At 60.1% G+C, this 221452-nt stretch carries 213 protein-coding genes, 1 pseudogene and 1 riboswitch (1 of these 215 only partly in view); of the genes and pseudogenes, 122 read left to right on the top strand and 92 right to left on the bottom strand.

What is annotated here, in order from left to right:
- A protein-coding gene (locus tag ABIE13_RS13695) for a LysR family transcriptional regulator (protein ID WP_354444290.1) crosses the window boundary here: on the bottom strand, positions 1-575 show its 5' portion. The gene continues 349 nt to the left of window position 1, outside the view; only the first 575 of its 924 coding nucleotides appear in the window; its start codon is at positions 573-575; its stop codon lies beyond the left edge, outside the window.
- Between the two features lie 171 nt (positions 576-746).
- Here ABIE13_RS13695 and ABIE13_RS13700 point away from each other — a divergent pair, with 171 nt between their 5' ends.
- The 7 genes from ABIE13_RS13700 to maiA are packed head-to-tail and all read left to right on the top strand — an operon-like array spanning position 747 to position 6431.
- The gene (locus ABIE13_RS13700; protein ID WP_354444292.1) at positions 747-1730 is read left to right on the top strand and encodes a 2Fe-2S iron-sulfur cluster-binding protein; all 984 of its coding nucleotides are present in this window, start codon (positions 747-749) and stop codon (positions 1728-1730) included.
- 41 nt (positions 1731-1771) lie between these two features.
- Positions 1772-2827 (top strand): gentisate 1,2-dioxygenase, encoded by a 1056-nt coding sequence (gene gtdA / locus ABIE13_RS13705; protein ID WP_354444294.1) that lies wholly within the window; start codon positions 1772-1774, stop codon positions 2825-2827.
- 35 nt (positions 2828-2862) lie between these two features.
- Entirely contained in the window at positions 2863-3558 is a 696-nt protein-coding gene (locus tag ABIE13_RS13710) for a fumarylacetoacetate hydrolase family protein (RefSeq protein ID WP_354444296.1), read from the top strand.
- A gap of 60 nt (positions 3559-3618) precedes the next feature.
- Complete coding sequence (locus ABIE13_RS13715; RefSeq protein ID WP_354444298.1) at positions 3619-4923, top strand: aromatic ring-hydroxylating dioxygenase subunit alpha; 1305 nt, start codon at positions 3619-3621, stop codon at positions 4921-4923.
- A gap of 2 nt (positions 4924-4925) precedes the next feature.
- Positions 4926-5414: an aromatic-ring-hydroxylating dioxygenase subunit beta gene (locus ABIE13_RS13720; protein ID WP_354444702.1), complete on the top strand. Its 489-nt coding sequence runs from the start codon at positions 4926-4928 to the stop codon at positions 5412-5414.
- A gap of 7 nt (positions 5415-5421) precedes the next feature.
- Positions 5422-5742, top strand: coding sequence for a non-heme iron oxygenase ferredoxin subunit (locus ABIE13_RS13725; RefSeq protein WP_354444300.1), 321 nt, complete (start codon positions 5422-5424; stop codon positions 5740-5742).
- A 41-nt stretch (positions 5743-5783) separates the two neighbouring features.
- Positions 5784-6431, top strand: coding sequence for a maleylacetoacetate isomerase (maiA, locus tag ABIE13_RS13730; RefSeq protein WP_354444301.1), 648 nt, complete (start codon positions 5784-5786; stop codon positions 6429-6431).
- 26 nt (positions 6432-6457) lie between these two features.
- On the opposite strand, the gene ABIE13_RS13735 is transcribed toward maiA, so the two are convergent.
- A complete protein-coding gene (locus tag ABIE13_RS13735) occupies positions 6458-7303 on the bottom strand; it encodes an IclR family transcriptional regulator (RefSeq protein ID WP_354444303.1) in 846 nt (281 codons plus the stop codon).
- Positions 7304-7462: 159 nt separating this feature from the next.
- On the opposite strand from ABIE13_RS13735, the gene ABIE13_RS13740 reads away from it, so the two are divergent.
- Genes ABIE13_RS13740 through ABIE13_RS13750 form a run of 3 tightly spaced genes read left to right on the top strand, consistent with a single transcriptional unit; the run spans position 7463 to position 10766 of the window.
- On the top strand, positions 7463-9115 hold the full coding sequence (locus ABIE13_RS13740) for an MFS transporter (protein WP_354444305.1): 1653 nt from the start codon (positions 7463-7465) through the stop codon (positions 9113-9115).
- Between the two features lie 37 nt (positions 9116-9152).
- On the top strand, positions 9153-10115 hold the full coding sequence (locus tag ABIE13_RS13745) for a carbon-nitrogen hydrolase family protein (protein ID WP_354444307.1): 963 nt from the start codon (positions 9153-9155) through the stop codon (positions 10113-10115).
- 12 nt (positions 10116-10127) lie between these two features.
- Positions 10128-10766, top strand: a complete 639-nt coding sequence (locus tag ABIE13_RS13750) for a flavin reductase family protein (protein WP_354444309.1) — start codon at positions 10128-10130, stop codon at positions 10764-10766.
- Positions 10767-10816: 50 nt separating this feature from the next.
- Here ABIE13_RS13750 and ABIE13_RS13755 read toward each other — a convergent pair whose 3' ends face one another.
- From ABIE13_RS13755 to ABIE13_RS13775, 5 genes are all read right to left on the bottom strand, one after another.
- Positions 10817-11608: an IclR family transcriptional regulator gene (locus ABIE13_RS13755; protein ID WP_354444311.1), complete on the bottom strand. Its 792-nt coding sequence runs from the start codon at positions 11606-11608 to the stop codon at positions 10817-10819.
- An 8-nt stretch (positions 11609-11616) separates the two neighbouring features.
- A complete protein-coding gene (locus tag ABIE13_RS13760; RefSeq protein ID WP_354444313.1) occupies positions 11617-12798 on the bottom strand; it encodes an MFS transporter in 1182 nt (393 codons plus the stop codon).
- 43 nt (positions 12799-12841) lie between these two features.
- A complete protein-coding gene (locus ABIE13_RS13765; protein ID WP_354444315.1) occupies positions 12842-13822 on the bottom strand; it encodes a Bug family tripartite tricarboxylate transporter substrate binding protein in 981 nt (326 codons plus the stop codon).
- Positions 13823-13908: 86 nt separating this feature from the next.
- The gene (locus tag ABIE13_RS13770; RefSeq protein ID WP_354444317.1) at positions 13909-14082 is read right to left on the bottom strand and encodes a DUF2783 domain-containing protein; all 174 of its coding nucleotides are present in this window, start codon (positions 14080-14082) and stop codon (positions 13909-13911) included.
- Entirely contained in the window at positions 14082-15779 is a 1698-nt protein-coding gene (locus tag ABIE13_RS13775) for an FAD-dependent monooxygenase (protein WP_354444319.1), read from the bottom strand. Before ABIE13_RS13775 ends, ABIE13_RS13770 begins: the two co-directional genes overlap by 1 nt.
- A 155-nt stretch (positions 15780-15934) precedes the next feature.
- Here ABIE13_RS13775 and ABIE13_RS13780 point away from each other — a divergent pair, with 155 nt between their 5' ends.
- Both ABIE13_RS13780 and ABIE13_RS13785 read left to right on the top strand, forming a co-directional pair.
- Positions 15935-17110 carry a homogentisate 1,2-dioxygenase gene (locus ABIE13_RS13780; RefSeq protein WP_354444321.1) on the top strand — a complete coding sequence of 392 codons (1176 nt, stop codon included), beginning with the start codon at positions 15935-15937 and terminating at the stop codon, positions 17108-17110.
- Positions 17111-17130: 20 nt separating this feature from the next.
- A complete protein-coding gene (locus ABIE13_RS13785) occupies positions 17131-18276 on the top strand; it encodes an alpha/beta hydrolase (RefSeq protein ID WP_354444323.1) in 1146 nt (381 codons plus the stop codon).
- Between the two features lie 43 nt (positions 18277-18319).
- On the opposite strand, the gene ABIE13_RS13790 is transcribed toward ABIE13_RS13785, so the two are convergent.
- On the bottom strand, positions 18320-18616 hold the full coding sequence (locus ABIE13_RS13790; protein ID WP_354444325.1) for a hypothetical protein: 297 nt from the start codon (positions 18614-18616) through the stop codon (positions 18320-18322).
- Positions 18617-18676: 60 nt separating this feature from the next.
- A complete protein-coding gene (locus ABIE13_RS13795) occupies positions 18677-19360 on the bottom strand; it encodes a serine hydrolase domain-containing protein (protein ID WP_354444327.1) in 684 nt (227 codons plus the stop codon).
- A gap of 206 nt (positions 19361-19566) precedes the next feature.
- Here ABIE13_RS13795 and ABIE13_RS13800 point away from each other — a divergent pair, with 206 nt between their 5' ends.
- From ABIE13_RS13800 to ABIE13_RS13820, 5 genes are all read left to right on the top strand, one after another.
- Entirely contained in the window at positions 19567-20592 is a 1026-nt protein-coding gene (locus ABIE13_RS13800; protein WP_354444329.1) for a YeiH family protein, read from the top strand.
- Positions 20593-20895: 303 nt separating this feature from the next.
- Positions 20896-21501: a hypothetical protein gene (locus ABIE13_RS13805; RefSeq protein WP_354444330.1), complete on the top strand. Its 606-nt coding sequence runs from the start codon at positions 20896-20898 to the stop codon at positions 21499-21501.
- Between the two features lie 3 nt (positions 21502-21504).
- A complete protein-coding gene (locus ABIE13_RS13810) occupies positions 21505-24138 on the top strand; it encodes a cation-translocating P-type ATPase (RefSeq protein ID WP_354444332.1) in 2634 nt (877 codons plus the stop codon).
- 112 nt (positions 24139-24250) lie between these two features.
- Positions 24251-24781: a flavodoxin family protein gene (locus tag ABIE13_RS13815; protein ID WP_354444334.1), complete on the top strand. Its 531-nt coding sequence runs from the start codon at positions 24251-24253 to the stop codon at positions 24779-24781.
- Positions 24782-24837: 56 nt separating this feature from the next.
- Complete coding sequence (locus tag ABIE13_RS13820; RefSeq protein WP_354444336.1) at positions 24838-26586, top strand: PHA/PHB synthase family protein; 1749 nt, start codon at positions 24838-24840, stop codon at positions 26584-26586.
- A gap of 60 nt (positions 26587-26646) precedes the next feature.
- Here ABIE13_RS13820 and ABIE13_RS13825 read toward each other — a convergent pair whose 3' ends face one another.
- The 7 genes from ABIE13_RS13825 to ABIE13_RS13855 form a co-directional block, all read right to left on the bottom strand.
- On the bottom strand, positions 26647-27111 hold the full coding sequence (locus ABIE13_RS13825; protein WP_354444338.1) for a phasin family protein: 465 nt from the start codon (positions 27109-27111) through the stop codon (positions 26647-26649).
- A gap of 123 nt (positions 27112-27234) precedes the next feature.
- Positions 27235-28263: an alcohol dehydrogenase AdhP gene (gene adhP / locus ABIE13_RS13830; RefSeq protein WP_354444339.1), complete on the bottom strand. Its 1029-nt coding sequence runs from the start codon at positions 28261-28263 to the stop codon at positions 27235-27237.
- A 49-nt stretch (positions 28264-28312) separates the two neighbouring features.
- Positions 28313-28741, bottom strand: coding sequence for an Hsp20/alpha crystallin family protein (locus ABIE13_RS13835; protein ID WP_354444341.1), 429 nt, complete (start codon positions 28739-28741; stop codon positions 28313-28315).
- A 51-nt stretch (positions 28742-28792) separates the two neighbouring features.
- Positions 28793-29446: a BON domain-containing protein gene (locus ABIE13_RS13840; protein WP_354444343.1), complete on the bottom strand. Its 654-nt coding sequence runs from the start codon at positions 29444-29446 to the stop codon at positions 28793-28795.
- Positions 29447-29590: 144 nt separating this feature from the next.
- On the bottom strand, positions 29591-29965 hold the full coding sequence (locus ABIE13_RS13845; RefSeq protein WP_354444345.1) for a hypothetical protein: 375 nt from the start codon (positions 29963-29965) through the stop codon (positions 29591-29593).
- 39 nt (positions 29966-30004) lie between these two features.
- Positions 30005-30658: a BON domain-containing protein gene (locus tag ABIE13_RS13850; protein WP_354444347.1), complete on the bottom strand. Its 654-nt coding sequence runs from the start codon at positions 30656-30658 to the stop codon at positions 30005-30007.
- A 333-nt stretch (positions 30659-30991) separates the two neighbouring features.
- A complete protein-coding gene (locus ABIE13_RS13855) occupies positions 30992-32416 on the bottom strand; it encodes a trypsin-like peptidase domain-containing protein (RefSeq protein ID WP_354444349.1) in 1425 nt (474 codons plus the stop codon).
- A 185-nt stretch (positions 32417-32601) separates the two neighbouring features.
- On the opposite strand from ABIE13_RS13855, the gene ABIE13_RS13860 reads away from it, so the two are divergent.
- From ABIE13_RS13860 to ABIE13_RS13880, 5 genes are all read left to right on the top strand, one after another.
- Entirely contained in the window at positions 32602-33870 is a 1269-nt protein-coding gene (locus tag ABIE13_RS13860; protein ID WP_354444351.1) for a PAS domain-containing sensor histidine kinase, read from the top strand.
- Positions 33867-34511 (top strand): response regulator transcription factor, encoded by a 645-nt coding sequence (locus tag ABIE13_RS13865; protein WP_354444353.1) that lies wholly within the window; start codon positions 33867-33869, stop codon positions 34509-34511. Before ABIE13_RS13860 ends, ABIE13_RS13865 begins: the two co-directional genes overlap by 4 nt.
- 115 nt (positions 34512-34626) lie before the next feature.
- The gene (locus ABIE13_RS13870; protein ID WP_354444355.1) at positions 34627-35463 is read left to right on the top strand and encodes a universal stress protein; all 837 of its coding nucleotides are present in this window, start codon (positions 34627-34629) and stop codon (positions 35461-35463) included.
- 149 nt (positions 35464-35612) lie between these two features.
- Positions 35613-36032 (top strand): response regulator, encoded by a 420-nt coding sequence (locus ABIE13_RS13875; protein ID WP_354444357.1) that lies wholly within the window; start codon positions 35613-35615, stop codon positions 36030-36032.
- A 125-nt stretch (positions 36033-36157) separates the two neighbouring features.
- Entirely contained in the window at positions 36158-36805 is a 648-nt protein-coding gene (locus ABIE13_RS13880; protein WP_354444359.1) for a helix-turn-helix domain-containing protein, read from the top strand.
- Between the two features lie 140 nt (positions 36806-36945).
- Here ABIE13_RS13880 and ABIE13_RS13885 read toward each other — a convergent pair whose 3' ends face one another.
- Complete coding sequence (locus ABIE13_RS13885) at positions 36946-38307, bottom strand: MBL fold metallo-hydrolase (RefSeq protein ID WP_354444361.1); 1362 nt, start codon at positions 38305-38307, stop codon at positions 36946-36948.
- A 289-nt stretch (positions 38308-38596) separates the two neighbouring features.
- Between ABIE13_RS13885 and ABIE13_RS13890 the strand changes: the two genes are divergently transcribed.
- The gene (locus ABIE13_RS13890; protein ID WP_436278422.1) at positions 38597-39415 is read left to right on the top strand and encodes a L,D-transpeptidase; all 819 of its coding nucleotides are present in this window, start codon (positions 38597-38599) and stop codon (positions 39413-39415) included.
- A 335-nt stretch (positions 39416-39750) separates the two neighbouring features.
- Here ABIE13_RS13890 and ABIE13_RS13895 read toward each other — a convergent pair whose 3' ends face one another.
- Positions 39751-41025, bottom strand: a complete 1275-nt coding sequence (locus tag ABIE13_RS13895; protein WP_354444363.1) for an MgtC/SapB family protein — start codon at positions 41023-41025, stop codon at positions 39751-39753.
- A gap of 205 nt (positions 41026-41230) precedes the next feature.
- Positions 41231-42742 (bottom strand): DASS family sodium-coupled anion symporter, encoded by a 1512-nt coding sequence (locus ABIE13_RS13900; RefSeq protein ID WP_354444365.1) that lies wholly within the window; start codon positions 42740-42742, stop codon positions 41231-41233.
- A gap of 21 nt (positions 42743-42763) precedes the next feature.
- Here ABIE13_RS13900 and ABIE13_RS13905 point away from each other — a divergent pair, with 21 nt between their 5' ends.
- The 3 genes from ABIE13_RS13905 to ABIE13_RS13915 all read left to right on the top strand — a co-directional run bounded on the left by ABIE13_RS13905 (position 42764) and on the right by ABIE13_RS13915 (position 45837).
- Positions 42764-43054, top strand: coding sequence for a hypothetical protein (locus ABIE13_RS13905; RefSeq protein WP_354444367.1), 291 nt, complete (start codon positions 42764-42766; stop codon positions 43052-43054).
- A gap of 83 nt (positions 43055-43137) precedes the next feature.
- Entirely contained in the window at positions 43138-44265 is a 1128-nt protein-coding gene (locus ABIE13_RS13910; protein WP_354444369.1) for a serine hydrolase domain-containing protein, read from the top strand.
- Positions 44266-44604: 339 nt separating this feature from the next.
- A complete protein-coding gene (locus ABIE13_RS13915; RefSeq protein ID WP_354444371.1) occupies positions 44605-45837 on the top strand; it encodes an MFS transporter in 1233 nt (410 codons plus the stop codon).
- A 90-nt stretch (positions 45838-45927) separates the two neighbouring features.
- Here the strand turns inward: ABIE13_RS13915 and ABIE13_RS13920 are convergent, their stop codons facing one another.
- Entirely contained in the window at positions 45928-46491 is a 564-nt protein-coding gene (locus ABIE13_RS13920; protein WP_354444373.1) for a GNAT family N-acetyltransferase, read from the bottom strand.
- A 139-nt stretch (positions 46492-46630) separates the two neighbouring features.
- Here ABIE13_RS13920 and panD point away from each other — a divergent pair, with 139 nt between their 5' ends.
- On the top strand, positions 46631-47011 hold the full coding sequence (panD, locus tag ABIE13_RS13925; RefSeq protein WP_354444375.1) for an aspartate 1-decarboxylase: 381 nt from the start codon (positions 46631-46633) through the stop codon (positions 47009-47011).
- Positions 47012-47134: 123 nt separating this feature from the next.
- Here the strand turns inward: panD and ABIE13_RS13930 are convergent, their stop codons facing one another.
- Genes ABIE13_RS13930 through ABIE13_RS13955 form a run of 6 tightly spaced genes read right to left on the bottom strand, consistent with a single transcriptional unit; the run spans position 47135 to position 53610 of the window.
- Positions 47135-48355, bottom strand: a complete 1221-nt coding sequence (locus ABIE13_RS13930) for a CaiB/BaiF CoA transferase family protein (protein WP_354444377.1) — start codon at positions 48353-48355, stop codon at positions 47135-47137.
- Positions 48352-49149 (bottom strand): enoyl-CoA hydratase/isomerase family protein, encoded by a 798-nt coding sequence (locus tag ABIE13_RS13935; protein ID WP_354444379.1) that lies wholly within the window; start codon positions 49147-49149, stop codon positions 48352-48354. The genes ABIE13_RS13930 and ABIE13_RS13935 overlap by 4 nt, the downstream gene beginning before the upstream one ends.
- Positions 49146-50261 (bottom strand): acyl-CoA dehydrogenase family protein, encoded by a 1116-nt coding sequence (locus ABIE13_RS13940; protein ID WP_354444381.1) that lies wholly within the window; start codon positions 50259-50261, stop codon positions 49146-49148. Before ABIE13_RS13940 ends, ABIE13_RS13935 begins: the two co-directional genes overlap by 4 nt.
- Entirely contained in the window at positions 50258-51445 is a 1188-nt protein-coding gene (locus tag ABIE13_RS13945) for an acyl-CoA dehydrogenase family protein (protein WP_354444383.1), read from the bottom strand. The genes ABIE13_RS13940 and ABIE13_RS13945 overlap by 4 nt, the downstream gene beginning before the upstream one ends.
- 24 nt (positions 51446-51469) lie before the next feature.
- A complete protein-coding gene (locus ABIE13_RS13950) occupies positions 51470-52648 on the bottom strand; it encodes an acyl-CoA dehydrogenase family protein (RefSeq protein WP_354444385.1) in 1179 nt (392 codons plus the stop codon).
- Positions 52645-53610, bottom strand: a complete 966-nt coding sequence (locus ABIE13_RS13955; RefSeq protein ID WP_354444387.1) for a Bug family tripartite tricarboxylate transporter substrate binding protein — start codon at positions 53608-53610, stop codon at positions 52645-52647. The genes ABIE13_RS13950 and ABIE13_RS13955 overlap by 4 nt, the downstream gene beginning before the upstream one ends.
- A 172-nt stretch (positions 53611-53782) precedes the next feature.
- On the opposite strand from ABIE13_RS13955, the gene ABIE13_RS13960 reads away from it, so the two are divergent.
- The gene (locus tag ABIE13_RS13960; protein WP_354444389.1) at positions 53783-54538 is read left to right on the top strand and encodes a GntR family transcriptional regulator; all 756 of its coding nucleotides are present in this window, start codon (positions 53783-53785) and stop codon (positions 54536-54538) included.
- A 41-nt stretch (positions 54539-54579) separates the two neighbouring features.
- On the opposite strand, the gene ABIE13_RS13965 is transcribed toward ABIE13_RS13960, so the two are convergent.
- The 4 genes from ABIE13_RS13965 to ABIE13_RS13980 are packed head-to-tail and all read right to left on the bottom strand — an operon-like array spanning position 54580 to position 57734.
- Positions 54580-55269 carry a GntR family transcriptional regulator gene (locus tag ABIE13_RS13965; RefSeq protein WP_354444391.1) on the bottom strand — a complete coding sequence of 230 codons (690 nt, stop codon included), beginning with the start codon at positions 55267-55269 and terminating at the stop codon, positions 54580-54582.
- 55 nt (positions 55270-55324) lie between these two features.
- Entirely contained in the window at positions 55325-56122 is a 798-nt protein-coding gene (locus tag ABIE13_RS13970; RefSeq protein WP_354444393.1) for an alpha/beta fold hydrolase, read from the bottom strand.
- Positions 56112-56699, bottom strand: a complete 588-nt coding sequence (locus ABIE13_RS13975; protein ID WP_354444395.1) for an amino acid synthesis family protein — start codon at positions 56697-56699, stop codon at positions 56112-56114. Before ABIE13_RS13975 ends, ABIE13_RS13970 begins: the two co-directional genes overlap by 11 nt.
- 30 nt (positions 56700-56729) lie before the next feature.
- Positions 56730-57734 carry a Bug family tripartite tricarboxylate transporter substrate binding protein gene (locus tag ABIE13_RS13980; RefSeq protein WP_354444397.1) on the bottom strand — a complete coding sequence of 335 codons (1005 nt, stop codon included), beginning with the start codon at positions 57732-57734 and terminating at the stop codon, positions 56730-56732.
- A gap of 287 nt (positions 57735-58021) precedes the next feature.
- Between ABIE13_RS13980 and lplT the strand changes: the two genes are divergently transcribed.
- Together lplT and ABIE13_RS13990 are read left to right on the top strand one after the other, a co-directional pair.
- Entirely contained in the window at positions 58022-59281 is a 1260-nt protein-coding gene (gene lplT, locus ABIE13_RS13985; protein WP_354444399.1) for a lysophospholipid transporter LplT, read from the top strand.
- Positions 59278-60321 (top strand): glycosyltransferase family 4 protein, encoded by a 1044-nt coding sequence (locus ABIE13_RS13990; RefSeq protein ID WP_354444400.1) that lies wholly within the window; start codon positions 59278-59280, stop codon positions 60319-60321. Before lplT ends, ABIE13_RS13990 begins: the two co-directional genes overlap by 4 nt.
- Here ABIE13_RS13990 and ABIE13_RS13995 read toward each other — a convergent pair.
- Positions 60286-60708, bottom strand: coding sequence for an acyl-CoA thioesterase (locus tag ABIE13_RS13995; RefSeq protein WP_354444402.1), 423 nt, complete (start codon positions 60706-60708; stop codon positions 60286-60288). The genes ABIE13_RS13990 and ABIE13_RS13995 overlap by 36 nt on opposite strands.
- A gap of 6 nt (positions 60709-60714) precedes the next feature.
- The gene (locus tag ABIE13_RS14000; RefSeq protein WP_354444404.1) at positions 60715-61497 is read right to left on the bottom strand and encodes an SDR family oxidoreductase; all 783 of its coding nucleotides are present in this window, start codon (positions 61495-61497) and stop codon (positions 60715-60717) included.
- A gap of 157 nt (positions 61498-61654) precedes the next feature.
- On the opposite strand from ABIE13_RS14000, the gene ABIE13_RS14005 reads away from it, so the two are divergent.
- The 7 genes from ABIE13_RS14005 to ABIE13_RS14035 all read left to right on the top strand — a co-directional run bounded on the left by ABIE13_RS14005 (position 61655) and on the right by ABIE13_RS14035 (position 71512).
- A complete protein-coding gene (locus ABIE13_RS14005) occupies positions 61655-63355 on the top strand; it encodes an electron transfer flavoprotein-ubiquinone oxidoreductase (RefSeq protein WP_354444406.1) in 1701 nt (566 codons plus the stop codon).
- A 107-nt stretch (positions 63356-63462) separates the two neighbouring features.
- A riboswitch (glycine riboswitch) is annotated at positions 63463-63575 on the top strand.
- 77 nt (positions 63576-63652) lie between these two features.
- The gene (gene gcvT, locus ABIE13_RS14010) at positions 63653-64780 is read left to right on the top strand and encodes a glycine cleavage system aminomethyltransferase GcvT (RefSeq protein WP_354444408.1); all 1128 of its coding nucleotides are present in this window, start codon (positions 63653-63655) and stop codon (positions 64778-64780) included.
- A gap of 77 nt (positions 64781-64857) precedes the next feature.
- Entirely contained in the window at positions 64858-65550 is a 693-nt protein-coding gene (locus ABIE13_RS14015; protein WP_354444410.1) for a glycosyltransferase, read from the top strand.
- A 66-nt stretch (positions 65551-65616) separates the two neighbouring features.
- Entirely contained in the window at positions 65617-65988 is a 372-nt protein-coding gene (gene gcvH / locus ABIE13_RS14020) for a glycine cleavage system protein GcvH (RefSeq protein WP_354444412.1), read from the top strand.
- 127 nt (positions 65989-66115) lie between these two features.
- The gene (gene gcvP / locus ABIE13_RS14025; protein WP_354444414.1) at positions 66116-68998 is read left to right on the top strand and encodes an aminomethyl-transferring glycine dehydrogenase; all 2883 of its coding nucleotides are present in this window, start codon (positions 66116-66118) and stop codon (positions 68996-68998) included.
- Between the two features lie 97 nt (positions 68999-69095).
- Positions 69096-70115, top strand: coding sequence for a P1 family peptidase (locus tag ABIE13_RS14030; RefSeq protein ID WP_354444416.1), 1020 nt, complete (start codon positions 69096-69098; stop codon positions 70113-70115).
- Between the two features lie 8 nt (positions 70116-70123).
- Complete coding sequence (locus ABIE13_RS14035) at positions 70124-71512, top strand: TAXI family TRAP transporter solute-binding subunit (RefSeq protein ID WP_354444418.1); 1389 nt, start codon at positions 70124-70126, stop codon at positions 71510-71512.
- Positions 71513-71583: 71 nt separating this feature from the next.
- Here ABIE13_RS14035 and ABIE13_RS14040 read toward each other — a convergent pair whose 3' ends face one another.
- On the bottom strand, positions 71584-72762 hold the full coding sequence (locus tag ABIE13_RS14040; RefSeq protein ID WP_354444420.1) for an asparaginase: 1179 nt from the start codon (positions 72760-72762) through the stop codon (positions 71584-71586).
- A 14-nt stretch (positions 72763-72776) separates the two neighbouring features.
- On the opposite strand from ABIE13_RS14040, the gene ABIE13_RS14045 reads away from it, so the two are divergent.
- Positions 72777-73310 (top strand): peroxiredoxin, encoded by a 534-nt coding sequence (locus tag ABIE13_RS14045; protein ID WP_354444422.1) that lies wholly within the window; start codon positions 72777-72779, stop codon positions 73308-73310.
- An 87-nt stretch (positions 73311-73397) separates the two neighbouring features.
- Here the strand turns inward: ABIE13_RS14045 and ABIE13_RS14050 are convergent, their stop codons facing one another.
- Together ABIE13_RS14050 and ABIE13_RS14055 are read right to left on the bottom strand one after the other, a co-directional pair.
- Positions 73398-74372, bottom strand: a complete 975-nt coding sequence (locus ABIE13_RS14050) for a tripartite tricarboxylate transporter substrate binding protein (protein WP_354444423.1) — start codon at positions 74370-74372, stop codon at positions 73398-73400.
- Between the two features lie 236 nt (positions 74373-74608).
- Positions 74609-75571: a LysR family transcriptional regulator gene (locus ABIE13_RS14055; RefSeq protein ID WP_354444425.1), complete on the bottom strand. Its 963-nt coding sequence runs from the start codon at positions 75569-75571 to the stop codon at positions 74609-74611.
- 226 nt (positions 75572-75797) lie between these two features.
- On the opposite strand from ABIE13_RS14055, the gene ABIE13_RS14060 reads away from it, so the two are divergent.
- The 4 genes from ABIE13_RS14060 (at position 75798) to ABIE13_RS14075 (ending at position 78960) form a co-directional block, all read left to right on the top strand.
- Positions 75798-76709 carry a hypothetical protein gene (locus ABIE13_RS14060; RefSeq protein WP_354444427.1) on the top strand — a complete coding sequence of 304 codons (912 nt, stop codon included), beginning with the start codon at positions 75798-75800 and terminating at the stop codon, positions 76707-76709.
- A gap of 10 nt (positions 76710-76719) precedes the next feature.
- Positions 76720-76854 carry a hypothetical protein gene (locus ABIE13_RS14065; protein WP_354444429.1) on the top strand — a complete coding sequence of 45 codons (135 nt, stop codon included), beginning with the start codon at positions 76720-76722 and terminating at the stop codon, positions 76852-76854.
- A complete protein-coding gene (locus tag ABIE13_RS14070) occupies positions 76854-77771 on the top strand; it encodes an alpha/beta hydrolase (RefSeq protein ID WP_354444431.1) in 918 nt (305 codons plus the stop codon). The genes ABIE13_RS14065 and ABIE13_RS14070 overlap by 1 nt, the downstream gene beginning before the upstream one ends.
- 223 nt (positions 77772-77994) lie before the next feature.
- Positions 77995-78960: a tripartite tricarboxylate transporter substrate-binding protein gene (locus ABIE13_RS14075; protein WP_354444433.1), complete on the top strand. Its 966-nt coding sequence runs from the start codon at positions 77995-77997 to the stop codon at positions 78958-78960.
- 95 nt (positions 78961-79055) lie between these two features.
- Here the strand turns inward: ABIE13_RS14075 and ettA are convergent, their stop codons facing one another.
- A complete protein-coding gene (gene ettA / locus ABIE13_RS14080) occupies positions 79056-80717 on the bottom strand; it encodes an energy-dependent translational throttle protein EttA (protein ID WP_354444435.1) in 1662 nt (553 codons plus the stop codon).
- 1380 nt (positions 80718-82097) lie between these two features.
- On the opposite strand from ettA, the gene ABIE13_RS14085 reads away from it, so the two are divergent.
- Entirely contained in the window at positions 82098-83990 is a 1893-nt protein-coding gene (locus tag ABIE13_RS14085; RefSeq protein ID WP_354444437.1) for a DEAD/DEAH box helicase, read from the top strand.
- 233 nt (positions 83991-84223) lie between these two features.
- On the opposite strand, the gene ABIE13_RS14090 is transcribed toward ABIE13_RS14085, so the two are convergent.
- On the bottom strand, positions 84224-84700 hold the full coding sequence (locus ABIE13_RS14090) for an Lrp/AsnC family transcriptional regulator (RefSeq protein WP_354444439.1): 477 nt from the start codon (positions 84698-84700) through the stop codon (positions 84224-84226).
- A gap of 101 nt (positions 84701-84801) precedes the next feature.
- Here ABIE13_RS14090 and ABIE13_RS14095 point away from each other — a divergent pair, with 101 nt between their 5' ends.
- From ABIE13_RS14095 to ABIE13_RS14105, 3 genes are read left to right on the top strand one after another with little or no spacing between them, the layout of a single operon-like run.
- Positions 84802-86055 (top strand): diaminopropionate ammonia-lyase, encoded by a 1254-nt coding sequence (locus ABIE13_RS14095; protein ID WP_354444706.1) that lies wholly within the window; start codon positions 84802-84804, stop codon positions 86053-86055.
- 17 nt (positions 86056-86072) lie between these two features.
- A complete protein-coding gene (locus ABIE13_RS14100; RefSeq protein WP_354444441.1) occupies positions 86073-86846 on the top strand; it encodes a LamB/YcsF family protein in 774 nt (257 codons plus the stop codon).
- A 39-nt stretch (positions 86847-86885) separates the two neighbouring features.
- Entirely contained in the window at positions 86886-87890 is a 1005-nt protein-coding gene (locus ABIE13_RS14105) for a Bug family tripartite tricarboxylate transporter substrate binding protein (RefSeq protein ID WP_354444443.1), read from the top strand.
- A gap of 108 nt (positions 87891-87998) precedes the next feature.
- Here ABIE13_RS14105 and metK read toward each other — a convergent pair whose 3' ends face one another.
- Entirely contained in the window at positions 87999-89186 is a 1188-nt protein-coding gene (gene metK / locus ABIE13_RS14110) for a methionine adenosyltransferase (protein ID WP_354444708.1), read from the bottom strand.
- A 146-nt stretch (positions 89187-89332) separates the two neighbouring features.
- Between metK and ABIE13_RS14115 the strand changes: the two genes are divergently transcribed.
- Positions 89333-90169: a lysophospholipid acyltransferase family protein gene (locus ABIE13_RS14115; RefSeq protein WP_354444445.1), complete on the top strand. Its 837-nt coding sequence runs from the start codon at positions 89333-89335 to the stop codon at positions 90167-90169.
- Between the two features lie 425 nt (positions 90170-90594).
- Complete coding sequence (locus ABIE13_RS14120) at positions 90595-91458, top strand: lysophospholipid acyltransferase family protein (RefSeq protein ID WP_354444447.1); 864 nt, start codon at positions 90595-90597, stop codon at positions 91456-91458.
- A gap of 86 nt (positions 91459-91544) precedes the next feature.
- Here the strand turns inward: ABIE13_RS14120 and ABIE13_RS14125 are convergent, their stop codons facing one another.
- Complete coding sequence (locus ABIE13_RS14125) at positions 91545-92516, bottom strand: alpha/beta fold hydrolase (RefSeq protein ID WP_354444449.1); 972 nt, start codon at positions 92514-92516, stop codon at positions 91545-91547.
- A 92-nt stretch (positions 92517-92608) separates the two neighbouring features.
- Here ABIE13_RS14125 and ABIE13_RS14130 point away from each other — a divergent pair, with 92 nt between their 5' ends.
- Positions 92609-93016: a DUF488 domain-containing protein gene (locus ABIE13_RS14130; protein ID WP_354444451.1), complete on the top strand. Its 408-nt coding sequence runs from the start codon at positions 92609-92611 to the stop codon at positions 93014-93016.
- 182 nt (positions 93017-93198) lie between these two features.
- A complete protein-coding gene (locus tag ABIE13_RS14135) occupies positions 93199-93960 on the top strand; it encodes a hypothetical protein (RefSeq protein ID WP_354444453.1) in 762 nt (253 codons plus the stop codon).
- Between the two features lie 18 nt (positions 93961-93978).
- On the opposite strand, the gene yihA is transcribed toward ABIE13_RS14135, so the two are convergent.
- Entirely contained in the window at positions 93979-94716 is a 738-nt protein-coding gene (gene yihA / locus ABIE13_RS14140) for a ribosome biogenesis GTP-binding protein YihA/YsxC (RefSeq protein ID WP_354444455.1), read from the bottom strand.
- Between the two features lie 156 nt (positions 94717-94872).
- Between yihA and ABIE13_RS14145 the strand changes: the two genes are divergently transcribed.
- The 3 genes from ABIE13_RS14145 to ccsB all read left to right on the top strand — a co-directional run bounded on the left by ABIE13_RS14145 (position 94873) and on the right by ccsB (position 99398).
- A complete protein-coding gene (locus ABIE13_RS14145; RefSeq protein ID WP_354444457.1) occupies positions 94873-95490 on the top strand; it encodes a c-type cytochrome in 618 nt (205 codons plus the stop codon).
- 443 nt (positions 95491-95933) lie between these two features.
- The gene (locus ABIE13_RS14150; protein ID WP_354444459.1) at positions 95934-98036 is read left to right on the top strand and encodes a cytochrome c biogenesis protein ResB; all 2103 of its coding nucleotides are present in this window, start codon (positions 95934-95936) and stop codon (positions 98034-98036) included.
- Positions 98037-98051: 15 nt separating this feature from the next.
- Positions 98052-99398, top strand: a complete 1347-nt coding sequence (gene ccsB / locus ABIE13_RS14155) for a c-type cytochrome biogenesis protein CcsB (RefSeq protein WP_354444461.1) — start codon at positions 98052-98054, stop codon at positions 99396-99398.
- Positions 99399-99973: 575 nt separating this feature from the next.
- Here the strand turns inward: ccsB and lysA are convergent.
- Together lysA and lptM are read right to left on the bottom strand one after the other, a co-directional pair.
- Positions 99974-101260 carry a diaminopimelate decarboxylase gene (lysA, locus tag ABIE13_RS14160; RefSeq protein WP_354444463.1) on the bottom strand — a complete coding sequence of 429 codons (1287 nt, stop codon included), beginning with the start codon at positions 101258-101260 and terminating at the stop codon, positions 99974-99976.
- The gene (gene lptM, locus ABIE13_RS14165; protein WP_354444465.1) at positions 101257-101511 is read right to left on the bottom strand and encodes an LPS translocon maturation chaperone LptM; all 255 of its coding nucleotides are present in this window, start codon (positions 101509-101511) and stop codon (positions 101257-101259) included. Before lptM ends, lysA begins: the two co-directional genes overlap by 4 nt.
- A gap of 14 nt (positions 101512-101525) precedes the next feature.
- Between lptM and cyaY the strand changes: the two genes are divergently transcribed.
- Positions 101526-101855, top strand: coding sequence for an iron donor protein CyaY (cyaY, locus tag ABIE13_RS14170; RefSeq protein WP_354444467.1), 330 nt, complete (start codon positions 101526-101528; stop codon positions 101853-101855).
- A gap of 135 nt (positions 101856-101990) precedes the next feature.
- On the opposite strand, the gene ABIE13_RS14175 is transcribed toward cyaY, so the two are convergent.
- Positions 101991-104378 (bottom strand): penicillin-binding protein 1A, encoded by a 2388-nt coding sequence (locus tag ABIE13_RS14175; protein WP_354444469.1) that lies wholly within the window; start codon positions 104376-104378, stop codon positions 101991-101993.
- Positions 104379-104643: 265 nt separating this feature from the next.
- On the opposite strand from ABIE13_RS14175, the gene ABIE13_RS14180 reads away from it, so the two are divergent.
- The 12 genes from ABIE13_RS14180 to ABIE13_RS14235 all read left to right on the top strand — a co-directional run bounded on the left by ABIE13_RS14180 (position 104644) and on the right by ABIE13_RS14235 (position 116810).
- Positions 104644-105705, top strand: a complete 1062-nt coding sequence (locus ABIE13_RS14180) for a pilus assembly protein PilM (RefSeq protein WP_354444710.1) — start codon at positions 104644-104646, stop codon at positions 105703-105705.
- Positions 105702-106307: a PilN domain-containing protein gene (locus tag ABIE13_RS14185; protein ID WP_354444471.1), complete on the top strand. Its 606-nt coding sequence runs from the start codon at positions 105702-105704 to the stop codon at positions 106305-106307. Before ABIE13_RS14180 ends, ABIE13_RS14185 begins: the two co-directional genes overlap by 4 nt.
- Positions 106308-106339: 32 nt before the next feature.
- Positions 106340-107005, top strand: a complete 666-nt coding sequence (locus ABIE13_RS14190) for a type 4a pilus biogenesis protein PilO (RefSeq protein WP_354444473.1) — start codon at positions 106340-106342, stop codon at positions 107003-107005.
- The gene (locus ABIE13_RS14195) at positions 107005-107550 is read left to right on the top strand and encodes a pilus assembly protein PilP (RefSeq protein WP_354444475.1); all 546 of its coding nucleotides are present in this window, start codon (positions 107005-107007) and stop codon (positions 107548-107550) included. The genes ABIE13_RS14190 and ABIE13_RS14195 overlap by 1 nt, the downstream gene beginning before the upstream one ends.
- The gene (pilQ, locus tag ABIE13_RS14200; RefSeq protein ID WP_354444477.1) at positions 107547-109739 is read left to right on the top strand and encodes a type IV pilus secretin PilQ; all 2193 of its coding nucleotides are present in this window, start codon (positions 107547-107549) and stop codon (positions 109737-109739) included. Before ABIE13_RS14195 ends, pilQ begins: the two co-directional genes overlap by 4 nt.
- A 26-nt stretch (positions 109740-109765) precedes the next feature.
- Positions 109766-111148 (top strand): hypothetical protein, encoded by a 1383-nt coding sequence (locus tag ABIE13_RS14205; protein ID WP_354444479.1) that lies wholly within the window; start codon positions 109766-109768, stop codon positions 111146-111148.
- The gene (locus ABIE13_RS14210) at positions 111145-111672 is read left to right on the top strand and encodes a shikimate kinase (RefSeq protein ID WP_354444481.1); all 528 of its coding nucleotides are present in this window, start codon (positions 111145-111147) and stop codon (positions 111670-111672) included. The genes ABIE13_RS14205 and ABIE13_RS14210 overlap by 4 nt, the downstream gene beginning before the upstream one ends.
- 106 nt (positions 111673-111778) lie before the next feature.
- Positions 111779-112891 (top strand): 3-dehydroquinate synthase, encoded by a 1113-nt coding sequence (gene aroB, locus ABIE13_RS14215; RefSeq protein WP_354444483.1) that lies wholly within the window; start codon positions 111779-111781, stop codon positions 112889-112891.
- The gene (locus ABIE13_RS14220) at positions 112891-114021 is read left to right on the top strand and encodes a deoxyguanosinetriphosphate triphosphohydrolase (RefSeq protein WP_354444485.1); all 1131 of its coding nucleotides are present in this window, start codon (positions 112891-112893) and stop codon (positions 114019-114021) included. The genes aroB and ABIE13_RS14220 overlap by 1 nt, the downstream gene beginning before the upstream one ends.
- Positions 114018-115247 carry an MFS transporter gene (locus ABIE13_RS14225; protein WP_354444487.1) on the top strand — a complete coding sequence of 410 codons (1230 nt, stop codon included), beginning with the start codon at positions 114018-114020 and terminating at the stop codon, positions 115245-115247. Before ABIE13_RS14220 ends, ABIE13_RS14225 begins: the two co-directional genes overlap by 4 nt.
- 64 nt (positions 115248-115311) lie before the next feature.
- A complete protein-coding gene (locus ABIE13_RS14230; RefSeq protein ID WP_354444489.1) occupies positions 115312-115887 on the top strand; it encodes a DUF1415 domain-containing protein in 576 nt (191 codons plus the stop codon).
- Positions 115884-116810, top strand: coding sequence for a class I SAM-dependent methyltransferase (locus tag ABIE13_RS14235; protein ID WP_354444491.1), 927 nt, complete (start codon positions 115884-115886; stop codon positions 116808-116810). Before ABIE13_RS14230 ends, ABIE13_RS14235 begins: the two co-directional genes overlap by 4 nt.
- 52 nt (positions 116811-116862) lie before the next feature.
- Here the strand turns inward: ABIE13_RS14235 and ABIE13_RS14240 are convergent, their stop codons facing one another.
- Complete coding sequence (locus tag ABIE13_RS14240) at positions 116863-117249, bottom strand: BON domain-containing protein (protein ID WP_354444493.1); 387 nt, start codon at positions 117247-117249, stop codon at positions 116863-116865.
- Between the two features lie 229 nt (positions 117250-117478).
- On the opposite strand from ABIE13_RS14240, the gene ABIE13_RS14245 reads away from it, so the two are divergent.
- The 3 genes from ABIE13_RS14245 (at position 117479) to ABIE13_RS14255 (ending at position 120465) form a co-directional block, all read left to right on the top strand.
- Positions 117479-118177, top strand: coding sequence for a fumarylacetoacetate hydrolase family protein (locus ABIE13_RS14245; protein ID WP_354444495.1), 699 nt, complete (start codon positions 117479-117481; stop codon positions 118175-118177).
- A gap of 192 nt (positions 118178-118369) precedes the next feature.
- Positions 118370-119224, top strand: a complete 855-nt coding sequence (gene asd / locus ABIE13_RS14250; protein WP_354444497.1) for an archaetidylserine decarboxylase — start codon at positions 118370-118372, stop codon at positions 119222-119224.
- Between the two features lie 62 nt (positions 119225-119286).
- Positions 119287-120465, top strand: a complete 1179-nt coding sequence (locus tag ABIE13_RS14255) for an acyl-CoA dehydrogenase family protein (RefSeq protein WP_354444499.1) — start codon at positions 119287-119289, stop codon at positions 120463-120465.
- 92 nt (positions 120466-120557) lie between these two features.
- Here ABIE13_RS14255 and ABIE13_RS14260 read toward each other — a convergent pair whose 3' ends face one another.
- From ABIE13_RS14260 to ABIE13_RS14285, 6 genes are all read right to left on the bottom strand, one after another.
- A complete protein-coding gene (locus ABIE13_RS14260; protein ID WP_436278415.1) occupies positions 120558-121745 on the bottom strand; it encodes an ABC transporter substrate-binding protein in 1188 nt (395 codons plus the stop codon).
- A 753-nt stretch (positions 121746-122498) separates the two neighbouring features.
- On the bottom strand, positions 122499-124361 hold the full coding sequence (locus ABIE13_RS14265; RefSeq protein WP_354444501.1) for an AMP-dependent synthetase/ligase: 1863 nt from the start codon (positions 124359-124361) through the stop codon (positions 122499-122501).
- Between the two features lie 2 nt (positions 124362-124363).
- A complete protein-coding gene (locus ABIE13_RS14270) occupies positions 124364-125146 on the bottom strand; it encodes an ABC transporter ATP-binding protein (protein WP_354444503.1) in 783 nt (260 codons plus the stop codon).
- Positions 125143-125958, bottom strand: a complete 816-nt coding sequence (locus tag ABIE13_RS14275) for an ABC transporter ATP-binding protein (protein WP_354444504.1) — start codon at positions 125956-125958, stop codon at positions 125143-125145. Before ABIE13_RS14275 ends, ABIE13_RS14270 begins: the two co-directional genes overlap by 4 nt.
- Positions 125959-125972: 14 nt before the next feature.
- Positions 125973-127049: a branched-chain amino acid ABC transporter permease gene (locus ABIE13_RS14280; RefSeq protein ID WP_354444506.1), complete on the bottom strand. Its 1077-nt coding sequence runs from the start codon at positions 127047-127049 to the stop codon at positions 125973-125975.
- 83 nt (positions 127050-127132) lie between these two features.
- On the bottom strand, positions 127133-128008 hold the full coding sequence (locus ABIE13_RS14285) for a branched-chain amino acid ABC transporter permease (protein ID WP_354444508.1): 876 nt from the start codon (positions 128006-128008) through the stop codon (positions 127133-127135).
- A 161-nt stretch (positions 128009-128169) separates the two neighbouring features.
- Between ABIE13_RS14285 and ABIE13_RS14290 the strand changes: the two genes are divergently transcribed.
- From ABIE13_RS14290 to ABIE13_RS14300, 3 genes are all read left to right on the top strand, one after another.
- Positions 128170-128952 carry a crotonase/enoyl-CoA hydratase family protein gene (locus ABIE13_RS14290; protein ID WP_354444510.1) on the top strand — a complete coding sequence of 261 codons (783 nt, stop codon included), beginning with the start codon at positions 128170-128172 and terminating at the stop codon, positions 128950-128952.
- A gap of 94 nt (positions 128953-129046) precedes the next feature.
- Positions 129047-130252, top strand: coding sequence for an acetyl-CoA C-acetyltransferase (locus tag ABIE13_RS14295; protein WP_354444512.1), 1206 nt, complete (start codon positions 129047-129049; stop codon positions 130250-130252).
- 69 nt (positions 130253-130321) lie between these two features.
- Positions 130322-132478, top strand: a complete 2157-nt coding sequence (locus ABIE13_RS14300; RefSeq protein WP_354444514.1) for a 3-hydroxyacyl-CoA dehydrogenase NAD-binding domain-containing protein — start codon at positions 130322-130324, stop codon at positions 132476-132478.
- 456 nt (positions 132479-132934) lie between these two features.
- Here ABIE13_RS14300 and ABIE13_RS14305 read toward each other — a convergent pair whose 3' ends face one another.
- The 8 genes from ABIE13_RS14305 to ABIE13_RS14340 form a co-directional block, all read right to left on the bottom strand.
- Entirely contained in the window at positions 132935-134143 is a 1209-nt protein-coding gene (locus tag ABIE13_RS14305; RefSeq protein ID WP_354444516.1) for an ABC transporter permease, read from the bottom strand.
- Entirely contained in the window at positions 134143-134889 is a 747-nt protein-coding gene (locus ABIE13_RS14310) for an ABC transporter ATP-binding protein (protein ID WP_354444518.1), read from the bottom strand. Before ABIE13_RS14310 ends, ABIE13_RS14305 begins: the two co-directional genes overlap by 1 nt.
- Before the next feature lie 120 nt (positions 134890-135009).
- Positions 135010-136332, bottom strand: a complete 1323-nt coding sequence (locus ABIE13_RS14315) for an efflux RND transporter periplasmic adaptor subunit (protein ID WP_354444519.1) — start codon at positions 136330-136332, stop codon at positions 135010-135012.
- Positions 136333-136338: 6 nt separating this feature from the next.
- Positions 136339-137793, bottom strand: a complete 1455-nt coding sequence (locus ABIE13_RS14320; RefSeq protein WP_354444521.1) for an efflux transporter outer membrane subunit — start codon at positions 137791-137793, stop codon at positions 136339-136341.
- Between the two features lie 178 nt (positions 137794-137971).
- Positions 137972-138676 (bottom strand): SDR family NAD(P)-dependent oxidoreductase, encoded by a 705-nt coding sequence (locus tag ABIE13_RS14325; protein WP_354444523.1) that lies wholly within the window; start codon positions 138674-138676, stop codon positions 137972-137974.
- Between the two features lie 113 nt (positions 138677-138789).
- Entirely contained in the window at positions 138790-139773 is a 984-nt protein-coding gene (locus ABIE13_RS14330; RefSeq protein ID WP_354444525.1) for a Bug family tripartite tricarboxylate transporter substrate binding protein, read from the bottom strand.
- A 36-nt stretch (positions 139774-139809) separates the two neighbouring features.
- Positions 139810-140511: a class II aldolase/adducin family protein gene (locus ABIE13_RS14335; RefSeq protein WP_354444527.1), complete on the bottom strand. Its 702-nt coding sequence runs from the start codon at positions 140509-140511 to the stop codon at positions 139810-139812.
- Positions 140511-141374 carry a VOC family protein gene (locus tag ABIE13_RS14340; protein ID WP_354444529.1) on the bottom strand — a complete coding sequence of 288 codons (864 nt, stop codon included), beginning with the start codon at positions 141372-141374 and terminating at the stop codon, positions 140511-140513. The genes ABIE13_RS14335 and ABIE13_RS14340 overlap by 1 nt, the downstream gene beginning before the upstream one ends.
- Positions 141375-141492: 118 nt before the next feature.
- Between ABIE13_RS14340 and ABIE13_RS14345 the strand changes: the two genes are divergently transcribed.
- Complete coding sequence (locus ABIE13_RS14345; RefSeq protein ID WP_354444531.1) at positions 141493-142416, top strand: LysR family transcriptional regulator; 924 nt, start codon at positions 141493-141495, stop codon at positions 142414-142416.
- Positions 142417-142959: 543 nt separating this feature from the next.
- On the opposite strand, the gene ABIE13_RS14350 is transcribed toward ABIE13_RS14345, so the two are convergent.
- Entirely contained in the window at positions 142960-144450 is a 1491-nt protein-coding gene (locus ABIE13_RS14350) for an AMP nucleosidase (protein ID WP_354444533.1), read from the bottom strand.
- Here ABIE13_RS14350 and ABIE13_RS14355 point away from each other — a divergent pair.
- The 4 genes from ABIE13_RS14355 to ABIE13_RS14370 all read left to right on the top strand — a co-directional run bounded on the left by ABIE13_RS14355 (position 144449) and on the right by ABIE13_RS14370 (position 146358).
- Complete coding sequence (locus tag ABIE13_RS14355) at positions 144449-144577, top strand: hypothetical protein (RefSeq protein WP_354444535.1); 129 nt, start codon at positions 144449-144451, stop codon at positions 144575-144577. The two genes, ABIE13_RS14350 and ABIE13_RS14355, sit on opposite strands and share 2 nt — an antisense overlap.
- A gap of 8 nt (positions 144578-144585) precedes the next feature.
- Entirely contained in the window at positions 144586-145116 is a 531-nt protein-coding gene (locus tag ABIE13_RS14360; protein WP_354444537.1) for a YbaN family protein, read from the top strand.
- 113 nt (positions 145117-145229) lie between these two features.
- The gene (locus ABIE13_RS14365) at positions 145230-145697 is read left to right on the top strand and encodes a CreA family protein (RefSeq protein WP_354444539.1); all 468 of its coding nucleotides are present in this window, start codon (positions 145230-145232) and stop codon (positions 145695-145697) included.
- Between the two features lie 37 nt (positions 145698-145734).
- Positions 145735-146358, top strand: a complete 624-nt coding sequence (locus tag ABIE13_RS14370; protein WP_354444541.1) for a DUF938 domain-containing protein — start codon at positions 145735-145737, stop codon at positions 146356-146358.
- A 153-nt stretch (positions 146359-146511) separates the two neighbouring features.
- Here the strand turns inward: ABIE13_RS14370 and ggt are convergent, their stop codons facing one another.
- On the bottom strand, positions 146512-148350 hold the full coding sequence (gene ggt, locus ABIE13_RS14375) for a gamma-glutamyltransferase (protein WP_354444543.1): 1839 nt from the start codon (positions 148348-148350) through the stop codon (positions 146512-146514).
- A 150-nt stretch (positions 148351-148500) separates the two neighbouring features.
- A complete protein-coding gene (locus tag ABIE13_RS14380; RefSeq protein WP_354444545.1) occupies positions 148501-149349 on the bottom strand; it encodes a PPK2 family polyphosphate kinase in 849 nt (282 codons plus the stop codon).
- An 89-nt stretch (positions 149350-149438) separates the two neighbouring features.
- Between ABIE13_RS14380 and ABIE13_RS14385 the strand changes: the two are divergent.
- Positions 149439-149663 (top strand): annotated as a pseudogene (locus tag ABIE13_RS14385) (MBL fold metallo-hydrolase); the annotation flags it as partial.
- A 546-nt stretch (positions 149664-150209) separates the two neighbouring features.
- Positions 150210-150635 carry a rhodanese-like domain-containing protein gene (locus ABIE13_RS14390; protein WP_354444713.1) on the top strand — a complete coding sequence of 142 codons (426 nt, stop codon included), beginning with the start codon at positions 150210-150212 and terminating at the stop codon, positions 150633-150635.
- 100 nt (positions 150636-150735) lie between these two features.
- Here ABIE13_RS14390 and panB read toward each other — a convergent pair whose 3' ends face one another.
- Positions 150736-151632, bottom strand: coding sequence for a 3-methyl-2-oxobutanoate hydroxymethyltransferase (gene panB, locus ABIE13_RS14395; RefSeq protein ID WP_354444547.1), 897 nt, complete (start codon positions 151630-151632; stop codon positions 150736-150738).
- 163 nt (positions 151633-151795) lie between these two features.
- Positions 151796-152278, bottom strand: a complete 483-nt coding sequence (gene lysM / locus ABIE13_RS14400) for a peptidoglycan-binding protein LysM (protein WP_354444549.1) — start codon at positions 152276-152278, stop codon at positions 151796-151798.
- Between the two features lie 120 nt (positions 152279-152398).
- Between lysM and ABIE13_RS14405 the strand changes: the two genes are divergently transcribed.
- Together ABIE13_RS14405 and ABIE13_RS14410 are read left to right on the top strand one after the other, a co-directional pair.
- On the top strand, positions 152399-153184 hold the full coding sequence (locus ABIE13_RS14405; protein ID WP_354444551.1) for a type III pantothenate kinase: 786 nt from the start codon (positions 152399-152401) through the stop codon (positions 153182-153184).
- A 70-nt stretch (positions 153185-153254) separates the two neighbouring features.
- Positions 153255-153515, top strand: a complete 261-nt coding sequence (locus ABIE13_RS14410) for a hypothetical protein (protein WP_354444553.1) — start codon at positions 153255-153257, stop codon at positions 153513-153515.
- Positions 153516-153537: 22 nt separating this feature from the next.
- Here ABIE13_RS14410 and ABIE13_RS14415 read toward each other — a convergent pair whose 3' ends face one another.
- Positions 153538-154569, bottom strand: a complete 1032-nt coding sequence (locus ABIE13_RS14415; RefSeq protein WP_436278416.1) for a Bug family tripartite tricarboxylate transporter substrate binding protein — start codon at positions 154567-154569, stop codon at positions 153538-153540.
- Positions 154570-154726: 157 nt separating this feature from the next.
- A complete protein-coding gene (locus ABIE13_RS14420; RefSeq protein WP_354444555.1) occupies positions 154727-155632 on the bottom strand; it encodes a DUF1932 domain-containing protein in 906 nt (301 codons plus the stop codon).
- A gap of 164 nt (positions 155633-155796) precedes the next feature.
- Here ABIE13_RS14420 and ABIE13_RS14425 point away from each other — a divergent pair, with 164 nt between their 5' ends.
- Positions 155797-156984: a LysR family transcriptional regulator gene (locus ABIE13_RS14425; protein ID WP_354444557.1), complete on the top strand. Its 1188-nt coding sequence runs from the start codon at positions 155797-155799 to the stop codon at positions 156982-156984.
- Between the two features lie 695 nt (positions 156985-157679).
- On the opposite strand, the gene ABIE13_RS14430 is transcribed toward ABIE13_RS14425, so the two are convergent.
- Positions 157680-158756 (bottom strand): M14 family metallopeptidase, encoded by a 1077-nt coding sequence (locus ABIE13_RS14430; protein WP_354444559.1) that lies wholly within the window; start codon positions 158754-158756, stop codon positions 157680-157682.
- Positions 158753-160000 (bottom strand): M20 aminoacylase family protein, encoded by a 1248-nt coding sequence (locus tag ABIE13_RS14435; RefSeq protein ID WP_354444560.1) that lies wholly within the window; start codon positions 159998-160000, stop codon positions 158753-158755. The genes ABIE13_RS14430 and ABIE13_RS14435 overlap by 4 nt, the downstream gene beginning before the upstream one ends.
- A gap of 104 nt (positions 160001-160104) precedes the next feature.
- Here ABIE13_RS14435 and ABIE13_RS14440 point away from each other — a divergent pair, with 104 nt between their 5' ends.
- Positions 160105-161244 carry an aminopeptidase gene (locus tag ABIE13_RS14440; protein ID WP_354444562.1) on the top strand — a complete coding sequence of 380 codons (1140 nt, stop codon included), beginning with the start codon at positions 160105-160107 and terminating at the stop codon, positions 161242-161244.
- Between the two features lie 44 nt (positions 161245-161288).
- Here the strand turns inward: ABIE13_RS14440 and ABIE13_RS14445 are convergent, their stop codons facing one another.
- The 5 genes from ABIE13_RS14445 to ABIE13_RS14465 all read right to left on the bottom strand — a co-directional run bounded on the left by ABIE13_RS14445 (position 161289) and on the right by ABIE13_RS14465 (position 165938).
- Positions 161289-161549 carry an acyl-CoA-binding protein gene (locus ABIE13_RS14445; protein WP_354444564.1) on the bottom strand — a complete coding sequence of 87 codons (261 nt, stop codon included), beginning with the start codon at positions 161547-161549 and terminating at the stop codon, positions 161289-161291.
- Positions 161550-161625: 76 nt separating this feature from the next.
- Positions 161626-162393, bottom strand: coding sequence for a hypothetical protein (locus tag ABIE13_RS14450; protein ID WP_354444566.1), 768 nt, complete (start codon positions 162391-162393; stop codon positions 161626-161628).
- A gap of 3 nt (positions 162394-162396) precedes the next feature.
- Entirely contained in the window at positions 162397-163071 is a 675-nt protein-coding gene (locus ABIE13_RS14455) for a TetR/AcrR family transcriptional regulator (protein WP_354444568.1), read from the bottom strand.
- 1053 nt (positions 163072-164124) lie between these two features.
- Positions 164125-165342 carry a DUF3108 domain-containing protein gene (locus ABIE13_RS14460; protein ID WP_354444570.1) on the bottom strand — a complete coding sequence of 406 codons (1218 nt, stop codon included), beginning with the start codon at positions 165340-165342 and terminating at the stop codon, positions 164125-164127.
- A 125-nt stretch (positions 165343-165467) separates the two neighbouring features.
- Positions 165468-165938 carry a phasin family protein gene (locus ABIE13_RS14465; RefSeq protein ID WP_354444572.1) on the bottom strand — a complete coding sequence of 157 codons (471 nt, stop codon included), beginning with the start codon at positions 165936-165938 and terminating at the stop codon, positions 165468-165470.
- Between the two features lie 235 nt (positions 165939-166173).
- On the opposite strand from ABIE13_RS14465, the gene rfbB reads away from it, so the two are divergent.
- The 11 genes from rfbB to ABIE13_RS14520 are packed head-to-tail and all read left to right on the top strand — an operon-like array spanning position 166174 to position 176103.
- The gene (rfbB, locus tag ABIE13_RS14470) at positions 166174-167247 is read left to right on the top strand and encodes a dTDP-glucose 4,6-dehydratase (protein WP_354444574.1); all 1074 of its coding nucleotides are present in this window, start codon (positions 166174-166176) and stop codon (positions 167245-167247) included.
- Positions 167244-168143, top strand: coding sequence for a dTDP-4-dehydrorhamnose reductase (gene rfbD / locus ABIE13_RS14475; protein ID WP_354444575.1), 900 nt, complete (start codon positions 167244-167246; stop codon positions 168141-168143). The genes rfbB and rfbD overlap by 4 nt, the downstream gene beginning before the upstream one ends.
- Before the next feature lie 16 nt (positions 168144-168159).
- On the top strand, positions 168160-169059 hold the full coding sequence (gene rfbA / locus ABIE13_RS14480; protein ID WP_354444577.1) for a glucose-1-phosphate thymidylyltransferase RfbA: 900 nt from the start codon (positions 168160-168162) through the stop codon (positions 169057-169059).
- A gap of 20 nt (positions 169060-169079) precedes the next feature.
- The gene (locus tag ABIE13_RS14485) at positions 169080-170183 is read left to right on the top strand and encodes a DegT/DnrJ/EryC1/StrS family aminotransferase (protein ID WP_354444579.1); all 1104 of its coding nucleotides are present in this window, start codon (positions 169080-169082) and stop codon (positions 170181-170183) included.
- Between the two features lie 5 nt (positions 170184-170188).
- Positions 170189-171151, top strand: coding sequence for a glycosyltransferase family 2 protein (locus ABIE13_RS14490; RefSeq protein ID WP_354444581.1), 963 nt, complete (start codon positions 170189-170191; stop codon positions 171149-171151).
- Between the two features lie 2 nt (positions 171152-171153).
- A complete protein-coding gene (locus tag ABIE13_RS14495) occupies positions 171154-171903 on the top strand; it encodes a WxcM-like domain-containing protein (RefSeq protein WP_354444583.1) in 750 nt (249 codons plus the stop codon).
- Positions 171904-171912: 9 nt separating this feature from the next.
- Complete coding sequence (locus ABIE13_RS14500; protein ID WP_354444585.1) at positions 171913-172293, top strand: GtrA family protein; 381 nt, start codon at positions 171913-171915, stop codon at positions 172291-172293.
- Positions 172290-174140: a hypothetical protein gene (locus ABIE13_RS14505; RefSeq protein ID WP_354444586.1), complete on the top strand. Its 1851-nt coding sequence runs from the start codon at positions 172290-172292 to the stop codon at positions 174138-174140. The genes ABIE13_RS14500 and ABIE13_RS14505 overlap by 4 nt, the downstream gene beginning before the upstream one ends.
- 14 nt (positions 174141-174154) lie before the next feature.
- Positions 174155-174745, top strand: coding sequence for a GNAT family N-acetyltransferase (locus tag ABIE13_RS14510; protein WP_354444587.1), 591 nt, complete (start codon positions 174155-174157; stop codon positions 174743-174745).
- A 22-nt stretch (positions 174746-174767) separates the two neighbouring features.
- Positions 174768-175325 carry a dTDP-4-dehydrorhamnose 3,5-epimerase gene (gene rfbC, locus ABIE13_RS14515; protein ID WP_354444589.1) on the top strand — a complete coding sequence of 186 codons (558 nt, stop codon included), beginning with the start codon at positions 174768-174770 and terminating at the stop codon, positions 175323-175325.
- Between the two features lie 16 nt (positions 175326-175341).
- Complete coding sequence (locus ABIE13_RS14520; protein WP_354444591.1) at positions 175342-176103, top strand: glycosyltransferase family 2 protein; 762 nt, start codon at positions 175342-175344, stop codon at positions 176101-176103.
- Between the two features lie 15 nt (positions 176104-176118).
- On the opposite strand, the gene ABIE13_RS14525 is transcribed toward ABIE13_RS14520, so the two are convergent.
- Complete coding sequence (locus ABIE13_RS14525; protein WP_354444593.1) at positions 176119-177189, bottom strand: AI-2E family transporter; 1071 nt, start codon at positions 177187-177189, stop codon at positions 176119-176121.
- 101 nt (positions 177190-177290) lie between these two features.
- Here ABIE13_RS14525 and ABIE13_RS14530 point away from each other — a divergent pair, with 101 nt between their 5' ends.
- The 5 genes from ABIE13_RS14530 to ubiB all read left to right on the top strand — a co-directional run bounded on the left by ABIE13_RS14530 (position 177291) and on the right by ubiB (position 181784).
- Positions 177291-177707, top strand: a complete 417-nt coding sequence (locus ABIE13_RS14530) for a DUF971 domain-containing protein (RefSeq protein ID WP_354444595.1) — start codon at positions 177291-177293, stop codon at positions 177705-177707.
- 70 nt (positions 177708-177777) lie between these two features.
- Entirely contained in the window at positions 177778-178512 is a 735-nt protein-coding gene (ubiE, locus tag ABIE13_RS14535) for a bifunctional demethylmenaquinone methyltransferase/2-methoxy-6-polyprenyl-1,4-benzoquinol methylase UbiE (RefSeq protein ID WP_354444597.1), read from the top strand.
- 53 nt (positions 178513-178565) lie between these two features.
- The gene (locus tag ABIE13_RS14540) at positions 178566-179564 is read left to right on the top strand and encodes a Tim44 domain-containing protein (protein WP_436278417.1); all 999 of its coding nucleotides are present in this window, start codon (positions 178566-178568) and stop codon (positions 179562-179564) included.
- Between the two features lie 85 nt (positions 179565-179649).
- Positions 179650-180219 carry a ubiquinone biosynthesis accessory factor UbiJ gene (locus tag ABIE13_RS14545; protein WP_354444599.1) on the top strand — a complete coding sequence of 190 codons (570 nt, stop codon included), beginning with the start codon at positions 179650-179652 and terminating at the stop codon, positions 180217-180219.
- Positions 180216-181784, top strand: coding sequence for a ubiquinone biosynthesis regulatory protein kinase UbiB (gene ubiB / locus ABIE13_RS14550; protein WP_354444601.1), 1569 nt, complete (start codon positions 180216-180218; stop codon positions 181782-181784). Before ABIE13_RS14545 ends, ubiB begins: the two co-directional genes overlap by 4 nt.
- A 57-nt stretch (positions 181785-181841) precedes the next feature.
- Here the strand turns inward: ubiB and ABIE13_RS14555 are convergent, their stop codons facing one another.
- Complete coding sequence (locus ABIE13_RS14555; protein WP_354444603.1) at positions 181842-182741, bottom strand: LysR family transcriptional regulator; 900 nt, start codon at positions 182739-182741, stop codon at positions 181842-181844.
- A gap of 111 nt (positions 182742-182852) precedes the next feature.
- On the opposite strand from ABIE13_RS14555, the gene ABIE13_RS14560 reads away from it, so the two are divergent.
- The 3 genes from ABIE13_RS14560 (at position 182853) to ABIE13_RS14570 (ending at position 185285) form a co-directional block, all read left to right on the top strand.
- Positions 182853-183689, top strand: a complete 837-nt coding sequence (locus tag ABIE13_RS14560; protein WP_354444605.1) for a DODA-type extradiol aromatic ring-opening family dioxygenase — start codon at positions 182853-182855, stop codon at positions 183687-183689.
- Between the two features lie 354 nt (positions 183690-184043).
- Positions 184044-184448, top strand: coding sequence for a hypothetical protein (locus tag ABIE13_RS14565; RefSeq protein WP_436278423.1), 405 nt, complete (start codon positions 184044-184046; stop codon positions 184446-184448).
- A gap of 21 nt (positions 184449-184469) precedes the next feature.
- Positions 184470-185285 (top strand): DUF2145 domain-containing protein, encoded by an 816-nt coding sequence (locus ABIE13_RS14570; RefSeq protein WP_354444609.1) that lies wholly within the window; start codon positions 184470-184472, stop codon positions 185283-185285.
- Between the two features lie 63 nt (positions 185286-185348).
- Here the strand turns inward: ABIE13_RS14570 and ABIE13_RS14575 are convergent, their stop codons facing one another.
- A complete protein-coding gene (locus ABIE13_RS14575) occupies positions 185349-187016 on the bottom strand; it encodes an ankyrin repeat domain-containing protein (protein WP_354444611.1) in 1668 nt (555 codons plus the stop codon).
- 188 nt (positions 187017-187204) lie between these two features.
- On the opposite strand from ABIE13_RS14575, the gene ABIE13_RS14580 reads away from it, so the two are divergent.
- The 12 genes from ABIE13_RS14580 (at position 187205) to ABIE13_RS14635 (ending at position 196820) form a co-directional block, all read left to right on the top strand.
- Positions 187205-187735: a hypothetical protein gene (locus ABIE13_RS14580; RefSeq protein ID WP_354444613.1), complete on the top strand. Its 531-nt coding sequence runs from the start codon at positions 187205-187207 to the stop codon at positions 187733-187735.
- A 290-nt stretch (positions 187736-188025) separates the two neighbouring features.
- The gene (locus ABIE13_RS14585; protein WP_354444615.1) at positions 188026-189471 is read left to right on the top strand and encodes a sodium:solute symporter family protein; all 1446 of its coding nucleotides are present in this window, start codon (positions 188026-188028) and stop codon (positions 189469-189471) included.
- A 766-nt stretch (positions 189472-190237) separates the two neighbouring features.
- Positions 190238-190612: an FmdB family zinc ribbon protein gene (locus ABIE13_RS14590; protein ID WP_354444617.1), complete on the top strand. Its 375-nt coding sequence runs from the start codon at positions 190238-190240 to the stop codon at positions 190610-190612.
- Positions 190613-190647: 35 nt separating this feature from the next.
- Positions 190648-191391 (top strand): DUF502 domain-containing protein, encoded by a 744-nt coding sequence (locus tag ABIE13_RS14595; protein WP_354444619.1) that lies wholly within the window; start codon positions 190648-190650, stop codon positions 191389-191391.
- 14 nt (positions 191392-191405) lie between these two features.
- Positions 191406-193202 (top strand): aspartate--tRNA ligase, encoded by a 1797-nt coding sequence (gene aspS / locus ABIE13_RS14600; protein ID WP_354444621.1) that lies wholly within the window; start codon positions 191406-191408, stop codon positions 193200-193202.
- A gap of 87 nt (positions 193203-193289) precedes the next feature.
- Positions 193290-193610, top strand: a complete 321-nt coding sequence (locus ABIE13_RS14605) for a DUF883 family protein (RefSeq protein WP_354444623.1) — start codon at positions 193290-193292, stop codon at positions 193608-193610.
- Positions 193611-193643: 33 nt separating this feature from the next.
- Positions 193644-194030, top strand: coding sequence for a phage holin family protein (locus tag ABIE13_RS14610; RefSeq protein WP_354444625.1), 387 nt, complete (start codon positions 193644-193646; stop codon positions 194028-194030).
- Positions 194027-194338, top strand: coding sequence for a YqjK family protein (locus ABIE13_RS14615; RefSeq protein WP_354444627.1), 312 nt, complete (start codon positions 194027-194029; stop codon positions 194336-194338). The genes ABIE13_RS14610 and ABIE13_RS14615 overlap by 4 nt, the downstream gene beginning before the upstream one ends.
- Positions 194339-194342: 4 nt before the next feature.
- Complete coding sequence (nudB, locus tag ABIE13_RS14620) at positions 194343-194825, top strand: dihydroneopterin triphosphate diphosphatase (protein WP_354444629.1); 483 nt, start codon at positions 194343-194345, stop codon at positions 194823-194825.
- Positions 194826-194829: 4 nt separating this feature from the next.
- The gene (locus ABIE13_RS14625; RefSeq protein ID WP_354444631.1) at positions 194830-195603 is read left to right on the top strand and encodes an endonuclease/exonuclease/phosphatase family protein; all 774 of its coding nucleotides are present in this window, start codon (positions 194830-194832) and stop codon (positions 195601-195603) included.
- A gap of 40 nt (positions 195604-195643) precedes the next feature.
- Entirely contained in the window at positions 195644-196375 is a 732-nt protein-coding gene (folE, locus tag ABIE13_RS14630) for a GTP cyclohydrolase I (protein WP_354444719.1), read from the top strand.
- 22 nt (positions 196376-196397) lie between these two features.
- Positions 196398-196820 (top strand): BLUF domain-containing protein, encoded by a 423-nt coding sequence (locus tag ABIE13_RS14635; RefSeq protein WP_354444633.1) that lies wholly within the window; start codon positions 196398-196400, stop codon positions 196818-196820.
- Positions 196821-197040: 220 nt separating this feature from the next.
- Here the strand turns inward: ABIE13_RS14635 and ABIE13_RS14640 are convergent, their stop codons facing one another.
- From ABIE13_RS14640 to ABIE13_RS14655, 4 genes are all read right to left on the bottom strand, one after another.
- On the bottom strand, positions 197041-198711 hold the full coding sequence (locus ABIE13_RS14640; protein ID WP_354444635.1) for a SulP family inorganic anion transporter: 1671 nt from the start codon (positions 198709-198711) through the stop codon (positions 197041-197043).
- A 215-nt stretch (positions 198712-198926) separates the two neighbouring features.
- Positions 198927-199238: a BON domain-containing protein gene (locus ABIE13_RS14645; RefSeq protein WP_354444637.1), complete on the bottom strand. Its 312-nt coding sequence runs from the start codon at positions 199236-199238 to the stop codon at positions 198927-198929.
- A gap of 83 nt (positions 199239-199321) precedes the next feature.
- The gene (locus ABIE13_RS14650) at positions 199322-199705 is read right to left on the bottom strand and encodes a glycine zipper domain-containing protein (protein ID WP_354444639.1); all 384 of its coding nucleotides are present in this window, start codon (positions 199703-199705) and stop codon (positions 199322-199324) included.
- Positions 199706-199843: 138 nt separating this feature from the next.
- Positions 199844-201343 carry a CHASE3 domain-containing protein gene (locus ABIE13_RS14655; protein WP_354444641.1) on the bottom strand — a complete coding sequence of 500 codons (1500 nt, stop codon included), beginning with the start codon at positions 201341-201343 and terminating at the stop codon, positions 199844-199846.
- Positions 201344-201381: 38 nt separating this feature from the next.
- Between ABIE13_RS14655 and ABIE13_RS14660 the strand changes: the two genes are divergently transcribed.
- Positions 201382-202014 (top strand): response regulator transcription factor, encoded by a 633-nt coding sequence (locus ABIE13_RS14660; protein WP_354444643.1) that lies wholly within the window; start codon positions 201382-201384, stop codon positions 202012-202014.
- A 102-nt stretch (positions 202015-202116) separates the two neighbouring features.
- Here ABIE13_RS14660 and ABIE13_RS14665 read toward each other — a convergent pair whose 3' ends face one another.
- From ABIE13_RS14665 to gpmA, 4 genes are all read right to left on the bottom strand, one after another.
- Entirely contained in the window at positions 202117-202488 is a 372-nt protein-coding gene (locus ABIE13_RS14665; RefSeq protein WP_354444645.1) for a response regulator, read from the bottom strand.
- Between the two features lie 298 nt (positions 202489-202786).
- Complete coding sequence (locus ABIE13_RS14670; RefSeq protein WP_354444647.1) at positions 202787-203545, bottom strand: HesA/MoeB/ThiF family protein; 759 nt, start codon at positions 203543-203545, stop codon at positions 202787-202789.
- Between the two features lie 19 nt (positions 203546-203564).
- On the bottom strand, positions 203565-205001 hold the full coding sequence (locus tag ABIE13_RS14675) for a S41 family peptidase (protein WP_354444649.1): 1437 nt from the start codon (positions 204999-205001) through the stop codon (positions 203565-203567).
- 150 nt (positions 205002-205151) lie between these two features.
- Positions 205152-205895, bottom strand: a complete 744-nt coding sequence (gpmA, locus tag ABIE13_RS14680) for a 2,3-diphosphoglycerate-dependent phosphoglycerate mutase (protein ID WP_354444651.1) — start codon at positions 205893-205895, stop codon at positions 205152-205154.
- A 263-nt stretch (positions 205896-206158) separates the two neighbouring features.
- Here gpmA and ABIE13_RS14685 point away from each other — a divergent pair, with 263 nt between their 5' ends.
- From ABIE13_RS14685 to ABIE13_RS14700, 4 genes are all read left to right on the top strand, one after another.
- Positions 206159-206563 (top strand): rhodanese-like domain-containing protein, encoded by a 405-nt coding sequence (locus ABIE13_RS14685; protein ID WP_354444653.1) that lies wholly within the window; start codon positions 206159-206161, stop codon positions 206561-206563.
- A 152-nt stretch (positions 206564-206715) separates the two neighbouring features.
- A complete protein-coding gene (gene grxC, locus ABIE13_RS14690) occupies positions 206716-206976 on the top strand; it encodes a glutaredoxin 3 (RefSeq protein ID WP_354444655.1) in 261 nt (86 codons plus the stop codon).
- A 193-nt stretch (positions 206977-207169) separates the two neighbouring features.
- The gene (gene secB, locus ABIE13_RS14695) at positions 207170-207610 is read left to right on the top strand and encodes a protein-export chaperone SecB (protein ID WP_354444657.1); all 441 of its coding nucleotides are present in this window, start codon (positions 207170-207172) and stop codon (positions 207608-207610) included.
- Positions 207611-207637: 27 nt separating this feature from the next.
- Complete coding sequence (locus ABIE13_RS14700) at positions 207638-208663, top strand: NAD(P)H-dependent glycerol-3-phosphate dehydrogenase (RefSeq protein WP_354444659.1); 1026 nt, start codon at positions 207638-207640, stop codon at positions 208661-208663.
- Between the two features lie 45 nt (positions 208664-208708).
- Here the strand turns inward: ABIE13_RS14700 and panC are convergent, their stop codons facing one another.
- A complete protein-coding gene (gene panC / locus ABIE13_RS14705; RefSeq protein WP_354444661.1) occupies positions 208709-209557 on the bottom strand; it encodes a pantoate--beta-alanine ligase in 849 nt (282 codons plus the stop codon).
- Between the two features lie 150 nt (positions 209558-209707).
- Here panC and ABIE13_RS14710 point away from each other — a divergent pair, with 150 nt between their 5' ends.
- Positions 209708-211120, top strand: a complete 1413-nt coding sequence (locus tag ABIE13_RS14710) for a GntP family permease (protein WP_354444663.1) — start codon at positions 209708-209710, stop codon at positions 211118-211120.
- An 809-nt stretch (positions 211121-211929) separates the two neighbouring features.
- Here the strand turns inward: ABIE13_RS14710 and ABIE13_RS14715 are convergent.
- Positions 211930-212760, bottom strand: coding sequence for a segregation and condensation protein A (locus tag ABIE13_RS14715; RefSeq protein ID WP_354444721.1), 831 nt, complete (start codon positions 212758-212760; stop codon positions 211930-211932).
- Positions 212761-212808: 48 nt separating this feature from the next.
- Positions 212809-213030, bottom strand: coding sequence for a DUF3460 family protein (locus ABIE13_RS14720; RefSeq protein ID WP_354444665.1), 222 nt, complete (start codon positions 213028-213030; stop codon positions 212809-212811).
- 95 nt (positions 213031-213125) lie between these two features.
- On the opposite strand from ABIE13_RS14720, the gene ABIE13_RS14725 reads away from it, so the two are divergent.
- Entirely contained in the window at positions 213126-213656 is a 531-nt protein-coding gene (locus tag ABIE13_RS14725) for an outer membrane protein assembly factor BamE (RefSeq protein ID WP_354444667.1), read from the top strand.
- 38 nt (positions 213657-213694) lie between these two features.
- The gene (locus ABIE13_RS14730; protein WP_354444669.1) at positions 213695-214735 is read left to right on the top strand and encodes a glycosyltransferase; all 1041 of its coding nucleotides are present in this window, start codon (positions 213695-213697) and stop codon (positions 214733-214735) included.
- On the opposite strand, the gene ABIE13_RS14735 is transcribed toward ABIE13_RS14730, so the two are convergent.
- From ABIE13_RS14735 to ABIE13_RS14760, 6 genes are all read right to left on the bottom strand, one after another.
- Positions 214722-215699: a Bug family tripartite tricarboxylate transporter substrate binding protein gene (locus ABIE13_RS14735; protein WP_354444671.1), complete on the bottom strand. Its 978-nt coding sequence runs from the start codon at positions 215697-215699 to the stop codon at positions 214722-214724. The genes ABIE13_RS14730 and ABIE13_RS14735 overlap by 14 nt on opposite strands.
- Positions 215700-215714: 15 nt before the next feature.
- On the bottom strand, positions 215715-217079 hold the full coding sequence (locus tag ABIE13_RS14740) for an MmgE/PrpD family protein (protein WP_354444673.1): 1365 nt from the start codon (positions 217077-217079) through the stop codon (positions 215715-215717).
- Positions 217076-217771, bottom strand: coding sequence for an RraA family protein (locus ABIE13_RS14745; protein WP_354444674.1), 696 nt, complete (start codon positions 217769-217771; stop codon positions 217076-217078). The genes ABIE13_RS14740 and ABIE13_RS14745 overlap by 4 nt, the downstream gene beginning before the upstream one ends.
- 135 nt (positions 217772-217906) lie before the next feature.
- Complete coding sequence (locus tag ABIE13_RS14750; RefSeq protein ID WP_354444675.1) at positions 217907-218821, bottom strand: LysR substrate-binding domain-containing protein; 915 nt, start codon at positions 218819-218821, stop codon at positions 217907-217909.
- 106 nt (positions 218822-218927) lie between these two features.
- On the bottom strand, positions 218928-221060 hold the full coding sequence (metG, locus tag ABIE13_RS14755) for a methionine--tRNA ligase (RefSeq protein WP_354444677.1): 2133 nt from the start codon (positions 221058-221060) through the stop codon (positions 218928-218930).
- 176 nt (positions 221061-221236) lie between these two features.
- On the bottom strand, positions 221237-221452 hold a 216-nt coding region (locus ABIE13_RS14760), incomplete at its 5' end, for a hypothetical protein (RefSeq protein WP_354444679.1).

A 221452-nucleotide genomic window follows, 5' to 3' on the forward strand; every position in this document is an offset into this window, starting at 1 on the left:
AAGAAGTCTTGCAGGGAGAGCTTCTTTCCGCTGAGCGCATGCCCCTTGCGAAACATGCAGACGTACCGCTGCATGAATAGCCGTTGCTGGAAGAACCCTGCCTTGAGTTGCGGTAACAAGCCGATCGCCAGGTCAATCTGTCCTGCCTCCATGGCGTCTTTCAGGTTGATCGCCGTGTTGCGTACGGTGCTGATGGAAATGCCCGGGGCTATTTTCTGAAGCTGCTTCATCAGGATGGGCAGGAAGTAGATCTCACCAATGTCGGTCATGCCGATGGTGAAGCTCCTTTGGCTGGTCGCCGGGTCAAAGGAGTCGCGCGCGTTGATGGCGCCGTGGATCATGCTGAGCGCATAGCCTATGGACTCGGCAAGTTGGTCTGCAAAGGGGGTGGGCTGCATGCCCGTGGATGTCCGCAGGAAAAGCTCATCACCGAACAGCTTGCGCAGCCGGGCGAGAGCATTGCTGACTGCAGGCTGCCCCAGACCCAGGTTCTCAGCCACTTTGCTGACCTTTTTCTCTATGAGCAACTGGTTGAAGATGACCAGCAAGTTCAGATCGATGTCCTTGAGTTCCATTTGCAAAGATCCTTATCGTTAAGAAGTATTATTGATTTTGGTGATGAAAAACATTGACGACATTGTATTGACTGATATTTATCGGTGGGTAATCATTCATTCCATCAATCGCAGAGTTGCACCAAGCCGCTCGGAGACGATTTCCCACGAGACAAAGACCTGCAGAACAAGATGGAAATTTTTGTGCGCCCGCTTCAGCGTACGCTCAGTGTGGCCCCTGGGGTCAACCTGCTGGACGCATTGCGCGCCAACGATGTGCCGGTGTCCTACAGTTGCCTGGCCGGACGCTGCGGTACCTGCCGCTGCAAAGTCTCCGGCGGCGAAGTGCTTGAATCCGGCCGCGAAGCACAGCGACCTCAGGCTGGCCAGGATGAGTACGTCCTCGCTTGCCAGACCTTTCTGACCGAGTCCTGCACGGTAGAAATTCCCGAACCCGATGAAGTGGTGGTTCATACCGCCAAGATCATCAAGGCCACGGTCGTTGCCATCGAAGACCAGACGCACGACATCAAGCGCCTGCGTTTGAAGCCTGCCAAGCCGCTGGAGTTTTCTCCTGGTCAGTACGCGCAGTTGCAATTCACGCCTGAGCACATCCGCCCTTATTCGATGGCGGGGCTGCACGGAGATGCCGAGCTGGAGTTTCACGTGCGGCTGGTCGATGGTGGGCGTGTAACCAGCTACATAGCCAATGCATTGAAGGTGGGTGACGCAGTTCGGGTCAGTGGGCCATTGGGTTCTGCGTACCTTCGCCGAAAGCACGAAGGGCCCATGCTCTGTGTGGCGGGCGGGACGGGCCTGGCGCCTATCCTGTCCATCATCCGGGGCGTGATCGACAGTGGCATGAGCAACCCCATCCACGTCTACTTCGGCGTGCGCTCCGAGCGCGATATCTATGGTCGTGATTGGCTGTTGGCGTTGCAGCGCCAGCACCCGCAACTGCATGTGCACACAGCCTTGACATCGGGCGCGTCCGAAGGCTGCCGCACCGGCCTGGTGACAGAGGCCATTACCCAGGACTGGAAGAGTCTCACAGGCTTTCGCGCCTATCTCTGTGGCGCGCCACCCATGGTCGAAGCCGCGACGCTGCTGGTACGCCAACTGGGCGTGCTGCCCGAACAGATCTACGCCGACGCGTTTTACGCGAGCGGTACCTGAGGGTGGCTGAGAGCCACGATGACAACCCTATCGGAGCCAACATGAACGCCAGCCTTCCCCAAACACACTCGCCCGGAGCATTGGCTGAGCGCAAAGCCTATTACGACCGCATTGGCCAGGACAGCATGACTCCGCTGTGGGAAGTGCTGGGCGCATTGGTGCCGCCACAGCCGCGCTCGCCTGCGGTGTCTCACCACTGGTCCTATGCGGATGTGCGCAGCCAGGTGATGGAAGCCGGCCGTCTAATTAGTGCCGCTGAAGCCGAGCGACGCGTGCTCATTCTGGAGAACCCTGCGCTGCGTGGCCAGTCCGGTATCACGCAGTCGCTGTATGCGGGGCTGCAGTTGATCATGCCTGGCGAGGTAGCACCAGCCCATCGACACACCCAGACTGCACTGCGTCTGGTACTTGATGGTGAGGGGGCCTATACCGCCGTCGATGGCGAACGCACCACCATGCGCCGCGGCGACTTCATCATTACCCCCGCCTGGACCTGGCACGACCACGGTAACCTGGGTCAGGAGCCCGTGGTCTGGCTCGACGGCCTCGACATTCCTATCGTTCGATTCCTTGATGCCGGATTCGCCGAAAAGAATGAGTCTGAATACCAGGCTGAAACGCGTCCTGAAGGCGATGCATTGGCACGCTACGGCTCCAACATGGTGCCGGTGGATTTCTACCAGGCGCCGGCTGAGCCTACGAAGGTGTTTGTCTATCCATGGGAGCGCACCATCGCTGCGCTCAAGGCGGTCGCGCGTGGCACGCCTGATCCGCACTTTGGCCACAAGCAGCGCTATGTCAATCCCGCCACAGGTCGCTCGCCCATGCCCACGATGGCGGCGTTCTCCCAGTTGCTTCCTGCGGGATTCGAGACCAAGCCCTACCGCTGCACCGACGGCACAGTCCATGTCTGCTTGCAAGGCAGCGTGCAGGCCCATGTGGAAGGGCGCGATTACACCCTGCACGAAAACGACGTTCTCGTCGTGCCCTCGTGGCACAGCCTGCAGTTGCGCGCTGGTCCAGAGGCCGTGCTTTTCAGCTATTCCGATCGCCCTGTGCAGCAGGCGCTCGGCCTATGGCGCGAACAGCGCGCCTGAGATCTCACATTTTTTGAAAGAACCCACGAATCGTCATGAACTACGCCATCGCTCCCGCTGCCGTGACCTCTCTTGCCGTAGCCGGTATCACAGAACGTTTTCCGGTCAATCGAATTTTCTGCGTCGGTCGAAACTATGCAGCCCATGCTCGTGAAATGGGCAAGGACCCTGACCGTGATCCGCCCTTTTTCTTCATGAAGCCGGCCAACGCCGCTGTCGATGCATCTTCTCCGGTGACGGTCCCGTACCCTCCCAAGACGGCCAACTTTCATCACGAGATTGAACTCGTGGTGGCCATTGGAACGGGCGGCAAGGATATCGCTGTAGAGGATGCGTTGAACCATGTCTATGGCTATGCCACCGGCCTGGACATGACACGCCGGGACCTGCAGCTGGATGCCCGCGACAAGGGCCGTCCCTGGGAGTTCGGCAAGTCCTTTGCGCAGTCAGCGCCCGTCGGTGCCATCAGCCGGGTGGCGGATGGAGGCCATGTGGGTGAGGGAGCCATCGCGGTCACCGTCAACGGCGGTGCACGCCAGTCTTCCGACGTTGCCAAGCTGATCTGGTCGGTGTCTGAATGCATCGCCTATCTCAGCGAATACGAAACGCTGGAACCAGGCGATCTCATCATGACCGGCACCCCCGAAGGCGTGAACGCCGTGCTGCCTGGTGACGTGATGCAAGGCGACATCGCCGGTTTGGCCGGCATTACCGTGACCGTGGCGCGCTGAGAAGGTGTAGTCGAATTCCCATGCCCGCCTTGACCTGAAAAACCGCATAGGAGACCAGCGATGAGCACCGCAGAGAACGACAGTGGAACAGCCGTCAACCCGCGCACCTTTCCAATCAAGCTGGAATGGGAGTCCGAGGGAACCAGCCGCATTCCCTTCATGGCCTATACAGACCCTGACCAGCACAAGAAGGAGCTTGAGCGCTTTTTCTACAACAAACATTGGAACTATGTCGGCCTGGAAGCGGAGGTTCCCAATGCGGGGGATTTCAAACGCACTGTAGTGGGCGAGCGCTCGGTCATCATGGTGCGCGACACCGATGGTGGCATCAGCGTGGTCGAGAACGTCTGCGCGCACCGGGGCATGCAGTTTTGCCGCGAACGCCACGGCAACAAGAAGGACTTTGTCTGTCCTTACCACCAGTGGAGCTACACCCTCAAGGGTGATCTGCAAGGCGTTCCGTTCCGCCGAGGTGTGAAACAGGACGGCAAGGTCAACGGCGGCATGCCGGCCGATTTCAAGAATGTTGAGCACGGCCTGACCAAACTGAAGGTGGCCACCCGGGGCGGGGTGGTATTTGCCAGCTTTGATCACAACGTGGAGTCGCTTGAGGACTTCCTCGGTCCGGTCATTCTGGAATATTTCGATCGGCTCTTCGATGGCCGAAAACTGAAAATCCTGGGCTACAACCGCCAGCGCATTCCCGGCAACTGGAAGCTGATGCAGGAGAACATCAAGGACCCCTACCACCCGGGCCTGCTGCACACCTGGTTTGTCACTTTCGGGCTTTGGCGTGCCGACAACAAGAGCGAGCTGAAGATGGATGCCAAGCATCGTCACGCCGCCATGATCTCCACACGCGGCTCGGCGGGTAAGGCGAGCGAAGGCGCGTCTCAGGTCACGCAGGTCTCCAGCTTCAAGGAAAGCATGCAATTGCAGGATCCGCGATTTCTGGACATCGTGCCGGAGCCTTGGTGGAACGGCCCAACGGCGGTGATGATGACGGTGTTCCCCAGCGTCATCCTGCAGCAGCAGGTCAACAGCGTCTCCACTCGCCACATCCAGCCCGATGGCCATGGTTCCTTTGATTTCGTCTGGACGCACTTCGGCTTTGAAGACGACTCTGAGGAAATGGCACAGCGCCGCCTGCGCCAGGCCAATCTGTTCGGGCCAGCCGGCTTTGTTTCCGCAGACGACGGCGAGGTGATTGAGCTGTCCCAGATGGGTTTTGAGCAGAAACCATCCCACCGCACGCTGGCCGAGATGGGGGGCCGCGAAGTGGAGAACACCGATCACATGGTGACGGAAACTTTGATCCGCGGCATGTACGAATACTGGCGCGAAGTCATGGAAGCGGAGGACTGATGATGGCGCATGCACCCGACATCGGCTTGGCCGACTATCTGCAAATCAGCCAGCTCTATGCCGACTACGCGCAAGCCGTGGATTCCGGAAACTGGGACCTGTGGCCGGAATTTTTCATTGAAGACTGCGTCTACAAGCTCATTCCGCGTGAGAACTACGAGCGCGGTTTTCCGCTGGCGACGCTTTTCTTTGAAAGCAAGGGCATGTTGAAGGACCGTGTGTACGGCATCCGTGAGACCCTCTTTCACGACCCCTACTACCAGCGTCACGTGGTCGGTGCACCGCTGATTCACAAGGCTGAGCCGGACCGCTTTGAGGTCGAAGCCAATTACGCCGTTTTCCGCACCAAGCTGTCGCAGGAATCGACGGTGTTCAATGTGGGCCGTTACCTCGATGTCATCGTGCGCACGCCTGAAGGGCTGAAGTTCTCGCAGCGTCTGTGCGTCTACGACAGCGAAATGATCCCCAACTCCATCATCTACCCGATCTGAGACCACCATGACTGAACCATCCTGGATCGATGCCACCGACGAAGACAGCGTGCCCGACGACGACGTCGTGGGCGTGCTGGTCGCTGGCCGCGATATTGCCCTTTACAAGGTTGAGGGCAGTGTCTATGCCACTGACAACATTTGCACCCATGGCCATGCAAGGCTGTGCGACGGCTTTCTCGACGGGTATGAGATTGAATGCCCGCTGCACCAGGGGAAATTCGACGTTCGTGACGGTAAGGGAACGTGCGCACCTATTACCGAAGATGTGCGCAGCTATCCGGTTCGTATCGAGGGCGGTCGCGTCTTCCTGCAACTGGGCGACTGACCGGACCGATAGTCACAGCCTCGCTCCTCAAGACTCTGTTTATGACCCGAATTCTTCATACCTACTTTCGCAGCTCTGCTGCCTACCGTGTCCGCATTGCGATGAACCTGAAAGGCTTGTCGGCCGAGCAGGTCTTCGTGCACCTGACGCGAAATGGCGGAGAGCAATTCACCGATGCGTTCCGTGCGCTGAATCCGCAGGGACTGGTCCCCGTATTGGTTGACGACGATGTGCAGGTGAGCCAGTCGCTGGCCATCATGGAGTACCTGGACGAGGCCTACCCTGACCGCCCGCTTTTGCCCAAGACCTTGGGAGACAGGGCGTTCGTGCGTCAGCTTTCGCTGAGCATTGCCTGCGATATCCACCCTCTTAACAACCTGCGCGTGTTGAAGTACCTTACGACCACCTTGGGAGTAGACGAAACGGCAAAGTCCGCATGGATCGCCAACTGGATCACGCAAGGATTGGAAGCGGTGGAGGCTGAGCTGGTGCGCCGTCCGGCATCAGCGTTCTGCTTGGGTGATACCCCCACCATGGCCGATTGTTGTCTGGTGCCGCAAGTGTTCAGCGCGCAACGCTTTAATGTCGATCTCTCGCACTGCCCCACGGTACTGAAGGTCCATGCGAACTGTCAGGCACTGTCGGCGTTTGCGGATGCGCAGCCCTCGCGTCAGCCGGACGCTGAATAAGCGGGCCGGACCGCGCAAAAAATGAATCAGGGCGTCACTGTCTTCGTCCAACCGGCTACTTCGGAGATGGACTGAGCCTTTTCTATCAGTAGCTGCGCCGTTTCCGAGCCCAGATCATCATCGAGTGATCCCACAGGTCCCATCACGGTGATGGCGGCTTTCATTTCTCCGAGCATGTCGAAAATGGGTGCTGACATGGAGGTGAAGTGCGGCAACAACGCGTCGCGGCAGCGGCTCATGTGATGGGTGAGTACTTCCTGGCGCATGGCTTCCACGTCGCGCATGGTGTATTGTTTCTCGTCGCCACTTTTTCTCAGGCTGGAAAGCTCCTGGTCCACGAGGTCCCTGGTACTGGCGGGCGGCAAATGCGCCAGGAAATTTCGACCCAGTGCGGAAGAGAGCAGGGGCAGCACGCTGCCCACACGCAGTTCCAGCAAAGGGCGGCTTCGGCTACCTTCCACGCGGTAGACGATGGTGGGCCCCTTGTTGCCCCACACGCCCAGAAATACGGTCTGACCTGTGATGGCTGCCAGTTCTGACATCGCCGGGCGAGCGGTGGTGAAGACGTCGAACTGCTCCAGCGCAGCCAGGCCCAGGCGCAAAGCATAAGGCCCCAGTCCATAGTAGCCCGTGTCAACCTGCTGGTGCACCAGGCCTACTTTCTGAAAGCTCACAAGGTAGTAATGAACATTGGGCACCGTCATCTGACAGGTGTCTGCCAACTCCTTGAGCGGTAGTGGGCGCCCCGCGTGGCGGATGGTGTCCAGGATGCGAAACCCTACCTCGATGGACTGTATGCCTCTGCGAGCACTGGCTGGCTTGGGCCCATCGCCTTTTTCGCCTTTTTCAGCCTTCATCGATGCTCTCGCCATGCGATTTCCTCTTGTCTTTAGCAACTGAGTTTAGCAGTGCAAAACGATGGAAGCGACCTCACAAATACGGGTAATTACTAATAGATGGGTTGACGATATGAAATTGATAATAGTTAATGCATACAGCATTATCAATCTAAAAGACGAAGGCTCAAGCACATGCAAGCGACCATTGCGCAGGCAAACAGAGGTCAGGAACAAACCCTGACTCGAAAGGAAGAACGCCAAGTCGTGCTGGCTTCCACCCTCGGAACGCTCTTTGAGTGGTACGACTTCTTTATCTACGGCTCGCTCGCTGTATTCATGAGCCAGGTGCTCTTTCCGCAAGACAACCCCACCGTGGCTTTGCTGGCCGCGCTGGGTGCCTTGGCCGTGGGCTTCATCATTCGTCCACTGGGCGCCGTGATGTTCGGCTACCTGGGCGACAAGTGGGGACGCAAGTACACCTTCCTCATCACGGTGGTGATGATGGGTGGCGCCACGGTGTTGATAGGCTGCCTGCCCACCTATGAGTCGGTGGGCCATCTGTCATGGATCCTGCTGCTGACTCTGCGGGTGATCCAAGGACTGGCCGTGGGTGGCGAGTACGGTGGCGCGGTGATCTATGTGGCCGAGCATTGCGAGCCCAAGCGGCGCGGTCTGCTGACAGGCTGGATTCAAATTACTTCCTCTGCTGGCCTGATTCTGTCGTTGGTCGTTATCCTGGCGACTCAGGCCTCCATGAGTGCGGAAGACTTCCGCCAATGGGGCTGGCGTCTGCCCTTCATTCTGTCCATTGTCATGCTGGCTATTTCGATCTACGTGCGCGCCAAGCTGCATGAATCGCCGGTGTTCACTCGCATGAAGAAGGAAAACCGTCTGTCCAAGAACCCCGTCAAGGAAACCTTCGGCCAATGGTCCAGCCTGCGACTGGTGCTGATTGCCTTGATCGGTGTGACAGCAGGTCAGGGCGCCACCTACTTCACAGGCCAGTTCTACGTCATGATTTTTCTGCAGCAGGCAGTGCAGCTGGAGCAGAAGACCGTGTATCAGTTGGTGGTTCTGGGCTTCATCATTGGCGCGCCGACCTTCGTGCTGTTTGCATGGTTGTCCGACAAGATTGGTCGCAAATGGATCATGATGACCGGCTTGTTTGTGGCCGCGCTGGGCTACCACGCCATGTTCGGTGCCTTGCTCAAGGCCGGAAACCCCGAACTTGCGCAAGTGATGCAGACCACGCCGGTCCGAATCCATGCGGACACCGGTGATGGCGCCTGTGACTTTGGCTTGCAGGCCGCACTGGTCAGTGCGCACCCAGATCACAAGAAGATGTGTGTGCAGGCCAAGAAACTCCTCGTATCCAAGGGCATCAATTTTGAGTATGCAGAGCCCCTGGCCGGGCAGAACATCGCCATGACGGTGGGCAACACCACGGTGAATGGCTTTGACGCCAAGGCATATTCCACGGCGCTGTCAGAGGCCGGTTATCCGCAGCGCGCTGACCCTGCGCGTATTGACCGGATGAGCATCGTATTGATACTGGTGTTGATGACGGCGGTGGTTGCCATGGTATATGGCCCCGTGGCGGCCTATCTGGTGGAGTTGTTTCCGGCTCGCATCCGCTACACGGCGCTGTCCTTCCCTTATCACATTGGGGCGGGTATCTTTGGGGGCATTGTTCCGTTCACGGCGACCTACCTGGCTCAGGCCAGTGGGAACATCTTTGGCGGCCTGATGTATCCGGTGGTGGTGACGGCAGTAGTTGGTGTGATCGGTTCTATCCTGTTGCCCAACACGCGAGCCAAAGCCATTGATGAAGAATATGTCCGTTGAGACGGGGTAATCCACATCATCGAGATTGAGAGAAAGTATGAACAATCACAACCCATTCAAAGTCGCAGTCGTTCAAGCAGCCTCGCTGCCGCAGGACAGCATGGCCACGGCGCGCAAGGCGGCGCAGCTCATTCAGGAGGCTGCTGCCAACGGCGCCAAGGTCATGGTGTTCCCGGAAGCATTCCTGGGTGGCTATCCAAAAGGGAACTCCTTTGGCGCACCCATCGGCATGCGCAAACCGGAAGGCCGCGATGCCTTTGCGCGGTACCACCGCCAGGCCATCCGTCTGGATGGCGAGGAGGTGGCACTGATAGAGCAAACCGCTATCGAGACCGATTCAGTGGTCGTGATCGGTTGCATTGAAGTGGATGGCGGAACGCTGCACTGCACGGCGCTCTACTTCAACGGCAAGCAAGGCTTCGCCGGGAAGCACCGCAAACTCATGCCGACTGCTGCTGAGCGCCTGATCTGGGGCTTTGGTGATGGCTCAACCATGCCGGTCATCGATACGGCCTATGGCCGCGTGGGTGCTGTGATCTGCTGGGAGAACTACATGCCCATGCTGCGCACTTATATGTACAGCCAGGGTGTGGCGATCTATTGTGCGCCCACGGCGGATGACCGCGACACCTGGATCCCCAGCATGCGCCACATCGCGCTGGAAGGGCGTTGCTACGTACTGACTTCCTGCCAGCATTTGCGCCGCGATGCGTACCCGGAGGATTTCGAGTGCGCACTGGGCAATGCCCCCGACACTGTGCTGATGCGTGGTGGCAGCGCCATCATCGGACCGCTCGGTGAAGTATTAGCGGGCCCGGACTACAGCGGTGAGACGATCTTGTACGCCCAGGTGGATCCGAACGAAATCCTGCGGGGCAAGTACGACTTCGACGCGACCGGGCACTATTCGCGCCCTGATATTTTCCAGCTGCACGTGGATACCCGTCCCAAGCAGGCGGTGGTGCCTATGGCGTCGGCGCAGCCGCTGTCGGAGAGCTGAGGAGAGCTATTCATGTATTTTGATTTTGGGGCGCAACCGGCGCAGACCAACTACAACCTTCTGACTGCCACGGTGACCCCACGTCCCATTGCGTGGGTGACGACGCGATCCAGTACCGGAGTGTTGAACGCAGCGCCATACAGTTTTTTCAACGTCATGGGGCATCAGCCACCTACGGTGGCGCTGGGCATGATGCGCCACGCAAGCGGTTCGCTGAAAGACACAGCCGCCAATATTCTGGAAACCGGCGAATTTGTAGTGAACCTGGTGCCGGAGAGCCTGGTTCAACAGATGAACCAGACCTGTGCGGACTACCCGTCGGATGTGAATGAGCTGGAGCAGGCGGGGCTTGTCGCTTTACCCGCCCGGCATGTGAAGGCGCCGCTCATCAAGGGCAGCCCTGTGTCGCTGGAATGTGTGGCGCTCACCTCGCTCGTCACCGGCCCCCACCAAACGGTAGTGATTGGGCGGGTGCTGGCGGCGCATATTGATGATGCGCTGGTGTTGGATGCAGAGCAAGGCTTCGTCAACACGCCAGCACTCGGGCTGATCAGCCGCATGCACGGAGGCGGCTGGTACGCGCGCAGCACAGATCTCTTCCAGGTGGCAAGGCCGGTGGAGCCTCAAATGACGGTGGGCCAGGGCTCTTGATCAAAGCCTCGTAGGTTGAGGCGACGTTGATTTACGTCTCAGCTTCGTCTTCAGGCTTGCCCGGCTTCCTTGGAAATCGCGCGCGCTGCTTCCACCAGGCGCGGCGCAATCCTCTCGCGCATCACGCGCTCGGTCAGCAAGTAGGCTGGGCCTCCACAGCTGACGGCATACAGCTCGCCGCCGGGGCCGTGAACGGGCACGCCGATGGCGTGCATGTCGCGATGCCAGTCGCCGAAGGAGGAGCAGTAACCGTATTCTGCGTACTCCTGTACAGCAGCTTCCAGCTTGGCGGCCTGCTTTCGCCAGTCCTTGCCGGCTGCCTGACGAAGCTCGGTCAGCAGGTCGGCACGCGCGTGTGCATCCAAAGCGGCGGTGTACACGCGCCCCATGGCCGAGGAAGAAATGGCAAGCCGCAATCCGACATCCAGGCGTGACAAGATCACCGCCGAATGCGGTCTGATGGCGTCAATGACGACGATATCCAATCCCTCGCGAACACCCATGTGCACAGCTGCGCCGGCAAATTCCGCTACTTCTGCCAAATGAAGGCGGGCATGACTGCGCAGATCGAACTTTCGCAGGTAGGCGCTGCCCAATTCCATCACGCCTGCCCCCAGGGTAAAGCGCTCGCTATCTGCCTGTTGCCGAAGATATCCCGCGGAGACCAAGGTAGCAGCCAGGCGCGATACGGTGGCTTTCGGAATTTTGGTGGCATCTGCCAGCTCACGGTTGCTCATGGACCCCGGTGCTCTGGCGACGACTGTCAGCACGGCCAGGCCGCGTGCGAGCGCACTGACTTCGTCCTTGGAGGTAGCGGCGGGGTTCAGCGTGTCGTCGGTCATGGCATGGATCAGGAAGCGGGCATTGCTTTTGATTTTAGGGGAGGGCACACATAGCGCATGGCGACCTGACCGAGGACGATCATCCCCACAGCCATCGCGGACAACGCGCCTTGCATTCCCCAGTGCTTGAACAGTACACCAAAGACCAGCGGTCCCAGGCCTTGGCCTGCAAAGAAGCTGAAGGCCAGGAGCGCTACCCCGGAGGCTCGCGCCACAGCGGAGAGCTCGGTCGCTTGCGTCTGCAGCGAGTTGTGCAGCATGTAAAAGCCAAATCCAGCGGCAAAGAGAAGGGCCGCAGCGCCTTGCACTCCGGGCAGCGAGATCAACAGTGCGCAGCATGCCGCACCCATGAGCGAACCCCACAAACACATGCGAGCCATGCCCAATTGCGTCACGAGTCGCCGGACCATGCTGGCATACAGAAGACCTCCGGCGCCGAAAGCACCAAGGACCAAGCCGGCCTGAGAAGAGACAGAAGAGGGTTCCGTCGAGCCAAGAAGTGCACTGATGTGCGGGAAAAAGCCAAAGAACAGAATCCCTTCTGCCGCGACGCAGGCATACACCCATGGCGCCTTGGGATTCTGAAACACCTGCCTGTAACCACTGAAGGGAGAGCGCGTTGATCCAGATGGCTGAGCAGGCGCAGACACGTAGTGGCGCAAGCCAATCCACGCCAATATGGCGGCCATCACTGCGACGCTCGCTGCAGAGGCCAGAGCGCTCCACCAGCCCCATTGGTCTCCCATGAGGCCACCGAGTACAGACCCCAGCATCTGCCCTGAGATGATGGCAAAGAGCATGCGGCCGATCATGACCTGCCGCTCCTTGATCTCGAATTGGTCTCCCAGGCTGGCCAGCACCAGCGGAATCAAGCCTCCTGCGAAAGCCCCCGCCAGCACCCGCGTGGACAGTAACGCACCAAAGCTTGGCGACAGCAGGCTCACCAGCAGGGTTGCGCCAAGCCCGAATGCGCACACACGGATGCACTGAGTCTTGCCAAAACGATCACCCAGGGGGCCGAGGATGAGTTGCGCCAAGGCGTAGGGCACGGCAAAGCAGGTGGTGAGCAGCGCCGCCTGGCTTGCGCTCACCTGAAACTGCTCTGCAACCATGGGGATGATAGGGTCTGTCACCCGCAGGGCAAAGCCGCCTGCAATGGCGCAGGCGGCGTAGATCAAAAAGACGTTCACGGGGTAATGGCCGTTTTCAGATTCAGATAAATACGTCTTTGTCTCAGTCGGCGCGGATGTTCAGGCGGCGCATGACGGTGCCCCACTGAGCACTGTCTTCGCGCATCATGCGGGCGTGTTCTTCAGGTGTGCTTGCCACGACCGTAGAACCACCACGGACATACATCTCCGAAACTTCTGGCGAGCGAACGGCTTTCATCAGCTCGGTGTTGAGCTTGTTCACGATCTCTTTTGGGGTACCGACAGGAACGAAGAACTGCTCCAGACCTGGGAGATCAATGCCTGCAACCCCTGCCTCAGTCAGCGTGGGCACGTCAGGAATCGCCGGCAGACGTTCCTTGTCAGCCACGCCCAGGATCTTGACCAATCCGCCCTTGGCATTGGCAATGGCGGTGCTGGGGCCGTCGAAGACGAACTGGATCTGGCCTGCCAGCAGATCGCGAACGGCATCGGTACTGCCCTTGTAAGGCACATGCACGATGTCAATGCCTGCATTGGCCTTGAGCAGCTCGCCGTTCACATGGCCGGATGAGCCCAGGCCGTAGGAGCCGTAGTTGATTTTTCCGGGGTTGGCTTTGGCATAAGAGACCAACTCCTTGAGCGTGCTGTACGGCGCTTTCGCGGTGGCCACCAGAATCGTGCGGGTGCGTGCCGCCACACCGACTGGGGTCATGTCCTTGAAGACATCGAACGGGGGTTTCTCGTACAGATGCGGCAGTTGGCTGGTGGTCACCGTGATCGTATAGAGCACCGTGTAGCCATCGGGTGGGGAGCGCATCAGTTCACGCACGGCGATACCTGTGGACGCGCCTGGTTTGTTTTCCACCATGACCGGAATGCCCAGCTGCTGCGACAGTTTGTGGGCAATGGCCCGTGCTTGCACATCGGACGAACCTCCGGGTGAGAGCGGCGAGATGATGCGCAGCACCTTGCCTTTTTGAGGGAATGGGTCAGCCGCGTGTGCCGGCAGGGTTGCACAGGCCAAAATAGCCGCCAGGCTCAGGATGCGCGTCAATGTGCTCATGTCTCTTGTCTCCTCGTGTTGTAGGGTCGATATCGCGGTGGTGCCGTGCGGAGGCACGGGATTGCACATGGGGAGGGCTTACGCGTTCAATCTGTTTGCAAAGCAATCGCTATCGCTTCGTCTACGGCTTGCCGGGTGCCCACACGCTTCATCAGCAACAGGGTCAACCGTGCCAGCACCATCTGTACCTGTGATGGATCGAGCGGGCCGAGCTTCTCGCATAGCTTGGTATAGAGCGCGTCCAGGTCTTCTTCATTCATCACACGGTCTCCATTTCTGCTTGCACTACGCGTTCCAAGGCTTGCTTGATCACGGAAGGCGCCGGGGATTTCCATCGACCCATGACGTGCCCATCTGGTCGCACAAGGTAGACCGTGCCGGGCACGGCGTCATACATGGCGAAGAGCCGGCCTGAAACGTCGACGGCGGTGGATGCGTTCTCCAAATTTTTGCGTGCGATCGCATAAGCCTGCAGAGGCACGCGTGACGACAGCTCGGCTACTGTGTCTGCCCAATCCGTGGGCAAGGACTCGCCCTCACTGAAATAGAGCACCGTGAACTGCGGTTTCAGCAGGTCGGTGAGGTGGCCTGGTTTGCCGTTGAACTCCAGCGGGCACTCTAGAAGAATATCGCCGGGGCGCGGGCCGCGACTGAACACGTCGGCGGCATCTGCCGGGATATTCAACGCAGACGTCACCAAAGGAATGGCGGAGTGCTGCCGTGGGTTCAGGAGGCTGCTGAACCAGGGATCCTTCTCGCAAAGGGAAAGTACAGCGTTGCGCATCAAACGCGCTGCAGGCGTAGGTGGTGCCATGAACTCGGCGCTCTTGGATGCAAAGCGGTGGTTTTCCCGCGCCGCGTAGACACGCTCGCTGCTGTAGGTCTCGAGCAGTGGGGGCGCCGCGATACCGCGAACCACAAAGGCCAGTTTCCAGGCCAGGTTGTGGGCATCATCGATGGCCGAATTCATTCCGCGTACGCCGAAGATCGGCACCAGATGGGCGGCATCTCCTGCAAACAGAACCCTGTCGTGCCAGTAGCGTTCCAGGGTCATGGCACTGGCCCTGTACAGGCTCATCCATACGGGCTTCCACTCCTTGCGTATGCCCATCATTTCAAGATGCCTGTTGACTTGCGCGAACACGCGCTCGGGCTTCATCTCTTCGACTTCGTCATCGTCGTCTTGTAATTGGTAGTCGAAGCGCAGCATGCCGCCGGGCTTTTTGTACATGAGCAATGTGCCGCCCGGCTTGGAGGGTGGATCGAACCAGCAGCGCCGCCCCACCGGCAGGCCTTCGGTGTCGATTCGGATGTCAATAATGACGTAGCGGCCCTCGTGACGATGGCCTTGCAGTCGCAGGTCCAACAGTTCGCGAACTGTGCTGCGCCCTCCGTCGCAGGCCACCAGCCAATCGGTCTCAAGGGCGTAGTTTCCCTGCGGGGTTTGGACCTGGAGGCGGACTCCGTCACCAAGCTGCTTGACCTCGTCCACCCGGCTTTGCCAACGCAGATCGATCAAGTCGCTGCGGCGCTTGGCCGCATCCACCAGGCATTGCTCAATGTAGTTCTGCAGGTGGCTGATGGCCGGTGGATGCTTCTGACTGTCGTCGTGTGGCATCTGAAGCCGGAAGACTTCACGGTCACGGTAATAGGTCCAGCCTGTGCTCCAGGCATGGCCAGTGCGCATCACTTCATCGATGACACCCAGTTGCTCCAGGATCTCCAGCGTGCGCCGAGTGAAGGCGCCTGCCCGGCTGCCCGAGCACACGGTGTCGTCGGATTCGAGCACCACGCTCGCGACGCCATGGTTGGCCAGGCCCAACGCCAACGCCAACCCGGTTGGCCCTCCGCCAGCAATGACCACGCTGTGGCGTTGGGTGTCGCATCCGTCCATCAATTCCGGCACGCGTGCTGCGTGATGGGTGTAAGGAAAGTACTCCTCGAAAGTCAGTTCCATCTGGTCCTCGGTCCGATCACGCTGTATGGCGATCAATGACGGCGATATTATTTTGGAACAGTGTTTTATTTTATTGTCGTAAACCCGGATGACACTTTTCTGCGCGCTCTATACGCTCGGCGTCATCACATTCCTTTCATTGCCCTGTTCCTACCATGCCTTATTTCATGCAGATGGGTGACATCCCACGCAAGCGGTTCTCGCAATTCCAGCGTCCTGAGGGCGGCCTTTATGCCGCGGAGGTGATGGGTGAAGAGGGCTTTTCTTCGAACATGTCGCTCCTCTACCATCGCCATGCGCCGTCTGCCGTGACGAAGTGCGATGTGGTGGCGCACCCACAGCAGGAGCAGGAGGGCCTGACTCCGAACCATCCGTTGCTTCCACGCCTGTTCACCACGACGGGCCTTCAAACCTCTGCAGACCCCGTACTTGATCGCACAGTTTTGTGTGGAAACTCGGACGTACGGGTTTCGTTCATGGTCAGCGAAAAACCTTCGTCTCTCTACCGCAATGCGCAAGGGGGTGAGTTGCTCTACGTACATGACGGGTCCGCGCGCCTGGAGACGGTTTTCGGCAGCATCGATGTGGCCCGCGGCGACTATGTGGTCATCCCCAAGGCGACCACGCACCGCTGGGTGCCCACAGGCAGTGAGCCACTTCGTGCGCTGGTTTTCGAGACGGCAGGTCATGTGCGGCCGCCGCGCCGTTACCTCACGGCGTACGGGCAGTACAACCAGGAAGCTCCGTATTCCGAACTTGACTTGCGGCGCCCGCAGGGTCCCATGTTGACGGAAGGCCGTGAGGTCGACGTGCTGGTCAAGAACCGAAATGGCCTGACCCGCTATACCTACCAGCGCCACCCGTTTGATGTGGTGGGCTGGTTTGGGTGCAACTATCCGTATGCCCTGAACATCTCTGACTTTTCTCCGATCACCGGCAGTTTTCACAGGCCTCCACCGGTGCACCAGGTATTCGAAGCGCCAGGCTGCGTGTTCTGCAATTTTGTGCCCCGCATGCTGGACTATGACCCACGGGCCATGCCCATTCCCTCCTACCACTCGAACGTAGATTCAGATGAACTGATCTTCTACGCCGAAGGGAATTTCTTCAGCCGAAAAGGCAGCGGTATCGAACGCGGGGCCTTGAGCCTGCACCCTGCTGGACACATCCATGGACCGCACCCGGATGCTTATCAGGGAGGGGCAGCGCGCGTGGGGCAACACACGGAAGAGTGCGCCGTGATGCTCGACACCTTCAAACCGCTGCTGCTTGGAGGCGCCGCCCTAAGCAGTGAGCGCCCTGACTACTACACCTCTTGGAACGCACGCTGATGCAAGGAGATGCCAAAAAAATGAACAGACGCGAACTCTTGGCGGTTCCCATGCAAAGCACGGGAGAGATGGATGTGCAGTCCGGCGTGGCACGCCGCGCTGGCTTGCTGTGGTGTACCCGCCATCGCGCTTCAGGCATTGGGGGGCCTATTGCCAAGACGGCCGTGGTGGTGGTTCACCCCTCGTCCAACTTCATGGGGCACTATGCGCTGGATGCGCTGGCTGAATGCGGGGTGGATGCTGTCGGCATGAGCACACGCTATATAGGCAATGAAGCCATGCTGATCCTTGAACACTGCGTGGTGGACATAGGCTCTGTCATCCGCCATCTGCGAACTGAGGGTTACCAGCGTGTGGTGCTTATCGGCAACTCAGGTGGTGGAGGCCTGGTGGCGCTCTATCAAAACCAGGCAGAAAAACCCACCATCACAGCGCCGCCAGCGGGCGGTCCGCCAGATCTGACCAAGGCCGACCTGCCCCCGGCCGATGCACTCATCATGCTGATGGCGCACCCCAGCCGAAACATTGTGCTCACCGAAAAGTTGGACCCCGCCATTCTGGATGAGCATGAGCCTTTCCGCCGCGACCCCGAACTGGACCTTTTCAATCCAGACCTCAAACCCCCTTACACCGCAGCTTTTCTGGCGCGGTACAAGGCAGCGCAACTCGCGCGCAGCGAACGCATTACTCAGTGGGCGCTGGACCAGCTCGCGTTGCTGAAGCTGAGAGCAGACCCGCGCCTGGACGATCTACCCTTCGTGGTGCACGGCACCATGGCAGATCCGCGCAATCTGGATCTGACACTGGATCCATCCGACCGTGCGCCCACCACGCAATGGGGCCCGCCTGCCGTGGCGAACTTCATTCCAGCCTCGATTGGCCACTACACAAGCTTGCGCTCATGGCTTTCGCAGTGGAGCATGCGTCTGTCCAACGGACATGGCCCGGAGCGCTTGAACACTGTGCAAGTTCCCGTGCATGTGATCTATGGCACGGCTGATCCAGGCTGCTATCCAGGCCATGCCAAGATGTTGTATGAAGGTGTGAAGCACGATCGGAAGTGGCTCACGCCGATTCAGGGCGCCAAGCATTACCTCTTTGATCAACCTGAGCATAAGCGCACCTGCTGCAAGCTCATAGCAGACTGGTGCCATTCGCTGCCGTGACACTCAGTCCAGTCAGCACCTCGCGAGCCTGACCTCATCTGCCTCAGCTCCGGTTTCCAGCGGAGTCTGAGCGCTTGGTCGCAGGAGCCGGTGCCTTGAACGCATCGCTCACGACGGATTGGATAAGCGCATCCACGTTCTGGTGGCGTCCGCTTCTCGCACCCTGCGCATCCGAGGCGATCACGATCACCAGGTCGAGTATCTGGTTCACATAGATTCTCTGACCATCGTCTGCGCCTGCCATGAATATCCGTGAAGAATCGTCTGGCGCGACCCACCACAAGTAACCGTAATTCCAATTCAGGGGCGGTCCTCCAGTGGTTTGCTTTCTTGTGGCCATGTCGACATAGGAGGAGGAGAGCAAAGTCTTGCCATTCCACATGCCCTTCTGGAGATAGAGCTAGCCGATCTTCGACATGTCTCGCGTGGTCAACTCCAATCCTGTATAGCCCAGCTCGGAGCCACCCGGTCCGTCGATTCGCCATAGAAAGCGATCGATACCCAGGGGAGTGAACAGGTTCTTTCTCGCGAAATCCGTCAAGCGTTGCTTTGTCGCGCTGGCCAATATTCGAGCAGCCAGATGAGCTGTGCCGGGGTTGAAGCTGAATGCAGCCCCGGGCTGGCTAACCAGCGCTCTTTGGAGTGCGAAATCCACGGGGAACGCCCATCGTCCTACCTGCTTGACGGAGGGGTCGAAGCCGGCGGTCAAGGTCAAAATCTGTCCGACGGTGATGGCCCTGACTCTCCGGTCTGCTGCCGGGTCATTGGCCGAAGGCAGAAAGTCAGACAGGGGCTGTGCGGTGCTCTTGATCTTGCCTTGGTGAATGGCAATTCCCACTAACGTGGAAACGACGCTCGCGGTGGCAAAGCGCGCGTCATGGAGCGTCGCCGCATTCAGTCCGTTGCGGTAGTACTCCAAGATGAGCTTGCCGTGGCGCTGTATGACAAGGCTGCGAACCCCAGGGTACTCAACTGGGAGTTTGTGGTTCAACTCGGCGACGACGTCATGGGGTATGTCTTCAAGAGCCTGCGCAGACGTACTGACGCCCAGCCAGAGTGCAAAACCAAGAAGGAGCAGACGCATAGGGTTCCCCGATGGATCAGTTCATCGAAAGCCTGAGAAGGTGTGAAAGAGCATGCCAGGTTCTTTCGCACACAGAGCATATCGAGTCGTTCCACGCCCTTTGCCAGGCTGCAAAGACATTTCGATGATTTGATCGATATTTATGGTCAATATGATCTGAACTATTCGCTTTTATTCTTTATGAGAAAAACATATGCTCATAGTCAATGAAGTCATATAGCGCTTTTCTCAGGTTCCGCCCGGGCGTAGGCCCGGCTGTGAGCAACTTGGCCAACCTCTGGCCAGGCTTTCTGGTCTGTATCGTCGTCGCTTTGGCTGCCACCTTCATTTCGGATCATCACGGCGGCCCTCAGTTGTTATATGCGCTCCTGATTGGCCTGGCGTGTAACTTCCTGGCAGGGGTTGATCGCGTCATGCCCGGGGTGGCTTTTTGCGCTCGCACAGGTCTGCGTTGCGGGGTGGCGCTTCTGGGGGCGCGCATCACCGTAGATCAGGTTGCCAGCCTCGGTATAGCCACCGGTTTAGGTATCGCGGCTTCTGTGGTGGCCACCATCGTCTTTGGGGTGCTCCTGGCCAAGCTCATGAAGCGGCCCCAGGTCGAGGGGCTCGTATCGGGATGTTCTGTCGGCATCTGTGGGGCGTCCGCTGCCCTGGCGGTCTCTGCTGCATTGCCGCCTACCAAAGAGAACGAGCGGTTCACGTTGTTGGCTGTGGTGGGCGTCACCTTGTTGTCGACGATCGCCATGGTGGTGTATCCGCTGGTGTTGACCGTGCTGGACACTCCTGCACGTGTTTCTGGCGTGCTGCTGGGTGGGACCATTCATGACATTGCGCAGGTTGTGGCGGCTGGGCTTATCCTGGGCCCGGAGGCCGGAGAAACAGCCACTATCGTGAAGCTGTTTCGCGTGGCCCTGCTGGTGCCTATCGTGGCCGTGATCGCCGTCCTCTACCGTGATCGGTCGAATACCTCTGTGGGCTCTCGCGTGCCAGCGGTTCCTTCCTTTCTGCTGTGGTTCCTGTTCTTTGTGATCCTCACGTCACTGGGCGTCATAGGAACCCAGACTGCCGCCGTGGCGAGCGATGCCTCGCGCTGGCTGCTGGTGGCCGCTATCGGTGCGGCAGGCATCAAGACCAACTTTGCCGACCTCATGAAACTGGGTTGGCGCCCGGTGGTCATGCTGCTTAGTGAGACGGTCTTTATCGCAGCGATCGTGTTTGCCTGGGCTGCATAGAGCTGCCATTTTCGCGTTCAGGCGTGTGGGTTGAACCGAGGCAAGAACGCCGATTTCAAAGTGAATGGCAGCATTGAGATCTTGTCGGACGAGCGCTGTATGGAGACCTCTGAAAGAAGTTGATGGTCTTGTGGCTGCTTGAGCCGCAATTTTCATGAAACTTCTGCGGCCCGGCATTGTTCTTGAGCAATCCGAAGTCGCTGCTGCGGGAAGCTATGTTTGCGCGCCGCTTGCGCTAGGTCAATTACCTTGCCGCCCGGCCTGTCCATCATGGGCGTACTTGACTTTCTCGAAAGGTACACCATGAATGCCAGGACTCTTGTGATTGCCGCTGCTCTTGCCACCTGCGCTGCGGGCTATACGACCAGCGGTGCTATGGCGCAGGCTCCTGAAAAAGCCTCGGCCCCTGTCGAGGCATCCAGTGCGCCGACGAGCGTGGTCGCCCGTTCCAGAGCGGTCGCGCAAAAGGCCGCTCGAGAGGCGGCTGACTCTGCCCGTGCGGCGGCCGAGCAAGTTAAGCTCACGCTGCAGCGGGCCGAAACCGCCGCCCAGGACGCCTCGCACCAGGCGGCCGCGGATATCCGAGAGAAGGCGCTGAAGGCTGACGAAACCGCGAGAGAAGCTCTTGAGAAAGCTGAACACGCCGCGACCACAGCCACTGACGACATGAAAAAAATGGCGGCCAAGGCGGCAGACGCGGCCAGGCGCGCGGCCACCGCCGTGCGCGCGGCTTCGGCGCGCGCGGGAGAAGCGCTGCGCAAGGCCGCCCAGTCCGATCAGGCGCAAACGCAGAAGGCCATGAAGGCCACGCAGGATGCCTTGAGAAGCGCCGATAAAGCCGCGCGCGAATCCGCTGAAGCCGGCAAACAGGCGGCGGACAAGAGCGCGGATGTCGATACAAAAAAATAGGTGGTGAATTTCCGTCCTATGCACCGCGCAGCAACCATGAGCGGCGCCGCCCAAGCTGCCGTAGCTTCGCGTGAGCCGGTTCTTGGGAGCGCAGGACTCAGCGACGAGGAAGCCGCCGCCCGGCTTCAGGCCGAGGGCCCCAACCTCTTGCCCGGCAGCGAGCCGCAGAGCTTTGGGCGAATCGCCCTGGGTGTCGTCAGGGAGCCAATGTTCCTGATGCTGCTGGCGGCGGGCGCGACCTACCTGCTGCTGGGTGACACGGCTGAGGCGGCGTTTTTGCTGGCCTCCGTTTTCGCGATTGTTGCGCTGACGCTGTTCCAGGAGCGTAAGACACAACGGGCGCTGGAGGCCTTGCGCGACTTGTCGGCTCCGCGCGCGTTGGTGCTGCGCGACCGCAGGGAGCTTCGCATCGCCTGTCGCGAGGTGGTCCGCGGTGATGTGCTGGTGCTGCGCGAGGGCGACCGCATTCCCGCTGACGCCACCTTGTTGGAAGGCGCTCTTGAAGCCGACGAGTCGCTGCTGACGGGCGAATCCGTGCCCAGGCCTAAGCTGCCCATGCCAGCGGAGTGGCCCGACCTTGAACCCGACGGCGACGATGGCGCGCTGATTTATGCGGGCACCGTGATCACGCAGGGCATGGGCCTGGCCCGGGTGCTTGCCACGGGCGGCCGCACCGCCATGGGACGCATCGGCATAGCGCTGGCGACGACGCAGCCCCCGGCCTCCAGGCTGCACCGGCAGTCGCGGCGCATTGTGCAAGTATTCGCGGGTGTCGGGCTAGCGGTTGCTGTGCTGCTGGTGTTGCTGGCCTGGCTCAGGGACGGCCAGGGTTTTGTCGCCAGCCTGCTGCCGGCGATTGCCTTCGCGATGGCGGTGTTACCGGAGGAAATTCCCGTGGTGCTCGCGGTGTTCCTGGCACTGGCAGCGTGGCGACTGTCGCGCCAGAATATTCTCACGCGCCGGGTCGACGCCATCGAAGTGCTCGGCGCGATTACGGTACTGGCCGTAGACAAGACTGGCACCCTGACGCAGAACCGCATGGCGCTGGTCGAGCTGGTAGGGGCCGATGCCGCATTCTTCGCGGATGTCGATGCGCCGCTGCCCGCAGCACTCACGGAACTGCTCGAATGCGCCGTGCTGGCCACCCCGCTGGAACCCTTCGACCCGATGGAAAAAGCCATCCGCGCCCTCGGGGACGCCCGTTTGACCCCGGACTCCAAAGCGCTTGTCGGGATGCCGCCAGCGCGGCTTTATGCGCTCACGCCGCAACTCCTGGCCGTCACCTACGTCTACGCCTACGGCGGAGGAGCCTCGGGGCGCTATAGCCTCGCCACCAAAGGTGCGCCGGAGGCGGTCATGGACTTGTGCCGGCTTCAGGGGAGTGAACGCGACTCAGTGCAGCGGCAAGTGCAGGAGATGGCAGCACGAGGCCTGCGTGTCCTCGGCGTGGCTAGCGGCGAGTGGGAGGGCGCTGGATTGCCCGAAAACCAGCAGGACTTCGCGCCGCTCTTTGTCGGCCTGCTGGGCCTGGCAGACCCGCTGCGGGCCGCAGTGCCGCAGGCCGTGCGGGATTGCTCCGAGGCGGGCATACGCGTGATCATGATGACTGGGGATCACCCGGTGACGGCTAGCGCCATCGCGCGCCAGGCGGGACTGCCTCATTCCGAGGATGTGCTGACCGGCGCGGAAATCGACGCCCTTGATGACGCATCGCTGCAGGCCCGTTTGAGGAGCGCCGCAATCTGCGCCCGGCTCAGGCCCGAGCAGAAGCTTCGGCTGGTGCGCGCGCTGCAAGCCGATGGCGGCACGGTGGGCATGACGGGCGACGGCGTTAACGACGCGCCAGCGCTCAAGGCCGCCGATGCCGGCATCGCTATGGGTGAACGCGGCACTGACGTGGCGCGCGAAGCCGCGGCCCTGGTGCTGCTGGACGACAGCTTCGCCAGCATAGCCACCGCTATACGGCAGGGCCGCCACGTCGACGACAACATCCGCAGCGCCGTGCGATTCATCTTCGCGGTGCATGTGCCCATCGTGGTGCTGGCGCTGGTTCCGGCCCTTTTGCACTGGCCCGTGTTGTTGCTCCCGGTGCAGATCATTCTGCTTGAACTGATCATCGACCCGTCTTGCTCCATCCTGTTCGAGGCGCAGCCGGCAGACCCGGCCCTCATGCACCGCCCACCCAGGCCCGCTGCGGATTCGCCGTTCGCCTTGCGCAACATGGCCTACGGCCTGCTGCAGGGCCTGGGACTGGCCTTGCCTCTTCTTGTGGCCAACGTCTGCATGCTGGCACAGGGATGGCAGGAGAGCGAGATACGCACCACGCTGTTCGTGAGCCTGGTCGCAGGCCTGTTCCTGCTGGTACTGATTCACCGGCATTCTGTGCATATCTTGCGTAACCCCTGGCTTGCGCGTCTGGCCACCGCCGTGGCCGCGCTGCTTTCGTTGGTGTTATGGCAGCCCTGGCTGCGCGCGGTGATGGGCTTTACCCCGCCGTCCGGCCAGGGCGTTGGCGCGCTGCTGTTGATCCTGGGTGCCATGACCGCCTGGCTGTTGGCCCTGCGGTTTGTATCCGCGGCGTCGCGTAAGTGGCGAGCCGGGAAGGACTATTCTCCAAAGCCGTGCGCCCGCCCTTGATGTACGTCAATGCCTGATAGCGCCGCCTCCCATACTCTTGCCGGAGGCCGGTGCTCGCGCAGCACCGGGTTGACCACTACTGTCTTGCGCAACCCTCCAAGGGAGCAGAATCATGTCCAGTCCTACCCTCATCGTTTGTTATTCCAACACCGGCACTTCCCGCCGCGTGGCCGACCTCCTGGCCACCCAGTTCCAATGGCAGCGCGGTGAGATCTGCGAAAGGCGATCGCGCGCGGGTGTTGCCGGTATGCTGCGCTGCGTGGGTGATTCGCTGCTCAGACGCCATCCCGCGATACGCTATGAAGGGCCAGACCCACGCGGTTTTGAGACAGTGGTGCTGATCGCGCCCATCTGGGTTTCCCGGTTGGCCGGGCCCATGCGCAGTTTTGTGCGCGACCGTGCATCGAGCCTCAAGCGCGTTGCCGTCATCGCGGTGATGGGAGGCAAGGGCGCTACCAATGCCTTCGCCGAGATCGACCAGATACTGGGTCGGCCGCCCATTCTTTCAACGTCTTTCACCGCACGCAACGTGGACGATGGGAGCTATGCGTCTGGCCTGGAGGCATTCGGCGCCGCAGTTCGGGACCACGCGCAAAAGCAAGATGCGGTGCGGCCGACGGATCTATCGCCCAGCGCAGTGTGAGCGCGCCTTGTTCGCCTGGCACCTGCCGCCTTTTTGAACGCAACAGAAACCGGACTATGCACGCCGAACCGACCTTGGCGCCCGCTGGGCCCGCGCCTGCGGATGTGCCGCTGCAGCTTATCCTGGCACGCCTGGCCAACGGCATCTCGCCCGCGTCCGTGCTGTTGGCGCAAGCCGACTGGCTGAGCCACCTGGCCGTATCGCCGGGTAAACAGGCCGAGTTGGCGGCTAGCGCCTGGCACAAGCTGCTCCAGTGGACGCTATATGCCGGCCATTCTTGCTACGGTGAGTCTTCCGTCTGCATAGAGCCCGAGCCGCGCGACAAGCGTTTCGCCGCGCCGGAATGGAGCTGGCCGCCATACAGACAGCTTGCGCAAGCCTTCCTTCTGCAGGAGCGCTGGTGGGCCGAGGCCGGCGCGGGCGTTCGCGGGGTGTCGCGCCACCACGAGGAGGTGGCCGCATTTGCGGTGCGGCAATGGCTGGACATGTTCGCGCCTTCGAACTTCGTGCCGACCAATCCTGAGGTACTCGAAAAAACCCTGCGCAGCGGCGGCGCAAACCTCACGGGCGGATTCTCGAACCTGTGGCTCGACGCCGTCAAGCTAGTGGCCAACGGCAGCCCACGCGGCGTCGAGCGCTTTGCCGTTGGCCGCGACGTGGCTTGCACGCCGGGGCGGGTGGTCATGCGCAACCGGCTTGTCGAGCTGATCGAATACCAGCCGTCGACCGCGCGGGTGGACGCGGAGCCCGTATTCATCGTGCCGTCGTGGATCATGAAGTACTACATCCTGGATCTCAGGCCGCAGGACTCGCTGGTGAAATACCTGGTGGGCAAAGGCCACAGAGTTTTTATAGTGTCCTGGCGTAACCCGGATGGCGGCGACCGCGATCTTGGCATTGAAGACTACCTGCAGCTCGGCATCGTGGCCGCGCTGCAGGCGGTACACGAGCGCGCTCCTGGTCGCAAAGTGCATTGCGCCGGCTATTGCCTGGGCGGAACGCTGTTGTCTATCGCAGCTGCGGCTCCACAAACCGGCGTGCCGGCCGCCATGGCTACGCTGACCCTGCTGGCGGCCCAGACTGATTTTGCGGAGCCGGGCGAGTTGGGCCTGTTCATTGACGAAAGCCAGATCGCGTTTCTCGAAAACCTGATGGCCGGTCGGGGTTTTCTCGACGGGCGGGAGATGGCCGGGGCTTTCGCCTTGATCAACTCGCGCGACCTTGTCTGGTCCAGGTTGGTCCATGAATACCTCATGGGTGCCGAAACGCCGATGACGGCGCTGCGCGCCTGGAATGCGGATGCCACGCGACTGCCCGCGCGCATGCACAGCCAGTATCTGCGCGGCCTGTACCTCAACAACGACCTCGCTCAGGGTCGTTTCAGGGTGGCGGGCCGCCCGGTCAGCCTCGCGGACATCAAGCTTCCGTTGTTCGTGGTGTCCACCGAGCAGGACCATGTATCGCCCTGGGCTTCGGTGTACAAGATTCACCACCTGGCAGAGGCTCCCGTGAGTTTCGTGCTCGTCTCGGGCGGGCACAACGTTGGCATCGTCAGCCCGGCGTCGGGGCCAGCGGCCAAGCCTGAGGCCCACTACCGGATAGCGACAAGCCCCGCGATGGGCGCGCCCACGGACCCGCAGGCCTGGAAGGATGCCGCACCGGTAGTGCAAGGTTCGTGGTGGCCAGTTTGGCATGCCTGGCTGCGCGCGCACTCTTGCGCGCGTGTGCCTGCCGTCCCTGTGACCTGGCCTGTCGACGACCTCGGTACCGTTGAGGCGCCCGGCACCTATGTCCACCAGCGATGACCCGTGATGAACCGGGTCAGGCCGAATAGGGCGTGTTAACACGCCCTAGGCCCGCTCGTGTCAATGCGCGATACCAGTCCCAGCGCCGTTGACAGCGTTGGCCAGGGTGGCCTTCCAGGCTTCGAGCGCTGGCTTCGGGGCTTCGCCGGGACGGCTGTCCGCGATGTGCGTGGCGCAGGCCATCAACTCCATCTCGGTTTTGAGCATGGCCGATGCGATGGCTTGCCAGTATTTCGCGGAACCCTGGAAGTCGAAGTTCAGCAGGTCGGCCTGCATGGCCAGCAATTCGGCGGGCGTGCAGTCTTCGCGCAGCTTCTGCGCCACCGCTTCATGGCGCTCTGTCGCCTGCTGCGCGGCCTGTTGCTGGATGTAGCGGATTTCTTCGGAACCGCGAAACAGGATGGCGGCGGTACTAGTGGCGAAGGCCATCTGCTGTCGGCCCGCATCGGCCAGCATGTCATAGACGGCGGTGCGGGGTTCGGCGGGTTCGGGGGACGCGTCGATCGGGGCTTTTCGGGTGCTCATGGCATGTCCTTTTTGTGATGAGTGGAGGGGTGAATGTGTTGGTCTCGCATGGGTCGCGCGGGCTGGATCGCGTGCAGATGCGCAGCGCCGACGGAGCGATCGTGTGGCGCGTCCCGTGCGACATCAGTCGTCGCTGATGCGCATCACGACCCTGCCCTCGATAGCGCCGCGGCGCATGCGGTCCAGCACGTCGTTGATGTTGTCCAGTCGGTCTTCGGTGAACGTGGTGCGCACCTTGCCTTCGCCGGCGAAGGCCAGCGCTTCCTGCAGGTCCTTGCGGGTGCCTACGATGGAGCCACGCACCGTCTTGGCGTTGAGCACGACGTCGAAAATCGGAAGCGCGAAATCTCCGGGCGGCAGGCCGACCAGGGACATGGTGCCGCGCTTGTGCAGCATGCCCAGCCCCTGCGAAAACGCGCTGCGCGAGACGGCTGTCACCAGCACGCCGTGCGCGCCGCGTATCGCTGTCTGGACTTCCTGAACAGGGTTTTGCCTGGCGGCGTTGATTACCATGTCGGCGCCCAGGCTTTTGGCCAGCTTCAGTTTTGTGTCGTCGATGTCGACGGCGATGACGTGAAAGCCCATGACCTTCGCATACTGGACCGCCAGGTGGCCCAGGCCTCCTATGCCGGAAATCGCCACCCAGTCGCCGGGTTTGCAGTCAAGCACCTTCAGGCCCTTGTAGACCGTCACGCCGGCGCACAGCACGGGCGCGATCTCGCCGAATCCGACACCTTCGGGCAAATGCCCCACATACCCGGGGTCGGCGAGCACGTATTCGGCATAGCCGCCGTTGACGGTATAGCCGGTCATCTGCTGACCATCGCAGAGCGTCTCCCAGCCGGTGATGCAGTGTTCGCAGTGCCCGCAGGCCGTGTGCAGCCAGGGGACGCCGACGCGGTCTCCCTCCTTGACGGTAGTTACACCCGCCCCGACAGCCGCGACGTAGCCTACGCCCTCGTGGCCCGGGATAAAGGGCAGGGAAGGTTTGACTGGCCAGTCGCCGTCCGCGGCATGCAGGTCGGTGTGGCACACACCTGAGGCCGCAATCTTGACCAGGATAGAGCCGGACACCACGGTGGGCACGGGGACTTCTTCAATACGAAGTGGTTGGCCGAATTCATGGACAACCGCGGCTTTCATGGTTTGCATGGTGACTTCCTGAAAAAATGCGCGACCGACCGCCGCGCGGGCTGGTGAATTACTGCACCGCGATCTTGCCGGAGGGCGCGCCGGCCTTCTTGGGGAGCTTCAGGGTCAGCACGCCGTCGCTGTAGCTCGCGGTGGTCTTGCTCTCGTCGACGTCATGCGCGAGGCTGAAAGTGCGCGACACGTCACCCCAATAGCGTTCGCTGCGCACAACCCTTCCGCCCTTTTCCTTGGTTTCGTTCTCCCGTTTCATTTCGGCGTCTATGCGCACAACATTGCCATCGACCTGGACGCTGATGTCATCTTTCTTGACGCCGGGGATGTCGGCCTTGACGGTATATGCGTCCGTGTCTTCGTCTACGTCAACGCGCATCTGCAGCGAAGTTTTATCGGCGTCGAAGATGGCGGGGGAGAAGAAGCGGCGCATTGCCGACTCCAGCGAATCGCCGAAAGAATCCTCGATTTTTCGAAGGTGTTTCATGGTCTTTCCTTTTAAGGGGGGATGAAGTTTTTCCTGGGTCTCACCGTAGATTCAGGCGGTGACTTCCAGCTTGTTCACGATTCGGGAAACGCCCTGGGCGGCAAATGCGGCGCCAGCGGCAGCGTCGCGCTCGGCCATGGAATGCACCTTGCCGCGCAAGGTAACGACGCCGCCTTCCACATCGATCGCGATGTGTTTGGCTTCGCGCTCAGCCTGCCGCTCCAGCGCTGCGGAGATCTCGGCCGCCACATTACGCGTGCTGACCGTGGGTTTGACACTGATCTGGTTGGTCAGCCCGCGCACGCCGATCAGGTTGCGCACGCATTGCTCGGCGGTGCGGGACTGATAGGCCCAGTCGACTTCACCGTTAAGGGTGACCCAGCCTTTTTCCACCTCCACCTTAACGCGGTCGGGTTGCATGAACACGCTCCAGCGCAATGCGGATGCCGCGGCCAAAGCGATTTCGGAATCGCTGCGCTGGTGGCCTGTCGCCAGCTTCACGTCCAGTTCCATCGCGAGACCACGTACGCCCGCCACACGGCGCACGGCCCTCTCGGCCGCGTACTTTTCGGCGAAGGTGTCCAGGTGCCCGGTCAGCGTCACGACACCGCCGTTGACGAGGACGCCAATGCCGGCCGCATTGACGGCAGGCTCCCAAGCCAGTTCCGCAGTGACGTCGGCCTTGAGTTGCATATCGGTTTTCATGGGCTTGCTCCTTGATAAAAAATGATGGTCACCACTCTGGTGGCTTTATGACTTTAGGCAGACGCAAGCATGGCTGTATTGATATTTCGCAAGCTCAGCGCATGGGCGTGGGCTGTACCGGACTCGTCCATCACCGGTGCGCCGTCACTGGCCGGTAACCAGACCGATGACCGCCTGGTGCCGCCGCTGCCGACCCAGCGCCAGCAGTTGGGCTTCGCTCGGGTGGTCCACGGTTTCCCAGCCCGTGATGCGCGGCACCAGGGCAGGACGGTGTTTGTCGACGTAGTGACGGAAGTCGGCCTGTACGGTGTGTCCGCCCGTCATCAGGACGGACTCCATGCCGTCCAGCGCATCGCAGACCTTGCCGAAGAATTCATGCTGCGTGCGCACCTCGCTGGCGTGCTGGGACGTGGCATGAGAATGTGCGTGAAGCTTGCGCGTCTCGGACTGTTCGGCGTCGAAATGGATCAACTGGGCATGGTGATGGTCCAGCCAGACCACGGTATGAAAAAAGGGCATGGGGTAGTCCAAAAAATTAGACGGAAACAGGCCGCCGCGTCAGGCGGTGATTTCCAGCTTGTTGATGATGCGGGTTACCCCCTTTGCAGCGAAGGCCGCGCCGGCGGCTGCTTCGCGTTCGGCCAGGGAATGCACCTTGCCGTGAAGCGTGACGACGCCGCCTTCAACGTCGACGTCGATGTGCCGGGCTTCGCGCTCGGCCTGACGTTCGAGCGCGGCGGATATTTCCGCGGCGACGTCGCGCGTGCTGACGGTGGGTTTGACGACGATGTTGTTGGACAGGCCGCGCACGCCCATCAAGCCGCGTACGCATTTTTCGGCGGTGCTGCGCTGGTAAGCCCAGTCGACGTCGCCGGTGAGGGTGACCCAGCCTTTTTCCACTTCGACCCGAATTCGGTCGGGCGGCAAGAGCGCGCTCCAGAGCAGCGCGGACGCGGCGACCGAGGCGATTTCGGTGTCGCTGCGGTGGTGAGCGGCGATCAGTTTCACATCCAGCTCTATCGCCAAGCCGCGCACGCCGGCCACGCGGCGCACAGCCCTCTCCGCCGCGATTTTTTCGGCAAAGGTGTCCAGGTGTCCCGTGAGGGTCACCACGCCGTCATGGACAAGAACGCCTATACCAGCTGAATTGACGGCGGGGTCCCAGGCAAGTTCGGCGGTGACGTCGGCTTTGAGCTGCATATCGGTTTTCATGGTTTTTTCCTTCAATGAACGAGCGCCACCACAGCGTGGCCATGCCACTCTAGGCCGGCTTGGAGGCGCCTGTTTTGACAATCATCAAGTCACAGTCTTGCGGGGCACGCTACGCTGGATGCCGGACTCAAACGCAAGGACTTCGCGATGAAACACGAGATAGGCCCCATCGAGAGACGGCTTCGCAACGTCAGCGGCGTCCTGTTGCTGGCGCTCTTGTTCGGGCTCTATGGAAATGCCCGATGGTGAGACTCGCTAGGCTTGCTTCCGCTGCTGACGGGCCTGTTCAGTTTCTGCCCGCTTTACTGGGCCATCGGGGTGAATTAGCAGGGGCTAAGGTCGCGGCGGGAGGTTTTGCCCCGCCGGAATACGCAAGGGCACATAGGCTGGCTGCCGGTCGCGTACCACCAGCAGCGCGAGGCTCGCGCCGGGCTCCAAGCGTGACAGCACGCGGTCGAAATCATCCACGCTATCCAGCCTAAGTTCGTTGGCGGCGACTATCACGTCGCCTGGTTGTATGCCTTCGCTGCGCGACAGCCCAGCGGCCTGACGCACCAGCAGGCCGCCGTCTATGCCCAGTTGCTTCTGCAGGTCCTTGCCGGACTCGGCCATGGTCAGACCCAGGCGTGGGAGTTCGCCGGCGTCGGGCACCGGCGGCGGGACTGGAGCGACGGCGACTGCTTCTTCCAGCTTGACGGTGGCCGTGGTTTTGCGGCCCTGACGCCAGATCTCCAGCGTGGCTGGGCGGCCGCTGCCGTGGTCGCCCATCTGCATTGCCAAGCTGCTGAAATCCTGCACTTTGGCACCGTTGAAGGCGGTGATGATGTCGCCGCGCTGCAGGCCGGAAAGCGCGGCGGGCCCGCCGGGTGTGATTTGCACGAGCAAGGCGCCGGTTGGGTCTTGCACCCCGAAGGACTGCGCTAGTGCGGCGGTCATACCCTGCAGCCGAGCCCCCATCCAGGCGCGCCGTATCCTCCCCTCAGCGCGCAGGCGCCTGGCGATGTCGACGGCCAGGTTGATGGGTACGGCAAACGACACGCCCATATAGCCGCCGCTGCCGCTGTAGATCAGCGAGTTTAGTCCTACCACCTCCCCGTCGACATTGAACAGCGGGCTACCCGAACTGCCGGGGTTGATGGCCACGTCGGTTTGAAGGAAGGCGGTTTCGCCGCTGCCGGAAAGAAAGCGGTTCTTGGCGCTGACGATACCCGCAGTAACGGAGCCGGAAAAACCAAAAGGCGAGCCTATGGCCGCGACCCAGTCACCGACGGCCAGTTTCGAGGAGTCGCCTATGACGACGGGCGACAAGCCGGTGGCTTCGATCTTGAGCAAGGCCACGTCGGTGATGCGATCCATACCAACCAGCCTTGCGGGAAAATGTCGCCCGTCCTGCAGCCGTACCTGGGCCTCTTGCGCATCCCAAAGCACATGCGCGCTGCTGACGATATAACCGTCGGCCGTGAGGACAAACCCGGAAGCAAGGTCGCGTACCTCGCGGCGAGACAGGCTGATGGGCTGTGGCCTTGCGAGCCGGTCGCCGAAGGTGTCGGACGGGGCGAATTCGGGCTCCGGCTCATCGCTGCCGCTGGGCACCCAGACGTTGATGGTGCCAATTTCCACGACACCGGCGCCGCGGCTGGCGACGAGGGCGCCGGCTGATACTGGAGCCCGGCGTACCGGCGGCTCCGCATGGGCGCCTTGGGGGACCAGGGCGGCGCAGGCCATCAGGCACGCAAGCAAAAGAGGGCAGCGTTTCATGAGGCCATTGAACAGGGCGCGGGACACAGCCCGTTTGCGCCACCTCAAGCCGGCTTTGAAAACAGCGCTTTGGCCGTACGTCCGGATAGGGCTTCGGTCAGGCTAGCTATGGCATCTTGCCAGCAGCCGATATATCGCTGGCAAGCTGCCGGCTATATGATGGGGCTCCGACCTTGAGGCTGCCCATGTCCCTGTTTCCACACGTTGGTGATGCGGTGCCCAATCGCTGGCGCTCCATGGCCGTCATCCTGGCCGTGCTGGCGAGCCTGACTCTGCTGGCTGCTGTTTATGTGGCATCCAGTCCGCAATCGCTGCCAGGACTGCTCATGGTCGTGGCCCTGGCTGCAGTTAGCTGCGGCATGGCCTGGTTGATGGCCTGGCGCTACGCGGCGCGGGACCGCGCGGGCCGACTGGCCCTGGACGGCGCGGACGCCAGGCTGGCCGGACTGCTGGATTCGGCCATGGACGCCATCATCACCGTGGACAGCGAGCAGAACGTAATACTCTATAACAAGGTGGCCGAGAAGATTTTCGGCTGGCCGACGCGCGAGATGCTGGGCCAGCCGCTCACACGCCTGATCCCCCGGCGCCACCAGGGCGCGCACGGCGAGCAGGTCAGAAGTTTCGGCCAGACCGGCATCACCTCACGGCGCATGGGTGACGGCACGGTGCTGTACGGGCTCAGGGCTGACGGCGAAGAGTTTCCGCTGGAAGCCTCTATCTCGCAGCTCGATACCGCGCAGGGCAAGCTTTATACCGTGATCCTGCGCGACGTGACCGAGCGTGTGCGGGCCAACGAGGAACTGACCGCCTTCGCCTCGGCAGCTCACGCTATTCGCGAAAGCGAAAAAACACGGATCGCGCGCGAGCTGCATGACGAACTTGCGCAGTCGCTGACGGCGATCAAGATGGACATCACCTGGATCCGGGAAGCCATGCCCGCGGACGCAGTACGGGCGAAGCTTGACGACATGCTGGGTCTGTTGGACACGACCGTCGCCGCCACGCGGCGCATCGCCTCGGATTTGCGGCCGCTGCTGCTGGACGATCTGGGCCTGGTGCCAGCGATCCAGTGGCTCACCCACAATTTCACCCAACGCCACAGTGTGGCGTGCAGGCTGTCGCTGGACGAGGAGGTGGAGCTGGCCGAACCCTATGCCACTGCGGTGTTCCGTATCGTGCAAGAGTCGCTGGTGAACGTGGCTAAGCATGCTGGCGCGTCTTGGGTCGAAGTACACATAGAGAGGACAATCGAAGGCGTAACGTTGGAGGTGGCCGATGATGGGGCTGGGTTCGCGACGGACGCACCGCGCAAGCCCAGCTCGCTGGGCCTCATGGGCCTGCGCGAGCGAGCCCGCTTGCTGCGGGGCACGGTGGACATCGACAGTGCACCGGGCCAGGGAACCCGCATCCGTGTCGTCATCCCGATGCCCGAAACAGGAGACATTCCGTGATCAGGATTGTGATTGCCGATGACCACGCTATAGTGCGCGAGGGGCTTAAACGCATCGTGTCCTCCATACCCGACATGGAGGTCGCCGGTGAGGCTGGCAACGGCACGGAGGTGATGCAGCGCGTGCGCGAGTTGGACTTCGATGTGCTAGTGCTGGACCTCTCCATGCCGGGGCGCAGCGGCATGGAGCTGATCAAGCTGATACGCGCTGAAAAGCCGATGCCGCGCGTTCTTGTGCTGAGCATGCACCAGGAACTGCAGTACGCCGTGCGGGCCATCAAGAACGGCGCCAGCGGCTACCTGACCAAGGAAAGTGCGCCGGCCCAGCTGGAGCAGGCGATACGCAAGGTGGCCTCGGGCGGTGCCTTCATCAGCGCCGAGGTCGCTGAGCAGCTCGCGCTGGGCGCGATGCCCGGCAGCCAGGCGGTGCCGCATGAAAGCCTTTCGAACCGCGAGTTCGAAGTGCTACAGCTGCTGGTTGCGGGCATTTCCTTAACGGACATCGGGACAAGAATGAACCTGTCGGTGAAAACCGTCAGTACCCACAAAACCAACCTCATGCAGAAAATGGGCTTGAACAACCAGAGTGAGCTGATCCGCTACGCGATCAGGCATGGTCTGGCCGAACCGCTAGACAACTGACGTCCTGAACCGCAAAGCCGCCATGCAAAGCGTCTGGTGTTGATAGGGGTCAACACGCTCGCGGGTGCATCTGCCTACATTCAGGGTATCCAAACTCTGCACCGGGCGGTGATCCATGAGCGATGAATTGAAAAAACTGCTGGTTCATGCCGATGCCACGCCGCAGTTCGCGCAACGGCTTGAATTTGCCTGCCGGCTCGCTCCCCGCCACGGCGCCGGCATCACGGCGCTCTACGCCTCACCTTCGGCTTCCGAGGCGATACCAGTGACCGCCGGGATGGGCCCGGGACTGGCCGTGCTACGCGAGAACGCGCGGGACACCGCGCTGGCAAAGGCGCGCTCGGTGTTCGAACAGCTCAGGCCAGCGGAGGGCACGGCCGCCTGGGCCGAAATCCATGAATTCCCTCTGGTTTCGGCCTTTTCCGAGCGGGCGCTTTATGCCGACATGCTGGTGCTGGGCCAGCACGACCCGAGCGAGGATTGGTCGGCACTGATGCCTGCGGATTTTCCGGAAACCGTGCTCGCCCTGAGCGGACGGCCGGCACTGGTGCTGCCCTATACCTCGGCCAGGCCTGGCTTGCCGGGCAAGGTGGTGATCGCCTGGAAGCCCAGCCGCGGGGCGGCGCGCGCGGTGACGGCAGCTCTGCCCATACTGCGCGGCGCAAACTCGGTGCACATACTGAGCTGGGGCAGCGATGCTGTGGGCGGCGAAGGCCAGGGCCCGAACATCGTGTCTTACCTGAAGGCCCATGACATTGAGGCCACCTGGCACCGGGAAGGCGCGGAACCCGCGGACCTGGGCGACGTGCTGCTCTCGCGCGCCTTCGATCTGCAGGCCGACTTGCTGGTGATGGGTTGCTACGGCCGCGCCCGTGCCTATGAATGGGCGCTGGGCGGGGTATCCCGGACCGTGCTCAAAACCATGACGCTGCCGGTTTTGATGGCGCACTAGGCGTCCGGCCAACCTACTGGAGAAGGCCAAAAACTCGGAAAACTCCGAGTCCAACTCGGAACGCTGGGTGCGGAAAACCAGCCTTATCCGAGCAGGCCTTTCAGCAAAAACTGATGTTCCGGATGCACCGCCTGCGAGACAGTAGGGGCATGCAACACGCTGCTTCACCTATCCGGGTTTTTCTGGCCGACGACTCTGCTCTGAGCCGCAGCCGTTTGACCGCCGTTCTGCTGGCTCAGGGCATGGGGATCGCGGGGCAGGCCGAGACGCCGGAGGCAGCAGTCGCCGGCATCCTGGCGACACGACCCGACGTGGCGGTGCTCGACGTGCAGTTCGAAAAGGGCAGTGGCATGAAGGTGCTTGAGGCTGTTCGCAAGGCCACGCGGGACATTCCCTTCATCGTCATGAGCAACCATGCCGAGCCGGCCTATCGCGCGCGCTACCTGGCCGCAGGTGCCGCCTGGTTCCTCGACAAACACACCGAGTTTTATCAGCTCGCCAGCAAGGTGCAAACCGTCGCCATGCGTTCACCGTCGCGAACTTTTCATCAACCCGTCTCATCCTCTTGACCCAGGGAGCTGTCATGTCCTCAGCCTGTTCAACCGCCAGTGATATTTCTTTCCCTGCCGCCATCCCGCCGCTTAAGACTCAGTGCTCGAGTTGCAACCTGCGCGATCTTTGCCTGCCCTGCGGGATGAAGCCCTCAGATGTGGACGGTCTGGACGGCCTCAAGTTCAGCCGCACCAAGGTCAAGGCGGGCGCAGCGCTGTACCACGAGGGCCAGGCTTTTCGCAACATTTACGCGGTGCGCATCGGTACTTTCAAGTCCAGCCTGACGCTGGCAGACGGCCGCGAGCAAGTCAACGGTTTCCAGATGGCAGGTGAACTCATGGGCATGGACGGTATCGCCAACGGCGCCTATGCCAGCAACGCCACCGCGCTGGAAGACACCGAGGTCTGCACCATTCCCTACGAAGACCTCAGCGGCCTGGCCGCTGCCAGCCCCGGTATGCAGCAGGCGGTCGGCCGGATGATGAGCCGCGAAATTGTCCGGGAGCACAGTCTCATGATGCTGCTGGGCAGCATGAACGCAGAAGAGCGGCTGGCCGCCTTTCTGATCAACCTTTCCCAGCGACTCAAGCTGCGTGGCTATTCCGCCGACGAGTTTCACCTGCGCATGTCGCGTGCCGAGATCGGCAGCCACCTAGGCATGACGCTAGAGACGGTCAGCCGTACGTTCTCTGCCTTTCAACAGCAGGGCATCCTGGAAGTCGACAAGCGTCACATCCATATCACCGATATGGCGGCACTTAAACGCGTCTTCGAAACCGGGGTTCACTGAGCGTTCGCCGGCGGTGGCGCTCCGTCCGAAAAAAATCCATCTACACAGCATTACTCTATAGCGAAGAGTCATGTCGGAAGAGAAGTTATCTTACTGCGCGGTCCCCAGGGCTAACGCAGAGAGCCGCAGCGGCCAGTCGCTCAACTGAGAGCGGCCGACTCCAGATAGTAGGGTAGATGGCAGGGCCAGTGCAACTCACGTTCAATGCGCTGACGCATGGCATCGGCCGCAGCAGGTTCGCCGTGGGTGATGAAAGTCTGTTTCGGCGCGGACTTGAATCCGCGCAGCCAGCCCATGATTTCGGCCGCATCCGAGTGGGCCGACAGGTCGTCCAACATCGCCACTTCGGCGCGCATCGGCACTTCCTGGCCGTGGATGCGCACCATGGGCTCGCCACCGACGATCAGGGCGCCGCGCGTGCCGCCGGCCTGGAAACCGGCAAACAGTATGGTGTTGCGCTTGTCGGGCGCGAAGGCCTTGATGTGGTGGACCACGCGTCCGCCGGTTGCCATGCCACTGGCGGCGATGATGACCATGGGGCCATGTTTGGCATTGAGCAGGCGAGACTCTTCCGGTGACTCGACGATGTGCGCCGTATGTGCCATAGCCTCGCATTCCGCAGACGTCAGCCGCAGCTCGGCCTTGTGTTTGAGGTAGACCTGCGTGGCCTTGGCCGCCATGGGGCTGTTGAGGTAGACGGGCAGCGTTCGCTCGATCACACCCTGGGTTTTGAGCACTTCGACGCAATGCAACAGGCTCTGCGCGCGCCCGACCGCGAAGGCCGGAATGACCACCACGCCGCCGCGCGCGGCAGTGCGGTTGATGACCTGGCCCAACGCCAGCATGGGGTCTGAATCTTTGTGCAGGCGGTCGCCGTAGGTGGACTCCACAACCAGATAGTCGGCGCCGTCCATTTGCGACGGCGGTCGTAGCAACAGGTCGTTGGGCCGGCCTATGTCCCCGGAAAACAATATGGAGCGCGAGCCGTCCTCCAGCTGCACGAAAGATGAGCCCACCATGTGGCCCGAGTGTGTCAGGCTGGCGGTCAGACCAGGCGCCGGTTGCCAGTGCTTGCCGGCGGGTATCGGATGCAGCAGCTTGAGGCAGCGCATCGCATCCTCGCGTGTGTACAGCGGCAGGGCGGGCGCGTGCTTCGAAAAGCCGTGGCGGTTGGCGTATTCGGCTTCTTCTTCCTGCAGGTGGCCGGCGTCGGGCAGCAGGACACGGCACAGGTCGGCCGTGCCGGGTGTGCAGAACACTTTGCCCGCGAAGCCCTGACGTGCCAGCAGCGGCAGGTAGCCGCTGTGGTCGATGTGGGCATGGGTGAGGATCACGGCATCGATATCGGCCGCAGCGAAAGGCAGCGACGACCAGTTGCGCAGACGCAGCGGCTTATAGCCCTGGAACAGACCGCAATCAACCAGGACCGAGGCGTCCCCATGGCGCACCAGGTATTTGGAGCCAGTGACGGTATCGGTGGCGCCGAGGAATTGAATATTCATGACGGCAGCTTAGGCGCGCTGGAAACCGGCGTGTTTGACATAGCGCAGACAGGGCGAAATTTTCGGCCGGATCAAGGCACCAGCACGGCGACTCCGTTGAGCCTGCTGGCCCGCATGTCGTCCAGGGCCTCGTTGGCCTGCTCAAGCGGGTAGGTGGTGGTTTCAGCGCGCAGCGCTGTGCTTGATGCAGATCAAGGGCGGTGATTCCCTGCTCAGCAAAATAGTGGAAATTCCAAGGAGAAACCATGTCGTGCGACCACACCGGATCGATATCGGCGAAAAGCCAGCCATGCGCCCGCTGACGCGTCTTGTGACGGCCTCTGTTTTCCTGCTGGCCTTGCATGGCGTGCAGGCGCAGGGCGGCGTCGGCATCGCGGCGGCGTTTCGCACGGAGGTAGACAGGCGCCTGCAGGTGCCCGACGCCGAGTTGGTGAATTACGGCCGGCTTGCTGAGTCGGCACTGTCGGAGGCGGGCGTCGTGCTGGAGGGGCCGCAGTACCTCTTGGTGGTGGATCGTCACCCTTATGTCCAGGCTGCCTTCCTGCTGCTGAGATTGGCCGGCGGCGAGTGGTCGGGCATAGGCGCGGCGCCCGTCTCGACCGGCTTGCCCGGCAGATTCGACCATTTCGTGACGCCACTGGGCGTCTTCGCACACAGTCTGGCCAACCCAGATTTCCGCGCCGAAGGCACTTTGAACTCCAACGGCATCCGTGGTTACGGGGCCCGGGGCATGCGCGTCTTCGATTTCGGCTGGCAGCGCGTGCCCAAGGGCTGGGGCGACGGCAAGGTGATTGAGATGCGGCTGCAGATGCATGCCACCGACCCGGACGCGCTGGAGCAGCGCCTGGGCAGCGCACAGTCCAAGGGATGTATCCGTATTCCCGCCACGCTCAATACCTTTCTGGACCACCACGGCATCCTGGATGCGGACTACCTGCAGTCTGTGCGGGAAGGTCGGCAGCTCTGGGTATTGCGGCCAGACCGCGCGCCGGTTCCCGAGGCCGGGCGCTACCTCGTCGTGCTTGAAACGGCACGCGAGGACAGGCCGTCATGGAGTCCAACGCCCTCTCTTCCGAAACGCAAGGCCGCGCCGCTGCCGAAAAAATAGGCGAGGGCAGTGCTGGCGGCGCGCATGAGGGCTTGTTCAGCTGGAGCATCGCGTCCCGAGTTTCCGGCTTGCTTGACCTTGGGCAAGCGTATCCAAGGCTACAGCGGTCAGTTTGGTAGGAAACGGCGACCTGGCCTAACAAATGGATTAGCGGCGCGGGCCTGGAGGTGGTGTGGCAGCAGCTGCTGGCCATCACAGTGATTGGCCTGGTGCTCTTCGCGGCCTCGTTGGGCAGCTTTCGTACGATTGTCGCGCGATCGGCTTGAATCCGACGACGGCAAGGTTCCTGTGTCGCTGCAATGCTATACCCAGCACGATTCAAGAAATGTTGCGTTTCATGCAGCTGACAACCAGCGATTGACGGCATAAGCACAAGCCAGGCTGCCTAGCAGTGCAGCGCCAACCCGCAACCCGTAGCGAGGGCCACCCGTTACCAAAGCCACCATGCACCGGACCATTGTGTTGACGCCAACCGCGATCAGCGCGCCGTGCACGAACTGCGCAGTCGGCAGGCTATTGGCGGCGTGAAGGGACGCAAGAGACGCCACGGGGGCATGGGCATCGACGAGCGCAACCAGCGCGACTGAGACCTGGAGTCCTGCGTCGCCGTAATGTCGCTGTGCGGCTGCGACCAGTAGCGCGACGAGCGCCATCACCAGCGCGATGGTCAGCGCCTCGCGTGGTCGCAGCGCACTGTGCGTGGTGGTCGATGGCTTGATCGGTTTGGTTGGTCCGCGCTCCAATAGCACCAATGAGCCTATGCCCGCCGCCGCGAGAGCTCCGGCCAGTGCCGCGGGCATCAAGGCGATAGCGGCGCGCGGCGACAATGCTGCGCTCACTGCGAGCGCCTGTATCCAGGTAGCCACTGCGGACAGGCAAGCACCTCCGGCGAGCATGGGGGTCTGCTCAGGCAGCTTTCGTGCCTGGCTGCCGAGAGACGCCACTGTCGCGGTGCTGGAAATGAAGCCTGAAAGAAGGCCCGCTGCCAGCACCCCGCCGCGCACACCGAGCCAACGCATCCCGACATGGCCGACAGCCTGTATAAATAAGATCAAAAGCACCATTGCAGCAAGAGGCCGAGGCTCCATGCCACCGAGCCACTCGATCGATCGGGTGGGTATCAACGGTAGCGCGATTAGCGCAAGTGCCGCGAGCAGGATGCCGTCATGAAGTTCCTGCTCGCTCAGTAACTGAGTCGCAAAACGGTGCAACCATTGCCGCGTGACCAACAGCAGGGCCAAGCCCGCGCCGCACGCCGCCCCCAGCGAAGGCGCAGTCACCGTCAGCGTGCCAATCATGTAGGTGGTAAATAGTGCCAGCTCCGTGGTCATCCCCGGATCTGGTGAACTGCTCTTCCAATGAGAAATCGCGGCCAGAACCGCAACCAGCACAGCTCCGATGGGCACCAGAGTTGGCACAGGGAGGACTTGAGCAAGTGCGCCGGCGAAGCAGGCTACTGCGAATGTACGCAGCCCGGCTGCCTCGCGGCGTTCGCGATCGCCTTTTCGGCGTTCCCGGTCGACGCCAATCAATAGCCCGATTCCCAATGCCACTGCCAGCCCGATCAAGACCTCCGGCGTCGCCAATGCGTTGGGTCCTGAATGATCCACAGCGGTGAGAGCTAGCGACCGAGGTCGGCAAGCGCTTGTCTTGGCAACGTCCACCTTGCCAGTGCCGCGCCGCCCAGAGTGAGTAGCTTGAGTAGCGGCCGCAGCCTGCCCCTCAGGACGAGGGCGAATTTGCTCATGGATCTCATCCCGGTGTCTCCTGGGGTTGGTGCGGTTGCGGGTTTCTGGCTTTCCGGCTCCAGGGCCTTCAGGCCGGCTTGGTCATATAGCCCATCCACGGCCAGTAGGTCAGCGCAAAAATCACCAGCAGCACCGCCGCCGCCAGCGTGATCACCAGGCCAGTGCGCACAAAATCGCGCGCGTCGAAGGTGTCCGTGCCGTAGGCGATCATGTTCTGGGGCGCATTGACTGGCAGGATGAAACCGAAGCTCACGACGAACTGCAGCAGCATGGTCATGCCCACCACGTTGATGTCCGGCGTTTGCACGGCCAGCAGCACGCTGATGATGATAGGGACCATGGTCGAGGCCAGCGCCGTGGCGCTCGCAAAGCCGAGGTGGATCACGATGAGGAATAGCGACAGCAGCATCAAGATCGTGAAGGCGCCAGCTTGTTGCAAGCCCAGGTGCTGCACGATCAGACCGGCGAGCCAACCGGCGGCATTGGTCTTGAGCAGCGCGGTTCCCACGCTGATGCCCACCGCGAAAAGCAGGACCGTTCCCCACGGAAAGCCGCGCTGCGATTCCTTCCAATCCATCACCCCCAGACGCGGCAGCAGCATCAGAGCGATGGCGGCGATGGTGGTGGAGGATGTGTCGAAGTCGTGCAGTACCTTTTCCGTGGCCCAGAAGGCCAGCAGCACCACCACGATAACCAGCAGCTTCCACTGCCGACCCGTCATGGGCCCCAGCGATTCGAGTTGTTCCCGTATTGTGGCCCTGCCACCCGCTATTTCCTTCATCTCGGGTTTCATCATCCGGGTCATGATGAAATACACCGCAACGCTCAGCAGGGCCGAAAAGGGCGCTCCAGCCATAAACCATTGTGCCCAGGTGATGCCGACGCCGAACTGCTTTTCAATAAAGCCGATGGCCACCATGTTCTGCGCGGCCGCAGTCTTGATACCGATGTTCCAGACGCTGGCTGTCTGTGCAGCGGTGATGACCAGGAGCCCGGCGAATCGGCTTCGCTTGTCCACCTTGAAGGCGAGGATGAAACCCATCATGATGGGCACCAGGCAGGCCACGCGCGCCGTGGTGCTGGGCACGATGAAGGACAGCAAAAAGCCGGTGACCATGGCGCCGATCACGATGTGGTTAGTGCTAGCGTCCACCTTCGACAGCACTGTCAGGGCAACGCGCCTATCCAGCCCGGTGGCCGACATGGCGGCGGCGATGAAGCAGGCTGCAGCTACCAGCGCCACCGCGCTGTTGGAAAAACCGGACAAGGCCAGGCTGAGTGCCACTGCAGTGCCCATACCGGGCCCGGCTGGCTTGGCCGCGTCGGGCGCGTAAGCAAGCAGGAAAACCATCAATGCGCCTATCACCAACGAGCTCACCGCGTAGTCCAGCGCCTCGGTCATCCAGACTATCACCGCAAAGGCCAGGATGGCCAGCATCAGCTGGCCGGAGCGCGGCAGGCCTTCGAGCGCGGGCATCCATGCAATGGCCAACAATGCCGCGAGTGCGATGACCATGCCGGCTGGCTTGACGATGCCACCTCCGGCACTGTCGGACAGGGGAGCGGGTACTGCGTTCATGCGGTCTCCTTGGGGTTATCCGTGAGTTTCAGCGCGCAGATGGTGGCGGGCGTTTTCTGCGGCATGGCGGTTCTTCAAGCCACTGTAGGCTCGGCGAGGACGGACGGCCTTGATCAAACGCAAGTACCTTGCGCGGACAGCAGCGCACTCGACTACGAGAGCGAAGTGATCGTGCAACGCGGCATGGCCCAAATCTGCAAAGGCCGCGCGGTCGCCGTCGGTCCCTTCGCGCGCGCGGACTTGCAAGTGCAGGGGGAACTTTCGTCACAGGGTCCCAAGTTGGCTATCGGCGTCCCGAATCCAAAAGCCTGAGCTCCACAGCGGTCGTTGATCTAATAGGATGCGTGCTGCGCGATGTTGCGCACAGCTTTAAACTCTGCCGAAGGAGCGCACTCATGCATTTCGATCCATCACGCCGCCATTTTGGTCGCTTAGCAGGCGCTGCAGCGCTGACTCCCTGGCTCGCGGCATGTGGCGGCTCAAGTGACCAGGAAGCCCGCGAAGAGGAATACCTCAAAGCTGTGGAAAGCATGTTCAGGGATTACCACCCCCCGGGTATCCTGGCCGGGGTTCATTTGGCAGGTGAGGCGCCGTGGATGGGTGCCTTCGGCCTGGCTGATGTGGACGCCGGTACACCCCTGGCGCTGAACAGCTCGTTTCCCATCCGCAGCATTACAAAATCATTCACGGTGACGCTTCTGCTTCGGTTGGTTCAAACCGGGCAGTTGGCGCTGGACCACAAGATCGGTCGCTATTTCTCAGGTGTACCCAACGGAGATCTCATTAACCTGGGAGATCTGGCAGGCAACCAGAGTGGCCTGGCGGATTACTCCGTACAGCCGGGTTTTGGGCAGGCGCTGATCGAAAACACGCTGCGCGTCTGGACACCTCAGGAGCTTCTGGCGTTTTCTTTTGCTGTGGAACCCGGGTTTCTTCCCGGAGCGCAGTATGAGTACAGCAATACCAATACGGTGCTTCTCGGTCTTTTGATCGAACAGGTGACGGGACAGCCGCTGCCCGATGTGTTGACGGCACAGATCTTCAGGCCTTTGGGTTTGAGCGGCACGCTGTATCCATACTCAGCCGCGCTCCCCTTACCCACACCGACCTCTTACTCAGTGAACGTGCTCACGGGAGATGTCGATGATCAACCCCTGATCAGCCCGACATCCCTGGCAGGTTCCGGCGCTATGGCCTCGACCTTGGCCGATCTGCTCGTCTGGGGTGAGGCACTGGGAGAAGGCTTGCTTCTCAATTCTTCCACTCAGGCGCTGCGCAAATCCATGTCGCGCGATGTCACCAACGGTCCAGAGTACGACCGGTATGGCCTGGGTATTGGGCAAATCGGCAACTGGTGGGGCCACACCGGCACCGGTGTCGGGTTCCAGGTGGCCACCATGAACCACGCCACGCGGCGGGCGACGATCTCGGTAATGCTCAATTCCACGCCTGACCCCGACAGCGCACGCCAGCACTTCAACATGGCGCAGGAGTTGTTCGAAAGGCTTGCGGCAGTCGTCTGAGTGCCCGCGAGCTTTGTTTTTCAAGGGGGCTACAGATCCCCCCTCGCAAACCTGCTGTCGGTCTAGAAAAATAAGTCAGTCAACGCCGGCGCCATCAAGTGTGCGTTACTGAAAACGGCCAAGAAAAACCTTGGGCTGCAGGTTGCAATGGCGCTCGTGGCTGAATCTATGCAGATTTTGACCGTTTTGCGGGCTGCGAACTGCGCAAGGTTCGGTATTCTCAACATGCCCGGTTTCACTCTGATTCCGGGTTTTTTGCGATTCACCCTTTTTCCGCACTTGTTCTACGCTTGGGTCCCAACGCGTGGCAGGTTGCCGTATTTCTTATCTGGTCTGTCTATGACTGCGAAATCTGCCGCGATCGGCGTGCCGGACTTGTCTTCCGCGCCACCCGCAACTGAAAAATCCAGCGGCTTTCTCCTGCCCATCGTCGGCGGAGCTGCATTTGCCCATCTTCTGAATGATCTGATTCAGGCGATGCTGCCTTCCATCTACCCCTTGTTGAAGGACAATTTCTCGCTGTCTTTCAGCCAGATCGGCATTCTGGCCATGGTCTACCAGGTGACTGCTTCCCTGCTGCAACCGTGGATTGGCTTGTATACCGACAAGCACCCCAAGCCCTTTCTGCTGCCTTCGGGCATGGGGATGACTTTCATCGGCATCATTTTGCTGGCGACTGCGGGAAGCTTTTACATGTTGCTGGTAGCCGCTGCAGTCATCGGTGTGGGCTCGGCGACCTTTCACCCCGAAGCATCCAGAATTGCACGGCTGGCTTCCGGAGGGCGTTTTGGCACTGCCCAGTCGACCTTCCAGGTGGGCGGTAACACTGGCTCCGCCATTGGGCCGCTGCTGGCGGCAGCCATCATCATTCCGTACGGGCAGAAAGCTGCGGCCTGGTTTACCGTGGTGGCGGGCGTGGCTATCGTCGTGCTGTATCACCTCACGATCTGGGTCAAGCACAACGGACAGGCCAAGGCCAAGAGTCTGGCAAGATCGCATAGCGAAGGGCTGGCACGTTCGAAAGTCGTCCAGGCGGTGACGGTCATCTGCATTCTGATGTTTGCGAAATTCGTCTACATCGCTTCGTTCACGAATTACTTCACCTTCTATCTGATCCAGCACTTCAGCCTCAGCGTTCAGCAGAGCCAGTTGTTCCTGTTCATGTTCCTTGCATCCGTTGCAGCGGGCACGTTTGCAGGTGGCCCTGTGGGAGACCGCATTGGGCGCAAAGCCGTGATCTGGATTTCGTTTCTGGGCGTTGCACCGTTTGCCCTGGCGCTGCCCTATGCCAACCTTTTCTGGACCGGGGCACTGTCCATCATCATTGGCCTGATTATGTCTTCGGCATTTGCTGCGCTGGTGGTTTATGCGCAAGAAGCGGTGCCCGGTAGAGTGGGGCTGGTATCGGGCTTGATGTTTGGTCTGATGTTCGGCATAGGCGGCATTGGCGCCGCCGGCCTGGGCGAGCTGGCAGACAAATACGGCATCGTCTGGGTATATGGCGTTACCAGCTTTCTTCCGCTGCTCGGTCTGGCGACGGCATTTCTTCCAAATACCCGCAAGAAGATTTAGTGCGTGTGCAGGAACGGTTTTCGCTGATTCAGCGAGAACCGTCAAGGCTTCGCTAAAGACGTCAGGCACTCTGCCGGAACTCGTTGGAGTTCAAGGGCTGTAGGGCCGCACCATGTAGACAGCATCATCGCCATAGCTCCGTAAGGCGATGGCATTCTCCTCTGTCAACTGCGCGTGCAATTCATAGCCCTTGTTCGCCCAGTAAGCCTGAGAGCCTTGCACGGCCACCAGCGCGGAATGGCGTGGGCACCAGTGCTTGGCCCTTTCCCACAGGGAAGCGAACAAGGCCTGGGCAAAGCCTTGCCCGCTGAAATTCGGGCTGACTGCCATGTCATGCAGATACAAAGTGTCCTGGATATTGCTCTCAGAAAAATGTCCGTGAAGCGGCGTCACTTTTCCGAACGTCGAACGGTAGGCGGCCAGATAGGCTGACACCACCCCGTTGTGTACGGCCACCAGAGAGCACTGCAGCTGGCATCCCAGACGGGCCCGGTAAGTCTCGGCGCTTTCCATGTAATCACGGCCATAGCACGCTTGCTGCACCTGCATGAGGCCATCCAGATCGGCCACCACCATAGGGCGAATTTCTAATAGCTTGGGTTCGATACTCGAGGGTTCTGACTGGGCGTGCTGCATGGTGTGATCGTAGTCCACTGCCGCACTGACGGGTGGGCACCAAGGTTTCTGAGTTACGCTCGCTGCCAGACAACTTTTGACCTGCCGGCGGCTGCAGCCTGGCTCTAAGCCTGACGTTGCAGCGACTGTGCGCTTTTCTGAACCAAGGAGATTTCTCATGTTCCGCACCTTGCTCAAATCCAAGATACACCGCGCTGCGGCCACCCACAGTGAACTGCACTATGAAGGCTCGTGCGCCATTGATGAAAACCTGATGGACGCCGCCGACATTGTGGAGAACGAGCAGATCCACGTTTGGAACGTCAACAATGGCGAGCGCTTTGTCACCTACGCCATCAAAGGGGAGCGCGGGAGCGGCATGATATCGGTGAATGGCTCTGCAGCGCGTCGAGCGGCGGTGGGTGATCTGCTCATCATTGCAGCCTTTGCACAGGTACACGAAGACCGGATTGCGGAACACCAACCCAAGCTTGTGTTCGTGGATTCGGAAAACCGCCAGGTGGCGTTGCGCCAGACTGTGCCGACTCAACTCAGTTGAGACAGGCTCGCGCGGGCTACGCGCAGTCTCTTGATCCGACCTCCGCCGGGGTGCCGCTGCCATTCAGGATAGCGGGGAGGCGGAGGGGCCAGACCTGTGATGAAGACAGACTTGTATTGAGCCTCAAAGTGGGGCTGCGATTCGAGTCTCTAACTCGTTGAGCACCTCTTCGGTATGCTCGCCCAATGCTGCCAGCCGCCCAGGCTGTCGACAGATCCCCTCCATATTGATGGGCAGGCCTGGCAGGCTGATGGGGTCGCGGCCTGCGGCGTGCATATCTACGAACAGGTCTTCGCTCACGCCAGCCTGTCCTGCATGCACTTGTGACATGTCCCGTATCGCGCCGGCGACAATGCCTCCTTCGGCCAGCATGGCGACCAGAGCGTCAGAGTCGAACTGGCTCAGTGCTTGTTTGAGCACTGTCATCAGTTGGGCACGGTGTTGGACGCGTGAGGGGTTGTTGATGAAGCGCGGGTCTTGTGCAAGTTCAGGCTGACCTATGGTTTTACACAGCCGGACAAAGTGATCGTCCATATAGGCCGAGAGCACGACCTTTCCGTCACGCGTTTCGATGACGTCGGCAGCCGGCGCTACCGTGGGCTGGCCGTTGCCGCGGCGAATGGGCATGTGGCCATTCTGGCGGTACTCTGCCCAGGCATTGGCCAGTGCTGCGACCGCGACATCGACCAAGGAAAGATCTACCAGCGTGCCGCGTCCGCTGACGCTGCGCCGCACCAGCGCCGCCAATACCCCGGTGGCGAGAGACTGCGCGGCCAGGATGTCTACGACGGTAAATCCTACGCGCACTGGATCACGGTCGGCGTCGCCATTGAGGCTCATCATGCCGCTTTCCGCCTGGGCCGCAATATCAAACCCGGCGCGGATGCTGGCGGGGCCGGTCTGGCCGAAAGCGCTGACACGGCCATAGATGAGACGTGGCGCCCGCGCGAGCAGTTGATCAGCGCCCAGGCCCAGTTTTTCCAGCGCGCCAGGCCGCGAGTTGGCCAACACCACATCGGCACTGCAGGCCAGCCGCTGAGCCAGCGTTTGCCCCTCTGGGGTGCGAAGATCCAGCATGACCGAGCGCTTGTTGCGGTTGTAGGCGCTGAACATCGGGCCACAGTCGTCATGTGCCCAACCCAGGCGGCGCGAAGCATCGCCGCCTGGGGGCTCAACTTTGATGACGTCCGCACCCAGGTCGGCCAAGGTCTGGGCCGCCGCAGGGGCGGCGATGTATTGACCAAAATCCAGGACGCGAAACCCATGTAGCGGGGCAGGAACGCTACCCGATGGGCCCTGATGCGTTTTCACCGTGCTCGTGCTGATATGAGTGGGTTGATTCATGTTCCGCCCCCGAAACGGGGTTTCCTTTTCTCAAAGAAGGCCGCGGCGCCTTCCTTGAAGTCATCGCTTCCGAACAGGGGTGGCGCGTTGTCGATCTGAAAACCCAGCGCCTGCTCCAGCGTCATGGGGGATTGCCTCAGGCCTGTCTTGATGCGTCCGAATGCGCGCGCCGGGCCCTCAGCAATGCGGCCCGCAATTCTTCTCGCCATGACAAGGGCGCTGCCTTCTGCGTCGTATTCATCCGCCAGGCCAAGCGACACGGCTTCGCTGCCTTTGACCTCGTCTGCCCACAACATCAGGCGGCGTGCTTGCGACACGCCAACGCGGGCGGGAAGCGACCAGAAAAGGGCCGCATCTGGCATGGCCCCGACCCGCGTGAAGGCACAGCAGAACACGGCACTCTGGCCGGCCACGACGATGTCGCACGCCGCAGCCAGTCCCAAGCCTGCTCCATAGGCTGGGCCGTCCACCGCCGCGACGATCAGTTTGTCAGACAGTGCGATGCGTCGATACAGCCAGGTGTTTCTCGTCATGCGCCTGCGCACTTCTTCTTCGCTGCCTGCAGCCAGTTGTCGCAAGTCACCTCCGGAGCAGAATGCACCGCCGACGCCAGTGATGATGGCAGCACGCAAACTCGCGTTCTGCCCCAACTCCTCCAGCCCCGCCATCAGGCCTTCGTAGATGCCCGGGGTTTGAAGAGAGTTGCGGTTCTGCGGTGAATTCAGGGTCAGCTGGATGATGCCATCGCCACGCTCGATGAGGACCGGCTCTTGAGGCTGATTGGAGGAGGTCATGCCATGGCTCCCAAGGAAATATTTGCCAGGCGATCGGAGTGATCTGTGCTGGTGCCGTAGAGATCGGCCGCGAGAGCCAGACGCCGCACATAGGCGCCCAGTGCGTATTCGTCGGTCATGCCGATGGCCCCATGCAGCTGAATGGCTTCTTCCCAGGTATGGCGGGCCACATGCCCTGTACGGAGGGCCAGCGCAGCGACGCGCCGGCTTTGCGGCGCCTGAGCAGCTTCGAGGCACAAGGCACGTGTCTCCTGGAGTTCGACATACAGATCAACCAGCCGATGTTGCACGATCTGGTTCTGTCCCAAGGCGCGGCCAAACTGGCGCCTGGTGCGTACGTAGTCCAGTGTGATGTCGAAGGCTGCTTGCGCCGTGCCCAGCGTTTCTGCGCAATGCGCCACCAAGCCTCTGTCCAGCACCTGGCTCAAAAGCTGAAGCAAATCTTCAGTGGAAGCCTCCTGAAGCAAGCTTGCTTTGACATTGTTCATGAGTACGCTGGCGGCATGTCTTCCGTCGTACAGGCGCTCATTCTTCAAAGTCATATCCGTGGCCGTGGTCTCAACCAGGAACAGGCCTGTCCGGGTGGTGTCGTGGGCAAGCTGCGCTGTGACCAGCAGCGCGTCGGCACCACCTGCACCTGGCATCAAGCCTTTGGCGCCCGATACTCGCCAGAACTCGCCCTCGCGCTTGGCCTTTGCGGACGGATGCATCAGCAGGGCAGCGCCATCGGGTTCCCAGGCCGACCAGGCCACACGGCGTTCGCCTGAAGCAAGCTCAGGTAACCACGATGCACGCAACGCCCCATGGGCGACGGCATCCATCAAGCTGTTGCCCAGCACCGCGTTAGAGACAAAGGGCTCTGTGAGCAAGGCGCGCCCCAACTGCTCTGCCAGCAGGCACTGCTCAGGCAGGCCAGCGCCCATGCCGCCATCTGCCTCTGGCATGGCGATGCCCAACCAGCCTAATTCGGCCAGTTCACCCCAGCGCTCTGGCGGGCACCCGGTCGCGTGCTCGGACGTCATGGACCGAAGTTCCGGCGTGCAAGCGCGTTCCGTCCAGCGGCGCGCGCTGTCGACCAGCATCATGCGAATCTCAGTATCGGTTTCAGTCATAGCGCGAGCACCTGCTTGGCAATGATGTTGTGCTGAATCTCGCTGGTGCCGCCAGCGATGGTGTACCCGCGGGCCAGGAACCTGCGGGAAGATGCCGTGCCCGCGAAGGCGTCTTGCGGGCTGGCGTTGGCCTGGCCTGCCAGCCATTCTTGAGACAGAGGCATGGCCTCCGGGCCTAGCGCGTCAACGATCAACTCCTCCCAGAGTTGAATGAGTCGGCTTCCACGCATCTTGAGCATGGAAACCTCTGCGCCCAGGCGTTCCCCTGCAGCCTGGCGTGCTACGAAGCGCCCTGCATTGGCTTCCAGTGCGATCAGCCGTGACTCCAGGTCTGCGAAACGCTCTCGGAACCAGGGCGTGTTCGCCACCAGGTCACCGCCTCGTGTGCGCGAGAGGGCAATTTCCTTGACGCGGGCCATGCGGCGCTTGTTCTCTCCAATGCGAGCGAGTTTGAGGCGTTCGAATTCCAGCAGCGATTTGGCGACCGTCCAGCCCTTGTTCTCTTCACCGATGCGTTGAGCTACAGGAACGCGCACATCGTTGAAAAACACTTCGCAGAACACCGGCCATCCATGGATGCCCACGATGGGCCTCACGGTGATTCCGGGTGTATTCATCTCTATCAGCAGGAAACTGATGCCCTCTTGCGGCTTGTCTCCACGATCGGTGCGAACCAGCACGAAGATCCAGTCCGCGTACTGGGCATAGGAAGTCCAGATCTTGGAGCCGTTGACCACGTACTCGCTTCCGTTGCTTTCCGCGCGGGTGATCAGCCCCGCCAGGTCCGAGCCGGCATTCGGTTCAGAGTAGCCTTGGCACCACCACTGCTGTCCGCTGGCGATGGCTGGGAGAAACCGCTGCTGTTGCTCGGGATTTCCGAAACGCATCAGCACGGGGCCGATCATGTCGAAAGTGATGGCATTGAGTTCCGGCGCTCCCCCCAGGGCCATTTCTTCGTCGAAGACCATCTGCTGGGCAACCGTCCAACCTCGTCCCCCCCATTTATCTGGCCAGTGCGGTACAAGAACGCCCGCCGTGGCAAGGCGTTCATGCCAATCATGCAATTGGACTCTTGTCGGCATCTGACCCTGGCGGACAGTCTGGCGAAGATCGTCAGGTAACTGTTTCGCGACGAACTGCCGCACTTCGCGCCGAAACTCTTCAAGGTCTGTCGTGATGAACATGCGTGTCTTCATCTTGTGGCGCCATCAAGGCGTCAGGCCGTGGTGCAGAGCCCGCCGGGCGATGGCTGCACGATGGACTTCGGAGGCACCGTCATAGATTCGAAATGGCCGCAGCATGCGCAAGATCATGGACAGGGGAATGTCCTCTGAGATACCCAGTGCACCGCAGATCTGTACGGCTGAATCTGCCACCTGGTAGACCGCTTCCGAAACAAAGACCTTGGCCATCGAGGAGTGGTGCCTGATGGAGTCACCCTCATCCAGCCTTCGTGCCACATCCAATACCACTTGCCTGGAGGCGTAGAGCTGAATGTGCGCATCGGCCACCATGGCCTGGACCATCTGGTGCTCTGCCAATTTGACGCCTTGTGATTCGCGCCGCAGGGCGTAGTCTTGTGCGATGCTCATGGCACGGGAAGCCAGACCGATGTAGCGCATGCAATGGAAGAGGCGTGCGCCTTCCAGACGCAACTGGGAGTGCGCCATCCCTTGGCCTTCTTCGCCAATGAGCGCGTCCGCTGAAACCTTGCATCCTTGGAGCAATATCTCGGCGTGCCCTCCGATGTCAAAGGGCTCCATGGTGGGTATATCTCGGACGATCTGAAAGCCAGGTGTGTCCATGTCCACCAGAAACCATGAAGGCCCGGACTCTGTACGTGCCACGACTATGGCGAAATCAGCCTTCATGGCGCCCGAGATGAACCACTTGTGGCCGTCGATCTGCCAACCGTCAGCGGTTCGACGCGCTGTGGCGGACAGCATGCGCGGGTCGGACCCCACGCCGGGGGAAGGCTCGGTCATGGCAAAGCAGGACGCTCGCTCTCCTCGAAGCAAGGGCAGCAGATAACGCTCTCTTTGAGCGGGGGTGGCCAGGCGCTCAAGCGCGAAGACGTCAGGCTGGGTGGGTGGCGCGCAACCGAGCGCCAAAGGTCCGAGAAAGCTGCGGCCTGCTTGTTCCAGATAGGCGCAGCACTCGGTCCAGGACAACTCCAGCCCGCCGTCTTCACGGCGGGCGCGTGGACCAGACAGGCCGCGCGCGGTCGCCAGATCATTCAAGGCCTGCGAAGTGCGGCGCACTTCGGCACCATCATGTGCAGTGCTCAGACTCTCGCGTGGAATGACTTCGGTGTCTATGAAGTCCCTGAGGTTCTCTATGAGCGCGCTGTATTCCTCGGGGGAGCGGGTGCTGGCCAGATGCTTCATTTTGAGATCACCTTGACGGCCTTGGCCCATTGCTGGGCGTCCTTGGCAACGAAGGCTGAAAAGTCCTGTGTTCCCAGAAAAGCCTCTTCGCCGCCGGCCGCTACCAGCCTCTGTTTGACATCTGTGCTGGCACTGGCTTGTCGCATGGCCGCTTCCAAGGTGCGAATGATTTCGGGTGGCGTGCCGGCAGGCGCGTGCAGGCCATACCAGGAAAGCACGGCCGCGCCGGGATAGCCCGCTTCCGCAATGGTCGGCACATCCGGCAGTTGCGCGGAGCGCACGTTGCTCATGTTCGCCAGGGCACGCAACTTGCCGCCCTGAACCTGTGGGTAGGCCACTGACGACGGCAGCACGGCCATCGGAATCAATGCGTTGATCAGGTCCGGAATCACCGGAGGCGCACCCTTGTACATCACGGGTTCCAGCCGCAGACCCGCTTCCGCACTGAACAATTCGTTGGCAATGTGTTGGGGCGTTCCGTTTCCGCCGTTGGCGTATTGCAATGGCTTCGGTGATTTCTTGGCCATATCAACGAATTCCTTGACCGTGCGGGCGGGCGAGGTAGCCGGCACCACGAAATAGCTGGGCGACAGGGAGAAGCGACCCACTGGCGTGAATTGCTTGGCCGACCAGCGGAGGTTGGTCTCCAGCAAGGGCGCTGCATTCAGAAAACTCGCCGACACGATCAGTGTGTAGCCATCCGGGGCTGCCTGGGAAACCGATTCAGCGGCGATGCTTCCGCTGGCGCCGGGTTTGGCTTCCACCACGATGGGTGTCTTCAACACTTCAGACATGGTTTGGGTGAGCGCGCGCGTCTGTACATCCACCACACCACCTGCTGCATAGGGCACCACGATCTTGATGGGTTTTGCCGGGTACGCATCTGCGGCAAGCGCAGATGCACCAAGGATGCTCATCGCGCTGAGGGCAGCCAGGAGCTGAAATGGGTACCGACGGTTCATCGAATGTCTCCTTTATGGGTTGAAGGCACTCGCCGGATTTCCGTTTTTCCGGATGCCTCAACCTGTCATGATAGGTTCTTCTTGTTGGTGTGGCAATACCTGATATGACAGGTTGGGGTTTAGGGTTTACACTGGCTGTACGCCTATTCGACACAGCCCACTTTGGACGAACATGACGAGTTCAAGCCCCCCGCTCACAGCCACCGCAGACGCGACTGACGCCGTGCCTTTGTTCGCGCAGATCAAGGGACGATTGCGCGACGACATCCTTGAAAAGCGATTGCCGGCTGGGCAGAAGTTGCCTTCGGAAGCGCAATTGCAACTGGCCTTTGGGGTCAGTCGCATCACCGTGAGGCAGGCTTTGAATGAGTTGCAGGCGGAGGGCCTGATCGAAACGCTGAACGGTAAAGGCAGCTTTGTCACGCGCCCGGCTCAAGCTTCACGTCTTGGGATGCTCGCGGGGTTCAACGAAATGCTTCGCGTCCACGGTCGGGTGGCCAGCGGACGAACCTTCAGTGTGCGCACGGGCCCTGCGCCGCCTCGTGTGGCGCGCGCGCTGAAACTGGCGCCTGGCACGCCCGTCACCATTGTGCGCACAGTGAGGATGGCGGACGGCGTTCCTGCCGCCTTCTTTCAGGCGTACTACGAACCCACTCTGGGGCGTGAAATTCTGGCTTCGCGCCTTGCCGACGAAGACGCGATGAATCTGCTCGAAGAGGAGCTTGGGTTTCGGCTCGACCGTACTCAGATTGCGGCATCGGCTGTGAAGGCCGGGCGGATGAGAGGAATTCTGCTGAATGTACCCGCGGACACGCCGCTGCTTTACATGCGCTTTGTGCCCCACGACCTCACGGGGCTGGCGCTGCTCTACGCCGACATGTACAGCTTACCGGAGCAATTCAGTTACCGGGCGGTGGTGAGGCGGTAGGTATTCAGAGTATTCACCCCTCCCTTGGGTAACCGACCTGTTCAGTGCAGTCCGCTGTCCCGCAGGCGATCTGCTGCAATTTGAGCGACGCGCTTGACGTGCTCCTGTGACGCCTGCTGAGCCGCATTCGCATCGCCTTTTTGCAGGGCTTTCACAATGTTGCTCATCTCGGTCGCCGCTTCCTGAGCCCGGCCCGGCGAACTGATGGTCATGACTCGCAGGCGGTTGATGCGTGCATTGAGCGATTGCACCACTTCCCACGCCATCTCTAGACCCGCTTCCTTGAAGAGCGCTTCATAGAACGCCGTGGTTCGCACCAGTACCTCGTGGAAGTCGTCCTGGCCAAATGCTTCCTGAGTCGCCGCGTTCAAGGCCACCAGACGTTGCAAGGCTGCGGGATCGGCTTTTTCTGCACAGGTGCGTGCAGCATGCCCCTCAAGAAGGGCGCGGATTTCATAAATCTGAGCTGCTTGGTCCGGCGTAATGGTCGCGACCACCGGGCCTTGATGGTTGATGGACTCCACCAGGCCCTCGGTTTCAAGATGGCGAAGGACCTCTCGCACTATGGAGCGGCTCACGTCCAACTGCTCGCAAAGATGGCGTTCAACCAGCCGTTCTCCAGGCTTGAAGTGCCCGTTCCAGATGGCATCGCGCATCTTTTCGAGCGAAAGCTCACGCAGCGTCTTGGCGCTTCGGTCGACTTTCAGCGAAGCTGGTCGGGGCGTCGTCATGGAACTCCTCAGTACATTTCTCTGAGGTGCAAGTATTTCACGACTGAGGGCTTCCTTAGGCCGCAAGCCAGTTCCGCAAGCTTCGGTTCACTGCATCGGGTGCCACGACGTTCATCATGTGGCGCTCCCCAGGGATGACTTCGACGACGGCGTGGGGGACTTCCGCCCCCATCGCCTGAGACATCTGCGCCGAAGAGTTGGCGTCATGCTCTCCCGTAAGGAACAGGGTGGGCATGGACAACTGATGCAAGCGCCCGACATGCGCTTCGTCCGAGGACGAAAAAAGTTTGTACGTGCGCGCGTAGCCCTGCGGGTTGACGCCGCGAAGATACCCCGCCACGGCGGTCGCCATGGGTTGCAGCGCCGCAGGCACAGGTTCGCCAAACCAGCGGGCTATCGTGGAGTCGATCGTAGCTTGCACACCTGATTGGTCCAGGGCGTCTGCCCGAGATTGAACGGCGGTGCGCTGCTCGGGCGTGCGCCGAAACACTGCATTGAGTGCGGCCAGGCGCCGTGTTCTGGCCGGGTTGCGTAAGGCAAATTCAATGGCCACCAACGCGCCCATCGAGTGACCGGCCACATTGACGGCGGCAAGGCCCAGGTGATCAAGCAGGCGTTCGAGCTGCGCCGCATAGTCTTGCAGTGCGGCGTTTTCTGGCGGCAGGGGGCTGCCGCCGTGCCCCAGCATGTCGTACGCGATGACCTGGTACGAGCGCGCCAGATCTTCGATCTGCGGCAACCACGCGCCATGCTGCATGCCCACGCCGTGGATCAACACCAAGGGCTCGCCTTCACCTTGAAGGGTGTAGGCCGTGCCGTCCGGGGCATGCAAGATGGGGTTGTCACGCATCATTGCTGCCAAGTTCCTTGAGATCCTGATAGCGATCGCCGATGCGGTGGTGGGGACGTCCGCCAATGGAGGCGCCCAGGGCCACGACGATTTCATCTGGAGCAGGCGCATCGTTGATGGCAAACTGCAATGTCAGGTAATGCGAGCGCATGCCTTCATCGTTCTTGTGCATCATGGGGATGGCAATGGAGCAATTCGGGCCGCCGCGCACATTGGTAAAGCTCAGATAGCTTTTGGCGCCGACCGCTTTGCGGTAGAAGTTGCCAAAGTGCAGGGTATGGATGAGGGCAGATGCGTGCTCGACTTCTCCTGAAGTACCGACGACGGCAGCTTTGCCATAACCCTCGATGACCTCTCCCGAGCCCGCCTGGCGCAGGATGGTCGAGGTCAGAAGATCTCCCAGAATGGGTGCAATAGCGCGTATTTCAGGTTGGAGGTCTTCGACAAAGCCTCGGCCTGCCCAGGGGTTGGCAAGTACTGCGGCTGCGCCGAACATCATCAGGGGGCGAGCTGCTTGCTTGCCGCCTTCAATGCGGGCTTCTTCAGAGTAGGTGACGATCTTGCGAATGTGAGCAGTCATATGTATCCTTGGTGGTGCGCGCCGCGCTACTTACTCGGCGGTAATGTTGGCGGCCTTGACGACAGCGCGGTATTTCTCTGTTTCGCCCGCCATGAATTTGCGAAGAACTTCAGCTGACTCCCCGGAGGCGCTGACGCCTTGTTCCGCGAGCTTGGCGCGAACTGCGGGGTCGGCCAGCACCTGTTGCGCTGCGGTCTGGATCTTGCGAACCACTTCTGCAGGAGTTTTGGCTGGAACAAAAAGACCGAACCACACGCCCAGATCGAACCCTGAGAGGCCGGGCTGCGCACCCATGGCAGGAATGTTTGGCGCGAGTTCAGATGTCTTGGCCCCGGTGATGGCCAGCGCTTTTACCCGGCCACTCTTGATATAGGTCTGTGCGGCGCTGAGCGTGGATACCGCCAGATCGATCTGGCCTCCGAGCAGATCGACCAGCGCGGGTGCCGCGCCGCGGTAGGGCACATGGGTCATGGCGATGTTGGCGCGCATTTTCAGCAGTTCGCCGGCCACGTGCATAGGGGTGCCATTGCCCGCAGAGCCATAGCTGAGTGCGCCCGGATTGGCGCGCGCCAATTGAAGCAACTCGGGCACGTTGTTGGCCGCCAGGCCTGGTTTGCCCAGGAGCACCATGGGCCCGGTGCCTACGAACGCCACAGGTGCGAGATCGCGCGATGAATCGTAGGGAAGATTGGGGTTGATGATCTTGTTGATCAGGATTTCCGAGCCAGATCCCAAGAGCACCGTGTACCCATCAGACGGTGCGCGCACTGCTTTCTGAGTACCAAGCACGCCGCCCGCGCCACCGACGTTCTCAATGACCACAGGCTGCCCCAGTTTTTCAGACAAGGGCTGGCCAATGGTGCGTCCAATGATGTCGGAGCTTCCCCCTGGAGCGAAAGGTACGACCAGGGTGATGGGCTTCTCTGGGTAGGCAGCGAAAGCTGATGTGCTGGCACAGGCCAGGGCCACGGCAATCAAGCGAATTCGTCCTGCCACGCGAGAAGTCAAACCAACGGTGCGTTTTGATGAAGTCATGGAAAGTCTCCGTTTTGTATGTCGGTATTATGGTATACCAAAAAAGAAAGCGCAACTATTCATCGAGCACTTCGCTGGAACAGGGCGGTTCTGGCACATTCTGGCGACCGCTTACACGTCGAAGTGTCTTGGTGCCGTCATCGCACTTTCACAGTGGCTCGTTCCAATGGCCGGATGTGCCCCACCAGTTCAGTGAATCCACCCATCAGGCTGCGTATCAGGACTTTGCGGGCTGCCGTCAATCCTGGGCCAGCCTTCCTGTACGCCTGGACCTTTAGTTCTGTGTGATGAAGCGTGGTGTCGCCTCTCTCGTGGCGGCGCAGTTCGTGTCGGGGTTGGCCGACAACGCTTTGTTGATTGTGGCGATGGCGTGGCTGCGAGAGTCTGGCCAGAACATATGGCTTGCACCACTGCTCAAAGCGATGTTCACCTTGGCCTATGTTGCCTTGGCACCCCTCGTGGGGGCTATGGCTGATCGCTGGCCGAAGGCGAAGCTGATGTTCCTGGCCAATGCCGTCAAGGCGGTGGGATGCCTGCTCATCGCACTGGGAATTGACCCTCTTGCAGCCTTTGCTGTCGCAGGGGTGGGCGCAGCGATCTACTCTCCAGCCAAGTATGGTCTGATGACAGAGCTGGTGCCTTCAGACCGCCTGGTGCAGGCCAACGGTTGGCTGGAAGTGACTACGGTAGGGGCTATCGTTCTGGGCACGATGCTCGGCGGGGCCTTGGTCGGCCCCATGATGTCCTGGCCCCCAGCGCAGGCTTTCGGGGCTATTCTGCCCATGGATTCCTCGTTGTCGGTGGCACTCATGACAGTGCTTGCCTTCTACGGTGTAGCGGCGGCGCTGAACCTGCTGATTCCAGCCAGCGGCGCGTGCGTCCATACCCTGCGCCTCTCTCCTGCTGCTTTGATGGCGCGCTTTGCCCATGCTCAGTGTGTGCTGTGGCGCGACCCTTTGGCCAGCATGTCGCTTGGGGTGACCACCTTGTTCTGGGGGGCAGGCGCCACGCTGCAGTTCTTGGTACTTGCGTGGGCGCAGCAAAGCTTGGGACTTTCGCTCTCCGGGGCAGCCTATCTTCAGGGCCTGGTCGCGGTCGGTATAGGGGCCGGGGCCCTGGTTGCAGGCCGCTATGTCACGCTGAAACAAGCGCCTCGGGTGTTGGCGCTCGGGGTGGTGATTGGCCTTGTTGTTCCGCTCATGACCTGGGTGGAAAGCGTGGTTGTGGCGGCTCCCCTCATGGTTGTGGCGGGGGCGCTGACAGGGTTTTTCGTGGTGCCCATGAACGCGCTCCTGCAGCACAGAGGCCAGGTGCTCCTGGGGGCAGGCGAATCCATCGCAGTCCAGAACTTCAGTGAAAACCTTTGTGTGCTCGCGATGCTGGCGGCCTATGCCGGCTTGCAGGCAGTCGATTGGCCATTGCATCAGTTGGCCATGGTGCTCGGCATGTCTGTTGTCAGCGGAGTGGGTGTGCTGATGTGGCGCCTTGGCAAGTCCGACAGTCTGCTTGCATATCCCGTTCTACCTTTGAAAGAAGAGCAACCATGAAGATCATGATCGTCACAGATGCCTGGGAGCCTCAGGTCAATGGCGTGGTACGAACCTTGAAAATGACCACACGGGAATTGCGGGCCATGGGGCATTCGACGCACATGCTCTCACCGCTGGACTTCAAGTCCGTGCCGTGCCCTACGTACCCAGAGATTTCTCTGGCGCTGGCCACACGCGCGGCAACGGCTCGCCGAATTGACGCGGTGGCGCCAGATTGTCTGCACATCGCCACTGAAGGGCCCTTGGGCTGGGCTGCCAGGAGCGTGGCCATGCGCAGAGGCTGGCCTTTCACGACTGCCTACCACAGCCGCTTTCCCGAATATGTGCATGCGCGGGTGCGGGTGCCGGTGGACTGGAGCTATGCGCTATTGCGCAAATTTCACAACGCGGGACGGGGCACGCTGGCGCCTACGCCAGCGATTGTGGATGACCTGAAGGCACGGGGTTTCACCAAAGCCCGCTTATGGTCTCGGGGGGTGAACCTGGATGCGTTTTCGCCAGATGGTCCTCGCTTGGAGCGTGGTCCTGGGCCCGTATTTCTGTACGTTGGGCGGCTGGCGGTAGAGAAGCAGGTCCATAAATTTCTGGACCTTGATCTGCCTGGTGAAAAATGGGTGGCGGGAACCGGGCCTGAAGAGGCGAAGCTGAAAGCCAGATACCCCGGTGCGCGTTGGTTTGGCGTCATGAGCGGAGACGATCTGGCCGCGGTCTACCGCACGGCAGATGTGATGGTCTTTCCCAGCGTGACCGATACCTTTGGCCTGGTCATGGCGGAATCCATGGCCTGCGGCACCCCGGTCGCGGCCTATCCGGTGCCGGGACCCATCGATGTAGTGGGGCACAACTCGCCAGGCGGGGCCATCAACATGGATCTCCGCGCCGCCTGCCTGGCTGCACTTCACAAGAGCCGTGACGGCGTTCGCCGCCACGCGGAGCAATTCAACTGGCCAGCGGCCAGCCGACAGTTCGAACAGGCGCTGGTGCCCATTCGTCCTGGCCAGTCAATTCCCGATAAGTATGCGCAAGCCTTCGGGTAGGTCAACTGCTTTCTGCGCTGCGAAATTGACCCATATCGTGGTGGCTCCGCCGGCTGCGCGGATCACACCGGGCTCCGCCACACTTTCCATCGTGACCCAGCTCTCGAACGTGGTCCGGCGGGCATCGCTCACGTACATTTTCAAGAGTACTTCGTCGGGATATTCGAACTGCCGGTAGAAGTTGCAGAACGCATTGGCGATCACGGGGCCTTCTGCCGAAGTGGCTGGAACGCACCCTAGCGTTTGAAACCAGTCAATGCGGGCCGTTTCCATGTACCGGAAATAAGCCGCGTTGTTCAGGTGTCGCATGGCGTCCATATCGCCCCAGCGTACGGGGATACGGCATTCGAAGACCAGCTTTTTCTGATCGGGAATCTCGATTCTCATGGCGGGTCAGACCGCAAATCCGTCATCCGCCGCGATCACCGCTCCGTTGACGAAATGGCTGGCATCGGAGGCGAGCATCATCAACACCGCATCAAGATCCTTGGGCTCGCCCACTCGCTTGCGTGGCAACATGCTGATGAGTTTCTGGCCCTGTTCGGTTTTCCAGTGCTCGTGATTGATTTCGGTGTCGATGTAACCCGGGCAGATGGCATTCACATTGATGCCGAAGCGGCCCCATTCCATTGCCATGGCCTTGGTCATCTGAATGACGGCGGCTTTGCTCATGCAGTACACGCCGATCTGGGGGAGCACCTTCAAGCCCGCCATGCTGGCGATGTTGATGATGCGCCCGCCCGTGAAGCTACCCGGAGCGGCGCCCTTGGCCCGCGCAATCATGCGTTTCCCGACCTCTTGCGCTACGAAGAACGCTCCACGCACGTTGGTGTCAAAGATGAAATTGAAGTCTTCTTCAGTGACATCCTGGAGCCGCTGAGTGGTGCTCACGCCTGAGTTGTTGATGAGGATGTCGATCGATCCCATCTCCGTCTCGGCGTGTGCCACGGCTGATTTGATGGAATCCAGGTCGTTGACGTCGCATTCGATGACATGTGCGTCGCCCCCTTCGCCTTCAATGCGGGCACGCAGATCCTTGAGCTTTTCAAGGCGGCGGCTGGCCAGCACCACACCGGCGCCCGCGCGCGCCAGAGTGCGCGCGAAATGGGCCCCCAAGCCACTGGAGGCGCCGGTGACGAGTGCCACGCGACCGGACAAATCGATGCTGTAAGCCATGGAAATTCCTTCTTTTTTTAGGTGAAACGGAGCCGTGTGTTCAAGATGAACAGGTTCTTATGCTCACGATGCATAAAATCGGATGCAAATCCCGCCAATGGGCGGCAGAGCGAGTATCCCGGATACCGCCATTATTTCAAACCCACAAGAGACAGCCATGACACCCGAGCAAATCATCGAACAGTACGGCCCGCGTGAGGCCATGGAATACGACGTGGTCATTGTCGGCGGAGGCCCCGCGGGGCTTTCGGCGGCCATACGCCTGAAACAGATGGCTGCAGACAAGGGCCAGGATATCTCTGTCGTGGTGCTGGAAAAAGGCTCCGAGCCCGGCGCGCACATCCTTTCAGGCGCCGTGATGGACCCCAAGGCGCTGACAGAGCTGATCCCTGACTGGAAAGCCAAAGGCGCGCCGTTGAACCAGCCCGTCACTGACGACGCCTATGTTTTCCTGAATGAAACCGATGGCACACGGGTTCCCAACGCCGTGCTACCGCCGTTTGCCAACAACCACGGCAACTACATCGTCAGCCTTGGCAATGTGGTGCGCTGGTTGGCCACTCAGGCCGAGGAGCTGGGGGTGGAAATATTTCCGGGCTTTCCGGCTGCCGAGATCCTCTACAACGAAAACGGCAGCGTCAAAGGGGTGGCCACAGGCAACATGGGTATCGGCAAAGACGGCGAACCCACGGAAAACTTCCAGCTTGGCATGGAACTGCACGCCAAATACACCTTGTTTGCAGAGGGCTCGCGTGGCCACCTGGGCCGCCAACTGATTGAGCGTTACAAGCTCGATGCCAACAGTGATCCGCAAAGTTACGCCATCGGCATCAAGGAAATGTGGGAGATCGACCCGAGCAAGCACACGCCCGGGTTCGTTATGCACACCGCCGGCTGGCCGATGGATGAGCTGACCTATGGCGGCGCATTTTTGTATCACGCGGAGGGCAACAAGGTTTTCTGCGGTTACGTAGTCGGCCTGAACTATGACAACCCCCACCTGAGCCCCTTCGAGGAGTTCCAACGCTGGAAGACGCATCCCCGCGTCAAGTGGTATTTCACCGACGACCAAGGCAATGTGAATGCCAAGCGCATCTCCTACGGTGCACGGGCCATTACGGCAGGCGGTATCCTGGCTCTACCCAAAACGGTGTTTCCGGGTGGTGCGCTGGTAGGCTGCGACGCCGGCTACCTCAACGTGGGTCGCATCAAAGGCAGCCATGCAGCCATCAAGACTGGCATGCTGGCTGCCGAGGCCGCTTACGACGCCGTGGTGGCAGGACGCCAGCACGACGAGCTGGCGGCGTATCCAGAGGCTTTCGAGCAAAGCTGGTTGGCCGCTGAGCTCAACAAGGACCGCAACTTCAAGAACTGGTTCAAGAAGGGCCTGACGGTGGCCACCGTGATGAACGGCTTTGAGCAGTTCGTGCTGCGCGGCCATATACCCTGGACGCTGCACCGCCAAAAACCAGATCACGTGCAACTCAAGCCGGCGGCCAAGTGCAAGCCCATCGCTTACCCCAGGCCTGATGGCAAGCTGACCTTTGACCGTCTCTCCAGCGTGTTCATCAGCAACACCAACCACGAAGAGAATCAACCGGCCCACCTGACGCTCAAGGACCCCACGGTGCCTGTGCGCATCAACCTGGCCGAATACGCTGGCCCTGAGAGCAGGTATTGCCCGGCAGGGGTCTATGAATTCGTGCCGGACGAAGCCCAGGGCGCAGGTGCTCAGCGTTTGCAAATCAATGCGCAGAACTGTGTGCATTGCAAGACCTGTGACATCAAGGATCCCACGCAGAACATCGTGTGGGTCACTCCCGAGGGCGGCGGCGGCCCGAACTATTCGGGCATGTAGAATTAGCTGTGTCAGGAGAGAGTGCCGGGGAGTTTGGGCGGTTCATGCTGCTTTTATGCCCCGGTGCCGCCGAAGGCCGAACGCTCAGGCAAAAAGGACTGACACAACACAATTCTGCTGGAGAGAAGCGCTGTTTTAACGGCGCTCACCGAAGGGGCAAAACGCGCGCTGCCACGCGGCGACGTTGAATCTCTCAGGTAAAGAGGACAGCAGGGTTCCAGGCACGAAGCCTCCACCAGATTGGGTGGGGGTAGATGGCCGATGCACGATTCATACGCATTTCAAGGAGCCCTGGCCATGACCGTCGATACCGCCCTGCTGCAAACCCCCCTTAACGCCCTGCATACCGAGCTGGGCGCGCGCATGGTGCCGTTTGCCGGGTACTCCATGCCAGTCCAATATCCCGCGGGCCTGATGGCCGAGCATCGCCACACCCGCGACGCTGCCAGCCTGTTCGATGTCTCGCACATGGGGCAGCTGCAACTGATCGGGCCAGACGCTGCTGCCGCCTTCGAGACCTTAATGCCCGTGGATGTGATCAGCCTGGGCCAGGACAAGCAGCGCTACGGCCTGTTGCTCAACGATGCGGGCGGAATCATTGACGATCTGATGTTCGTTAACCGTGGCGATCATCTGTTCGTCATTGTCAATGGCGCCTGCAAGGTTGGCGATATCGCGCACATGCAAGCAGCCATTGGCGGGCGCTGCCAGATTGTTCCCATGCCGGAGCATGCTCTGCTGGCTCTACAGGGGCCGAAAGCCGTGGGTGCGCTGCAGCGCCAGGTCCCTGGTGTAGAGAAACTGGTTTTCATGACGGGCGGGGCTTTCGCCTGGCAGGGCGCAGATCTGTACATCACCCGCAGCGGCTACACGGGCGAAGATGGCTTTGAGATTTCGCTGCCCGCTGAGCAGGCTGAGGCATTTGCGCGCGCGCTGTTGGCTGAGCCCGAAGTCAAGCCTGCTGGTCTTGGCGCGCGCAACTCGCTGAGGCTGGAGGCAGGTCTGTGCCTGTACGGAAACGATCTCGATCCCACCACGACCCCGGTTGAAGGGGGCTTGAACTGGGCGATGCAGAAGGTTCGCCGCACGGGAGGAGAGCGCGCTGGTGGCTTTCCAGGCGCTGACTTTGTGCTGGCACAACTCGATGGCAAGCTGCCTGTGGCGCGCAAGCGCGTCGGCTTGATTGCCAAGGAACGCATTCCTGTCCGGGAGCACGTCAAACTGCAAAACATGGACGGACAGACCATTGGTGAGACCACCAGCGGCTTGCTTGCGCCTACCATCGATCAGCCGATTGCCATGGCTTATGTGCAGCCTGATTACGCTGTGGCTGGCACCGAACTGTTTGCCCTGGTTCGTGGCAAGCCAGTGCCCATGACCGTTTCTGCCATGCCCTTCGTGCCTACGCGCTATTACCGAGGCTAGGGCGTGTTAACACGCCCTAGATCACTAAGGCATTGCCTTCATACTTAACAAGACCAGAGTTGACGAGGAATCAAGCTTTGACCGATGTCATTGTTGCAAGTGCTACCCGCCTGCCGGCCGAGAGGTTCTGGCAGGAGGCGGCGCTGGGCCAGTCGCTTAGGCGGTTGGCGTTTGATACAAGCCTGCGGTCAACCGTGGCTTTTGAAAATACCCTCGGTTTGCCGGTCATCTACAACCGGCTGATCGGGGCCGCTCCAGCGGGCAGCCTGCTGGTGTTTCTGCATGACGACGTCTGGATTGATGATTATTTCTTCAGCCAGCGGATCGCGGACGGTCTTCAGAAGTTTGACGCCATTGGCGTGGCTGGCAACCGCCGGCGCGTGCGCAATCAGCCCGCATGGGCTTTCGTGAACGAACGGCTCGAGTGGGACGACCGCGCCAACCTGTCTGGCAGTGTGGCTCACGGCAAGGCCCCCTTCGGAGCCATCAGCCACTTCGGGCCGTCGCCAGCCGAGTGCGAATTGCTTGACGGCGTGCTGCTGGCTGCGCGGCGTGATGCGCTTGTGAATGACGGCGTGCGCTTTGATGAGCGATTCAACTTTCACTTCTATGACATGGATTTTTGCCGCAGCCTGCGTGCCAAGGGGCTGCGGCTGGGCACCTGGCCCATTGCCTTGACGCACCAGAGCGGAGGCGCGTTTGGCACCCCTGGGTGGCAAGCTGGCCGCAACGCCTACCTGCGCAAATGGGAAGCCCTTGTGGCGTCCTGAGATTTCTATATTCCGTCTTCCCATTCACCCCTCTCACTTACCCCTTCCGAAACTCCGAAGAACATCATGACCCTGCTCTACACCGAAGACCACGAATGGATCAAAGTTGATGGCGATATCGCCACCGTCGGCATCACCAAGCACGCACAGGATGCGCTGGGCGATGTGGTGTTTGTCGAACTGCCCGAGGTGGGCAAGTCGTTCGACCAAAAAGACGTTTCTGGTGTTGTGGAATCCGTGAAGGCCGCCGCTGATGTGTACATGCCTATCACTGGCGAAATCACTGAAGTCAACGAAGCCTTGCGCGATGACCCCAGCCTTGCCAACAGCGATCCTCTCGGTGCTGGCTGGTTTTTCAAGGTCAAGTTTTCTCAACCCGATCAACTGACCGCGTTGATGGACGAAGCGAGCTATACCAAGCTCACCGACGCCGCCTGAGAGATCAGGGCGTGTTCACACGCCATGATCATTTCTGACTTCTCTTTATCCCCATGGGGGAAAGCTTTGGCTTGCCGCAGTGGTGGGGCCAACGCCAACCCTCTTCTTTCCCCGTCGGATACATCACATGTCCATCTCGCTCAGCGCCCTTGAAAACCCCAGCGAATTCGTTGCTCGTCATATCGGCATCGGTGCCGAGGATGAAAAGCAGATGCTTTCCGTCATTGGTGAGGCTTCGCGCCAGGCGCTGATCGATTCGATCGTGCCACGCAGCATTGCGCGTGCCAAAGCGCTGGATTTGCCGCCTGCCATCACCGAGGCCGCAGCGCTGGCGGAATTGAAGGAAATCGCTGGGCGCAACAAGGTCCTGAAGAGTTTCATAGGGCAGGGCTACTACGGCACGTATACACCGGGCGTCATTTTGCGCAATGTGCTGGAGAACCCGGCCTGGTACACGGCCTATACGCCTTATCAAGCCGAGATCAGCCAGGGCCGCATGGAAGCGCTGATCAATTTCCAGACCATGGTGTGCGATCTGACCGGCATGGATATCGCTAACGCGTCCATGCTTGACGAAGCCACGGCAGCCGCCGAGGCCATGACGCTCGCCAAGCGCAGCGTCAAGGCCAAAGGCCAGACCATCGTGGTCGGTGGGGATGTGCATCCCCAGACTGTGGAAGTCATGCAAACGCGTGCAGCGCCTCTGGGGCTTTCCGTCAAGCTTGCCAATTCGGCGAAAGAGTGGGAAGAGGCGTTGGCGGCTGATGATTACTTCGCCGTGCTCATCCAGTACCCGGCCAGCAGCGGTTGGTTGTACGACTGGTCCAAGGATGCCGAGACGGTGCACGCCAAGGGCGCTGCCGTGATCTTTGCCGCTGATTTGCTGGCGCTCACCTTGATCAAGTCGCCCGGGGAAATGGGCGCAGACATCGTGATCGGCAGCGCGCAGCGCTTTGGCATGCCGATGGGTGCCGGCGGACCACACGCAGGGTACATGGCGTGCCGTGATGCGTTCAAGCGTTCGCTTCCTGGGCGTCTGGTGGGGGTGAGCGTCGATGCGCAAGGCAAGCCTGCCTACCGCCTGGCTTTGCAAACGCGCGAACAGCACATCCGCCGCGAGAAGGCCACCAGCAATATTTGCACGGCGCAAGTGCTCCCAGCGGTGATTGCAAGCATGTATGCGGTCTACCACGGCGCTGAAGGCTTGAAGCGCATTGCAGGGCGCGTGGCGCGCCTGGCCTCCATCATGGCGGCAGGTATCAAGCAGATGGGGTACACAGCCACGCACCATGAATCTGCCTTCGACACGGTCTGCTTCAAAACCGATGCAGCCACCGACGCCATTGCCGCTCGTGCGGTCGCTGCCGGCGCCAACTTTCGCAAGGCATGGGACGTCTATCTCTGCATCGCGCTCGACGAGACGAGCACCCGAGCTGACGTAGAGCTGGTATGGAGCATCTTTGCTGACCAGCAGCCTGTGCCTGATTTTGCGGCACTTGAGGCCAGTGCCGCTGATCTCATCCCTGCTGAGCTGCGCCGTACCAGCGCCTTCCTGACCCACCCGGTCTTCAACACGCACCATAGCGAGACCGGGATGCTTCGCTATATCCGGCAGTTATCAGACAAGGATCTTGCGCTCGACCGCAGCATGATCCCGCTGGGCAGCTGCACCATGAAGCTCAACGCCACCAGCGAGATGATTCCCATCACCTGGCCGGAGTTTGCCAATCTCCATCCTTTTGCGCCTGCAGACCAACTGAAGGGCTATCAGGAGCTTGACGCCTTGCTGCGTCGCTGGCTGAGCAGCATCACCGGCTACGCGGACGTCAGCCTGCAGCCCAATGCGGGCAGCCAGGGTGAATATGCAGGCCTGCTGGCCATCAAGGCATGGCACGAAGCGAATGGACAGGGGCAGCGAGATATCTGCCTGATTCCCGCCAGCGCCCACGGCACCAACCCTGCCAGTGCGCAGATGGTGGGGCTCAAGGTCGTCGTGACGGCGACCGACTCTCAAGGCAACGTCGACATGGCGGACCTGAAGGCCAAGTGCGAGCTCTACAGCGACCGCATTGCCTGCGTCATGATCACCTACCCCAGCACGCACGGTGTTTTTGAAACCCAGGTCAAAGAGCTCTGCCGCCTGGTACGCAGCCATGGTGGGCGGGTCTACCTGGACGGTGCCAACATGAACGCCATGGTCGGCGTGGCCGCGCCAGGTGAGTTTGGCGGCGATGTGAGCCACTTGAACCTCCACAAGACCTTCTGCATTCCGCACGGCGGTGGCGGCCCGGGCGTCGGCCCGGTGTGCGTGGTCGAAGACCTGGTGCCCTATTTGCCCGGTCATGCCAGCACAGGCTTGAAGGGGGGTGTGGGAGCGATCAGTGCGGCACCCTATGGCAACGCAGCCGTGCTACCCATCAGCTGGATGTACATCCGCATGATGGGCCCCGAAGGCCTCACGCATGCGACCGAGGCGGCCATTCTCAGTGCCAACTACATCAGCAAGCGCCTGCAGCCCCATTACCCCACTCTGTACGCCAGTGCCAATGGCCATGTGGCGCACGAATGCATCCTGGATCTGAGGGGCTTGAAGGAAACCAGCGGCGTCATGGCCGAAGATGTTGCCAAACGTTTGGCCGACTATGGGTTCCACGCCCCCACGCTGAGCTTTCCTGTGGCCAACACGCTGATGGTCGAACCCACGGAGAGCGAGACTCTGGATGAGATCGATCGCTTCATCGATGCCATGATCGCCATCCGCGAAGAGATCCGCCTGATTGAGCGAGGAGAGTGGCCGCAGGACGACAACCCGCTGAAAAATGCTCCCCATACGGCAGGTGTGCTCCTGGCATCAGACTGGCCTCATGCCTACTCGCGTGAAGTGGGCGCTGCCAATGGATCGCACAGGGCCGGTGGCGTGAAGTACTGGCCGCCTGTCAGCCGGATCGACAATGTCCACGGTGACCGCAATCTCTTCTGCAGTTGCGTGCCTATTGAAGAGTTGGCCTGAGCGGGCGAGCGCGCCTCTTCATGGCGAGTACGAAAGAGGCGCCCTGGTGGGCCGCAGGCGATAACATCACACCCTGATTGTTATTTGGGAGCATCGCATGCCGCCTTCTTTCTCCAACTCCATCACAGATGTGCGTGGAATCGAGGTTGGGCACTTCACTGAACCCCGTCGACCTACGGGCTGTAGTGTGGTGCTCGTGCGAGAAGGCGCGGTAGGCGGCGTGGATGTGCGCGGGGCGGCTCCTGGAACCCGAGAGACTGATCTGCTCGACCCGGCCAACATGGTGAATACGGTGCATGCAGTGCTGCTCTCTGGCGGAAGTGCTTTTGGACTGGATGCGGCGGGTGGCGTGATGCGCTGGCTTGAAGAACAAGGGATTGGCCTGGATGTCGGTACCGCTCGCGTTCCGATTGTTCCTGGCGCTGTGCTGTTTGATCTCCATGTGGGTGACTCTCGGATCCGGCCAGACGCAGCGGCGGGATATGCGGCCTGCCAGGCTGCCACGTCAGCCTTGCCCGCGCAGGGCAGCGTCGGTGCGGGTACCGGCGCATGCGTGGGCAAGATGTTCGGTATGGAGCATGCCATGAAAGGCGGCATTGGCACCGCTTCAGTTTGCGTAGACGGTGTCACCGTAGGGGCGCTGATCGCGGTCAATGCCCTGGGTGATGTCGTTGATACGGACACGGGCCAACTGCTGGCTGGCGCTCGTACCGCAGACGGCCAGACCATGCGCAACACCAGCCGCACGCTGTTGGCAGGTATTCCACCCCTTTCGATTCTGGCTGGAGCGAATACCACCATCGGTGTGGTCGCGACGGATGCTTCATTGACCAAGGCCCAGGCTCAGCGCCTGGCCGGTGCAGGGCACGATGGGCTGGCACGCGCCATCCATCCGGTGCATACGCTCTACGACGGTGACACGCTGTTCGCACTGGGCACTGGTCAGGTGGCGCATTCACCTGGACTGAACGTGCTGGCGGTTATGGCCACGGAGGCGGTCGCGCTGGCTTGCGCCAATGCCATGCGTGCCGCAGAGGGCTTAAGGCTGGGAGATTTGTGGCTTCCGTCGGCTTCTGATCTGGCTAGCCTGCGCGCAGCGCCCACACAGCGTGCATGATTGAGCCTATGCGTCGTACCTTGCTTTTATGGTTGCTGTCGCTGCGCGACATGCTGGCTTCTGCCGGACCCGTGGCCATTTTGGCTGCTGCCTTGTTGGTGGGGGCCTATTGGTGGCTTGATCCGCAGCCGCCCAAGCGCGTGACGCTGGCCACGGGCCCTGCGGGCAGCGCTTATGCGGAGTTTGGCGCGCGTTATGCGCAGACGCTCGGCAGGAGCCGCACGACCGTGCAGCTGCTAACGACAGAAGGCTCGCAAGCCAACCTTCAGGCCTTGCGCGCTGGTACAGCAGATGTGGCCTTCGTGCGTGGCGGCAGCGCCGATGCATCAGCCGATGGAGAAGCAGGCATCGCTTCCCTGGGAAGTTTGTTTTACGAGCCCTTGTGGTTGTTTTATCGCGAAGAAGCCATGGCACCCGCCGTGCCCAAAAAACCGGCATCTCGCCTGCCTGGCGAAGGGGCGCAAAAAGACACTGCTCCGCCGTTGACTGCCCTGTACCAGCTTAAGGGCTGGCGGATCAATGTCGACCAGCCTGGCAGCGGGGTGCCCGAGATCATGCAGCGTTTGCTGGCGGCCAATGGCCTGGAGCGCGGCGCGGTCACGCTCAGCCAATTGCCACCGGAGGCCGCTGCAGAGGCGCTGCAGGGGGGCTTGATTGATGCCGTGGTGCTGGTCACGGCGCCTGAGTCTCCTTTGATCGCCAAGTTGCTGCGAGCGCCCGGTATTGCCTTGATGGAAGTGTCGCAGGCGGACGCCTATGCACGCCGTTTTCCGTTTCTACAGACAGTCACGCTGCCGCGCGGTGTGGTGGATCTGTCGTCCGACGTGCCCACGCATGACATCACGCTGCTGGCCACCACCACCTCCTTGCTCACGCGGGAGGAAACCCATCCGGCACTGCGCCAGTTGTTTGCCCAGGCCGCGCAAGGCCTGCATGGTGAAGCGGGATGGTTCAACCGGGCACGCGATTTCCCCAATACGCGCACCAGTGAGCTACCGGTCAGTCCGGAGGGTGACCGAGCCATCAATGGCACCCCTCCGTTCTGGCAGCGATACCTGCCATTTTGGGCCAGCAATCTTCTCGAACGCATGTGGCTGGTGATCGGCGGCTTGATCGTTTTGCTACTTCCCTTGAGCCGCGTCGTGCCGCCGCTCTACACCTTCCGTGTTCGGCGCCGGGTGTTTCGCTGGTATGCACGCCTGCGTGACATTGAAACCAAGCTGGAAGAGGGCGGGGGGGACCGCAAATTGTTGCTCAACGAATTGGACGAACTAGACCGGGTGGCCAACCAGATTGCGGTGCCACTGGCTCACGCAGAGGAGCTTTACGCGTTGCGCAACAATATTGGCACGGTGCGGCAGAGGGTATTGGCCGGCGAGGCTGAGTCACGGCCGTGATGTTCAGGGGCTCAAGCCTGCGCGCACGTGTTTCAGGCCCCCGGATGGCCAGTGCAGCCCATGGCGGCTCGTCAATAGCGGAGAAAGACCTTTTGCAAGCTCGCTGCGTCGTCATGGCGAGTGAGCGCCAGCGCGGTCAACAACCGGGCCCTGGCAGGGCTTTGGTCGTCCGTGACTATCCAGCCGTGCGCATCGTCGTCCGCGTTCGCGTTGCGGATGACCGGCCCCGCGCCCGTACGCGTGGCGCGTACCAGCCAAACGCCTCGATCGCGTAGCGCGACAAGATGCCCACGCAGGTAGCTGGGAACCGTCCCCCCTCCAACACCTGCATAGACGATGGCACGCACCCCCGCCGCAACCCAGGCGTCAAAAATTTCGGCCCGCATATTGCCATGCCCGGCCACCAGACCGACCAGAGGGAGTGCATCCAGCGTGGTGATGTCGAACTCGCTTTGGGTGGTGTGCGGCCTGGCCACCTGGCGGTACCAGCGCGGCACGCCTTCAACCACCAAGCCCAACGCGCCGTGTGGAGAGACGAACGCATCAAGCCGCATGGCATGGACCTTGGCAACGTCGCGGGCGCTGTGAATTTCTTCGTTCATCACGACCAGCACGCCTCGGCCCTGGGTGCTGGGATGGGTCGCCACGGCGAGCGCATGCACCAGGTTGGCAGGACCATCGGCTGCGAGCGCGGTGCCTGGGCGCATGGCGCCTGTAACGACAACAGGTTTGGAGCTTCTGACTGTAAGGTGCAGAAAATAGGCGCTTTCTTCCATGGTGTCGGTGCCATGGGTGATGACCACGCCATCCACATCTTCGCGTGCACAAAGGGCGGCCACTCTGCGTGCCAGCAGGAGCAGCTTGTCGTCGGTGAAATCGGCTGAATCGATTTGCAGAAGTTGCTCGGTTTGCAGCTGGGCCAGCCGGGCCAGCTGCGGAACGCGTGCAATGAGATCGCTGGCACCGACCACGGCGGCTTGATAGGCGGCCGAAGGCTCGCCTTCGGCGCCAGCCCCGGCGATGGTGCCGCCAGTGGCCACCAAAGCAATGCGCGGCAGCGGAGCGGAGAGATTTGTCATAGACTTCATTGTCACGCACCGCACTGTGGCCACGTTCTTTTTTCCATTTTTCATGGCCGGGCCGTCCCCAAGATGAAAAAGCACCCCCTCGGGGGGCGCCCGGCGTAGGGGCAGCGGACCTCGCGAAGCGGGGAAGCGTGGGGGCCATTTTTCAGACGCGGTGCGTCCCATGGGAGAGAAAGTCGATGAAACGCCTTATAGCTGCTTTGCTGGTATCTGCCGCCATGGTCCCTGCGCTGGCCGCACTCAAGCCGGGCGATCCAGCGCCGGTGTTCAAGACAGCTGCGGCGCAGGCCGGCAAGGCATTTGAATTCGACATGGCGCAGGCCCTCAAGAAGGGCCCTGTGGTGCTCTACTTCTTCCCCAAGGCCTTCACATCAGGCTGCACGGTTGAGGCCAATGCGTTTGCGGAAGCCACGCCTAAATTTGCCAGCCTTGGCGCCACCGTCATCGGGGTGTCACACGACAACATAGAAACGCTCAAGCGCTTTTCGAAAGAAGAGTGCCGTGACCAGTTCGCCGTGGGTTCAGATCCCCAGGCGCGGACCATCAAGGCGTACGACGCCGGCTCTCTCATGCCGGGCATGGCCAGCCGCATCTCCTACGTCGTGGGCCAGGACGGCAAGATCGCCTTCGCCCATCAAGGCAGCAATCCCCTGGAGCATGTGGACGCGACCATGCGCGCGGTACAGGGCTTGCAGCGCAGCCCGGCGAAATAACCAATCGCGGTGGCCTCCAGGGCATGAGCTTGAGCCATGGCATCTGCTGCGAAAGCGACTGCTCCAGGACTGACGGTCATGGCTTGATCAGCGAGACAGGCCTGCGTCCTTCACGACCTTTTCGTACTTCTCCGACTCGCTGCGCACGTAGGAGGTGAATTCTGCCGGAGACCGGGCGTCTGGTTCGGCACCGAGCTCGCGCAGTTTCTGAACCATTTCCGGCGCCCCCAGCACAGCGGCCAGGTCGTCGGAAAGCCGCTTTTGCACTGGCCGGGGCACCTTGGCCGGCGCGAACAGCGCAAACCAGGCACTGACCTCATAACCTGGCAAACCGCTTTCGGCCACCGTCGGCACGCTGGGCATCAGGGCGCTGCGTTGCGCGCCGGTCACGGCCAGGGCCTTGAGCTTGCCTTGGCGCACGTAGGGCGCCGACGTCGTTTGCAGATCGAACATGAGCGGGACGTGCCCGGCCAGCACGTCTGCCAAGGCGGGAGCGCTGCCGCGGTAGGGCACGTGGAGGAGCTTGATGCCGGCCGCACTGCCGAGCATCTCTCCCGCCAAGTGATTGGACGTGCCTGGTCCCGCCGAGGCGTAGCTGACGGCGCCGGGTTGCTTTTTGGCCGCAGCAGTCAGTTCTGGCATGGTCTGGTACGGCGCGTCCGAGCGGGCCACGAGAACGAAAGGAATGGAGCCTAGAGATGCCACGGCAGTGAAATCGCGCACGGGGTCATACCCCACCTGGGACATGGCCGGATTGATGGCGTGCGAGCTGACCGTGCCCAGCAACAGCGTATAGCCATCCGCCGCGGCTTCGGCCACGTAACGGGTGCCGATGGCAGTGCCAGCGCCGGCTTTGTTCTCGACCACAACCGGCTGCCCCAGCCGCTCCGAAAGCTTTTGTCCCACCGTGCGAGCCAGGATGTCGGCCGTGCCACCTGGAGGGTAGGGGACCACCACGGTCACCGGACGAGTAGGAAAGGCCTGCGCTCCACAGAGCGACGGTATGCCGAACAAGGCGGCAAGGACGATTATTGAGGCACTCCGGCGCGGTAATGAATTCATGCGGGTCACTCCAGGTTCGTGGGATATTTATGCGGCAGGATTCACTTTGCATAATCGGAAGACCTGTCGCCCTTGTCTAATACCGATGACGCGCGGTGCTGATACGGGCCGTGAATTACGGCTGTTTCTTCAGGGCTTTCGCATACCCCCTTGTGGCGACTAAACGCCCGGTTTCGTATGTCCTGCGATGCAGAGTTCCTTGCCAATAACGCCGCCTATGGACTGCCAAACCAGCCCTACGGCGCATTCCGATCGGAACGGCCTGCATCCACCATGTCTTTTGCCGAGGCTCTCTTAGCCGTTTCGCTGGTCACTATTCGCTGCGCGATGGCTAGAAAGACAGGCACCACAGGGTTGTCGTTCTCCTTGGAGGACGCGAAAATCAGCCCATAGGTTGGCGGCGGGTGCGTGTCGGTAATTTCCAGAAAGCAGACATCCTCCATGCGGAGGCGGCGCATTGAGGAGGGTACGAGCGCGATTCCCAGACCGCCTGCCACGAGCGTGAGAATGGCCTGCATTTGCGAAGCCTCCTGCACCACCTTGGGCAAAAAGCCCGCGGCTTTGCAGGCGTTAGGCAGCGTTGCGGCAAAACCCGCGCCCTCTGAACTTGGAAAAGCCACAAAAGGCTCGGCTGCCAACTCTCTCATCCTGATTTTCTGACGTGTGGCCAGCGCGTGGCCAGAGGGTACCGCCAGGGCGAACTGCTGCGCTTGCAGGTCCAGGACGTTCAAGTCCCTCGCGTCATGCAGGGGGCCCACCAACAGCGCGAGATCGGTGTGTCCGCAGCGCAGATCCTCCAGCTGGCGGTTGGTGGTTTCGGCGGTGAGTTTGAGCTGCACCGTGGGATAGTCCATCTGGAATCGCTTGAAAATGGCGGGAAGGACATCCAGCGCCGCGCTGGGAACAAAAGACAGGCGCAGTGAGCCTTCCAGGCCTTCGCCAGTGCGGCGCGCACGCTCGACCGCCTGCTCGGACAGCTGCAGCAGGCGCCGGGCGTCCTTGTAGAAAATTTGCCCTGCTGGCGTCAACCGGACGTGGTGCTTGCTGCGATCGAGCAGTTTCGTGCCGATCATGCCCTCCAGGTTCTGCATGGCCACAGACAACGGTGGCTGCGACATGTGCAAGCGTTCCGCCGCGCGGCGGAAATTCAGTTCCTCAGACACCACCACAAACTGGCGCGCCAGCCGAAGTTCGAGCATGAAAGACACCTCCTGAAACGGGATGGACGGGCGGAAGAATGGTTTGACGCGAAGATGAAAGCCGCACTGGCAATATCAATGGCGAATAACCAAGTCATGTCAATAGTATTGGATGTATCAAGGCCGATTGCCTAACATGGACAAAACTTAAATCGTGTTGGCACGGGCTGCACTTTCGCTGCGCGAGGCAACCGGTGTCATTCGCAACCCACCCCAAGGACCCGCCATGCAAGCCTCGCTCCTCGAAGAAATCCCCCAGGTGCCGAACCCCTATCCAGTCGTGTCGAAGATGGAGTACCCAGAGGTGTGGCGGTTGTGCACGCAGGCACGCGAGCTCGCATGGGATCCGGTGGTTGACATCGACTACAGCGATCTGACCAAGGCCGAATTACCCCCTGAAGTTCGCCAGGCCGGCGCGGAGTGGTGGAGCCTGCGTGCCTGGATGGAGCATGGTGCGACCCCCTATGGCGCCGAGCGGCTGCGCGAAGCCATCTTTCAGCACCAACCCTTCGAGGTCAAGCAGCACATTACCAACTTCATTGCCGAGGAACTCCGGCATCACGAAGCGAGCTTTCGGATCGCCGAGCATCTGCACGCCTACGAACCCACACCAAGGGCTGACTACTTCAAGGACATCATTCCGCGCTTTCACGACGAGAAGGATGAAAAGGCCATGAGCTTTTTCGCTGGCCTCTCCGTCAATACCTTGTTCGAGCAGTTGTCCGGCGAATTGTTGCAGGCGCGTTATGAGAATGCGCGCTTTGCTTCCATCCGGGAGGCCTGCCGCCTGATCCTGCGTGATGAGGCGCGCCATATCCAGTTCGGCCGCATCATCATGCGCCGCTTCTTCACCGAACTCTCCGCCGATGAGAAACGCATCATCGGCGAGAAGGTCGCTAAAAAGCTGCGCAACAGCCTGCTCAATGGCGTCTATTCGGTGGTGAACCTGCCGCCAGACGAGCGCGCCCGCTCAGGCAGGAACCGCGCATTGGCGGCAGAGTATGGGCTCGGCGCGACGCACCCGGAAGAAGAGATCCCTATCATCCGAAAGGGGATTGAGCAGATACGTGAGGACGTCGGGGCCTACGGTGTTGAAATTCCGCACATTCCCGAACTCGATTCTGTTGCTACCCATTGAGCATCAAGCCATGAACCGCGTCATCTCAGCCGTTGGCATACCCGCACCCATGGGGCTCCACAGCCAGACCATCGCTTCCAGTGGTTTCTGCTCGCCGTGGTTGTTCGAGGTCGACGCCTCGGCGTGTAGGCCGGCGCCGCGCTGATGGCCGGATACGCGCAAGGCGCGCGCCCGACTCGCGTGACCAAACACCTGCGTGAGATCGGCGCTCGCTGGCAGCAGGACATTCGCACGGCCGGTGACGAAACCAAGGACTTGTACCTGCCGCTGCTGCGCGCGGCCTCCCAGGAGGGTGTCAAGGTGCTGTCGGATCTGCCTTATGGCCCGTGGCCGAGGCAGGTGCTCGACATCCATCAGCCTGCGGGTGCGGATCGCGCGCCGGTACTCGTGTTCGTGCATGGGGGCGCCTTCGTTCGGGGCGACAAGACCATCAATGATCAGATGTACGGTAACGTCCTCACCTGGTTCGCCCAGCGGGGCTGTGTCGGTGTGAACGTGGAGTACAGGCTGGCACCAGAGGCGCCTTATCCGGGGGGAAGTCTTGATCTCGGGCTTGCTTGCGCATGGCTTGAGCAGCACATTGCGCAGTACGGTGGCGACCCGCGCCGGATATGCCTGCTTGGCCACTCGGCAGGCGGCACGCACGTGGCTTCGCTGCTGTGCGATCCTCGGCCCGAACTGGCCGCGCTGTCGCCAGACATTGCCTGTGCGGTGCTGGTGTCAGCCCGGCTGAGGGCGGACGTGCTCCCCGTTAACCCGAATGCTCACGGAGTCCGCGCGTATTACGGCGACGATGTCTCGGCCTATGAAGCATGCTCGCCGGTTTCGCATGCCGCCCGCCTCCGGCAGCCGATGTTCGTGGCCAACGCGCAGTTCGAGAATCCACTGCTCGATCTCTACGGACTGGAATTCGCCTTGGCGCTGGCGCGTGCACGCGGCGTGGCGCCGCTTCACGTCACGCTCGCCGATCACAACCACGTGTCGATGATGGCCCACTTCAATTCCGGCGAGCAATGGCTGGGTGAGCAAATTCTGGATTTCTTCGAAAGCGCTTGCCGCTGAACCGCTCCCGCAGCAGTAGCCTGATCCAAGGGTTAGCTCTGGATGGCGGTTCCTTTGAAGACTAAATTTAGTACATTGGGGTTTGTCTGGAGTAAATTCCTCCCTGAAAATGCACCAATAGTTCTTTAAATAATTCATTATTTGCGTGATGCATTTATCCCGTATCCCTTGGTTTCCCATTAAATTCTGGTACGAAAAGCGCCGGTTTTTTTTCTGGAGCGTCATGCTTTCCACGCTCCTGGCGTTCTTGACCTTGGTGTCTCCCGCATCTGCGCAGGCTACCGGTCCCATCGTCATCGTGGTTCCTTACGCGCAGAACGGCCCGACAGACCGCACCCTACGCGCCATGGTCAAACCGCTCAGCCAGGCGCTGGGGGGCGCTCAAATCACGGTAAAGAACGTCGCCAGCCCAGGGGGCGTCCAAGGCTTGGACGAGGTGGCCAAAGCCAAGCCCGATGGTCAAACCTTGCTTTTCACAAACACCAACGTGGCCTTGTTGCCTGCGCTCGGTGAGAAGCTCCCCTTCGATCCGCGCAACGATTTCAGCTATCTGGGCCTGGTCCTCGAGTCTCCCATGGTGGTATTGGGCAGGCCTTCACTGGAGGCGTCGACTCCAGAAGAGTTGGCGCAATGGCTCACTCGCACCAACGGAAAACAAATACGACTGGCTGATGCCGGTGCGGGCTCGGCGTCCTACCTGTGCGGATTGTTCCTGCAGAGCCTGGTTCGCAAGAGTTTTTCTCGCCAGGACTTTCCAGGTAGTGCCCCGGCCATGACGGCACTGAAGGAAAACAAGGTAGATGTGCTTTGCGATCAGACACCTTCTGTCAAAGCCCCCCTGGCCGCAAAACAGGTACGTGGTTATGCCGTGACCACCGGCACGCCCATGACTTCAGCGCCGTTCGCTGAGTTGACCACGCTGCGCCGTATGTTCTCGCGTGAGTTGGAGCTTTCCATCTGGCACGGTTTCTACGCTCCCAAGGGAATGAGCCGCGAGATGCAAACCAGACTCAACGCCGCCATTCGCCAGGCTGCAGCAGACCCGGCGTTCGTTGCTGACCAGCAAAGCCAGGGGGTCGTCATGGTGAGCGGCGGGCGCTTGACGCCTGACGGACACAAGGCCTACGTGGAGCAGACCATTCCGTTTTGGCAATTGATCGTCTCTGTCAGCAAATCCGGCGGCAAGTAGGGCAGGCCGGCTGAATTGATCCCTCGCCTTCCCTTTTCCCCCGCGTATTGGGTGCGGGAGAGCAGGGCAGCAGGCGAGTGCCAGGCAGACAGGCCTTATTTCAGAGCCTTGTAGCGCACACGGTGCGGACGAGCACCTTCTTCTCCCAGGCGCTTGATCTTGTCAGCTTCGTATTCCTGGTAGTTGCCATCAAAGAAGTTCCATTGCGAATCGCCTTCTGCTGCCAGGATGTGGGTGCAGATGCGATCGAGGAACCAGCGGTCATGGCTGATCACCATCACGCTGCCTGCAAACTCAAGCAGCGCGTCTTCCAGCGCACGCAAGGTTTCGACGTCCAGGTCGTTGGAGGGTTCATCGAGCAGCAACACGTTGCCGCCCTGCATCAGGGTCTTGGCAAGATGCAGGCGACCGCGCTCACCGCCAGACAACGAGCCGACTTTCTTTTGCTGGTCCTGGCCGTTGAAGTTGAAGCGCCCGGCATAAGCGCGGCTTGGCATCTGGAATTTGCCCACGGTGATGATGTCCAGGCCACCCGAGATGTCTTCCCAGACTGTCTTCTCGTTGGCGAGATCATCACGGCTTTGGTCGACGAAGGCCATTTTCACGGTCTTGCCGATGGTCACTTCGCCAGCGTCAGGTTTTTCCACACCGGAGATCAACTTGAACAGCGTTGATTTACCTGCGCCGTTGGGGCCAATGATACCGACGATGGCGCCAGCCGGCACCTTGAAGCTCAGGTTGTCAATCAGCAGGCGGTCGCCAAAGCTCTTGCTGACGCCCTTGAATTCGAACACTTCGGCGCCCAGGCGCTCGGACACAGGAACGAAAATTTCCTGAGTTTCGTTTCGTTTTTGGTATTCGTAATCGGAAAGCTCTTCGAAGCGTGCCAGGCGGGCTTTGGATTTGGCTTGCCGGCCCTTGGGGTTCTGGCGTGCCCACTCGAGTTCTTTCTTCATCGCCTTGGCACGAGCATCTTCGGTTTTTTGCTCTTGCTTCAGGCGGGCGTCTTTCTGTTCCAGCCACAAGGAGTAGTTGCCCTTGTAAGGAATGCCGTGGCCTCGGTCGAGTTCCAGAATCCACTCGGCGGCGTTGTCCAGAAAGTAGCGATCGTGGGTGATGGCCACCACTGTTCCAGAGAAGCGCTTGAGGAAAATCTCCAGCCACTCGACCGATTCGGCGTCCAAGTGGTTGGTCGGTTCATCGAGCAGCAGCATGTCGGGCTTGGACAGCAGTAGTTTGCAAAGTGCCACACGGCGTTTCTCACCGCCAGAGAGCTTGCCAATGACAGCATCCCATGGGGGCAGACGCAGCGCATCTGCTGCGATTTCCAGCTGATGCTCGCTATCCGTGCCCGCCGCGGCAATCACGGCCTCCAGCTTGCCCTGCTCTTCACTCAGGGCATCGAAATCAGCATCCGGCTCGGCATAGGCAGCGTAGATCTCATCCAGACGTGCCTTGGCGGTGTTGACTGCACCCATGGCCAAGTCTACTTCCTGGCGTACCGTGTTCTCAGGGTCGAGTTGAGGTTCCTGGGGCAGGTAGCCGATGTCCAGGCCTGCCATGGGAATGGCTTCGCCTTCGATATCCTTGTCGATACCGGCCATGATTTTCAGCAGCGTCGATTTTCCGGACCCGTTCAGGCCGAGGACGCCGATCTTGGCGCCAGGGAAGAAGCTGAGAGAAATGTCCTTCAGGATGTGCCGCTTTGGCGGCACGATCTTGCCGACGCGGTTCATGGAAAAAACGTATTGGGCCATGGTGCTCTACTCTTGAATACTCTATAAGTGATAGCTGAATGCGCAGGTCTGGCGGTAGTCTATGGCCCATTTGGCCTCAGGGACTACTGCTGGCGCGGCAAGCTTTTTGGGCCGGCAAACGAGGATGCGCTCTCTCCCCAGCCGGCAAATCAGCAGAGATTATCGACGCAGAGGCGATCCGCAGGGCAGTAGTGGGGCATTTGACACGTCAAATGAGACGTCTCGAGAGGTGTCTTCTCGCGGTGGGGCTGGGAAACAGTTGCGGTGGGCTGTTATGCCGTGGGTACCAGGAAGCGCTGTTTGGGATGGCATCGACTTGGGCTCCAGAACCCTGGGGTATGGGCTGTTTAACTCTCTCTCCCTCTGGGAGGGGGGTGAGGACATGCAGCGGTTGATTGGCCCGTTGCGGTAACTAATTGCCTTCTGCTTTGGTATTGAGGTCGGAGGCCGGGATATGCGCCCGGCAGCGCACCTACGTTTCTTTGCTCCGCCAAAGAAATGTAGGCCAAAGAAAGGCGGCCCCAAGTCCGCGTCCCTGCGCTTCGCTCCGGGCAGCCTGCGATGCTCGGTCCAGGGGCGGTGCCGCCGAACTCACTTCGTTCACTTCGCTCTCTACGTTCAAACAGCGGCGGCAAGCTAGATCACGAAGCAAGAGCATCTTGCAGTGCTCTTGCCCGCCCCTGGCCCTGCGCTTCTCAGCGCGGCCAAAGGGGTGGGATACCCATTCGGGCCATCGCTGCGCTCGGCCCTGAGACTATCAGTCGCAAGTGAAGGGTTTTACTCCCTCTCCTGCGGGCGGGCGCCCGGCTAGGGGAGAGGGCGGGGCGGGGCCGGCCAACCGGTGAGGGTCTGCAGCCTTACACCAAACACCAAGTTTCTTAAGAACCCGTTGCCCCGCTTTCATCATCAACGCCTGGGCGTTCAATGGAGTCCAACTATTCTGGAGGCGCCGTCTACCCTCACCCCTGGCCGGGCGCCCCCACCCTCTCCCCTAGCCGGGCGCCCGCCCGCAGGAGAGGGAGCCAAAATCAAAAGGCCGCGGAGCAGGCCACGCGGCTGTAGCCGCGGAGCTGGCTTTGCCAGGCCGCTGGCTGCGTCCCCCTCAGGGGGAAGGCGCGACAGCGCCTCAGGGGGGGAGCCCCATTACTCCAGGCCGCTGGCTGCGTCCCCCCCGGGGGATGGCGCGTAGCGCCTCAGGGGGGTATAATCAATTTGCTTGCGGAACACCAGTTCGCCGCAACGCCAGCAGTTTTGCTGGGGCTTCATGCGCAATCATCTTTTGTGTGAGCCCATCTCTGAACCCGATCTGCCCTTTACTGGCCGGTGATCCACCGGAGCGGGCAGGCGCCAAGCGCCATAAGAATACAGGCGCCTCCTTTAATGAACTTTGAAGATCTGAATCTGGCCGAGAATATTCTCAAGGCCGTGCATGAGCAGGGCTACACGCAGCCCACTCCCATCCAGGCGCAAGCCATTCCTGCCGTCCTCGACGGCCACGACTTGCTGGCCGGTGCACAAACCGGTACTGGTAAGACGGCGGGATTCACACTCCCCCTGCTGGACAAACTGAGCCGCACACAGCCAGCACAACCCGGTGCCATCCGCGCTCTGGTGTTGGCCCCCACCCGTGAGTTGGCCGCACAGGTTGAAGAATCTGTTCGCACCTACGGCAAATACCTGGATCTCACGTCCACCGTCATCTTTGGCGGTGTAGGCATGAACCCCCAGATCAACCGCATCAAACGCGGCGTTGATATCCTGGTGGCCACACCTGGCCGTCTGCTGGATTTGCAAGGTCAGGGCTTTATTGACCTGTCCAACGTCGAAATCCTGGTGCTCGACGAGGCCGATCGCATGCTCGACATGGGTTTTATCCATGACGTGAAAAAAGTGCTGGCCATGTTGCCCAAGGCCAAGCAGAGCCTGCTGTTCTCCGCCACCTTCAGCGACGAAATTCGCGAATTGGCTGGCAACCTGCTCAAGGATCCCAAGAGCATCCAGGTCACCCCTCCCAACACGACGGTGGAATTGATCAGCCAACTGATCTACCCCGTGGGCCGTACCCGCAAGAAAGAAGTGCTGGCGCATTTGATTGGCGAGGGCAATTGGACCCAGGTCCTGGTGTTCACCCGCACCAAATACGGCGCCAACAACGTGGCCGAATACCTTTGCAAGCAAGGTATCAAGGCGATGGCCTTGCATGGCAACAAGAGCCAGAGCGCGCGTACTCAAGCGCTGGCTGAATTCAAGAGCGGTGACCTGCGCGCCCTGGTCGCTACCGATATCGCAGCGCGCGGTATCGATATTGATGAGTTGCCGCACGTCGTCAACTACGACATCCCCAACGTATCTGAAGACTACGTGCACCGTATTGGCCGTACTGGCCGCGCGGGCGCAACCGGGCAAGCTGTCAGCTTGGTTTGCCTGGACGAAGAAGGCTTCATGATGGAGATCGAACGCTTCACCAAGCAGCAGATCCCTGTGCAGATCCTTGAAGGCTTTGGCCCTGCCGAAGACGAGCGGGCGGAGCCTATTGCCATGGGCCGCCAAACCCTGTGGGGTGGCCTGGGCAAGCCGCCTGGCCGTGATGTCATGATGGCTGCGGCCAAGGCCGCACGCCAGGACATGATGCAGCGCATTCGTGAAAACAAGGCAGGCCAAGGTGGGCGCGGACAAGGCGGACGCGGCCAACCTCAAGGCCGACGTCCCGCGCGTTCAGAAGGCGCTCCCTACGCTAATGGCGGTCATGATGGTGCGCAAGCAGGTCCTGACGGCGCGCTGGATGACGGAGCACCACCACGGCATAACCAGAACGGCGAGCGCTCACAGGGCCAGCCGGGCAACGGCCGCAACAGCCGTCGTCGTCGGGGCCGTGGAGGCAACGGCGGGCCAGGGCAGGCACAAGGACCGGGGCAAGCTCAGGGTCAACGCCCTCCGCAGCATCATCAACCTCGTGAAGCGAACTTCGATAGCGATTACGACGACCGCGAGCCGGATCACCTGCCGCGCAACATCGATCCGCTGCAGACCAATCTGCACGGCAAGCGCCATCGCACAGGCCCCAGCCATGGCGCCGCAGGCCAACCAGATCCTATGCGCACGAGCATCGATCTGATGGGTAAATCCGGTGGTGGCAACCGTAACCGGGGCGGCCGTCCAGGCGGTGGCTTCGGAGGTGGCGGTGGACCTCGAGGCGGTAGCGGCGGCGGCGGTGGTGGCGGCCGCGGTGGCAACTGGCGCGGTGGTGGTGGCGGCGGCGGCTTTAGCCGTTGATTTAGCAGCTTCCCTTCACCAACAAGAGACCCTGGCCACAAGCCAGGGTTTTTTCTTTGGCGCGCTCTGTCTTTGGAGATCACTGGCCGATGGGCATACTTGGTTCAGTGGGGCATGTTCGGCCGCACGTGCTGTGTGGCCCGCTCTAGAGGCGCGGCCATGGTTGCGAAGGCGTGCCATGCATGTGCAGGTGTTGACGGGTCAGCACAAAAGGTGCGCAGATGGACTGGCGTTCATAGGTCCGTGGCTTCTATGGGGATTTTGAAGCTGGCTTTGATCGTATCCATGGACACCAGCGTTCTGAATCGCTTCACATTGTTGCTCTTAAAGAAGAGTTTGCGAGTCAGAGCGGTGTATTGCGCCATGTCCCTTACGGCCAGGATGAGTATGAAATCCCACTCGCCTGTGACGTAATAGCACTGCTGCACCTGCGGGCATTTTGCAAAAGCTGCTTTCATCGCATCCAGCAGGTCAATGCGCTCACTTTCGGTTTCGACCGATGCAATGATGGTCAGCGGGTGGCCGAGCGCGGGCCCAGACAACACGGCCCCATAGGACTTGATGACGCCCGCAACAGCCAGGCGTTTTAGCCGGCGATTGACGGCAGCGGTGGACAGATGAACGCGTTCTCCTAGCGCGGCTTGAGAGGTCTGACTGTCTTGCTGAATCAGCTCAAGCAAGCGGAGATCACATGAATCTAGTTCTAGCATGCTTAAACGCAATACTTTTGCGTTGGATGGTTAAAACAAGGGATATTATTAATCGAAGGTGTTAATAAAATTGTGTGAGCTACACAATCTTTATTACCCCCGTGTCCTATCTACTCAATCCTTTCACAGGTTCCAACCCGCATCGGGATCCTCGACTTTCTCTCTCGAGCGTGGAGGATGTCCGGTCCGTTGTAAGCACGGTTTTCGACTACTCGCCGACACCTCTGGTGAGCCTGTCCTCTCTGGCGCGTAAGTTGAATCTTGCTGAACTCGCCGTCAAGGACGAAGGGAGCAGGCTAGGACTTAAAAGCTTCAAAGCGCTTGGAGGTGCGTACGCTGTTTTTCGACTTGCTTTGGAGCAAGCGGGTAAGCGTTCGGGCCGGAGCATTTCCATAAATGAGTTGCCGTGCTCCCCGACAGGAAGCTTGGACTCGTCGACCCAACCACTTGAGGCAGGCAGCGCGGCGTTTCAGGCGGTGGCGCGAGAGATGGTGTTTGCATGTGCGACCGATGGAAACCATGGCCAATCGGTTGCAGCAGGAGCCAGCCTGATTGGTGCACGTTCCATCATATTTGTGCACGAAGGCGTCACACAAGCTCGAAGGGATGCCATTGCGCGGTTCGGCGCTGAAATCAGGGTCATCAGCGGAAGCTACGACGATGCTGTTTCGGAATGCGCCAAGGCCTCACTGGCTCAAGGCTGGACACTGCTTTCAGACACCACATGGCCGGGATATGAGGATGTCCCGCGCTGGGTGATGCAGGGATACACCCTGATTTCTGCAGAGGTTTGCGAGCAACTGTCTGCGCCGCCGACACACGTATTTTTGCAGGCGGGAGTGGGAGGCTTTGCTGCTGCGCTGTGTTCTTCCATGTTCGAAGCATGGGGGCCAGCGACGAAATTTATCGTTGTTGAGCCTGAACGTGCAGCATGTCTTCTGGCCAGTGCCCGCGCAGGTAAGCCCATTGCAGTTGCCCCGCAGGAGCCTACCTTGATGTCCATGCTGGAGTGTTACGAGCCGTCCTTGTTGGCATGGAAGGTGCTCACTCCGATAGTGCATTCGTTCATGACGGTGAATGAAGATGAGGCCATTGGCGCCATGCAGCAGCTCGCTCTTCCCGAAGAGGGTGATGTTGCCATCCTTGCAGGCGAGAGCGGATCTGCCGGGATGGCGGCGCTGCTTTCGGCCTTTGCTGATCCTGAATTGACAAGTGCCCTTGGGCTGAGTCAGAGCTCCAGGGTCCTGGTCATCAATACAGAGAGCGCTACCGACGAAGCCCGTTACGAGGAACTTGTCGGAGTTCCCGCTTCAACCGTGCGTGAGAACGCGCGGCGATCTTTTGCACGAACCTAAACAAGGACAAGTACTCGATGAACAAACAGATCAATCTCAATGCGGACATGGGCGAAAGCCATGGCAGCTTCAAGGTGGGGTGCGATGCCGAACTGATGAAGGTCATTCGATCTGCCAATATCGCCTGCGGTTTTCATGCGGGCGATGCCACCGTCATGACAAAGACCGTGAGGCTGGCGCTGGACAACGGGGCGTCAATTGGAGCGCATCCTGGCTTCAATGACATCTGGGGTTTTGGACGCCGCCAGATCAGGATGGACCCCAAGGATCTGGAATACATGATTACGTATCAGATCGGGGCGCTCCAGGCGATTGCAGGGGCAGCCAATGCCAAGGTTACTCACGTGAAGCCTCACGGTGCACTGAACAACATGGCTCATCACGATCTCGACATTGCGATGGCCATTGCGCGCGGAATCAAGGCGGCCGACCGAGAGCTGATCTTCGTGGCGAATGCTTGTTCGGAGATGGTCACGGCCGGTCATGCGCTGGGTTTGAAGGTGGCGGAGGAAGCTTACGTCGACCGAACGTATAGCGATACAGGTCTCATGACATCCCGATCACTGCCTAACGCCATGATTCACGATGCAGATGTGGCGGTCCGCCAGGTCATTTCGTTCATGGAGGAGCAAGCCATCATCACTACATCTGGCAAGAGGCTGCCGTCGGCGATCAAAAGCTTCTGCACTCACGGAGACGAACCCACGGCCCTGGCACTTGCCGCCAAGGTCCGAGCTGAGCTCGAAAGGCAGGGCATAGATGTCGTGCCTCTGCCCGAGATGTCCTTCTAGGCCGTCCTGACTCGTCCCATTCCCCATTGAAAGGTATCCATGTCTAATCGCTTCATTTTCAGGCGCTTTCCCGGGGTGCTGGCTTCAGCTTGCGCGGCTCTCGGATTGCTGGTGCCCTTGCAGGCTGTGGCGTCAGATCCCACTGGCTATCCCACCAAATCTATTCGCATCATCGTGCCCTTTCCAGCTGGAGGGTATTCAGACAATCTTGCACGACTCATCGCCACGGATATGACCAACACCTTCGGTCAGAGCGTGGTGGTCGATAACCGCCCTGGGGCCGGAGGCAACATTGGTGCAGATGCGGTCGCGAAGAGCAATCCCGACGGGTATACCTTGTTGATGGGGACCATTGGAACCCAGTCCATCAACTCGCATATCTATAAGAAAGTTCCGTTCGACGCAGCCAAGGACTTTGCGCCGGTGGCCTTCGTCGCCGACGCAGAAACCGTATTAGTCGTCAATCCCAAGGTTCCGGCTCGCTCACTCAAGGAACTTATCGAACTCGCCAAGGGCAAGCCGGGAGATTTGACATTCGCCTCGGGTGGGCCTGGAACGACGAGCCATCTGGCGGGCGAACTGTTCAAGTCAGTGACTAAGACCTACATCACCCACATTCCTTACAAAGGAAACGTGCCGGCGCTCACGGATCTGGTAGCCGGGCAGGTTTCACTTTCATTTGCCACTTTGCAGCCGGCCTTGCCTTTCATCAATTCTGGCAAGTTAGTTCCATTGGCAACCTTGGGAGGCAGCAGGGCCCCAGCCCTGTCTTCCGTGCCCACGCTTGCAGAATCGGGTCTTAAAGATTTTGAAGTGAGAAACTGGACGGGTTTGCTCGCACCAGCAGGCACGCCGCCGGCCATTACTCAGAAGCTGGCGCTCATGGTCGACAAGACCATGACTTCGCAGAATGTGAAAAGCATGCTTGCGGCACAGGGACTCTCCTACACAAAAATGGGGCCCGAGGAGTTTGGGCGCTTCATACGGGATGAGTCGGCCAAATGGTCGGCAGTGGTCAAGTCCGCCAACGTCAAGGTGGACTAGGGGGATGCGTTAGCACGCCCTCACTCCAAGCATCACGGCGCTCCCGGCGCCGTGATGCTTGTTGCATGGTCCGTCTTGAAATTGTTCAGGACGTGGGCGCCACAGCCCTCAGGAGGGCAGGCCGGCTTCTGCGCGCAGCAAGGCTGCTTTGTCGGTCTTTTCCCAGCTGAACTCGGGTTCTTCGCGACCAAAGTGGCCGTACGCAGCGGTCTTTTGGTAGATCGGGCGCAGCAGGTCCAGCATCTGGATGATGCCTTTGGGGCGCAGATCGAAATGCGCCCTCACCAGCTTGGCGATTTCGTGGTCAGGGATGGCGCCAGTTCCTTCTGTGTACACCGTGATGTTCATAGGCTCAGCGACACCAATGGCATAAGCGACCTGGATCTGGCATTGGCGTGCAAGCCCGGCTGCTACGATATTCTTGGCGACATAACGTGCCGCATAGGCAGCACTGCGGTCCACTTTGGTTGGATCCTTGCCGCTGAACGCACCACCGCCGTGCGGGCAGGCGCCGCCATAGGTGTCCACGATGATCTTGCGGCCGGTCAGCCCGCAGTCGCCTTGTGGACCGCCGACGACGAAGCGACCTGTGGGGTTCACCAGATACTTGGTGTCTTTCAGCCATTCTTTTGGCAGCACCGGCTTGATGAGCTCCTCAATGATGGCTTCATTGAAGCTGGCCTTCATCTTGGTCTGCGTTTCGCTTTGATCTGGGCTGTGCTGGGTCGAGAGCACCACGGTATCGATGCTGTGCGGCTTGCCGTCCACATAGCGCATGGTGACCTGGCTCTTGGCGTCCGGGCGCAGGAAAGGCAGCTTGCCACTCTTGCGCAGTTGAGCCTGGCGTTCCACCAGTCGATGCGCGTAGTAGATCGGTGCAGGCATCAGCTCGGGTGTTTCATCACAAGCGTAGCCGAACATCAGGCCTTGGTCGCCCGCACCGGTGTTCAGGTGGTCATCAGACGCCTGATCCACGCCCTGGGCGATGTCGTTGCTCTGCTTGTCATAGCAGACCATGACCGCGCAGCCTTTGTAGTCAATGCCGTATTCGGTATTGTCGTAGCCGATGCGCTTGATGGTGTCTCTGGCCACCTGGATATAGTCGACCACCGCGTTGGTGGTGATTTCACCCGCCAGAACGACCAGCCCGGTGTTGGTCAGGGTCTCGGCAGCCACGCGTGAGCGCGGGTCTTGCGCGAAGATCGCGTCGAGAATGGCATCTGAAATCTGATCGGCCACCTTGTCAGGGTGCCCTTCGGAAACCGATTCGGAAGTAAAGAGAAAGCTATTCGCCAGTTCCATTGAATAAACTCCAGCAGTTACGGAAAAACGCGTTGCCGTCAACCTTTTGGGAGCCCTGGCGAACGCTTTAGCAGAATTTTTTCAAGTCGCCCTGCAAGTTGCTCTGTTAACTCGGCGACAGAATCCATCTTACCCGATCCATGCTGACCTTTTACCGTTTGATGTCCAGGTGGCCTCTCGTGCTGCTGCATGCCGTGGGCGCTATCCTGGGATGGCTGGCATGGTTGCTGTCGCCTACATACCGTCGCCGCTTTGCCCAGAACGCGTTGCAGGCAGGTTACAAGTTCCAAGAGGTGCGCGCTGCTGTAGGGCATGCTGGCCGCATGGTCGCGGAAACGCCGCGCCTCTGGTTCGGGCCTCCGGTGCCCATGCAGTGGCTGGGCACCGAAGCTGTGGATGCGGCCTATGCGGCGCGCAAAGGCATTGTTTTTCTGACGCCGCACATGGGCTGCTTCGAAATTACAGCCCAGGGGCTGGCAGAACGTTACAGCGCAGAATACGGTCCCATCACAGTGCTCTATCGCCCAGCGCGGCAGGCTGCGCTTGTGGAGGTCATCGAAACGGCGCGTCGCCGGGAGGGCCTGGAAACGGCTCCCACCACGTTGGGGGGCGTACGGCAGATGATCAAGGCGCTGCGTGCCGGCCAGGCCGTAGGCTTGCTGCCAGACCAGGTTCCTCCTGATGGCATGGGCCAGTGGGAGTCCTTCTTTGGCAAACCTGCCTACACCATGACCTTGGCCGCTCGCTTGATTTTGCAAACCGGCGCGACACCGCTTCTGGTGTGGGGTGAGCGGTTGCCGCGTGGGCAGGGGTTCCGGTTGCGTTATCAGGCGCTGGCCCAACCCTTGGCCAATGACCTGGATTCAGCTGTGGCGCAGATCAATGCGGAGATGGAAAGCTTGATCAGGCAGTGTCCGCAGCAGTATTTGTGGGGGTATGGGCGGTATAAGCTCCCTAGGACGTTGACTCCCCCCTGAGTCGCTTACGCGCCTTCCCCCCAGGGGGACGCCACTGGCGGCCGGGCCAAGCCCGCTCCGCTGTGGCCCTCGCATGGCCTGCTCCGCGGCCTTTTGGGTGGGGGAGGGGTGGTTTGTGAGGAGAGGGGCGCCGGGGTCGCGGGCGGCGTCTTCAAGGGACGCAGCCAGCTTCGCTGCTACCTGCGGATGGCCTGCTCGGCGGCCATTTGGGTGGGGAAGCTTGGTTTGTGAAGAGAGAGGGCTTGTTCAGGTGATGCGCGCCTATTGGGCTGGGAGGGCGGAGGGGGCGCTATTATTGGCGAGGTCTGCCTTGCGATCATTTGGCTGGTACGCGCGTGGGCTCAGGTTTTTCCTGGTGTTTTTTTGGGGCGGTGCGCCCTGCGTTTTCCTGATGGGATGGCGCGAGACAATGGTCATCTTCAAGCATGCAGCATCCCGGTATTCTTTTCATGCGCGCTCTGGCGCCTCTGCCGTTGGCCTGGATTCGTGGTCTGGGCAGCGTCATGGGGCATCTGCTTTTTGTGCTGGCGCGGCAGCGGCGGCATATTGCGCTGACCAATCTGCGGCTGGTGTATCCGCAGTGGTCTGATGGGCAGCGCCGTGCAGTGGCGAAGCGCAGCTTTGTTTATTTCAGTCAGGCTTTTCTTGACCGGTCCTGGCTTTGGCATGCTGATCCGGAAGTCGTCAGGCAGCGCCTGCGCATTGTGGGGGCTACTGAAGACCTCACGCGTGACGGCGCCGTGGTGATGTTTGCTCCGCATTTCTATGGCATGGATGCCGGTGGCAGCGCGGTCATGGATCAGATCGATAGACCGGCCTGTACGATCTATACCACCCAGCCGGACGCCGTACTCGATGCCTGGATGCAGCAGGGGCGCAAGCGTTTTGGCCGCGCTACCTTGCTGAGCCGCACGGAGGGGGTCAAGCCCATCGTGCGCGCCCTTCGCGAGGGCAAGATGTTGTATTTGCTGCCCGACATGGATCTCGGGCCGGAAGAGTCGGTGTTCGTGCCTTTTTTTGGCGTCACGGCTGCGACCGTTCCATCACTGCCGCGCTTTGCCAGGCTGGGCCAGGCTCGAGTGGTCCCGGTGGTCACGCGCTTGACGGACACGGGCTACGAAGTCCGCATTCACCCCGCGTGGGAAAATTACCCCAGCAGCGACGTACTGGCCGATACCGCGTTGATGAACACCCGCCTGCAGGGCTTCATCAACGAGATGCCTGAACAGTACTATTGGGTTCATAAGCGCTTCAAGACCCGGCCACCGGGTGAGCCTCCGCTCTACTGAGCCGCCTTCATTGCAGCGGTATCGGTAGGCCAGTTGGTGGAACATTTCAGCCCGCTAGCGCTGTGGCCCTTGTGTGCCAGGGCACATCAGACCGTCCGAAGAAAAGATCTGATTTCAGCCGCTAGTCGCGCGGGCTGTTCGTGAACGACCCAATGCGTGGCTCGCTCAATACGGGTCAGCACCAGATGGGGCACCCATTGTTCCAGGCCGTCCGTAAGGGATGGCGGCAGAGCGCTGTCTTGCATCGCCCAAAGCACCAGAGTGGGCAGGGTGACCTTGAAGGCCTCGGGAGGCAGATCGATGTGGGCTGCTGCAGGATCTTCCTTGCTGGGAGGGCGCAAGGGCGAAGCGCGGTAGTAGTTCAATCCTCCGGTCAAGCCGGCACCGTGCGATGAGGGTGCATTTCCTGACCACACTGCACGGTATTGGGCCCGCAGTGAATCGGTCATCCATCCGGCGCCGTCCGGCAGGCTTTGAGGCGCATCGGGCACGCCAGCTCCCGAAGCACCCATGGCGTCGAAAAAGGGCCATAGCCGGGCGAAATCATTGGCAGCCAGCAGTCGCTCCGCATCTGGCCGGATGAGGAAATTCATGTAAGCGCTGGCAGCTTGCTGCGCGGCACTGTGCTTGAGCTCACGCAAAAAAGTCTGAGGGTGCGGCGAATTGATGATCACCAGGCGATGCATCAGTTCTGGCCGAGCGCTGGCCAGATTCCAGGCCAGTGCGCCGCCCCAGTCATGCGCAATCAGTCCAGCCAGTTGCCCGCCCGGCCCGCATTCACTGGTGATCAAGGCGGTCACGTCTTCCAGGAGGGGCTTGGCTCGGTAGGCGGAGACCTCGTGCGGCGAGCTGGAGTGTTCGTAACCGCGCAAATTGGGCGCTACACAGCGGTAGCCGCCGTGTTCTGGTTGTGCGAAATGTCCCAGTAGCTCGTCCCAGGCGAACGCCGCTTCTGGAAATCCATGCAAAAACAATAGCACTGGACGGCCTCGCTGGCCTGCGCTACGGCAACTCAGTTCAATTCCGTGGGGCAGTTTGGCCATCCAGGTTTCAATCAAGGCTGCACTCCTGCAAATGGGTTGTATGGCATTTTCGATAAGGCACTGCTATCGTAGTGCTGAAATCCAGAACCCGACAAGCGAGGCAAAGCATGAGCATCCGAATCGTTCGATTGGGCACCCCGCGGGCTGCCGGAGAAGGCGTCAGGTTGGGAACCGTCCGGCGCCCTCCGCGTGGGGTTCCCAAGGCCCAGTTTGCCAGTGGCAATTGGTACGACGTCTGGTATCCCAATCTTTCGCCCTCGGTTGAAACCATGAAGCTGGCGCTGGGGACGCACAAGGAGCTTGATGTGACCAAGGCCTCGCGGGATTGGGCCTTGTTCACTCGGTTGTTCCGCAAGGAAATGTCCGAGCCCGATACTGCTCGTACGCTGGACATGCTGGCGGCGCTCTCGCACGGCGCAGACTTTTCGCTCGGATGCTACTGTGAGGAGGAGGGTAAATGCCATCGCTCCGTACTGCGTTCGCTGTTGTCAGAGCGTGGAGCCAGCATCGAGTGACCTCGCCGAGGGAGGCGGCAATTCCCTCATGAGTCTCTGCAAATGAACCATATCTTTTGAGCTGTTACTCATAAGGGTATTCCCTTGATTTCGGGGGCTCCTTGGAGAGTGGGCTTCATGGCCAACTGTCGGGGGCCGGGTCACGGGATGCGTTCATTGGACCCTTAGATACTGGCTTGTTTATGAATTTCCCAACGGTCTCGGACACCCTTCCTCTTCCGAGTTACGGCACTTCACCCTCACGAGAGAGTTTTCCTGCGCCCCCATCCACGCGCGTGCGTGTCGGCACTGGGCATGAAGCTCCCTGCTCGGCAGATTCGAAGCCTGTTGATCAGGATTTCCTCCAACGCATCGCATCGGCAAGGCAAGGTGGCAGTGGGTTCGTGCTCTGCAACGCGACGCCCAAATTTACCAAGTCGACACCAGAATTCAGCACCCCGGCGCGCCCAGTGGAGCAGCGTGTCATGCCCATGATCAGTCCATTGGACCGGGCGTATCTCACTTTGCCGAGTGCAGAAGACGTGAAGGAGGAGATGGAGCAATACCTTGCTCTGGCACATTCGCCGGTCCTGCCTATGACCAGTCCCTTGGACCGGGCGTATGTCTCCTTGCCGAGCTCGGAAGACGTGGAGGACGAAATGAAAGAGTATCTCGCTCATGCCCGGCCAGCGCCCATGAGCGTTAGGGAGCAGGCATACGCCCTATTGCAAAAGGGAGAAGAATTGCAAAAAGAAATAGATGCGTGTCTTGCGCGTCTGCACCAGCCACCTATCCATGTGTTGCAAGGCCCTGTGGGGGGCACGCATGTCGTCCCTGGCTCGCAGGGTTCGGTGGCCTCCAACCAGCTACCGCCCGTGAACCCTCTGGACCGTGCATACGCCAGCTTGCCGAGTGCAGAAGATGTGCAGCAAGAGCTGGATGAATATCACGCGCGCCAAAGGTAGGCACATTCCCCTTAGGTTCTAAGGGGTCTGTTCGGGAGGAGGTTCAGAAGACTCATCAGTAGGCGCTGGATGCGGCACGTGGGATTCCACGAGCTCGCGCAGCCAAAGCGCTGCATCTTCCAGTCCTTGGCGCTTGAGCGCGGAAAACAATTTGACTTCCCCGCCGCCCGCCTGCAGCTTGGCGATGGACAGGGCCTTGGCCTGGTCCGAACGCGTCAGCTTGTCGGCTTTCGTCAGCAGGATCAGGAAATCCATGCCTTCTTCGACGCGGGGCCGGATGACCTCCAGCAGTATTTCGTCCAACTCTTTCAATCCATGGCGCGGGTCACACATCATCACAACGCCTGCGAGGTTTTCGCGGTGAACCAGATAGTTCGCCATCACCTGTTGCCAGCGCCGTTTGTCATCCTTAGGTACTGCCGCGTAGCCATAACCAGGCAAATCCGTCAGAACGGCATCGGTCTGGCCCTGGCGGCCCAATGCAAACAGGTTGATGTGCTGGGTGCGGCCAGGTCGTTTGGACGCGTAGGCGAGCTGGTTTTGCTGAGTCAGCGTGTTGATGGCAGTGGACTTGCCCGCATTCGAGCGGCCCACAAAAGCGATCTCAGGATAGGCATGATCCGGCAACTGATTCAATTGCGCGGCGGTGGTCAAAAAGCGTGCCGTGTGCAGCCAACCCAGGGCTTCGCGCGCGCGATCCTCACGGGCCTTCTCAGGATTAGGCTGCACGGAATCGGGCTGTGGTGGCTGGGTCATGGCTTTGGAGACGGCTGTCGCGAAGACGCGCGGAAGCGGCCGGAAATAAGGTCAAGGAGCGGCATTGTAGAATCACAAGGTTCAGTAGGTTGCCAAACCTTAGGTGGATCGACTGACATAAGCTCCCTCGAATACAACTCAAGAAGACGATCGCCCATGAAGTCGCTCGCCACTTTGCTCTCGGCCACGCTGTTCGCGGCCACTGCTTTCGCCGCTGACGCGCCTGCCGTTCCCAAGGCCGATCTCGTCAAAGGCGCAGCCAGCTATGCTGCCGTTTGCGTAGCCTGTCACGCAGCCGATGGCAACTCCACGGTTCCGTCGCAGGCCAAGCTTGCTCAACAGCATCCAGAATACCTGCTCAAGCAGCTGCTCGAATTCAAAAGCGGCGTGCGGGATAACCCTGTGATGAAGGGCTTCGCCGCTGCTCTCAGCGAAAGCGATGCTCGAAACATCTCCTGGTGGCTGGCATCGCAAAAAGCGAAGCCCGGCTTTTCCAAGGACAAGGATACCGTGATGCTGGGCGAACGCATCTACCGCGGCGGCATCTCTGATCGCACCGTCCCTGCGTGTGCCGGTTGCCACAGCCCCAACGGCGCAGGTATTCCTGCCCAGTATCCCCGCCTTTCCGGTCAGTATGCCGAGTACACGGCTGCGCAGTTGATCGCCTTCCGTGACGGAACGCGCAAGAACAATACGGTCATGCACGACGTCGCTGCCAAGATGAACGATCGCGAGATCAAGGCAGTCTCGGATTACATCGCCGGTTTGCGCTAAGCCGTGCGACCGGGTTTGCTCCGGTCTGGCAGAGCATGAGCAAACCCAGGCAGCCTCAGTATGAGGTGGTCTGTGGCTGTGGTCTTGGCTAAATTGGATGCCACAAGGGCCTGTAATTCAGTGCCCTCGGCCGTGTTCAGCACGGCGTTGGGGCCCGCTCGCTTTTGCGGGCGAGACTGCTCAGCGCTGCTGAGTCGGGACTTTCGCGGTTTTTCTGGAAGAAAAAGGCGATGCAGGTCGAGAAACTGACGTTTAGGCGGAACGCAGTGAGAGTATTGGGCTCCAATGCCATGAGTACGGCTGCGCGGTGCGAGGTAAAGACTTCGGGGTACTTGACCGGTTTGACGCAGCAGCCCGCACCCCACGAGAAGATTTCGAGCATGTTCGAGCATGGCCGAGTGCTCGAGGCGATCAACGGTTAGACGGAGACTATCGAAGAAGGCATGGCGACCATCACTACGGAAGGCTTTGAGCCTCAACGCGGCTCCCGTGCCTGGCGTACAGCTGTCGAACTGCTGTCGTCCATGCGCTTCGCGATCGCGCTGCTTACCATCATCTGCATTGCGTCGGTCATAGGGACCGTGCTCAAGCAGCACGAACCGGCCGTCAACTACACCAATCAATTTGGTCCGTTCTGGGCTGAGGTTTTTCTCACGCTCAAGCTCAACGCTGTTTACAGCGCCTGGTGGTTTCTGATCATTCTGGCTTTTCTGGTGGTGAGTACTTCCTTGTGCATCGCCCGCAGTACGCCCAAGATTTTTGCGGATCTCAAGAACTACAAGGAAAACATCCGCGAGCAAAGCCTCAAAGCTTTTCATCACAAAGCGACGGCGCATCTGCCGGGTGATCCGCAGGTAGAGGCGCAGCGTATTGGCCAGTTGTTGGCAACGGGCGGCTGGAAGGTGCGTTTACAGGAACGCGACGTCGCCCAGGGTAAGGGGTGGATGGTGGCCGCCAAGGCGGGCGGTGCGGGGCGCCTCGGATATATCGCCGCGCACAGTGCCATTGTGCTGGTGTGCCTGGGTGGTTTGCTCGATGGTGATCTGATCGTGCGGGCGCAAACCTGGTTTGGGGGCAAATCCATCTACACAGGGGGTGGTCTGGTGTCGGAAGTGAAACCAGAGCATCGCTTGTCCGAGAACAACCCCACTTTCCGGGGCAACCTGGTCGTGGCTGAAGGCGCTCAATCGAGCACAGCCATCCTGAGTCAATCTGATGGTGTCCTGCTGCAGGAATTGCCATTCGCAGTCGAGCTCAAGAAATTCATTGTGGAGTATTACTCCACAGGCATGCCCAAGCTCTTCGCCAGTGAAATCGTCATTCACGACAAGGCGACTGGCGAGAAGAAAGACGCCCGGGTCGAAGTCAATCATCCCGCAAGTTACAAGGGTGTTCACATCTATCAAAGCAGTTTCGACGACGGGGGCTCGCGCGTGAAGCTGCAAGCGGTGCCCATGACGGCCAACAGCCGTCCGTTCGAAATTGAAGGCACTATAGGCGGCTCGTCGGAAATCACCAATGGCAACGAAAAGCTCACGCTGGAGTACACCGGCCTGCGTCTGATCAACGTGGAGAACCTCACCAACGAAGACGTGGGCGTCGATGTGCGCAAGGTGGATCTGCGCCAGGCCTTGAATGAGCGATTGGGCGCGGCGGACAAAAGCGTAGTGAAAAAAGAGCTTCGCAACGTCGGCCCCAGCGTGAGCTACAAGCTGCGCGACACCTCTGGCCAGGCGCGTGAATACAACAACTACATGCTTCCGGTGGACACCGGAGATGGCACCCCTGTCTTCCTGCTGGGTGTACGTGACACACCCGCTGAGCAATACCGCTATCTGAGACTGCCTGCAGACGAAGACAGTTCCATGCAGGGCTTTTTGCGTCTTCGCGCGGCCTTGCTCGACCCCGAGCAGCGTGAGCGCGCCGTCCGTGCGTATGTGGCGAAGGCGGTGGAGCCTGATCGTCCGGAGCTGGTAGAGCAGTTGGCGGCATCGGCTGCGCGCGCTCTGGACCTTTTTGCCGGCGAAGAGGCTGTCAAAGGGGAGCGCAAAGGCGGTCTGCAGGCCATTTCCGACTTTATGGAAGAAGCGGTGCCCCAGGGCGAGCGGGAAAAGGCCGCCGGGGTGTTGCTGCGTATTCTGAACGGCACCTTGCTGGAGCTGAGCACGCTCGCGCGCGCATCGCAAGGCAAGCCTCCGATGATCGAGAACGAGCAGAACGCCCGGTTCATGAATCAGGCCATACTGGCCCTCTCGGATATCAATTTCTATCCCGCCCCGGTCGCGCTGGAACTCAAGGATTTCACGCACGTGCAAGCCAGCGTCTTCCAGGTTGCACGCGCTCCCGGCAAAAACGTCGTTTATCTGGGCTGCCTATTGCTCATTCTGGGGGTTTTTGCCATGCTCTACATTCGCGAGAGGCGTTTGTGGGTGTGGCTGGCTCCCGAAGGCTCGGGCGCGCAAGCGACCTTGGCGCTGTCTTTCAACCGTAAAACCCTGGATGCCGATCGCGAGCTCGGCCACCTTCAGCAGAAATTGCTGTCCTGACTTCGAGGCTTGGCCATGAACACCACGAGCACTGCCGTCGCACCTTCCCCCAGAGCGATCACCCTGAACGAAAGTTACTTCAGCCGCCGCAATTGGGCCGACTGGCTTTTTGCACTCCTGGTTGTTGCCGGCGCGTTCTTTGCCTTTTCGCGCTACAACGCCTCCATGGACGGCTACGAAAAAGCCATTCTGTTTGGTGCCGCTCCGGTTCTCATCTGGTTGGGCTGGTTCTGGCGGCCTCTGCGCAATCTGATGGTGGTCGTCGCGGCATTTTCCTTGCTGGCCATCGTCTCTTACGAGGGCGATCTGCGGCGGGCTGACACAGTCTTCTGGCTGAAGTATTTCATCTCCAGCCAGTCTGCCATTCTGTGGATGAGCATGTTGTTCTTCATGAGCACCGTGTTTTATTGGGTGGGCATGTTCTCGCGCGGGCAAGCGGCTGCTTTTGAGAGCCTCGGCTCAAAAGTGGCCTGGGCTGCCGTCACATTGGCCCTGATCGGCACCATGGTGCGCTGGTATGAGAGCCACCAGATTGGCCCCGATATCGGCCATATTCCCGTCAGCAACCTCTACGAAGTATTCGTACTGTTCTGCTGGATGACCGCGCTCTTCTACCTCTATTACGAAGCACAGTACAAGGCCCGTTCCATGGGTGCCTTTGTCATGCTAGTGGTAAGCGCTGCCGTAGGGTTCTTGCTTTGGTACACACTGGTGCGAGATGCCCATGAAATCCAGCCCCTGGTGCCCGCGCTCAAAAGCTGGTGGATGAAGCTGCATGTGCCTGCCAACTTCATAGGCTACGGCACCTTTTCATTGGCCGCCATGCTGGCATTTGCCTACCTGATCAAGCAGCAGGCGTCTGAGACCAAGTGGTACCGGTTGCAGTCCATCTGGCTTTTCGGTATTGCGCTGTGTTTTGTACCCATCGCCTTCCGGCAAAGTAGCGTCAGCGAAGCAGGCGGTACTTATTGGCTCGTCTACGCCGTGATCGCTGCGGTGATCGTTGCCGGCATCATCCTCGGGCGCAAACGCATTGCCGAGCGCCTACCAAGCCTGGAGGTGCTGGACGATGTCATGTACAAATCCATTGCCCTTGGGTTTGCATTTTTCACCATTGCCACCGTCCTCGGTGCCTTGTGGGCAGCGGACGCCTGGGGCGGCTACTGGAGCTGGGACCCCAAGGAAACCTGGGCTTTGATCGTCTGGCTCAACTACGCTGCCTGGCTGCACATGCGCTTGATGAAGGGCCTGCGAGGAACCGTGGCCGCCTGGTGGGCGCTGGCTGGCCTGGGTGTGACCACCTTCGCTTTCATCGGCGTCAACATGTTCCTGAGTGGGCTGCATAGCTACGGGACGTTGTAAAGCGTGTAGGCCGAATTCTGCTTCGAGGCCGAGCGAAGCAATGGCCCGAGTCAGGCTTCCTCCCCCTGTGGCCGTGCCGAGGAGCGCAGGGCCAGGGGCGGGCAAGAGCACTGCAAGATGCTCTTGCTTCGTGAACTAGCTTGCGGCAGCTGTTTGAACGTAGAGAGCGAAGCGAAAGAAGTGAGTTCTGCCGCGCCGCCCCTGGACTGAGCACCGGAGGTTGCCCGTAGCGAAGTGTAGGGTCGCGGCCGGCATAGGCGCGGACTTGGGGCCGCCTTTTCTTGCGCCAGGTTCTTTTGGCGGAGCACCGGAGCGCCGGCCGAAAGAAGGTGGCTGCGCTGCCGGGCGCACTCCCCGGCCTCCGACCTCAATTCAATAGCAGAAGGCAACTCATAAGCGCAGCGATTCAATCAACAGCCGCTGGCCCTCACCGGTTGGCCGGCCCCGCCCGGCCCTCTCCCGCAAGCGGTAGAGGGAGAGAGACAGGGAGTCACGTCCTCATCTGCATACGCCACAGGCCGTAAAACGCTCGGGCGGAAGATTTTGAAAGGCTTGGCGCTAAGCCCGCCAAGCACTCAAACCGACTCCAACCGCCACAACTCCCGAACATCCTCCCGCGCCCGAATCAGGCGCGATTTCTCCCCATCCACCATGACCTCTGCAGCCCGTGGACGCGAGTTGTAGTTGCTGCTCATGCTCATGCAGTAGGCCCCCGCAGAGAGCACTGCCAGAAGATCACCAGCTTGCACCGCCAAGGCGCGGTCTCTACCCAGCCAGTCACCACTTTCACACACCGGCCCCACCACGTCGTACTCTATGGCAGTCGCCTCGCGCGGCTGAACTGGCACGATCTGGTGAAACGCCTCGTAGAGGGCAGGGCGAGGCAGGTCATTCATGGCTGCATCCACAATGCAGAAGTTCTTTTGCTCGCCCGGTTTGATGTACTGCACCTCCGTGATGCAGACGCCTGCATTGCCCACCAGTGAACGGCCGGGCTCGATCAACACGGTCCGGTCGCCGAACCCGCGGGCATCCAGACGCGCCAGCAAGCGGGCCCAAAGTGCGTCTGCCGGAGGTGGGGTGTCTCCGTTGTAATTGATGCCCAGCCCACCACCGAAGTCGATGTGATGGATGGGAATTCCGGCCGCTTCTATCGTGGTCACGAGGTCAAGGACGCGTTCCATGGCTTCCAGGTACGGCGCTTCTTCGGTGATTTGCGAGCCAATGTGGCAATCGATTCCCACCACACGCAATCCCGGCAGAGCAGCTGCGCGTTGATACGCCATAAGCGCGTCTTCGTGGGCGATGCCGAACTTGTTGCCCTTCAAACCCGTGGAGATGTACGGGTGGGTCTTGGCATCTACGTTGGGGTTCACGCGGATACTGACGGGCGCCACCAGCCCGGATTCCAGTGCCACTGCGTTCAGCACGTCCAGTTCGGCGAGGCTTTCAACGTTGAAGCAACCCACACCGGCCTGCAAGCCCTGACGCATCTCCTGGCGGGTCTTGCCGACCCCTGAAAAGATGATCTTGGCGGGCTCCGCCCCAGCGGCCAAGGCGCGTTCGAGTTCGCCAGAGGAGACGATATCAAAGCCGCACCCTGCGTCGGCCAGGAGTTTCAGAATCGCAAGGGAGGAATTGGCCTTCATCGCATAGCAGATCAGCGATTTCCGCCCGGCCAGACCGCGCTGGTAGGCTGCCAGTGCCGACAGCACTGCGGCTTGCGAATAAACAAAAAGCGGTGTGCCGTGCTGGGCGGCCAGTTTGCGGATCGGCACCTGCTCAACGACCAGCTCGCCGTCGCTGTAGGCCACGAAAGGACCGCCAGGCAAGGCGGGTGAGTCTGAAGGCAGGTGGTTCATTGCGTTTCGGGCAGATTGGGCAGGGGCGATGGCCGCGGTGCTTGCTCGGTGGGCGTTGCAGCCGCAGGCGCGCCTGGGGCGTTCTTGGGCTTGCCAAATACGGTTTGCGGCAGCGTGGCACGCTCCGCAGCGGGTACGGTGGGCGGAATGACCAGGGCTCCCTTTTGCCCACAGCCGGTCAATATGACCGCAATGAGGGGCAGGGCAAAGCCGAGGACTAGAATTCTTGCAGGCTGCAGCGTCAGTGGCATATGAAACGATTGTAATGACCGACCTTGAATATCAAAATTTGGCTGAAACCTTGCTGGCCCGCATTGAGGCCCGCTGTGACCAGCTCAACGAGTCCACAGATGCCGATATCGACAACCAGCGTGTGGGCGGCATGGTGACCCTGGCGTTTGCCGACGGTAGCCAGGTGATCGTCAATCTGCAGAAACCGCTGCAAGAAGTATGGCTGGCAGCGCGTTCCGGAGGCTATCACTACCGTCACGACGGCCAAGTCTGGCGCGATACCAAGACCAACGAGGAGTTCTACGAAAGGCTCACAGCCAGTGTGAGCGAGCACGCCAGAATGCCTTTGGTTTTCAGTGCCTGAACGGTACAAGCCAGAGTACCAATCAAAAAGACAGCTCTTCAATGGGACAAAGGCGTCCAGACGCAGACTGGGCGTCTGCCAGCATCGAAGCGGCCCCATGGGCATCGCTTCGATGTTGGCCGATCTTCAGAGTGATTAGTTCTTGAACAGATCCAGAATGCGGTTGCGCTCTTCTGAGGGAGCCTGAGTCTCCTGTGGTGCCTCCGCGGGCGGAGTCAAGCCGGCGCCGCCCAGGTGGCTGATACCGCCGCCACGCGCATACTCTTCGTAGTACCAGTCGCTACCGACGTTGACGACGCCTTCAGGTGGCGTGAGTTGCGCCACTGGCACGCCTTTCAGCGCGGTCTGCATGAAGTCAATCCAGATTGGCAGTGAGAGTCCGCCGCCTGTTTCCCGGGCCCCCAGGTTGCGCGGTGTGTCGTAGCCCATCCAGACGACGCCCACCAGGCTGGGTTGATAGCCCGCGAACCATGCGTCCATGGAATCATTGGTCGTACCAGTTTTGCCGTAGAGATCGGGCCGTTTGAGCGTGGCCTGAGCCCGCGCTGCGGTGCCGCTGCGTGCGACTTCCTGGAGCATGGTGTTCATGATGAACGCGTTTCTGGCGTCAATGGCGCGGTTGGCCTCGCTAGGCTGAGCTGGTTGCCCATCGACGAGGATCTTGCCCGTGTGATCCGTCACGCGAGTGATCAAAAACGGATTGACGCGGTAACCGCCATTGGCGAACACGCCGAACCCGGCGGCCAGTTGCATCGGGGTCACGGACCCAGCACCCAGCGCCATGGTCAGGTAAGGCGGATTGCGCTCGGCATCAAAGCCAAACCGTGTGATCCAGTCTTGAGCGTACTGGGGCGTGATGGACTGCAGCACCCGGATGGAGATCAGGTTGCGTGAGCGCGCCAGACCGCGCTTCATGCTCATGGGCCCCTCGAAACCACCTTCGTAGTTCTTTGGTTCCCATGGTTGTCCTCCTGTCACGCTGCTGTCGAAGAACAATGGCGCGTCGTTGATGACGGTTGAAGGGGAGAAACCTTTTTCGAGTGACGCGGAATAGACAAACGGTTTGAAACTCGAGCCCGGCTGCCGCCAGGCCTGGGTCACATGGTTGAACTTGTTTTTGTCAAAGTCGAAGCCTCCAACCAGCGCCTTGACGGCACCGTTGCGGGGATCCAGTGCTACCAGCGCGCCCTCTACCTCAGGCAATTGGGCGAGATCCCACCCACCCTTGGCATTTTTGACGACGCGGACGATGGCCCCGGGCCGTATGCGGATCGCAGGGGCAGCCTTGGCGGCCAGACCACCTTGCGCTCCCCGAAGACCCTCACCGGTGACTTCGACCTTCTCGCCGTTCTGGCGCATGGCCACGACTTTCTTGGGCTCGGCATCTATCACCACGGCTGCCAGAAGGTTGCCCGTATCTGGGTGATTGACCAGGGCGTCATCGATCGCATCTTCGATTTCTGCTGCGTCTTTGGGCAGATCGATGAATTTTTCCGGACCGCGATAGGCTTTGCGGCGATCGAAATCGAGAATGCCCTTGCGGAGCGCCTCGTAGGCAGCGTTCTGATCGTCGGCTTTGATGGATGTGTAGACGTTCAAGCCACGGTTATAGGTCTGGTCGCCGTATTGGGCGAACATCAGCTGGCGTACCATTTCTGCAACATACTGCGCCTGAACACGGGTGCCCTCGCTGGGAGGACGGATGCGCAGCTCTTCCTTCTTGGCCGTCGCGGCTTGTTCGGCGGTAATGAAGCCGTTGTCCTCCATGCGCTCAATGATGTAGAGCTGGCGGGACCGGGCGCGCGTAGGGTTGCTGATGGGGTTGTTGGCAGACGGTGCCTGGGGCAGCCCGGCCAGCATCGCGGCTTCGGCAATGGAGATGTCCTTGAGCGGTTTTCCGAAATACGCTTCGGAAGCGGCTGCAAAACCATAGGATCTATTGCCGAGGTAGATCTGGTTCATATAGATTTCCAGGATCTGATCCTTCGTCAGCATATGCTCGAGCTTGAAGGTGAGCAAAATCTCGTAGATCTTGCGCGTGTAGGTCTTCTCGGAAGACAGATACACGTTGCGCGCCACCTGCATGGTGATCGTGGAAGCGCCCTGGCTTTTCACTCGGCCCAGGTTGGCTATGGCGGCACGGGCCACGCCCACATAATCCACCCCGTTGTGCTGATAGAAGCGGGCGTCCTCAATGGCCAGGACCGCGTCCTTCATGACCTGAGGGATTTCCTTGATGGGCGTCAAGTTGCGGCGTTCTTCGCCGAACTGGCCAATCAATGCGCCTTCTGCTGTGAACACGCGCAGGGGAAGCTTGGGCCGGTAGTTGGACAATTCCGACACATCCGGCAGATTGGGGTAGGCGATGGCCAGCGCCATAAGGCCGGCCATCACCGCACAAGCCACTGCGGCGAACAAGGCTCCAAATATCCACGCGAAGGCCTTGAGCATCCAGCTCAACCATTTCGGGGTGTTGGCATCGCGGCTCTTGGCCTGGTGGGCGCCTGATTTTTCTGTGGGCATACAGCAACTTCGATTAGTTAGTAGGCACTTTCGCGCAAGAGTGTGAGTTCAGGACGTTTTTTTGACCGAACAAATAAGTGAATCATCATTGAAACGGAAGATAATGAATTGTTTTCATCGTTAGTTTTTGACAACGAATGCAACAGGATTCATCTCGTTTTTCCTTTACGCAGCAAAGATCTTGCTGCTAGCATTCAAGTGAAGTATTAAGGTTGCACAATTGTGCGGTCGAAAGTAACCAGGTGCCTTCTTGACTATTGCCTCGATGTTCAGCCGACGACCCGCTCCTATGATTGGCATAGACATCAGCCCGTCAAGTGCGAAGCTGGTGGAATTGAGCAATGATCGCTCCTCAACGCTCACTCTTGATCGCTGTGCGATTGAGCCTTTGGGGCGCGGCTGGATCAATGACGGCAATATCGAAAAGTTCGATGAGGTGGTTGATGCCCTGCGCAGGTTGGTCACGAAAAGTGGAACCAAAGCCAAGCAAGTGGCCATGGCCTTGCCAGCGTCAGTAGTTATCAGCAAAAGGATTATTTTACCAAGCGGGCTGAGTGAGCGCGAGATGGAGCTCCAAGTCGAATCCGAGGCCAACCAATATATCCCTTTCTCGCTGGATGAGGTAAGTCTGGATTTCTGCGTGGCAGGCCCAAGCGCCACTTCGGCTGGTGACATCGACGTCGTCATCGCAGCTTCTCGCAAGGAAAAGGTGGAAGACCGCCAGGGTCTGGCCGAATCCGCTGGCCTGACCCCCGTCGTGATCGACGTTGAATCCTATGCATCTCGCCTGGCGGCGGGCCGGATCATTGAGCGCCTGCCGGGTGGCGGCGAAGACGCCGTGATTGCGCTGTTTGAGGTCGGTGCCACCACCTCCACGCTGCAGGCCTTGCGCAACGATGAACTTCTCTATGAACGCGACCAGATATTCGGTGGCGCCCAGTTGACCCAAATGCTGGTGCGCCAGTACGGGTTCACGCTCGAGGAAGCCGAGGCCAAAAAGCGTGCCGGAGAGCTTCCGGACGATTTTGGAGCTGTGGTGCTGCGGCCCTACGTAGAGTCTCTGGCGCAGGAGATTGAGCGTGCCTTGAAGTTTTTCTTTACCAGCACGCCCCATCACAAAGTGGACTATGTGTTGCTCGCGGGCGGCACGGCAGGTCTTCTTGGCCTGACCGAAGCGGTTACCAAGCACACGACCTTTCCCTGCCATGTGGTCAATCCGTTCGAAGGCATGGAAATCGGGCGAGCAGTGCGTGAGAAGAAAATGCTGCGCGAAGCGCCTTCCTATCTGACGGCCTGCGGCCTGGCCATGCGGAGGTTTCTGCGGTGATTTTGATCAACCTGCTACCCCACCGGGAGATGGCGCGCCTGGCCGCGCGCAAGAGTTTCAATGCATCTCTTGTGGGCGCGGTCATGGGCGGTGCCTTGATCGCTGCGGCCATTTATCTCTGGTACCAAGGTGCCATTTCCGATCAACAGGATCGCAACGCCTTCCTCGAAAGGGAGATCAAGGTGCTTGACACCGAGATCAAGGAAATCGCGACCTTGCAGGAGGAAATTGCCGCCTTGAAAGCACGGCAACAGGCTGTGGAGGGCTTGCAGGCGGATCGCAATTTGCCCGTGCATCTGCTCAATGAAGCTGTTCGCCAGCTGCCGGAAGGCGTCTACCTTAAGAGTATCAAGCAGGTTAACCGCAATGTTGTGCTCGCGGGGGTGGCGCAATCCAATGAGCGTGTGTCTACCCTGTTGCGCAATCTGTCGCGCAACAGTGACTGGGTGACCAAGCCTGAGCTCGTCGAGATCGTTGCTGGCCGCATGGCCCTGTCGCCCCGGGAGCAGCGCATTGTCTACAACTTCGTGGTGCGCGTTCAATTGCAACAAGCCAGTGCTGCCCAGCCAGCGTCCACCCCGCGACCGGCGGTTCGACGCTGAGCGGCCGTCCCAGCGTGCAACTATCTCCAAACATGGATATTCAAGGTTCTCTGAAGGCGGTTGGCGACCAGTTTCGTGGTTTGGACACCCGCGACCCCTCCTCGTGGCCCGCAGTACCCCGTTACGCTTTGCTGCTGGCCGTGGCCGCAGTGGTGCTCACTGTGCTTTGGTTCCTCTGGTTGAAAGACTCTGATGAAGAGCTCGAGGCCACCCGGGCCCGCGAACAGACCCTGCGTGCGGACTACAAGACCAAGCTTCAGAAGGCCGTCAGCCTGGAAGAGCTGAAGAAGCAGCGTGTCCAGGTTCAGCAGTATGTGACCCTTCTTGAAAAGCAACTGCCTAGCAAGGCCGAGATGGATGCCCTGCTGTCCGACATCAACCAGGCCGGTATTGGGCGCAACCTGCAATTCGATCTCTTCAGACCGGGGCAGGTCTCCATCAAGGATTACTACGCGGAGTTGCCCATTGCGGTGAGGGTCACCGGGCGTTATCACGACCTGGGGGCATTCACGGCGGATGTTGCACACCTTTCCCGTATCGTGACGCTGAACAACATATCGGTAGGCCCCTCCAATGACAAGTCTGGCGCCCTGATGCTGGAGGCCACGGCCAAGACCTTCCGCTACCTGGATGCCAATGAAGTGGCAACTCAGCGCGCAGCGGCTGCGGCTGCGGCCAAAAAGGGAGGCCGGAGGTAATGGCTCGCCTGCACAGAATCATTTGGCCGCTGCTTGCGGCTCTTGCGCTGGTCGGCTGCACTTCAGAGGGTGAGGACGATCTGCGCCAGTGGATGGCTGAACAACGCCGCCTGACAGTGCCGCGCGTCGCGCCCATCAGTGAACCCAAGCAATATGTTCCGCTGGAATATACGGAACTCACCGCCACGGACCCCTACAGCAGCTTGCGGTTAACCCAGGCCCTCAAGCGCGATTCGGATTCACCCAACTCGAGCGCCGCATTACTCGCGCCGGAACTCAACAGGCGCAAGGAGCCGCTTGAGGGCCACCCGCTCGACATCATGACCATGGTGGGGAGCCTGGAGCGCAAGGGGCAGCGCGTTGCGCTGATCAAAGTGGACAACCTTCTCTATCAGATACGGGAAGGCAACTACCTTGGGCAGAACTATGGACGGGTGATGAAGATCGCAGAAAGCGAAGTCACCTTGCGTGAAATTGTGCAGGATGCGGCGGGAGAGTGGATTGAGCGAAGCGCCGCACTGCAGTTGCAGGAGAAAACAAGATGAGGAACTGGGTCTCTTTGGCGCGAGGTACCGTGCGCCGCCTGGCGCCGGGCTTGATCGCGCTTGTCGCGGCAAGTGGCGCGTGGGCGCAAGCCAGTATCGAATCTGTGACAGGATCGATACAGGCCGGCACGGAGGTCGTGCGCATAGAGCTTTCGCAGCCTCTGTCCGCTATTCCGCAAGGTTTCGTCATTCAGTCCCCTGCCCGTATTGCGCTGGATTTCCCCGGCGTAGTCAATGGCCTGGGCAAGAGCACGGTGCCGGTCAATCAAGGCAACGTACGCGCCGTCAACGTGGTGCAGGCGGGAGACCGCACGCGCGTTGTGCTGAACCTCAGCCGTGCAGCCAACTACCGGGCAGAAGTACAGGGCCGTGCGCTTCTGGTGATGCTTGATTCCGCCGTCGCTGCAGCACCTGTCAATGCGCCCGCGCCTATGTTCGCAGAAACGCGTGCTCAGTCAGATGTGCTTCCCCTGCGCGACATTGATTTCAGGCGAGGCGTGGAAAGTGCTGGCCGCGTCATCGTGGACTTGCCCAGCAATCAGGTCGGCGTTGATATTCGCCAGCAAGGACCCGCCCTGGTGGTCGAACTGCTGAAGACCAGCTTGCCGGAAGGCCTGCGCCGCCGTCTCGATGTCAGTGACTTTGGTACCCCCGTGCAGACCATCACGACCACGCAGTCTGGGGATAGGGTTCGCATGACGATAGAACCCAGAGGCGCCTGGGAACACAGTGCCTACCAAAGCGATTCTCAATTGGTGGTGGAGGTTCGGCAACAGAAGGTCAACCCTGACAAGCTGACGCAAGGCACGGGCTACGGGGGCGAAAAGCTGTCGCTCAACTTCCAGAACATTGAAGTTCGTTCTCTTCTGCAAGTAATTGCAGACTTCACAAACTTCAATATCGTCACTTCTGATTCGGTACAGGGCAGCTTGACCTTGCGCTTGAACGATGTGCCTTGGGACCAGGCGCTCGACATCATCTTGCAGGCCAAGGGCCTGGGCATGAAACGCAGTGGCAATGTCCTGCAGATTGCCCCCAAGGAAGAATTGGCCGCCAAGGAAAAAGCAGAGCTTGAGTCCTTGGCTGCGGTCCAAAACCTTGAACCCCTTCGGACGCAATCGTTTCAGCTCAACTACACCAAGGCGGTAGATATCGCCAGGCAACTGATGGGCTCCAGTCTGGGTGGCGCTGGTGGTATTGGCGGCGGCGTGGGCGCCACGGCCGCTTCTCGTATCCTGAGCCCGCGCGGCAGCGTGATCGCAGAGCCCCGTACCAACCAGATTTTCGTCTCTGATATTCCCGCCAAGCTCACGCAGATCCAGGAGATGATTTCCAAGCTGGATATCGCCGTGCGGCAGGTGCTGATTGAAGCCAGGATCGTGGAAGCATCGGACACGTTCGGGCGTTCGCTGGGCGTCAAACTGGGCGGGGCGGACCTGCGGGGCGTGAATGGCGGGGACGCAGGCTACGGGCTGGGTGGTGGCAACCGCTTTGCCTTGGGCGGTTCCTACAATGCCGTGATTGGCAGCACAGTGCCCGGCCAGTCTTCACTGATTACCTACCCAACCGGTGGTAACGTCACGGGCAGCACCAACTTCATGAACCTTCCGGCGCAAGGCTTCAATGGCTACAACGCACCCAGCCTCGCGCTTTCACTCTTCAACTCCGCGGCGGGCCGCTTCTTGAACCTGGAAATTTCTGCCATGGAAGCAGACGGCAAGGGCAAGATTGTCTCCAGCCCCAGGGTGGTGACGGCCGACCAAACCAAGGCCACCATCGAACAAGGTACTGAGTTTGCCTACCAGCAGGCCACTTCAAGCGGCGCTACAGCGGTAGCCTTCCGCAAGGCCGTACTCAGCCTGGAAGTCACCCCTCAAATCACGCCCGAAGGCAATGTGATTCTCGATCTGATCGTCAACAACGACAGTCCGGGCGCCGTAGTGGCCAATGCCATGTCCATCAACACCAAGAAGGTTCAGACCCAGGTGCTGGTTGAAAATGGCGGAACTGTGGTGATCGGCGGCATCTTTACGCTGACGGAGACCGAGTCCGTGAACAAGGTCCCTGTTTTAGGCGATATTCCAGTGTTCGGAAATCTTTTCAAGAACCGGGCCAAAACGGCTGACAAGCAGGAAATGCTGGTCTTCATTACCCCCAAAATCATCACTGATCGTAGCGCCATGCGCTGAGAGCCTAATTTAAGAGGTTGAGAAAAATGCGTAAATTCTTTTTGGGATTCCTGGTGTTGCTGACGCTTGCGGTGGCTTCCTGCGGCGGCGGCGGCGGCTATGACGGTAACCCTACCCCCACCAATGCCCTGAGAATGTCGCCTCTGCTGAGTAATGTCAGCCTGCCGGTTGGGTATGTGGCCGAAGTGGCGCAAATTTCCCAGGGCGTCGCGCCCTATCATGTGCTGTCATCTGATGCCTCGGTCGGCGTGGAAGATATCATCCCTGAAGACGGCGTGCTGCGCGTGGCGGGCCTCAAACCCGGCACCTCCACCGTCGTCGTGCAGGATTCGAGTGTCAGGCAGACCCAGATTTCGCTTACCGTCACGGTAAAAGTCAACCCATTGGCCACTTCGGTCGGGACGGCATTGACGCTCCGTGTGGGTGAACCACGCACCTTCGCGATCAGTGGCGGTGTGGGGCCTTATACGGTGATCAGCAACGACAATTCCATTGCTGAGGTGTCTGGTCAAAACAACTCGGTGATCACTGTCACTGGCAAGACCAAAGGGACAGTGCCGGTGCTGATCACTGACAGCACTGGAGCCACCTTGACGGTCACGCTGACAGTGGCGGTGGACGATTTCAAGGTCAATCCAGCCAGTCCGACAGGGCAGGTGGGTTCTGAGATGACGTTGGCGATCGTCGGTGGCGTAGCGCCGTACACGGCGGTTTCGTCCACGCCTTCAGTGGTCACGGTGCAGGTCAACGGTGATGCTGCGCGTGTCGCGTTCAAGAGCGAAGGCATGAGTACCCTCACTTTCAGGGATTCGTCGGGCCTGAGCATCCCGGTCACAGCCACCTCGACGCTGACCGTGCCGCCCCTGGTCATCAGCCCAAGTTCGGGTTCGGCTCAAGCAGGCACCAGGCTCACCTTCACGGTGGTGAGCGGCGCTGGTCCCTACACAGTTGTCTCGTCCAACCCGTCGGTGGCTTCTGCAAGCGTCAGCGGCTCAACCGTCAGTGTCTCCCTGCTGACCGCCGGCAACAGCACCATCACGGTCATGGACTCGAGAGGCCAGTTTGCCCCAATAACGGTCACTTCAACGCCTGTTCCTCCGCCGCCCGCCGAGTTCACGGCTACCCCGTCGAACCAGACCGTAGCCTCCGAAGAGTTGACGCCTGTGACCTATCAGATTACTGGCGGCGTGGGTCCGTTTGTGGCTTTGGTGAATGCAAGCGATCTAGCGATTGCCAGCGCATCGGTGTCAGGCACCACCCTTAGCGTAAGAGTAGGTTCTAGCGGCACCCGTTGTGTGGCGAGCCAGCGAAATGTGCAGGTGATGGTGACAGACACGGGTACCGGCAACATGATCACAGTTACCCAAACCATTGCGGCCAAGCTGCCGAGCGGCAGCATCTGCCCTTGACGGCACACGTCGCCCTCGTGGGCATGCCCGGCTGTGGAAAATCCACGGTCGGGCGCCAATTGGCCAAGCGATTGCAGGTGCCCTTCGTCGATGTCGATTCCGTGATCGAAGCGCGCATCGGCGGGACGATCCGAGCCTTCTTCGAAGCAGAAGGCGAGGCGGCTTTTCGAGACCTGGAAGCGCAGGCGGTAGACGACCTCACAAAGCAGGCGCCCAGCGTGATCGCGACCGGGGGCGGCGCGGTGCTGAGGCCTGCCAACCGTGAGCACCTGAAATCTCGCGGTACAGTGATTTATCTTCGTACGTCCCCTGAACAACTGGCCAGGCGGCTACGCAACGACAGCAAGCGCCCACTGCTGCAAGTGGCTGATCCCCTCAAACGCCTGCAAACCCTGTATGCAGAGCGTGACCCGCTCTATAGGGAGACCGCTCATTTTGTGGTGGAAGCTCGTGGCCCTTCCGTCGCCATGCTGGTCAACCGTATCATGATGCAGATCGAAATGGCTGGAGGCGCCACGTCCTAGGCATGTCGACAGGGCTTAAGTTCTCTCTGGGGTGGCCCGTTCACGGCAGCACGCGGACAGCCCATTTGAAAACAGGTTTGGGTCGCAAGCACTACACTGACGCCCCATGCAAGGAATTTCATTCGCGCAGCAGGTCTCGATTGACCTTGGCGAGCGCAGCTATCCCATTTTGATTGGCTCCGGGCTGCTGGACGACCCAGCGGTCTATGAGGGTGCCAAGCCAGGCACGCAGGCACTCATCGTGACCAATACCGTCGTGGCGCCGCTCTATGCGGAGCGCCTGGCCGGTGTGCTGGCACGGCGACACTCGGCGGTGCGTACGCTGGCGCTTCCTGATGGTGAGCAGTTCAAAACCTGGGAAACGCTCAACCTGGTGTTTGATGCGCTGCTTTCCAGCAGCGCAGATCGCAAGACCACGCTTTACGCACTGGGCGGGGGTGTCGTGGGCGACATGACGGGTTTTGCGGCAGCTTGCTACATGCGTGGGGTGCCCTTCGTTCAGGTGCCGACCACCTTGCTGGCGCAAGTCGACTCCTCAGTCGGTGGTAAAACCGCCGTCAACCATCCACTGGGCAAGAACATGATTGGGGCTTTCTACCAGCCTCAGCGCGTGGTGTGCGACCTGGACGTTCTCAAGACTCTGCCGCCGAGAGAGCTGTCTGCAGGCCTTGCCGAGGTCATCAAATACGGTCCGATCGCTGACATGGGCTTGCTCGACTGGCTGGAAACCAACATGGAGGCGCTGCGCGCCTGCGAAATCAGCGCGCTGGCCCATGCGGTCAAAAGAAGCTGCCAGATCAAGGCTGACGTGGTGGGGGCAGATGAGCGTGAGTCGGGATTGCGGGCCATATTGAATTTTGGCCATACCTTTGGGCACGCCATCGAAGCAGGCATGGGCTATGGGGCCTGGCTCCACGGGGAGGGCGTAGGCGCCGGGATGGTGATGGCGGCCGAGTTGTCGCGCGAGCTGGGCCTCGTGGACGCTGCGTTCGTGCAGCGTCTGAAAGCCTTGATCCATCGCGCGGGCCTGCCTACCCGGGGGGCTATCCTCGATGAAAACGACAATGCAGGGCGCTACCTGCAATTGATGCGCGTGGACAAGAAGGCTGAAAGCGGTGAAATCCGCTTCGTGGTCATCGATGGTCCGGGCAGAGCGGCGGTACGCGGGGCACCTGATGCTCTGGTGCGTGCCGTGATCGACCGCTGCTGCGCAGCCTGATGGCAGAGCGCGTGATCGCCTCCGACCCCGCGCAATCCCGAGGCCGCCGCTATCCCCAGGCAGCGGCTCCCACGCGCACGGAGTACCAGCGTGACCGTGACCGCATTGTTCATTCCACTGCGTTCCGTCGCCTGGTCTACAAGACCCAGGTGTTCTTGAACCACGAGGGTGATCTGTTTCGCACGCGGCTCACGCATTCGCTGGAGGTTGCGCAGTTGGGGCGCTCGGTTGCCCGCTCACTTCTTCTGAACGAAGATCTGGTGGAAACGATTGCGCTCGCCCATGACCTGGGGCACACGCCGTTTGGCCACGCGGGCCAGGACGCGCTCAATGAATGCATGGCAGACCACGGCGGCTTTGAGCACAATATGCAGAGCCTTCGCGTGGTCGATCAATTGGAAGAGCGCTATCCGGCGCATGATGGCCTGAATCTCACCTTTGAAACGCGTGAGGGCATTCTCAAGCACTGTTCCCCGGTCAACGCGCGGAAACTGGAAGAGACCGAGCCCGGTGGGGTGGGCCGCCGCTTTCTTGATGGCACTCAGCCCAGCCTGGAAGCCCAGCTGTGCAATCTGGCCGATGAAATTGCCTACAACGCCCATGACATTGACGATGGCGTGCGCTCCGGCCTTCTGACTTTGGGGCAGATGGCCAGCGTCCCGCTGTTTGCGCTGCATCTGGCTGACACGCGTCGCGAACACCCTGATCTACAAGGGCGGCGAGTGCTGTATGAGTCCATCCGCCGAATGCTGAGCGCTCAGGTCTACGATGTGATCGCAGCCACCCAGGCAGCGATCGACAAGGCGCAGCCTCATAGCGCTGACGAGGCGCGCCTGGCGGGCCCGCTGGTATGTTTCAGTGATGAGATGCGCGCGCAATCTGCGGCTCTCAAACGGTTTCTTTTCGCCAATCTGTATCGACATCCTCAAGTGGTGGAGACCACCACGCAGGCTAAACAGGTGGTGCGTGAATTGTTTTCGGCCTATGAGTCGCGACCCGGTGAAATGGGGGCAGAGTTTTCGCAGCGCCCAGATCATGAGCGTGCCGTGGCCGACTACATTGCGGGTATGACCGACCGATTCGCTCTGCGGGAGCACGAGCGCATGACTGGACGAAAGCTGCTGGCGTGATTCGCACTGCCACGCAAGGGCCAGCGAGCGCGGGCTTGCACCCCGCATGGATCATTGTTCTGGCCGGAGTCAGCGCGGCCTTGCATGTAGGTAAATTGCCTCCGGCGCTGCCGGTGTTGCAGCAGGATCTGGGCATTACGCTCGTCCAGGCTGGCTTTCTGCTTTCTCTGGTGCAACTGGCTTCCATGATGCTGGGCATAGGCGCTGGTTTGGCGGCCGACAGCATAGGCTTGCGTCGCAGTGTACTGATCGGTTTGTGGATATTGTTCTGTGCGGGTGTGGCGGGAGGCTTCGCGCACGACGCGGTCACCCTGCTGCTGCTTCGCGCAGTCGAAGGCGTGGGCTTTTTGATGACCACGGTGCCCGCACCGAGTCTGATTCGCCGTGTCGTTGAGCGAGGTAGCCTGACCAAGATGCTGAGCGTCTGGAGCGCTTTCATGCCATTCGGAACGGCCATGGCGTTCCTGCTGGGCCCGCTGGTACTGCATGGGGTGGGCTGGCATGGATGGTGGTGGCTGACGGCCGGGCTCTCGGGGGCCATGGCCCTGTGGGTTCAGGCCCGGGTGCCGGCAGACGGGCGTCCATCCAAGCCCGGCTCCGGCGGCCTTGGTTTGGCCTGGCCTGCTCGGCTAATGGAAACACTGCGCTCGCCGGGCCCCTGGCTCATTGCCCTGACATTTGCCTCCTACGCATGCCAGTGGTTGGGGGTAATCGGGTTCCTGCCTTCGTTTTACGCGCAGTCCGGCTGGACCGGCGCACTGGGTGCGGCCTTGTCTGCTTTGGTGGCGGCGGTCAATATGTTAGGAAACGTGGCTGCGGGAAGGCTGCTGCACCGTGGTGTACCCGCGGTTTACCTCCTGTGGGCGGGTTTTGGCGCCATGGCTGTAGGTACCGTGCTGGCCTTTTCCGTGGTGACGGAGGGGACACCAGTGGTACGCTACCTGGGTGCTTTGCTGTTTTCGTCCGTGGGGGGACTGATTCCGGGTACGCTGTTTGGCCTGGTGGCTCCCATGGCACCTAACGAGCGATCCATTTCCACCACGGTGGGCTGGATGATGCAATGGTCGGCTGCCGGTCAGCTCGCAGGGCCACCTGCAGTGGCGTGGCTGGCCAGCCGCGTTGGCGGTTGGCAAATGACGTGGGTGGCTACCAGCGGCTGTTGTGTGCTGGGCGCCGTGCTGGCTGCTCTGATTGCCCGCCGCTTGTCGGCGCCCGCCAAGGCATGAAAACGGTTGAGTGATCCCGTTCATGGGGAGCTACCCGCTCAGAACTGAAGTTTCCAGGTTAATCATGAATTCTGAAGAAATCGCCATCGCTGACACCCGCCGCTGGCTTGAGCGCGCAGTCATTGGGCTTAACCTCTGCCCGTTTGCAAAGGGACCGCATGTCAAGGGACAGATTCACTTTGCCGTGTGCAGTAGTGGCGGCGGCCCCGCGCTGCTGACTGCACTGGAGGACGAGCTTGTAGCTCTCGTTGAAGCTGATCCTTCCGAGCGCGAAACCGTGTTGCTGGTGGCGCCCGGTAGCTTCGACGATTTCCTGGACTTCAATGATTTTCTGGGCGAAGCTGAAGAGGTGCTGGCCAGGCTCGATCTGGAAGGGGTGATTCAGATCGCTCCGTTTCACCCGCGCTTTCAGTTTGCGGGAACGGATGAAGACGACATCACCAACGCCACCAACCGTTCGCCGTATCCCACCTTGCACCTGTTGAGAGAAGAAAGCATTGACCGCGCGGTGGAGGCCTTTCCAGATGCCGAGGCCATATTTGAAGCCAACATGGATGTACTTGAAAAACTTGGTGCGCAAGGCTGGCAAGCCCTCGATGTGGGAGCGCGCCTCAGCCGCGAAGGAGAGGGCCAATCATGAAACAGACAGAGAAAATTCCGCGCATGAGAACAGGCCAAGCCAGCAACGCAGACAAGAACGCTCGAGGCAAGGACAGGCAACATGCTGCTAAGCTCACGCCACCGCCGGAGCTGAGGCCGGGGCAGTCGGTTGCGCTCTTGCAGGAGCTGCATATCCTCACGCGGGAGGGCAAGCTCAACCAGGATTCCCGCCGAAAGCTCAAGCAGGTAGATCACCTGTTTCAGTTCATCGAGAAGTTGCTGGTTGACCTGAAGCCGCATGGCGACGAACTCACGCTGGCCGATCATGGGGCGGGAAAATCCTATCTGGGTTTCATCATCTATGACCTGCACTTCAAGGCGAGGGGAAGCGGCAGCATTTACGGTATTGAAACCAGATCAGAATTGGTCGAGCGTTCTCGCCAGCTGGCCGAGCGTCTGAGTTTCGATCGGATGCATTTCCTGGCCATGTCTGCGGCGGCGTCGACCAACGACACGCAAATACCGGAAGCCATAGACGTGGTCACAGCGCTGCATGCATGTGACACGGCCACGGATGAAGCCATAGCTTTCGGCCTGGCCAAACGGGCGCAGGCCATGGTGCTTGTGCCTTGCTGCCAGGCGGAAGTGGCGGCTTGCCTGCGGCAATCCAAGGCCTTGCAATTTGCCAGAACTCCGTTAGCCGAACTCTGGCGCCATCCCTTGCACACGCGTGAGATGGGTAGCCAACTCACCAATGTGTTGCGCTGCCTCTACCTGGAGTCCCAGGGCTATCAAGTCACCGTCACAGAGTTGGTAGGCTGGGAGCACAGCATGAAGAATGAACTGATCATCGCTCGCTGGACCGGACACAAGAAACGCGCTGCGGCCGAGCGCTTGCGGGCATTGCTTGCCGAATTCGGTCTTGAGGAGTTGCTCAAGACCAGGTTTGTCCTTCAGCCGTGATTCTTGAGCGCCAAACTGGCCCGCGGTCCAGCGGACTACTTACACACTCGTTCTAGTTCACCGTCATGGTGTTGACTGCGCGGCGAACGCCGGGCACGCTGCGCGCAATCAGCAGTGCCAGGTCACGTCCCGCCGCACCGTTGGCCGGAGTGCCGCCAATGGCGACCACGCCATCACCTTCGGACTTCACGGTCAGGCCCTGTGCGCCAACGCGAGGGTCGGCTCGCAGAGCTGACATCACGCGTCTTTCCAGCTCCTGCTCGTAAGCCATGCGCGAGGCTTCCTGGTTCGACATGGGGCCACTCTGCGGGGCGCGCCCGTACCCACCACCATAGTCGCGGTAATCACCGCCGACTGCGCAGCCCGCCAGCACGACGCCTGCAACCAGAGAGCAGGCAAGCAGTCCTGCGCGGCGGGTGAATGAATTGTTCGGGACCATACATACTCCTTATTGGAAAACCAATGCTGAGAATCCATGATAACGGCAGAGAACGGCGGATGCAGTTGCTACAAAGCGTGTTGGAGCCTGGAGCGCTGCTGCGTCTTGGGATTAACATCCTGAATGCTCCTGGCGCCAGAAATGGAGAATTGAAATTTTCCAAAAAGGGAGGCAGTGCAGGGCAGAGCGAGATCTGAACTGAGTTGAACTGAGAAAAAAAGGAATCAGCATGAGTAACTATGTTTTCACACCTCTTCCTCAAGCTGCCGTACCGGTGCGGGGTGGAAGCCAGCAGTATGCTGTCAGCCGCATTTTTTGCGTGGGACGCAACTATGCTGCTCATGCGCGCGAGATGGGTTTCGACCCTGATCGCGAGCCGCCGTTCTATTTCAACAAGACACCGATTGATCTGGTCTCCACGGGCAGCACCATTGCCTACCCGCTGGGAACGCAGAACTATCACTACGAGATGGAACTGGTCATCGCCATTGGCAAGCCAGCTTTTCGCGTAACACCTGAACAGGCGCAAGATTGCGTCTGGGGCTACGCGTGCGGGCTGGACATGACGCGCCGCGACCTGCAGATCAAATCTCGTGAAATGGGGCGCCCCTGGGATTTCGGCAAGGATTTCGAGAACGCCGCGGTCATCAGCCCGCTGGTGCCTGCCAGCGAAATTGGCCACCTCTCCAGCGGAAACATTCAGCTTTCGGTCAATGGCGTGATCAAGCAGAACGCCGACCTGAAAGATCTCATTTGGAGTGTGCCGGAAGTCGTGGCCAATCTCTCTGAGTACTACCACCTTCAACCTGGCGATCTGATCTATACCGGCACACCGGAAGGCGTGGGACCCGTGAAGCCGGGTGACCAGATCACCGGAAAGATTGATGGCCTGGGCGACATCGCGCTGACCATCGGTCAGCCTGAGTAACCGAGACAATGACCCCCACGCGCTGATTGGCCCTGAGGATGGATACGCGAAGGCAGCCTTGGCCGTAGTGATCTACGGCCAAGGCTGCCGACAAAGTAGACGCCGCAGGGCGAGCCAGCGCGTGGGGGGGTTAATTGATGACACGCCCTAGAATAAGGCGCCTTTTTTTATTCGCCGCTCGCGGCCCATTCCGTGCCAAACGATAAGTCCAGCCGCCTCGCAGTTCTGCCCCAATACTTGTTCCCCAAGCGTTCCCTGACGCAATTCGCGGGGCTGGTTGCGGGTGCGCGCATGGGCAATATCAGCCATGAAATCATCCGCCGTTTCATCAAGCGCTATGACGTCAATATGGCCGAGGCGCTGGATTCAAGAATCGAGAGCTATGCGAACTTCAACGAATTCTTCACTCGTGCGCTGCGCCCTGGTGTGAGGCCCCTGGCGGACGCGGACTATGTCTGTCCGGTCGATGGGGCCATCAGCCAGTTCGGTGCCATGGACAAAGACCAGATATTCCAGGCCAAGGGGCATCAATACAGTGCGAGCGCCCTGCTGGGCGGTGACGCGGCGCTGGCATCGGAATTCGAACACGGCCAGTTCGCCACGATTTACTTGAGCCCGCGTGACTATCACCGTATCCATATGCCTTGCGCCGGCACGCTGAAATCCATGGTGTATGTGCCCGGAGACCTCTTCTCGGTCAACCCCACGACGGCCAGAGGGGTGCCAGGGCTTTTCGCGCGCAATGAGCGGGTGGTGTGCCTGTTCGACACAGCACATGGCCCCTTCGTGCTGGTGCTGGTGGGTGCAACGATTGTCGGCAGCATGGCCACCGTCTGGCACGGTGTGGTCAACCCGCCCCGCTCTGGTGACATCCGCCGCTGGGACTACGCCGGGAAAAACGTGGTGCTACATCAGGGCGAGGAAATGGGGCGATTCCTGCTGGGGTCTACCGTTGTCATGCTGTGGCCTAAAGATACCCTGGAATTCAATCCTGATTGGGCTGCTGAGCGACCCGTTCGCCTGGGCGAGATGATGGGAACTACTTAGATTGCAAAAGTCGCCTTTCGGATAAGGTCTCACGTTCAACCAAAAATCCAAGGAGACAAGGTATGCAGCTGACCCACGAGCACGAGGAAGTACGCAAGACCCTCAAGCGCTACATTGATGAGCACATCAATCCGTTTGTAGATGAGTGGGAAGAAGCGGAGATATTTCCCGCTCACAAGGTGTTCAAAGGTCTGGGCGATTTAGGCCTGTTGGGCTTGACCAAGCCTGCTGAGTTCGGAGGTGCCGCTCTGGACTATTCATTCAGCATGGTGATGGCTGAGACCCTGGGCTACATCCGTTGTGGCGGCATTCCCATGGCGATTGGTGTGCACACGGATATGTGCACCCCTGCCTTGGCGCGCTTTGGCAGCGACGAGTTGAGGAGTCAATTCCTGGCCCCCGCCATTGCCGGCGACATGGTGGGCTGCGTGGGGGTGAGCGAGCCCGGCGCGGGCAGCGATGTCGCTGGCATTCGAAGCAAGGCGCGCAAGGACGGTGACGACTACATCATCAGTGGCCAGAAAATGTGGATCACCAACAGCTTGCAGGCCGACTGGATGTGCATGCTGGTCAATACCAGCGAAGGTTCAGCCCACAAGAACAAGTCCCTGATCATGGTGCCCATGAGAGACGGGCCAGGTGGGCGCATGACCAAGGGCATAGAAGTCGCCAAGAAGATCCGCAAGATAGGCATGAACTCCTCGGACACCGGTCTGATCTATTTTGACGAAGTGCGTGTGCCGCAGCGCTACCTGATTGGCCAGGAGGGCCAGGGCTTCATCTACCAGATGCAGCAGTTCCAGGAAGAGCGTCTTTGGGCCGCGGCCAACAGCCTGGTCACGCTGGACGAGTGCATCCGCGAAACCATTGAGTGGGCGCAGCAACGAAGCCTGTTCGGTGGCACGCTGATCGATCAGCAATGGGTTCAGTTCAAGCTGACCGAACTGCAGACAGAAGTCGAGGCCCTGCGGGCGCTCACTTGGCGAGCGGGAGATCTTTACGTGAGCGGGCAAGATGTTTTGCAACTTGCCAGCATGGCCAAGCTCAAGGCTGGCCGGCTCACGCGTGAGGTCGCTGACACCTGCCTCCAGTTCTGGGGCGGTATGGGCTTCACGTGGGAAAACCGCATATCGCGGCTTTACCGCGACGGCCGTCTGGCCTCCATTGGCGGCGGGGCGGACGAGGTCATGATGGGCATCATTGCCAAGACCATGGGCATGGTCAAGCGCCGTCCAGGCTGAAAACAAAAAAAGCTGTGGCCCAGTTCAGGGCCACAGCAGCTTTGCGGGGGGCATGACCACTTTCCAAGTGGCCGCGCCTTTCTGATCGAACCTTATTTCAGATAGTCTGACACGACCTTCCACTTGCCGTCCTGAATCTGCGACAAGCGAGCGGCATCGCTACCCAGGCGTTTCTTGGCAGTGAAGGTTTGTTCTGCCGAGCCAAACATGTCTGGCGGGAATGTCATGCTGTCCATGGCCTTGATGAAGGTGTCTGTCGTCAGCGTGGCTCCTGCCTTCTCGGCTCCGCGCGCGAACGAGTCGACGACCAGCCAGCCATAGACTGCAAAGACCGCTGGATCTTCATTGAACTTGGTCTTGAACTTGTTGGCCCAGAATCGGATCGGCTGCGAGGCTTCATCCAGGTAGGGGTTCTGCACGGTCATGGCAGCATAGACACCGTCCATGGCCTTGCCGCCCAGCTTGTGGATCAAGTCTGTGTAGGCGGCGCTGGAACCCAGGAAGGTGGGATTGAAGCCTGTTTTGCGCGACTCACCCACCGTGCCAATGGTTTCGCGGATGATGGTGCCGAGCACCACGAAGTCGCAACCACCTGCTTTCATGCGAGCCACCTGAGAAGAGAAGTCGGTTGACCCGCGTTTAAAGCTGGTTTTTTCACCGAGTTCGGCACCAATGGTCTTGAGACCTGCTTCAGCGCCCCGCAGCACTTCAAGACCGAATTCATCGTCCTGATAAATGACGCAGGCCTTCTTGGCATTTTTCTCCTTGAACAGCTTGGGCGCTGCCAAACGCATCTGATCGTAGTAGGTCGCGGCGAATGCGAATTTGAGTCGATTAAGCGGCTCATACATTTCGCGCGCGGCCGTGACAGGGAAGAAATTGATGACGTTCTTCTCGAACAGCACGGGGAAAGTGGCGACGTTATGAGCCGTGCCGATATGGCCGACCATGGCAAAGATCTTGTCCTGGTTCACCAGTTTCTGCGCAGCCAGCACGGCGCGTTTGGGATCGTACCCAGAGTCCTCCACCTTGAGGGAAATCTTGCGTCCCTTGATGCCCCCTTGCTCGTTGATCTCATCGACCCGCAGCATCATGCCCAGGCGCACCTGCTTGCCGAAGCCAGCGAGTGGTCCGGAGAGATCCTGAATAGAGCCCAGATTGATCTGGTCTTTGGTCACGCCCTGGGCTTGCTGGGCCAACGCGGGCGCGGTGACAATCAGCGCGCCGGCTAGTGCGGCGGCCATGGTGGCCAGTGTTGTGAATGCGGACTTCAATCGCATGGATGTCTCCTTTTGTAATGGCTATGACTCGAATCGAATTGTGTACACAGGCGGCATGATGTGACCGCAGTGATTACCCCTAGACGATTGGGGCTCCCCTTGATGAAATGGCTCCCCCCTGAGTCGCTCACGCGCCTTCCCCCCAGGGGGACGCAGCCAGCGACCGGGCGAAGCCCGCTCCGCGGCTACTCCCGAATGGCCTGCTCCGCGGCCTTTTGAATTTGGCTCCCTCTCCCCTAGCCGGGCGCCCCTAGCCGGGCGCCCACAAGCGGGAGAGGGAGTAACACCATCCCTTGCGACTGATAGTTTCAGGGCCGAGCGCAGCGATGGCCCGAGTGGGTGTCCCACCCCTTTGGCCGTGCCGAGGAGCGCAGGGCAAGGGGCGGGCAAGAGCACTGCAAGATGCTCTTGCTTCGTGAACTAGCTTGCGCCAGCTGTTTGAACGGAGAGAGCGAAGTGAACGAAGTGAGTTCTGGCGCACCGCCCCTTGCACGAGCACCGGAGGTTGCCCGGAGCGAAGCGCAGGGTCACGGACAGTGGGGCCGCCTTTTCTTGCGCCAGGTTCTTTTGGCGGAGCAAAAGAAGGTGGCTGCGCTGCCGGGCGCACTCCCCGGCCTCCGACCTCAATGCAAGAGCAGAAGGCAGTCAGTAACCACAGCGACTTAATCAACCGCCGCCCGCCCTCTCCCAAGAAAAGAGGGAGTAGATCAACAGACTCCCGCAGCCAGCTGCTCTGCCAGCAGCACCAACCCGTCACCCCCCCGAATACATCCCCTCAATCCTCTCCGCATACTTCACCTGCACCAACTTCCGCTTAAGCTTCATAGTCGGCGTCAGCTCCTCATCTTCAGCCGTCAGCTGCGTATCCAGCAAGAAAAACTTCTTGATCTGCTCAACCCGGGCGAACTTCTTGTTCAGCGCGTCAATGACCCCTTGAATCAACTCCTGAATCTCCGGCGCGCGCGTCAGGCTGGCGTAGTTGGAGAAAGGCACATCGTTGTCCTGCGCGTACTTCTCAACGTTCTCCTGGTCGATCATGATGATCACCGTCAGGTAGGGGCGCTGATCGCCAATCACGACGGCATCGGTGATGTACGGGCTGAACTTCAGCTCGTTCTCCAGCTCGCTTGGCGTGACGTTCTTGCCGCCAGCCGTGATGATGATGTCCTTCATGCGGTCTGTGATGCGAAAGAAACCATCGCCGTCCACAGTGCCGACGTCGCCCGTCCGCAACCAGCCATCCGCATCAAAAGCTTCTGCTGTTTTTTCGGGTTGGTTGAGGTAGCCCGCGAAGACATTGGGGCCGCGCACTTGAATTTCGTTCGTCTGAGGATCCAGCCGAACTTCGTTGAACTGCGCTGCAGGGCCAATGGAGCCTGGCTTGATCTGGCCAATGGGCATGCCGGTAGAGGCTCCGCAGGTCTCGGTCATGCCCCAAACTTCGAGCATGGGCACGCCAAGCGCCAGATACCACTTCACGAGGTCCGGCGAAATCGGTGCTGCGCCCGTAACCAGAAAACGTGCACGGTGGATGCCGATCAATTTGCGCACATTGTTCAGGGCCAGCCAGCGAGCTACCGTGAACTGCGCCTTCAGGCCGGCCGGAACTGGCTGGCCCGCAATGACCCGCTCGGCAATGCGGTGGCCGACACCAATGCCCCATCCGTAGATGGCCTGTTGCAAGCGAGTGCCCTCTTTGAGCGAGATCATCACGCCGGAATAGAACTTCTCCCAGACGCGCGGGACGGCAGTGAACACCGTGGGGGCGATCTCCCTGACGTTCTCCGGCACGGTGTCCGGGTTCTCAACAAAATTCAGTCTTGCGCCGGTATAGAGCGAGAAATACTCTCCGCCCATGCGCTCGGCGATGTGGCAGAGCGGTAGGAAGCACATGCATTCGTCTTGCGCTTCACGCGAGAGCAAGGTGTTGTAGCCGCGCACGGTGTAGACCAGACCGGCGTGGGTGTGCATGGCACCCTTGGGTTTTCCGGTGGTGCCCGAGGTATAGACCAATATGGCGAGGTCTTCAGGGCGACAGGCGTCCGAACGTGCGCGAACCGCTCCTTCATGCTGCGCGTTGTAGGCTCTGCCCGCTTCGCGCAGGGCATCGAGGCTCATCACGCCGGGGTCGCTCAGATCGCGCAGGCCTTTCATGTCGAAGACGATGATCTTGGACAGCAGCGGAAGACTCTCGCGAACTTCCAGAGCCTTGTCCAGTTGCTCATCGTCTTCAACGAACAGCACGCGCGTGCGGGAATCCTCGCACAGGTAGTGAACCTGAGACGGGGCATCCGTGGGGTAGATCCCGTTCGAGACGCCGCCACAACTCAGGACGGCCAGGTCCGCAATGACCCAGTCGATCACGGTGTTGGACAAGATGGATGCCGTCTCGCCAGGCATGAAGCCCAGGCTGATCAGCCCGCCAGCGACTTCGCGCACCGCTTCGCCGGCCTGCGTCCAGTCCCAGCTCTGCCAGACGCCCAGGACTTTCTGGCGCAACCAGGTCTGCGATCCCCGTTCTTCGACGGCGTTCCAGAACATGGCCGAGAGCGTTTCACCTGCGAGCACGCTTTCCGTGTTTGGTTGAATATGGTTTAGATCCCAGAGCTTGGACATGGCTATCTCCAGGTTTTCTTCTTTTTCCAGCGCCGCTCGCCGCGCACACCTTCATCCTTCATGCCGAGATAGAACTCCTTGATGTCTTCTTTCTCGCGCAGGCGATCACAGGTGTCTTCCATCACGATGCGGCCGTTTTCAAGCACGTAGCCGTAGTCCGCCGCGTTCAGGGCCATATTGGCGTTCTGTTCAACGAGCAGGATGGTGGTGCCGCGCTCCCGGTTGATGCGCACGACGATCTCGAAGATTTCCTTGGTCAGGCGCGGTGAAAGGCCCAGGCTGGGTTCGTCCAGCAGAATCAGATCCGGCGCTGCCATCAGCGCACGGCTGATGGCCAGCATTTGCTGCTGGCCGCCCGAGAGCAAGCCGGCATCCTGCGCATAGCGTTCCTTGAGGATGGGAAAGTACATGTAGACCTGCTCCATGTCGCGCGCGACGCCATCGCGGTCCTTGCGAGTGTAGGCGCCCATCAGGAGGTTGTCGTGCACGGAAAGCAGAGGAAACACTTCACGGCCCTCGGGTACGTGCGACAGCCCTTGCTGCACCACGAACGCCGGGTCCTTGGCTGTGATGTTCATGCCCTTGAACTCGATGGAGCCTTTGCGCGGATCCAGAATGCCTGAGATGGTCTTCAATATCGTGCTTTTACCCGCGCCATTGCTGCCCAGCACGGTAGCTATTTCTCCCTTGCGTACCTTCAGGCTGACGCCCCGGATGGCTTTGATGGGGCCGTAGGAGCTCTCGACGTTGAGCAACTGGAGCATGGGTTGTGTAGCCTCGCTCATTGCACCACCCTTCGCAGAGACGAGACGTCATCTATGGAGCCCAGATAGGCCTCGATGACCGCCGGATTGCTCTGCACTTCGCGGGGAGACCCCATGGCCAGCACTTGACCCTGGTTCATGGCCACCACCCGATCCGATACCTTGGACACCAGGCTCATATCGTGCTCGACCATCAGCACCGTGATGCCCAACTCTTGCACGATGTCCTGAATCCAGAAGGCCATGCCCTCCGTTTCTTCCACGTTCAGGCCGGAGGAGGGCTCATCCAGTAGAAGCAACCGGGGCTCGGCGCAAAGCGCTCTGGCCAGTTCGACCACCTTGCGCACGCCATATGGCAACCCGGCCACCATGGAATCGCGGTAGTGCTGGAGATCCAGCAAGTCTATGACCCGCTCCACGTGTTCGCGCGCCTCGATCTCGGCCGCGCGCGTGGCGGGGGTAAAAAACACTTCGCTCCAAAATCCGGTGCGCCTATGCGTGTGGCGCCCGATGAGAAGGTTGTGCAATACGGTGGCATGCTCGAACAATTCGATGTTCTGGAACGTGCGGGCAATCCCCAGTGAGGCCACCTTGTGCGGAGGTTGAGAGGTCAGGTCCAGCAGCCCATCAGGGCCCGAGAAAGCGATCGTGCCACTGGTTGGGGTGTAGATGCGGCTGATGAGGTTGAAGACGGTGGTCTTGCCAGCACCGTTGGGGCCGATCAGCGTGAATACTTCTCCGCGACGCACGTCGAAGCTCACATCATTGACGGCCAGCACTCCACCGAAGCGCACGCTCAGATTCTTGGCCGACAGCAGGATCTCTTGGGTCATGGATTCGCCGCTCGTCATTTCAATCTATCGGACTTCTGGAACGACTTCTGTCGCTTGAACATGCCCTGACGGTAGAACGGGAACATCTGGATCCAGGTGCGGATCTTGAGCCAGCGCCCGTACAGGCCGAGAGGTTCGAACAGCACGAAAGCAATCAGGACTGAGCCGTAAACCACAGATTGCAGGCCCGGTGCCTGGCCGATGGCATCAGGCAGGTAGTCCTTGACCATGGAGATAAGCTGAGGCATGGCAATCAAGAAGGCCGCGCCCAGGAACGCCCCATGGACAGACCCCAGGCCACCAATTACCACCATGAGCAGCAGATCGATCGATTGAAGGATGCTGAATTGATCGGGCGAGAGAAAGCGCATCTTGTGCGCATACAGTGCGCCGCCCACCCCTGCCAGCGCGGCTGACAGCGCGAAGGAGAGGGTCTTGTAGCGCGCCAGATGAATGCCCATGCTCTGGGCAGAGATTTCCGAGTCACGGATGGCCACGAAGGCGCGTCCGGTGGCGCTGCGCAAGAGGTTCAGGATGGCCAGCGTAGCTATGACCGCCGTGACGATGCAGATGAAGTAAAAACCTTCGCCCGATTCGATCTTCCAGCCCAATATGGCCGGTGCCTTGACATGCATGCCTGCGTTGCCGCCCGTCACGGATTCCCAGCGGGCAAATCCTTCTTCAACGATGAAGCCAAAGGCAAGTGTGGCAATGCCCAGGTAGATGCCTTTAAGCCTTAGCGCGGGCAAGCCCACAATCACGCCTGCCACGGCGGCGAGCAGCGCAGCGCCCACCATGGCCAGCGGAAACGGCACGCCAGCGTTGGTCAGTACCGCCTGCGCATAGGCCCCCACGCCCACAAAGGCCGCATGCCCCAGTGAAAACTGCCCGGTAAACCCTGCCAGCAGCATCAGCCCGAGTCCGACAATGCCGTAGATCAACACAAAAGTGAGCTGTGCCAGCCAATACTCGGGCAGCAGCCAGGGCGCTGCCAGCATCAACAGCAAAAGCGCCGAATACCAGAACACATGTCCGCCATGCTTGGCCAGGCGGATGTCCTGTTCGTAACTGGTTTTGAAGATAAAACGCATCTAGTGTGCTGTCCAGGGCGTTGGGTTCGCGTGGCGTGAGAGGATGTGCGTGCGCAGGTGATGAGTCATTCCTGGAATCATTCCTAGACCTTCTTGCGCAACTTTTCGCCGAACAGACCGTTGGGTTTGACCATCAGCATGATCAGCACCACGATGTAAGGGGCAATGTCCTTGAATCCTTCCGGAAGGTAGAACCCGGCCAGCGATTCCACAATGCCGATGATCAGCCCGCCCACGATGGCGCCTGGCAGGCTGCCGAATCCTCCGACCACTGCGGCTGGAAATGCTTTCAAGCCAATGAAGCCCATATTGGCATGCACGAACGTGATGGGCGCGAGCAAAAGCCCTGCCACAGCGGCCACGGCGGCGGCTAATCCCCACACCAGGCCATTGAGGCGCTTGACGGGAATGCCCATGTAATAGGCCGCTAGTTGGTTTTGCGACGATGCCTGCATGGCAATGCCGAGCTTGCTGTACTTGAACAAGGCAAAGAGGCCCGCGCAAAGCAGTGCCGTGACGCTGATCACCACCACTTGAACGGCGTTGATCACCAGAGAGCCCATGCTCCAGAGTTCGTCCTTGTAGGGCACGGGCAGGGTATGCGTCTCGGTACCGATGGTGGGAATCATGGTGATCAAGCCTCGGGCTACATAGCCGATGCCGATGGTGAGCATCACAATGGAAAAGGCGGGCTGTCCGAGGATGGGGCGAATGACCAGGCGTTCAACCATCATGCCGAAAAGCGCCATCGCCCCGATGGCAGCGAGCACGGCCAGCCAGAAGGGAAAGCCCAGCAAAGTCATGCAGGCCAGGCCGCAGAATGCACCCAGCATCATGAGGTCGCCCTGCGCGAAGCTGACGGTTTCAGTGGCCTTGTAAATCAGCACGAAGCCCAGCGCGATGAGCCCGTAGATGCAGCCTTGGGCAATACCGCTGATCACTAGTTGCACGAACTGCAAGTTGTCTCCCAAAATGAATGGCTCGGCTGGAATGCCCGACTCTAGCTAGCAGAGTGAGAAATTTCATCCCCTGAAAACCCTAAGAACACGTTCTTAGAACGTGCTTGCGATCTCGCAGGAGATCGTCAATGGGGTCCAAGCTTGAAGTCCATGGAAAAACTATGACCGTACAAATCGAGAAGCAGGGCCCGGTCACCGTGGTCAGTTGGCAGCGGCCCGAAGTTCGCAACGCTGTCGATGCGGAGACCGCCCGCGCCTTGCACCAGGCCTTTGTCAATTTCGAACACGACGAGCAGGCGCGCGTCGCTGTATTGCACGGAGCGCACGGGCACTTCTGCGCAGGCTGGGATTTGAAGTCTGGTGCCGTCATGGCGCAAACAGCCGAAGCCAGTGTCAGTGCCCTGTTGTCTGATCTGGCATATGAGCCAGACGACACTTTGCCGTGCGGCCCCATGGGGCCGTCGCGTCTTGTGCTCACCAAGCCCGTGATCGCCGCCGTGAGTGGCGCGGTGGTGGCTGGTGGTATGGAGTTGGCGCTCTGGTGCGATCTGCGGGTGATGGAGGACGACGCCTATTTCGGCATCTACTGCCGGCGCTTCGGTGTGCCTTTGATCGATGGTGGCACTGTTCGCTTGCCGCGCCTGATAGGGCAAAGCCGTGCACTGGATCTGATTCTCACAGGCAGGCGCGTGGATGCGGCGGAAGCCTTGGCGATCGGTTTGGCCAATCGGGTTGTGCCGACGGGCCAGGCGCGCGACGCGGCCATGGCGCTGGCTCAGCAGATCGCCGAGTTCCCCCAAGAGACGATGCGCACTGACCGCATGAGTGCGCTGACACAATGGGACTGGCCGCTGACGCAAGCGCTGCACAAGGAGTGGTTAGGCGGTCGGGAGCGCATTCCAGATGCGCTTTCTGGCGCCAGGCGATTTGCAGATAAGACCTGAGAGACAGTTGAAGACTTGGAGAGCTGGGACTATGCAGAGCACACTAGGTATATTTGCATCTCATAAATAAATCATTGCACCTGGAGACAACTGAATGACCGAAGCCTATGTTTTCGACGCCATCCGCACCCCGCGCGGCAGGGGCAAGAAAGATGGCAGCCTGCATGAGGTCAAGCCCATTGACCTGTTGGCTGGCACGCTGGATGCGCTGCGCAGAAGGCACGATCTGGATACGGCTGCCGTTGATGACGTGGTGATGGGCGTGGTGTCGCCGCATGGCGAACAGGGCTCGGTCATTGCCAAAGTCGCGGCGCTGAAGGCAGGATGGGATTGGCGTTGTGCTGGCGTGCAGCTCAACCGGTTCTGTGCGTCGGGCCTGGAGGCAGTGAACCTGGCTGCGCAGAAAGTGCGCTCTGGCTGGGAGGACCTGGTGGTAGCTGGTGGGGTTGAAAGCATGAGCCGCGTGCCCATAGGGTCCGATGGTGGGGCCTGGGCACAGGATCCGCAGACCAATTCGGATACCAACTTCGTGCCGCAAGGTGTGGGCGCCGATCTGATCGCCACCCTGGCCGGGTTTACGCGGGCCGATGTGGACGCGTTCGCGGTTGAATCACAGCGGCGGGCTGCGCGGGCGCGTGAAAGCGGTTTTTTCAACGGCTCTCTGGTGCCCGTCACAGACATGATGGGACAGGTCATCCTTGCGCAAGATGAATTCATCAAGCCCAACACCACAGTCCAAACGCTAGGTGCACTCAAGCCCTCGTTTGAGCAGCTTGGCGCCATGGGCTTTGACCAGGTTGCCATCAGCCAGTATCCAGAAGTCGAACGTATCGTGCACGTTCACCACGCGGGCAATTCCAGCGGAATCGTGGATGGTGCGGCAGCGGTGCTGATTGGCAACGAGAGCGCTGCCAAGGCGCATGGATTCAAACCGCGCGCTCGTATTGTGTCGACGGCACTGTCGGGGGCCGACCCCACCATCATGCTCACCGGGCCCATGCCCGCCACCCGCAAAGCCTTGGCCAAGGCGGGTCTGACCATAGCGGACATCGACCTCTTCGAAGTCAATGAAGCATTCGCAGCGGTGCCGATGCGATTCATGAAGGAGTTTGATGTCCCCCATGAGAAAGTGAATGTGAATGGAGGTGCTATCGCCATGGGGCACCCTCTGGGTGCGACGGGCGCCATGATTTTGGGCACCTTGATTGATGAGCTGCATCGTCGGCAGTTGCGCTACGGGCTTGTCACCCTGTGCGTCGGGGGCGGAATGGGTATCGCGACCATCGTCGAGCGGGTGTGACGTCTTTGCGGACGCTATCCATTTTGCTGACAAGACTGCCCTCGTTGACCGCCACCAGATAAATCCATCATGAACACCATTCGTACAGAGAACCAGAACGGTATCGTCATCGTCACTTTCGATGAGCCCAACTCTCCAGTCAACACCATGGGAGAGGTGTGGCAATCGGACATGGATGCGCTGGCCGAGCAGCTCGCCGCTGCGAAGGCCGACATCAGGGGCATCGTCCTCGCCTCCGCCAAGAGTACCTTCTTCGCGGGGGCCGACCTCAAGGGCGTCATGCGCATGGACGCACACGAAGCGCCCCGGCGCTTCTTTACCGAGATCGAGCGCATCAAGCGCAACTTCCGCACCATTGAAACGCTGGGCAAGCCTATCGTCACTTGCCTCAATGGGGCTGCTTTGGGCGGAGGATGGGAAGTGGCCCTGTTGGGCCACTATCGCATTGCTCTTGCAGATCCCAAGATTCGCCTTGGCTTGCCAGAAGTAGGTATTGGCTTGCTCCCAGGTGGAGGCGGCATCACCAAGATGACGCGCGTGCTGGGCTTGGTAGCGGCGCAGCCCTATCTGCTGGAAAGCAAGCTTTTCGACCCCGCAGAAGCCCATCGCCTTGGCTTGGTGCATGAGCTGGTAGACACCGCCGATCAGTTGGTCTCGCGCGCCATCACCTGGATCGAGTCCGTGCAGGGCCAGCCCGAGGCTGCTCAGCATCCCTGGGAACGCAAGGACTACCGCATGCCGGGTGGCACCCCATCCAATCCCAAGATTGCAGCCATGCTGCCCGTGGTGCCTGCGGTGCTCAAGCAGAAGACCAAGGGACTTTATCCCGCACCACAGGCGACGCTTGCCGCGATGGTGGAAGGCGCAGCGGTGGACTTCGACACCGCCATGCGCATTGAAAGCCGCTACCTGGCCAGTCTGCTGACCAGCCCGGTAACGAAGAACATGATCAACACGTTCTTCTTCAACCTGAATGCCATCAAGAGTGGCCAGGCGCGGCCGAAGAACGTGCCCAAATACAAACCGCAGAAAGTGGGCATTCTGGGCGCGGGCATGATGGGCGCCGGGATTGCCTGGGCGCAGGCGAGTCGCGGCATTGCCACGGTGCTGAAGGACGTCTCGGCTGAGAAAGCTGAACTGGGCAAAGCCTATTCTCAACGCCTGGCAGACAAGCGCGTGGACAAAGGGCGGATGAGCGATGAAGCGCGGCAAAGGCTGTTGGCCCAGATTACTCCCACAGGGCAGGCCGCCGACCTGCAGGGCTGTGATCTGATCGTCGAGGCCGTGTTCGAGCAACGCGAGTTGAAGGCTGCGGTCACGCAGGAAGCCGAGCCTATGCTGGCCGATGGCGGGTTCTTCGCCAGCAACACCAGCACCTTGCCCATCAGTGGCTTGGCGAATGCCAGCAAGCACCCTGAAAAATTCATCGGCATCCACTTCTTCAGTCCGGTGGACAAGATGCAACTGGTCGAGATCATCCGTGGGGAAAAGACCGACGATGAAACTGTGGCCCGAGCCTACGACTACGTGCTGGCCTTGGGCAAGCTGCCCATCGTGGTCAATGACTCTCGTGGCTTCTACACCAGCCGTACCTTTGGTACCTACGTCATGGAAGGCGCCGCCATGCTGGGCGAGGGCATTCCCGCCGCCGTTATAGAGAACGTCGCCGTTCAGGCTGGCATGCCCGTAGGCCCCCTGGCTGTGCTGGACGAAACGGCCTTGTCGCTCTCTGTGCACGTGCTCGACCAAACACGTTCGGACTTTGCTGCAGAAGGCAAGCCCTATCAAGCCACCGCGGGTGAGCTTTTGGTCGAACGCATGGTCAAGGAGTTGAAGCGTCCTGGACGGGCAGGAGGCGGCGGTTTCTATGATTACCCGCCCGGTGGCAAAAAGCACCTCTGGCCCGAGCTCAAGAACCTGTTCGAAAAATCCTGCGCCACCTGGGATGCGCAGGAGGTCAAAGACCGTTTGCTCTATCGCCAGTCTGTGGAAACGGCGCGTTGCCTTGCCGAAGGCGTGCTGACCAGCGTGCACGAGGCCAACGTGGGCAGCATTTTCGGAATTGGCTTTCCGGGTTGGACGGGAGGAGCCATGCAGTTTATTTACGGCCAAGGTATCGAAGGGTTTGAGCAACGCTGTGCCGAACTGGAGGCCAGTCACGGCAGTGGCTTCGCATTGAGTGACGAAGTGAAAGCGGCGATACGGCGATTTGAGCCGAAGTGGTGATGGCCTGGTCGCTGTAGGCGGGCGGTCTCTGACTTGAAGCCGAGGCCGAGCGCAGCAATGGCCCGAATGGGTATCCAACCCCTTTGGCCGTGCCGAGGAGCGCAGGGTAAGGGGCGGGCAAGAGCACTGCAAGATGCTCTTGCTTCGTGAACTAGCTTGCGGCAGCTGTCTGACCGAAGAGAGCGAAGTGAACGAAGGGAGTTCTGGCGCACCGCCCCTTGACCGAGCACCACAGGTTGCCCGCAGCGCAGCGAAGGGACACGGACGGTGGGGCCGCCTTTCTTTTGCCTACTTTTCTTTGGCGGAGCAAAGAAGAAGTAGGTGCGCTGCCGGGCGCACTCTCCGGCCTCCGACTTCAATGCAAGCGCAGAAGGTAACTAGAAGCACAGACAACAACTCAACCGCCGCTTGCCCTCACCCCAACCCTCTCCCAAAGGGCGAGGGAGTAAGAGAAGATCACTCATGCCGCAAAGCCTCAATAGGATCCATCTGCGCCGCCCTCCGCGCAGGAAAATACCCAAACAACACACCAATCCCCGCTGAAAACGCAAACGACAGCAAATTGATGCCCGTCTGGAACACATAAGGCACCTGCATCAGCTGCGCCAGCAAGATGGAAGCGCCAGTCGCCAGCACCACCCCTATCAACCCGCCAAGGCTGGCCAGGACCACTGCTTCAATCAAAAACTGAAGCAAGACCTCTCGCTCGAGCGCCCCAATGGCCAGCCGCAGCCCAATCTCCCGCGTGCGCTCGGTCACGCTGACCAGCATGATGTTCATCACGCCTATGCCGCCGACAAGCAAGCTGACCGCGGCCACGGCGCCCAGCAGCATGGTCATGACCTTGGTAGTGCCCGACAAGGTATCTGCCAACTGCTTGGTGTCCAAGACGTTGAAGTTGTCGTCATCTCCGCTGGAGAGCTTGCGCATCTCGCGCAAGAGCTGAGTCAGGCTGGATTTGACGCGCTCGGTATCGCTGGCCGGGTCCAGAGACACCAGCAGCGTATTGACATTGGTGTTGCCTGTCAGCCGACGTTGCAGCGTCTTCAAGGGCATCAGAACGAGCTCATCCTGGTCGTTACCAAAAGAGCCCTGGCCCTTGCTCTCGAAAAGACCAATCACCTGGCATGGTACCTGGCCCACACGCAACTGCTGGCCCAATGGATCTCCTCCGCCATAGAGTTGGCGCTGGATCGTGGCACCGATGATGCACACCGCGGCGCCCGCATTGAGCTCCGCTTCGGTGAAGGTGCGACCGGACCCTAAAGTCCAGTTACTGGCTTGCAGCCAGTTGTTGTTCGAACCAATAACGCTGCTGCTCCAGTTCTGCCCGCCCGCCACGAGCGTTGCGGATGAGCGTGCTTCCGGAGCCACCGTAGTGATCCCTGAAATCTGTGACGCAATCAGATCCGAATCGCCTTCCTTGAACGAAGGCGCCGTCGCACCTCCGCTGCCCGGCCCCATGCGCTGGCCGGGGCGGATCATGAGCAGGTTGGTGCCCAGGCTGGAGATCTGGTTCTGTACGGCCTGGGTGGCGCCGCTGCCCAACGTGACCATGGTGATCACGGCTGATACGCCAATCACAATGCCCAGGACGGTCAAAAATGATCGCAAGACATTGCGGCGGATAGAGCGCAACGCCAGGATCAGCGTGTTCCAAAGCATCAGCGCACCTCCATGGGAGGCGGTGGCTGATAGCTACCGGGCAGAAGGGGCTGGGCGTTGCGTGTGTCGGTGGACACCAGGCCGTCGACAAAGCGCACGATGCGCTGGGCGTAGGCCGCCATGTCCGGCTCGTGCGTGACCATCAGCACAGTGATCCCCTGCTCACTGTTCAGTCGCGAGAGCAGGTCCATGATTTCGTGGCTGCGCTGAGTGTCCAGGTTGCCCGTGGGCTCGTCGGCCAGCAGAACGGAAGGTTCGGTGACGATGGCACGCGCGATGGCCACGCGCTGTTGTTGGCCGCCCGACAGTTCGGCCGGCGTATGGTGTTCCCAACCCTTCAACCCCACAGACGCCAGCGCTTTGGCGGCTGCGACGCGGCGAGCCGCTGCGGATTCGCCCCGGTAGAGCAGGGGTAACTCGACATTTTCCTGGGCGCTGGTGCGAGCCAGCAGATTGAAACCCTGGAACACGAAGCCGAAGAAGCGGCGGCGCAGGCGCGCCCGTTCGTCACGAGTCAACGTCTCGACGTGCGCGCCCATGAACAAATACTGACCGCCGGTGGGCCGGTCCAGGCAGCCCAGCGTATTCATGGCAGTGGATTTGCCAGAGCCGCTGGGGCCCATGATGGCCACGAACTCGCCGCGCTGTATATCCAGATCAACGCCTTTGAGCGCCAGAAAGGCCGTGCTGCCGTCTCCATAGCGTTTGGTGACGCCTCGCAGGCGTATGAGCGGCATCTCAGACATGGTGTGCAGAGGTCTCTGGCGCAAAGGTGCGCACTCGCGTCATGGCCGTCACAGTTGACCCGAAAGAGCCATCAACAGCGCGGGTGCAGATGGGCATGACAAACAGAGGCTGGCCAAGTCTCATGGCTTTGCCAGTTGATCGGTGATGACCAGATCGCCTTCTTTCAGTTCGGCGCTGCTGATTTCCGTGCGACGGCCGTCCGAGATGCCGGTTTGAACCGTGACGGCAACAGGTTGTTGTTCGCGCAGGATCCAGATCTGCCGCTCCTGGCCAGCGACGGGCGCGCTGGTGGTTCCACCTGGGCGGCGTGCGCCGCCGGGTGGGCGCGGAATCATGCTCGACATGAGGCCTCCGCCACTTCGGGCAGGCGCAGCACCTTCAGGGTTGGCCGGCGTGAACCGCAGGGCGGTATTGGGGACAAGCAGAACGCCCTTGCGTTCGGTGGAAATGATGGTGGCGGTTGCCGTCATGCCGGGGCGCAGGCTCAGATCTTCATTGTTCACACTGAGGGTGGTGGTGTAGGTCACCACGTTGTTGGTGGTGGTCGAGCCATAGGCCACGCGCGCGACCTGAGCCGGGTAGTGTCGCGAAGGGTAGGCGCTGACCGTGAAGCTGGCCAACTGATCCTTTTGCACGGAACCCACATCGGCTTCATCCACGCTGGCTTCAAGTATCAAACGGCTCAGATCTTCACCCAGGGTGAACAAGGTGACCGCTTGCAGTGAGGCCGCCACTGCATTGCCTGGATCGACCGAACGGGCCAGCACCACACCGTCCACGGGGGAGCGAATAGATGCCTTGGACAGGTTGGTTTCTTCGGTGGAAAGCGTGGCACGCGCTTGGGTCACTTGAGCGCGTGCGCTGTCCGTGCTGGCGATGGCGCGAGCCAGTGTGGCGCGTGCGGTATCCAGCTCACTCGCAGAGGGTACACGGCCTTGGGACAGACGAGCTACTTCTTCATAGCGACCTAGCGTGGCGCGCGCTTCGCGAACGGTGGCTTCATTCTGAACCAGACTGGCCTGCGCTGAGTTGAGTGCGGCGCGGGTGCGCTCAACGGTGTCCTGGAACTTGGACCTGTCCAGTTCCAGCAACACCTGGCCTTTCTTGACCTTGTCGTTCACATCCACCAGCACGCGGTTGACGGTGCCAGAGAGTTCACTGCCAATGGCCACGGAGCGCGTAGGTTTGAGTGTGCCGTTGGCCGTCACTGTGAGCGTGATGTCGCCGCGTTCAAGCGGGTTGGTCACATAAACCGGCACGGCACGCGCTGCTTTCTGGCCATTCCACCACCACAGGCCTGCACCCAGTGCCAGAAGCAGCACCAGGCCTATCCAAGTCAAGGGGCGCCTCCACCAGGGGGCAGGGCGATCTTCACCGAGCAGGTCTTCGAGGCTGGTGGGTGCAGAGGCGGGCACGGGAGAAGGAGGGGAGGGGGCGTTCATGTAAGGTCAACGCGCGGCTGCGGGTTGCGAAGAAGAGAGGTCAGGGGCAGCGGGCGACCATCCGCCACCCAATGCTTTGTAGAGCTGTACGTGATCGGCCGCCAGGCTGGCGATCACCGAGGCCTGCGCGTCCTGGGCCGACAGCAGCGTGCGCTGCGATTGCAAGGCCGTATTGAAGTCAATCAGGCCTGCCTGGTATTGCTGGCGTGCCAGCAAATTGGCGTTGTTGGCGGCTGCGGCGGCAGCGTTCAGGCTGACGATACGCTCACGGTCGCTCTTCAATGAAGAAAGCGCATTTTCAACGTCTTGAAGAGCGTTCAGCACGCTGGAGACATAAGCCGCGCGAGACTGCTCCAACGCCGCTTGCTGAGCTTGCAGCCGGCCGGCGATGGCGCCACCGTCAAAAATAGGTTGAGTGAGTCCGGCCAACAGTGAGCCCAGCGCACTGGCGCTGTTGAACAGCGAACCCACGGTGAGCGCCTGCAGGCCGATGGAGCCACTGAGCCTGAGTGACGGATAGCGTGCCGCATCGGCCACGTTGACCCTCGCCCAGGCGGCTTGCACCTGGGCCTCGGTCTGCCGCACATCCGGGCGCTGGCGCAGGGTGTCGGCAGGAAAGGCCAATACAAGATCGTCCGAGGGCAGAGGTACCGGGGCAGCTCCCAAATCAACCAGTTCGCCGGGCGCGCGGCCCGTGAGTACGGCCAATCGATGGCTAGCCTGTTGCTGCGCCGAACGCAAAAGCGGAACCTGCGCGCGTGTCTGCTCGGCCGTTGCCGTGGCCTGTTCGACATCGAGTGACGAAACCAAGCCGGCCTGGTTGCGCCACCGAGCGATCTGCAATGTGTCTTCCTGCGACAGCAGGTTGTTCTGAGCGATGGCAACGCGGGCCTGCTGGTTGCGCAGGTCGATGTACGCCAGGGCGACTTCGGCTGCCAGAGACACCTGTACGTTGGCCAGCGACATCTCAGCCGCGCGGGTGTCGGCTTGGGCGGCGTCCAGGCCTGCTTGGAGGCCACCGAATAGATCGGGCTCCCAACTGGCGTCCAGGCCCAAGCCAAAATTGTTGGAACTTCCTTGCGTATGACTGCGGTTGTGTTGCGCTGACGCAGAACCGCTGACCGTGGGGGAAAGCCCGGCCGCAGCCACGTTCACCAGCGCGCGGGACTGACGCAGGGCTGCCACGGCAGACGCCACGGTCGGGCTGTTTCGAAGTGATTCGTCAATCAGGGCGCTGAGGCGATCGTCTCCAAACCGCAACCACCAGCTCGCCAGGTCAGTCTGCTGGTTGAATTGGGAAGGGTCGCCCTGGCTCCAGACCGCCGGCACTGAAACGGCTTCTGCGGCAGGAAGGGAGGCGGGCCTCTGGTGTGCGCAGCCGGCAAGCAGGGCGGCGGCCAGCATTAAAGAGCTGCGACGGAAGTCGGCGGTGCGTAGGAATAAAAGGGAAATCTCGGTCACTCGGTTTTCGCGGTTGGTCAGGCAAGCGTAAACGACCTGTGTGAACGGAATGTATCTGCCTGATGTGGCGCCCGTATCGTATGGGGTCTCTAAACGCTTGGCAGCGCGCGTCAGCTCCCCCAGCGTCAGGGGTAACGCCCCTCAATTCATGGGGGCGCAGATTAACCGCAACCGAGCGTCACTGAGCCAGAAAGCCGCCATCCACGGCTAGAACGTGCCCCGTGACCATGCTCGCGGCTGGACTGGCCAGGTACAGCAGGGCATGAGCGACATCTTCCGCTTCCGCGATGCGTCCCAGCGGAGTCACGGCGTTGACACGTTCGCGCGTGGCCTCGCTCAGCTCGCCGATGAAGCTGGTGCGTGTCCAGGTGGGCGCCACGGCGTTCACGCGGATATTGCGGCTGGCCCACTCCACCGCCAGTGCGCGCGTGAGGTTGATCAACCCGCCCTTGGTGGCATGGTAGGCAGGGTTGGGATAGAGACCACCGCCGGAAAGGCCCATGATGGACGCGGTGTTGACGATGGCGCCGCCGGTGTCCGGCATATGGCGCACGGCGGCCCGGGCGCAGAGAAAAGCGCCTGTCAGGTTGACCGCGACCGTGGTGTTCCAGTCCTCGATCTCCAGTTCCATGCTGGACTTGCGTATCGATACCCCTGCGTTGTTCAACAAGATATCGATGCGGCCATAGCGCTCGGCAATGTTTTTAAACGTGGCCTCCACCGCAACCGGATCGGTGACATCCAGGGCCCACACGCTGCAGCCATCTATGCCCGGCGAGACCGGAGGGGTGCGGTCGGCGAGCACGATGTGCGCTCCGGCCGCCGCCAGCAAGCGTGCGCTGGCGAGGCCTATGCCCCCCGCGCCGCCAGTGATCACTGCCACTTTGTCATCGACACGGAAAGCTCTGAGAGGATCAGTTCCATGCGCTGAAGCAGACCTGGGGGGCGGCGTGTTCATGCTTGATCGCAGGCAGGTGCTATTTCTCTCACAACTTCTCAGTCCAACTTGAGGCCGGACTGCTGGATCACCTTCTGCCAGACCGCTGTGTCCTTGCGAATGCGCTCGGCGAACTGTTCGGGGCCGAGGTCCATGATTTCATAGCCCAGTACGCGATAGCGCTCTTGCATGGCCGGGGTGGCCATGGCCTCGCGCACGTCGGCGCTGATCTTGTCCTTGATCGCCTTGGGCGTGCCGGGTGGAGCGAACAGGCCGACCCAGGCGTTGCTCTCAAAACCCTTGGTCACCGGAGACTCTTCGGTCGAAGCGGCGTCGGGGTAGATGGCGGAGCGTTTGGGCGCACCCAGGCCGATGAACTTGACCCTGCCTCCTTTTTCCATAGGTCCGGCGCTGGCGGCGCTGCCCAGGGCCCAATCGACTTCCTTGTTGGAAACGCTGGCAAACAACTGAGGCATCTCCTTGTAGGGCACGTGGGTCATCTTGATGCCGGTCAGTGATTCCAGACGCAAGGCACCCAGATGCCCTGGGGAGCCCACGGCCCAGGAACCGTAGGTGAGCTGCCCTGGTTTGGCTTTGGCCGCGGCGACGATGTCCGCCAGGCTATTGAACGGGCTGTCCTTGGCCACGACGACATAGAAGTCGGTCAGCAGGACGGGGCGAATGGGCTCGAAGTCCTTCTGCGGGTTATAGGGCAGCTTGCTGAAGGTGTGTGGATGCGTGGTGATGTTCGCGCTATCCGGGGCAATCAGATCATGGCCGTCGGCTTGCGCCTGCTTGAAAGCGGTTGTCGCGATGAACCCATTTCCGCCGGGGCGGTTGTCAATGATGACCGGCTGCCCCCATTTTTTGCTCAGTTGTTCGCCAAGCGCCCTGAGAGCTGTGTCAGGGCCGCTTCCGGCGGAAGAGGGGGTGATGATCTTGACCGCCCGCGTCGGAAAGTTCTGCGCCTGGGCCTGCAGGCTGCTCAGGCCCAGCAAGGCCGTGGCGGCGAGGAAAAGAGTGGTGCGTTTGCCTAAAGTCATGTTGTCTCCGGTTATGTTTATCTGGGGAAATGCAAGTCAGTCAGGTTGGCTTTCCGGGTCTCCTGCCGTGAGGTATTGCCACATGCGCTCAAAGATCAGTCCAGCGGAGGTCGCGCGCTGAGCGCACTCACTTTCACTCAGGACCACGGATTCTTCTTCAAGGCCGGCAGCCAGGATTTCCATCTCCAGGCGTGCTGCGTCTTCCAGGTACCAGGTGAGTACGACGGCCCGCATGAGTGAGTCGGCAGCGACCACGGCACCGTTTCCGCGCATGACCAGTGCATGCCGTGCCCCCAGTTGCTCTGCCAGGGCGCTGGCGCCCTCGTCGCCGCGTAGAAGTTGCGGGTCATCCCAAAGCGCGATGCCACTTGTGAAATAGCTGCCGAACCCGTGGCGCGGCTTGGGCACCCGGCGGGCTGTTCCCAGCGTCATGACGTTGCGCGGCATGGAACGCACCACGGAACCTATCTCGGGCCGGCGCTGGTAGATCTGCTGGTGAATCCGCACCTCACCCAAGACCCCTTCGGGCAGGGGGCCGCTCACGGGCACTACCGTGCCGGACTCGCCCGCGGCGATCAATCCCATGGGACGCGATGCACAAACCAGAAAGTGCTCGGCATCTATGCGTGCGCTGCAATGGCCGTAAGCGTGTACCAGACCATGCCGGCCTAACGCGCGGGCGGCCATGCGCACCTGCCGTTGAAGAACCTGGAGCGAAACGGAATCACGTGCTGACATCAGACTTTGAACTCCGCAATATCGGGTTTGCTTCCCCACATGCAAAAAGAGGTATCCGCCATGGGAAACTGACGTGGCTGATAGCCAGGCTCCTGCTCCGCCGTGATCAATCGTACACCGCTTGAATACTCATAGACCATGCCGTCGGGTCCTTCGAAATAGAGGAACATGGCCCCAGACGTCGGGTGGCGGCCTGGGCCGAAGACAATGCGCACGCCAGCCTTTTGAAGCCTATAGTAGGCGCGCATGATGTCGTCGATCGACTCCACCTGGTGATTGATATGCTGCACGCCCACCCTTTGCGAAGGGAACAAGGCAACCTTGTGGTGGACCTCGTCAATGCGCAGCAGCGGAGACGCGCCTATACGGTCACTTACCTTGGCGCCCAGCGTCTCGGTCCAGAAGCCTTCATCCCGAACAGGATCGGCGCTGCATAGGCCGATATGGCTGAAGCCGGTGATGCCGGCATCATGCGAAGGCCAATGGCGCTTGCCGCTATGGTGGGGCTTGACCACCAGATCGATGGAGCTGCCGTTGCGGTCCCGGAAGTTGATGAAAGCGCCTACCGCACGGCGTGCGCATTCTTCTGCGGTACCTGCGTGGATGGCGATGTTGGCCGCGTCGAGCGCGCTGGCGGCACTCTGCAGCTCTTCCATGCTGCGCAATTCAAAACCTACCGTGTGGTCCTTGGGGTCGCCTTCGAAGTAAACCAGCGTGTGGTCGCGATCGTCGGAACGGAAATAGTGCGCCTTGCCCTCGCGGCGCGCCAGTTCAAGTCCAACGACATCGCACACGTAGCGCGTGGCCGTCTCCACGTCCGGCGTGCCCAGGCGCACATAGCGGATATCCCAGAGATTGATCAAGTGTTGTCTCCTGCGCGGAACACCAACGCGTTCCATGGCAAGCAAATTTAGGCGAACCCTTGCGATTAATCCAATGAAAAAATAAGCTGTCAGATATTCATGATATGGATGACAGAATGTGATCACAAGAACTCGACCACTCACACGCCAGTTGGATCTGAACCTGCTGGAGCTGTTCGACACCGTCTGGCGCACGCGCAATCTCACGGCAGCAGGAGAGCAGATGGGCCTTTCTCAGCCGGCGGTCAGCCACGGGCTGGCCAAGTTGCGCCGCGCCTATGGTGATGCCCTGTTCGTGCGGATGCAACGCGGTGTGGAGCCCACCCCCTTCGCCAACTCGATAGCGTTCACTGTTGCAGAGGCGCTGCGCGTCGTGAGGGGGACGCTGGACAAGCCCAGTTTTGATCCGGCCGTGGCACAGCGTCATTTCCGAATCGCCATGAGTGACATCGGAGAGCGCTTTTTCATGCCCAAGCTTTGGCCCCGGTTCGCTCGCGATGCACCAGGGGTCAGCTGTGAATGCCTTTCACCCGGGCTTGCCGAGTTGCAGCAGGGACTTGCGAGCGGGGAGATCGATCTGGCGGTGGGCTTCATGCCAGGCCTGGGGGCGCAGGTGCTGCATCAAACCTTGTTCAGCGAACAGTTCGTCTATCTGGCGCGCAAGGACCATCCCCGCCTGGGCAGAGGTCGCTCGACGGGCGAGCTGCTTCGCACACCGCATGTATTGGCCAGTCCGCCTGGCACGCGTCACCTGATGTCGGTGGAGCGGGTGCTGATGAGCGAGGCGGTGCGCGCGCCTATCGCATTGCGCGTGCGGAGTTTTTTGTCGATCGGCCCCATCGTGGCAGAGACGGATCTTGTGTCACCTGTGCCTAACAATCTTGCAGGGTTGATTGCGGAGCATCTTGCCTTGCGTTTGATCACGCCGCCTATTACTTTGCCGCCTTTTGAGGTGCGGATGTATTGGCATCGGCGGGCGGGGGATGAGCCTGCGCTTCGTTGGTTGAGAGAGCTTATGGTGGAGATGTTTGCAGGGGAATAGGCTCCCCCCATAGGCACTTGCGCGCCATCTTGTCCCGTCTCTCTCTTTCCCGCTCCCTCTCTTTCCCCCTCTCCCTTTAGGGAGAGGGCAGGGGTGAGGGCAAGCAGCGGTTGATTGAATCGCTGCGGCTATTAATTACCTTCTGCTTTTTTATAGAGGTCGGAGGCCGGGATGTGCGCCCGGCAGCGCACCTACTCTTTTTTGCTCCGCCAAAATAGAGTAGGCAGAAAAAAGGCGGCCCCACTGTCCGCGTCCCTGCGCTGCGCTCCGGGCAACCTGTGGTGCTCGGTCCAGGGGCGGTGCGGCAGAACTCACTTCTTTCGCTTCGCTCTCTACGTTCAAACAGCTGCCGCAAGCTAGTTCACGAAGCAAGAGCATCTTGCAGTGCTCTTGCCCGCCCCTGGCCCTGCGCTCCTCGGCACGGCCAAAGGGGTGGGGAGCCTGACTCGGGCCATTGCTTCGCTCGGCCTTCGGATCGCTCGTTTTTCCCGATGGGGAGACATAAAAACCAAGTCTTGTAACGGCTTCACCTTACGCTCAGCTTCACTGAAACGCCACCTCCGAAAAGCTGCGAAGCTTGCGGCTGTGCAGCTTGTCCAGTCCGTTTTCGCGCAGCCGTTCAACGGCACGCAGGCCGATCTTCAAGTGCTGGTTCACGCGCTCCCGGTAGAAGTGATTGGCCATGCCTGGCAGCTTGATCTCACCGTGCAGGGGTTTGTCGGATACGCAGAGCAAGGTGCCATACGGCACGCGGAATCTGAAGCCGTTGGCGGCTATCGTGGCGCTTTCCATGTCTAGCGCCACAGCCCTTGATTGCGAGAAGCGCTGCTGCGGAGCGTTGTTGCCCTGCAGCTCCCAGTTGCGGTTGTCGGTGGTAGCGACCGTGCCGGTACGCATGACTCGTTTGAGCTCACGGCCTTGCAACTGCGTCACATCGGCCACGGCACCTTCCAGGGCGATCTGTACCTCGGCCAGGGCCGGCACGGGAATCCACAAGGGCAGATCTTCGTCAAGCACATGATCCTCGCGCACGTAGCCATGGGCGAGCACATAGTCGCCCAGTTGCTGGCTGTTGCGCAGGCCGGCGCAGTGCCCGAGCATGATCCAGGCATGGGGGCGCAGCACGGCGATGTGATCGGTGATGGTCTTGGCATTGCTGGGGCCAACGCCGATATTGACAAAGGTGATGCCTGAGCGGTCCGCGCGTAGCAGGTGATAAGCGGGCATCTGCGGCATGCGTGGAGGCGCAATGCCTTTTTCGTCACCCGGTATGGGCTCCAGACCGGCGCGCCGCGTAATGACGTTGCCGGGTTGAACGAAGGCAACGTAGGGGCTATCGGGGTTCTGCATCTCGGCCTGGCCGAGGGCGATGAACTCGTCTATGTAGAACTGGTAGTTGGTAAACAGAACAAAATTCTGGAAGTGCTCCGGCGAGGTTCCTGTGTAGTGCCGCAGGCGATGGAGCGAATAGTCCACACGCGGCGCGGTGAACAGCGCGAGCGGCTCAGGATCGCCGGCTGCAGGTCGGTGCGTGCCGTTGGCTATGCCGTCGTCCATGGCGGCCAGATCGGGCAGGTCGAAAACGTCAGCCAGACCCTGGCGCTGGATGAGGCTCATGCCCCCTTCAAAATGCTCATCGTCAGAGAAACTGAAAGGCAGCGGGATCGCTTGGTTGCTGGTGCCAATTTCCAATAGGGCGTCATGGTTTTCCAGCAGCAAACGAAATTGCTCCATGTAGTAGCGGCTGAAGAGATCGGGCCGTGTGAGGGTCGTCTCATAGTGCCCGGCATGCGAGACAAAGCCGTAGGAAAGGCCGGTGTCTGGGTGGCGGCTGCGCGCCGTGGTCAGGCGAACAGATGGATAGAAGGCCCGTACGCGGGAGCGAGGTTGGCTTGCGTCGCCGCTGTCGACGTAGGCACGCAGAGCGGATCGCAGGTGCGCAAGACCCGCCTCATAGATGCTCTGGGCCTGCGCCAATGCGGCCGCAGCGTCCGTGAAAGGTGCAGGGGGAACAAACGAGGGAAGAGAGATCATGAGACATTGTCTCCGAGTGGCTGGACTGTTGCCACCAGGGCGCTCCAAAGTCATGGGTTTGCCGGTGCACGAAATTGCGCAAGAGCGTCCTCAGATAAAGTACGGGTATCTGGGTGGTGTCTGCTGAAACATCAGATGCTTCTGGCGTTTCCTGCACTTTGGGCGTCCGCTGGGCCAGTCGGGGTGAGCCAGGAGTCCAATGGTGGCCTGTTGATCACCATCACGCCTATTTGCAAGAGTGAAACCAATATGACGCGCCCCAAGCGCCCGATTCCCGATGAAAGCACGGTTGTCCTGAGACGGCGCATGAGCATGCTGCTTTGGCGTGCTGTGGCCGTTGTGGCGACGGGGCTTGCCATTGTGGGCGCTGTTTTGCCTGTGGTGCCTACGGTACCGTTCCTGTTGGTGGCAGCCTGGGCGGCGGGTAAAGGCTGGCCAGCGTTTGAGCTTTGGCTGCTCCGACACGAGCAATTTGGCCCCCCGATTCAGCGCTGGCGTGAAAGCGGGGCGGTTTCGCGGCGCGCCAAATGGCTCAGCACCTCAATGATGGCCTGCAGTGCCGTGGGCATGCAGTTCTTGAGCACTGTTCCCTTGTGGCTGCGCATAGGCACGCCAGTCGTCATGGCCAGTGTCGCTCTATGGCTGTGGATGCGTCCAGAAGAATGAGCCACGGCCAAGCATGGCCAGCTCAAGGCACATCACATCCAGATGGGCTCGGCTTGAGCGCGCCCCACCTTACCCCCCAACGGCTTTCAGTTAAGAGCTTCAGAAAGAACTTCATGCGCCGACTTATTTTTACCTGCCTTTCGCTCTTTGCCATAGGCTCTGTTCAAGCCGAGGAAATCGGATCCGTGGACACGGTATTCAAGTTCATTGGGCCGGACCACAAGATCGTGGTGGACGCCTACGATGACCCGGGCGTCAAGGGCGTGACATGCTACATATCGCGTGCCAAGACGGGGGGCGTGAAGGGTGCTTTCGGACTGGCGGAAGACAAGTCTGAAGCTTCCATCGCGTGCAGGCAGATCGGCCCCATCTCCATCGCCAAACCCCTCAAGCCTCAAGAAGAAATTTTCAGCGAGCGCACCAGCCTGATTTTCAAGCGGCTGCGAATCGTGCGCATGGTGGACGCCAAACGGCATTCCCTGGTGTACCTGACTTACTCTGACAGAGTGGTGGAAGGATCTCCCCAGAACTCGGTTTCGGTGGTCGCTGTGGATGCAGCCACAGCCATTCCCGTTAAGTAAGCAGTCTGAAATAAGTCCGCACTCACATTGGCCGCCCATGTCTCATTTCGCTTTCAGTCCCGCCGCCGACCGCAATAAGCAGCCCATCCTCGACGTGCTGTGCCAGATCCTTCCCGAACGCGGCACCGCACTGGAAATTGCCTCGGGCACAGGTCAGCATGTGGCCTGGTTTGCGGCCCATCTTCCGCAATGGGTTTGGCAGCCCAGCGACGCAGAATCCGGGGCACTGCCCGATATTGCGGCCTACGCGGCACACGACGGTTTGGCCAACGTGCGCCCACCGGTGTTGCTGGACGTGATGGCTGCGCAGTGGCTGCCCGCAGAGTCCATGTTTGACCTGGTGTACTGCGCCAACATGCTGCACATCTCTCCCTGGCCCACCTGTGCGGCTCTGATGTCAGGCAGCGCGCGCCACTTGGCAGCCGGTGGTCTCTTGGTGACCTATGGGCCGTACCTGGAGTCTGACGTGGTCACCTCTGCTGGCAATCTGGCTTTTGACCAGAGCCTGCGGTCACGCAACCCTGCCTGGGGTATCCGGCAACTTGCCGATGTGCAGGAAGTGGCTGCCGCCGCCGGTTTGCAACTGGCCGCCCGGCACACTATGCCTGCCAACAATCTGCTGCTGGTGTGGGAGCGCGTGAGCCGGAAAATAGAGCGATGAGAAAGAGCGAAGGGCGCCAGTGCGCCCTTCCAAGGTGATGCTTGCTCCGTGAGGGGCTTTGCAGAGGCTCCCTCGAGATGAGCGGGCGGTTGTGGAAGAACTGAGAGCGGAATATCCACCCCAGCCTTCAGTTCATCCACGCCACTCCCAAGCTCAATACCCCAGGGTTTTGCCGTCAGGGTTGCGAGGGTCCGAATAGCCCCAGAACTCACCGTTCTGGATCTGGATCGTCTGAGTACGGCCCATGGAGGCTTTGACTGCGACGTTCTGGCCGCGTTGCTTCAAAATCGCCAGGGAGTCGGGTGAAAAGCCCTTCTCCACCCGCAGTTCATCGGGGGTCCACTGGTGGTGGAAACGCAGGGCAGAGGCGCCTTCGGCGGGGTTCATGCCGAAATCAATGCCGTTGACCACTTGCTGCAGCACGGTGGTGATGATGCGTGCGCCGCCGGGGCTGCCCGTGACCATCCAGGGCTTGCCGTCCTTGAGCACAAACGTGGGCGTCATGGAGGACAGCGGACGCTTCTTGGGGCCTACCGCATTGGCATCACCGCCCACCAGGCCATAGGCGTTGGGTACCCCGGGCTTGGCTGAGAAGTCATCCATCTCGTTGTTCATCATGATGCCGGTGCCAGGCGCAACGATGCCCGAACCAAAATTGGTGTTGAGCGTATAAGTCACCGCAACGATGTTGCCGGCCTTGTCCATCACCGAATAGTGGGTGGTCTGATCACTTTCGTAGGGCTGCGGCTTTCCAGGTTTGATCTCTTTGGCCGGGCGAGCGCGGTTCGGATCAATCGACTTGGCAAGTTCATCCGCGTACTTCTTGGACGTCAGTCCCTTCAGCGGGATTTTCACGAAATCAGGGTCACCCAGGTATTCGCTGCGATCCGCGTAGGCCAGCTTCATGGCCTCGGCCATGTGGTGCACGGTTTGAGCGCTGTTGTGTCCCCAATCCTTGATCGGCCAGCGCTCCATCATGTTGAGGATCTGAACCAGGTGGGCACCCCCGGACGAGGGTGGGGGCATGGTGACGATCTGGTAGCCGCGGTAATTGCCCCGAACGGGCTCACGCTCCACCACCTTGTATTCGCGCAAGTCCTGGGCCGTGATGGGGCCTTTGTTTTTTTCCATATCGGCGACGATCTTGCGTGCGATATCGCCTTCATAGAAAGCCTTGGCACCGTCGCGTGCAATCAGGCGCATCGACCTGCCCAGGTCCTTGTTGATCAGCATGTCGCCGGGCTTCAGAGGGGCGCCGTTCTTCCAGTAGATGGCTTTGGTGGCTTCCCACTTGCCCATGTTCTTGGTTTCCTGGCGCAGCACCTTGGCCAGGGTTTCGCTCACCGGAAAGCCTTTTTCAGCCAATGCAATCGATGGCTGAATCAGCTTGGACAAGGGCTGTGTTCCCCATTTTTGCGCCGCATGCGCCATGCCTGCCACGGTGCCAGGCACGCCGATCGCAGAGTGCGTAAAGAGCGACTTGCCGTCGATGACGTTGCCCTTTTCATCCAGGTACATATTGCGGGTGGCGGCGATGGGCGCGATCTCACGGAAGTCGAGCGCGATGTCCTTGCCGGTCTTGGCGTCGTGGACCATCATGAAACCACCGCCGCCCAGATTTCCCGCGTTGGGCAGAGCCACGGCCAGTGCGAAGCCCATCGCCACCGCGGCGTCCACGGCGTTGCCGCCCGACTTCAGGACGTTCAGGCCAATCTGCGATGCCAATTCCTGTTCGCTTGCGACCATGCCGTTTCTAGCCACCACGGGATGGAAGACGTCCATGTCGAAGTCGTAGGCTGCTGCTGCCGCTTGAGTGGCGGAAGGAGCAGCTGCGGGAGCGCTGGTGACGGCAGCATTCGGCTGGGTTGTCGTCTGGGCTACGGGTTGATTGGCTGCCGGCGGCGCATTCGCGGTGCTGCACGCCGTGAGCACGGCCAACGCAATACCGCTGATAAGCAGTCGGTAACGGTAATCTTGTTTTCCTGCGAGCATGTATGTCTCCTTTTATTTACCAGGCCACTGTTTATCGGCACCCTCAGCTCAGCCTGGCGATCAATAGGCTGCCCGCGGGCGATCGTGCAGTCAGTATAGAGCGGTCATGGTGGTGTGCACGCGTCCGCTTCAGCATGGGATCAGGTGTCGTCATTCGACGATGAGGCCCTTCAATCGGGGGTCATCCTCGGGATAGCGCAGATTCAGCGATGCCAGGCGGTCACGCACGAGGGTAGCGATCATCAGGTTCCGATGCGTCTTGCTGTCTGCAGGGACAACGATCCAGGGAGCGTGCTCCGTGGAAGTTGCTTTCAGCAAAGCGTCGTAGGCCCGGTCATAGTCTTTCCATTGCTTGCGTACCTCCAGGTCGCCCAGGTCGAATTTCCAGCGTTTGGCCGGATCATCCAGGCGTTCCTGCAATCGCTCGCGCTGCTCTTCGGGACTGATGTGGAGCATGAACTTCAGGATGACGGTACCTGTCTCGGTCAACATGCGCTCGAAGTCGTTGATCTGTGCATAGCGCTGCGCGGTCTGCGATGCATCTATCCAGCCATTGACCACAGGCACCAGCACATCTTCGTAATGGCTTCGGTTGAACACCATGACTTCACCGCTGGCCGGGACATGCTGGTGGATGCGCCACAGATAGTCGTATGCCCTTTCGTTCTCGCTCGGTGCTTTCCATCCCACGCAGCGCACGCCCAGCGGGCTGGTCTCCTTGAAGACGGCGCGTACCGTGCCGTCTTTGCCCGAGGTGTCCAGACCCTGCAGCACTATGAGCAGCTTGTACCGCCGGTCTGCGTAGAACAGGTTTTGCAACACATCAATCTCGGTGGCCAAGGTCTGGACCGCCGCTCGGTCAGTATTTTTGTCACCAATTGAAAAGGGTTTTGCGTTTGGCTTGCAATCTTTCAAATCGAATGATTTGGTTTGGTTGGGGCACAGGCCTGCCAAACGGGCATCGACATCATTTTTGCTGCCATTTTTTTTGCTTGCCATGCAGGGGCTCCAAAACGTAAATTCGACCACATCACCTGCCAGAATGGCTGGCCGGCCCCTCTTTGTACAACAGACATGACAATGAGCCTATGAATCCGACTCAACTCTTCGACCCTGCCTCCAGCACGTACACCTACTTGCTCTATGACGAGCAATCGCGAGAGGCGCTGATGATCGACCCTGTAGCAGAGCAAATCGAGCGCGACATGGCCGTGATCTCGCAGCTGGGGCTGACCTTGCGCTGGGCGGTGGAAACCCACGCCCACGCCGATCACGTCACCAGCGCAGCCAGATTGGCAGAGTTGACAGGAGCCCGCCTTGCGGCACCGTCCGGATGTGACATCGGTACCGCGTCGACGCAGCTTGCCGACGGAGACGAGCTGGCTTTCGGAGCCGAGCGAGTGCGTGTGCTTCACACGCCGGGGCACACCGCCGGCAGTGTTTGCTATTACTGGCAGCGTGCCAGCGCCGGCCAGGGTGAACTGGCGTCAACCAGTTCGAGCCCGGCCGCCAAGTTTGCTTCTGAGAGCCGTCAGGAGTCCCGGCACGACACCCATCACGTGTTTACAGGCGATACCCTGTTGATCGGCGGCTGTGGCCGCACTGATTTTCAATCCGGCGATCCCGCGCTGCTTTACCGAAGCCTCACGGAAGTGCTATTTAAGTTGCCCGACACCACCATCGTCTGGCCAGGACACGACTACAAGGAGCGCACTCAGTCGACCATCGCACTGGAAAAATCCACCAATCCGCGCATTGCGGGAAAGACTCTGGATGAATTCGTGGCGCTGATGAACAACCTCAATTTGCCACCGCCAAAGCGATTGGAAGAAGCCGTGCCCGCCAATCAGCGCTCCGGGTTGCCGCAGGACGCGGGCCACCACACCTCCACCGTCGCGGAAGGCTATGCAGGCGACATAACGCCGCAGAAAGCTTATGAATGGATGATCAGTGGCCAAGCAGTACTGGTCGACGTGCGGACAGATGCCGAACGTGAGTGGGTCGGCTTTGTACCGGGCGCGGTGGCCGTCGCGTGGAAGCAGTGGCCCGGCATGGCCCTCAATGCGGATTTCGATCAGGCCATCCGAAGCGCTGCGCAAGGAAAGGCGCTGGCCTTGCTATGCCGCAGTGGCGTGCGCTCTGTGGCCGCAGCCAAACGCGCAAGCGAGCTTGGTCTGACGGCCTACAACATCCTGGGAGGCTTTGAGGGCGACCCTGATGACCAGGCGCACCGGGGGCACAAGAATGGTTGGCGCCACGCCGGCCTACCCTGGAAACAGAACTAGGGCGTCTTCACACTAAATTCGCCCCCGCGCCGGGGCGGCGACGCTCCTGGCGCCACCATAGAGACGGCGCAATGCGTGCCGTCCCTGATTTACACCCGCCCTACCAAGCGTGTTGTTTGTCGTCAGGGAAGCTGCCTTCCTTGACTGCGGCGACATAGGCTGCGAATGCGCCCTCTATGCTGGTAGCGCCGTCCATGAAGTTGCGGACGAACTTCGCCATGCGGCCAAGGTTCATGCCCAGCATGTCATGCATGACCAGAACTTGACCCGCTGTTCCGCTGCCTGCGCCAATACCGATGGTGGCGCAGGTCTTGAGTTCCTGGGTAATGCTGCTGGCCAACTCGGCTGGCACCATCTCCAGTACCAGCAGTGACGCGCCTGCAGCCTCCAGGGCCAGCGCATCTGTTTTCATCTGACGTGCTTCTTCGGGCAGACGTCCTTGCACTTTGTAGCCACCTAGCGCTGCGACCGTCTGGGGCGTCAAGCCCAGATGGGCGCAGACAGGAATACCGCGTTCAGTCAGAAACGCCACGATCTCCACGGTCCAGCCGCCACCTTCGAGTTTGATCATCTGCGCGCCGGCCTGCATGAGGACCACGGCAGAGGCAAAGGCCTGTTCGCGTGACTGGTGAAAGCTTCCGTAAGGCAAGTCTGCAATGAGCAGCGCGCTGCTCGCATGGCGCTCAAGCCCCTGGGCCACGCATTGGGTGTGGTATCTCATCTCCTCCAGCGTGACGCTGACGGTGGAGCTTCGGCCTTGACAAACCATGCCCAAAGAATCTCCTACCAGGACGCAATCAACGCCTGCGGCATCTGCGAAAGCTGCAAAGGTGGCGTCATAGGCCGTCAGTACCGCAATCTTTTCACCTTCAGCACGCATTTGAGCCAGACGAGTGACCGTGACCTTCTTGCGTTTGGGTTCCCCGTTGGGGCGGTTTCCTCCGTAAGGCGTAACTGCAGGGGCACCTGACTTTGGCGCCGTTTCTCTGTCTGACATTTTTGAATGATCCAAAGAAAAAGATGAATGGTCCCCAGTCCATTGGGGGCGAGCGGTGAAGTCATCCCGAGGGTGCGAGTATGCAGTCCCAGGTGCACATGGCGCTGCCAGTGGCCAAAAAAAACGGCGCCCTAAGGCGCCGCGGCTTGGATCGTCGTGACGATCAGAGCGCAGGAATGCGCAGCTTCTGTCCTGGGTAGATCTTGTTGGGATCGCTCAGCATAGGCTTGTTGGCCTCGAAGATGGTGTTGTATTTGTTGGCGTCCCCGTAATATTTTTTGGAGATAGCCGACAGCGTGTCACCACTCACCACGTCGTGGTATTGCGAGGCAGTGCCTGCGGGATACTGGAGATTGTTGTCCACACCGCTCACGCTGGCTACGTTGCCAGCCGACAGACCGGCCTTTTCCGCAGCTTCTTGAGTAGGTGCATTGCCGCTGAGAGCGACTTTGCCCGTGGCGCCATCGAAAGTCACCGCCAAACCTGTAATACCGAGGTTCTGCTTTTCAATATAGGACTTGATGGCGTCTGCCGCCTTGGCATTCAAGTCAGCCAGGTTAGGGGCACTGGAGGCTGCTGCAGCTTCCACTTCCTTGGCGCCAAAAAGCTTCTCGCCGGCTTCCTTGATGAAACTGAACAAACCCATGTGATTTCTCCTTGCGTTGGTAGTTGTGATGTAAAGAAGCCACTTTAACCGCTGAATAAGACATCTGACTAGTGCTATGGAGATATGCGGCGTAGGACAAAGCCGTTATATTGCCGTTCCATGACATTTCTGGCAATCGATGTCGGCAATACGCGACTTAAGTGGACCTTCTATGAGCAAGCATTGCCCGGCGCCGCTGTGGTGGCATCGGGGGCTGAGTTCCTGGAGCAGATAGACCGTCTGGCTGAAGGCGCATGGGCAGACCTGCCTGAGCCGTCTTCCATGCTGGGCTGCATTGTGGCGGGACAGGCCGTCAAGCACCGTGTCCAGGAACAGATGGAAATCTGGAATGTCGAGCCTCGCTGGGTAGTGGCCAGCAATGCCGAGGCTGGACTGACCAACGGCTATGACTTTCCCTCAAGGCTGGGGGCGGATCGCTGGGTGGCCATGATAGGGGCCTATCACCGGATGTTGGCCGAAGGCCCCGCGCGGCCCATGGTCGTCGTGATGGTGGGTACGGCAGTCACCGTGGAAGCCATAGACGCCTCAGGCCGCTTTCTGGGGGGCTTGATCCTGCCCGGTCACGGCATCATGCTGCGCGCGCTGGAATCAGGCACTGCTGGCCTTCATGTGCCAACGGGCGACGTCTGCGAGTTTCCTACCAACACGAGTGACGGCCTCACCAGTGGGGGGACCTACGCGATTGCCGGCGCTTGCGAGCGCATGGCCCAGCATGTGCGCGAGCACTGCGGCGCAGAGCCCGTCTGCATCATGACGGGCGGTGCAGGGTGGAAGATGTTGCCCAGCATGGGCAGACCCTTCGAACTGGTGGAGAGCTTGATATTCGACGGTCTGCTTGTGATTGCCAAGGAGCGAGAAGTGCTCATGGGGCAATTGAAGGCCTGAATTTCTGAAGGGCTGAGTTCCGAGGGCCTGATTTTTGTGCGGCTGCGTACCAAATCGCCAGCCCTAGGGCGTGTCATCAATTAAACCCCCACGCGTTGCCAAGCCAGGGGGTGCCAGGCTAGGCGTGGCGAGCGCCGTGTACTACTGTACACAAGCGAGCCACAACAACGCATGGCGCTCCCTGGCTTGGCAACCCTTCGGGCTGGCTCGCCATGCGGCGTCTACTTTGTCGGCAGCCTTGGCCGTAGATCACTACGGCCTGGGCCTGCCTTCGCGTATCCATCCTCAGGGCGAATCAGCGCGTGGGGGGTTAATTGATGACACGCCCTAGGGGTGAGAAGTCGAGTGCTTTCTCACTCTACCTTCACGCCGCCTTTCTCAATCACGGTCCTCCAGCGCACGATCTCGCTGCTGATCAGTTTGGAAAACACCTCCGGAGGATTGGGCGTGGCTTCAGCGCCTTCGCCAGACAAGCGACCGCTGATTTCTGGTGAAGACAGCGATTGATTGATTTGGGTATTGAGCTTGGTGATGATTTCCTTGGGCGTACTGGACGGTGCCACAACGCCGTACCACTGATCCGCCGCAAACCCCGGGTATCCGCTCTCTGCCACCGTCGGAAGATCCGGCGCGGCTTTCACTCGATTGGGTGAAGACACGGCAATCGCGCGCAACTGTCCGGCCTTGACCTGTGTCATGACGGCGGGAAGTCCGGTGAACATGAGTTGTATTTGCCCGGCCACCAGATCCGTCACCGCTGGCGCCGTGCCCTTGTAGGGGACGTGCTGCATCTGCGTGCCAGACTGGAGCTTCAAATACTCGGTGGCGATGTGCGCGGCGCTGCCATTGCCGCCAGAGCCATAGTTGATCTTGTTGGGGTTGGCCTTGGCATAGGCAATCAGTTCCTGCACGTTTTTGGCGGGTACAGAAGGGTGGATCACCAGCACATTGGGCACCCGTGCCACCCAGGCGACGGCCGCAAACGCCGTGACGGGGTTGTAGGGCAGCTTGGGGTAGAGCGACGGGGTGACCGCCAAGGTGCCTATGTGACCCATTAGCAGCGTGTAGCCATCTCCGGCAGCCTTGGCGACTCTGTCCGCGCCAATCGAGCCGCCAGCGCCGGGGACGTTTTCGATCACCACCGGCTGATTCCACGCCTGTGTCAATTGCAGTCCAATGGTGCGCCCCAGAATGTCCGTGGAGCCGCCAGGCGTGAAGGGGACAACCAGACGAATCGCTTTGTTGGGGTAGGTCTTGCTGTCCTGGGCGCGAGCGCTCAGAAAAGGGGTTGCCAGTACGCTGGCCGCAGCGGCCGCGATGAGCCTGCGACGGCGGGTGTCCATGCCGGCGCCGACTGGAATGGATGACTCTAGAGTCTGATGCATGTCTTGTCTCCTTGGATAGTTTGTTCTCATGGCAAAAGCGGCTGACTGCGCGAGCCGGCCGCCCAAAGCTTCGCCGGATGTTCAACCCGGCTGCGGTTGGCGCCTTGATTGCAGCTCGTCAGAACCTCACACGGAGGTGAATTTACTGTGAACACGCCTAGCCATGCTTTTCATTGCGCTGCAAAAGCAGTCGGTCTGCATACTCCTGCCAGGGTGAGGTGCCAGTCAAGCCGTGGAAAACCCCGTCTCGCGCTAGAGAGGCTACCCAGTCCTGCTTTTCGGCGATGGCGCTGGTCATGATGGACTCGAAGCCTGCTTCCTTCACGGTATTGGCTGATTCACGCATTTCTTCCGCGCGCCGCTTTCCGTGCTGCACGACCCTGCTGAAGAAGTAAGCGCCTTGTCGGCTCCAGTCGATCTGCGGAAAGGTTTCCTGCAAAGTCGGCAACACGTGGTCTTCCACGCCGTAGGCGCGGGCATTTGTATAGGCCTCAATCACCAAGGCTTCCAAGCCTTTGATCATGATGCTGCGGCTCATCTTGATGGCAGAGGCCACGCCCAGCTTTTCTGAGACAGCCTTGGCGTTCATGGACCAGGCGTTCAGTGTAATCGCCAGTTCTGAGGCCTGTGCGCCGCCCAGCAGCATGGGCACTGCAATCCCATAGGGCGGAACAGACGTCATCACTCCCGCTTCGACATACTGGCCACCGGCGGCTTCTATCGCCGCCGCCGCACGCTGCTTGGTACCGGGGGAGGCTGAGTTGAGATCCAGAAAAATGCTCCCGGGCCGCACATGCCGTGCAGCTTCTTGCGCCACTGCCAGGGTGTTGGACGCAGTGACTGCGGAAATCAGCAGCGTGGAGTCGGCGCACAGGCTGGCCATGCCGTTGGTGGGCGTGATGCCATCAGCGGCCGCTGCGGCGCGAGCCGCTTCGCTTCCCAATCCTTCAAACTTCAGATCCCAGGCTCGTACGGCTCCAACACCGTCCTTGTCTTTCAATCCCCGGCCAAAGGTACTGCCGACTTCGCCAAATCCGATGATCCCAAGGCTGATGGTGGCCATGAGTTGCTCCTTTATGAGAATTAAGAATATTTGGAAGTGGCCCAGCTGAGGAGACCAGGCGCACCTTTTATGCTTGTCCATTGTTGTGAAACCAGACGGACTCAAGGTTGCTTTGTGAGGTGTGAACTGTTCGAATCTGTTCATGGGTGTGGTGAAATGCGGCCATGATTGCGTTGCGTCATATTCGAACTTTGAGCGTGGTGGCCCGTACGGGCGGCGTGCGCTTGTCCTCGGAATCATTGAGGCGTGCCCCTTCTGCCGTCAGCCGTGCAGTGGCATTGCTGGAGGACACGCTAGGCATGCCTCTGTTCGAACGCAAAGGGCGAGGCATGTTGCCTACCCCCGCCGGCGCTCTGGTTCTGGCGCGCTTCGACCGCGTCCGGGAAGAGCTATCCGCCGTGCTGGAAGAGGCTGCCGGCGGTATCAAGGCGCAGGCCTTGCCCGCCGCTGCCGCCGATGTCCTGTATGACGAGCGCCGCTTGCAAGCTGCCTCGTTGCTGGCCGAGCTGCACCATATGCCTTCAGTAGGCCGACGCCTCGGCGTGTCGCCATCGGCCGTGAGCAGCGCTCTGGCGCGATTGGAAGGGGCGCTGCGGCAAAAGCTGTTCCTGCGTACGGCGAGTGGGCTCATGCCGACGGATGCAGGTGCGCGTTGGACTTTGCGCTTTGATCGCGCGCTGGCAGAGCTCAGGTATTTGGAGGAGGACATCTCTGCGGCTCGTGGAAGCCTGCGAGGCTTGATCACGGTGGGGACGCTTCCGCTGGCTCGCACCAGAGTGCTTCCCCGGGCTATCGTGGCTTTGCGGCAGTCGCATCCAGGCTTGCGGATCCACTCGCTGGAAAGCCCTTATGAAGAGCTTCACGCCGGACTGATGAGAGGCAAGGTCGATTTCATCATCGGCGCTCTGCGCCCTGAAGTGGACCCTTCGCTGAGTTCCGAGACCTTGTTCGAAGATGAGCTGGGCGTCATGGCGGCGGCTACGCATCCGTTGGCGCGAAAGAGCAAGGTCGGCTTCAGCGATCTCCGAGGCCAGTCCTGGGTCCTTTCGCGGCCTGGCACACCACTGCGGGTGTCGCTCGACCAATTTTTCACAGCCCATGGTGAGGCCGCTCTGGTGCCTGCAGTGGAAACCGGCGACCTGGCGCTGGTGCGGGGCATGTTGATGGACGGCGGAATGCTCACGGTCCTTTCTACTCATCAGCTCCGCTACGAGGTGGATGCAGAACAAGTGCGGGTCCTGCCCTTTGCCATGGATGGCCTGCGCCGTCATATTGGTCTGGTGACCCGTGCCGGAGCCAAGTTGCCCCCGGGAACGCTGGCTCTTATGCAAGAAATTAGATCCCCTGAATAACGAAGCCCCCCTGCGTCGCTGCGCGCCTTCCCCTAGCCGGGCGCCCCCTGAGGGGGGACGCAACCAGCGGCCTGGCAAAGCCAGCTCCGCGGCTACTCACGAATGGCCTGCTCCGCGGCCTTTTGATTTGGGGCCCTCTCCCGGGCGGGGGAGAGGGCGTTCTAGACCGTCGCTTGCGACTGATCCGTGTAGGGCCGAGCGAAGCAATGGCCCGAGTGGGTGTCCCACCCCTTTGGCCGTGCCGAGGAGCGCAAAGCGAGGGGCGGGCAAGAGCACTGCAAGATGCTCTTGCTTCGTGAACTAGCTTGCTGCGGATGTCTGAGCGGCGTGAACGAAGTGAACAAAGCGAGTTCCGCAGCGTCGCCGCTCGATTGAGCACCGGAGGTTGCCCGTAGCGAAGCGAAGGGTCGCGGCCGGCATAGGCACGGACAGTGGGGCCGCCTTTTCTTGCGCCAGGTTCTTTGGGCCGGCCATCCGGTGGCGGAGCACCGGATCGCCGGCCGAAAGAAGGTAGCTGCGCTGCCGGGCGCACTCCCCGGCCTCCGACCTCGATGCAAACGCAGAAGGTAATTAATCACCGCAGCGATTCAATCAACCGCTGCTTGCCCTCACCGGTTGGCCGGCCCCGCCCCGCCCTCTCCCTAGAGGGAGAGGGGGAAAGAAAGGGAGAGGGAGGAAACCTCATCACCAACCCCCTAACCCCCTAAACTCTGAAACATAACCTGCCGCGTCTGACTGACCACCTGTCCTTTCCACGAATCAGCATCTGGATAAAACGCGCGCTTGAGACCCGCCTGGATCTGTGCCGCCATGTCAACGGGCGCCATCGGGTGCAAGGCCAACCAATGATCAGCGCGAAGAGCCTGCAGGACTTCTCCAGAGGAGCCCGTGCCGAACTTGAGCATCATCTCCGTGCACTCGGCCTGCGGAGCCGCTTCCTTCAGGCAGGACCACATGGTGGCGGTGGGCGATGCCCCAGGAGACGCACTGTCATGAAGGGCTCTTACCCCCTCTCCCCACCACTGGCGAGCCCGAGCGAGGCCCTCCGCATCCTCACGCCCCACGTAGAGCCGCTCAGTCTCCCCAGCCGCCCCCTCGCCGGTGTGCAGGTCCAACCAGGTGATCTGATCGACTTGGCCGACATAGCGGTCCAACAACTGGCGCAAGGTACGGTGGCTCCAGGTGGGCTGCTGGCCACCGTAGAACATACCGTCCGGGAATTCATACTGTCCGGCGCAGAGGGCGGCCAGCCAGGCATCGCCATCGCGTGAACCGGCCAAGGCTTTCAAAGCCGCTCGATTGGCGTCATCGGGTGGCCAGGCCTCCGGAAGCAACAATGAATGCGCACTTCGATAGTCCAGGTTGGGTGGCAGCGGCTTGGTGAAATCCACGAAGTTGCGGTTTAAAACCGCGTTTTCCTGTGTCACACACCGCAGGTGAGAAAACCCATACGGATTGAGCGCGTGCAGGTACAGCACGGCCATACCCGCTGAGCGAGCTTTCTCTCTCCATTCACTATCGTGCAAAGCGAATACCTGCACGCCTGAACCGCCAAACCCATCGACTCCGCAGCGACCACTGCTGACGATCAGCAGGCGCCTGCTTTGCGGGTCGCCATCCAGCGCCACATCAAGCGCCAGTGCCTCCCCCTCTTGCCCTGCAAGGGGGTGATTGAACGATTCAATTCGGGCGCTTGCAGTGGCGGCCGCCTCTAGAAACTTGACGCGGGCCCTTGCATAACTGGCCGCGAAAGCGTCCGCGATGGGGATCACACCACACCCGCCGGCATTGGCCGGTCCTTGGGGGGCTGGTGCGCCAGCCACGCCTGGGCGAGCTTGATCCAATAGGAGCCGCCCAAAGGAATCAGCTCGTCGTTGAAATCGTAGTGGGGGTTGTGCAGGACGCAGGGGCCGGCGTCATGTCCGCCACCCTCATACTTGCCTCGGTGCGCACCGTCGCCATTGGCTATAAAGCAGTAGGCGCCGGGGCGTGCTTGCAGCATGTAGGCAAAGTCTTCAGCACCCATGGTCGGCTCTTGAGCAAGGGCTTTGTCGGCGCCCACAATGTCCGTCATGACGCGCCGGGCAAAGTCAGCTTCATAAGCTGTGTTGACCGTGGGCGGGTAATTGCGCGTAAAGCTGAAATCGCACTGCGCGCCAAACGCCGTGCTGATGCCCTCTGCCACCTCCCGCATGCGCCGCTCGATCAGATCCAATACTTCAGTGGTAAATGTGCGTACCGTACCCTGGATTTCGCAGGAATCAGGAATCACATTGGTGGCTTCTCCTGCATGGATCATGGTCACCGAAATCACGCCTGCATCGACAGGCTTCTTGTTGCGCGTGAGAATGGTCTGAAAGCCCTGCACCATCTGGCATGCGATGGGCACGGGATCAATCCCCGTGTTCGGCATGGCCGCATGTCCACCCTTGCCCGTCACGATGATCTTGAACTCGTTGGTAGAGGCCATCACAGGCCCGCTGCTGACGGCAAAGGTGCCGACGGGCATACCCGGCCAGTTATGCATGCCGAATACCGCCTCTACAGGGAATTTTTCGAACAGTCCATCCTTGATCATTTCGCGAGCACCTCCGCCGCCTTCCTCAGCGGGCTGGAAAATCAGGTAGACCGTGCCTTCGAAATCCCGGTGCTGGGACAGGTGCTGCGCTGCGGCCAGCAGCATGGCGGTATGGCCATCGTGGCCGCAGGCATGCATCTTGCCCTGGTGGCGGCTCGCGTGCGCAAACGTGTTGAATTCCGTCATGGGCAAGGCGTCCATGTCAGCACGCAGGCCAATGGCGCGGCCATTTTTGCCGCCATCTCGCCCGTGGACTATGCCGACCACTCCGGTGGTGCCCATGCCCCTGTGAACAGGAATGCCCCATTCAGTGAGCTTCTGAGCCACCAGATCGGCGGTGCGCACTTCTTCGAAGCACAGCTCCGGATGGGCATGGATGTCACGCCGGATGGCTGCAATACCGGCGGATTGGGCGAGGACGGCGTCGATGAGATTCATAGGTGGCAGTCTAGCCCGTATGGATGGATTTGGCATCAGGGTCAATCATGAAACCATGCAGGGGATAATGCCCTGGCAACCCTTTTTGCTCAAACTTCCCGGCCATGGCGACTCCTGAAATCGAAGCATCGGACAGCCGCGCTCGTGGGCCCCAACAGGTGAAACGGGCGTTCGTCCTGCTCGCGGCCCTGGTGCTGGCGGGCTGCTCGTCTGTGTCTTACTACGCACAGTCCATTCAGGGGCATCTGTCTCTCATGCATGCGGCCCGGCCCCTGGATGATTGGCTCTCGGACCCGGCCACACCTGCCGAGCTCCGTCCGCGGCTTGAGCTGGCTCGGCGCATGAGGTCCTTCGCCTCCAGTGAGCTGGCGTTGCCTGACAACGCCAGCTACCACCGTTATGCCGATCTGAAGCGCAGTGCAGCGGTTTGGAGCGTCGCTGCGGCGCCAGCCGATTCATTGATCCTCAAAACCTGGTGTTTTCCGTTTGTGGGTTGCGTCGGGTACAGAGGCTATTACGACGAAGCGGAGGCACGTCAATTGGGAGACCGGCTTCGCCAGCAGGACGGGCTGGAAGTAGCCGTTTACGGCGTGCCCGCCTATTCCACGCTCGGTTGGCTCAATTGGATGGGCGGCGACCCTCTACTGTCGACATTTATTCGTTACCCTGAGGGTGAATTGGCGCGCATGATCTTTCATGAACTGGCGCATCAGGTGGTCTATGTCGATGACGACACCATGTTCAACGAATCGTATGCCACGGCTGTCGAAAGGCTGGGCGTGGCCCGATGGCTGGTCACGCAGGCCAGTGAGACGGCGCAGCGCGATTACGCGGCCTTCAACGATCGCCGCCGCGCGTTTCGGGCGCTGACCCTCCAGACACGTGGAGAACTTGAGAAAGCATTTGAGAGAAGGTCTGCGTCGGCAGAAGGCGCTGACGACTCACTGGCGCTGGCAATGACCGCCAAGAACGAAGCCATGCTGCGCTTTCGTGATCGCTATGCGCAGCTGAAGCAGGAGTGGGAAGCGGCCGGTACTCCCTTCAGCGGCTACGACCGCTGGGTGGAGCAGGCTAACAACGCCAGCTTTGGCTTGCAGGCGATCTATGACGAATTAGTACCGGGTTTTGAAGCCTTGTTTGCGCAGGGCGGGGGCGACTGGCCACGGTTTCATGCTGCTGTGGCGGAGCTGGCCGCTCAACCCAAGCAAGAGCGGCGTCGCAGGCTGAAGGAACTTGTGCGTTGATGTCAGGACACTTAACGCGCAAGGCCCCACGCTCAGACCTATATTCAGGCTTGGCGCAACTCTTCTATCAGATCAATGTACTGCTGCATGGCGTCATCAGCAGAGGTGTCTTCCAGTTTTTTCCATGCATCCCACTTGGCGCGCGCAACCAAGTCGGAAAAGCCTGGTTTGGCTTCTTCATTGTCACCCTGGCTGGCTTGTTTGTAGAGCGCATATATCCGCAGCAAGGTGACATTGTCAGGGCGGGAACTCAGCGTCTTGGAGTTGGCAACGGCTTCTTCGAAGCGGGCTTTGAGATCTGACATGTTGGCTTGTTCAATGAATTCCTAAGGACGTCAATATACGCGAGGCCAGCCATCGCGCATTCATCCAAAACCCGCCCTAGAGGGCAAGTCCCGCGCGCGCCAGATCCACCCAAAGGCGCTCGACCGCGTCGCGTGGTGGTGTGCTCGCAGCTTGCTCATACAGCCGCGTCGCTTCTGGCAGCTGAGCTTCGCCTTCCATGGCAACCAGGGCGTCCGCATAGCTGACCATGACGGCGGCTGAGTCAGGGGCAAGCCGCATGGCTTCGCGAAAATGTGCGCGAGAGACTTCCGCTTTGGCCCCATAGGTCATGGCACCGATCAGGGCGCCGACCTTCTCGATGACCTCCGCATGGAACATACCCAACGTGACGTGCGCATAGACATGGTTCGGCGCGAGAGTCAGGGTTTTCTGGAGCGCCGTGAGAATCTGTGCGCCCAGGCCTTGTGCAAGCGCGCGCGCCACATGGATGCCTTGGCTGTACCGGGTAAGCGCGTAGCCTTGCCAAAACCAGGCATTGGGGTTGTGGGGTTCTTCGATCGCGTGAGCGTGAGCACGCGCGTGGATGCGTTGGAACAGATCCAGGCGCGCCTTCTCTCGCGGCTCTATCAAGGTGGCATACGCGGAGGCAGCGCGATTGGCGAGCGATATGCCGCCGAGCCCTGCCGACAGGCCTGCAAGTTCTGCTTTCTCGAAATCGCCTGTGTGCAGCAAGGCCCAGCCCTGTAGAACTTCCGGTTGCAGGGGCAGGGGCTCGCAATCGAGCACATGCAGGCGCTGCCACTGCGCGGGCAGTGTGCTGCCATCGAAGAATTGGTCGCATGCGTGGGATGGTAGGGCTGTCATGTCTCAGATGTCTTTTGCATCATAGGCAGAAATTAGGGCCAACAAATGGGCGCGTGCATCCTCTTGCAAGTACGGTGCCAACATGCTCATGACGTGGTGCGCGCCGCGCAGCAAAGCGTCCTGGGCATTGGCGGGCTCCATGGCGTTACGAGGGTTGAGCACGTATTCATAGCTCAGCCAATACGTCAGAACCACCACCATGGTGGCCGCCGCGGCGTTTCGCGTCCTGTCCTCCTCCAGCGTCACATGCACTCGATCCGTTCCGTCGACCAGCGTATCGAGAATGGCGCGAACGGCAGTCCGTTTGCGCATCAGGATGACGGGAAAGTGCGTTTCAAGGCGCCTGTTGCGCGAAAGCAGGTGGTTGAGGTCGCGGTATAGGAACCGGTGCTGCCAGATCATCTCGAAAAGCGAATGCAGGAAGAACCAGGTGTCCTCCACGTCTCGCACGCCTTCGGCGGCGCCCAGCAATTCGAGCAGTTCGGTTTCGAACTGCTCGAACAGCGTGTTGATCAGCTCTTCCTTTGATGGAAAGTGGTAGTACAGGTTTCCGGGGCTGATGTTCAGCTCCGACGAGATCATCGTGGTGGAGACGTTGGGCTCGCCATAGCGGTTGAACAGATCAAGCGTGGTCAGCAGGATGCGCTCGGCGGTGCGTCGGGGCGCTTTCTTGGCCATCTCTTATCTCCATTCGAAGGTCGTTGTCCCCTGGCTCTGAATCCTGTGCACGCAGAGCCTTGCGTTTGTTTTTTTATGTGATCATAAACACGCTAGGCGGTAAAGCGCGGAAAGCTTCTTAAATAGCGATCTAAAGTGGCGAGTAACGCGTATCAATTCGCCGCTGGTCGGGGCTGGCCAGACGAGGTTGACGGGGGGCCAAACTGGGGCAGTTCTCACCCTCCCTTTCTCCCTTTCTCCCTTTCCCTTTCCCTTTCCCTTTCCCTTTCCCTTTCCCTTTCTTTCCCCCTCTCCCTCTAGGGAGAGGGCGGGGCGGGGCCGGCCAACCGGTGAGGGCAAGCGGCGGTTGATTGATCGCTGCGGTTACTAATTACCTTCTGCTCTTCACTTGAGGTCGGAGGCCGGGGAGTGCGCCCGGCAGCGCAGCCACCTTCTTTCGGCCGGCGATCCGGTGCTCCGCCACCGGATGGCCGGCCCAAAGAACCTGGCGCAAGAAAAGGCGGCCCCAAGTCCGTGCCTATGCCGGCCGCGACCCTACACTTCGCTACGGGCAACCTCCGGTGCTCAGTCCAGGGGCGGCGCGGCAGAACTCACTTCTTTCGCTTCGCTCTCTACGTTCAAACAGCTGCCGCAAGCTAGTTCACGAAGCAAGAGCATCTTGCAGTGCTCTTGCCCGCCCCTGGCCCTGCGCTCCTCGGCACGGCCAAAGGGGTGGGAAGCCTGACTCGGGCCATTGCTTCGCTCGGCCCTACACGTATTGGTCGCAAGCGACGGTCTAGAACGCCCTCTCCCCCGGCCGGGAGAGGGCCCCAAATCAAAAGGCCGCGGAGCAGGCCATGCGGGGGTGACCGCGGAGCGGGCTTTGCCCGGCCGCTGGTTGCGTCCCCCTTAGGGGGCGCCCGGCATAGGGGAAGGCGCGCAGCGACTCAGGGGGAGCCTATCTCAGTCAAAAGGCCGCGGAGCAGGCCATGCGGGGTGACCGCGGAGCGGGCTTTGCCCGGCCGCTGGTTGCGTCCCCCTCAGGGGGAAGGCGCGCAGCGACTCAGGGGGGGCTTACTTCGGAATTGGCCGCTGCACCTGTACGCCAAAAGCCTGCTGCACGACGAAGTCGAGCAGGTCACCATTGGCCTCAGTCACCTGAATACGAGCGGGCAAGTATTCCAGCGACGGAGCAAGCCACAGCTCCATCCGGGCATCGGTGGGCTGCGCAGGCTCATGCGTCAAGTGAATGGTGCGCAGCGGTTTTCCGGCCATACCTTCTATGGTTTGCTCTTCCGGACCAACCACAAACGACCATTCGAGCACCGCGGGCGGGTTCGGCACTGCGATCGGCAATGTGATGGTGCTTCCTGGCGGGTAGCGTTTGGGATCGCCAGCTATCAGTGCCCCCAACTGGACAATCAGGCTCAGGCGGTCCTGAGTGCCAGGTAGGATTTTCCATTCCGAAACCTCGGGCGCGAAATTAAGGCGCTCGCCGGGATGATCGAAACTCATGCTCGCGACGGCATTTGTGCGAAGCGAGGCTGCCAGCGGAGCCAGCCCTTGCGGAGTCACCAGGCCGTTGGCGTTGCGGGTCTGCTGACCAATCTTGACCTGATAGAAAACCCACTGCGACTCGTAAAAAGTCCCGTCGTGCCTCCAGAGGAGTCTGGAAGGCACATCGACAGGCGCTCCGCCTACGGTGCCTGTGGCCTTATAGGTAAGTTGGGCGGACTGCGGTACCAGCACCGGTGCGTCACCTGCACTCTTGATGCTGGCCCGCGCAGTGGCCGCGTCAGCATCTGTCGGCCTGAGCTCGATGGGCATCGTTGGTGGGAACGGGGCGAACTGCGGCGGGGGCGGCATGGAAAGGATGGACGGTTCCTGGTCCGAGCCTGCGCCAGCCGCTCCCGTTGCGCCACCGGGAGGTGGTGTCACGGGCACGGGTTTGTTGGTTTCCTTCTTCTCGGACGGCGTTTTCCGCGTGGCCGCTCTGGCATTGGTCGGCTCAGCAGCTTTTGTGACGGGAGTGGCTTGCGGTTCGGCTGGCCTTTCGGGCTCTGCAGGCAGCTCTTGCGGTGGTGTAGGCACCGGGGCAGGCGCAAGCTCGGGTGCTGGCGCCTGTTGCTCGGGGACGGTGGGGCCTATCATGCGCGTGACAAGTGCACTGGTGCCCAGGCCAGGGCGCCCGACATTTCCCCAACGTGGCAAGCCGACAATCAGTAAAACGTGCACCGCGAGCGCCACCGCCGTACAGATCAAGAGGCGCCGCTGCTGGGGATCGTGGGACAAAGAGTGAATAGTGGCTGCAGGCAAGATACGCGTATGAGAATCTAGGCCACGCTGGTGACCATTGGTTGCGGGTGTCTGGCGAAACTCGGTGTGGAGACCGCGGTATCAGGGCGTGACAACACGCCCTAATCCTTTTGGCGGCTCCTGCCTGGCGCTTTGGCAGCCGTCGTCTTATCAGTCTCGTTGGCCCTTTCCAGGGCGTCCAGACGCTCGGACAACCGCTGCAGATCGGCGGCGGTTGGCAAACCAAGGCGCTCCAGCGCGCGGGCCACTCGTTGTTCGAAGATGCCTTCAAGCTTATCCCAGCGGTCGGTGGCCACGCTGCCCGCACGGGAGGCCAGTTCTTCGATGCGCTGCGTGGCTTCGGACATGCGCTCCTGGGCCATGGCCTGCGTTTTGCGCTGCATGGAGATGCCGTCGTTGACCAGCGCCTCGAAAGCTTTGGTTCCCTCGGCTTGAGCCTTGGCGAAAGCGCCCAGGCCCGCCAACCATATATTCTGGTGCGCGGCTTCGCCGGCATCCGTGTCGGAGGCGGCTCCCTCAGGAACTTCCGGATTTTCGTTAGAGGGTGTAGAGCCTGATTTTCTCGTGACCATGGGTGAATCTCCTGCGCTTGCGCACAATGCGGAGGCCGTCCTGTGCGGGTGGAAGCGAATGACGCTATGGCATCAACCTGGGATTATCGCGCCGGGCCTTCCCCGGATCATGAAATAATTGCTCGCTTTTACATCACACTGTACGGCGGCAACCGCTTCGTACTCTGCATTCCGGGCCAAAGCCCTGTTTGCATAGTATCGCAGGGTAGCGCTCGCTGTGTTGGGGCATATATTTATGATTCTCGTTACCGGCGGTGCCGGGTTCATCGGCGCCAATTTCGTGCTCGACTGGTTGGCTGGGAGCGATGAGCCCGTCGTCAATCTTGATAAATTGACGTATGCCGGCAACCTGGGCAACCTGGCCTCGGTGCAGGACGATCCGCGTCACGTGTTTGTTCAAGGTGATATTGGCGACACTGCGCTCCTCGATGGGCTGCTCAAGCAGCATCGCCCGCGAGCCATCGTCAATTTTGCTGCTGAAAGCCACGTGGATCGCTCCATCCACGGGGCTGAAGACTTCATCTTCACCAACATTGTGGGCACTTTTCGTTTACTGGAGGTCGCACGGTCTTACCATGCGGCGCTGATCGAGCCTGAAAAAGCCGCCTTTCGCTTCCTGCACGTGTCCACTGATGAGGTCTACGGCTCGCTGACGCCGCAAGCCCCGGCGTTCAAGGAAGACCATGTCTACGAGCCCAATAGCCCGTATTCAGCCAGCAAGGCGGCCAGTGACCACCTCGTTCGTGCCTGGCACCATACGCATGGTTTACCGGTGTTGACTACGAATTGCTCCAACAATTACGGTCCGTATCATTTTCCCGAAAAGCTGATACCGCTCATGATCGTCAACGCGCTGGCCGGAAAGCCCTTGCCCGTCTACGGTGATGGACAGCAGGTACGCGACTGGCTTTACGTGAAGGACCATTGCAGTGCCATTCGGCGGGTGCTTGAGGCCGGGCGTTTGGGCGAGACCTACAACGTGGGTGGCTGGAATGAAAAAGCCAATCTGAGCATCGTCCATATCGTGTGTGACTTGCTCGACGAGCTGTCTCCTCGCCGTGATGGCGAGAGCTATCGCACCCAGATCACTCATGTCACGGATCGTCCCGGCCATGATCGTCGCTACGCCATCGATGCGCGCAAGATCGAGCGTGAACTGGGCTGGAAACCGGCAGAAACCTTCGAAACCGGCATTCGCAAGACGGTACAGTGGTATTTGGCCAATCCAGAGTGGGTGCAGAGTGTGCAAAGCGGCTCTTACCGGGATTGGGTGGCAACGCAATATGGCAGCACAGGGGCTGGCGCTTGAGTTCAAAAATTCTGCTGCTGGGGAAAAACGGCCAGGTTGGCTGGGAGTTGCAACGCGCGCTGGCACCGCTGGGACACGTGACGGCGCTTGATCGCAGCGGGGCGGATGGCCTGTGTGGCGACCTCGCGGATCTGGAAGGTATTGCTGGGGCCGTACGCCAGTTGAAGCCGAATGTCATCGTCAATGCAGCCGCCCATACGGCCGTAGACAAGGCTGAAAGCGAGCCTGAGTTGGCGAATCGCTTGAATGCCGAGGCGCCTGCTGTGCTGGCTCGCGAGGCCGCTGCGCTGGGAGCCACTCTGGTTCACTACAGCACAGACTATGTATTTGACGGTACTGGCCAGGTGCCCTGGCTGGAAGACCATCCTACGGGTCCCTTGAGTGTCTATGGCCAGGGCAAGCTGGCCGGAGAGCAGGCCATTCGCGAAAGTGGCTGCTCTCATTTGATATTTCGCACCAGCTGGGTGTATGCAGCGCGCGGCGGAAACTTCGCCAAAACCATGCTGCGTCTGGGTGCGGAACGTGAACGCCTCACTGTGATTGATGATCAATGGGGCGCCCCCACGGGCGCTGACCTGATTGCCGACGTGACCGCGCACGCCATTCGCCATCTGCGGTCCAGGCCCTCGGATGCCGGTACCTATCATCTGGCGGCCAGCGGTTTTACCACCTGGTTTTCTTATGCGAAGCACGTGTTCGATACAGCCCGCAGCGTGGCTCCCAGCAGGGAGCTCGCTGTGAAGGATATCGTGCCCGTGGCGACCGAGGCTTTTCCTCTGCCGGCGCCGCGCCCCCGCAATTCCCGCCTGAACACGCAGCGCCTGCAATCCACGTTTGACCTTGTGTTGCCGCCGTGGCAACAAGGTCTCGAGCGCATGCTGGCTGAAATCCTCTAAGCAAAACAACAACGATATGACCCAACGCAAAGGCATCATCCTGGCAGGCGGCTCCGGCACGCGTCTGCACCCTGCTACCCTGGCCATCAGCAAACAATTGCTGCCGGTGTATGACAAGCCCATGATCTACTACCCGCTGACGACGCTTATGCTGGCAGGTATTCGTGACATCCTGATCATCAGCACGCCGCAGGACACGCCGCGCTTTCAGCAATTGCTGGGAGACGGCACGCAGTGGGGGATGAATCTCCAATACGCTGTGCAAGCCAGCCCTGATGGCCTGGCCCAGGCCTTCATCATTGGCGATAAGTTCGTGGGCAACGCGCCGAGTGCCCTTGTGCTTGGGGACAATATTTTCTATGGCCATGACTTTGAGACACTGCTGGCCAAAGCCGACTCAGAGCCAGACGGTGCTACCGTGTTTGCATACCACGTGCACGACCCTGAACGCTATGGCGTGGTGGAGTTTGACAAGCAAGGCAAGGCTGTTTCCATAGAGGAGAAACCGGCCCAACCCAAGTCCAGCTACGCGGTCACGGGGCTTTATTTCTACGACAAGCAAGTGGTCGACATCGCCAAGGCCGTCAAGCCAAGTGCGCGCGGAGAATTGGAAATCACTGCCGTCAACGATGCTTACTTGCAACGCGGCCAATTGAGCGTGCAGATCATGCAGCGGGGCTATGCCTGGCTCGACACCGGCACGCATGAGAGCCTGCTCGAAGCGGGGCAATTCATCGCCACGCTGGAGAATCGTCAGGGTCTGAAAATCGCCAGCCCGGAGGAAATTTCCTGGCGCAGGGGTTTTATAGATGCTGCCCAACTGGAGCGTCTGGCGCAGCCTTTGGCCAAGAGCGGCTATGGGCAATACCTGCTGCAGCTGCTGAATGAAGCCACGCCTGCGGGTGGGCGAGCCTGATGTCTGCGCCCGCAGCGACCATGAACGTCCCATTGTTTTGCGCTGCCTCGGCGGGGCAGGGCCTGGATCTTCCTGCGCTGCTGTCAGAGGTGGTCGAGAGCCAGCGCTACATACTTGGCCGGCATGTTCAGGTTTTCGAAGAGGCTTTTGCCGCTTACCTGGGCGTGCCGCATGCCATTGGCGTAGCCAATGGCACAGACGCGCTCGAAATCGCGATGCGTGCACTGAAGATGGGCCCCGGAAAGCGTGTGCTCAGCGTGGCCAATTCAGGCTTTTACGCCAGCACAGCCATTCGCTGCCTGGGCGCGCAGCCGGTATATGCCGAGATCGACCCCAACACACTCAATTTGTCGCCCGAGGCGCTTGCCAAAGCGCTGGCTGAGCAGCGTATTGACGCGGTAGTCGTGACGCACCTCTATGGCCGACTGGCTGACATGACGTTGATCGCGCCCATGTGCCGAGAGGCTGGCGTGGCGCTGATAGAAGACTGCGCCCAAGCGCATGGCGCCCGTCATGCCGGCCGCTTGGCTGGAGCTTGGGGCGACGTCAGTTGCTTCAGTTTCTACCCCACCAAGAATCTGGGCGCCCTGGGTGATGGGGGTGCACTGGCCACTCGCGATGCCGCGCTGGCCGAGCGCCTGCGCGCGCTGCGTCAGTACGGTTGGGGTGCGAAATATGAAGTGGCGCACGAGGGTGGGCGCAACAGCAGGCTGGACGAATTGCAAGCGGCAGTATTGGCTGCCAAGCTGCCTTTGCTCGACGCATCCAATGCGCGCCGGCGTGCCATTGCGGCGCGCTATGGCGCTGCGTTTGCGCACTTGCCCTTGCAAGCGCCACTGGCGGACGGTGAAGATTACGTCGCGCACCTTTACGTGGTGCGTAGCGCGCGGCGCGACGCTCTGCGGGCTCATCTGGCGTCCAGAGGCATTGCTAGCGACGTGCACTATCCGGTGCCAGACCATCGCCAGCCTGTTCTGGGGTCCACGCAGGCCGATGTGCAATTACCTTTGACCGAGCTTGCATGCGCCCAGGTGCTCACATTGCCGTGCTTTTTGGGCATGACGGATGAGCAAGTGGAGCACGTGATCGCTGCGGTGCTCAGCTTTCATGATGGCATGGCGTGAACACCATGAGTGCGCGCGATCTGAGCCTCATCATCCCGGTTTACAAGAACGAGGCTTCGATTCCCGATCTGCTGGCGGCGCTGCGCGGGCTCGATGAGAGCCTGAACGGTCGGCTGGAAGTGGTGTTCGTGATTGATGGCAGCCCCGACCGATGCTATGAACTGCTGCGCGCCCAACTGCCTGCTTGCCCCTTCGCGGCCAAACTGGTGCTTTTGTCGCGCAATTTCGGATCGTTCTCGGCGGTTCGCATGGGCTTGTCCCATGCCACCGGGACCCTGTTTGCAGTGATGGCCGCTGATCTGCAAGAGCCGCCGGAGCTGGTCTCCCAGATGTTTGAGGTCCTGGCCTCCGGTGAAAAAGATGTGGTCGTCGGTGTGCGCGCTGCGCGTGGCGACCCTCTGCTACAGCGCTGGCAGGCCCGTCTTTTCTGGTCATGCTACAGGCGTTGGGTGGTTCCGGAAATGCCTGCAGGTGGCGTGGACATCTTCGCGTGCAACCGGGCTTTCCGCGATGCGCTGCTAGGGCTGGAAGAAAGCCGGAGCTCACTGATTGCTCAGATTTTCTGGCTGGGCTTCCGACGTCAGGAAGTGTCCTACGAGCGGCAGGTGCGCCAGCACGGCACTTCGGCATGGACCTGGCGCAAAAAGGTCGCTTACCTGGCCGACAGCGTGTTTTCATTCACAGACCTGCCCATTCGCTGGCTGCTCCTGGTGGGTAGCTTGGGGGTGGTTGCGGCGGTGGCTCTGGGCGTCACGGCCGTCGCCGGAAGGCTCCTTGGGTTGATTGCCGTACCGGGCTATGCCATGACCCTGGTCGCGATTCTTTTCTTTGGAGCGTTGAACCTGCTCAGCCTGGGCATTGTGGGCGCGTATGCCTGGCGGGCGTATGAAAACACCAAGCAACGCCCGCAGGCCGTGGCCTTGTCGGTGCAGTCTTTTCAACCTCCGGCCCAGCGCGGCGCATCCTGACCATGACCGACGCCACCATACACCCTTCCGCCGTTGTCCTGACCGATGCCATTGGCCTCGGTGCCCAAGTGGGGGCGCTGGCCTGCGTGGCCTCTGGAGCTGTGCTAGGCAAGGCCGCACGAGTGGGGGAGGGCGCGGTGGTCTGCCCAGGGGTGCGCATAGGCGATCACGCACGCGTGGCACCGGGGGCGGTGGTCACGCACGATGTGCCCGCCAATGCCCTGGTGCAGGGACACCCGGCCATCATCGTCGGCTATGTGGATGCGCCTAGTCGAGGTACCGAGAAACTAACAAGTGCCCTGCCCAGTAGCGTGCCAGGTGTGAGCGAAAGTGCGGTGCGGGGTGTGCAGCTTCATCATCTGCGCGAAGTGCCAGACCTGCGGGGCTACCTCTGCGCCGCGGAGTTCGATACGAATCTGCCCTTTGTTCCGCACCGTTGCTTCTGGGTCTACGCTGTGCCCAATCAACAAATCCGTGGTGAGCACGCCCATAAGCTTTGCGGGCAGTTTCTAGTAGCGGTCACCGGCAGCCTCAGGGTGGTCGCCGATGACGGTGAGCGCCGTGAAGAATTCTTGCTGGACAAACCCAACCTTGGCCTCTATCTGCCTCCCATGACTTGGGGAATTCAGTACGGCTACTCTGAGAATGCGGTCTTGATGGTGCTGGCGTCGGATGCCTATGACCCGCAAGACTACATTCGCGACTACTCCGAGTTCCAGCGCCTGGCGCATGGCGCGGCGCCTCCACGCTAGAGTTCGCGAGTGAGTCTGTTTGCCACCCTGCCGCGTTATCTGGTGGCCGGCGCCGTCAATACGGCGATCGGCTACCTGCTGTACCTTGCGCTTTTGCAGGTGACGAGCTATCGCATGGCTTATGTGATGTCCTTTGTAGCCGGTATCGGTTTGTCCTATCTGCTGATGCGCTTTGCTGTTTTTCGTAAGTCCGGCAGGCGGTTTTCGCCTCTGTGGGTCGCGGCCAGTCACCTGACGCAATTGGCTCTGGGGTTGGCGGTGGTTGAGTTTTGGGTGAGCGTGCTCGGTGGTCCGCCTGCCTTGGCCGCGCTTGCTGCGGTGGTAGTTTGCGTGCCTCTCATGTTCCTGGTGCAGCGCTGGATATTCTCCAGCGGAGGGAGTGCGCCATGATGCGAACGCTTTTCCTGCGCCTGTGTTGGCTCATCCCGTTAGCCATGCTGGCCGCCAATGCGCTGGCCTGGCTGCGTTATGGCACGGACTTTCCGTTTTTCGATGACTGGCGCGCCTACGCCACCGGCGACATCGAGTCTTTCAGCCCGTCTCGCCTGTTCCAGGTGGTCAACAACACCATGTCGCCGGTGGGTTTTGCGCTAGACACCCTGGCCCAGCGCTGGCTCGACGGGAACACGGTCGCCTATCAGTTGCTGTCCATGCTTGTGGTGCTTGGCGGGCTGCTTTGGCTGCAGTGGAAGCTGCTCGAGTGGTCTGTGGCCAGCGCACTGGTGCGAGCCGTCGCCTTCGCATTCACGGTGTTCATGCTTCAGTCTTCCTCTTATTGGGGTGAACAGAATCTGGCCTACCACCAGGCGCTACCACTGCTTTTCCTGCTGGCCGCGCTCTATGCTGTTCTGGTGAGCAGGCTGCAGCCGTGGGCGCTGGCAGGCGTCGTTGCCGCGCTCGCACTGCTGGCGGGCTTTTCCTATATTTCCGGTGCGGTGGCCACGGTGGTGATGGGGGTGATCCTGTTGCTGCGTGTGCGCTGGGGTGGTGGTGATCAGGCCTTGAAATCGCGGGTTTGGCGAAGTGCCCTGGTGCTGGTGTCGGTGGGGGGCTTGACCACGGCGATTCAGTTTTACGCCACGCGCCTTGTGGGCGGCAGCGATCGCTCCGAAGCATTTCCTGTGCGTTGGCCCTATCACCCGGATTTTTGGGTCTACATGCTGGGCAAGGTCGGCAGGAGCGCGGGAAATGCCTTTCAAAACGCAAGTGTGGAATTGGCCTTTGCATGCGCCCTTTCAGCCCTGTTGATCTTCGTCCTTCTGGCATTCGGAAAGCGTTTGATCGCGCGCGATGACGTCACCATCGACAGGCTCTCCTACGTGCTCCTTCCGGTGGCCGGAGCGGTGCTGGTGTATTTGTGTCTGGTGTCCTTTGGCAGAGCAGGTTTTCGGGACGACTCCATCCAGTCGCTGCGGGACGTGTTTCTATTTGCCTATCAGCGCTTTCATTTTTTCTGGTTGACGCTTCTTTTTCCATGGGCAGTAGCCGCGCTGTTGCTGATGGCGCGGTCCAAGCGGCAAGCCATCTCGGCGGGCCACGTCCCCAGGATTGATGTGGTGGTGGCCTGTGCGGTACTGGGCCTGGGCGCTTGGCTGGCGGGGGCGCGTGGAGTCTTTGACGTGGCAACCTACTACCAGCAAGGCGCCCAGACGCGCGCCGCCACCATTCGCTGCATGAGCGAGCAACTGGGTAGTGGCCAGCCCATCATGTGCCCTGAGTTTGCCCTGCCCGGCTGGACCGACTGGACGCCGGCGTACCTGCATGCACGGCAGATAGGCGCGTCGTTTACCAAATACTTTCCCTTGACGCCGCATGAGGCGCCTCGCCAGTGGTTGTTCCACGACGTGCCAGGCGCGCAGGCTGGGGTCAACTGGCACGATGCCAAGGCGCTCGGGGGAGGTTGGCGGCGCGGGGAATCTGATCCTCAATTGACCATTGAGAGCGATGAAGCAGCACCCTACGCGCGTTGCCGGATGCTCGACTTGCGCGTGCGCCTGAAAAGCGAACAGCCCAGCACCGCTCAAGTGTTCTATCGGCTCCCGGGTGCTGAGGGGTTCTCGGAATCTCTTTCTGTGACCAAGACCGTCGCGGCCAGTGCGCAAGCGCCGGTGGAATTGCGTTTTCTGATTGAAAGTACACAGGGTTTTGCACCTGTCCTTCGCATCGATCCTGTGCAAGGCGACATTCGCTTTATTGTGGAAGACGTGCGCTTAGCCTGCAGCCTGCAAGGACCATGAGCCAAGAATTGAGCATGCCCGCAATCAAAAAGACCGCATGGATCGATGGCCACAGACTGCGCTTGCGTCAGGCTGACGTGGAAGACGCGTCCTTCATTTTCAACTTGCGGCAACATCCGCTGCGCAATCAGCACATGTCGGCCACCTCGCCAAGGCCAGAAGACCAGATCCAGTGGCTGGAGCGGTATGCGCTGGACAATAGCCAGGCCTATTTCGTGATTGAAGCCAAAGAGAACCCTGGGCATCCGCCACGGGCCGGTGGAAGCCAACTTCTGGGTACTGTGCGCTTGTACGATGCCCGGGCGCTTTCCTTTTGCTGGGGTTCCTGGATGCTTTTGCCAGACGCGCCGCCATTTACTGCCATTGAGTCGGCGCTTATCGTCTACCGCTACGCACTGGAACTTGGTTTTCGTTCTGCGCACTTCGAAGTGCAGCAGGGCAATCTCGCTGTTTGCCGTTTCCACGAAAATTTCGGAGCGGTCCGTGTGGGCGAAGACGCTGGGCAGATTCAGTACACGCTGGACCATGAGCGCATCCTTGAGTCGCTGCATCGTTACCGCAGGTTCTTGCCTGCCGGGATCAAACGAGCCCCATTCATTCATTGAGACTGGATTTCTGGAACTAAATATGCAAGCTATCCCTACCGCCATCGACGGCGTTTTCATCCTGGAGCCCAAGGTGTTCGGAGACTCACGCGGCTTTTTCATGGAAAGCTTCAACCGTCGTGCATTCGCTGCTGCAACCGGGGTGGACCCCGAATTCGTGCAGGACAACCATAGCCGCAGCAGCAAGGGTGTTTTGCGCGGCTTGCATTACCAGCTGGAGCAAGCGCAAGGAAAGTTGGTGCGCGTCACCCAGGGACTGGTTTTCGATGTCGCGGTTGATATTCGCCAGGGCTCGCCAACCTTCGGCCGCTGGGCTGGGGTTGAACTGAGCGGTGACAACCACCGCCAATTCTGGGTGCCTGCTGGATTGGCCCACGGGTTCGTGGTGCTGAGCGAATCAGCTGACTTTCTCTACAAGACCACGGACTATTACGCGCCGCAGCACGAACGTTGCATTGCCTGGAACGACCCCGCCTTGGGAATTGAGTGGCCTCTCGCAGCGCACGGCATCACAGCGCCGCTCCTGTCGGACAAGGATAAAGCCGGCGTACCTCTGAGTGAAGCGAGCCTGTTTGCATGAGGCCTTGCACTCTGGCATGACGATCACAGTTTCGCTTATCAGCCATGGGCACGGCGATGACGTGCTGGTGCTGCTTGGTGATCTGGCGGCTCTGGAGGAGCCTGGTTTGCGCCGCGTGATTCTCACCTTGAACCAGCCAGAGCCCACGCTGGCAGCGGCTTTGAGCATCAGTCAATTGACGTTCGAGCTGATCGTGATCAAAAACGAAGTGCCGCAAGGTTTCGGTGCCAATCACAATCAAGCGTTCGCGCGCGATGCTGCGCTGGGGTCCAGTGAGCTATTTGTTGTACTCAACCCCGATGTGCGTTTTAGTGGCAACCCCCTGGACGCCATGGCACGAAGGCTGAGCCAACTGCCTACTGCGGGCGCGGCTTATCCACGTCAATTGGATGGAGCCGGCAAGTCAAGCGACAGCGAGCGCCTGCTGCCCACGCCCGCACGTCTTCTGGCTCGCTATCTGGGCGCAAGGCGGCAGGAAGTCTCTGCGGGCACTGAGCCTGACTGGGTCAATGCCGCCTGTTTGCTGGTGCGCCGCGAGGCCTATGGTCAGATCGGTGGGTTCGATGAGCGCTACCACATGTACTGTGAAGACGTCGATTTCTGTCTTCGCATGCGGCTGGCAGGTTGGGAATTGGTGCGCGCTTCTGACGCCGTCGTGGAGCATGCTGGCCAGCGCGCCAGCCATCGAAACCTGAAGCACTTGTTCTGGCACGTCAGCAGCCTGTGCAGGCTTTGGGGTTCCACCGCCTACCGCGACTGGAAAAAGTCACGCGCCTGAGCAGGGGCGGCTGCCTCAACGTTCCGATTCCAGCTTCAGGTCATCTTCCTTGTGATTGAAAAGTGCCCAGAATGCGATAAACATGGCTGCGATGGTGGGGCCAATGACGAAGCCGTTGATGCCAAACAGCGACATACCTCCAATGGTGCTGACAAGCACCAGGTAGTCGGGCATCTTGGTATCTTTGCCCACCAACAAGGGGCGCAAGACGTTATCTGACAGGCCAATCGCCAGCACACCCCACAAGACGAGGCCGACGCCAGACAAGACCGAGCCTGTGGACAGCAGGTAAATGGCAACGGGGGCCCAGACCAAGGCAGCGCCAATGGCCGGCAGCAGAGATAGCAATGCCATCACTACACCCCAGAAAACCGCTGCATGAATACCCAGAGCCCAGAAAGCCAAGCCGCCCAGAGCCCCTTGAGCCAGGGCGACCAGCACGTTGCCTTTGACCGTGGCACGAACCACGGTCGCGAATTTGGAGAGCAGGTAGCGGGTGTGCTCACGCTCCAGCGGGATGGAGTCGCGCACCATCCTGGCCAGATCCCGACCATCGCGCAGCAGAAAAAAAAGCAAATACATCATGATCACGAAGCTGACCAGGAAGTCGAAAGTGTTCTGGCCTATGGCCAGTGCATTGGTCGCCAGCATTTGCCCGCCTTGCGCCAGGCCGGCGGAGAGTCGATCAAGCACGCCCTGAAGATTCGAGAGCCCCAGACGGTCCAACCAGTCGAGCAGCCAGTGAGGCAATGCTGTCAGGACCTGCTGAAAATAGGCGCGAAAGTTGATGTCTCCGGCTTTGATCCGTTGGGTCACACCGGTGACTTCCGTAATCAGCGTGGATGTCACCAGAGCCATGGGCAAAATGACGATCACCAGGCAGAGCAGCAGCGTCGCAAGCGCCGCCAGATTGCTGCGGCCGCGCAACCTGGTGCGAATGCGCTGATAAATGGGGTCAAACATCAACGCCAGCGTCATGGCCCAGAACACCGCGCCAAAGAAGGGCTTGAGCAACCACCCAAAAGCGATTGTGATCAAGGCCAGCAGCAGCAGGAAAACAATGCGTTGTAAGGAGGGGGTGTTCATAGCGCCGCCACTATAACCTGAGGAGATCGCCGGAGATCGGCACAAGCGGGGCGAGGAGCGTCACAATCGGATGAATTACACAGTCCCTGATCAAACAAGCCATGTCCAGCCCCACCTCTACGCCAGTCTCTGCCCCCGAGACACTTGTCGTCCATGCCAAATCGCGTCTTCTTGAGCTGGCGTGGTCGGACGGAACGCGCTTTAGCATTCCCTTCGAGTTGATGCGCGTGTATTCGCCCTCTGCCGAGGTCAAAGGCCATGGTCCTGGTCAGGAGGTTCTGCAGACCGGAAAGCGCCAGGTCACCATCACCGGGCTGGATCCTGTGGGCAATTACGCCGTGCAACCGGCGTTTTCAGATGGTCACGAGTCCGGCATCTTCACATGGGAGTATCTATACTTTCTGGGTTCGCGCCAGGAACAACTGTGGCGCGAGTATGAAGAACGCCTGGCGGCAGCCGGGGTCGATCGCGATGCACCCATGATTCAACAGAGTGGCGGCGCCTGCGGCCACCATTGAATCCTGCGCGGCACATTCGACTTCGTTCGATTTCTACAGACATAACCCAACCCGAACTGCATCCCTAAAAATGGCTACCACCCACTTCGGTTACGAAGACGTCGATGAGCGAGACAAGGCGCGGCGCGTGCGCGGCGTTTTCGACTCCGTGGCGTCGCGCTACGACCTCATGAACGACCTCATGTCGGGCGGCCTGCACCGTGTTTGGAAGGCCTACACCGTCACGGTTGCCAATTTGAAGGAAGGCCATCGCGTGCTGGATATCGCCGGCGGCACCGGGGATCTGGCCCTGGCATTTTCTAAAAAGGTGGGCAGCAGCGGACAAGTGGTGCACACGGACATCAACGAAGCCATGCTCCGCACAGGGCGTGATCGCCTGGTGGATGCCGGTGTCCTGCTTCCCACGATGGTGTGCGATGCAGAGAAGCTACCTTTTCCAGACGGCTATTTCGATGTGGTCAGCGTAGCCTTCGGTCTGCGCAACATGACGCACAAGGACGCAGCGCTGCGCGAAATGGCCCGTGTGCTCAAGATAGGCGGCAAACTTTTGGTGCTGGAATTCTCCCGCGTGGCCGCACCGTTGCAAAAAGCCTACGATCTTTATTCGTTCAAGGTCCTGCCGCGCCTGGGGAAACTGGTGGCCGGAGATGACGCAAGTTACAGATATCTTGCCGAATCCATCCGAATGCACCCGGATCAAGCGGAACTAAAAGCGCTTATGAAGGTCAATGGGTTTGGACACGTGGACTATCACAACATGACGGGTGGGGTTGTTGCTCTACACGTTGGCATTAAATGCGGTTAGTCTTTGGGTACTTTACCCTTGTGTGAAAACTTAATTTAAGGAGATTCGACCACATGAAACTGTCTGCCATTGTTTCGCGCCTCTGTACCTTGCTTTTAGCAGTGGTCATGGTGGGCGCTTTCACATTCGACGCCGAGGCGCGCCGTATGGGCGGCGGAAAGTCCATGGGCCGCCAATCGAGCAACGTGACTCAGCGTGACGCCACGCCTCCGGCTGCTGCCCCCAACGCTCCAGGCCAAAACGCTGCCGCTGGCGCGGCAGGCGCTGCAGGTGCTGGCGCAGCAGCGGCTGCTCGCAAACCATGGGGTGCCATGCTGGGTGGCCTGGCCGCCGGCCTGGGGCTTGCCTGGTTGGCCAGTTCGCTCGGCCTGGGCGCAGCATTTGGCAACATCTTGCTGATTGCTCTTTTGGTCATCGCCGCAGTCGTTGTCTTCAATCTGGTGCGACGCCGCGCCAGCACCAACAATGGTTCTCTTGCCTACCAAGGCGCAGGAGCAGCCAACCCGGTGACGCCGCGGCAGTACAGTCCTGAGAAGGTCGGAAACGACGCCTCGGCTCGCCCTTGGGAAGGCCAGAACACCCGCTTTGACTCCAGTGCCGCCACATCTGGCGCGGCCGGTGGCTCCATGATCGGTTCCGGCCTGGCTGGTTCACAAAATTGGGGTGTTCCTGCGGATTTTGATATTGGCGGCTTTACCGAGGCAGCCAAGCGCAACTTCATCACTTTGCAAGACGCATGGGATCGCTCCGACATTCCTGCGCTTCGGGCGATGATGACCGACGACATGCTGACCGAGATTCAAAGCCAGTTGGCTGAGCGCGAGCGCACTGCCCCAGGTCAAGCCAACAAGACCGAAGTGGTGATGCTGGAAGCCCAGTTGCTCGGCATCGAAGAAGCTGACGACGCCTACGTGGCAAGCGTCGAATTCAGCGGCATGATTCGCGAAGATCTGTCCGCGGGCCCAAGCCCATTCCGCGAAGTCTGGAACATGACCAAGGCCCGCAACGGCCGGGGTGGTTGGTTGGTTGCCGGAGTGCAAGCACTTCAGTGATTTCTTCAGGTAGGAGGCGCGCAATAGCGTCTCTGCGGCAGGGTCTGACGCTCTGCCGCTCACCACTCGACCGATAATGGGGACTATGGCAACACAGTCCCCTTTTTCATTTCTGTCCGACGCACTCGGCAAGCTCACAGAAAAACTCTCAGCTCCGGCTTGGCTGGTGGATGAGATGCAGCACCGCTCGGTGCTGTTCTTGAACCATGTGCTGATGCAGGAACCGGAAGCCCAGGCGCGGCTTCTGAAGCAAAAGGGGCGCGTCGTCCGAATACAGTGGCGCGATTTTTCCATGCAGTTGATGGCCACGCCCGCCGGGCTCCTGGAGCTGGCCCCCGTCGCCACCCCAGACCTGCTGCTCACCGTAACCGATACCTCTCCTCTGGCAGTGGCCCAGGGCGTTCTTCGGGGAGAAAAACCCGGTGTGCGTATTGAGGGTGACGTTCAGTTCGCGGCCGAAGTCAATTGGCTGGTCGATAACGTGCGCTGGGATGCAGAGGAAGATCTTGCACGCTTCATAGGCGATGCACCTGCCCACACACTTTCGAATGTGGCGCGCAGTGCAGCGGCCGCCTTGCGGCAATTCGTCGGCAAGGCTGCTGGCGGTCCTGCGCGCTCGGACTCGGGTTCCTTTGGCGGTAAGGCTGGTTCATGAGGAGCGTGCTTCGGGCCACGACCATCGCTTGGGTGGCGTTGCGCTACGGGCTGGATGAGCTGGTTCTCACCAGTTTCCAAAAGCCGTGGCTTCGAATGATCGCGAGGATCGCCTCTGTGGGGCGAGACCTATCGGCTCCCCGCGGACAGCGCTTGCGGGAGGCGCTTGAGCGTCTGGGGCCCATTTTTGTCAAGTTCGGGCAGGTGCTGTCCACCCGCAGAGACTTGCTGGCCACCGATATTGCCGACGAGCTGTCGCTGTTGCAAGACCGCGTACCGCCATTTCCGGCCGAAGTGGCCGTAGCCACGATAGAGCGCGCATTTCGCTTGCCTATCGACCAGATTTTTGTCAGTTTCGAACGGGAACCGGTCGCAAGCGCTTCCATCGCTCAAGTGCATTTTGCTGTTCTGCGAGACGCCAGCGGCAAAGAGCGAGAAGTTGCGGTCAAGGTGCTGCGACCTGGCATGCAGAAGGTCATTGAAAAAGACCTGAACCTCATCCGCAGCATGGCGGGGTGGATTGAGAACATTTCGGCGGACGGCAAGCGGCTCAAGCCCCGGGAAGTCGTGGCGGAGTTCGACAAGTACCTGCACGACGAGCTGGACTTGGTGCGCGAAGCGGCCAGTGCAGCCCAGTTGAGACGCAACATGTCTGGTCTGGATCTGGTGTTGATCCCGGAAATTTTCTGGGACTACTGCCGTTCTGACGTCATGGTGATGGAGCGCATGAAAGGCATTCCGATCAGCCAGGTAGATCGACTGCGCCAGGCCGGAGTCGACATCCCGAAACTTGCGCGAGACGGCGTCACTATCTTCTTCACGCAGGTGTTTCGCGACGGTTTTTTCCACGCGGACATGCACCCTGGCAACATCATGGTGAGTGTGGCGCCCGAGACTTTTGGCCGCTACATTTCGCTGGATTTCGGCATTGTTGGCACGCTCACGCAGTACGACAAGGAATACCTGGCCCAGAACTTCACCGCGTTCTTCCGTCGCGATTACAAACGCGTGGCCGAACTGCACCTGGAGAGCGGTTGGGTGCCACCGGGCACGCGCGTCGATGAACTGGAGGCGGCCATACGAAGCGTCTGTGAGCCCTACTTTGACAGGCCTTTGAAGGAAATATCTCTTGGCATGGTGCTGATGCGCCTTTTCCAGACTTCACGGCGCTTCCAGGTCGTGATCCAGCCTCAGTTGGTGCTTCTGCAGAAAACCCTGTTGAACGTCGAAGGTCTGGGGCGCCAGCTTGACCCGGATCTTGATCTATGGCACACCGCCAAGCCATTTCTCGAAAAATGGATGCTGGAGCAATTGGGTCCCAAGCGTATCTGGAAAGAAGTCCGGGACCAGGCGCCTTACCTCGCCAAGATGCTGCCTGAGATGCCGCGCCTGCTGCATGGCTATCTCTCGCAGCGACCCAGCCAGGATCTGAGGCGGGAGCTTTTGGCACTCGTCGTGGAGCAAAAGCGAACCAATAGCCTTCTCAAAGTGATCGCAGTTTCCTTCCTGGCGTTCCTGCTGGCGCTGGTTGCTTTGTTTGTTTTCGCTCGCCTGAACTGGTTTTAAGTCAAACAGCATTTACCTCGCCAGGTCGCCGGCCTTTCGTGGCTGAAGCTGTTTCATTCAGCCACCCGATGTGCCCAATCTAGCCACCAGGAAATCCACCATCACCCGCACTTTGGCGGGGGGGTGCCGATTGGCGGGCCAGACGGCGTAGATGCCGCCCAATTCGTGGGGGGGATGGTCCAGCGTCAACGCAGTCAGACCACCGTTGGCGATGGCCTCATTCAGAATAAAGGTGGGGTGATAGATCAAACCCTGCCCACCTAGCGCGGCTGCCAAGAGCGCTTCTCCGCTATTGGCACGAAGATTCCCTTGCACGGCCTGGGTGATGCTGCCCTCCCGTCCGAATCGCCACAGCGTCGGTGAATTGGTGATGGAGAGGGTGTAGCCCAGGCAGTTGTGCTTGGCGAGGTCGGCGACGGTGGTGGGAGCACCATGGCGCTTGAGATAGGAGGGCGCTGCGCACAGGATCATGCTGCAATCACCCAGCCTGCGAGCTTGCAAGGTGTCGTCGTGCAGGTGACCAATGCGTACGGCCATGTCCCAGCGTTCACCCACCAGATCCACCGGGGCGTCTGTCATGCCCAGTTCCAGGCTCACGGCCGGATGCGCCTCACTGAACACAGGAATCAATGGCGCAATGTGCCGCATACCGTAGGACAGGGGCATATTCAGACGCAGTACTCCGGTGGCGCGTGTTCTCTGGGCCGTGGCAGTGGCGTCGGCTTCGTCCACATCATCCAGAATGCGCAGCGCGGCTTCCAGGTAAGCTTCGCCAGCCTCTGTCAGTACCAGTTTCCGGGTTGTCCTGTGCAGCAGCTTCACGCCCAGGCGCTCTTCCAGCGCATCGACGTGCTTGGTCGCCATGGAAGGTGACATGTCCAAAGCGCGCGCTGCGCCCGAGAGTGTTCCTGCTTGCGCCGCCAGGGTGAACACCCGCATGCTGCTCAATCTATCCACGGCAGGCTTTCATTTCGTACTCCTGGTTAAAACTGATTGGCGATTCTGGCCCTTTAAAAAGGGCCAGTCAAAGATCAAACTATGCACTGACAAGTTCCCCGAGCCATCATCATGAACACACCTTCCGACTCTTCGACATCCGTGTCCCGGATGCCCGCGTTCTACATTCCACATGGCGCAGGTCCCTGCTTTTTCATGGACTGGAACCCGGTGGACGCCTGGGACAAGACCGCTGATTTCCTGCGCAGTATCCCCGGCAGCCTGCCCGCCCCACCCAAGGCCATCTTGCTGGTGACAGCGCACTGGCTCGCGCCTCAGGTGACTCTGAGCGGTGCCGCTCAACCCGGCATGTTGTTTGACTACTACGGGTTTCCGCCCCATACCTACGAACTTCGTTATCCGGCCCCCGGCACCCCCGCTCTTGCAGAGCGCGTACGGGGCTTGCTTGCGGGCGCGCATATAGATGCGGCCGTAGACGAAGAGCGGGGTTACGACCATGGCACCTTCATCCCTCTCAAGGTGGCCTTTCCAGATGCCCAAGTCCCCGTGCTTCAAGTGTCGCTGCTGGGCAATCTGGATGCCGGGGCCCATGTCGATTACGGCCGTGCGCTGGCCCCGCTGCGAGACGAAGGGGTACTGATCATCGGCAGCGGCATGAGTTACCACAATATGCGTGGGTACGGAGATCCACGTTCCACACCCATCAGCGCCGAGTTCGATCGCTGGCTGACGGAAACTGTCGCGCTGCCCGCGCCAGAGCGCAATGCACGTTTGGCGCACTGGGACACTGCCAGCGGCCCGGCTGGCCGCCTGTCGCATCCCGCGAGGGCCGAGGAACACCTGTTGCCTCTGCACGTAGTCGCAGGCGCCGCAGGGGAGGGCGTGGGACGCAAGGTGTTCTCGGATGAAGTCATGCGAACGATGATCTCCGCCTTCAGGTTTGATTGAAGGCAAGCACACCCTCACTTCATTGCCATTTGGCAAAGCTGAAAGCTCGGAGTAAGGCGACGGCACCTCAAACACTGCCTGCGCCTATTGGATTGACCAGGCGCTGCTTCGAACGAGAGGACCACTCTTTATTGAAAAAGTATCGGTTAAAGATACTCACCATATTCCGGGAAGCGACTGATCGCACGGATGGACTTCTTTAGGGTGAAGTGGTGCAGAATTCTTTCCATGGTCAATTTCGTTCATAACAATGTGATGCAGCCCGCTTCGAGCCGCGTTTTGCCCTCTGCTTCGAACACGGTTCGCGCGCTTGGTCGCTTCCGGCGGTCGGTGTATGTCGCTGGCGCCATTCTGATGGGGGCGAGCAGCCCGACTTGGGCGCAAAGCAACGCATCATTGGGCGTGTCCTTGCTCCCCGTTGCGTCTGTGCTTGTCACCGGCGCGATTGCAGGTGCCGTCTCACGCACTGCAGTCGCTGTGCCGGTAGCCCTGGCGGTGTCTGGTGCAGTGCTGACGATCAAGGCTGTCGAAGTGTCTGCCCACGGAACGGTGTATGTGCTGGAACGCGCCAGCGATGGCGCCACGGCCAGTGTGCGTCTCAGTGAAAGAGCGCTTTCAAGTGCGTCTGCCAGTGTGGGCACCGCTTTGGTCACGACCGTCATCGCAAGCGGTACGATTTTGTCGGCAGCAGGGGAGGCTATTGCGTTCGTGCCCAATGAGGCGGGTCAAGCCTTGCTCCACAGCGAAAGATTGATCTAAGGCCAGAAAGTGGAAAAGACCTTGAAAAGTTTGTCTCGTTTTTCTGCGTCCCTGTGTGCGGCTCTCATCGCCGTGCTTGTGGCATTGGCCAGCGGCAACGCATACGCCGGACGCTCGTGCACTGCGGCCAAGCTGAGCCCGCAAGCCATTGAACGCAGCCTGACGCTTGCCCAGCAGACTGCCAGTGCGCTTGAAAATACCTACGAAAAAGACGGTACGCGCGTCGTGTTGCTGGCACGAGCCGGGCAAGATCTCACCCGCTACCAGCAGACGTGGTCGCATGTGGCTTGGGCTTATCGTTTGCCCACCGGAGGGTGGCAGGTGGTGCACAAGCTGAACGATTGCGGCTCCGACCGTTCCATGCTCATGCGCCATGGACTGGGCGAGTTCTTCCTGGACGACCTGTGGCGCCATCAGGCAGCCTGGCATACGGTGCCTAAAGCCTGGGAAGAGGCACTATGGAGTCTGCTGCAGAACAACACGCGCGTGGTGGCGATGCACGAGCCTCGCTACAGCATGGTCAGCTATGCCTGGGGCACACGCTATCAACAATCCAATCAATGGGCTGCAGAGACGCTGGCGCTGGCAGCTGAACCAGGCATGCTGAGCCGCCAACAAGCGCAAGGCTGGTTGCGACTGAAAGACTATAAGCCCGCCATTCTGGAAATCCGTGCGCTCACTCGGCTGGGAGGCAGGGCGACTGCTGCCAATATCGCTTTTGACGATCACCCTAATGCTCAGCGCTTTGCCAATCAGATTGAAACCGTGACGGCGGACTCCATGCTGGCATGGCTGGAGCGGTTGGCTCCCGGAGGCCAGGGCAGAACCGGCCTTTAGAACGGCAGGCCTCTCGGCCTTCCAATCGGAAAAGGCCGGGGCAAGGCGTCCGATCCAGGCGCCTTAAGACCCCGTCAGAATATGGAATATGTCCACGCTTGCATTTTCAACTGCTGCGCTAACTGCAGACGTCCGGTCAAAAAATTGCGCATAAGGATCTGCTCCAAGCGCCATCAGGGAGTGAACCAGGTCCCGTCGACTGGCCTGTGCGGCAGATGCCAATGCGCGGTTGAGATGTTCGAAGTAGTCTGCCTGCAGGCTGTCTGAGCCTTTTGGCGTCTGCTGTGCAATTTGCAATTCGGCAAGTTCGTCGCCTAGCCCCAGGTGGGTGGCAATGGTCTGCATCTGCTGGACTCGGGCCGACGGCTGACCTCCATGCGCCGTACCACCTTCGTCAACGACAGGTTCTGGTTTAAGCTTCTCAAGCAATTCAAGCACGATAGGAAGCGGCGCCGTGCGAGCGGCAAATTCCAGCAGGGTCAGCGGCCCTACATGGGTCACGCCCTCGAGTGATGCCGCGCCGTTCTTGACAAATGCATCACCGCGCGCATTCAGCGCGGCAATCATCAGCCTGCTGGTGTGCAAGTGTCCGGCTTCGAGTGCATGTTCCAGTCGCTGCTCCAGGTGCGCTCGATTGACATGAGTCACCGGCCAGAGGCCCCATGCTGTCAAATCGCTTCGAGAGACTCTGGCTTTGCCACCGGAGCCAATGAGCGCCTCCGCCACATGCCAACACTCGTTTTCGATGGCATTTTTCAAACTGGGAAGGCGAGCCAGGGCGTACGATGACGCTTTGAACTGCACCCCCGCCCTCAGCAAGCTATCCAGGACCTGCACGTTGCGTGGTTTCACCGCGTGGTCCAAAAGAGAATGGCCGCTCTTGTCATGGACGTTAATGTCTGCTCCCGCCGTGAGCAAGCTGTCCACCACCTCTGGGTGTCTGTTCCGTGCACCCCACATCAGCGGCGTGAGTCCGTTTCTATCGCGAAGCTCAATGTTGGCACCTGCTTCCACCAGGAGCTGCACGGTGTCTGCGTCTCCGCGCTGGACTGCCAGGGCCAATGCTGACGCTCCATCGCAGTCGCATACATCGATCTCCGCTTGAAACTCAAGCAGAAGCTCAATGGCATCACGATGGCCCTCTCGTATCGCATGAAGCAGTGGAGTGCATCCCGAGCTGTCCACCTGGTTGACGCATGCGCCGGCTCGCAGCAATTCGGTGACGGCCGGAGTAGATCCGTGACGGACCGCAAGTGTCAATGCGGCTTCACCCAACGCGTTTCTTGAGTTAGGGCTTGCGCCCGCCTGGAGCCATGCCCGCATCTCATCCAGCTGACCATGGACCGCCCTGTTGCACAGGGCTTGGGCGGTGTCATGGGGGCAAAGAGAAACAGCTATTTTGTAGGGCAGGAGGCGGATGGGACCCTTGTAACTCAAGGACGTTGTGCCCGCGATGTCACTCACCTGCGGGAAACTCGTCGTGGCCGGGGAATTGCTGTCTTCCAGATCACCCAGCTGTGCAAAAGAGTCGACGACCTCTTGAAGGCTTTCGTCACGGCCGGTTGCAAGCGATGGGCCCACCTCGGTGACACCTACCCTGATGTGGCTCTTGGACTCAGGAGCGGTGCCAGACTGTTGACTCCCCACCAAAGCGGAGTTGACGTGAGTTTGGCCGTCTATCTGTGGAAGCATCTGGAAATCCTTTCCCGTGTCCTGTACAGAATGAGTCACTTCGTGTGACTGTGAGTTCCATTCAGGTTGACTTTAGTAGCAGGTCGAGTCAATCCAAAGGCCCCCCGTATGATGGATATCTCAACTTGCGTCCATCCGGCTTTTAAATTGGCCATGACTTGTTTTGCAGTGCCCAGGCACGGTCCTCGCCAGCGCATAAGCTTTCGTGCTTCCACTGGAGCATGTGCTTGAACGCCCAGCCCATCACTCTCTCGCTTGAGTTTCAGGATGAAGTCACCTGGGTGCGGTCCATGCCGGGGTTGGAACTTTCGATTGAGCTTTCCATGCCTGTGGGAGTTGGTGCCTTGGCCCGCAACGTTCTGCGACATGCACCCCCTAGTCCGCTGGAGATAGAGCAGGCCATCGAGCTGGTAGAAGAGGCCGTCATGCCGGCCCGGGTCCGATTGCCTGCGGCCCTTCAATTGTTCAGCGCGGATCAGTTGCTATATGGCCTGGCATCCGAATTCCTTGGCGAGGGCCATCGCACTATCGCGGCGCAACACCCGTCGGGGCTGAATTTGAGTGGGCCATGGGGGTCACCTATCTGGCTGAGCATGGATGCAGTCGAGGCACTATTCAACCGCCTGATCGCTCGCTCCGAAGGGCGTCCTGAGGCGCAGGATCGTTTGCCGGTGGATAGCGCGCACTCTGCGAGATTGATCATGGTGCGAGAGCTCCTGCACCACTGGGCCCTGAGCGGTCTGAATTCCGCGGCTTGAAAGCCAGGCATTCAAAATGGGTGCAGCAGAGCACAGCCGAGTCTTTGACGGTGCTCGCAACGGAAGTCGAATGAAGATCCTCATTGCTCTGCTGTGGCGAGCGAATTCTCGGTTTTTATTTGCGTCAAAAGGTATACTTTGTCGCGATTTGAAAAGCGGGCGCAATCGCCGCTGGCCAAGTCGACTTTCCCGAATCGGCATGAGCATGGGCGTAGAGGATCCCTGACCAATGTCGCACTAGAATCCGCGTTTCCTCAAGGCTTCCCCCTACCTACTTTGGAGCGCTTGCCGTGCTGTTGACATTGGTTTTCGCCTATCTGCTGGTCACCATCGCCATCGGCCTGATTGCCGCCAAGCGGGTCAAGACGACGGTCGATTTTGCGGTCGCTGGGCGCAATCTGCCGCTCATCATGATCGTGACCACGACCTTTGCCACATGGTTCGGGTCCGAGACTGTGCTCGGCATACCGGCGAAGTTCGTCCAGGACGGGCTGGGCGGCGTGGTCGAAGATCCGTTTGGTGCAGGGTTCTGTCTGATTCTGGTGGGAATTTTCTTTGCTGCCCGGCTCTACCGGATGAACCTGCTCACCATCAGCGACTATTACCGCGAGCGCTATGGCCGCGTGATCGAGCTCGTGTGCTCTTTGTTCATCATGGTGAGCTACCTGGGGTGGGTCTCCGCCCAGGTCACAGCGCTCGGCCTCGTGTTCAATGTGCTTTCAGGCGGCGCAATCACTGTGCCGATGGGCATGACGATTGGCGTGGTTTCCATCCTGGCCTACACCTTGTTTGGCGGCATGTGGTCGGTGGCCATCACGGATTTTCTCCAGATGATCATTCTGGTCACCGGCCTCATCATTCTCGCCGTCTATGCCGGGGGCCTGGCCGGCGGCGCGGACAAGGTGATCGAGCTTGCCGTCAGCCGCGACATGTTCAATTTCCTGCCTGAACCAACCTGGCACGACATCACCTTTTTCATCGCTGCGGCGATCACCATGATGTTTGGCTCCATTCCGCAGCAGGACGTTTTTCAGCGCGTGATGTCGGCCAATAGTGAAAAAGCCGCTACCCGGGGCTCTGTCATTGGCGGCTCGCTCTACATCGTGTTCGCCTTCATCCCGATGTTCCTGGTGACCAGTGCGCTCATCATCATGCCGGATCAGGCCGCTCAACTGCTGCAAGATGACCCGCAAAAGGTGCTTCCGCGCCTGGTGATGGACAAGATGCCGTTCATCATGCAGGTGGTTTTCTTTGGTGCGCTGCTCTCGGCCATCAAATCCACGGCCTCGGCCACCATGCTGGCGCCCAGCGTCACATTCGTGGAAAACATCTGGCGTCAGTTTCGTCCGCGGACCACTGACCGGCAGGAGCTTCTGACCATGCGTATCACCGTGCTTGTATTCAGCCTGCTGGTGCTGATGTACTCCATCCGCATGCAGGGGACTTCCATCTACGAAATGGTCTCTGGCGCCTACCAGGTCACTTTGGTTGGAGCGTTTGTGCCACTGGTGTTTGGCCTGTACTGGAAGCGTGCCACTACACAAGGTGCCGTGCTTTCCATTGCCCTGGGGTGTCTCACCTGGCTGTCGCTGCTTCTCACACCCGCTGGTGAGGTGTTTCCTGCGCAGCTTGCCGGGGTGCTGGCGGCGGTGGTGGGTATGCTGGTTGGCTCATTGTGTCCCCAGGTGCTGCGAGATACGCGCTTGCCTACTCCCAAGCTTGAGGGTTCGAGCTGATAAGGTATGAACGAATCGCTTCTTCTCTTACTCCATCTTCCGTTGGGAGAGGGTGGGGCTTGGCCGGCCGACCGGTGAGGGTGAGTGGCGGTTGGTTTCACTCCCTCTCCCTCTTTCCCCCTCTCCCGCTTGCGGGAGAGGGCGGGGGTGAGGGCACGTGGCGGTTGATTGATAGCTGTGATTACTAATTACCCCCGGCTGTTTTATTGAAGTCGGAGGCCGGGGAGTGCGCCCGGCAGCGCACCTACTCTTTTTGCTCCGCCAAAAACAGTAGGCCCAAAAAGGCGGCCCCAAGTCCGTGCCTATGCCGGCCGCGACCCTACACTTCGCTCCGGGCAACCTCCGGTGCTCGGTCCAGGGGCGGTGCGGCAGAACTCTCTTCGTTCGCTTCGCTCTCTACGTTCAAACAGCTGCCGCAAGCTAGATCACGAAGCAAGAGCATCTTGCAGTGCTCTTGCCCGACCCTTACCCTGCGCTCCTCGGCACGGCCAAAGGGGGTGGGGAACCTGATTCGGGCCATTGCTTCGCTCGGCCCTCGAATAACTAGTCGCTAGCGCGAGGATCTTGTCCCTTCTCACCGTGCGGGACAGTCTGATGCTGTCGTGCCTGCCGACTTGACCCCCCAGAACCGAAGGGTGTGACGCCAACGAAGGCCCCAGTTGCTCCATGCAGACTCCCAAGCAACTCGAATTCTCGCCTGAAGCCTATAATTGAGGGTTTTTCCTTTCGACTTGCCCAGGGAGCTACCGCCCTCGGCTGGATTGCCATGCCCATCTACGCCTACAAATGCTCTTCCTGCGGCTACGCCAAGGATGTACTGCAGAAAATGTCCGATGCTCCTCTTACGGTCTGCCCGGAGTGCGGGGCTGAGGCTTTCAGCAAGCAATTGACTGCAGCTGGTTTCCAGCTCAAAGGCTCCGGCTGGTATGTCACAGATTTCCGTGGCGGCTCACAAGCCGCTTCCAAAGCTGATGGAGACTCCAAAAGCGAAGGCGCCGGCAAGGCTGCCGGCGGCGACGCTTCAACGGCTGCGCCGGCCTCAGCACCCGCACCGGCCACCGCACCTGCATCAGCGCCGGCAGCAGCACCTGCTCCTGCTGCTTCTGGCAGCAGCTCCAGTGGCTCATCCACGAAGAACTGAGCGGCCCTTTCCGTGACCACCACTTTCGCACCAATATGATGCAGCGCGTCAGGCAATACTTCATCACCGGCTTGCTGGTGTGGCTGCCCATGGGCGTTACCGTCTGGGTGCTGATGTGGCTGGTGGGCATACTCGACGGCATCTTTCTCGGCGTGCTGGCCGCCGCTGAAGCCATGGTGCCGAATGCCGGTATCCTGGCAGAGAAACTGCGCCACATTCCGGGCCTGGGCGTGATCCTGGTCGCGCTCGTGATCTTGGGGACTGGCCTTTTTGTCGCCAATATGTTCGGCCAATGGTGGTTGCGCCAATGGGACAAGGTCATGACGCGCATCCCGGTGGTGCGCAGCATCTATAGCAGTGTCAAGCAGGTCTCCGACACATTGTTCTCCGGCTCTGGCCAGGCCTTTTCCAAGGCAGTGCTGGTGCAGTATCCCCGTCATGGGGCCTGGACCATCGCTTTTTTGACGGGCCGGCCGGGCGGAGAGGTGTCGCGCCACCTGGATGGCGACTTCATCAGCATCTATGTGCCCACCACGCCCAACCCCACGTCGGGCTTTTTTCTGATGGTTCCTCGCGCTGACGTCGTCGAATTGAAGATGAGCGTGGACGAAGCGTTGAAATACGTCATTTCCATGGGAGTTGTGGCGCCCCCCGCGTCCGCGTCCGTGCCCCCGTTGGCGACTGTCCAGCAGGTGCAGCCCATTTCCACTCCTGGGGAGCCCAATGTGCTCCCTCTTGCAACTCCGGCGGCTGATGGAGCCGCCAGATCCGAATCCTGAAAGCGAAACACGGTATGTCGATGCGTTCCCACTACTGCGGCCTGGTGACTGAAGCACTGATCGGTCAGAGCGTTAGCCTGTGCGGCTGGGTAAATCGCCGCCGCGACCATGGCGGCGTGATTTTCGTGGATTTGCGTGACCGCGAAGGCTACGTACAGGTAGTGTGCGACCCTGACCGTCCTGACATGTTCAAGGTGGCCGAAGAGGTGCGTAACGAGTTCTGCGTGCGCGTGGTAGGCGTGGTGCGCGCCCGTCCGGAAGGCACCACCAACGATCAACTCAAGAGCGGCGGCATTGAAGTGCTGTGCCAGGAGTTGACCGTTCTGAACCCCTCGATCACCCCGCCTTTCCAGATCGACGACGACAACTTGAGCGAAACCACGCGTCTGACGCACCGCGTGCTGGATTTGCGCCGTCCCTACATGCAAAACAACCTGATGCTGCGATATCGGGTAGCCATGGAGGCACGTAAATTTCTGGACAGCAACGGTTTCATCGACATCGAGACGCCCATGCTCACCAAGAGCACGCCCGAGGGCGCCCGTGATTACCTGGTCCCAAGCCGCGTGCATGACGGCATGTTCTTCGCGCTGCCGCAATCGCCTCAGCTGTTCAAGCAGTTGCTCATGGTGGCGGGCTACGACCGCTATTACCAGATCACGAAGTGCTTCCGTGACGAAGACTTGCGCGCAGACCGTCAGCCCGAATTCACCCAGATCGACATCGAGACTTCGTTCCTGGACGAACAGGAAATTCGCGATCTGTTCCAGGGCATGATCACCACTGTTTTCCAGAACGCTTTGAACGTGGATCTGGGCGAGTTCCCAGTCATGGCCTATGCAGAAGCCATGCACCGCTTCGGCTCTGACAAGCCCGATTTGCGTGTGAAACTGGAATTCACCGAATTGACCGACGTGATGAAAGACGTGGACTTCAAGGTGTTCAGTGGCCCGGCCACCACCCCGGGCGGTCGTGTCGTGGCATTGCGCGTGCCCGGTGGCAATGAGATGAGCCGCAGCGAGATTGATGGCTACACCGAGTTCGTCAAGATCTACGGCGCCAAGGGCCTGGCCTGGATCAAGGTCAATGAAGTCAGCAAAGGCCGGGACGGCCTTCAGTCACCCATTGTGAAGAATCTTCATGATGCGGCCATTGCACAGATTCTCGAACGCAGCGGTGCGCAGGACGGGGACATCCTGTTCTTCGGCGCAGACAAGAGCAAGGTCGTGAACGACGCCATTGGAGCGCTCCGCCTGAAGATCGGTCACGGCGAACTCGCTCGCAAGTCCGGCCTGTTCGAAGACCGTTGGGCACCGCTTTGGGTGGTGGATTTCCCCATGTTCGAGCACGACGACGACGAAGACCGCTGGAATGCAGTGCACCACCCCTTCACGGCACCCAAGGACGGTCACGAAGATTACATGGATTCCGATCCTGGAAAATGCATCGCCAAAGCGTACGACATGGTGCTGAACGGTTGGGAGTTGGGTGGCGGGTCCGTGCGTATTCATCGCGCTGACGTGCAGGCCAAGGTATTTGATGCACTCAAGATCTCGCGCGAAGATGCTCAGCTGAAATTCGGTTTCCTGCTGGACGCGTTGCAGTATGGTGCGCCGCCGCACGGCGGTCTGGCCTTCGGTCTGGATCGTCTGGTCACGCTGATGACCAAAGCGGATTCCATCCGTGATGTCATTGCGTTTCCAAAGACTCAGCGTGCGCAATGCCTGCTTACTCAGGCACCGAGCCCGGTGGAAGAAAAGCAGTTGCGCGAGCTTCATATCAAGCTGCGCAACACTGCGCCAGCAGCCTGAAGCACCGCGCAGCGAAGCCGTCCTACGCGACGGGCACTCGCGCTCTGCTAGGATGGGTTCTTCAAACATAACGTGAGAGGATCCATCATGTCAGATATCGTCGATTCCGCTGTAGAGACCAAGGAGCATCTGGTCGCTAACCTCCGTCGCGTCATCGCTGATGCTGAGGATCTGCTTTCTGCGACGGCCGGCCAGACTGACAGCAAAATGGCAGAGTTGCGCAGCCGCGCCAAGGAAAACTTGGTGGTTGCCCGTGAAAAGCTGGCAGATGCTGAAGCCGCGTTGCGCGCGCGCGCTCGTCACGCAGCCGCTGCAACTGACGAATATGTCCATGAAAACCCATGGTCGTCTATTGGCGCAGCTGCCGCACTGGGCATCCTGGTCGGCGTGTTGCTTGGCCGTCGCTAAGTATTTCTGTTTTTTTGATTGTTCCAGTTCAGCATGGCAAGATCTTCGGCTTCTGAGGAACCTGGCACGGCGGCGCGTTTAGGCGCGCTTCTGGCGGATGGGCTTGAGCTTGTTCAGGTTCGCTTTGAGCTCTTCACTGTAGAAGTTCGGGAAGAGTTGCTGCGATTGGCGCAAATGGCCATGTTTGGGGCATTTGCGGTGGTTTTTCTCAGCTTCGGATTGATTTTCCTGGCTGTGTTCCTGACAGTGCTGTTCTGGGATACGCATCGCTTGCTTGCTTTGGGCATCAGTACGGTTGTCTTCCTTGGCGGAGGCGCCGCATTGTTCGGATTGGCTTGGATGCGCTTCAAGGAAGGGTTCCAGATGTTCTCAGGCACGCGCAGAGAAGCGCAGCAAGATCAGGAGCGGTTGCGGTCATGAGTCAACGGGCAGAACTGGCCGCGCGCCGCGAGCAGCTCTTGTTGCGCTCCGCCCAATTGCGTGAACAACTGGCTCACAGGTCGCGGGTCGTCCAGCCTGCGTTTCGTGCTGCCGACAAGGTGCGCGAAGGTGCGTCCTGGGTCCAAGCCAATCCTGCCCTGATAGCAGTGGTGGGAGCCGCTTTGCTCGGAGCCGCAGCAGCCCGGCCCAAAGCAGTGATGGGACTGGGTCTTCGGGCTTGGTCAGGCTGGCAGATGTTCCAGCGTGTGCGCCCCGTGGCGAACGCCTTTCTGCGCCAGATTTTCTGAGGGGATGGAGATGGCTGGGGCTCTCGCCTTGCCACGAGCCTTCAAGATTCCGCAATCGGTTCTGGTGGTGATCTACACCAAGTCACTCGATGTCTTGCTGATTCGCCGGGCAGACAGCTCGGAAGATTTTTGGCAATCGGTGACCGGCAGCAAGGACGCCGAGCAAGATTCGTTTGAGGACACTGCTGTTCGAGAGGTCTTCGAAGAGACCGGCATAGACGCACGCCATCCCTCTTGTCAGTTGCAGGATTGGGAACTTGAGAATGTTTACGAAATCTATCCCTGGTGGCGCCATCGCTACGCACCGGGCGTCATCTCCAACACCGAACATGTGTTCGGCCTGCGCGTAGAGAGTAGTACTTTGGTGATACTCAATCCGCGCGAACATACGGATTGGGTGTGGTTGCCTTGGCAAGCTGCTGCTGATCGCTGTTTTTCACCGTCCAACGCCGAGGCGTGCTTGATGCTGCCCCATTTTGTTACCTGATTTCATGGCCGCCTTAGCCCACTCCCTCGACGAAGAAGACGACGGTGTATTGCGCGTCGCAACCTACAACATTCACAAGGGTGTGCAGGGTATTGGGCCTGCCAGGCGGTTGGAAATTCATAATCTGGCATTGGCGGTAGACACCTTGGATGCAGATATTGTTTGCCTGCAGGAAGTGCGCATGGAAAACCGGCGTGAAGCCGGGTTCTTTTCGCTTTGGCCCCAAGTGCCTCAAGCCGAGTTCCTGGCGCCGGAAGGCTACGAGGCTGTTTACTCCACCAATGCCGTGACCAAACATGGAGAGCACGGCAACGCCTTGCTCTCGCGTTGGCCCATCATCCGGCACCGGCATGAAGACATGTCCGACCATCGTTTCGAGCAAAGAGGCCTCTTGCACGTCGAAATCATGGTGGGGGAAATCAACCTTCACGCCATCGTGGTTCATTTTGGCTTGATTCCTGCCAGCCGCCTGCGGCAGACGGCCCAATTGCAGCGGTACATTGCCCGCGAAGTGCCACCGGAAGCACCTGTCATCGTGGCGGGTGACTTCAATGACTGGGGCACTCAGGTCAGAAAGCTGTTGAGTGCCGAAGCGCTGCATTCGTTTGAAGGGCCTCGCACCTTCACATATCCCTCACGCCTGCCAGTGGTTCAGCTTGACCACATTTACGCGCGCGGCATGAAACCCCTCAGTCTCGGAGCGCCGCGAGGACGGGCGTGGAGCCGGATGTCAGACCACCTGCCTCTGATCGCAGAATTCAGGATGCACGGCGCCTGATCAGCAAGGCATGAGCGGCGCTGTTACCATGCAGGCAGTCATGAAATCCCTGCCTGAACTTAACTCCAATACCGAGGCTGCGTCCGACGATGTCGGTATCCCCGTTTCGGTCAAAATCCGTGAGCGTTTGCAAGCGGCACGCCGCCGCTTCAACGCCAATGACAATATTGCCGACTTCATCCAGCCCGGAGAGTTGGAGTTGCTGCTGGACGAAGTCCAGCACAAGATGCAAGGTGTGCTGGACAGTATGGTCATTGACACCGCTGGCGACCACAACACGGCTAACACAGCGCGCCGGGTGGCCAAGATGTATCTCAATGAGGTATTTAGTGGTCGCTACGTCAAAGGGCCTACGATCACTGAGTTTCCGAATGCGGAGCGCCTGAACGAGTTGATGATCGTTGGACCGATCACGGTGCGTTCTGCTTGTAGCCATCACTTCTGCCCTGTGATCGGCAAGCTTTGGATCGGCATCATGCCCAATGAACGCACCAATGTCATTGGACTGTCGAAGTACGCTCGTCTGGCTGAGTGGATCATGGGGCGTCCCCAGATCCAGGAAGAAGCTGTGGTGCAACTGGCTGATCTGATTCAGGAAAAGACCAAGCCTGATGGTTTGGCCCTGGTGATGGAAGCCACGCATTACTGCATGGCCTGGCGGGGTGTCAAGGACATGAACAGCAAGATGATCAATTCAGTCATGCGCGGTGTGTTCCTCAAGGATGTGAATCTGCGGCGCGAATTTCTTGCGCTCATTCCACGTGAACGCTGAACTCAGGAACGGTGATTGACCTATGCTAGTACGATTGCTCTACGCCAGCCGCGCTGTGGACACAACGCCTGCAGCCATCGATGCCATATGCGGCAGCGCACGCCAGCACAATGCCGAACAAGGTGTGACGGGCGTGCTGGTCTATGGTGGTGGCATCTTCATGCAAGTGCTGGAAGGCGGCCGTCAGATTGTCAGCGACCTTTATGGCGTGATCCAGCGTGATGGGCGCCACAAGGATGTGGTGCTCTTGCACTACGAGGAAATCACGGAACGGCGATTTGGTGGATGGACCATGGGCATGGTCAATACCAGCCGCATCAATCCCAGTACTTTGCTGAAATACAGTGAGCAGGCAGAACTCAATCCTTACCTGGTTACGGGAAAAGTCTCCATGGCCCTGATTGAAGAGCTCATGGCGACTGCCAGCGTTGCCGGCCATCCCTGACGCCTCCTGGGGTCTGCCAACTGATTAAACGCGACCAGGGCACTTTAACGTGCGTGGTCTTCTTGACCCATAGCTTGGCTATGGGCCTGCAAATCCCTGGGGCGGCCACCCGCCGAAAACTGTCCTCGCTGGGGCCTTTTCTCGCTATCGGCGCTCCAAGTCCGATAGCCTCCTAGTGGCCTGAACGAACTCGAACAAGCCGGACTGTGGCGCGTGATCCTTAAGCGCTTTCGTCGGCAGGCAGGGTGGTCGCTCGGGTGATCCCTGCCAGAGCCTCGCCCTCGGTCCGATACAGGTGCAAGAGTGGGCTTTCGGCCAGTGCCCCAGCCGCGCTGAGTACCTTTTCAGCGGGTAGTTTCAACCCGCTGATATGCAGGTGAATACCTTGGCCGTGCAGCATTCTCAGCAGCCGAGTGAAAACCTCAGCGCCCGTGGCATCAATACGGTTAATGGGTTGAGCGAAGAGGCAGACGTGGCGAGTGTCCTTGTGATCGCTCAAGTGTTCGACCAGGGTCCGCTCAAATTGGCTTGCAGCGGCAAAGTCGAGCGCGGCGTCCATGCGCAGGGCATAAGTTTGCGTGGCCAGTGGTGCCAGATTCCAAAGATGGCGGTCGCGCAGGCTGCCATCCGGGTGCAAGCCCACTTCGATGATGCGGGGGTGCAAGTGTTGGTAGAGGAACAGCGAAAGCATCATCAGCACGCCGGCCAACACTCCCCAATATAAAGCCGGGGCAGCCAGGATGGTGACCACAAACGTGACGGCTGCAATCAGTGCCTCGACCCGCGATAGGCGCCACAGCCTTTTGAACTCCTGGGGCTTGAGCAAGCCCACCACGGCTGCCACCACAATGGCTGCCAGCACCGGCTGTGGCACGTAGCGCAGCACGGGGGTGAAGGTCAGCAGCGCGATCAGCACCACAACGACGGAAAACACCGTGGCCCAACCCGATTGCGCCCCCGCGTACAGATTGAGCGCGGAGCGTGAGAAGGACGAACTCGTTGGGAATGCCCCCGAGAATCCTGAAATAATCTTGCCCACGCCCTGGCCGATCAGATCCTGGTCCTGATCCCAGCGCTCATTCTTGCGTTCGCTGTCCACCTTCGCGCTGGAGGCTGTTTCAAGAAAACTCACCAAGGTAATGATCAGCACAGGCATGACCAACTGTCCCATGGTGGTCCACCCTGGCCAGCCGGGAATGTACATAGCTGGCAGACCTTTTGGCAGATCACCCACAACCTTGCCGCCAGAAGCTTCAAAACCACTGAGCCAGCTGATGCCCGCAGCGGCCAGCACGACCACCAATACGGTTGGGAAAGTGGGGCGCCAACGACGAGCACCCATGAGCAGCGCGAAGGCAATCAACCCATAGATCGTGGAGATGCCGTGCCATGCAGACCAGTCAGTCCAGCCGGATTGCAGCCCCAGCAACGCTGGTAGCTGCGAGGCAATGATCAAAACCGCTGCCGCCTGCGTGAAGGCCATCAGCACAGGGGCATTCACAACATTCAGCAGCCAGCCAAAACGTGCAAATCCCAGCACCATTTGCAGCGCGCCTGACAGGAGTGCCAGCCATACTGCCAGTTCAACCCACTGAGGGCTACCTGGCTCTGCCATGCCCACCAGCGAGGCGTAGATTAAAAGCGCGCTGAGCGCAGTCGGCCCTACCGACAGGCGGGAGGAAGCAGAGAAAAGCACGGCGAAAAGCGCGGGCAGCATGGACGCATAAATGCCCGTGATCAAGGGCATGCCCGCCAGCGCTGCATACGCGACACCTTGCGGAATCACCATCAGTCCGACGGTGAGGCCTGCCATGGCTTCGCCTCGCAGCATCTCGGAGTTGGGACGCGGCCAGCGAAGGGCTGGTAGGAGGCGGGACCAGAAAATGCGCATCTCGCTATGCTACGCGAAGGTCAGCATGAACGAGTGTCGCGTATTTATCTATACAGCAAGATGAACCACGAACGAGCCACAAACACTACGCCCAAGCGGCTCGTGCGAAATGCTGAGACTACCGAAGCAAAAACCCCTGGCTACGCAAGGTAGCCAGGGGGTTTAAGAGAAATCGCTCCAACTCAGTCGAGCCAGCGCGACTTATCGCTGGATCCTCAGCGGATCGCCAGGTTGTTGCGGACGCTCTTCACGCCGTTGACACCCCGAGCAATCTCTGTGGCTTTTGATTTTTCTTCAGCATTCTTGGCGAAACCTGCCAGAGATACTTCACCATTGAGGGTCTGAACATTGATAGCGCCCGCATCCACTGTTTTGTCTGCTACAAATTTAGCCTTGACAGCAGTTGTAATGGAGGCGTCATCCACATAGGCGCCCACCGATTCCTGGCCTCGGAAGACCGAGCATCCCGTGGCTACCAATGTGAGGCCGGTCATAGCGGCGATAACGAGTGTACGTACTGATTTCATGATGAATTCCTTTCGACTTTTTTAGAACTGACTGAATGCCTGCTTGGCGGCAATGCCCTGCCTTCAGGCTTTCCTATGGCCTATTAACGACGGCGACGGCCCAGCAGCATGGCTACCACTGCACCAGCAGCGGCGGCGATGGCCACGGACTTCATGGGCTGTTCTGCCACATACGCGCTGGTCTTGTTCGTCATGTCGTTGAATTTCTCACGGGCTTGAGCCGTGGTATCAGACGCGACGGCCTTGCCGTGTTCTGCAATGTCATGCACTCGGGCAGAAATTGCATCAATAGCTGGCTTGATGTCATCACGCAAAGAGCGGACTTTGGCATCAGCTTTATCCAAGGCGTCGTTAGCCATGGAGCGGGCCGAATCCACGGTGCTCTCTGCCTTGTCTGCAAGCTTGTCAGTCGCGGTATTGGCTGTGTCGGCCAGCTTGTCGATTGAACTGATGTTTCGGTTGCCCATGTCGGATTCCTCTGTAATCTTGCTATTTCAAAAGTCGCAATCAGGAGTCACGCACAGGAAGAAGTGCAATTTGTCTTCTTTCCTTGTTTGTTCCGATTACTTAGTTTGAAGCTTACGAGGATCCCCGTGCATTACCGATCAGCCGGGCGCGCTGTCAGGTGTCGGCTTCCCGGCTTCCAATGCGTAGGAGTTGACTGACATGGCATTGGAAGCCACGGCCAGGCCTTCTTGATCTCTGGCGTGGTGCCGGGGGACGGTACCGATGATTCGAGTGCCTCGACCGGGGCTGGAGTTGATGTCCAGCCGTCCTCCACCCCCTTCAACGCGGTGACGCATTCCGACGAGCCCATGGGAAGTCTGTGGTAGAACTTTGGGATCGAATCCGCGTCCGTCATCAACGATGGAGACCTCTGCGTGATAGACGTAGTTCTTCAAGGTGACCCTGATGTGTTGGGCGTCCGCGTATTTCCCGATGTTGGTGAGTGCCTCTTGCACAGTGCGGTAAATCGTCAACTCGGAAGCGGGATCTAGATCCACCGGTTCCAGCACCGTCTCAATCGGAATGCCTGATCTCTCGGAAAACTCGCGCGCCAATATTTCCAGCGAGGCTACGAGCCCCAGATTGGATAGAGAGGACGGACGCAAGTCTTCGATGATCCTGCGTTTCAGAGCAATGCCCTGATTCAGTGTTTCGGTGAGATGCTGTAGGCGATCAGTGAACTCGGGTGCATCCTTGGGCATACGGGACTTCAACCGCGCCACGTCAAGCTTGGCCGCCGTCAGCAGAGCGCCCAATTCATCGTGGAGTTCGCGCGCGAGGTGCGCGCGTTCTTCTTCAACGGCTTGCTGCAAGTGCGTAGCCAACTCACCCAGTCTTTTGGTGCGCTCGCGCACTTGCGTTTCAAGAGCGTCCCGTTCAGCCTCCAGGGCGCGCTGGTGCCCTTCAGCTTGACGGTGGAGTGCGCGGGTTTGCCTGACGTGCAAGAAGAAGGCTATGAATGCTGCAAGTACACCCATGGCCAGTCCGAAGCGCGAAAAGCTCAACAGGCGCTTGAGCTCCACGCGTCTGTCGTTTACGAATTTGTCCGCGTCTGTGAGCAGGGCATCGCTTTGAGCACGGAATGCGGCCATCTGCTCCAGGCCAATATTGCTCGTGATCACAAAGTCCACCACTTCTGGTCGGTTGTCTTCTCTCATGCGGATGGTGAGCGCCATCTCGGCCAGTTTTTGCGACATGAAGTTGCGAAAGCTCACGATCTTGTCCACGCTGACGACCATCCCGGTCTGCTGGGTATCGAGAACCCGTTTCACGCGGGCGATTTCGTTCAAGGCATCGTCGTAGGGAGCCAGGTAACGGCGGTCTCCTGTCATGATGAAACCACGTTGACCAGATTCTGCTTCGCTGAGCGCACGGGCCAAAGTGTTGATCGAGGCGCGAAGATGGTGCGCGTTCTGTATCTCCGCCATGACTTCATTGGTCCGCCGGTGCGTACCTTCGTTCATGAACCCCATAGCCAGCGCACACAAGGCAGCCACGATCAATGCAAGCCTCAGATTGCGTGCGGAATAGCGCTTGAGGGCTGAAGCATCGGGTGAGTGATGAGGCGAAACGCCGGGCGAACTAGAATTGGTGGTCATTCGACTTAATTTGTCTTTAACTTCCGAAGAGGTACGCGGTGATCAGAATCGGTATTGTGGACGACCACGCCATTGTGCGTACCGGGCTTAAACAGTTCTTCTCGGAACACGTGGATCTCCGCGTGGCAGGGGAGGCGGCCAGCGGGCGCGAGGCGATCGATCTTGTGCGCACGACAGAACTGGACGTTCTTGTCATGGATCTGTCCATGCCTGGGCAAAGCGGGATCGACGCCTTGGCGATGATCCGGGCGAAGGCACCAGATGTGGGGATTCTCATCCTTTCCGGCTATCCGGAAGAGCACTACGCCATGAACCTGATTCGTCAGGGCGCCAGCGGCTATTTGAACAAGGAATGCGACCCCGCTGAAATCGTCGAAGCCATTCGCACGATTAGCCTGGGCAAGCGCTACATCACACCCTCCGTGGCGGAACTGCTGGCCCAGCAGCTCAACCGGAAGAACGATGCACCGCCCCATGAACAGTTGTCCGAACGTGAATTCCAGGTGTTCCTCAAATTGGCTAAAGGTGAAACCGCTGGTGATATTGCAGAGTCTCTCTCGCTGAGCGTGAAGACCGTGAGCACTTACCGCACGCGCTTGATGGAAAAGATGGGCTTGAATTCCAACAGCGATTTGACCTACTACGCGCTCAAGAACCGGCTGATCGACTGACCACAAAGCAACCCCGCAAGCGTCGCCACTTGCGGGGTAGGGGGCATCCGTCAATCCTGAAGCGTCAAATCGCCCCGGTGAACTCGGGGCGTGGACATTCACTTAGTTCACGCCGCCGAGATCAACACAAAAATCTATGAGGGAATCGATGTCTGTCGACTTATCGAACACGGCATCTGCGCCCAACTGATAGCACCGAGTGCGAATGTCGGGGGTCGCATAGTTGGTCAGAACAATGACCCTTTGGCGGGGGTCGCGCTGCTTGCACGCTTCAATCACACCCAGGCCGCTTCCCTGTTTGAGAAAAAGATCCACTATGACAAGATCCCATTTGTCTCGATGATCTTGTAGCCATTGCGCGCCTTGCCCCTCTGTTTCCGAAAATCCCACGGATTTCACTCCAGCCAGTTCCTCCAGTGTTCCCACTAGATTTTCTCGGATGGTTGGGTTGTCTTCAATGATGTATGCGCGCACGTAATGCTACTTAACTACAAAAGGGGATCTGAGCGGCTTTTGAAAGATAAGATTTAAAAGTTGATAAAGACTGATCTGGCTTCTGCGATGGGGTTCTCTACCTGCAAAACCCGAATCTATGTCTTCGAATGTAAGGGTCCTGAGGTGGCTATCCTGCCAGCAGTCACGATTTGCACGTGTAGGAATTTGCCTACTTCGCGTAACGTTTACCCATAAGCTCTCTCTTGGCTTTGAACTTTTGTGTGCACCGGCTATTCATGGGACTGAAATCCGCGCGGCGGCTGATCTCGCGATGGGCTTAACTGTGCCTGGATAGTCCGCAAACGGGGCACGCAGGATCGCGCAGTAAACGCATTTCGTTGAATTCCGTTCGCAAGGCGTTAATCATCAGCAAACGCCCCACCAATGGAGTGCCAATTCCGCAGAGCATTTTCAATGCCTCGGCTGCTTGAAGTGTGCCTACCATGCCAACGATGGGTGCAAACACGCCCATGGTGGAGCAACGCACTTCTTCCACCTCTTGAGTGGGGGGAAATACGCAGGCATAGCAGGGTGACGCGTCATTGCGCGGGTCATAGACCGCAATCTGACCATCGAATCCAATGGCCGCCCCGGACACAAGGGGTTTTTGCGTGGCGACACACGCCAGGTTGAGTGCCTGTCGTGTGGCGAAATTGTCCGTGCAGTCGATAGCGATGTCAGCACTTCTCATCAGCTCCGTGAGCTGTGGAGCATCCATGCGCCTGGCTATGGTCTCGACCTTCACGCCAGCGTTGAGCGAGGCGATGGTGGTGCGCGCGGAATCTACCTTGAGCAGGCCGACGCTGGCTTCTGTGTGGATGATCTGGCGCTGGAGGTTTGTGAGATCAACCGTGTCATCGTCGACGAGGGTCAACCGGCCTACACCTGCACCCGCGAGATACATCGCCACCGGGGAGCCTAGCCCCCCGGCACCTAGAACCAAGGCGTGCGCATCCAGCAGTTTTTGCTGCCCCTCGATGCCTAGTTCGTCAAGGAGCAGGTGGCGGGAGTAGCGCAGCAGTTGTTGATCATTCATCGAACTGCCATGGCGGACGTTACTCGGTCTTAGGCTCGTCCTTGCGCTCGACCAAGGTCTTGCTGACCTTGACCGGCTGGCCTTTCAACTGGGCCAAGCCTTGCAGCAACGGGAAGTCCTTGTCGCTGCCGAACTCAGGTGGGCGACGCTGTGAAGCGGGCTTGCGGGATTCTTCCTCAAGCTTTTTGAGCGCTTCTTCACGTTCCCGCTCCAGTGCTGGATTCGGTTTCTCCGGCTCGCTGCCTACCACCAGGTGTTTCTGAAGATCAGCTTCGCGGGTCCTGAGGACTGCGTACGGGCTTCCTTCAGCGGTATCGTCGATCATGATGTCAGGCACGATGCCCTTGGCCTGGATCGTCTTGCCGCTGGGGGTGTAGTAGCGTGCCGTTGTGATTTTCAGCGCGGTGTCCGGTCCGAGGGGGCGTACGGTTTGCACGGAGCCCTTGCCGAAAGTCTGGCTGCCCATGATGGTGGCGCGCTTGTGGTCCTGCAAAGCGCCAGCGACAATTTCGCTGGCCGAGGCAGAGCCTTCATTCACCAGAACCACCAGAGGTACGGTCTTGAGGGCGGCGGGCAGGCGGCGAAGGGGATCCGCAGCGCGGCGGCGCATGTAGTCTTCAGGACGGGCCTTGAAGATGGACTTGCTCTCATCGATCTGACCGTTGGTAGAGACCACGGTCACATTCGCCGGCAGGAAAGCGGCGGACACGGCCACGGCGGCGTCAAGCAGGCCGCCTGGGTCATTGCGCAGATCAAGCACCAGGCCTTTCAGGTTGGGTTCACGCTTGTAAATGTCCTCGATCTTGGCTACAAAATCGTCTACCGTGCGTTCCTGGAATTGGGACAACCTCACCCAGGCGTAGCCGGGCTCAATCACCTTGCCTTTGACAGATTGAGTGCGGATTTCCTCGCGTGTGATGGTGACCGGGAAGGTGCGGCTTTCGTCCTTGCGGAAGATCGTGAGCAGGACTTTGGTGCCAGGCTCGCCTCGCATGCGCTTGACGGCATCATTCATGGACAGGCCTTTGACCGCCGTGTCATCGATCTTGGTAATCAGATCCCCCGGCTTCAGACCGGCTCTATCAGCAGGTGAGCCCTCGATCGGCGAGACGATTCTGATCACGCCGTCTTCCTGGGTAATCTCAATGCCAACGCCTACGAACCGACCGGTGGTGCCCTCTCGAAATTCTTTGTAGGATTTCTTGTCGAAGTACTGGGAATGAGGGTCGAGGCTGGCAACCATGCCGGATATCGCGTCGGTGATGAGCTTTTTCTCGTCAACCGGCTCGACATAGTCGCTTTTGATCATGCCGAAGACCGCCGCCAACTGCTGCAGTTCCTCCAGCGGAAGGGGAGACAGCGTTCCGCGCGCGACGGTCTGCAGGGAAACGGTGGCGAGTGCGCCAGCCAGTGCCCCCGCGGCGATCCAGCCGGCGATTTTGACTTTTTGACTCATGGCGTTGCGATTCCTGGATTGATCGAGAGATGTCACGATCCAATATACATGCTTGCTTGTCTTCGGGTGCGCGAACCCTCGCTTAGTTCCGTATTTCCTTATGCTTTTTCTAAAGGAATACGCCAAGCGAGGTCTTGGCTCCTGATTTGATCAGGCTTTTCCCTGGCTCGCGACGGCTGCCGCGGCCTTCGCAGCGGCTTCAGCATCACCCAGGTAGTAATGCCGGATGGGCTTCAAATTGGCATCGAGTTCGTAGACGAGAGGAATGCCATTGGGAATGTTCAGTCCCACGATTTCGGAGTCAGGGATGTTGTCCAGGTATTTCACCAACGCGCGGATGGAGTTGCCGTGTGCAGCGACCACGAGCCGCCGCCCCGCCGAGATCGCAGGAGCCATGGATTCGTTCCAGAACGGCAGTACCCGGGCCACAGTGTCTTTCAGGCACTCGGTCAGAGGAATTTCTTCTGGCTTCAGTTTGGCGTAACGGACGTCAGCGCGTTCACTGCGGGGGTCGGTAGCTTCCAGCGCCGGTGGAGGTGTGTCGTAGCTGCGCCGCCATACGAGCACCTGCTCATCCCCATACTGTTTGGCCATATCGGCCTTGTTCAAGCCCTGCAGGCTGCCATAGTGGCGTTCATTGAGGCGCCAATGTTTGACCGTAGGCAGCCATGCGCGGTCCATTTCATCCAGCGTATGCCAGAGCGTGTGGATAGCGCGCTTGAGCACGCTGGTGTAGGCGACGTCGAATTCGTAGCCTTCGGCCTTGAGCAAACGGCCGGCTTGTTTGGCTTGTTCTATGCCCGTCGGCGTCAGATCGACGTCTGTCCAGCCTGTAAAGCGGTTTTCAAGATTCCAGGTGGATTCGCCGTGGCGAATGAGGACGAGCTTGTGCATTGGAAAAGGACAGTTGAAGCCAGAACGGCAGAGAGGAACTCAGCATTTTAGTACTGCGATGGAACCTTTTCTGGCGCGTTGGCGTAGACCCTTGTTCTGCCGGTGGCCCGCATCGGGCGTGTGCCCAACAAGGGCGCGTCCGGCGCCTCGATGGCAGCCTTGCCAGGCACCTACGCACAGCCGGTTTCTCCGGTTCACTGAACTAGAATCACTTCTGAAGCGCCGCTTGCGCGGCCCGTCTTTTTATTACAAGGAATAACCAAGTGGATTTCGTGATCGCGAACTGGACGCTTATATTGCTGGTGGTCGTCTCTGGCGGCCTGCTGGCATGGCCGCTGATTTCGGGCGGCGGCGCGGGGGCGTTGACACCTTCAGCAGCCGTTCAATTGATGAACCGCGAAAAGGCGGTGGTCATCGACGTATGTGAGCCTGCCGAATATGCTGCTGGCCACGTGACCGGCGCCAAGAGCATTCCGTTGTCCGAACTCGAAACCAAGCTCCCCGCTGTGGTCAAGAACAAGGCGCTGCCGCTCATTTTGGTGTGTGCTTCAGGTGCTCGCTCGGCCCGCGCGGTTGCGGTCGCCAAGAAGTTGGGATATGAAAATACGCGGTCTCTGGGCGGCGGCATGAAAGCCTGGCGTGATGCCAATTTGCCGGTTGAAGCGTGAGTAGCCGGACAGTGCAGAGCGGTATTTCTCTTCCTAAAGCGGATTCCGTTTCACACTCCTTGCGAAGCCGTCTTCGAATCGCTGCTGCCGTCAGTGTTTTTCTATTCGGTGCATCATGGGCAACCGCACAGCAGCCCGAAAGAGCCAAAGCCATGCAAATAGTCAAAATGTATTCCACGGGCACATGCCCTTATTGCATCCGCGCCAAGCAGATTCTTAAAAGCAAGGGCGTCGCCGAAATCGAGGAGATCCGCGTAGATCTTGACCCTTCTCAGCGCAACGTCATGTCCGAGATCACCGGTCGGCGAACCGTGCCGCAAATCTTTATCGGTGGTAAGCATGTGGGCGGGCACGATGACCTGGTGGCACTTGATGCACGCGGGGGACTAGACCCCATGCTCGCGGGCCGCTGAATCCGGCGCCATGGCGCCGCTTGGCAGGCGGGTCACGCGCTGCTGAGATAATGCTTCTTGACGCTTCGGGCGCTTGAGATGGTGTTGAAGGCTTCCTACCCTGGAAGTCCAACACACTCAGCGCTTTTTGGGCCAGCGCCTCAGCGGGCACCGCTGTGGCACGTTTCTTTTCAAATACCAACCGAGAGTTTTTATGGCTGATCCAGTGTTCAATATCCAGCGCGTGTACCTTAAAGAGGCTTCACTGGAACAACCCAATTCGCCTGCCATCCTGCTGGAGTCCGAACAGCCTGCAGTCGAGATCAATCTGGGCGTCAATGCCGAGAACGTTGCCGAAGGCATCTTCGAAGTTTGCGTGACCGCCACCGTGCAGACCCGCATTCAGGACAAGACCGTCTTCCTGGCTGAGTGCAAGCAGGCAGGCATTTTCGAGATTCGTGAGATCCCGGAAGACCAAATGGGCGCAGTGGTGGGCATCGCATGTCCCCAGATCGTCTATCCCTACCTGCGTGGCAATGTGGCAGACCTGATCACGCGCGCGGGCTTTCCGCCAGTGCATCTGGCCGAGATCAATTTCCAGTCCATGTACGAGCAGCAACAACAGGGCGCCAACACGCCTGTTGTTACCCAGTAATTCTCTCGCGCCCGGGCTTGCCAAGGCATGAAGATCGTCATTATTGGCGCGGGGGCCTTCGGTACCTCCCTGGCGGTGAGTGCTTGCCGCAATCCAGTGGGGCACTCCGTAGAACTTTGGGCTCGGAGCGAATCACAGGCGTTGGTCCTTCAGGGCGAACGTCAAAACGCCCGTTATTTGCCGGGCATACCTCTGCCGCATGATTTGGTGCTGCGCGGGGGCGACGCTGCCACGCTGGCCGGCAACACCGGCCGTGTGGATCTGGTGGTCGTGGCGACACCCATGTCGGGCTTGCGCCAGGTGCTGACAGCACTGCGGGGCACCACGGCACCTGTAGCCTGGCTTTGCAAGGGCTTCGAGCCCGCGCAAGATGAGACGGCGCCCTTTCCCTTTGGCTTGCTGCCTCACGAGGTGCAGCGCCAAGTAGCACCTGAATTGATCGCTGGAGCCCTCAGTGGGCCCAGCTTTGCGCAAGAAGTTGCGCGCGGCCAGCCTACGGCGCTGGTAGCCACCAGCCGGCACGCGCAGGTCAGGGAGGCTCTGGTGGAGGCCTTCCATGGGCTTACCCTGCGCGTATACGCCAACGACGATTTGCCTGGTGTTGAGGTCGGTGGAGCGGTCAAGAACGTTCTGGCGATTGCCACCGGCCTGGCCGATGGCATGAACCTGGGTCTCAACGCGCGTGCGGCACTGATCACACGTGGCCTGGCCGAAATGTCGCGTTTTGGTCAAGCACTGGGCGGGCGCTCTGAAACTTTCATGGGTCTGTCAGGCCTGGGCGATCTGGTCCTGACCGCAACGGGCGATCTCAGCCGCAACCGCAGGGTAGGCTTGCTGCTGGCTGAGGGCAAGTCCGTGGCCGACGCCGTGCAGTCGCTCGGGCATGTCGCCGAAGGCGTTTACTGTGCACGCACAGTTTTGCAGCGGGCGCGCCATGTGGGGGTGGAGATGCCCATCACTGAAGGCGTTGTCGCCCTTCTGGACGGAGAGCTCAAGCCCGTTGAAGCGGTCGCAGCCCTCATGGGGCGTGATCCGAAGGGTGAGCTGCTCTAAAGTACGCGAGGGCTGACACAGGAAGTGCCCATGCCCCTCAAGTGCTCAGATTTCGAAGTTGTCGATCAGCCTGGTGGTGCCGATTCGCGCGGCACCTAGCGCCACAAGATGCCCTGCGGTGTCGCCTTCCTGAGGTGGCTGCAGGTCAGAGCGGCGGCGAACCGTGAGGTAATCCGGTTGCCATCCCAGTGCAGCCAGCTTTTGCATCGCAACAGCTTCCAGTTCCAGGAGCTGCCCCGGTTTTGCGTTGCCCGCCTCATGGGCCAGTGCCTGCAGCGCCTGGGGCAATTGGAGAGCCTGTGCACGGTCCGAGGGGCTCAGGTAATTATTGCGAGAGCTGAGTGCCAGGCCGTCGGCCGCACGCTCGATCTGATGGCCCACGATGTCAATGGGAAGGGCAAACTGGCGCACCATATGGCGAATAACCATGAGTTGCTGATAGTCCTTCTTGCCAAACACGGCCGTGCCGTGGGACTTTCCGGCGAATACCGCCATGAACAGTTTCATGACGACGGTAGCCACGCCAGTGAAGAATCCGGGGCGAAACTCACCTTCCAGCAGATCGGCCAGCGCTGGATCAGGGTGCACCTTGAATACTTGGGGCTCAGGGTATAGATCCTTCTCACGCGGCGCAAAAAGCACATCGCAGCCCGCATTCTCGAGTTTGGCGCTGTCTTCGCTGAAGGTGCGCGGGTAGCTGTCAAAGTCTTCGTGCGGCAGAAACTGCAGCCGATTGACAAAGATGCTGGCCACAGTGACATCACCCAGGGGTTTGGCTTCGCTTATCAGTGCCAGATGGCCGGCGTGCAAATTACCCATCGTAGGAACGAATGCTGGGCGGGCGGTATGGCGAAGTGCATGGCGCAGTTCTGCAATGGAGTGGACTATTTGCATGGGTCGGTGTGAGTTGTCTAAGCGTTCCAGGCGCTCTTGCCGGTCTTGAGAAAAACGTGGCTTTGACTTAATTGTTCAATGCGTTTTTGTAAGATTTAAGTGTGAAATTCTGGGGATAATCGTAGGTTTGCCTGCCAAGCATTGCTGTACATGAGCACTTTCGCTATCGTTTTGTCCCTGCTGATTCTGATGTTCCTCGCCTACCGAGGTTACACCGTACTGTTGCTGGCACCTGTCATGGCCGTCCTGGCGGTATTTCTGTCAGGAGACATTGCCCAGGTATTGCCCATCTACACAGAGACTTTCATGCGCGCTATGGGCAACTACATGCTCGCGTTCTTTCCTATTTTCTTGCTGGGTGCGTTGTTTGGCCAACTCATGGCGGATTCCGGTGCCGCCATGGCCATTGCCCAATGGATAGAGCGTACGCTGGGCAGCCGGTACGCCAGTCTGACCGTCGTGCTCGCATGCGCCATTTTGACCTATGGCGGCGTGTCCTTGTTCGTGGTGGCTTTTGCCATCTACCCCATCGCCAGGACATTGTTCAAGGATGCAGATATTCCCAAGCGGCTCATCGCCCCGACCATTGCTTTAGGGTCGTTTACCTTCACCATGACCGCGCTGCCTGGCACACCCTCCATTCAGAACGCCATGCCCATCCCGTATTTCGGCACCAACACCTTTGCCGCCCCCGGCCTGGGACTGATAGGGGGTGCCATCATGTTCACACTGGGCTATCTATGGCTGCGTTCGCGCGAGCGCAAAGCGCGCCTTGCGGGGGAGGGCTATGGTCAGCACGAGGACAATGAGGCGGTTGAAGTGGCTCTTGAGAACGCTGCGGGGCAAGCGGGAGTCCATCGCCGTTCCATGCCCTTGGTGCTGGCGTTGTTGCCCCTGGTACTGGTCATTGGCATCAATGCAGTGTTCACCTACGCGGTGTTCCCGGGCAAGGACTGGAGCTTTCTGCAAGCCAGTTTCCCGAACCTGGCGCCGTCGCGGCAAGCGGGCCTGTGGGCCCTGATCATTGCACTGACGACTTCCATTGTGACGGTGCTTCTTGTCGGTTTTGGCCGTTGGGGCAACCTGCGTGAAAGCATCAACAAGGGCGTGCTGGGCTCCATGCTGCCTATCTTCAATACCGCGTCTGAAGTGGGCTACGGCGCGGTCATTGCCGGGCTGGCGGGGTTTGCAATCATCCGTGATGCAGTCCTGAACGTCTCCAGCAATCCCTTGATTTCGGAGGCGGTGGCCATGAATGTGCTGGCCGGCATCACGGGCTCATCTTCTGGGGGGCTGTCGATTGCTTTGCAGACGCTGGGGGCGGACTACCTGCGCATGGCCAATGAAGCCGGGATCAGCCCGGAATTGCTGCACCGGGTGGCAGTGATGTCCGCGGGGGTGTTTGATTCCCTGCCGCATTGCGGTGCGGTCATTACTTTGCTTTCTATCTGCAAGCTGACGCACAGGGAGTCTTATCTCAACCTGGCTGCGATGACGATTGGGGCGCCTTTGATCGCGTTGACGGCTGTGATTGCTTTGGGAACTGCGCTGGGTAGTTTCTGATGAGCGCCCAATGCGCCATCGTTTGAATTCCCTTTTCCGCCCCTCTCTTTCTCCCTCTCCCTCTGGGAGAGGGCGGGGCGGGGCCGGCCAACCGGTGAGGGCAAGCGGCGGTTGAGTTGTTGTCTGTGCTTGTAGTTACCTCCTGCTGTTCTCTTGAGGTCGGAGGCCGGGGAGTGCGCCCGGCAGCGCAGCCACCTTCTTTCGGCCGGCGCTCCGGTGCTCCGCCAAAAGAACCTGGCGCAAGAAAAGGCGGCCCCACTGTCCGTGCCTATGCCGGCCGCGACCCTTCACTTCGCTACGGGCAACCTGCGGTGCTAGGTCCAGGGGCGGCGCGGCAGAACTCCCTTCGTTCACTTCGCTCTCTTCGGTCAAACAGCTGCCGCAAGCTAGTTCACGAAGCAAGAGCATCTTGCAGTGCTCTTGCCCGCCCCTCGCCCTGCGCTCCTCGGCACGGCCAAAGGGGTAGGGAGACCTAACTCGGGCCATCGCTTCGCTCGGCCCTACACGTATCAGTCACAAGCGAGCGGTTTTACCCCATCTCCCGCCCGCGGGAGATGGGGTAAATTCAGAAGGCCGCGGAGCAGGCCATCCGGGAGTAGCCGCGGAGCTGGCTTTGCCAGGCCGCTGGCTGCGTCCACTGTGGAGGATGCCCAGCGTAAGGTAGGGCGCGAAGCGCTTCTCCCGCCCGCGGGAGAGGGTGCAAATTCAGAAGGTCAGAAGGCCGCGGAGCAGGCCATCCGGGAGTAGCCGCGGAGCGGGCTTTGCCCGGCCGCTGGCTGCGTCCCCCTGGGGGGAAGGCGCGAAGCGCCTCAGGGGGGGGCTTTATACGCCAGACGGACGTAAATAGGGGCGAAGGCTTCCGCCTGGGTGATCTCTACCAGGGTTTCCTTGCCAAGCTCCAGCAGTGCCAAGAGAGTCACCACCAGCACGGGGGCGCCTTGTTCGATGTCGAACAGCTCCTCAAAAGGAGCAAAGCGGCGGCCTTGCAGCTTTTTGAGCACGAGGGTCATGTGCTCACGCACGCTGAGTTCTTCGCGGCTGATCTTGTGGTGAGCGACCAGTTTCGCCCGGCCCAGAATGTCGCGCCAGGCGGCTTGCAGGTCGGCCAGTTCCACATCTGGAAAGCGCGGGGCGAGACTTTGCTCGACATACACCTGCGCTTTGAGGAAATCCCTGCCGTAGTGCGGCAATTCCGAGAGACCCGCTGCGGCTAACTTCATGCGTTCGTATTCGAGCAGGCGACGCACCAATTCCGCGCGCGGATCTTCGGGCTCTTCGCCTTCGGCTGTCTTGCGAGGCGGCAGCAGCATGCGCGACTTGATCTCGATCAGCATGGCTGCCATCAAGAGATATTCGGCGGCGAGCTCCAGGTTCCTGCTGCGGATTTCCTCGACATAACTCAGGTACTGGCGCGTCACGCCGGCCATGGGGATGTCAAGAATGTTGAAATTCTGCTTGCGGATCAGGTAGAGCAGCAGATCCAGCGGGCCTTCGAAGGCTTCGAGAAAAATCTCGAGCGCATCGGGCGGTATGTACAAGTCTTGCGGCAGCGAGAAGAGCGGTTCGCCATACAGGCGAGCTACCGCGACGTGGTCGATGACTTGCGGGGTCGCAACTTCGCCTGCCGGCGCAGCGGCCAGCAGGTCTACGGCATCGACAACCGGCTGCACGCGTTTCAAAGAAACCTATCAGTCTTCAGAAGGAGCCGTTTGGTAGACGTAGGGCTTTTGCGGGACACGCGCGGCGCCGAATTCGGACTGCAAGTCCCTGTCGAGTTGCTTGTCCCACAGCAAAGCGCGTCCCTGCCGCTGTGCCAGATCCAACGTCGGCTTCTCTTGCTTGAGGTGCGCAATGAAGTCGGTAACGTCCGAGGTGTAGTGGGGGCGGCGAAAAATGTTGGCGATGGACATAAACTATTGAGGTGGCTAGGTCTTGGCTGGCAACCCGTGGCCAGTCAGCCCCCTCTTGGCGAGGAGATTGCCATTGATTTTACCGGTACCCACACATGCAACGCTTTAGTTCATTCTTACCCTCCCGCCGACTGGCGGGCATGCTGCTGGCGGTTGGCCTGCTGGGGCTGGCCGCTTGTGACCCGCAGGCCATCAAGGAACTTGAAGAGGGCCTATCCACAGAGGCTGATGTTGTCGCACGGTTCGGTCAGCCGGAGCGTGTCTGGAATGGGGAGGGCGGTACGCGTATCTTCGAGTACAACCGGCAGCCGCAGGGGACGCAAAACTACATGATCAGCATTGGCCCGGACGGCAAAATGAGCGCTCTGCGGCAAGTGCTGAACCCTGACAACTTCCGCCGGGTGCGAGAAGGCATGGGCGTCGAGGAAGTGCGCCAGATGCTAGGCAAGCCCGCGCGTCAGGTTCCCTATGCGCTCAAGCGCGAAGTGGTCTGGTCCTGGCGTTTCATGGATCCGTCGGAAAACGCCAAGAAAATGTTCTACGTTGTGTTCAACCCCGAGTACCGCGTCATCCGCACTGAAGTGGGTGCGGATGCAGACGGGCCGGATATGCAGGGCGGCGGTTGATGCCGCAGGCCTGGCCCGCCGGGCGGCCATGGCGAGTGATGTTGGCATCCAACACGCATGCAGTGGGACATGGCGTCGCCGTCGTTCTGGCACTGCAAGCGGGCGAACTTGTTCGGCGTGGCATGGGCGTCGTTGTTGCTGGGCCTGTCGGCGGCCATGATTTCTCCTATCCGGGCTGCGCCCGGCTGGATGTGGCTGATGCGAGAGGTTTGGCATTGACCGCCGATCGTTTCGGCGTCGATCTGATCGTGGCTTGCACGCCACCTTTCTTCAGTGTGGTGCATGAGCCGGGTTGCAAATCTGTGATGGCTTTTGACCACGGCGAGCCCCCACCCGACTGGTTTCCCGACCGTGTGCGTCGAGGCAGGCTCCTTGAGGAGAAAGATCTCGCTCTGCCCCTGGCGAAGGCGGTATACACCAACTCCAAGGCGGTCGCTGGCGAGAGTCGGACGCCTGTTACTGGCGTGATTCCCCTGGGAAATGGGCATCTGGGGCAGTGGAGCGAAGACCGCATGGCGCGGCGTCAAATGGTCCGCAAGGCTTTGGGCTGGTCAGACCGGTTCATCGTGCTGAACGTCTGCCGTTTTCATAAGGCTGAGCGCCAGTACAAGGGCGTTGACACTTACAGCGCGGTGCAAGCTGCGGTGCGCGAGCGAAGCGGAGCCGCTCCTGGTGAGATCCAGTTTGTGCAATGCGGCAAGGCTCTGGAAGACGATGTGAAAGCGGTCAATGCAGCCGGACTGGTGGCCATGGCAAATCCAAGCGATGCCAGTCTGATCGATATCTATGCGGCCGCCGACGCCTATGCCAATTTTTCGCGTTGGGAGGGCTACAACCTGGGCATAGGACAGGCATTGGCCATGGGGCTGCCCACGCTGGCTTCAGATATTCCCGCACATCGTGAGTTTGGGATCGAAGTCACCAACGATATCCATCGTGCGGCAGATTGGGTGGCAGAGCGCTGGCGAGAGCGCGCCAGCGTGCAGAGAGTGGCCCGGCCCACACCCTGGGAGCCGCATCTGGAGCGCTTCGCGCAGGTGGTGGAGTCGCTTTGCGTCCAAGCCTCTACGACAAAGTAATTCCTGTGTCTCTGATCACCTTGTCCCATGTGCCCACTTCCTGCGTGATGCGATTGCGGGCAAAGGCACTGCTTTCTGTCACCACGTCGACACCGAGCGCAGAGAAACGGTTGCTCACTTCCGCTTCCTTGAGCACCGTATTCAAGTCGGCGTTCAGCTGATTCACCACAGCTGCAGGGGTGGCTGCGGGCGCTGCAATACCGAAGATGGACACCACGTCGTTGCCCATTTTGACACCCTGTTCTGTCAGGGTGGGGACACCGGGCAAGGCCTCCACACGATTGGGGCCTGCAATGGCCAGCGCCTTGATGCGGCCGCTTTTGAGGTTATTGATGGCGGTTGACGTGTTGACGAACATCGCCTGAATCTGTCCTCCAATCAGATCGGTGACGCCTGGCGTGGAGCCTTTATAAGGCACAGCCAGCAAGTCGGTTCCGGTGGCGCGCTTGAACATTTCCCCTGCGATGTGCTCCAGGGAGCCCACGCCGGTCGTGGCGATGGAGAAACCGCCCGGTTTGGCCTTGGCGGCTCTGATGAATTCCTGCAGATTGGAGACGGGCAGGCTGGCGGGCACGATGAGCACATTGGGCAGATAGCCCACGATGGCCACATGCTGAAAATCTTTCAGGAGGTCGTAGCCCATGGAGGTTCCCATCAGCTTCTGATTGATGGCGTAAGTGGTCAGGGCGGTCATCAACAGCACGCTTCCATTGGCAGGGGCTTTGGCCACGTACTGCGCCCCGATGTTGCCGGAAAAGCCCGCTTTGTTGTCCACAATGACCGTGCTGCCACGCAGTACGCCCAGACGCTGAGCCAGCACCCGCGCCATGGCATCCAGTGAGCCACCAGGCGGATAGCCGACGATGATGGTGGTGTCCTTGCTCTGCGCATGGGCCAGGCCCGCATGAGCGGCCAGAGGTGCGGCGGCGCTGACCAGAAGTTGGCGGCGAGATAGGGAAAACATGATCAGGATCCTTTTTTAGTCTGTAGAAAGAGCAAGTGCCCGCGCGAGTGCGCGCGCAGAGCAGGCAGGGGAGGACTGCAGTAGTTCGAGGAGCGCACGTGCGCGCTCTGCGCCCAATGCGGGCACCGCACAGTCCAGGAACTTGGCTTCGTGCTGAGCGGCAGAAAGCGGCATGCTGGGGTGGCCGAGCGGTTTGGCCTGGCGCTGGCGAAACACTTCCTGTCCGTCCTGAAGGACCACCAGTTCGGCAAAATCGCCGTTGCCGGTGGGGAAGTCCTGTCCCAGCGTGACCTGAACTTGCTCGGCAAGCGCCTTCACGCCGGGGCGGTGCACGGCTTCGTCGGTAAAATCTGCCACAGATTGCGTTCCATGCAGCGCTGCCACGGCGACGCTGTACTGCACATGAAATTTCGCCGCCAGGCCGCCACTGGGCCAGGTCTTACCCCGCGCGGCCTCCAGTCGCTCGCTGATACCGCAGCGCAACTCCAGCCCCGCAGTGTCAGCCCAAACACCTTGCGACCGCGCGTGACGCACCATGTCGATCAACGCATGCATCAAAGAACAGGTGGGGTAGAGCTTGTAGACGATGCCGGGCGTCAGTACCTCCAGGCTCTGGCCTAAACCGTGCAAGGCACGGTCTGCATCCTGGCTGCCGTCATCGCAAAAGAGCTGCAAAAAGCCTTCGTGGCCTTCCAGTGCCGTGGTGCTGGTGACCATGCCTCCGGCTGCCAGTCGCGCTGCTTGCACGCCTCTTTGAGCGGCCAGTCCGGCTTGCAGCGCTTTCGCCATGGTGCCGAAATTGACCCTCAGGCCGCCTGCCATGGAGGCAGCCAGTCCCAGGGCGTACGCTGTCCTCTGGGCATCCAGCCCCAGCAGCCGGGCACAGGCCGCTGCCGCGCCTACGGTACCCAGGGTGCTGGTGGTGTGCCAGCCCAATTGCGAATGCCTGTCGTTGACGCCGCGTCCCAGACGCCCTGCCACTTCTACGCCAGCCACGTAGGCGGTGATGAGGTCTTCGCCGCTGGCATCCACAAGCTCGCCCAGGGCGAGAATGGCCGGCACCACGGGCGCTGACGGGTGGCCGCGCATGGATTCGTGCGTGTCGTCAAGTGAATGGGCGTGGGCAGCGCATCCATTGGTCAGTGCGGCCTCTGACACGTCCGAGCGCTCAGGCCTGCCCCACAGCGTACAGGCGCCTCCTGGCCTGGCTTGAACCGATGCCGCTATGCGCGTGACCTCCTCATGGGCGCCCGCCAGCGCGCCGCCAAGGCAGTCTGCCATGGCGCGGCGAACTTCCGACTGGGCTGCCAGAGGAATGTTTTCGGGGCGCAGGTTTGCCACGAAAGTGGCAAGCGCTCCAGTCAGGCCCGGTGAGTTCACTTGGCCTGCCCCGGTAGCCAGGCCGCCACGTGCTGGTCCATTTCCTTGAGGAAGTGCTCAATGCCATGGCCACCGGGTTGGCGGCGCAGTTCCTGCGCTATCGTGGCCACGCTGGTGCGGGGCACGATGGCGACACCTTCTTCGCTGGCGCAGACCACGTCGCCAGGGCTGATGACCACGCCACCGCATGAGACGGGCACGTTGACTTCTGCAGGACCGATCTTGGGACCTGAATGCGGTGAAACCGCAAGTCCATACACCGGCAGGCCCTCGGCTTGCGCCTCCGACACGTCGCGCCAGGCGCCATGCACAAGAAGGCCTGCCATGCCGCGCTCATCACGCGCGTATTTAAGCAGTTCGAACCCTCCCATGCACCATTGTGTAAAGCCCAGTCCATCGACTACCAGCACGTCTCCAGGTCCTATGGTGCGCACTGCAGCCATCACCCCCAGGTTGTCGCCGGGCGGGCATTTGACGGTAAAGGCGGGCCCGCACATGGGGATAGCGGTGGCGGTGAGCGAACGTATGGACGGATGGCAGGTGTACATGCGGCCTGCAAGATCGCTCACGCGAGTGACTTCAGCACTGGCCAGCGTGGCCACATCTTGCGCTGCAGGTCGTTCAAAGTCGCGATTGAAGATGAACGGTGTGAGCGGGTTTTTCCATCGGCGGTCGGGGGCTTCAAAGGACATGAGTAAATCCTCCACAAGAACTTTTAATGAGCTTGCGTATTGTCTCGAGCCGCTCCCTGGAGGAAAAGCGATGATTAATATCCAGTTGGATAGAAAAGTTAAACAATAGGCCTGGCGAGCGGCCTTAACCTCTCTCTACACGGGGCTTGAGGTATTTGCGCCTGATCTGGCCAGCTCGTCCTGCAACCATTGCCTGAACAAGACCACGGCGGGGGCGTCCTGTTTGGCTTCCGGGCTCACCAGGTAGTAGCCCCGCGAGCTGGGTAGTTTCTGAGATGAAAACCGCACCAGATCGCCGCGGGCAATCCCCTCGGCCACCAGAAAATCAGGCAGCAAACCCACACCCATGTGCACCTGGAGCGCTTCCAGGATCATGTTGAAACTATCGAATCGAGGCCCCTGGAAGGCATTGGCAGGCTCGATCTGCGCCTGGGCGAACCATTCCTGCCAGGCGGACGGGCGCGTGAACTGCTGCAGCAAAGTGGCGCGCTCCAGATCAGACGGGGCATAAAGACCATGCGCGCGCTGGTAGTGCGCGCTGCACACCGGCCACATATTGTCGTCCAGCAGGTGCGTGCACACCGCGCCCGGCCATGACGCCTCGCCATAGTGAATGGCTGCGTCAAAGGGCTCCGCATCAAAGTTGAATGGCGCGTTGCGTGAAACCAGGTTGAGATTGATGCGCGCGTGTTCGCTGAAAAAACCTGGCAGGCGAGGCACCAGCCATTTGGCCGCAAACGTGGGGACCACGGCCAGGTTGAGAATCTCCTTGTCCCCGCTGGCCATCGCCTGATGGGTAACTTCTCCCAGATCACGCAAGATGCGTCGCACTTCCCGGAGATAGCGCTCCCCGGCGCTGGTCAGCAACACGCGCTGGCGCACCCTGGCGAACAGGGCCACGCCCAATTGCTCTTCCAAGTGGCGAACTTGTTGGCTGATCGCGCCTGGCGTGAGGTGCAGTTCAGCCGCCGCACGGCCAAAATTCAAGTGCCGCGCCGCGGACTCGAAGGCCGCGAGCGTGGTGGTGGAGGGCAAGCGTGTACGTTTCACTTTGGAGCGACGCCTTTTGCTGGCCTAGGATCCTGTTCAAGCCCCGGATGCACTCCGGGGCCTATTCAGGGGGCAATGGGCTTATTGCCAGAGAGGGTGGTGGCCATCACCGAACCCGCATGCCGGGCTGCGCACCTTCTCCTGGCTCGAGCACATAGATTCCGGGGTTCTTTTTCTCATCGCCATGGCTGGCCGCCAGCACCATGCCTTCGCTGATGCCGAACTTCATCTTGCGCGGCGCGAGATTGGCCACCAGCACGGTCAGCTTTCCGGCCAGTTGTTCCGGCTGGTAGGCGCTGGCGATGCCGCTGAACACGTTGCGCAGCTTCGGCTGGCCATCTTCGCCAGATTCTCCAGCATCCAATGTCAGCCGCAACAGCTTGCTGGAGCCTTCGACCTTCTCGCAGGCCACAATCTTGGCGATGCGCAAGTCGATCTTGGCGAAATCATCGATGGTGATGGTGGGCGCGATGGGCTCGCCACCTGGTGCACTGGACGCCGAAGTATCTGCCGCGTTCACTGGAGCATGCGCAGCGCCACTCACGGCTGCCGAAGCCTGCGCGGCTGTGGCAGGAGGCTCGAACAGCGCTTCGAGTTGTTTCGCATCTACACGCTGCATCAGGTGACGGTAATCGCCAATCTGTGCGCCCTTGCCCAGTGCCTGTTGAACGTTGGCAAAGTCCTCTGGCGGCAGAATGAGGAACGCGGCAACGTCCGCAGCCAGCTTGGGCAAGATAGGCTTCAGATAGATAGTGAGAATGCGGAACGCCTCAATGCACACGGTGCATACATCGTGCAGACGGCCATCCATGCCATCTTGCTTGGCCAGCTCCCAGGGCTTGTTCTGGTCGACATAGGCGTTCACCCGATCGGCCAGGGCCATGATCTCTCGCACGACCTTGCCGAACTCGCGCTCTGCGTAAAGCTCTGTGACTTGAGGCAGAGCATCACGCAGGTGCGTCAGCAGGGCATCGCCGTCTGCTGAAATCTCGCCCAGGCGCCCTTCGAAGCGCTTGCTGATGAAGCCTGCAGCACGGCTGGCAATGTTGATGTACTTGCCGATCAGATCGCTGTTCACACGCAGCATGAAATCTTCGGCATTGAAATCCAGATCTTCATTGCGCGCTGAAAGCTTGGCCGCCAGGTAATAGCGAAGCCATTCTGCGTTCATGCCCAGTTGCAAATACTTGAGTGGGTCGAGGCCCGTGCCTCGGCTCTTGCTCATTTTCTCGCCGTTGTTCACGGTGAGGAAACCGTGAACAAACACGTTGTCGGGTACTTTGCGATCGCTGAACTTCAGCATGGCTGGCCAGAACAGCGTATGGAAAGTGATGATGTCCTTGCCGATGAAGTGATACTGCTCCAGGTTCGGCTGCGCCATATAGGCGTCGTAGCTCTCTCCCCGCTTTTCCAGCAGGTTTTTCAAACTGGCCAGGTAGCCCACGGGAGCGTCCAGCCAGACGTAGAAGTACTTGCCCGGCGCGTCCGGAATCTCGATGCCGAAATAAGGCGCGTCTCGGGAAATATCCCAATCACCCATCTTCGGCTTGCCGTCTTCCCCGGGGGAAATCCATTCGCGCACCTTGTTGGCCACATCGGTCTGCAGCCGTCCGTCTTGCGTCCAGCGCTCCAGGAACTCCACGCAGCGTGGGTCGGAAAGCTTGAAGAAAAAGTGTTCGCTGCTTTTAAGCTCTGGCTTCGCGCCTGTAAGGGCCGAGTAGGGGTTAATCAAATCCGTGGGCGAATAGACGGCACTGCATACTTCGCAGTTGTCACCATACTGGTCTTTGGCATGGCAGTTGGGGCATTCGCCCTTGATGAAACGATCGGGCAGGAACATGCCCTTCTGCGGATCGAAGAACTGCTCAATGCTGCGCGAAGCGATCAGCCCGTTGGACTTCAGGTCTTTGTAGATCGCCTGCGCCATTTCGGTGTTTTCCGGGCTGTGCGTGCTGTGCCAGTTGTCATGGCTGATGTGAAAGCCATCGAGGTACTGTTTACGCCCTGCCGCAATATCGGCCACGAACTGCTCGGGCGTCTTGCCCACCTTCTCCGCGGCGATCATGATCGGCGCGCCATGGGCGTCATCCGCGCCGACAAAATTGACCGCGTGGCCCTGCATCCTCTGATAGCGCACCCAGATATCGGCCTGGATGTACTCCATGATGTGGCCAATGTGGAACGTGCCGTTGGCGTACGGCAAGGCAGTGGTAACAAAGATCTGGCGCTGCGCGGTCATTCGGTACTCTCTCTGAGGGAACCTTCAATTTTATGCGGGACGGTAGAGACGCGTCATTTGCTCTTTCCAGAGCGAATTTTGCTCGCAAGCCATCCCGATTCAAGTGCGCCGCATACTGAAGACTTACTCGGCGGCGAGTGGGGCTGTTTTTTTCACTATAGACTTAGGACGTGTCATCAATTAAAACCCCCACGCGCTGACTCGCCCTGAGGATGGATACGCGAAGGCAGGTGCAGGCCGTAGTGATCTACGGTCAAGGCTGGCGACAAAGTAGACGCCGCAGGGCGAGCCAGCCCGAAGGGTTGCCAAGCCAGGGGGCGCCATGCGTTGTTGTGGCTCGCTTGTGTACATGAGTACACCGCGCTCACCACGCCTAGCCTGGCACCCCCTGG

Origin of the sequence: Ottowia thiooxydans (assembly GCF_040548795.1) — a bacterium.
GTDB lineage: Bacteria > Pseudomonadota > Gammaproteobacteria > Burkholderiales > Burkholderiaceae_C > Ottowia > Ottowia thiooxydans_A.

Bases quoted from the DNA above. Each gene is read 5' to 3' on its own strand.
- ABIE13_RS13945 (WP_354444383.1), bottom strand. From the start codon at position 51,445: ATGTTCATCACGACAGACCTTGAAGAGTTTCGGCGCGAAGTGCGGCAG.
- rfbB (WP_354444574.1), top strand. From the start codon at position 166,174: ATGATTCTCGTTACCGGCGGTGCCGGGTTCATCGGCGCCAATTTCGTG.
- ABIE13_RS13700 (WP_354444292.1), top strand. From the start codon at position 747: ATGGAAATTTTTGTGCGCCCGCTTCAGCGTACGCTCAGTGTGGCCCCT.
- rfbA (WP_354444577.1), top strand. From the start codon at position 168,160: ATGACCCAACGCAAAGGCATCATCCTGGCAGGCGGCTCCGGCACGCGT.
- ABIE13_RS14725 (WP_354444667.1), top strand. From the start codon at position 213,126: ATGCAACGCTTTAGTTCATTCTTACCCTCCCGCCGACTGGCGGGCATG.
- ABIE13_RS14545 (WP_354444599.1), top strand. From the start codon at position 179,650: ATGGCAACACAGTCCCCTTTTTCATTTCTGTCCGACGCACTCGGCAAG.
- ABIE13_RS14130 (WP_354444451.1), top strand. From the start codon at position 92,609: ATGAGCATCCGAATCGTTCGATTGGGCACCCCGCGGGCTGCCGGAGAA.
- ABIE13_RS14405 (WP_354444551.1), top strand. From the start codon at position 152,399: ATGACATTTCTGGCAATCGATGTCGGCAATACGCGACTTAAGTGGACC.
- ABIE13_RS13900 (WP_354444365.1), bottom strand. From the start codon at position 42,742: ATGAACGCAGTACCCGCTCCCCTGTCCGACAGTGCCGGAGGTGGCATC.
- lplT (WP_354444399.1), top strand. From the start codon at position 58,022: ATGAAGCGTGGTGTCGCCTCTCTCGTGGCGGCGCAGTTCGTGTCGGGG.
- metG (WP_354444677.1), bottom strand. From the start codon at position 221,060: ATGACCGCGCAGCGCCAGATCTTTGTTACCACTGCCTTGCCGTACGCC.
- lptM (WP_354444465.1), bottom strand. From the start codon at position 101,511: ATGCCACTGACGCTGCAGCCTGCAAGAATTCTAGTCCTCGGCTTTGCC.
- ABIE13_RS14060 (WP_354444427.1), top strand. From the start codon at position 75,798: ATGCAAGCCTCGCTCCTCGAAGAAATCCCCCAGGTGCCGAACCCCTAT.
- ubiB (WP_354444601.1), top strand. From the start codon at position 180,216: ATGAGGAGCGTGCTTCGGGCCACGACCATCGCTTGGGTGGCGTTGCGC.
- ABIE13_RS13765 (WP_354444315.1), bottom strand. From the start codon at position 13,822: ATGAGCACATTGACGCGCATCCTGAGCCTGGCGGCTATTTTGGCCTGT.
- grxC (WP_354444655.1), top strand. From the start codon at position 206,716: ATGCAAATAGTCAAAATGTATTCCACGGGCACATGCCCTTATTGCATC.
- ABIE13_RS13955 (WP_354444387.1), bottom strand. From the start codon at position 53,610: ATGAACCGTCGGTACCCATTTCAGCTCCTGGCTGCCCTCAGCGCGATG.
- ABIE13_RS14000 (WP_354444404.1), bottom strand. From the start codon at position 61,497: ATGGCTTACAGCATCGATTTGTCCGGTCGCGTGGCACTCGTCACCGGC.
- ABIE13_RS13775 (WP_354444319.1), bottom strand. From the start codon at position 15,779: ATGGAACTGACTTTCGAGGAGTACTTTCCTTACACCCATCACGCAGCA.
- ABIE13_RS14380 (WP_354444545.1), bottom strand. From the start codon at position 149,349: ATGGCAAGCAAAAAAAATGGCAGCAAAAATGATGTCGATGCCCGTTTG.
- ABIE13_RS14425 (WP_354444557.1), top strand. From the start codon at position 155,797: ATGATTGCGTTGCGTCATATTCGAACTTTGAGCGTGGTGGCCCGTACG.
- ABIE13_RS13890 (WP_436278422.1), top strand. From the start codon at position 38,597: ATGCGCCCGCTGACGCGTCTTGTGACGGCCTCTGTTTTCCTGCTGGCC.
- ABIE13_RS14650 (WP_354444639.1), bottom strand. From the start codon at position 199,705: ATGGGCAACCGAAACATCAGTTCAATCGACAAGCTGGCCGACACAGCC.
- gpmA (WP_354444651.1), bottom strand. From the start codon at position 205,895: ATGCACAAGCTCGTCCTCATTCGCCACGGCGAATCCACCTGGAATCTT.
- ABIE13_RS13815 (WP_354444334.1), top strand. From the start codon at position 24,251: ATGTCCAGTCCTACCCTCATCGTTTGTTATTCCAACACCGGCACTTCC.
- ABIE13_RS13875 (WP_354444357.1), top strand. From the start codon at position 35,613: ATGCAACACGCTGCTTCACCTATCCGGGTTTTTCTGGCCGACGACTCT.
- ABIE13_RS13735 (WP_354444303.1), bottom strand. From the start codon at position 7,303: ATGGCGAGAGCATCGATGAAGGCTGAAAAAGGCGAAAAAGGCGATGGG.
- rfbC (WP_354444589.1), top strand. From the start codon at position 174,768: ATGCAAGCTATCCCTACCGCCATCGACGGCGTTTTCATCCTGGAGCCC.
- ABIE13_RS14335 (WP_354444527.1), bottom strand. From the start codon at position 140,511: ATGTCAGCACGTGATTCCGTTTCGCTCCAGGTTCTTCAACGGCAGGTG.
- ABIE13_RS14735 (WP_354444671.1), bottom strand. From the start codon at position 215,699: ATGTTTTCCCTATCTCGCCGCCAACTTCTGGTCAGCGCCGCCGCACCT.
- panB (WP_354444547.1), bottom strand. From the start codon at position 151,632: ATGTCAGACAGAGAAACGGCGCCAAAGTCAGGTGCCCCTGCAGTTACG.
- ABIE13_RS14505 (WP_354444586.1), top strand. From the start codon at position 172,290: ATGATGCGAACGCTTTTCCTGCGCCTGTGTTGGCTCATCCCGTTAGCC.
- ggt (WP_354444543.1), bottom strand. From the start codon at position 148,350: ATGCTCGCAGGAAAACAAGATTACCGTTACCGACTGCTTATCAGCGGT.
- ABIE13_RS14440 (WP_354444562.1), top strand. From the start codon at position 160,105: ATGGCGACTCCTGAAATCGAAGCATCGGACAGCCGCGCTCGTGGGCCC.
- maiA (WP_354444301.1), top strand. From the start codon at position 5,784: ATGACCCGAATTCTTCATACCTACTTTCGCAGCTCTGCTGCCTACCGT.
- ABIE13_RS14305 (WP_354444516.1), bottom strand. From the start codon at position 134,143: ATGCTTTGGAACACGCTGATCCTGGCGTTGCGCTCTATCCGCCGCAAT.
- ABIE13_RS14595 (WP_354444619.1), top strand. From the start codon at position 190,648: ATGATGCAGCGCGTCAGGCAATACTTCATCACCGGCTTGCTGGTGTGG.
- ABIE13_RS14540 (WP_436278417.1), top strand. From the start codon at position 178,566: ATGAAACTGTCTGCCATTGTTTCGCGCCTCTGTACCTTGCTTTTAGCA.
- ABIE13_RS13785 (WP_354444323.1), top strand. From the start codon at position 17,131: ATGAACAGACGCGAACTCTTGGCGGTTCCCATGCAAAGCACGGGAGAG.
- ABIE13_RS14035 (WP_354444418.1), top strand. From the start codon at position 70,124: ATGCGTCGTACCTTGCTTTTATGGTTGCTGTCGCTGCGCGACATGCTG.
- ABIE13_RS13990 (WP_354444400.1), top strand. From the start codon at position 59,278: ATGAAGATCATGATCGTCACAGATGCCTGGGAGCCTCAGGTCAATGGC.
- ABIE13_RS14510 (WP_354444587.1), top strand. From the start codon at position 174,155: ATGCCCGCAATCAAAAAGACCGCATGGATCGATGGCCACAGACTGCGC.
- ABIE13_RS13715 (WP_354444298.1), top strand. From the start codon at position 3,619: ATGAGCACCGCAGAGAACGACAGTGGAACAGCCGTCAACCCGCGCACC.
- gcvH (WP_354444412.1), top strand. From the start codon at position 65,617: ATGACCCTGCTCTACACCGAAGACCACGAATGGATCAAAGTTGATGGC.
- ABIE13_RS13795 (WP_354444327.1), bottom strand. From the start codon at position 19,360: ATGCGTCTGCTCCTTCTTGGTTTTGCACTCTGGCTGGGCGTCAGTACG.
- ettA (WP_354444435.1), bottom strand. From the start codon at position 80,717: ATGGCCCAATACGTTTTTTCCATGAACCGCGTCGGCAAGATCGTGCCG.
- ABIE13_RS13845 (WP_354444345.1), bottom strand. From the start codon at position 29,965: ATGCCCTTTTTTCATACCGTGGTCTGGCTGGACCATCACCATGCCCAG.
- ABIE13_RS14195 (WP_354444475.1), top strand. From the start codon at position 107,005: ATGGCTCGCCTGCACAGAATCATTTGGCCGCTGCTTGCGGCTCTTGCG.
- ABIE13_RS14370 (WP_354444541.1), top strand. From the start codon at position 145,735: ATGTCTCATTTCGCTTTCAGTCCCGCCGCCGACCGCAATAAGCAGCCC.
- ABIE13_RS13910 (WP_354444369.1), top strand. From the start codon at position 43,138: ATGCATTTCGATCCATCACGCCGCCATTTTGGTCGCTTAGCAGGCGCT.
- ABIE13_RS14645 (WP_354444637.1), bottom strand. From the start codon at position 199,238: ATGAAATCAGTACGTACACTCGTTATCGCCGCTATGACCGGCCTCACA.
- adhP (WP_354444339.1), bottom strand. From the start codon at position 28,263: ATGCAAACCATGAAAGCCGCGGTTGTCCATGAATTCGGCCAACCACTT.
- nudB (WP_354444629.1), top strand. From the start codon at position 194,343: ATGGAGATGGCTGGGGCTCTCGCCTTGCCACGAGCCTTCAAGATTCCG.
- ABIE13_RS13725 (WP_354444300.1), top strand. From the start codon at position 5,422: ATGACTGAACCATCCTGGATCGATGCCACCGACGAAGACAGCGTGCCC.
- ABIE13_RS14120 (WP_354444447.1), top strand. From the start codon at position 90,595: ATGCAGCATCCCGGTATTCTTTTCATGCGCGCTCTGGCGCCTCTGCCG.
- gcvT (WP_354444408.1), top strand. From the start codon at position 63,653: ATGACCGTCGATACCGCCCTGCTGCAAACCCCCCTTAACGCCCTGCAT.
- ABIE13_RS13860 (WP_354444351.1), top strand. From the start codon at position 32,602: ATGTCCCTGTTTCCACACGTTGGTGATGCGGTGCCCAATCGCTGGCGC.
- ABIE13_RS13780 (WP_354444321.1), top strand. From the start codon at position 15,935: ATGCCTTATTTCATGCAGATGGGTGACATCCCACGCAAGCGGTTCTCG.
- ABIE13_RS14245 (WP_354444495.1), top strand. From the start codon at position 117,479: ATGAGTAACTATGTTTTCACACCTCTTCCTCAAGCTGCCGTACCGGTG.
- ABIE13_RS14255 (WP_354444499.1), top strand. From the start codon at position 119,287: ATGCAGCTGACCCACGAGCACGAGGAAGTACGCAAGACCCTCAAGCGC.
- ABIE13_RS14230 (WP_354444489.1), top strand. From the start codon at position 115,312: ATGAATTCTGAAGAAATCGCCATCGCTGACACCCGCCGCTGGCTTGAG.
- ABIE13_RS13975 (WP_354444395.1), bottom strand. From the start codon at position 56,699: ATGACTGCTCACATTCGCAAGATCGTCACCTACTCTGAAGAAGCCCGC.
- ABIE13_RS14045 (WP_354444422.1), top strand. From the start codon at position 72,777: ATGAAACGCCTTATAGCTGCTTTGCTGGTATCTGCCGCCATGGTCCCT.
- ABIE13_RS13885 (WP_354444361.1), bottom strand. From the start codon at position 38,307: ATGAATATTCAATTCCTCGGCGCCACCGATACCGTCACTGGCTCCAAA.
- ABIE13_RS14490 (WP_354444581.1), top strand. From the start codon at position 170,189: ATGAGTGCGCGCGATCTGAGCCTCATCATCCCGGTTTACAAGAACGAG.
- aroB (WP_354444483.1), top strand. From the start codon at position 111,779: ATGCAAGGAATTTCATTCGCGCAGCAGGTCTCGATTGACCTTGGCGAG.
- ABIE13_RS14615 (WP_354444627.1), top strand. From the start codon at position 194,027: ATGAGTCAACGGGCAGAACTGGCCGCGCGCCGCGAGCAGCTCTTGTTG.
- ABIE13_RS13965 (WP_354444391.1), bottom strand. From the start codon at position 55,269: ATGACGACGCCCCGACCAGCTTCGCTGAAAGTCGACCGAAGCGCCAAG.
- ABIE13_RS14105 (WP_354444443.1), top strand. From the start codon at position 86,886: ATGTCTAATCGCTTCATTTTCAGGCGCTTTCCCGGGGTGCTGGCTTCA.
- ABIE13_RS13995 (WP_354444402.1), bottom strand. From the start codon at position 60,708: ATGAGAATCGAGATTCCCGATCAGAAAAAGCTGGTCTTCGAATGCCGT.
- ABIE13_RS14520 (WP_354444591.1), top strand. From the start codon at position 175,342: ATGACGATCACAGTTTCGCTTATCAGCCATGGGCACGGCGATGACGTG.
- ABIE13_RS14055 (WP_354444425.1), bottom strand. From the start codon at position 75,571: ATGCTCGAACTTCGGCTGGCGCGCCAGTTTGTGGTGGTGTCTGAGGAA.
- ABIE13_RS14720 (WP_354444665.1), bottom strand. From the start codon at position 213,030: ATGTCCATCGCCAACATTTTTCGCCGCCCCCACTACACCTCGGACGTT.
- ABIE13_RS14745 (WP_354444674.1), bottom strand. From the start codon at position 217,771: ATGTCCTTTGAAGCCCCCGACCGCCGATGGAAAAACCCGCTCACACCG.
- ABIE13_RS14205 (WP_354444479.1), top strand. From the start codon at position 109,766: ATGCGTAAATTCTTTTTGGGATTCCTGGTGTTGCTGACGCTTGCGGTG.
- ABIE13_RS13805 (WP_354444330.1), top strand. From the start codon at position 20,896: ATGAATGCCAGGACTCTTGTGATTGCCGCTGCTCTTGCCACCTGCGCT.
- ABIE13_RS13825 (WP_354444338.1), bottom strand. From the start codon at position 27,111: ATGAGCACCCGAAAAGCCCCGATCGACGCGTCCCCCGAACCCGCCGAA.
- folE (WP_354444719.1), top strand. From the start codon at position 195,644: ATGAAATCCCTGCCTGAACTTAACTCCAATACCGAGGCTGCGTCCGAC.
- ABIE13_RS13850 (WP_354444347.1), bottom strand. From the start codon at position 30,658: ATGAAAACCGATATGCAGCTCAAAGCCGACGTCACCGCCGAACTTGCC.
- ABIE13_RS14175 (WP_354444469.1), bottom strand. From the start codon at position 104,378: ATGCCCACAGAAAAATCAGGCGCCCACCAGGCCAAGAGCCGCGATGCC.
- ABIE13_RS14610 (WP_354444625.1), top strand. From the start codon at position 193,644: ATGGCAAGATCTTCGGCTTCTGAGGAACCTGGCACGGCGGCGCGTTTA.
- ABIE13_RS14090 (WP_354444439.1), bottom strand. From the start codon at position 84,700: ATGCTAGAACTAGATTCATGTGATCTCCGCTTGCTTGAGCTGATTCAG.
- ccsB (WP_354444461.1), top strand. From the start codon at position 98,052: ATGAACACCACGAGCACTGCCGTCGCACCTTCCCCCAGAGCGATCACC.
- ABIE13_RS14030 (WP_354444416.1), top strand. From the start codon at position 69,096: ATGCCGCCTTCTTTCTCCAACTCCATCACAGATGTGCGTGGAATCGAG.
- ABIE13_RS14330 (WP_354444525.1), bottom strand. From the start codon at position 139,773: ATGACTTTAGGCAAACGCACCACTCTTTTCCTCGCCGCCACGGCCTTG.
- ABIE13_RS13840 (WP_354444343.1), bottom strand. From the start codon at position 29,446: ATGAAAACCGATATGCAACTCAAGGCCGACGTCACTGCGGAACTGGCT.
- ABIE13_RS14525 (WP_354444593.1), bottom strand. From the start codon at position 177,189: ATGAACACCCCCTCCTTACAACGCATTGTTTTCCTGCTGCTGCTGGCC.
- ABIE13_RS14355 (WP_354444535.1), top strand. From the start codon at position 144,449: ATGAGACATTGTCTCCGAGTGGCTGGACTGTTGCCACCAGGGCGCTCC.
- ABIE13_RS13755 (WP_354444311.1), bottom strand. From the start codon at position 11,608: ATGACCGACGACACGCTGAACCCCGCCGCTACCTCCAAGGACGAAGTC.
- ABIE13_RS14280 (WP_354444506.1), bottom strand. From the start codon at position 127,049: ATGCGTTTTATCTTCAAAACCAGTTACGAACAGGACATCCGCCTGGCC.
- ABIE13_RS14435 (WP_354444560.1), bottom strand. From the start codon at position 160,000: ATGAATCTCATCGACGCCGTCCTCGCCCAATCCGCCGGTATTGCAGCC.
- ABIE13_RS14455 (WP_354444568.1), bottom strand. From the start codon at position 163,071: ATGGCCAAGAAAGCGCCCCGACGCACCGCCGAGCGCATCCTGCTGACC.
- ABIE13_RS14415 (WP_436278416.1), bottom strand. From the start codon at position 154,569: ATGCATCAGACTCTAGAGTCATCCATTCCAGTCGGCGCCGGCATGGAC.
- ABIE13_RS14590 (WP_354444617.1), top strand. From the start codon at position 190,238: ATGCCCATCTACGCCTACAAATGCTCTTCCTGCGGCTACGCCAAGGAT.
- ABIE13_RS14560 (WP_354444605.1), top strand. From the start codon at position 182,853: ATGAACACACCTTCCGACTCTTCGACATCCGTGTCCCGGATGCCCGCG.
- ABIE13_RS14220 (WP_354444485.1), top strand. From the start codon at position 112,891: ATGGCAGAGCGCGTGATCGCCTCCGACCCCGCGCAATCCCGAGGCCGC.
- ABIE13_RS13835 (WP_354444341.1), bottom strand. From the start codon at position 28,741: ATGAAACACCTTCGAAAAATCGAGGATTCTTTCGGCGATTCGCTGGAG.
- ABIE13_RS14670 (WP_354444647.1), bottom strand. From the start codon at position 203,545: ATGAATGATCAACAACTGCTGCGCTACTCCCGCCACCTGCTCCTTGAC.
- ABIE13_RS13935 (WP_354444379.1), bottom strand. From the start codon at position 49,149: ATGACCTCCTCCAATCAGCCTCAAGAGCCGGTCCTCATCGAGCGTGGC.
- ABIE13_RS14145 (WP_354444457.1), top strand. From the start codon at position 94,873: ATGAAGTCGCTCGCCACTTTGCTCTCGGCCACGCTGTTCGCGGCCACT.
- ABIE13_RS13940 (WP_354444381.1), bottom strand. From the start codon at position 50,261: ATGACTGAAACCGATACTGAGATTCGCATGATGCTGGTCGACAGCGCG.
- ABIE13_RS14495 (WP_354444583.1), top strand. From the start codon at position 171,154: ATGACCGACGCCACCATACACCCTTCCGCCGTTGTCCTGACCGATGCC.
- ABIE13_RS14190 (WP_354444473.1), top strand. From the start codon at position 106,340: ATGGATATTCAAGGTTCTCTGAAGGCGGTTGGCGACCAGTTTCGTGGT.
- ABIE13_RS14040 (WP_354444420.1), bottom strand. From the start codon at position 72,762: ATGGGACGCACCGCGTCTGAAAAATGGCCCCCACGCTTCCCCGCTTCG.
- ABIE13_RS14100 (WP_354444441.1), top strand. From the start codon at position 86,073: ATGAACAAACAGATCAATCTCAATGCGGACATGGGCGAAAGCCATGGC.
- ABIE13_RS13770 (WP_354444317.1), bottom strand. From the start codon at position 14,082: ATGAATGAAGAAGACCTGGACGCGCTCTATACCAAGCTATGCGAGAAG.
- ABIE13_RS14605 (WP_354444623.1), top strand. From the start codon at position 193,290: ATGTCAGATATCGTCGATTCCGCTGTAGAGACCAAGGAGCATCTGGTC.
- gcvP (WP_354444414.1), top strand. From the start codon at position 66,116: ATGTCCATCTCGCTCAGCGCCCTTGAAAACCCCAGCGAATTCGTTGCT.
- lysM (WP_354444549.1), bottom strand. From the start codon at position 152,278: ATGGGTTTGTTCAGTTTCATCAAGGAAGCCGGCGAGAAGCTTTTTGGC.
- ABIE13_RS14710 (WP_354444663.1), top strand. From the start codon at position 209,708: ATGAGCACTTTCGCTATCGTTTTGTCCCTGCTGATTCTGATGTTCCTC.
- ABIE13_RS13750 (WP_354444309.1), top strand. From the start codon at position 10,128: ATGTATTTTGATTTTGGGGCGCAACCGGCGCAGACCAACTACAACCTT.
- ABIE13_RS14420 (WP_354444555.1), bottom strand. From the start codon at position 155,632: ATGGCCACCATCAGCCTTGGGATCATCGGATTTGGCGAAGTCGGCAGT.
- ABIE13_RS14465 (WP_354444572.1), bottom strand. From the start codon at position 165,938: ATGGTCACGAGAAAATCAGGCTCTACACCCTCTAACGAAAATCCGGAA.
- ABIE13_RS13740 (WP_354444305.1), top strand. From the start codon at position 7,463: ATGCAAGCGACCATTGCGCAGGCAAACAGAGGTCAGGAACAAACCCTG.
- ABIE13_RS14565 (WP_436278423.1), top strand. From the start codon at position 184,044: ATGGGGGCGAGCAGCCCGACTTGGGCGCAAAGCAACGCATCATTGGGC.
- ABIE13_RS13710 (WP_354444296.1), top strand. From the start codon at position 2,863: ATGAACTACGCCATCGCTCCCGCTGCCGTGACCTCTCTTGCCGTAGCC.
- ABIE13_RS14730 (WP_354444669.1), top strand. From the start codon at position 213,695: ATGTTGGCATCCAACACGCATGCAGTGGGACATGGCGTCGCCGTCGTT.
- ABIE13_RS14295 (WP_354444512.1), top strand. From the start codon at position 129,047: ATGACCGAAGCCTATGTTTTCGACGCCATCCGCACCCCGCGCGGCAGG.
- ABIE13_RS13915 (WP_354444371.1), top strand. From the start codon at position 44,605: ATGACTGCGAAATCTGCCGCGATCGGCGTGCCGGACTTGTCTTCCGCG.
- ABIE13_RS14350 (WP_354444533.1), bottom strand. From the start codon at position 144,450: ATGATCTCTCTTCCCTCGTTTGTTCCCCCTGCACCTTTCACGGACGCT.
- ABIE13_RS14625 (WP_354444631.1), top strand. From the start codon at position 194,830: ATGGCCGCCTTAGCCCACTCCCTCGACGAAGAAGACGACGGTGTATTG.
- ABIE13_RS13800 (WP_354444329.1), top strand. From the start codon at position 19,567: ATGAAGTCATATAGCGCTTTTCTCAGGTTCCGCCCGGGCGTAGGCCCG.
- ABIE13_RS14640 (WP_354444635.1), bottom strand. From the start codon at position 198,711: ATGCGCATTTTCTGGTCCCGCCTCCTACCAGCCCTTCGCTGGCCGCGT.
- ABIE13_RS14675 (WP_354444649.1), bottom strand. From the start codon at position 205,001: ATGAGTCAAAAAGTCAAAATCGCCGGCTGGATCGCCGCGGGGGCACTG.
- ABIE13_RS14310 (WP_354444518.1), bottom strand. From the start codon at position 134,889: ATGTCTGAGATGCCGCTCATACGCCTGCGAGGCGTCACCAAACGCTAT.
- yihA (WP_354444455.1), bottom strand. From the start codon at position 94,716: ATGACCCAGCCACCACAGCCCGATTCCGTGCAGCCTAATCCTGAGAAG.
- ABIE13_RS14290 (WP_354444510.1), top strand. From the start codon at position 128,170: ATGACCGTACAAATCGAGAAGCAGGGCCCGGTCACCGTGGTCAGTTGG.
- ABIE13_RS14135 (WP_354444453.1), top strand. From the start codon at position 93,199: ATGAATTTCCCAACGGTCTCGGACACCCTTCCTCTTCCGAGTTACGGC.
- ABIE13_RS13960 (WP_354444389.1), top strand. From the start codon at position 53,783: ATGACGAGTTCAAGCCCCCCGCTCACAGCCACCGCAGACGCGACTGAC.
- ABIE13_RS14270 (WP_354444503.1), bottom strand. From the start codon at position 125,146: ATGAGCGAGGCTACACAACCCATGCTCCAGTTGCTCAACGTCGAGAGC.
- ABIE13_RS14530 (WP_354444595.1), top strand. From the start codon at position 177,291: ATGTCCAGCCCCACCTCTACGCCAGTCTCTGCCCCCGAGACACTTGTC.
- pilQ (WP_354444477.1), top strand. From the start codon at position 107,547: ATGAGGAACTGGGTCTCTTTGGCGCGAGGTACCGTGCGCCGCCTGGCG.
- lysA (WP_354444463.1), bottom strand. From the start codon at position 101,260: ATGAACCACCTGCCTTCAGACTCACCCGCCTTGCCTGGCGGTCCTTTC.
- cyaY (WP_354444467.1), top strand. From the start codon at position 101,526: ATGACCGACCTTGAATATCAAAATTTGGCTGAAACCTTGCTGGCCCGC.
- ABIE13_RS14240 (WP_354444493.1), bottom strand. From the start codon at position 117,249: ATGGTCCCGAACAATTCATTCACCCGCCGCGCAGGACTGCTTGCCTGC.
- ABIE13_RS14445 (WP_354444564.1), bottom strand. From the start codon at position 161,549: ATGTCAGATCTCAAAGCCCGCTTCGAAGAAGCCGTTGCCAACTCCAAG.
- aspS (WP_354444621.1), top strand. From the start codon at position 191,406: ATGTCGATGCGTTCCCACTACTGCGGCCTGGTGACTGAAGCACTGATC.
- ABIE13_RS13930 (WP_354444377.1), bottom strand. From the start codon at position 48,355: ATGAATCAACCCACTCATATCAGCACGAGCACGGTGAAAACGCATCAG.
- ABIE13_RS13880 (WP_354444359.1), top strand. From the start codon at position 36,158: ATGAAGCCCTCAGATGTGGACGGTCTGGACGGCCTCAAGTTCAGCCGC.
- ABIE13_RS14655 (WP_354444641.1), bottom strand. From the start codon at position 201,343: ATGACCACCAATTCTAGTTCGCCCGGCGTTTCGCCTCATCACTCACCC.
- ABIE13_RS13970 (WP_354444393.1), bottom strand. From the start codon at position 56,122: ATGATGCGTGACAACCCCATCTTGCATGCCCCGGACGGCACGGCCTAC.
- ABIE13_RS14315 (WP_354444519.1), bottom strand. From the start codon at position 136,332: ATGAACGCCCCCTCCCCTCCTTCTCCCGTGCCCGCCTCTGCACCCACC.
- ABIE13_RS13720 (WP_354444702.1), top strand. From the start codon at position 4,926: ATGGCGCATGCACCCGACATCGGCTTGGCCGACTATCTGCAAATCAGC.
- ubiE (WP_354444597.1), top strand. From the start codon at position 177,778: ATGGCTACCACCCACTTCGGTTACGAAGACGTCGATGAGCGAGACAAG.
- ABIE13_RS14070 (WP_354444431.1), top strand. From the start codon at position 76,854: ATGGCCGGATACGCGCAAGGCGCGCGCCCGACTCGCGTGACCAAACAC.
- ABIE13_RS14635 (WP_354444633.1), top strand. From the start codon at position 196,398: ATGCTAGTACGATTGCTCTACGCCAGCCGCGCTGTGGACACAACGCCT.
- ABIE13_RS14485 (WP_354444579.1), top strand. From the start codon at position 169,080: ATGAACGTCCCATTGTTTTGCGCTGCCTCGGCGGGGCAGGGCCTGGAT.
- panD (WP_354444375.1), top strand. From the start codon at position 46,631: ATGTTCCGCACCTTGCTCAAATCCAAGATACACCGCGCTGCGGCCACC.
- ABIE13_RS14115 (WP_354444445.1), top strand. From the start codon at position 89,333: ATGCTGACCTTTTACCGTTTGATGTCCAGGTGGCCTCTCGTGCTGCTG.
- ABIE13_RS14360 (WP_354444537.1), top strand. From the start codon at position 144,586: ATGCTTCTGGCGTTTCCTGCACTTTGGGCGTCCGCTGGGCCAGTCGGG.
- ABIE13_RS14150 (WP_354444459.1), top strand. From the start codon at position 95,934: ATGGCGACCATCACTACGGAAGGCTTTGAGCCTCAACGCGGCTCCCGT.
- panC (WP_354444661.1), bottom strand. From the start codon at position 209,557: ATGCAAATAGTCCACTCCATTGCAGAACTGCGCCATGCACTTCGCCAT.
- ABIE13_RS14365 (WP_354444539.1), top strand. From the start codon at position 145,230: ATGCGCCGACTTATTTTTACCTGCCTTTCGCTCTTTGCCATAGGCTCT.
- ABIE13_RS13855 (WP_354444349.1), bottom strand. From the start codon at position 32,416: ATGAAACGCTGCCCTCTTTTGCTTGCGTGCCTGATGGCCTGCGCCGCC.
- ABIE13_RS14005 (WP_354444406.1), top strand. From the start codon at position 61,655: ATGACACCCGAGCAAATCATCGAACAGTACGGCCCGCGTGAGGCCATG.
- ABIE13_RS14300 (WP_354444514.1), top strand. From the start codon at position 130,322: ATGAACACCATTCGTACAGAGAACCAGAACGGTATCGTCATCGTCACT.
- ABIE13_RS13745 (WP_354444307.1), top strand. From the start codon at position 9,153: ATGAACAATCACAACCCATTCAAAGTCGCAGTCGTTCAAGCAGCCTCG.
- secB (WP_354444657.1), top strand. From the start codon at position 207,170: ATGGCTGATCCAGTGTTCAATATCCAGCGCGTGTACCTTAAAGAGGCT.
- ABIE13_RS14265 (WP_354444501.1), bottom strand. From the start codon at position 124,361: ATGTCCAAGCTCTGGGATCTAAACCATATTCAACCAAACACGGAAAGC.
- ABIE13_RS13870 (WP_354444355.1), top strand. From the start codon at position 34,627: ATGAGCGATGAATTGAAAAAACTGCTGGTTCATGCCGATGCCACGCCG.
- ABIE13_RS13820 (WP_354444336.1), top strand. From the start codon at position 24,838: ATGCACGCCGAACCGACCTTGGCGCCCGCTGGGCCCGCGCCTGCGGAT.
- ABIE13_RS14260 (WP_436278415.1), bottom strand. From the start codon at position 121,745: ATGCGATTGAAGTCCGCATTCACAACACTGGCCACCATGGCCGCCGCA.
- ABIE13_RS14075 (WP_354444433.1), top strand. From the start codon at position 77,995: ATGCTTTCCACGCTCCTGGCGTTCTTGACCTTGGTGTCTCCCGCATCT.
- ABIE13_RS14085 (WP_354444437.1), top strand. From the start codon at position 82,098: ATGAACTTTGAAGATCTGAATCTGGCCGAGAATATTCTCAAGGCCGTG.
- ABIE13_RS13980 (WP_354444397.1), bottom strand. From the start codon at position 57,734: ATGACTTCATCAAAACGCACCGTTGGTTTGACTTCTCGCGTGGCAGGA.
- ABIE13_RS14700 (WP_354444659.1), top strand. From the start codon at position 207,638: ATGAAGATCGTCATTATTGGCGCGGGGGCCTTCGGTACCTCCCTGGCG.
- ABIE13_RS13950 (WP_354444385.1), bottom strand. From the start codon at position 52,648: ATGAAGCATCTGGCCAGCACCCGCTCCCCCGAGGAATACAGCGCGCTC.
- gtdA (WP_354444294.1), top strand. From the start codon at position 1,772: ATGAACGCCAGCCTTCCCCAAACACACTCGCCCGGAGCATTGGCTGAG.
- ABIE13_RS14235 (WP_354444491.1), top strand. From the start codon at position 115,884: ATGAAACAGACAGAGAAAATTCCGCGCATGAGAACAGGCCAAGCCAGC.
- ABIE13_RS14275 (WP_354444504.1), bottom strand. From the start codon at position 125,958: ATGACCCAAGAGATCCTGCTGTCGGCCAAGAATCTGAGCGTGCGCTTC.
- ABIE13_RS14450 (WP_354444566.1), bottom strand. From the start codon at position 162,393: ATGACAGCCCTACCATCCCACGCATGCGACCAATTCTTCGATGGCAGC.
- ABIE13_RS14065 (WP_354444429.1), top strand. From the start codon at position 76,720: ATGAACCGCGTCATCTCAGCCGTTGGCATACCCGCACCCATGGGGCTC.
- ABIE13_RS14180 (WP_354444710.1), top strand. From the start codon at position 104,644: ATGTTCAGCCGACGACCCGCTCCTATGATTGGCATAGACATCAGCCCG.
- ABIE13_RS13790 (WP_354444325.1), bottom strand. From the start codon at position 18,616: ATGGCCACAAGAAAGCAAACCACTGGAGGACCGCCCCTGAATTGGAAT.
- ABIE13_RS14050 (WP_354444423.1), bottom strand. From the start codon at position 74,372: ATGAATTCATTACCGCGCCGGAGTGCCTCAATAATCGTCCTTGCCGCC.